This window comes from Nocardioides marinus (assembly GCF_013408145.1).
GTDB classification, from domain to species: Bacteria; Actinomycetota; Actinomycetes; order Propionibacteriales; family Nocardioidaceae; genus Nocardioides; species Nocardioides marinus.
The window spans coordinates 1,518,741-1,745,383 of record NZ_JACBZI010000001.1 but is presented as its reverse complement, the minus strand read 5'-3'; the positions used below and the strand labels follow the sequence as shown (position 1 = coordinate 1,745,383).

At 72.4% G+C, this 226,643-nt stretch carries 216 protein-coding genes, 4 tRNA genes and 1 pseudogene (2 of these 221 cut by a window edge); 63 read left to right on the top strand and 158 right to left on the bottom strand.

Annotated elements, in window-relative coordinates; all coding sequences use genetic code 11:
• Nucleotides 1-513 carry the 3' portion of a TetR family transcriptional regulator gene (locus BKA05_RS08275; RefSeq protein WP_179531013.1) on the top strand. The gene continues 111 nt to the left of window position 1, outside the view, so 513 of the gene's 624 nt are visible here — the last part of the coding sequence; the start codon falls outside the window, past its left edge; it ends in the stop codon at nt 511-513.
• Between the two features lie 3 nt (nt 514-516).
• Here the strand turns inward: BKA05_RS08275 and BKA05_RS08270 are convergent, their stop codons facing one another.
• The 16 genes from BKA05_RS08270 to BKA05_RS08195 form a co-directional block, all read right to left on the bottom strand.
• On the bottom strand, nt 517-1,650 hold the full coding sequence (locus BKA05_RS08270; RefSeq protein ID WP_179531012.1) for a PAS domain-containing sensor histidine kinase: 1,134 nt from the start codon (nt 1,648-1,650) through the stop codon (nt 517-519).
• A 104-nt stretch (nt 1,651-1,754) separates the two neighbouring features.
• Complete coding sequence (locus BKA05_RS08265; RefSeq protein ID WP_179531011.1) at nt 1,755-2,543, bottom strand: SDR family NAD(P)-dependent oxidoreductase; 789 nt, start codon at nt 2,541-2,543, stop codon at nt 1,755-1,757.
• 13 nt (nt 2,544-2,556) lie between these two features.
• Nucleotides 2,557-3,462 carry a 3-oxoacyl-ACP reductase gene (locus BKA05_RS08260; protein ID WP_179531010.1) on the bottom strand — a complete coding sequence of 302 codons (906 nt, stop codon included), beginning with the start codon at nt 3,460-3,462 and terminating at the stop codon, nt 2,557-2,559.
• A 4-nt stretch (nt 3,463-3,466) separates the two neighbouring features.
• The gene (locus BKA05_RS08255; protein ID WP_179531009.1) at nt 3,467-3,661 is read right to left on the bottom strand and encodes a ferredoxin; all 195 of its coding nucleotides are present in this window, start codon (nt 3,659-3,661) and stop codon (nt 3,467-3,469) included.
• Between the two features lie 58 nt (nt 3,662-3,719).
• A complete protein-coding gene (locus tag BKA05_RS08250) occupies nt 3,720-4,190 on the bottom strand; it encodes a pyridoxamine 5'-phosphate oxidase family protein (RefSeq protein ID WP_179531008.1) in 471 nt (156 codons plus the stop codon).
• A 1-nt stretch (nt 4,191) separates the two neighbouring features.
• Nucleotides 4,192-5,214: an FAD-dependent oxidoreductase gene (locus tag BKA05_RS08245; RefSeq protein WP_179531007.1), complete on the bottom strand. Its 1,023-nt coding sequence runs from the start codon at nt 5,212-5,214 to the stop codon at nt 4,192-4,194.
• 129 nt (nt 5,215-5,343) lie between these two features.
• Nucleotides 5,344-6,072, bottom strand: a complete 729-nt coding sequence (locus BKA05_RS08240; protein ID WP_179531006.1) for a hypothetical protein — start codon at nt 6,070-6,072, stop codon at nt 5,344-5,346.
• 70 nt (nt 6,073-6,142) lie between these two features.
• A complete protein-coding gene (locus BKA05_RS08235; protein ID WP_179531005.1) occupies nt 6,143-6,649 on the bottom strand; it encodes a hypothetical protein in 507 nt (168 codons plus the stop codon).
• Nucleotides 6,646-7,935 carry an MlaD family protein gene (locus BKA05_RS08230; RefSeq protein WP_179531004.1) on the bottom strand — a complete coding sequence of 430 codons (1,290 nt, stop codon included), beginning with the start codon at nt 7,933-7,935 and terminating at the stop codon, nt 6,646-6,648. The genes BKA05_RS08235 and BKA05_RS08230 overlap by 4 nt, the downstream gene beginning before the upstream one ends.
• A complete protein-coding gene (locus tag BKA05_RS08225) occupies nt 7,932-9,272 on the bottom strand; it encodes an MCE family protein (protein ID WP_179531003.1) in 1,341 nt (446 codons plus the stop codon). Before BKA05_RS08225 ends, BKA05_RS08230 begins: the two co-directional genes overlap by 4 nt.
• Entirely contained in the window at nt 9,272-10,486 is a 1,215-nt protein-coding gene (locus BKA05_RS08220) for an MCE family protein (protein WP_179531002.1), read from the bottom strand. The genes BKA05_RS08225 and BKA05_RS08220 overlap by 1 nt, the downstream gene beginning before the upstream one ends.
• Nucleotides 10,486-11,469 carry an MCE family protein gene (locus tag BKA05_RS08215; protein WP_179531001.1) on the bottom strand — a complete coding sequence of 328 codons (984 nt, stop codon included), beginning with the start codon at nt 11,467-11,469 and terminating at the stop codon, nt 10,486-10,488. The genes BKA05_RS08220 and BKA05_RS08215 overlap by 1 nt, the downstream gene beginning before the upstream one ends.
• Nucleotides 11,469-12,575 carry an MCE family protein gene (locus tag BKA05_RS08210; RefSeq protein WP_343045573.1) on the bottom strand — a complete coding sequence of 369 codons (1,107 nt, stop codon included), beginning with the start codon at nt 12,573-12,575 and terminating at the stop codon, nt 11,469-11,471. The genes BKA05_RS08215 and BKA05_RS08210 overlap by 1 nt, the downstream gene beginning before the upstream one ends.
• On the bottom strand, nt 12,572-13,894 hold the full coding sequence (locus BKA05_RS08205; RefSeq protein WP_179531000.1) for an MCE family protein: 1,323 nt from the start codon (nt 13,892-13,894) through the stop codon (nt 12,572-12,574). The genes BKA05_RS08210 and BKA05_RS08205 overlap by 4 nt, the downstream gene beginning before the upstream one ends.
• Nucleotides 13,895-13,903: 9 nt before the next feature.
• Entirely contained in the window at nt 13,904-14,743 is an 840-nt protein-coding gene (locus BKA05_RS08200; RefSeq protein ID WP_179530999.1) for an MlaE family ABC transporter permease, read from the bottom strand.
• Between the two features lie 14 nt (nt 14,744-14,757).
• On the bottom strand, nt 14,758-15,531 hold the full coding sequence (locus BKA05_RS08195) for an MlaE family ABC transporter permease (RefSeq protein ID WP_179530998.1): 774 nt from the start codon (nt 15,529-15,531) through the stop codon (nt 14,758-14,760).
• A 163-nt stretch (nt 15,532-15,694) separates the two neighbouring features.
• Here BKA05_RS08195 and BKA05_RS08190 point away from each other — a divergent pair, with 163 nt between their 5' ends.
• Nucleotides 15,695-16,342, top strand: a complete 648-nt coding sequence (locus tag BKA05_RS08190; RefSeq protein ID WP_218842364.1) for a DUF1707 domain-containing protein — start codon at nt 15,695-15,697, stop codon at nt 16,340-16,342.
• Between the two features lie 7 nt (nt 16,343-16,349).
• Here the strand turns inward: BKA05_RS08190 and BKA05_RS08185 are convergent, their stop codons facing one another.
• On the bottom strand, nt 16,350-17,090 hold the full coding sequence (locus tag BKA05_RS08185) for a response regulator transcription factor (RefSeq protein WP_179530996.1): 741 nt from the start codon (nt 17,088-17,090) through the stop codon (nt 16,350-16,352).
• 170 nt (nt 17,091-17,260) lie between these two features.
• On the opposite strand from BKA05_RS08185, the gene BKA05_RS08180 reads away from it, so the two are divergent.
• The 5 genes from BKA05_RS08180 to opgC are packed head-to-tail and all read left to right on the top strand — an operon-like array spanning nt 17,261 to nt 23,818.
• Nucleotides 17,261-18,454, top strand: coding sequence for a SpoIIE family protein phosphatase (locus BKA05_RS08180; protein ID WP_179530995.1), 1,194 nt, complete (start codon nt 17,261-17,263; stop codon nt 18,452-18,454).
• Entirely contained in the window at nt 18,454-20,505 is a 2,052-nt protein-coding gene (locus BKA05_RS08175; protein WP_179530994.1) for a glycosyltransferase, read from the top strand. The genes BKA05_RS08180 and BKA05_RS08175 overlap by 1 nt, the downstream gene beginning before the upstream one ends.
• Nucleotides 20,505-20,837, top strand: coding sequence for an STAS domain-containing protein (locus BKA05_RS08170; protein WP_179530993.1), 333 nt, complete (start codon nt 20,505-20,507; stop codon nt 20,835-20,837). The genes BKA05_RS08175 and BKA05_RS08170 overlap by 1 nt, the downstream gene beginning before the upstream one ends.
• Nucleotides 20,830-21,318, top strand: coding sequence for an ATP-binding protein (locus tag BKA05_RS08165; RefSeq protein WP_179530992.1), 489 nt, complete (start codon nt 20,830-20,832; stop codon nt 21,316-21,318). Before BKA05_RS08170 ends, BKA05_RS08165 begins: the two co-directional genes overlap by 8 nt.
• Before the next feature lie 13 nt (nt 21,319-21,331).
• Nucleotides 21,332-23,818: an OpgC domain-containing protein gene (gene opgC, locus BKA05_RS20265; RefSeq protein WP_179530991.1), complete on the top strand. Its 2,487-nt coding sequence runs from the start codon at nt 21,332-21,334 to the stop codon at nt 23,816-23,818.
• 15 nt (nt 23,819-23,833) lie between these two features.
• Here the strand turns inward: opgC and BKA05_RS08155 are convergent, their stop codons facing one another.
• Nucleotides 23,834-25,123 carry an MFS transporter gene (locus tag BKA05_RS08155; protein ID WP_343045572.1) on the bottom strand — a complete coding sequence of 430 codons (1,290 nt, stop codon included), beginning with the start codon at nt 25,121-25,123 and terminating at the stop codon, nt 23,834-23,836.
• 83 nt (nt 25,124-25,206) lie between these two features.
• On the opposite strand from BKA05_RS08155, the gene BKA05_RS08150 reads away from it, so the two are divergent.
• Entirely contained in the window at nt 25,207-25,932 is a 726-nt protein-coding gene (locus tag BKA05_RS08150; protein WP_179530990.1) for a two pore domain potassium channel family protein, read from the top strand.
• Nucleotides 25,933-25,938: 6 nt separating this feature from the next.
• On the opposite strand, the gene uvrB is transcribed toward BKA05_RS08150, so the two are convergent.
• On the bottom strand, nt 25,939-28,077 hold the full coding sequence (uvrB, locus tag BKA05_RS08145; protein WP_179530989.1) for an excinuclease ABC subunit UvrB: 2,139 nt from the start codon (nt 28,075-28,077) through the stop codon (nt 25,939-25,941).
• Between the two features lie 104 nt (nt 28,078-28,181).
• On the opposite strand from uvrB, the gene BKA05_RS08140 reads away from it, so the two are divergent.
• Both BKA05_RS08140 and BKA05_RS08135 read left to right on the top strand, forming a co-directional pair.
• Nucleotides 28,182-29,993 carry a right-handed parallel beta-helix repeat-containing protein gene (locus BKA05_RS08140; RefSeq protein ID WP_179530988.1) on the top strand — a complete coding sequence of 604 codons (1,812 nt, stop codon included), beginning with the start codon at nt 28,182-28,184 and terminating at the stop codon, nt 29,991-29,993.
• Nucleotides 29,990-30,598, top strand: coding sequence for a hypothetical protein (locus BKA05_RS08135; RefSeq protein WP_179530987.1), 609 nt, complete (start codon nt 29,990-29,992; stop codon nt 30,596-30,598). The genes BKA05_RS08140 and BKA05_RS08135 overlap by 4 nt, the downstream gene beginning before the upstream one ends.
• Before the next feature lie 34 nt (nt 30,599-30,632).
• Here the strand turns inward: BKA05_RS08135 and BKA05_RS08130 are convergent, their stop codons facing one another.
• The 8 genes from BKA05_RS08130 to BKA05_RS08095 are packed head-to-tail and all read right to left on the bottom strand — an operon-like array spanning nt 30,633 to nt 38,702.
• On the bottom strand, nt 30,633-31,745 hold the full coding sequence (locus BKA05_RS08130; RefSeq protein WP_179530986.1) for an MCE family protein: 1,113 nt from the start codon (nt 31,743-31,745) through the stop codon (nt 30,633-30,635).
• A gap of 5 nt (nt 31,746-31,750) precedes the next feature.
• Complete coding sequence (locus tag BKA05_RS08125; RefSeq protein ID WP_179530985.1) at nt 31,751-32,857, bottom strand: MCE family protein; 1,107 nt, start codon at nt 32,855-32,857, stop codon at nt 31,751-31,753.
• The gene (locus tag BKA05_RS08120; RefSeq protein ID WP_179530984.1) at nt 32,854-34,008 is read right to left on the bottom strand and encodes an MCE family protein; all 1,155 of its coding nucleotides are present in this window, start codon (nt 34,006-34,008) and stop codon (nt 32,854-32,856) included. Before BKA05_RS08120 ends, BKA05_RS08125 begins: the two co-directional genes overlap by 4 nt.
• Nucleotides 34,005-34,982, bottom strand: a complete 978-nt coding sequence (locus tag BKA05_RS08115) for an MCE family protein (protein ID WP_179530983.1) — start codon at nt 34,980-34,982, stop codon at nt 34,005-34,007. The genes BKA05_RS08120 and BKA05_RS08115 overlap by 4 nt, the downstream gene beginning before the upstream one ends.
• Nucleotides 34,979-36,001 (bottom strand): MCE family protein, encoded by a 1,023-nt coding sequence (locus BKA05_RS08110; protein ID WP_179530982.1) that lies wholly within the window; start codon nt 35,999-36,001, stop codon nt 34,979-34,981. Before BKA05_RS08110 ends, BKA05_RS08115 begins: the two co-directional genes overlap by 4 nt.
• Nucleotides 35,998-37,029 (bottom strand): MCE family protein, encoded by a 1,032-nt coding sequence (locus BKA05_RS08105; RefSeq protein ID WP_179530981.1) that lies wholly within the window; start codon nt 37,027-37,029, stop codon nt 35,998-36,000. The genes BKA05_RS08110 and BKA05_RS08105 overlap by 4 nt, the downstream gene beginning before the upstream one ends.
• A 6-nt stretch (nt 37,030-37,035) precedes the next feature.
• On the bottom strand, nt 37,036-37,863 hold the full coding sequence (locus BKA05_RS08100) for an MlaE family ABC transporter permease (protein ID WP_179530980.1): 828 nt from the start codon (nt 37,861-37,863) through the stop codon (nt 37,036-37,038).
• Nucleotides 37,860-38,702, bottom strand: a complete 843-nt coding sequence (locus BKA05_RS08095; RefSeq protein ID WP_343045571.1) for an MlaE family ABC transporter permease — start codon at nt 38,700-38,702, stop codon at nt 37,860-37,862. Before BKA05_RS08095 ends, BKA05_RS08100 begins: the two co-directional genes overlap by 4 nt.
• Before the next feature lie 181 nt (nt 38,703-38,883).
• On the opposite strand from BKA05_RS08095, the gene BKA05_RS08090 reads away from it, so the two are divergent.
• Nucleotides 38,884-40,137, top strand: a complete 1,254-nt coding sequence (locus tag BKA05_RS08090; RefSeq protein WP_179533059.1) for a phospholipase D-like domain-containing protein — start codon at nt 38,884-38,886, stop codon at nt 40,135-40,137.
• 118 nt (nt 40,138-40,255) lie between these two features.
• Here BKA05_RS08090 and BKA05_RS08085 read toward each other — a convergent pair whose 3' ends face one another.
• The 3 genes from BKA05_RS08085 to BKA05_RS20260 are packed head-to-tail and all read right to left on the bottom strand — an operon-like array spanning nt 40,256 to nt 44,379.
• Nucleotides 40,256-41,197 carry an SCP2 sterol-binding domain-containing protein gene (locus BKA05_RS08085; protein WP_179530979.1) on the bottom strand — a complete coding sequence of 314 codons (942 nt, stop codon included), beginning with the start codon at nt 41,195-41,197 and terminating at the stop codon, nt 40,256-40,258.
• Nucleotides 41,198-41,201: 4 nt separating this feature from the next.
• On the bottom strand, nt 41,202-42,167 hold the full coding sequence (locus tag BKA05_RS08080; protein WP_343045570.1) for a DNA-3-methyladenine glycosylase family protein: 966 nt from the start codon (nt 42,165-42,167) through the stop codon (nt 41,202-41,204).
• A 10-nt stretch (nt 42,168-42,177) separates the two neighbouring features.
• Nucleotides 42,178-44,379 carry a molybdopterin-dependent oxidoreductase gene (locus tag BKA05_RS20260; RefSeq protein ID WP_179530978.1) on the bottom strand — a complete coding sequence of 734 codons (2,202 nt, stop codon included), beginning with the start codon at nt 44,377-44,379 and terminating at the stop codon, nt 42,178-42,180.
• Nucleotides 44,380-44,426: 47 nt separating this feature from the next.
• On the opposite strand from BKA05_RS20260, the gene BKA05_RS08070 reads away from it, so the two are divergent.
• Nucleotides 44,427-45,212 (top strand): enoyl-CoA hydratase/isomerase family protein, encoded by a 786-nt coding sequence (locus tag BKA05_RS08070; RefSeq protein ID WP_179530977.1) that lies wholly within the window; start codon nt 44,427-44,429, stop codon nt 45,210-45,212.
• A 16-nt stretch (nt 45,213-45,228) separates the two neighbouring features.
• Here the strand turns inward: BKA05_RS08070 and BKA05_RS08065 are convergent, their stop codons facing one another.
• The gene (locus tag BKA05_RS08065) at nt 45,229-48,477 is read right to left on the bottom strand and encodes a M36 family metallopeptidase (protein ID WP_179530976.1); all 3,249 of its coding nucleotides are present in this window, start codon (nt 48,475-48,477) and stop codon (nt 45,229-45,231) included.
• 185 nt (nt 48,478-48,662) lie between these two features.
• Between BKA05_RS08065 and BKA05_RS08060 the strand changes: the two genes are divergently transcribed.
• Together BKA05_RS08060 and BKA05_RS08055 are read left to right on the top strand one after the other, a co-directional pair.
• A complete protein-coding gene (locus tag BKA05_RS08060; protein ID WP_179530975.1) occupies nt 48,663-50,177 on the top strand; it encodes an ATP-dependent DNA ligase in 1,515 nt (504 codons plus the stop codon).
• Nucleotides 50,178-50,334: 157 nt separating this feature from the next.
• Nucleotides 50,335-51,030, top strand: coding sequence for a TetR/AcrR family transcriptional regulator (locus BKA05_RS08055; protein ID WP_179530974.1), 696 nt, complete (start codon nt 50,335-50,337; stop codon nt 51,028-51,030).
• Nucleotides 51,031-51,170: 140 nt separating this feature from the next.
• Here BKA05_RS08055 and BKA05_RS08050 read toward each other — a convergent pair whose 3' ends face one another.
• On the bottom strand, nt 51,171-52,454 hold the full coding sequence (locus BKA05_RS08050; RefSeq protein ID WP_179530973.1) for an acetyl-CoA C-acetyltransferase: 1,284 nt from the start codon (nt 52,452-52,454) through the stop codon (nt 51,171-51,173).
• A 173-nt stretch (nt 52,455-52,627) separates the two neighbouring features.
• Between BKA05_RS08050 and BKA05_RS08045 the strand changes: the two genes are divergently transcribed.
• Both BKA05_RS08045 and BKA05_RS08040 read left to right on the top strand, forming a co-directional pair.
• Nucleotides 52,628-53,962 (top strand): 3-oxoacyl-ACP reductase, encoded by a 1,335-nt coding sequence (locus BKA05_RS08045; protein WP_179530972.1) that lies wholly within the window; start codon nt 52,628-52,630, stop codon nt 53,960-53,962.
• Nucleotide 53,963: 1 nt separating this feature from the next.
• Nucleotides 53,964-54,854: a MaoC/PaaZ C-terminal domain-containing protein gene (locus tag BKA05_RS08040; protein ID WP_179530971.1), complete on the top strand. Its 891-nt coding sequence runs from the start codon at nt 53,964-53,966 to the stop codon at nt 54,852-54,854.
• 31 nt (nt 54,855-54,885) lie between these two features.
• Here BKA05_RS08040 and BKA05_RS08035 read toward each other — a convergent pair whose 3' ends face one another.
• From BKA05_RS08035 to BKA05_RS08020, 4 genes are all read right to left on the bottom strand, one after another.
• A complete protein-coding gene (locus tag BKA05_RS08035) occupies nt 54,886-56,094 on the bottom strand; it encodes a peptidoglycan DD-metalloendopeptidase family protein (protein WP_179530970.1) in 1,209 nt (402 codons plus the stop codon).
• 120 nt (nt 56,095-56,214) lie between these two features.
• The gene (locus BKA05_RS08030) at nt 56,215-57,102 is read right to left on the bottom strand and encodes an acyl-CoA thioesterase (protein ID WP_179530969.1); all 888 of its coding nucleotides are present in this window, start codon (nt 57,100-57,102) and stop codon (nt 56,215-56,217) included.
• Complete coding sequence (locus BKA05_RS08025) at nt 57,102-57,965, bottom strand: acyl-CoA thioesterase domain-containing protein (RefSeq protein ID WP_179530968.1); 864 nt, start codon at nt 57,963-57,965, stop codon at nt 57,102-57,104. Before BKA05_RS08025 ends, BKA05_RS08030 begins: the two co-directional genes overlap by 1 nt.
• On the bottom strand, nt 57,966-58,928 hold the full coding sequence (locus BKA05_RS08020) for a PAC2 family protein (RefSeq protein WP_179530967.1): 963 nt from the start codon (nt 58,926-58,928) through the stop codon (nt 57,966-57,968).
• Nucleotides 58,929-59,130: 202 nt separating this feature from the next.
• On the opposite strand from BKA05_RS08020, the gene BKA05_RS08015 reads away from it, so the two are divergent.
• Together BKA05_RS08015 and BKA05_RS08010 are read left to right on the top strand one after the other, a co-directional pair.
• Nucleotides 59,131-60,348: an acetyl-CoA C-acyltransferase gene (locus BKA05_RS08015; RefSeq protein ID WP_179530966.1), complete on the top strand. Its 1,218-nt coding sequence runs from the start codon at nt 59,131-59,133 to the stop codon at nt 60,346-60,348.
• Nucleotides 60,345-62,414 carry a 3-hydroxyacyl-CoA dehydrogenase NAD-binding domain-containing protein gene (locus tag BKA05_RS08010; protein WP_179530965.1) on the top strand — a complete coding sequence of 690 codons (2,070 nt, stop codon included), beginning with the start codon at nt 60,345-60,347 and terminating at the stop codon, nt 62,412-62,414. Before BKA05_RS08015 ends, BKA05_RS08010 begins: the two co-directional genes overlap by 4 nt.
• Before the next feature lie 58 nt (nt 62,415-62,472).
• Here the strand turns inward: BKA05_RS08010 and BKA05_RS08005 are convergent, their stop codons facing one another.
• The 6 genes from BKA05_RS08005 to BKA05_RS07980 form a co-directional block, all read right to left on the bottom strand.
• Complete coding sequence (locus tag BKA05_RS08005) at nt 62,473-63,840, bottom strand: hypothetical protein (RefSeq protein ID WP_179530964.1); 1,368 nt, start codon at nt 63,838-63,840, stop codon at nt 62,473-62,475.
• Nucleotides 63,824-65,725: a 1-deoxy-D-xylulose-5-phosphate synthase gene (gene dxs / locus BKA05_RS08000; protein ID WP_179530963.1), complete on the bottom strand. Its 1,902-nt coding sequence runs from the start codon at nt 65,723-65,725 to the stop codon at nt 63,824-63,826. The genes BKA05_RS08005 and dxs overlap by 17 nt, the downstream gene beginning before the upstream one ends.
• 74 nt (nt 65,726-65,799) lie before the next feature.
• Nucleotides 65,800-66,726 (bottom strand): SMP-30/gluconolactonase/LRE family protein, encoded by a 927-nt coding sequence (locus BKA05_RS07995; protein WP_179530962.1) that lies wholly within the window; start codon nt 66,724-66,726, stop codon nt 65,800-65,802.
• Entirely contained in the window at nt 66,723-67,151 is a 429-nt protein-coding gene (locus BKA05_RS07990; protein WP_179530961.1) for an NUDIX domain-containing protein, read from the bottom strand. Before BKA05_RS07990 ends, BKA05_RS07995 begins: the two co-directional genes overlap by 4 nt.
• Nucleotides 67,152-67,185: 34 nt before the next feature.
• Nucleotides 67,186-67,557 (bottom strand): hypothetical protein, encoded by a 372-nt coding sequence (locus tag BKA05_RS07985; protein ID WP_179530960.1) that lies wholly within the window; start codon nt 67,555-67,557, stop codon nt 67,186-67,188.
• 48 nt (nt 67,558-67,605) lie between these two features.
• Nucleotides 67,606-68,010 (bottom strand): YjbQ family protein, encoded by a 405-nt coding sequence (locus BKA05_RS07980; RefSeq protein ID WP_179530959.1) that lies wholly within the window; start codon nt 68,008-68,010, stop codon nt 67,606-67,608.
• 96 nt (nt 68,011-68,106) lie between these two features.
• Between BKA05_RS07980 and BKA05_RS07975 the strand changes: the two genes are divergently transcribed.
• On the top strand, nt 68,107-68,907 hold the full coding sequence (locus BKA05_RS07975) for a GNAT family N-acetyltransferase (protein ID WP_179530958.1): 801 nt from the start codon (nt 68,107-68,109) through the stop codon (nt 68,905-68,907).
• Here BKA05_RS07975 and BKA05_RS07970 read toward each other — a convergent pair.
• The 4 genes from BKA05_RS07970 to BKA05_RS07955 all read right to left on the bottom strand — a co-directional run bounded on the left by BKA05_RS07970 (nt 68,885) and on the right by BKA05_RS07955 (nt 74,679).
• A complete protein-coding gene (locus tag BKA05_RS07970; RefSeq protein WP_343045569.1) occupies nt 68,885-70,834 on the bottom strand; it encodes a M3 family metallopeptidase in 1,950 nt (649 codons plus the stop codon). The two genes, BKA05_RS07975 and BKA05_RS07970, sit on opposite strands and share 23 nt — an antisense overlap.
• Before the next feature lie 61 nt (nt 70,835-70,895).
• Entirely contained in the window at nt 70,896-71,471 is a 576-nt protein-coding gene (locus tag BKA05_RS07965; protein ID WP_179530957.1) for a DUF3105 domain-containing protein, read from the bottom strand.
• A complete protein-coding gene (locus BKA05_RS07960; RefSeq protein ID WP_179530956.1) occupies nt 71,468-71,770 on the bottom strand; it encodes an MTH1187 family thiamine-binding protein in 303 nt (100 codons plus the stop codon). The genes BKA05_RS07965 and BKA05_RS07960 overlap by 4 nt, the downstream gene beginning before the upstream one ends.
• A 98-nt stretch (nt 71,771-71,868) precedes the next feature.
• Nucleotides 71,869-74,679, bottom strand: a complete 2,811-nt coding sequence (locus tag BKA05_RS07955) for an aconitate hydratase AcnA (protein WP_179530955.1) — start codon at nt 74,677-74,679, stop codon at nt 71,869-71,871.
• Between the two features lie 167 nt (nt 74,680-74,846).
• Here BKA05_RS07955 and BKA05_RS07950 point away from each other — a divergent pair, with 167 nt between their 5' ends.
• The 4 genes from BKA05_RS07950 to BKA05_RS07935 all read left to right on the top strand — a co-directional run bounded on the left by BKA05_RS07950 (nt 74,847) and on the right by BKA05_RS07935 (nt 78,111).
• Nucleotides 74,847-75,674, top strand: a complete 828-nt coding sequence (locus BKA05_RS07950; RefSeq protein ID WP_179530954.1) for an ABC-2 family transporter protein — start codon at nt 74,847-74,849, stop codon at nt 75,672-75,674.
• Complete coding sequence (locus tag BKA05_RS07945; protein WP_179530953.1) at nt 75,667-76,482, top strand: ABC-2 family transporter protein; 816 nt, start codon at nt 75,667-75,669, stop codon at nt 76,480-76,482. The genes BKA05_RS07950 and BKA05_RS07945 overlap by 8 nt, the downstream gene beginning before the upstream one ends.
• On the top strand, nt 76,479-77,435 hold the full coding sequence (locus BKA05_RS07940; RefSeq protein WP_179530952.1) for an ABC transporter ATP-binding protein: 957 nt from the start codon (nt 76,479-76,481) through the stop codon (nt 77,433-77,435). Before BKA05_RS07945 ends, BKA05_RS07940 begins: the two co-directional genes overlap by 4 nt.
• A 97-nt stretch (nt 77,436-77,532) precedes the next feature.
• Nucleotides 77,533-78,111 carry an MGMT family protein gene (locus BKA05_RS07935; protein ID WP_179530951.1) on the top strand — a complete coding sequence of 193 codons (579 nt, stop codon included), beginning with the start codon at nt 77,533-77,535 and terminating at the stop codon, nt 78,109-78,111.
• Between the two features lie 47 nt (nt 78,112-78,158).
• On the opposite strand, the gene BKA05_RS07930 is transcribed toward BKA05_RS07935, so the two are convergent.
• On the bottom strand, nt 78,159-79,253 hold the full coding sequence (locus BKA05_RS07930; protein WP_179530950.1) for an RsmD family RNA methyltransferase: 1,095 nt from the start codon (nt 79,251-79,253) through the stop codon (nt 78,159-78,161).
• Nucleotides 79,250-81,271: an amino acid permease gene (locus tag BKA05_RS07925; RefSeq protein WP_179530949.1), complete on the bottom strand. Its 2,022-nt coding sequence runs from the start codon at nt 81,269-81,271 to the stop codon at nt 79,250-79,252. Before BKA05_RS07925 ends, BKA05_RS07930 begins: the two co-directional genes overlap by 4 nt.
• A gap of 73 nt (nt 81,272-81,344) precedes the next feature.
• Between BKA05_RS07925 and BKA05_RS07920 the strand changes: the two genes are divergently transcribed.
• Nucleotides 81,345-81,992 carry a potassium channel family protein gene (locus BKA05_RS07920; RefSeq protein ID WP_218842729.1) on the top strand — a complete coding sequence of 216 codons (648 nt, stop codon included), beginning with the start codon at nt 81,345-81,347 and terminating at the stop codon, nt 81,990-81,992.
• Nucleotides 81,992-82,663: a potassium channel family protein gene (locus BKA05_RS07915; protein ID WP_179530947.1), complete on the top strand. Its 672-nt coding sequence runs from the start codon at nt 81,992-81,994 to the stop codon at nt 82,661-82,663. Before BKA05_RS07920 ends, BKA05_RS07915 begins: the two co-directional genes overlap by 1 nt.
• A gap of 17 nt (nt 82,664-82,680) precedes the next feature.
• Here the strand turns inward: BKA05_RS07915 and BKA05_RS07910 are convergent, their stop codons facing one another.
• Genes BKA05_RS07910 through dut form a run of 4 tightly spaced genes read right to left on the bottom strand, consistent with a single transcriptional unit; the run spans nt 82,681 to nt 84,848 of the window.
• The gene (locus BKA05_RS07910) at nt 82,681-83,379 is read right to left on the bottom strand and encodes a DUF3159 domain-containing protein (protein WP_179530946.1); all 699 of its coding nucleotides are present in this window, start codon (nt 83,377-83,379) and stop codon (nt 82,681-82,683) included.
• The gene (locus tag BKA05_RS07905) at nt 83,376-83,738 is read right to left on the bottom strand and encodes an OB-fold nucleic acid binding domain-containing protein (RefSeq protein WP_179530945.1); all 363 of its coding nucleotides are present in this window, start codon (nt 83,736-83,738) and stop codon (nt 83,376-83,378) included. Before BKA05_RS07905 ends, BKA05_RS07910 begins: the two co-directional genes overlap by 4 nt.
• 6 nt (nt 83,739-83,744) lie before the next feature.
• Entirely contained in the window at nt 83,745-84,392 is a 648-nt protein-coding gene (locus BKA05_RS07900) for a DUF3710 domain-containing protein (RefSeq protein WP_179530944.1), read from the bottom strand.
• 24 nt (nt 84,393-84,416) lie between these two features.
• On the bottom strand, nt 84,417-84,848 hold the full coding sequence (dut, locus tag BKA05_RS07895; protein WP_179533056.1) for a dUTP diphosphatase: 432 nt from the start codon (nt 84,846-84,848) through the stop codon (nt 84,417-84,419).
• A gap of 76 nt (nt 84,849-84,924) precedes the next feature.
• Between dut and BKA05_RS07890 the strand changes: the two genes are divergently transcribed.
• Nucleotides 84,925-85,398, top strand: a complete 474-nt coding sequence (locus tag BKA05_RS07890) for a DUF3093 family protein (protein ID WP_179530943.1) — start codon at nt 84,925-84,927, stop codon at nt 85,396-85,398.
• Nucleotides 85,399-85,442: 44 nt separating this feature from the next.
• On the top strand, nt 85,443-85,721 hold the full coding sequence (locus BKA05_RS07885; RefSeq protein WP_179530942.1) for a DUF4235 domain-containing protein: 279 nt from the start codon (nt 85,443-85,445) through the stop codon (nt 85,719-85,721).
• 54 nt (nt 85,722-85,775) lie between these two features.
• Here the strand turns inward: BKA05_RS07885 and BKA05_RS07880 are convergent, their stop codons facing one another.
• The 3 genes from BKA05_RS07880 to BKA05_RS07870 all read right to left on the bottom strand — a co-directional run bounded on the left by BKA05_RS07880 (nt 85,776) and on the right by BKA05_RS07870 (nt 88,171).
• Entirely contained in the window at nt 85,776-86,066 is a 291-nt protein-coding gene (locus BKA05_RS07880) for a DUF4193 domain-containing protein (RefSeq protein WP_179530941.1), read from the bottom strand.
• Nucleotides 86,067-86,175: 109 nt separating this feature from the next.
• Nucleotides 86,176-87,030, bottom strand: coding sequence for an inositol monophosphatase family protein (locus tag BKA05_RS07875; protein WP_179530940.1), 855 nt, complete (start codon nt 87,028-87,030; stop codon nt 86,176-86,178).
• Between the two features lie 10 nt (nt 87,031-87,040).
• Entirely contained in the window at nt 87,041-88,171 is a 1,131-nt protein-coding gene (locus BKA05_RS07870; RefSeq protein WP_179530939.1) for a ferrochelatase, read from the bottom strand.
• Nucleotides 88,172-88,259: 88 nt separating this feature from the next.
• Here BKA05_RS07870 and BKA05_RS07865 point away from each other — a divergent pair, with 88 nt between their 5' ends.
• Nucleotides 88,260-89,453 (top strand): MFS transporter, encoded by a 1,194-nt coding sequence (locus tag BKA05_RS07865; protein ID WP_179530938.1) that lies wholly within the window; start codon nt 88,260-88,262, stop codon nt 89,451-89,453.
• Nucleotides 89,454-89,475: 22 nt separating this feature from the next.
• Here BKA05_RS07865 and BKA05_RS07860 read toward each other — a convergent pair whose 3' ends face one another.
• Together BKA05_RS07860 and BKA05_RS07855 are read right to left on the bottom strand one after the other, a co-directional pair.
• Nucleotides 89,476-90,111 carry a trimeric intracellular cation channel family protein gene (locus BKA05_RS07860; protein ID WP_179530937.1) on the bottom strand — a complete coding sequence of 212 codons (636 nt, stop codon included), beginning with the start codon at nt 90,109-90,111 and terminating at the stop codon, nt 89,476-89,478.
• A 52-nt stretch (nt 90,112-90,163) separates the two neighbouring features.
• Nucleotides 90,164-90,622 (bottom strand): GNAT family N-acetyltransferase, encoded by a 459-nt coding sequence (locus BKA05_RS07855; protein WP_179530936.1) that lies wholly within the window; start codon nt 90,620-90,622, stop codon nt 90,164-90,166.
• 161 nt (nt 90,623-90,783) lie between these two features.
• On the opposite strand from BKA05_RS07855, the gene sepH reads away from it, so the two are divergent.
• A complete protein-coding gene (gene sepH, locus BKA05_RS07850; protein WP_218842361.1) occupies nt 90,784-91,764 on the top strand; it encodes a septation protein SepH in 981 nt (326 codons plus the stop codon).
• A 64-nt stretch (nt 91,765-91,828) separates the two neighbouring features.
• Nucleotides 91,829-93,835: an SDR family oxidoreductase gene (locus tag BKA05_RS07845; protein ID WP_179530934.1), complete on the top strand. Its 2,007-nt coding sequence runs from the start codon at nt 91,829-91,831 to the stop codon at nt 93,833-93,835.
• A 20-nt stretch (nt 93,836-93,855) separates the two neighbouring features.
• On the opposite strand, the gene BKA05_RS07840 is transcribed toward BKA05_RS07845, so the two are convergent.
• On the bottom strand, nt 93,856-94,692 hold the full coding sequence (locus BKA05_RS07840; RefSeq protein ID WP_179530933.1) for a sulfurtransferase: 837 nt from the start codon (nt 94,690-94,692) through the stop codon (nt 93,856-93,858).
• Between the two features lie 35 nt (nt 94,693-94,727).
• On the opposite strand from BKA05_RS07840, the gene BKA05_RS07835 reads away from it, so the two are divergent.
• Nucleotides 94,728-95,387, top strand: a complete 660-nt coding sequence (locus BKA05_RS07835; RefSeq protein ID WP_179530932.1) for a thymidine kinase — start codon at nt 94,728-94,730, stop codon at nt 95,385-95,387.
• Between the two features lie 482 nt (nt 95,388-95,869).
• Nucleotides 95,870-97,384, top strand: a complete 1,515-nt coding sequence (locus BKA05_RS07830) for an HNH endonuclease signature motif containing protein (protein WP_179530931.1) — start codon at nt 95,870-95,872, stop codon at nt 97,382-97,384.
• A gap of 57 nt (nt 97,385-97,441) precedes the next feature.
• Here the strand turns inward: BKA05_RS07830 and BKA05_RS07825 are convergent, their stop codons facing one another.
• The 27 genes from BKA05_RS07825 to BKA05_RS07700 all read right to left on the bottom strand — a co-directional run bounded on the left by BKA05_RS07825 (nt 97,442) and on the right by BKA05_RS07700 (nt 126,085).
• Complete coding sequence (locus tag BKA05_RS07825) at nt 97,442-98,464, bottom strand: NADPH:quinone reductase (protein ID WP_179530930.1); 1,023 nt, start codon at nt 98,462-98,464, stop codon at nt 97,442-97,444.
• Between the two features lie 54 nt (nt 98,465-98,518).
• Complete coding sequence (locus BKA05_RS07820; protein WP_246289773.1) at nt 98,519-99,640, bottom strand: MinD/ParA family ATP-binding protein; 1,122 nt, start codon at nt 99,638-99,640, stop codon at nt 98,519-98,521.
• Nucleotides 99,641-99,686: 46 nt separating this feature from the next.
• The gene (locus BKA05_RS20255; protein WP_179530929.1) at nt 99,687-101,003 is read right to left on the bottom strand and encodes an FAD-dependent oxidoreductase; all 1,317 of its coding nucleotides are present in this window, start codon (nt 101,001-101,003) and stop codon (nt 99,687-99,689) included.
• 13 nt (nt 101,004-101,016) lie between these two features.
• A complete protein-coding gene (locus BKA05_RS07810; protein ID WP_179530928.1) occupies nt 101,017-101,802 on the bottom strand; it encodes a DUF1206 domain-containing protein in 786 nt (261 codons plus the stop codon).
• 50 nt (nt 101,803-101,852) lie between these two features.
• On the bottom strand, nt 101,853-103,226 hold the full coding sequence (locus BKA05_RS07805; RefSeq protein WP_179530927.1) for a dihydrolipoyl dehydrogenase family protein: 1,374 nt from the start codon (nt 103,224-103,226) through the stop codon (nt 101,853-101,855).
• A gap of 31 nt (nt 103,227-103,257) precedes the next feature.
• Nucleotides 103,258-103,668 carry a transcription antitermination factor NusB gene (nusB, locus tag BKA05_RS07800; protein WP_179530926.1) on the bottom strand — a complete coding sequence of 137 codons (411 nt, stop codon included), beginning with the start codon at nt 103,666-103,668 and terminating at the stop codon, nt 103,258-103,260.
• Entirely contained in the window at nt 103,668-104,231 is a 564-nt protein-coding gene (gene efp, locus BKA05_RS07795) for an elongation factor P (protein WP_179530925.1), read from the bottom strand. The genes nusB and efp overlap by 1 nt, the downstream gene beginning before the upstream one ends.
• Nucleotides 104,232-104,293: 62 nt before the next feature.
• Nucleotides 104,294-104,737 carry a type II 3-dehydroquinate dehydratase gene (locus BKA05_RS07790; RefSeq protein ID WP_179530924.1) on the bottom strand — a complete coding sequence of 148 codons (444 nt, stop codon included), beginning with the start codon at nt 104,735-104,737 and terminating at the stop codon, nt 104,294-104,296.
• The gene (gene aroB / locus BKA05_RS07785) at nt 104,734-105,849 is read right to left on the bottom strand and encodes a 3-dehydroquinate synthase (RefSeq protein ID WP_343045568.1); all 1,116 of its coding nucleotides are present in this window, start codon (nt 105,847-105,849) and stop codon (nt 104,734-104,736) included. Before aroB ends, BKA05_RS07790 begins: the two co-directional genes overlap by 4 nt.
• A complete protein-coding gene (locus tag BKA05_RS19360) occupies nt 105,846-106,379 on the bottom strand; it encodes a shikimate kinase (protein WP_343045567.1) in 534 nt (177 codons plus the stop codon). Before BKA05_RS19360 ends, aroB begins: the two co-directional genes overlap by 4 nt.
• Nucleotides 106,376-107,581 (bottom strand): chorismate synthase, encoded by a 1,206-nt coding sequence (gene aroC / locus BKA05_RS07780; protein WP_179530922.1) that lies wholly within the window; start codon nt 107,579-107,581, stop codon nt 106,376-106,378. Before aroC ends, BKA05_RS19360 begins: the two co-directional genes overlap by 4 nt.
• A gap of 41 nt (nt 107,582-107,622) precedes the next feature.
• The gene (locus BKA05_RS19625) at nt 107,623-108,285 is read right to left on the bottom strand and encodes a prepilin peptidase (RefSeq protein WP_179530921.1); all 663 of its coding nucleotides are present in this window, start codon (nt 108,283-108,285) and stop codon (nt 107,623-107,625) included.
• Nucleotides 108,282-109,124 (bottom strand): shikimate dehydrogenase, encoded by an 843-nt coding sequence (locus tag BKA05_RS07770; protein ID WP_343045566.1) that lies wholly within the window; start codon nt 109,122-109,124, stop codon nt 108,282-108,284. Before BKA05_RS07770 ends, BKA05_RS19625 begins: the two co-directional genes overlap by 4 nt.
• 16 nt (nt 109,125-109,140) lie before the next feature.
• Nucleotides 109,141-110,334, bottom strand: a complete 1,194-nt coding sequence (gene mltG, locus BKA05_RS07765; protein WP_179530919.1) for an endolytic transglycosylase MltG — start codon at nt 110,332-110,334, stop codon at nt 109,141-109,143.
• Nucleotides 110,331-110,798, bottom strand: coding sequence for a Holliday junction resolvase RuvX (gene ruvX, locus BKA05_RS07760; RefSeq protein ID WP_179530918.1), 468 nt, complete (start codon nt 110,796-110,798; stop codon nt 110,331-110,333). Before ruvX ends, mltG begins: the two co-directional genes overlap by 4 nt.
• The gene (gene alaS / locus BKA05_RS07755; protein WP_179530917.1) at nt 110,798-113,479 is read right to left on the bottom strand and encodes an alanine--tRNA ligase; all 2,682 of its coding nucleotides are present in this window, start codon (nt 113,477-113,479) and stop codon (nt 110,798-110,800) included. The genes ruvX and alaS overlap by 1 nt, the downstream gene beginning before the upstream one ends.
• Nucleotides 113,479-113,724 (bottom strand): DUF6167 family protein, encoded by a 246-nt coding sequence (locus tag BKA05_RS07750; protein ID WP_179530916.1) that lies wholly within the window; start codon nt 113,722-113,724, stop codon nt 113,479-113,481. Before BKA05_RS07750 ends, alaS begins: the two co-directional genes overlap by 1 nt.
• Entirely contained in the window at nt 113,721-114,245 is a 525-nt protein-coding gene (locus BKA05_RS07745; RefSeq protein WP_179530915.1) for a hypothetical protein, read from the bottom strand. Before BKA05_RS07745 ends, BKA05_RS07750 begins: the two co-directional genes overlap by 4 nt.
• A gap of 11 nt (nt 114,246-114,256) precedes the next feature.
• Complete coding sequence (locus BKA05_RS07740; RefSeq protein WP_179530914.1) at nt 114,257-115,609, bottom strand: replication-associated recombination protein A; 1,353 nt, start codon at nt 115,607-115,609, stop codon at nt 114,257-114,259.
• A gap of 11 nt (nt 115,610-115,620) precedes the next feature.
• Nucleotides 115,621-116,727, bottom strand: a complete 1,107-nt coding sequence (locus BKA05_RS07735; protein WP_179533055.1) for an oligopeptide/dipeptide ABC transporter ATP-binding protein — start codon at nt 116,725-116,727, stop codon at nt 115,621-115,623.
• A gap of 184 nt (nt 116,728-116,911) precedes the next feature.
• Complete coding sequence (locus tag BKA05_RS07730; protein WP_179530913.1) at nt 116,912-117,964, bottom strand: oligopeptide/dipeptide ABC transporter ATP-binding protein; 1,053 nt, start codon at nt 117,962-117,964, stop codon at nt 116,912-116,914.
• Nucleotides 117,961-118,968, bottom strand: a complete 1,008-nt coding sequence (locus tag BKA05_RS07725; RefSeq protein ID WP_179530912.1) for an ABC transporter permease — start codon at nt 118,966-118,968, stop codon at nt 117,961-117,963. Before BKA05_RS07725 ends, BKA05_RS07730 begins: the two co-directional genes overlap by 4 nt.
• Before the next feature lie 183 nt (nt 118,969-119,151).
• Entirely contained in the window at nt 119,152-120,909 is a 1,758-nt protein-coding gene (locus tag BKA05_RS07720; protein ID WP_179530911.1) for an ABC transporter substrate-binding protein, read from the bottom strand.
• A 64-nt stretch (nt 120,910-120,973) separates the two neighbouring features.
• The gene (locus BKA05_RS07715; RefSeq protein WP_179530910.1) at nt 120,974-121,993 is read right to left on the bottom strand and encodes an ABC transporter permease; all 1,020 of its coding nucleotides are present in this window, start codon (nt 121,991-121,993) and stop codon (nt 120,974-120,976) included.
• A 183-nt stretch (nt 121,994-122,176) separates the two neighbouring features.
• The gene (aspS, locus tag BKA05_RS07710; protein WP_179530909.1) at nt 122,177-123,949 is read right to left on the bottom strand and encodes an aspartate--tRNA ligase; all 1,773 of its coding nucleotides are present in this window, start codon (nt 123,947-123,949) and stop codon (nt 122,177-122,179) included.
• Nucleotides 123,946-125,343 carry a histidine--tRNA ligase gene (gene hisS, locus BKA05_RS07705; protein WP_179530908.1) on the bottom strand — a complete coding sequence of 466 codons (1,398 nt, stop codon included), beginning with the start codon at nt 125,341-125,343 and terminating at the stop codon, nt 123,946-123,948. The genes aspS and hisS overlap by 4 nt, the downstream gene beginning before the upstream one ends.
• Nucleotide 125,344: 1 nt before the next feature.
• Entirely contained in the window at nt 125,345-126,085 is a 741-nt protein-coding gene (locus BKA05_RS07700; protein ID WP_179530907.1) for an MBL fold metallo-hydrolase, read from the bottom strand.
• Between the two features lie 141 nt (nt 126,086-126,226).
• Here BKA05_RS07700 and BKA05_RS07695 point away from each other — a divergent pair, with 141 nt between their 5' ends.
• Entirely contained in the window at nt 126,227-127,468 is a 1,242-nt protein-coding gene (locus tag BKA05_RS07695) for a DUF349 domain-containing protein (protein WP_179530906.1), read from the top strand.
• Nucleotides 127,469-127,503: 35 nt separating this feature from the next.
• On the opposite strand, the gene BKA05_RS07690 is transcribed toward BKA05_RS07695, so the two are convergent.
• From BKA05_RS07690 to pdxT, 10 genes are all read right to left on the bottom strand, one after another.
• Nucleotides 127,504-129,849, bottom strand: a complete 2,346-nt coding sequence (locus tag BKA05_RS07690; protein WP_415836664.1) for a RelA/SpoT family protein — start codon at nt 129,847-129,849, stop codon at nt 127,504-127,506.
• A gap of 23 nt (nt 129,850-129,872) precedes the next feature.
• Nucleotides 129,873-130,430, bottom strand: coding sequence for an adenine phosphoribosyltransferase (locus BKA05_RS07685; RefSeq protein ID WP_179530905.1), 558 nt, complete (start codon nt 130,428-130,430; stop codon nt 129,873-129,875).
• Nucleotides 130,427-131,497, bottom strand: coding sequence for a protein translocase subunit SecF (gene secF, locus BKA05_RS07680; RefSeq protein ID WP_179530904.1), 1,071 nt, complete (start codon nt 131,495-131,497; stop codon nt 130,427-130,429). The genes BKA05_RS07685 and secF overlap by 4 nt, the downstream gene beginning before the upstream one ends.
• Nucleotides 131,497-133,224 carry a protein translocase subunit SecD gene (secD, locus tag BKA05_RS07675; RefSeq protein ID WP_179530903.1) on the bottom strand — a complete coding sequence of 576 codons (1,728 nt, stop codon included), beginning with the start codon at nt 133,222-133,224 and terminating at the stop codon, nt 131,497-131,499. Before secD ends, secF begins: the two co-directional genes overlap by 1 nt.
• Before the next feature lie 5 nt (nt 133,225-133,229).
• Entirely contained in the window at nt 133,230-133,526 is a 297-nt protein-coding gene (yajC, locus tag BKA05_RS07670) for a preprotein translocase subunit YajC (protein WP_179530902.1), read from the bottom strand.
• A gap of 79 nt (nt 133,527-133,605) precedes the next feature.
• A complete protein-coding gene (ruvB, locus tag BKA05_RS07665) occupies nt 133,606-134,658 on the bottom strand; it encodes a Holliday junction branch migration DNA helicase RuvB (RefSeq protein WP_179530901.1) in 1,053 nt (350 codons plus the stop codon).
• On the bottom strand, nt 134,655-135,263 hold the full coding sequence (gene ruvA / locus BKA05_RS07660; RefSeq protein ID WP_179530900.1) for a Holliday junction branch migration protein RuvA: 609 nt from the start codon (nt 135,261-135,263) through the stop codon (nt 134,655-134,657). The genes ruvB and ruvA overlap by 4 nt, the downstream gene beginning before the upstream one ends.
• Complete coding sequence (gene ruvC / locus BKA05_RS07655; protein ID WP_179530899.1) at nt 135,260-135,787, bottom strand: crossover junction endodeoxyribonuclease RuvC; 528 nt, start codon at nt 135,785-135,787, stop codon at nt 135,260-135,262. Before ruvC ends, ruvA begins: the two co-directional genes overlap by 4 nt.
• Before the next feature lie 98 nt (nt 135,788-135,885).
• Nucleotides 135,886-136,653 carry a YebC/PmpR family DNA-binding transcriptional regulator gene (locus BKA05_RS07650; RefSeq protein ID WP_179530898.1) on the bottom strand — a complete coding sequence of 256 codons (768 nt, stop codon included), beginning with the start codon at nt 136,651-136,653 and terminating at the stop codon, nt 135,886-135,888.
• 15 nt (nt 136,654-136,668) lie between these two features.
• Nucleotides 136,669-137,280 carry a pyridoxal 5'-phosphate synthase glutaminase subunit PdxT gene (pdxT, locus tag BKA05_RS07645; protein ID WP_298754984.1) on the bottom strand — a complete coding sequence of 204 codons (612 nt, stop codon included), beginning with the start codon at nt 137,278-137,280 and terminating at the stop codon, nt 136,669-136,671.
• A gap of 23 nt (nt 137,281-137,303) precedes the next feature.
• Here pdxT and BKA05_RS07640 point away from each other — a divergent pair, with 23 nt between their 5' ends.
• Entirely contained in the window at nt 137,304-138,074 is a 771-nt protein-coding gene (locus BKA05_RS07640) for a hypothetical protein (RefSeq protein WP_179530897.1), read from the top strand.
• A gap of 23 nt (nt 138,075-138,097) precedes the next feature.
• On the opposite strand, the gene pdxS is transcribed toward BKA05_RS07640, so the two are convergent.
• The 3 genes from pdxS to BKA05_RS07625 are packed head-to-tail and all read right to left on the bottom strand — an operon-like array spanning nt 138,098 to nt 140,520.
• Nucleotides 138,098-139,015: a pyridoxal 5'-phosphate synthase lyase subunit PdxS gene (gene pdxS / locus BKA05_RS07635; RefSeq protein ID WP_179530896.1), complete on the bottom strand. Its 918-nt coding sequence runs from the start codon at nt 139,013-139,015 to the stop codon at nt 138,098-138,100.
• 59 nt (nt 139,016-139,074) lie between these two features.
• Nucleotides 139,075-139,719, bottom strand: coding sequence for a phosphatidylinositol phosphate synthase (gene pgsA / locus BKA05_RS07630; RefSeq protein ID WP_179530895.1), 645 nt, complete (start codon nt 139,717-139,719; stop codon nt 139,075-139,077).
• Nucleotides 139,720-139,731: 12 nt separating this feature from the next.
• The gene (locus BKA05_RS07625) at nt 139,732-140,520 is read right to left on the bottom strand and encodes an inositol monophosphatase family protein (protein ID WP_343045565.1); all 789 of its coding nucleotides are present in this window, start codon (nt 140,518-140,520) and stop codon (nt 139,732-139,734) included.
• 114 nt (nt 140,521-140,634) lie between these two features.
• Between BKA05_RS07625 and BKA05_RS07620 the strand changes: the two genes are divergently transcribed.
• A complete protein-coding gene (locus BKA05_RS07620) occupies nt 140,635-140,772 on the top strand; it encodes a hypothetical protein (protein ID WP_179530893.1) in 138 nt (45 codons plus the stop codon).
• 24 nt (nt 140,773-140,796) lie between these two features.
• On the opposite strand, the gene BKA05_RS07615 is transcribed toward BKA05_RS07620, so the two are convergent.
• From BKA05_RS07615 to BKA05_RS07580, 8 genes are all read right to left on the bottom strand, one after another.
• Nucleotides 140,797-141,342: an HIT family protein gene (locus BKA05_RS07615; RefSeq protein ID WP_343045564.1), complete on the bottom strand. Its 546-nt coding sequence runs from the start codon at nt 141,340-141,342 to the stop codon at nt 140,797-140,799.
• A complete protein-coding gene (locus BKA05_RS07610; protein ID WP_179530892.1) occupies nt 141,339-142,055 on the bottom strand; it encodes a TetR/AcrR family transcriptional regulator in 717 nt (238 codons plus the stop codon). The genes BKA05_RS07615 and BKA05_RS07610 overlap by 4 nt, the downstream gene beginning before the upstream one ends.
• 34 nt (nt 142,056-142,089) lie before the next feature.
• A complete protein-coding gene (locus tag BKA05_RS07605; RefSeq protein WP_179530891.1) occupies nt 142,090-143,775 on the bottom strand; it encodes an FAD-dependent oxidoreductase in 1,686 nt (561 codons plus the stop codon).
• Nucleotides 143,776-143,790: 15 nt separating this feature from the next.
• A complete protein-coding gene (locus BKA05_RS07600) occupies nt 143,791-144,780 on the bottom strand; it encodes an AurF N-oxygenase family protein (protein WP_179530890.1) in 990 nt (329 codons plus the stop codon).
• Nucleotides 144,781-144,882: 102 nt separating this feature from the next.
• Nucleotides 144,883-145,902, bottom strand: a complete 1,020-nt coding sequence (locus BKA05_RS07595) for a glycoside hydrolase family 25 domain-containing protein (protein ID WP_179530889.1) — start codon at nt 145,900-145,902, stop codon at nt 144,883-144,885.
• Between the two features lie 10 nt (nt 145,903-145,912).
• Nucleotides 145,913-147,919: a threonine--tRNA ligase gene (gene thrS, locus BKA05_RS07590; RefSeq protein ID WP_179530888.1), complete on the bottom strand. Its 2,007-nt coding sequence runs from the start codon at nt 147,917-147,919 to the stop codon at nt 145,913-145,915.
• A gap of 106 nt (nt 147,920-148,025) precedes the next feature.
• The gene (locus tag BKA05_RS07585; RefSeq protein ID WP_179530887.1) at nt 148,026-148,613 is read right to left on the bottom strand and encodes a hypothetical protein; all 588 of its coding nucleotides are present in this window, start codon (nt 148,611-148,613) and stop codon (nt 148,026-148,028) included.
• A gap of 270 nt (nt 148,614-148,883) precedes the next feature.
• A tRNA-Val gene (locus BKA05_RS07580) sits at nt 148,884-148,955 on the bottom strand.
• 195 nt (nt 148,956-149,150) lie between these two features.
• Between BKA05_RS07580 and BKA05_RS07575 the strand changes: the two genes are divergently transcribed.
• Nucleotides 149,151-149,612: an SsgA family sporulation/cell division regulator gene (locus BKA05_RS07575; RefSeq protein ID WP_179530886.1), complete on the top strand. Its 462-nt coding sequence runs from the start codon at nt 149,151-149,153 to the stop codon at nt 149,610-149,612.
• Here BKA05_RS07575 and BKA05_RS07570 read toward each other — a convergent pair.
• Nucleotides 149,609-150,433 carry an aminotransferase class IV gene (locus BKA05_RS07570; RefSeq protein ID WP_179530885.1) on the bottom strand — a complete coding sequence of 275 codons (825 nt, stop codon included), beginning with the start codon at nt 150,431-150,433 and terminating at the stop codon, nt 149,609-149,611. The two genes, BKA05_RS07575 and BKA05_RS07570, sit on opposite strands and share 4 nt — an antisense overlap.
• A 142-nt stretch (nt 150,434-150,575) precedes the next feature.
• Here BKA05_RS07570 and BKA05_RS07565 point away from each other — a divergent pair.
• From BKA05_RS07565 to BKA05_RS20250, 4 genes and pseudogenes are all read left to right on the top strand, one after another.
• Nucleotides 150,576-150,648 (top strand) — tRNA-Gly (locus tag BKA05_RS07565).
• A 31-nt stretch (nt 150,649-150,679) separates the two neighbouring features.
• A tRNA-Cys gene (locus BKA05_RS07560) sits at nt 150,680-150,753 on the top strand.
• A 25-nt stretch (nt 150,754-150,778) separates the two neighbouring features.
• A tRNA-Val gene (locus tag BKA05_RS07555) sits at nt 150,779-150,853 on the top strand.
• A gap of 144 nt (nt 150,854-150,997) precedes the next feature.
• Nucleotides 150,998-151,645 (top strand): annotated as a pseudogene (locus BKA05_RS20250) (HNH endonuclease family protein); the annotation flags it as partial.
• Here BKA05_RS20250 and BKA05_RS07550 read toward each other — a convergent pair.
• Genes BKA05_RS07550 through BKA05_RS07495 form a run of 12 tightly spaced genes read right to left on the bottom strand, consistent with a single transcriptional unit; the run spans nt 151,627 to nt 163,214 of the window.
• On the bottom strand, nt 151,627-153,480 hold the full coding sequence (locus BKA05_RS07550) for an N-acyl-D-amino-acid deacylase family protein (RefSeq protein ID WP_343045563.1): 1,854 nt from the start codon (nt 153,478-153,480) through the stop codon (nt 151,627-151,629). The pseudogene BKA05_RS20250 and the gene BKA05_RS07550 sit on opposite strands and share 19 nt — an antisense overlap.
• Nucleotides 153,477-154,793: an alpha/beta hydrolase domain-containing protein gene (locus BKA05_RS07545; RefSeq protein WP_179530884.1), complete on the bottom strand. Its 1,317-nt coding sequence runs from the start codon at nt 154,791-154,793 to the stop codon at nt 153,477-153,479. The genes BKA05_RS07550 and BKA05_RS07545 overlap by 4 nt, the downstream gene beginning before the upstream one ends.
• A complete protein-coding gene (locus BKA05_RS07540) occupies nt 154,790-155,203 on the bottom strand; it encodes a carboxymuconolactone decarboxylase family protein (protein ID WP_179530883.1) in 414 nt (137 codons plus the stop codon). The genes BKA05_RS07545 and BKA05_RS07540 overlap by 4 nt, the downstream gene beginning before the upstream one ends.
• Nucleotides 155,200-156,099: an NAD(P)-dependent oxidoreductase gene (locus BKA05_RS07535; protein WP_343045562.1), complete on the bottom strand. Its 900-nt coding sequence runs from the start codon at nt 156,097-156,099 to the stop codon at nt 155,200-155,202. Before BKA05_RS07535 ends, BKA05_RS07540 begins: the two co-directional genes overlap by 4 nt.
• On the bottom strand, nt 156,096-156,845 hold the full coding sequence (locus BKA05_RS07530; protein WP_179530882.1) for an SDR family oxidoreductase: 750 nt from the start codon (nt 156,843-156,845) through the stop codon (nt 156,096-156,098). The genes BKA05_RS07535 and BKA05_RS07530 overlap by 4 nt, the downstream gene beginning before the upstream one ends.
• A 32-nt stretch (nt 156,846-156,877) precedes the next feature.
• On the bottom strand, nt 156,878-158,362 hold the full coding sequence (locus BKA05_RS07525) for an aldehyde dehydrogenase (RefSeq protein ID WP_179530881.1): 1,485 nt from the start codon (nt 158,360-158,362) through the stop codon (nt 156,878-156,880).
• Complete coding sequence (locus BKA05_RS07520; RefSeq protein WP_179530880.1) at nt 158,359-158,991, bottom strand: nuclear transport factor 2-like protein; 633 nt, start codon at nt 158,989-158,991, stop codon at nt 158,359-158,361. The genes BKA05_RS07525 and BKA05_RS07520 overlap by 4 nt, the downstream gene beginning before the upstream one ends.
• Nucleotides 158,988-159,197 (bottom strand): ferredoxin, encoded by a 210-nt coding sequence (locus BKA05_RS07515; RefSeq protein ID WP_179530879.1) that lies wholly within the window; start codon nt 159,195-159,197, stop codon nt 158,988-158,990. The genes BKA05_RS07520 and BKA05_RS07515 overlap by 4 nt, the downstream gene beginning before the upstream one ends.
• Nucleotides 159,197-160,573, bottom strand: a complete 1,377-nt coding sequence (locus tag BKA05_RS07510; RefSeq protein WP_179530878.1) for a cytochrome P450 — start codon at nt 160,571-160,573, stop codon at nt 159,197-159,199. Before BKA05_RS07510 ends, BKA05_RS07515 begins: the two co-directional genes overlap by 1 nt.
• 3 nt (nt 160,574-160,576) lie before the next feature.
• The gene (locus BKA05_RS07505) at nt 160,577-161,368 is read right to left on the bottom strand and encodes an SDR family oxidoreductase (RefSeq protein WP_179530877.1); all 792 of its coding nucleotides are present in this window, start codon (nt 161,366-161,368) and stop codon (nt 160,577-160,579) included.
• Nucleotides 161,369-161,382: 14 nt separating this feature from the next.
• Nucleotides 161,383-162,630, bottom strand: coding sequence for a cytochrome P450 (locus BKA05_RS07500; RefSeq protein WP_343045561.1), 1,248 nt, complete (start codon nt 162,628-162,630; stop codon nt 161,383-161,385).
• Nucleotides 162,627-163,214, bottom strand: a complete 588-nt coding sequence (locus tag BKA05_RS07495; RefSeq protein WP_218842359.1) for a TetR family transcriptional regulator — start codon at nt 163,212-163,214, stop codon at nt 162,627-162,629. Before BKA05_RS07495 ends, BKA05_RS07500 begins: the two co-directional genes overlap by 4 nt.
• 76 nt (nt 163,215-163,290) lie before the next feature.
• On the opposite strand from BKA05_RS07495, the gene BKA05_RS07490 reads away from it, so the two are divergent.
• The 4 genes from BKA05_RS07490 to BKA05_RS07475 all read left to right on the top strand — a co-directional run bounded on the left by BKA05_RS07490 (nt 163,291) and on the right by BKA05_RS07475 (nt 167,856).
• Entirely contained in the window at nt 163,291-163,860 is a 570-nt protein-coding gene (locus tag BKA05_RS07490; RefSeq protein ID WP_179530876.1) for a TetR/AcrR family transcriptional regulator, read from the top strand.
• Between the two features lie 115 nt (nt 163,861-163,975).
• Nucleotides 163,976-165,463 (top strand): ABC transporter substrate-binding protein, encoded by a 1,488-nt coding sequence (locus tag BKA05_RS07485; protein ID WP_179530875.1) that lies wholly within the window; start codon nt 163,976-163,978, stop codon nt 165,461-165,463.
• Nucleotides 165,463-166,737 carry a hypothetical protein gene (locus tag BKA05_RS07480; protein WP_179530874.1) on the top strand — a complete coding sequence of 425 codons (1,275 nt, stop codon included), beginning with the start codon at nt 165,463-165,465 and terminating at the stop codon, nt 166,735-166,737. Before BKA05_RS07485 ends, BKA05_RS07480 begins: the two co-directional genes overlap by 1 nt.
• A gap of 48 nt (nt 166,738-166,785) precedes the next feature.
• Nucleotides 166,786-167,856, top strand: coding sequence for an NAD-dependent epimerase/dehydratase family protein (locus tag BKA05_RS07475; RefSeq protein ID WP_218842358.1), 1,071 nt, complete (start codon nt 166,786-166,788; stop codon nt 167,854-167,856).
• 49 nt (nt 167,857-167,905) lie between these two features.
• On the opposite strand, the gene katG is transcribed toward BKA05_RS07475, so the two are convergent.
• From katG to BKA05_RS07455, 4 genes are read right to left on the bottom strand one after another with little or no spacing between them, the layout of a single operon-like run.
• Nucleotides 167,906-170,149: a catalase/peroxidase HPI gene (gene katG / locus BKA05_RS07470; RefSeq protein WP_179530873.1), complete on the bottom strand. Its 2,244-nt coding sequence runs from the start codon at nt 170,147-170,149 to the stop codon at nt 167,906-167,908.
• Nucleotides 170,150-170,177: 28 nt separating this feature from the next.
• On the bottom strand, nt 170,178-170,597 hold the full coding sequence (locus BKA05_RS07465; RefSeq protein WP_179530872.1) for a Fur family transcriptional regulator: 420 nt from the start codon (nt 170,595-170,597) through the stop codon (nt 170,178-170,180).
• Nucleotides 170,598-170,655: 58 nt separating this feature from the next.
• Entirely contained in the window at nt 170,656-171,849 is a 1,194-nt protein-coding gene (locus tag BKA05_RS07460) for a hypothetical protein (RefSeq protein WP_179530871.1), read from the bottom strand.
• Between the two features lie 8 nt (nt 171,850-171,857).
• On the bottom strand, nt 171,858-173,819 hold the full coding sequence (locus tag BKA05_RS07455; protein WP_179530870.1) for a metal-dependent hydrolase: 1,962 nt from the start codon (nt 173,817-173,819) through the stop codon (nt 171,858-171,860).
• A gap of 189 nt (nt 173,820-174,008) precedes the next feature.
• Between BKA05_RS07455 and BKA05_RS07450 the strand changes: the two genes are divergently transcribed.
• The 3 genes from BKA05_RS07450 to BKA05_RS07440 all read left to right on the top strand — a co-directional run bounded on the left by BKA05_RS07450 (nt 174,009) and on the right by BKA05_RS07440 (nt 176,361).
• Nucleotides 174,009-174,644 (top strand): TetR/AcrR family transcriptional regulator, encoded by a 636-nt coding sequence (locus BKA05_RS07450; protein WP_179530869.1) that lies wholly within the window; start codon nt 174,009-174,011, stop codon nt 174,642-174,644.
• Between the two features lie 12 nt (nt 174,645-174,656).
• Nucleotides 174,657-175,007: a TraR/DksA family transcriptional regulator gene (locus tag BKA05_RS07445; protein WP_179530868.1), complete on the top strand. Its 351-nt coding sequence runs from the start codon at nt 174,657-174,659 to the stop codon at nt 175,005-175,007.
• Nucleotides 175,008-175,182: 175 nt separating this feature from the next.
• On the top strand, nt 175,183-176,361 hold the full coding sequence (locus BKA05_RS07440; RefSeq protein WP_179530867.1) for a DUF222 domain-containing protein: 1,179 nt from the start codon (nt 175,183-175,185) through the stop codon (nt 176,359-176,361).
• Between the two features lie 157 nt (nt 176,362-176,518).
• Here the strand turns inward: BKA05_RS07440 and BKA05_RS07435 are convergent, their stop codons facing one another.
• Nucleotides 176,519-177,067, bottom strand: a complete 549-nt coding sequence (locus BKA05_RS07435; protein WP_179530866.1) for a TetR family transcriptional regulator — start codon at nt 177,065-177,067, stop codon at nt 176,519-176,521.
• 165 nt (nt 177,068-177,232) lie between these two features.
• On the opposite strand from BKA05_RS07435, the gene BKA05_RS07430 reads away from it, so the two are divergent.
• Nucleotides 177,233-178,288 (top strand): Rieske 2Fe-2S domain-containing protein, encoded by a 1,056-nt coding sequence (locus BKA05_RS07430; protein ID WP_218842357.1) that lies wholly within the window; start codon nt 177,233-177,235, stop codon nt 178,286-178,288.
• Nucleotides 178,285-179,382, top strand: a complete 1,098-nt coding sequence (locus BKA05_RS07425) for an NAD(P)H-dependent amine dehydrogenase family protein (protein ID WP_179530865.1) — start codon at nt 178,285-178,287, stop codon at nt 179,380-179,382. The genes BKA05_RS07430 and BKA05_RS07425 overlap by 4 nt, the downstream gene beginning before the upstream one ends.
• Here BKA05_RS07425 and BKA05_RS07420 read toward each other — a convergent pair.
• From BKA05_RS07420 to BKA05_RS07395, 6 genes are all read right to left on the bottom strand, one after another.
• Nucleotides 179,354-182,707, bottom strand: a complete 3,354-nt coding sequence (locus tag BKA05_RS07420; RefSeq protein WP_179530864.1) for a SpoIIE family protein phosphatase — start codon at nt 182,705-182,707, stop codon at nt 179,354-179,356. The two genes, BKA05_RS07425 and BKA05_RS07420, sit on opposite strands and share 29 nt — an antisense overlap.
• A gap of 73 nt (nt 182,708-182,780) precedes the next feature.
• Nucleotides 182,781-183,824 carry a phosphotransferase family protein gene (locus BKA05_RS07415; protein WP_179530863.1) on the bottom strand — a complete coding sequence of 348 codons (1,044 nt, stop codon included), beginning with the start codon at nt 183,822-183,824 and terminating at the stop codon, nt 182,781-182,783.
• A complete protein-coding gene (locus tag BKA05_RS07410; RefSeq protein ID WP_179530862.1) occupies nt 183,821-184,918 on the bottom strand; it encodes a TIGR03857 family LLM class F420-dependent oxidoreductase in 1,098 nt (365 codons plus the stop codon). The genes BKA05_RS07415 and BKA05_RS07410 overlap by 4 nt, the downstream gene beginning before the upstream one ends.
• Nucleotides 184,915-185,733, bottom strand: coding sequence for an SDR family NAD(P)-dependent oxidoreductase (locus BKA05_RS07405; protein ID WP_179530861.1), 819 nt, complete (start codon nt 185,731-185,733; stop codon nt 184,915-184,917). Before BKA05_RS07405 ends, BKA05_RS07410 begins: the two co-directional genes overlap by 4 nt.
• Nucleotides 185,730-186,533, bottom strand: a complete 804-nt coding sequence (locus BKA05_RS07400) for an SDR family NAD(P)-dependent oxidoreductase (protein WP_179530860.1) — start codon at nt 186,531-186,533, stop codon at nt 185,730-185,732. The genes BKA05_RS07405 and BKA05_RS07400 overlap by 4 nt, the downstream gene beginning before the upstream one ends.
• Complete coding sequence (locus BKA05_RS07395) at nt 186,530-186,676, bottom strand: DUF1059 domain-containing protein (RefSeq protein ID WP_179530859.1); 147 nt, start codon at nt 186,674-186,676, stop codon at nt 186,530-186,532. The genes BKA05_RS07400 and BKA05_RS07395 overlap by 4 nt, the downstream gene beginning before the upstream one ends.
• A 116-nt stretch (nt 186,677-186,792) precedes the next feature.
• Between BKA05_RS07395 and BKA05_RS07390 the strand changes: the two genes are divergently transcribed.
• Genes BKA05_RS07390 through BKA05_RS07380 form a run of 3 tightly spaced genes read left to right on the top strand, consistent with a single transcriptional unit; the run spans nt 186,793 to nt 189,628 of the window.
• On the top strand, nt 186,793-188,121 hold the full coding sequence (locus BKA05_RS07390; protein ID WP_179530858.1) for an NAD(P)-binding domain-containing protein: 1,329 nt from the start codon (nt 186,793-186,795) through the stop codon (nt 188,119-188,121).
• Complete coding sequence (locus BKA05_RS07385; protein WP_179530857.1) at nt 188,118-188,717, top strand: TetR/AcrR family transcriptional regulator; 600 nt, start codon at nt 188,118-188,120, stop codon at nt 188,715-188,717. The genes BKA05_RS07390 and BKA05_RS07385 overlap by 4 nt, the downstream gene beginning before the upstream one ends.
• Nucleotides 188,714-189,628, top strand: a complete 915-nt coding sequence (locus tag BKA05_RS07380) for an alpha/beta hydrolase (RefSeq protein WP_179530856.1) — start codon at nt 188,714-188,716, stop codon at nt 189,626-189,628. The genes BKA05_RS07385 and BKA05_RS07380 overlap by 4 nt, the downstream gene beginning before the upstream one ends.
• Nucleotides 189,629-189,645: 17 nt before the next feature.
• Here the strand turns inward: BKA05_RS07380 and BKA05_RS07375 are convergent, their stop codons facing one another.
• The 4 genes from BKA05_RS07375 to BKA05_RS07360 form a co-directional block, all read right to left on the bottom strand.
• A complete protein-coding gene (locus tag BKA05_RS07375) occupies nt 189,646-191,301 on the bottom strand; it encodes an AMP-binding protein (protein WP_179530855.1) in 1,656 nt (551 codons plus the stop codon).
• Between the two features lie 74 nt (nt 191,302-191,375).
• Nucleotides 191,376-191,666 (bottom strand): hypothetical protein, encoded by a 291-nt coding sequence (locus BKA05_RS07370; protein WP_179530854.1) that lies wholly within the window; start codon nt 191,664-191,666, stop codon nt 191,376-191,378.
• 53 nt (nt 191,667-191,719) lie between these two features.
• Nucleotides 191,720-192,814 carry a potassium channel family protein gene (locus BKA05_RS07365; RefSeq protein ID WP_179530853.1) on the bottom strand — a complete coding sequence of 365 codons (1,095 nt, stop codon included), beginning with the start codon at nt 192,812-192,814 and terminating at the stop codon, nt 191,720-191,722.
• A gap of 63 nt (nt 192,815-192,877) precedes the next feature.
• Complete coding sequence (locus tag BKA05_RS07360; protein ID WP_179530852.1) at nt 192,878-193,828, bottom strand: YihY/virulence factor BrkB family protein; 951 nt, start codon at nt 193,826-193,828, stop codon at nt 192,878-192,880.
• A 17-nt stretch (nt 193,829-193,845) separates the two neighbouring features.
• Between BKA05_RS07360 and BKA05_RS07355 the strand changes: the two genes are divergently transcribed.
• Nucleotides 193,846-195,522 (top strand): acyl-CoA dehydrogenase family protein, encoded by a 1,677-nt coding sequence (locus tag BKA05_RS07355; RefSeq protein WP_179530851.1) that lies wholly within the window; start codon nt 193,846-193,848, stop codon nt 195,520-195,522.
• Here BKA05_RS07355 and BKA05_RS07350 read toward each other — a convergent pair.
• Together BKA05_RS07350 and BKA05_RS07345 are read right to left on the bottom strand one after the other, a co-directional pair.
• The gene (locus BKA05_RS07350) at nt 195,519-196,775 is read right to left on the bottom strand and encodes an ATP-binding protein (RefSeq protein ID WP_179530850.1); all 1,257 of its coding nucleotides are present in this window, start codon (nt 196,773-196,775) and stop codon (nt 195,519-195,521) included. The genes BKA05_RS07355 and BKA05_RS07350 overlap by 4 nt on opposite strands.
• 141 nt (nt 196,776-196,916) lie before the next feature.
• Entirely contained in the window at nt 196,917-198,359 is a 1,443-nt protein-coding gene (locus BKA05_RS07345; RefSeq protein WP_179530849.1) for a glycine hydroxymethyltransferase, read from the bottom strand.
• 354 nt (nt 198,360-198,713) lie between these two features.
• On the opposite strand from BKA05_RS07345, the gene BKA05_RS07340 reads away from it, so the two are divergent.
• The 4 genes from BKA05_RS07340 to BKA05_RS07325 all read left to right on the top strand — a co-directional run bounded on the left by BKA05_RS07340 (nt 198,714) and on the right by BKA05_RS07325 (nt 202,199).
• A complete protein-coding gene (locus BKA05_RS07340) occupies nt 198,714-200,447 on the top strand; it encodes a nitrite/sulfite reductase (RefSeq protein WP_179530848.1) in 1,734 nt (577 codons plus the stop codon).
• Nucleotides 200,447-200,614, top strand: a complete 168-nt coding sequence (locus BKA05_RS07335; RefSeq protein WP_179530847.1) for a hypothetical protein — start codon at nt 200,447-200,449, stop codon at nt 200,612-200,614. Before BKA05_RS07340 ends, BKA05_RS07335 begins: the two co-directional genes overlap by 1 nt.
• Entirely contained in the window at nt 200,611-201,357 is a 747-nt protein-coding gene (locus BKA05_RS07330) for a phosphoadenylyl-sulfate reductase (protein WP_179530846.1), read from the top strand. The genes BKA05_RS07335 and BKA05_RS07330 overlap by 4 nt, the downstream gene beginning before the upstream one ends.
• Before the next feature lie 98 nt (nt 201,358-201,455).
• Nucleotides 201,456-202,199, top strand: a complete 744-nt coding sequence (locus BKA05_RS07325; RefSeq protein ID WP_179530845.1) for a sirohydrochlorin chelatase — start codon at nt 201,456-201,458, stop codon at nt 202,197-202,199.
• 51 nt (nt 202,200-202,250) lie between these two features.
• Here BKA05_RS07325 and BKA05_RS07320 read toward each other — a convergent pair whose 3' ends face one another.
• From BKA05_RS07320 to BKA05_RS07310, 3 genes are read right to left on the bottom strand one after another with little or no spacing between them, the layout of a single operon-like run.
• Entirely contained in the window at nt 202,251-202,634 is a 384-nt protein-coding gene (locus tag BKA05_RS07320; RefSeq protein WP_343045560.1) for a DUF3037 domain-containing protein, read from the bottom strand.
• Nucleotides 202,627-203,412, bottom strand: a complete 786-nt coding sequence (locus BKA05_RS07315; protein ID WP_343045559.1) for a HipA family kinase — start codon at nt 203,410-203,412, stop codon at nt 202,627-202,629. Before BKA05_RS07315 ends, BKA05_RS07320 begins: the two co-directional genes overlap by 8 nt.
• Nucleotides 203,409-204,269, bottom strand: coding sequence for a PPK2 family polyphosphate kinase (locus tag BKA05_RS07310; RefSeq protein ID WP_179530844.1), 861 nt, complete (start codon nt 204,267-204,269; stop codon nt 203,409-203,411). The genes BKA05_RS07315 and BKA05_RS07310 overlap by 4 nt, the downstream gene beginning before the upstream one ends.
• Nucleotides 204,270-204,287: 18 nt before the next feature.
• Between BKA05_RS07310 and BKA05_RS07305 the strand changes: the two genes are divergently transcribed.
• A complete protein-coding gene (locus BKA05_RS07305) occupies nt 204,288-205,091 on the top strand; it encodes an alpha/beta hydrolase (RefSeq protein ID WP_179530843.1) in 804 nt (267 codons plus the stop codon).
• A 152-nt stretch (nt 205,092-205,243) separates the two neighbouring features.
• Here BKA05_RS07305 and BKA05_RS20245 read toward each other — a convergent pair whose 3' ends face one another.
• From BKA05_RS20245 to BKA05_RS07260, 9 genes are all read right to left on the bottom strand, one after another.
• Nucleotides 205,244-205,888 carry a regulatory protein RecX gene (locus BKA05_RS20245; protein WP_343045558.1) on the bottom strand — a complete coding sequence of 215 codons (645 nt, stop codon included), beginning with the start codon at nt 205,886-205,888 and terminating at the stop codon, nt 205,244-205,246.
• 2 nt (nt 205,889-205,890) lie between these two features.
• A complete protein-coding gene (recA, locus tag BKA05_RS07295) occupies nt 205,891-206,934 on the bottom strand; it encodes a recombinase RecA (protein ID WP_179530842.1) in 1,044 nt (347 codons plus the stop codon).
• A gap of 216 nt (nt 206,935-207,150) precedes the next feature.
• Nucleotides 207,151-208,293, bottom strand: a complete 1,143-nt coding sequence (locus BKA05_RS07290; RefSeq protein ID WP_179530841.1) for a sensor histidine kinase — start codon at nt 208,291-208,293, stop codon at nt 207,151-207,153.
• Nucleotides 208,294-208,306: 13 nt separating this feature from the next.
• Nucleotides 208,307-209,029, bottom strand: coding sequence for a response regulator transcription factor (locus tag BKA05_RS07285; protein WP_179530840.1), 723 nt, complete (start codon nt 209,027-209,029; stop codon nt 208,307-208,309).
• The gene (locus tag BKA05_RS07280; RefSeq protein ID WP_179530839.1) at nt 209,029-209,454 is read right to left on the bottom strand and encodes a hypothetical protein; all 426 of its coding nucleotides are present in this window, start codon (nt 209,452-209,454) and stop codon (nt 209,029-209,031) included. Before BKA05_RS07280 ends, BKA05_RS07285 begins: the two co-directional genes overlap by 1 nt.
• Before the next feature lie 20 nt (nt 209,455-209,474).
• Nucleotides 209,475-210,617 carry a molybdopterin-dependent oxidoreductase gene (locus BKA05_RS07275; RefSeq protein WP_179533042.1) on the bottom strand — a complete coding sequence of 381 codons (1,143 nt, stop codon included), beginning with the start codon at nt 210,615-210,617 and terminating at the stop codon, nt 209,475-209,477.
• Nucleotides 210,618-210,622: 5 nt separating this feature from the next.
• Entirely contained in the window at nt 210,623-211,291 is a 669-nt protein-coding gene (locus tag BKA05_RS07270) for a class I SAM-dependent methyltransferase (RefSeq protein WP_179530838.1), read from the bottom strand.
• Complete coding sequence (locus tag BKA05_RS07265) at nt 211,288-211,974, bottom strand: TIGR04282 family arsenosugar biosynthesis glycosyltransferase (protein ID WP_179530837.1); 687 nt, start codon at nt 211,972-211,974, stop codon at nt 211,288-211,290. The genes BKA05_RS07270 and BKA05_RS07265 overlap by 4 nt, the downstream gene beginning before the upstream one ends.
• Nucleotides 211,971-212,684 (bottom strand): glycosyltransferase family 2 protein, encoded by a 714-nt coding sequence (locus BKA05_RS07260; protein ID WP_179530836.1) that lies wholly within the window; start codon nt 212,682-212,684, stop codon nt 211,971-211,973. Before BKA05_RS07260 ends, BKA05_RS07265 begins: the two co-directional genes overlap by 4 nt.
• 129 nt (nt 212,685-212,813) lie before the next feature.
• Between BKA05_RS07260 and BKA05_RS07255 the strand changes: the two genes are divergently transcribed.
• Complete coding sequence (locus BKA05_RS07255; protein ID WP_179530835.1) at nt 212,814-214,217, top strand: hypothetical protein; 1,404 nt, start codon at nt 212,814-212,816, stop codon at nt 214,215-214,217.
• Between the two features lies 1 nt (nt 214,218).
• Here the strand turns inward: BKA05_RS07255 and BKA05_RS07250 are convergent, their stop codons facing one another.
• From BKA05_RS07250 to BKA05_RS07230, 5 genes are read right to left on the bottom strand one after another with little or no spacing between them, the layout of a single operon-like run.
• On the bottom strand, nt 214,219-215,271 hold the full coding sequence (locus BKA05_RS07250) for an NAD-dependent epimerase/dehydratase family protein (RefSeq protein WP_179530834.1): 1,053 nt from the start codon (nt 215,269-215,271) through the stop codon (nt 214,219-214,221).
• Entirely contained in the window at nt 215,271-216,122 is an 852-nt protein-coding gene (locus tag BKA05_RS07245) for an S-methyl-5'-thioadenosine phosphorylase (RefSeq protein ID WP_179530833.1), read from the bottom strand. Before BKA05_RS07245 ends, BKA05_RS07250 begins: the two co-directional genes overlap by 1 nt.
• A gap of 4 nt (nt 216,123-216,126) precedes the next feature.
• A complete protein-coding gene (locus tag BKA05_RS07240) occupies nt 216,127-217,434 on the bottom strand; it encodes an MFS transporter (protein WP_179530832.1) in 1,308 nt (435 codons plus the stop codon).
• Nucleotides 217,431-217,625 (bottom strand): DUF3046 domain-containing protein, encoded by a 195-nt coding sequence (locus BKA05_RS07235; RefSeq protein ID WP_179530831.1) that lies wholly within the window; start codon nt 217,623-217,625, stop codon nt 217,431-217,433. The genes BKA05_RS07240 and BKA05_RS07235 overlap by 4 nt, the downstream gene beginning before the upstream one ends.
• A gap of 22 nt (nt 217,626-217,647) precedes the next feature.
• Nucleotides 217,648-218,187, bottom strand: a complete 540-nt coding sequence (locus tag BKA05_RS07230; RefSeq protein WP_179530830.1) for a DinB family protein — start codon at nt 218,185-218,187, stop codon at nt 217,648-217,650.
• 113 nt (nt 218,188-218,300) lie between these two features.
• Here BKA05_RS07230 and BKA05_RS07225 point away from each other — a divergent pair, with 113 nt between their 5' ends.
• Nucleotides 218,301-218,450, top strand: a complete 150-nt coding sequence (locus tag BKA05_RS07225) for a hypothetical protein (RefSeq protein ID WP_179530829.1) — start codon at nt 218,301-218,303, stop codon at nt 218,448-218,450.
• Here the strand turns inward: BKA05_RS07225 and BKA05_RS07220 are convergent.
• Genes BKA05_RS07220 through BKA05_RS07210 form a run of 3 tightly spaced genes read right to left on the bottom strand, consistent with a single transcriptional unit; the run spans nt 218,416 to nt 221,030 of the window.
• Nucleotides 218,416-219,231 (bottom strand): ABC transporter permease, encoded by an 816-nt coding sequence (locus tag BKA05_RS07220; protein ID WP_179530828.1) that lies wholly within the window; start codon nt 219,229-219,231, stop codon nt 218,416-218,418. The two genes, BKA05_RS07225 and BKA05_RS07220, sit on opposite strands and share 35 nt — an antisense overlap.
• On the bottom strand, nt 219,232-220,068 hold the full coding sequence (locus tag BKA05_RS07215) for an ABC transporter permease (protein WP_179530827.1): 837 nt from the start codon (nt 220,066-220,068) through the stop codon (nt 219,232-219,234).
• Complete coding sequence (locus BKA05_RS07210) at nt 220,068-221,030, bottom strand: ABC transporter ATP-binding protein (protein ID WP_425489694.1); 963 nt, start codon at nt 221,028-221,030, stop codon at nt 220,068-220,070. The genes BKA05_RS07215 and BKA05_RS07210 overlap by 1 nt, the downstream gene beginning before the upstream one ends.
• Before the next feature lie 92 nt (nt 221,031-221,122).
• Between BKA05_RS07210 and BKA05_RS07205 the strand changes: the two genes are divergently transcribed.
• Nucleotides 221,123-224,062, top strand: a complete 2,940-nt coding sequence (locus BKA05_RS07205; RefSeq protein ID WP_179530826.1) for a type II toxin-antitoxin system Rv0910 family toxin — start codon at nt 221,123-221,125, stop codon at nt 224,060-224,062.
• 147 nt (nt 224,063-224,209) lie between these two features.
• On the top strand, nt 224,210-224,518 hold the full coding sequence (locus BKA05_RS07200) for a hypothetical protein (RefSeq protein WP_179530825.1): 309 nt from the start codon (nt 224,210-224,212) through the stop codon (nt 224,516-224,518).
• Between the two features lie 72 nt (nt 224,519-224,590).
• Here the strand turns inward: BKA05_RS07200 and BKA05_RS07195 are convergent, their stop codons facing one another.
• Nucleotides 224,591-225,004 carry a hypothetical protein gene (locus tag BKA05_RS07195; RefSeq protein WP_343045557.1) on the bottom strand — a complete coding sequence of 138 codons (414 nt, stop codon included), beginning with the start codon at nt 225,002-225,004 and terminating at the stop codon, nt 224,591-224,593.
• Nucleotides 225,001-225,768 (bottom strand): class I SAM-dependent methyltransferase, encoded by a 768-nt coding sequence (locus tag BKA05_RS07190; protein WP_179530824.1) that lies wholly within the window; start codon nt 225,766-225,768, stop codon nt 225,001-225,003. The genes BKA05_RS07195 and BKA05_RS07190 overlap by 4 nt, the downstream gene beginning before the upstream one ends.
• 85 nt (nt 225,769-225,853) lie before the next feature.
• On the opposite strand from BKA05_RS07190, the gene BKA05_RS07185 reads away from it, so the two are divergent.
• Nucleotides 225,854-226,643, top strand: partial view of an ATP-dependent helicase gene (locus BKA05_RS07185; RefSeq protein WP_343045556.1) — the 5' end (the start) only. 3,908 nt of this gene lie beyond the right edge of the window; only the first 790 of its 4,698 coding nucleotides appear in the window; it begins with the start codon at nt 225,854-225,856; its stop codon lies off the right edge, out of view.

Sequence of the window (226,643 nt, the reverse complement as noted above, 5' to 3'; positions counted from 1 at the left end):
CTGGCCTCCCAGGGCGGCTTCGACGCCGTGCAGATGCGCGAGGTCGCCGACCGCGCCGAGGTGGCGCTGGGCACGCTCTACCGCTACTTCCCCTCCAAGATCCACCTGCTGGTCTCGGCGCTGGGTCGGGAGTTCGAGAAGGCCGAGGGTGCCCTGCGTGGGCGCGAGATCCCCGGCGACACCCCCGCGGAGCGGGTCATCGAGGTCCTCAAGCTCACCAGCCGTGGCCTGCAGGGCGACCCGCACCTCACCGAGGCGCTGACCCGGGCGTTCATGTTCGCCGACTCCTCGGTGCAGAGCGAGATCAACCAGGTCGGCATGCTGATGACCTCGATGGTCACCCGCGCGATGCACCCCGGCCGCACCGAGTTCGGTGACCAGGACGTGGCGATCGCCAAGGTGATCGGCGACGTGTGGCTCTCCGCCCTGGTCGGCTGGGTCACCGGTCGCTCGTCGGCGGCCGACACCGCCCAGCAGATCGAGGTCGCGGTCAGGCTGCTGCTGCGCGACTGAGAACTACGAGCCCTGGGCGGTCTGCAGCCCCGGACCGTTCGCGGTCGACCCGGTCGACCCGGTGTCCGCGAGCGGGAGTCGGACCGTGACGTCGGTGCCCCCGAAGCGGCCGTCGTCGATGCGCACGGCGCCCCCGTGCTGCTCGACCAGGGCGCGGACGACGCTCAGCCCGAGGCCGAAGCCGCCGTCGTCGTGGGCCCGTCGTCCCCGGACGAACTCGTCGAAGATCGTGTCCCGGTCCTCGGGGTCGATGCCCCGGCCCCGATCGGCGACGACGATGTCGACCGCGTCGGCGGCGTCCTCGCTGCGTTCCACCAGCACGTCGATCCGGCTTCCGGGCGGGGAGTACTTCGCGGCGTTGCCGATGAGGTTGGTGAAGACCCGGGCCAGGGCCGTGAGGTCGGCCCGGAGCTCCACGTCGGTGTCCTGGATCGAGACCTCGTGATCCTGCACCGTGGTGCTGAGGTCGTCGACCACCGTGCGCAGCACCGCTCCCAGGGCCACCTGCTCCGGGTTCAGCCTGACGCTGCCGATGGGCAGCTGGCAGTGCTCGACCATCAGGTCGACCAGCTTCATCAGCCGCAGCGCGTTGGAGCGGACCCGGGAGGCGAAGTCGCCGAGCACCGGGTCGGTCAGCTCGGCGACCAGCATCGCGGCGTACCCCTCGATGCTGGTGAGCGGGCTGCGGAAGTCGTGGGTCACGCCGGCGACGAACTGCTGACGGCTGCGCTCGAGGAGGTGCTGCTCGGTCAGGTCGCGGGTGACCTTGACGAAGCCCAGGAGCTGGCCGGAGTCGCCGCGTACCGCGGTGATGACGACGTCGCCCCAGAAACGCACGCCGTCGCGGCGCAGCCGCCAGCCCTGGTGCTCGGCCCGCCCGTCGGCCTCGGCCACGGCCAGGAGCCGGCGGGGCAACCCGCTCTCCCGGTCCTCGGGAGGGTAGAAGACCTCGAAGCTGCGCCCGAGGATCTCCTCGCGTGAGTAGCCCTTGACCAGCTCGGCACCGGCGTTCCACGACAGCACGAGCCCGTCGCGGTCCAGCCGGACGATCGCGTAGTCCTTGACCTGCGACGTCCAGTCGGCTCGCTCCAGCGTCTCCTGGTCCAGCCCAGGACGCCAGGCCTGGTCCCCCTCCATCGTTCCACCGTAAAGACGTCGCGGTGCGGTCGGCACGGATTCCGGAGAATTCGTGGATAGCGACCGGTCCGGTCCGCTGTGGACCGCTGACCGGGCCGCCCGGCTCAGCCGCCGAAGCCGTGGGTCGCGGTGACCCCGCCGTCGACGGCGATCTCGGCGCCGTTGATGTAGGAGGACTCGTCACTGGCCAAGAAGACGTAGAGCGGGGCGACGTCCTCGGGGTGGCCGACGCGGCGCAGCGGGATCTTGGAGGCGCCGTACTCCATCGCGGCGTCGCCTCCGTGCACGCGGGTCATGGGGGTGTCGATCATGCCGGGATGCACCGAGTTGACCCGGATGCCGTGCGGGCCGAGCTCGTGAGCGGCGCCCTTGGTCATGCCCCGGATCGCGAACTTGGTGCCGCCGTAGGCCACGCAGCCGGACATGCCGCCCAGGCCCTCGGTGGAGGAGGCGTTGATGATCGAGCCGCCGCCGGCCTTGCGCATGGTGCGCGCCACGGCGTTCATGCCCAGCAGCGTGCCGAGCTGGTTCACCCGGTACATCAGGTCGACGTCGCCGAGCTCGAGGCGCCCGACGTTGCCGAAACGCAGGATGCCGGCGTTGTTCGCGAGGACCGTCACCGGGCCCCACCGGTCGACGGTCTCCTCCACGAGCGCGGTCCAGGAGCCCTCGTCGGCCACGTCGTGGTGGCGGAAGACCGCCATCCCGGGGTGCGCGGCCTCCAGCTCCTGGGCCAGCGCCTCACCCTCGTCCTTCGCGACGTCGGCCAGGACCGTCCGGGCGCCCTCGGCGACGTAGGCCCGCGCGATGCCGGCGCCCTGCCCCATGGCGGCGCCGGTGACGATTGCGACCTTGCCGGCCAGCCGGCCCGTTGCTGCGGTGCTGCTGCTCATCCCTGCTCCTGCCTCAGACCGAGAGCTTCATGATGGAGTCGGCGGCGAAGCCGACACTGGGGTCCCGGTCGGAGAAGTAGCCGCCGAGCTGCTTGTCGAGGTCGTCGGCCGTCCACACGGTGCCGCTCTTGTCGAAGCGCTCCTGGAGGACCGGCGCCGCGACGAGCGCGACCATCCCCCCGTAGACGACGAAGACCTGGCCGGTGATCCGCGACGCGGCAGGACTGGCGAGGTAGGCCACGACCGGAGCCACGTGCTGGGGTGAGTACGGGTCGACCTCCTCGCCGGAGGTGTCCTCCCCGAAGACCTGGGCGGTCATGGCGGTGCGGGCGCGGGGACAGATCGCGTTGGCGCGGACCCCGGAGGAGGCCAGCGCGCGGGCGGTGCTGACGGTCAGGGCCGCGATGCCGGCCTTGGCCGCGGCGTAGTTGGCCTGTCCCGGCGGGCCCGAGAGGAACGCCTCGGAGGCGGTGTTGACCACGGCGGCGTCCACGGGGGCACCGGTCTCCTTGGCCTTGCCACGCCAGTACGACGCGGCGTTGCGCGAGAGCAGGAAGTGGCCGCGCAGGTGGACGCGGATGATGTCGTCCCACTCCTCGTCGGAGAGGTTGAACAGCATCCGGTCCCGGGTCATCCCGGCGTTGTTGACGACGACGTCGAGGCTGCCGAAGCCGTCGACCGCGGCCGCGACCATCGCGTCGGCGGTCGCGCGCTCCGAGACGTCGCCGGCGGCGACGACGGCCTCGCCGCCGCGGCCGCGGATCTCCTCGGCCACCGCGTCAGCGGCCCCCGGGAGGTCGTTGAGCACCAGGCGGGCACCGGCATCGGCCAGGGCCAGCGCCTCCGCGCGGCCCAGGCCGGCACCGGCGCCGGTGACGACGGCGACCTTGCCGTCCAGGCTGAGGGGGGAGGTGCTCATCGACTCACTCCTCCACCAGCGAGATGGCGGCGCGCGGGCACGCCGCCACGGCCCGGCGCACGTCCTCGACGTTCTCGTCGGTCGTGTGCTCGGTCTTGAGCTGCAGGAAGTCGTCGTCGTCGAGCTCGAACACCTCGGGGGCCATGGCCTCGCACAGGGCGTTGGACTCGCACAGGTCGAAGTCGACCTTGATCTTCATGTCGGTCTCCTCTGGTGGTGGATGACGGAGGCGTGTGGGGGCGGCCCGACCCGCAGGGTCAGACCATCTTGCGGTGGTCCCAGGTGGCGACGTGCTCGGGATGGATGATCACGGCCACCCGCTTGGTGGCCTGCTTCTCGACCGTCTCCCGGCCGAGGTCGCCGAGCGCCTCGAAGGACTCCGCCGCCACCATCCGGGTCGCGACCGCCGAGCCGATCTCGAAGATCCGGTCGTGGTCGCGGACGATCTCGGCCCGTCCGGTGATCGAGGCACCGCGCAGCTCGAAGTAGTCCACGCCGTCCTCGACCAGGGCGCTGACCCGCGGGTCCCGCTCGAGGTTGCGGATCTTCTGGCTCCGGCCGTAGGTCCAGAAGGCGATGCGCCCGTCCAGGACGACGTAGAACAGCGTGGAGAGGTGCGGCACGCCGTCGTGACCGTTGCAGGCGACCTGCACCTTGAGGTTCTCGGCGAGCAGGGCCTCGACCTCCGCCTCGCTCATCTTCACCGCGTCGCGGTTCCCGCGTGCCATGTCAGCCACCTTCCGAGGAGTGTCCGGGGAAGACCTTGGCGCTCGGGTCGATCGCCACGGTCGCGTTGTTGACCGCCGTCGCGGCCTCGCCGAAGCCCACGGCTATCAGGCGCACCTTGCCGGGGTACTCCGTGATGTCGCCGGCGGCGAAGACCCGCGGCAGGTTGGTGCGCATCGTGGTGTCCACGACGACGTGCCGCTTGTGGACCTCCAGGCCCCACTGCTGGATCGGCCCGAGGTCGGCCACGAAGCCCAGCGCGGCGACCACCGCCTGGCACGGCAGCGTGGTGACGCCGTCGGGGTCGGTGACGTCGACCTCGCTGAGGTGTCCGTCGGGCCCGTCGCCGCCCCGCAACGCGGTCAGCTCGGCCCTGGTGAGGATGCGGACCGAGGACGCCCGGACCTGCTCCACGGTGCGCTCGTGGGCCCGGAACGCGTCGCGCCGGTGGACCAGGGTCACCGAGCGGGCCACGGGCTCGAGGTGGACCGCCCAGTCGAACGCGGAGTCACCGCCGCCCACGATCACGACGTCCTTGCCGGCGTACGGGGCGAAGGAGGGGACGAAGAACTCCATGCCGCGGCCGAGGAACTCGTCCCCGGCGGGCAGCGGACGGGGGCTGAACTTGCCGATCCCTGCGGTGATGATCATGGCCCCGGCCCGCACGACGGTGCCGTCGTCCAGCGACAGCTCGATCCCGTCCTCCCGGCTGACCAACCCGGTGGCAGTGCGCCCGAGCAGGTAGACCGGGTCGGCCGTCGACGCCTGCTCGACCAGGCCCGCCACCAGGTCGCGACCCTTGACCGAGGCGAATCCGGCCACGTCGAGGATCTGCTTCTCCGGGTACATGGCGGTCACCTGGCCGCCGAGCTCGGGCAGGGAGTCGACCACGGCGATGCGGTGCCCGCGGAAGCCCGCGTAGTAGGTGGCGAACAGGCCGGTGGGGCCGGCGCCGACGATCACGAGGTCGACGTCGACGGTGGCGCCGGACGGGGTCGGGTCGGGACTGGAAGGGGGTGGGGTCACGACGCGTGATCCTCCCCTCGGCACGCGGGCCGCGCTAGGGCCCGTCTCGACTCTGGCGTCGTCACCCGGCAGGTCACGTCCGCGCCGGAACTGTAACGTGTTCTAGTCCCGGGGGCCACCAGGTCGTCGCTACTGCGTGTCGATCTGGTCGATGAGCCAGCCGTCAGGGGTGTCGACGACCGTGACCAGCGCGCGGTACTCGCTGAAGGAGGTCTGCGCGCCCTTCTTCGTGACGTACTGGTTGAAGAACAGCAGTGCCTGCACCGAGCTCCCGGTCGCCCGGGTCACCGCCTGTCCCAGCACCCGGACCTCGACCTCGGTCCGCTGGTCGACGAACTCCTCGCGGACGTCCTCCTTGGTCGCCAGGTAGGTGTCGGCGAACTCGTCGGTCATCACGCCGCGAGCGCGCTCGATGCCCTCGTCGTAGCTCTCCCAGCTGGCACCCAGGACGATCTCGGCGCCCTGGGCGGCCGCCTCGACGGCCGGACGCCAGGTGCGCTCGGGGACCACGACGGGACGCTCGGCCGACACCGTGGCCGAGGGCTCGTCCCCACGCCACAGCACCACCGCCTCCACGGCCACGACCACGGTGAGGGCCGCGACCACGGCCACGAGCGACAGCAGACCGCGACGCCCCAGACCGGGGCCGCCCCGGCCCGGCGAGGGGGCTCGCTCCGCCCCGGCCGCGCCCAGCGGGTCGCTCGGACGGTCGCTGGGGGGCTCTGCCCCGCCGGGCCGCGCCGGGGGCGGCGGCACGAGCGGGTCGCCGGACTCCTCGGGCCCCCGGTCACCGGCCACGGTCGGGTCCGGGGCGGGGCGCGGCCCGCTGCCCGCGAGACGACGCGGCCGGCTGGTCACGGCGCGCGAGGGTCGGCTGGTGGGACGTCTCCCCCGGCCCGGGGTCCCCTGCGTCGGTCGGTCGCCCATCTCAGGCCACGAACTGCAGGTCGGAGGTGAGCCAGCGACCGTCGACCAGCACCAGCTCGAGGCGCAGGCGGAAGGCGCGGGCCACCGGCTCGTCGTCGGTCTGGGCGTTGGCCACGGTGCCGGTGGTGGCCGCCAGGACGGTCGCGGAGTCGGCGTCGGCGTCCACGACCCCGATCCAGACGACCTCGCCCTCCATCACCGAGCGGTTCTCCTCGAGCACGGTCAGGACCCCCTCCGTGGACTGGTCGTACTGCTCGGCGAAGTCGCCCGTCGCACCCTGCGCGACCGCCTCGATGCTCTCCTCGGCCCGGTCGTAGCGGATGTTGACGAAGGCCTCGGTCTCCGCGGTCGCCGCGGCCAGGATGGCGCCGTAGCGTCCCGCCATGTCCGCGTCGTCGGCCTCGTCCCCCTGCGCCTGCCAGACCGCGACGCCCAGGAGCACGGCCGCGCCGGCCAGGACGAGGGCGAGGACGACCAGCCCGGTCACCAGGCGGGGCCCGGCGATCACCGGCTCCTCACCGGACCCACCAGCAACCACGTCCACGCGTCCTCCCCCAGGATCGACAGGTCAGGCGTCCCGAGGAACCGTACCGGCTCCCCCGCTGCGTCGACCGCCCCGGACAGCACGCCGGTGAGCGGGTCGTAGGAGCCGCTGAGGGCCGGGGCTCCCGTCGCCACGCGGCGCGGCCCGGTGTTGGTGCCGTCGGCGTCCGGGGAGTACTTCGGCCCGCGCATGCCGTACGGCGGCCCGGACTCGCAGCGCGCCGGGAAGATGGGACCGTCCGAGAGGTCACTGCCCGGCCGCCAGTCCTCGGGCGGCTTGAAGCCCTCGGTGCACGGCGGCACCGAGTAGTCCAGCTGCAGGTTCACGTGGCCGTAGCCGTCGGCCGGGGTGCCGGTGAAGCCCGAGGAGATCACCCGGGGATAGGTGACCAGGAGCTGCTCGAGCCCGGCGAGGTGGCTGACCACCACCTGGTTCAGCGACACCGCGTGCCCCAGCAGGATCGGCAGGGTCGGCTCCAGGTCGGAGAGGAGCGCCTCGAGCTCGCGCGCCGTGCCCGGCGTGCCCTGCAGCACCTGGCGCAGCGGCCGGTCCGAGCGGCGCAGCGAGCCGGTGAGCAGCCGCAGGTCGCGCGACAGCGAGCGGATGTTCTCCTGGTTGTCGCGCTGGGTGCGCAGCACCGTCAGCCCGTCCTCGAGCAGGGCGATCGTCTCGTCGGTGTGCTCGGCCGCCTCCCGGACGAACCGGCCGCCGTCGTCGACCAGCGCCTGCAGCGCGCCGCCGGTGTCGTCGAACATCGTCCCGAGCTCGGCCACCACCGACTTCAGGTGCCTGCGGTCGACGCCGGAGACGAACTCGTCGAGCTCCACGAGCAGGTCGCCCTCGTCCACGGGCAGCGAGTCGGCTCCCCCGCGCAGCACGTCGCCGTCCTGGGCGTACGGGCCCTCGGAGCCCTCCGGCTCGAAGTCGAGGTACTGCTCGCCGACCGCGGAGAGGTTGTGGACGTACATCGGGGAGTCCACCGGCAGCCGGGTGCCCTCCTCCAGGCGCAGGGTGACCGTGAGGCCCTCGCGGGTCGGCTCCATCCGCACGACCTTGCCGACCTTGACCCCGCGGTAGGTCACCTCCGAGCCCTCGAACAGGCCACCGCTGCCGGGCAGGGTGGCCTGCACCGTGATGCCGCGGCCGAGCAGGCGGTCCACCACGCCGAGGTAGGTCCCGGTGATGTAGACGATGCCGACGGCCGAGAGGACCAAGAACGCGGCGATGCGGATGCGGGTGCCCCGGGTCATGCGGCACCTCCCCCGACGAGGTCGGCCAGCGTGGGCGGGGCGGTGCCGCGCGCGGCGGGTGCACCGAGCAGTCCGTCGAGGAGCCCGTCCAGCCCACCGCCCAGGAGCCCGCCGAGGTCCTCCAGTCCCGGGAGGTCGGGCAGCAGGTTGAGCACCTGGCACACGGCCTTCTCCTCGTGGGCGGGACGGCGGCACTTCTTCTTCAGCTGCGTCAGCAGGTCGAGGTCACCGAGCACCTTCGTGCACGGCGCGCTGGTGAGGCTTCCCGAGGCCAGGCACTGGAGCACGAGACCGACCGTCTCGACGGGGTCGGGCACGTCCACGGGGGGCAGCACGCCGCCGCCGGGAAGGAGGTTCTCCAGGCTGATGTCGGCGCGGATGGAGGTGTTGGCGTAGTCGCCCTTGACGATCTCGGAGGCCTCCTTGGGGAACGGGAAGCTGATCAGCAGGTTGAGACCCGGGGCGAGGTGGTCGCCCGCCGCGTTGAGCTGGCGCAGCACCGGGCGCAGGTCGCGCAGCGAGGCCAGCAGGTCCTCCTTGCTGGCGCGGATCACCCGCGTGCCCACGGTGCCGAGCTCGTCGAGGGAGCCGAGCATCCCCACCAGCTCGTCGTGCTGCTCGCGCAGCACCCCGATGGCGGGTCCGGTGGCGTCCAGCGCGTCGGTGATGACCTGCTTCTCCCGGTTGAGGGTGCGCGTCAGGCCGGCGATGGACTCCATCGCCCGGATGATCTCCGCCTTCTGCTGGTCCAGCGTGCCGACGACGTCGGAGAGGTTGGCCAGCAGCCCCTTGAGCCGCTCCTCGCGACCGTCCATGACGTCGTTGAGCTCTCGGGTGATGGTGCCCAGCTGGGCGACCCCACCACCGCTGAGCAGGTAGGACAGCGCGCCGAGCACCTCCTCGACCTCGGGGTTGCGGCCGGTGGCGGGCAGCTCGATGCGGTCGCCGTCCTCCAGCCGGCCGACCGGCTCGCCGGCAGGGGCCTCGAGGGCGACGTACTTCTCACCGAGCAGCGAGACCTGTCGGATGTCGGCGACCGCGTTGTCGGGCAGCTCCACGTCGTCACGCACGCGCAGCGTCACCCGTGCGTGCCAGCCGATCCGCTCGACGTCGACGACCTCACCGACCGTCACGTCGTCGACCATCACCGGGGACCGGGGCACGACGTTGAGGACGTCGGCGAAGTCCGCGGTGACCTCGAAGGACTCGTCGGCGTCGACCGGGGAGCCGGGCAGCGGCAGGTCGTAGGCACCGTCGAAGTCGCACCCGGCGAGCAGCAGGGTGCCCGCCAGGGCCGCAGCCAGCAGCCGGACGCCGCGGAGGGTGCGCGGACCCATCACCGACCACCTGCCAGCAGGTCGGCGAGCGCGGTGCCCCCGGGGCTCGGCCGGTTGGCCGTGCCCGACGGGCGCCCGCTGTGCTCCGGCGGGATGAACGGGATCTGTCCGGTGATCGGCTCCAGCAGCATGGCGAACAGCTCGCAGGCGAGGTCCTTCGAGGCCCGAGGGAGTGCCGACTGCTGGACGATGCCGCACAGGAACCCGTCGGCGTCCCACACGTTGCCGCCGATCCCGATGCGCGAGCCGATCGAGTTGGAGTCGTTGTTGAAGGCGAGGGCCAGGTTGCACATCGCCACGGGGGCGACGGTGAGGGCGGTGTCCAGGGAGTCGCGCTCGGAGTCGAGGTTCTTCACGACCCGGGTCAGCTTCTCGACATCGGTCACCAGCGCCTCGCGGTTGTCGCCGACGAAGTCCTCGACACTGCCGACGGCCCGAGCCACCGCGGCCAGCGCGGCCGAGATCTCCTGGCGCTCGTCCGCGAGGTCGGCCGAGACGCCGGCGAGGTCGCGCAGGAAGGCGCGGACCAGCCGGTCGTTCTCGGCCAGGGTGCCGGTGAAGGTGGCCAGCTGGGTAACGGTGTCGAAGAGGTCGCCGCTGCCCTCGCCGAAGGTCGTGGCTGCGGCGGAGAGCTCGCGGATCATCCGGTTGCCGAGCTCCCCCTGGCCGCTGAGTGCCTCGTCCCCGGCCCGCAGCAGGTTGTCGAGGGTGCCGTTGCGGTTGACGCCGTTGGGCCCCAGCGCCTGGGAGAGGTCGCGCAGGGAGCGGTAGATCCGGTCCAGCTCGACGGGGACCCCGGTGTCGGGCAGGGCGATGTCGGCGCCGTCGGCCAGCACCTCGCCGCCGGAGTAGGCCGGGGTCAGCTGGACGTAGCGGTCGGCCACCAGGGTGGGGGTCACGATCGCGGCCTGGGCGTCGGCGGGCAGGCGGACGTCGGCGTCGTACTCCATCTTCACGGCGACCGAGGTGCCGTCGGGTGTCACCGAGGTCACCCTCCCGACGGTCACGCCGAGCACCCGGACGTCGGTGCCGACGAAGACGCTCACCGCGCGCGGGAAGTGCGCGGTGACGGTGTGCGGCTCCCGGTCGTCGCGCAGCGCCAGGAACGCCGTCGTGGCGAGCAGGCAGGCGACGACGGCGATCGCGACGCCGCGTCGACCGAGGGCACGCAGGACCGACGCGGCGGGGTTCTGGCGGGCGGTGGGTGTGGCCATCAGTCCTTGAGCCTTCCGGGCTGGAACTCACCGGTCGGGATGGCCAGCAGGTTGACGACGTAGGCGTCGAACCACGGCCCGGTGCCGATGATGTTGCCGAGGATCGAGACGTAGGGCCCGAGCGCCGCCATCGTCGCCTTCAGCTCCTTCTCCTTGCTGGTCAGGAAGTCCAGGAGGTCCTCCACCTCGCGCAGCGCCGGGGCGATCTGACGCTGGTTGTCCTCGGCCACGCCGCGCAGCTCGTCGGCGAGCCCGCGCGCACCCACCAGCAGCCGGTGGATGGCCTGCTTGCGACGGCGCACCTCGGCGAAGACCAGGTCGCTGCGCTCCATCAGCGTCACGACGTCCTCGCTGCGGTCGGCCAGCAGGGTGGAGACGTCCTTGGCCGAGGACAGCAACGAGCGGATCTCGGTGTCCCGGGAGGCCACGGCACGGCTGAGGTCGGCGATCCCCGCCATCGAGGCCTCCAGCTCCGGGGCCGCCTCGTCGACCGTCCCCGCCAGCACGTCGAGGGCCTCGACCAGCTGGTCGGTGTCGATCTCCTCGGTGGTGGTCGTGAGGTCGCCGAAGACCCCGACGATGTCGTACGCCGACTCCGTGCGCTCCAGCGGGATCGGCTCGTCCTCGGGCTGCTGGTCCGGGCCGGCGGGGTCGAGCTGGAGGTACTTCTCGCCCAACAGGTTCAAGACCTCGACCGACGCCCGCGACTCGGTGCCGAACTCGACGTCGTTGTCGACCTCGAAGGTCACCAGGACCCGGTCGCCGACCAGCTCCAGGCCCTGGACGCGGCCGGAGCGAATCCCGCCGACCTGCACCATGTTGCCCGTGCGCAGACCGGAGCCCTCGGCGAACCACGCCTGGTAGGTCGTGCCCCCGAAGCCGGGGAACTTGGAGAGGTTGAACGCCGCGGCCATGACCAGGACCATCACCAGCAGCGTGATCGTCCCGAGCCGCAGGATCTGGGCGTCGGAGTGGCGGGCCATCAGTCCTCACCCCCGGCCTCGTCGGCGCCGTTGCACCGCGGCGCGGTGGAGTGGAACTCCAGGTCGTTGAGCTGGTCCAGCAGGACGTCGAGCCCCGGGATGCCCTCGAGCTCGGGCAGCGAGATCTTCCCCGAGAAGCCGCAGAGGTAGTAGTTGTACCAGCTGCCGTAGGTGCCGGTACGGGTCTGGTCGGTCATCGACTCGGGCAGCCGCTCGACCAGCTCCACGAGCACCTCGCGGTTGCGCGGCTGGTTGAGCAGCCGCGCCAGCCGTCGCAGCTCGGCGACGTCGTCCTCGAGCAGTGGACGCCCCCGGGTGAGCAGGTCGGCGACCTCCTCGGTGAGCTCGGAGATGCTGCCCAGGGAGGAGCCGATGAGCCGCCGGTCGCGGGCGAGGTCGCCCATCCAACGCTTCAGCTCCACGATCAGTCGGGTCAGCTGGGAGTGGCGGGAGTCGACGGTGCGCAGCGTCTGGTCGAGGTTGGTCACGACCCGGCCGATGAGCTCGTCGCGCTCGGCGAGGTCGCCGGTGAGCGAGGCGGTACGGCGCAGCAGCCCGGCCACCGTGCCGCCCTCGCCCTGCAGGACCTGGACGAGGTTCAGCGAGAGCTCGTTGACCTGCTCGGGCTGCAGCGCCTGGAAGAGCGGCTTGAACCCGTTGAACAGCGTGGTGAGGTCCAGCGCCGGGCTCGTCCGGGCGACCGGGATGGGCTCGCCGGGGTCCTGGGCGGGTGCGGTGTCGCCGTCGCGCCCCTCCTCCAGCGCCAGGTAGCGGTCGCCCACGAGGTTCAGGAAGCGGATCTCGGCCCGGGAGGAGGTCGTGAGCTCCACGTCGGCCTTGACCCGGAAGGTCACCAGCGCGGCGGAGCGCTCGTGGTGCTCCACGGAGCGGACCTCCCCGACGCTCACCCCCGCGACGCGGACGTCGTCGCCCTTCTCCAGCATCGAGGCGCTGGTGAACACCGCGGTGTACTCCCGCCCGGCGCCGAAGCCGACGTTGCCCATGATCGCGGCCAGTAGACCGGTGACGAGGATCGAGACCACGGTGAAGATCCCGAGCTTGATGGCCGCCGAGATCGTGGCGAGGTTGCGCTGGTCGGTGATCACGAGGACACCGCCTCCCCGCGCACGACCGGGCCGTAGAGCAGTGAGCCCAGCGCGCCGTAGCCGCCGGCGTCGCGACCCGACCGTCCGGCGAGCAGGGCGTTGAGGACCTGCTGGTCGCCGGGCGTGCCGGCGTACCCCATGGAGACCCGGCCGGCGGCCGGGTCCAGGAGCGCCCCGAGGTAGGGCAGCTTGCTGTCCGGGGGCCGGCTGTCGATGTCGGAGCCGTCCCGCAGCGGCTGGGGCCCGATCGGCTCGGGCGGGTCCGGGAGCCCCAGGCACCAGGGACCGCGGCCGACCTCGCCGTACTCGGGCCGGTCGTCCTCGTCGTAGGCCTCGTACTGAGAGCTGAACAGCTCGAGGTACTGCTTGACCTGGTTGCCGCTGAAGGCCTTCGACAGCCGTGGCTCGTAGTTCTCCGCGCCCTCGAGCAGGCACGGCAGCTGGGGTGAGTAGACGGCCAGCAGGCGCAGCAGCGGCGCGGTGACCTCGCCGACGCGGATCAGGTCGGACTCGTTGTCGGCCAGCACCCGGGTCGAGGTGTCGGCGAGCCCGCCGAGGTCGGTGAAGAAGGTGTCGAGCTGTTGGCGCTTCTCGGTGATCGTGTGACTGGTCACCGTCAGGTTGCCGAGGACGTCGAGGAGGTCGGGTGCGGCGTCGTCGTAGGCGTCGGCGACGTCGGCCAGCGCTGCGAGGTCCTCGCGCAGCGTCGGCAGCGCGCCCCGGATGGCCACGAGGTAGCCGTCGAGGTCGTCCAGCGTCTCCCCCAGCACCTCTCCACGACCCTCGAGCGCGGTGGCCAGCGCGTTGAGCGTGGCGTTGAGGTCGGCGGGCCGGACCGCCCGCAGGAGCGGGAAGAGCCGGGCCAGGATGCGGTTGAGCTCGACGTTGGTCTCGACCCGCTCGGCGGGGATGACCGCGCCGTCGGAGATCGCCGCGCCACCTCCGTCCTCGGGGACCACGAGGGACACGAACTTCTGGCCGAACAGCGTGGTCGGGAGGATCTCGACGGTGACGTCCTGCGGCACCTGGCGGGCGGACTCGGGGTCCAGCGCCAGGGTGATGCGGGCGACGTCGTCTCGCTGCTCGATCCCGCGGACCTGGCCCACCAGGGCGCCGTTCATCCGCACGTCGCCGAACTTCGCCAGCTGCAGACCGGCGCGCTCGGCCTCCACCACCACCGTGGTCGAGGACTCGAAGACCTTGGCGTAGACGGCCACGCAGAAGGAGAGCAGCAGGCCCAGGATCGCGAGGAAGACGACCCCGGCGACAAGCAGCCGACGGTGCTCGGCCGGGGAGTCGTGGTGGATGTTGACCAGCATCAGCGCCGCCTAGCCCGTGATCCGGACGGTGGTGGTGGAGCCCCAGATGGCGAAGCTGAGGAAGAAGTCGGCGACCACGATGGTGACGATGCTGGTGCGGATGGCCCGCCCGACCGCCATCCCGACGCCGGCGGGCCCCCCGGAGGCGGTGTAGCCGTAGTAGCAGTGGATGAGGATCACCGCCGTCGCGAGCACGAGCAGCTTGCCGAAGGACCAGATCATGTCGATCGGTGGCAGGAACTGCAGGAAGTAGTGGTCGTAGGTGCCCGGGCTCTGGCCGTAGATCAGCGTGACGATGAGTCGCGGCGAGAGGTAGGAGGCGCACAGGGCGACGATGTAGAGCGGGATCACCGCCACGAACGCGGCGATCATCCGCGTCGTCACGAGGAACGGCAGGGAGGGGATGCCCATGACGTCGAGGGCGTCGATCTCCTCCGAGATCCTCATCGCGCCGAGCCGGGCGGTGTAGCCGCAGCCCACGGTCGCCGCGAGGGCGATCGAGGACACCAGCGGTGCCACCTCGCGGGTGTTGAAGTAGGCGGAGATGAACGCGGAGAACTTGGCGACGCCGAGCTGGCTCAGCGAGGCGTAGCCCTGGATGCCGACCTCGGTGCCGGCGAAGAACGCGAGGAACGCGATCACCCCGACGGTGCCGGCGATGAGCGTCAGCCCGCCGGCGCCGAAGGTCACCTCGGCGAGGGTGTTGACGATCTCGCGGGGGTAGCGACGGATCGCGCGCGGCGTCCAGGCAAGTGCCTTGACGTAGAACAGCAGCTGGTCGCCCTTCTGCTCCAGCGAGGCCCGCCGGCCGGAGACGAAGGCGCTCCCGAGTGCGCCGAGTGTGCTCATCCGATCGCTCCTGCTCACAGCCCCGGCGGGGGGACGACCTGGAAGTAGATGGCCGTGATCACCGCGTTGAGGAAGAACAGCAGCATGAACGCGATGATCACCGACTCGTTGACGGCTCGACCCACACCGCTGGGGCCGCCGCCGGCACCGAGGCCCTTGTAGGCGCCGACGATCGCGGCCAGCCACCCGAAGACGACCGCCTTGATGCAGGAGATGTAGAGGTCGGTGATGCTGGCCAGCGCCGTGAACGAGCTCAGGAAGGCACCTGCGCTGCCACCCTGGATGATCACGGTGAAGAAGTAGCCGCCGCCGATGCCGGCCCCGATCACGATGCCGTTGATCATCAGGGCCACGAACATCGTGGCGAGCACCCGGGGCACCACGAGCCGGGCCAGCGGGTCGACCCCGAGCACCTCCATCGCGTCGATCTCCTCGCGGATCTTCCGCGCACCCAGGTCCGAGCAGATCGCCGACCCCGCGGCGCCGGCGATGATGAGGGCGGCGGCGATCGGCGCCGCCTCGCGCACGACCGCGAGGACCGCCGTGGCCCCGGCGAAGGACTGGGCGCCCAGCTGCCCCGTGAGGTTGCCGACCTGCAGGGAGATGACCGCACCGAAGGGGATGCTCACCAAGATCGTGGGCATCAGCGTCACGCTGGTGATGAACCACGCCTGCTCGATGAACTCGCGCAGCTGGAACCGCGTGGTGAACATGCGACGGGTCACGTCGACGACCATCGCCGCGATCTCCCCCGGCCCCCGGACGACCGAGGCAGCACTGACAGCCATCCGTGACCTCCCCATCGCGTGTGGCGGCGCCCACACTAGAACGTGTTCTCGTCATGCTCAATCCGCGACGCGCCCAAACCTCCCACGACCCTCGTCCCACCACACCCGGACGGGGCCGCACCTAGACTCGGGCCGGACACGACGACGGACGGGGGTGAGGGACGTGGGTCTGGTGCCGGGCGCCTGGAGCAGCTTCGACCTCGACCCCCGCGTGCCCGCCCACCGGGGTCTGCGGGCCGGCGACCTCGACCGCGCGACCGCCGCCCACCTGCTCGGCGAGGCGTACGCCGAGGGCCGGCTGGACCCCTCCGAGCACGACGAGCGCGCCACCGCCGCGACGCGGGCCCGCCTGCTGGGTGACCTGGTGCCCCTGCTCGAGGACCTCGTGCCGCCCCTGTCGCCGGAGCCCTCGAGCAGCTCGGGCCTGGCCCGCGCGACGCCGGCCGAGCTGCGGGAGCGGGCGGCGGCGACGTACGCCAAGGACCTGCGGTCCGCGGTGATGGGCTTCCTGGTGCCCTCGGTCATCTGCTGGACGATCTGGGCCCTGACGACGCCCGGCGAGTTCGCCTGGCCCCTCATCGTCTCGGCCGTCACGGCCTTGAACGTGCTGCGGATGCTGGTGCAGCGCCAGGACCTCGTCTCCGACCACGTCCGGTCGCTGGAGAAGAAGCAGGTCAAGGCCATCGCGCGCGAGGAGCGGGCCGCGGCCCGCGAGGAGCTGCCGTCGCAGAAGCTCAAGGAGGCCGCCCGGGCCATCGAGCAGGACGTCGTGCGCCGCGTGAGCGAGCGCTTCCGCCCTCCGTCGTCCTGACCGGGCCTCAGTCGACCACGGTGAGCTGGTAGGCGGTGCCGCGGACCACGGTGAGCCGGTCCCTGCCGGTCGCTGCGCGCAGCTTGCGACGCAGGCCGGCGACCTGCACGTCGATGAGGAAGTCGGAGGCGATGAAGTCCCCGCCGCGCACCTCGGTCGCCAGGTCGGCGCGCTCCATCGGCTCGCCCGCCTGCCGGGTGAGCGTGACGAGGAGCTTGGCCTCGGTCGGTGTCAGGGGGACGTTCTCGTCGCGGTGGCGCGTCGCCCCGGTGAGAGGGTCGACCAGCAGGCCGCCCCCGAGGTCGGTCAGCTCCACGTCGGCGGAGCGGACGACGACGGCCGCTTCCTCACCGCCGTCGCCGGCTCGTAGGCCGCTGCGCGGCCGGCGCAGCAGGGCGGTGGCACGGGCGCGCAGCTCACGCGGCGAGAACGGCTTCGCGAGGTACTCGTCGGCGCCCACCTCGAGGCCGATCAACCGGTCGGTCTCCGCGTCGCGGCCGGTGATCATGATGATGTAGGCGTCGGTGAACCGGCGCAGCCGCTCGCAGATCTCGGTGCCGTCGGCATCGGGCAGCGTCAGGTCCAGGGTGACCAGGTCCGGCTGCCGCTCCCGCGCCAGCGCGAGGGCCTCCTCCCCCGTGCCCGCCACGCTCACGTCCATGTCCAGCCCCTCCAGGACCATGACCACCAGGTCGGCGATGTCCGGGTCGTCGTCGACGACCAGCGCCCGGTGGCGGGACTCGGTCATCGGAGCGCTCCGAGGCCACGGAGCGGGACTGTCAGAGGCACGGGCACGCCCCCACCGTAGTGCGCACGGGGTGCGCGTGCCGCGCCCGAGGGGTGTCTCCGCTCCGAGCCCCCGGATAGCCTGTGCGCTCCTGGCACCATCACCCCGACGGCATGACGAGGAGACCCGACGTGAGTGCGGCCGAGGACCTGCGTCGCCAGCGGGCCGTCGATGGGCTCGGCCTCTCCGAGCCTGGCGCCCACCCCCGCCTGGACCGCATCACCCGCCTGGCCTGCCTGGCCCTCGACGTGCCGATGTCAGCCGTGACCGTGCTCGATCGTGGTCGGGCGCGCTTCCCCAGCGCCCACGGTTTCGATCCCGTCTCCGTGCCCGAGGGCGAGACCTTCTGCCGCACGACCATCGACGAGTCCGACGTCGACGGCCCGCTGGAGGTCACCGATGCCACGCGTGACGACCGGTTCCAGGACCTCGCCGTGGTCCGTGACGGTGTGCGGTCCTACGTCGGTGTGCCGCTGCGCGACCACACAGGGACGCCGGTGGCGACCTTCTGCGTCTTCGACCGGCGGCCCCGCGAGCTGACCCGGGACCAGCGCGAGGCCCTCGAGGACCTCGCCGCATGGGCCGAGCGGGAGCTGGTCGCGTCCACCGAGATGCAGCAGGCCAGCCGGGTCCAGGCAAGCCTGCTGCCCTCGCGCCCGATCCGGGTCGGGGAGTGGGACGTCGACGGGCTGTGCCTCCCGGCGATGGCGGTCGGCGGCGACTTCTACGACTACGAGGTCATCGGCGGGGTCCTCCATGTCAGCCTCGGCGACGTCATGGGCAAGGGCACCGGCGCCGCCCTCATCGGCGCTGCGACGCGCACTGCTCTGCGCGGCACGGCGCAGGCCGTCTCGGCCGGGGTCGACCTCGGCATCACCATCACCCAGGTCGCCCGGTCGATGCTCGACGACCTCGAGCGGGCCGAGTCCTTCGTGACGCTGATCGATCTCGCGGTCGACCTCGAGACCGGCACCGTCCGCTTCGTCGACGCCGGTTCCGGACTGCTCCTGCTCGTCCGGGCCGACGGGACTCCCGTGCGGCTCTCGGGCAGGGGCCGTCCACTGGGCGTGCTCCCCGACGACTGGTGGGAGCAGGTCGAGGTCACACTCGAGCCGGGGGACCGGCTGATCCTGTTCAGCGACGGAGTCCTGGACCTGCTGCCGGACCCCGAGGCGTGGCACGAGGCAGTCGGGTCCTGGGTCGCCGATGCCCCGGACATCCCCACCCTGCTCACCAACGCCGCCCGCCACGTCACGGACGTCGCGGCGCTCGACGACATCACGATGGTCGCGATCTTCCGACAGACCCCGGCGCTGCTGTCCTGATGGCCCGTCGCCAGCGCGCCCCGCTCTCCCCCGAGGCAGCCGAGAACCGCCGCCGTCGGCGTCTGCTGCAGATCCGCGTCGTGGTCGTCCTGACCTCCCTCCTGGGCCTGAACTACGTCACCTGGCGGTGGATGTTCTCGGTCAACTGGGACGCCTGGTGGATCGGCGTGCCCCTGGTGATGGCCGAGACCTACAGCCTCATCGACTCCCTCCTCTTCGGGCTGGGGATGTGGCGCCTGCGCGAGCGTGGCGAGCCGCCCGTGCCCCCGCCGGACCTGACGGTCGACGTCTTCATCGCCACCTACAACGAGCCCATCGACCTGGTGATGACCACCGCCCGGGCCGCCCAGCAGATCCGCTACCCCCACCGCACCTGGATCCTCGACGACGGCAACCGTCCGGAGATGCGAGCGGCTGCGGAGGCCGAGGGCATCGGGTGGTTGACGCGGTCCTCGGACTGGGCCGGGATGCCGCGGCACGCCAAGGCCGGCAACCTCAACAACGCGCTGCTGCACACCGACGGCGAGTTCATGCTGATCCTCGACGCCGACCAGATCCCGCTGCCGGAGATCCTCGACCGCACCCTCGGCTACTTCGACGACGAGAAGATGGCTCTGGTCCAGACGCCGCAGTACTTCGTCAACGTCCCCGACGACGACCCGCTGGGCAGCCAGGCCCCGCTGTTCTACGGCCCGATCCAGCAGGGCAAGGACGGGTGGAACTCCGCGTTCTTCTGCGGCTCCAACGCGGTCATCCGACGCGAGGCGCTGATGCAGCTGGGGATCAGCCGCTACGTGCACGAGGTCGAGACCGGGGTGCGGAAGGCTCTCGACAGCGCCCGGTCCGTCGTACGCCGCTCGCGGGCCGCACTCGACCCGGCCGAGGTCGAGGTCCGCGCCGCCCTGGACGCGATCCTCTCCGACATCGGCCGGGCACGCCGCGAGCTGGCACGCGGCGTCCCGCTGTTCGACGTGACCTTCAGGTTCCAGCAGCGGGTCGCGGCGGTCCGCCGATCCCTGGTCGCCGAAGACCTGGCCACGCTCCAGGCCGACCTGTCCGTCCTCTCCGAGCTCGAGGACATCGCCGCCGACCCCGAGATGTCGCTCGGGGCCATGGACGCCGGCGACCTCGGGAGGGTCCTGGCCCGCGACCTCTCCCCGCTCGCCGCTGTCGAAGCGGTGGAGACGTTGGTGCGCGCCGTCGATGTCGACCGCGCGGGTGAGGCCCAGGCGATCATGCCCCTGGCGACGATCTCGGTCACCGAGGACATGGCCACCTGCATGCGCCTGCACACCCTGGGCTGGCACTCGGCCTACCACGACGAGGTCCTGGCGCACGGCCTGGCGCCGGAGGACCTGCAGACCATGCTGGTCCAGCGTCTGCGCTGGGCGCAGGGCACCGTGCAGGTGATGTTCCGGGAGAACCCGCTGGTGCAGAAGGGGCTCAGCCTCGCCCAGCGGTTGATGTACTTCTCGACGATGTGGAGCTACCTCTCCGGGTTCGCCGCGATCGTCTACATCGGCGCCCCGGTCGTCTACCTCACCATCGGCGTGCTCCCCGTGCAGGCGCTCTCCACCGAGTTCTTCCTGCGCCTCATCCCCTTTCTCGTCGTCAACCAGCTGCTGTTCTGGCTGGTGGCCGACGGCAGACCCACCTGGCGCGGGCAGCAGTACTCCCTCGCCCTCTTCCCCGTGTGGATCAAGTCCTTCACCTCGGCGTTCGGGAACGTGTTCCTCAAGCGTCCCCTCGACTTCGCCGTCACCCCCAAGACCAAGCAGGAGCCCCAGGGTCCGGCGTGGCACCTGGTCAAGCCGCAGCTGTGGGCCATCGGGCTGCTGGTGGGGGCGATGGTCATCGGTGTCGTGCGCATCCTCGCGGGCCAGGCCAACACCGCCGGCGCCGTGTTCAACATGGTCTGGGTCGCCTTCGACCTGCTGATCTTCTCCGTCATCATCCGAGCCGCCCTCTACCGCGGCTACGAGCCGCCCGACCCGCCCACCTCCGAGACCGACGACCCCAGCACGCTGCCCGCCACCGAAGGAGCCCACTGATGGACCTCGACGTCACCACCCGCCCCGACGGCATCGCCGTCGTCGTCCCCCGGGGCCGCCTGAACATGGTCTCGGCCAGGAACCTGAAGGAGACGCTCGGCGAGCTGGTGTCCGCCGGGACCACCCGGATCGTGGTCGACATGGGCGAGACCTCCTTCCTCGACTCCTCCGGTCTCGGCGCCCTCATCGGCGGGCTCAAGGCGGCCCGCCAGGCCGGTGGCGACCTCCGGGTCGCGCGCCCCACCCCGGCCGTCGTGTCGGTCTTCGAGCTCACCAACCTCGACCGGGTGCTGCGCGCCCGCGACAGCGTCGAGACGGCCTTTGATGAGTGAGCCGTCCCCGGAGGTGGTCGCCCGCCTGGTCGACCAGCTCGCCTGGTCCCCGGGTCGGCTGGTCCTCACCGCTCCGGCCGACCCCGAGGTCCTCGACCTGGTGCACTCCATGCTCGAGCACCTCCACACGCGGGGGGTGGACGTCAGCGCCTCGGCCAGGATGCGCTTCGAGATGGCCGTCATCGAGGTCCTGGGCAACATCGTGGAGCACGCCTACGCCCACGACGCCGCCCTGCCCGACGTCGCGGCCTCGGAGGTGCGCCGGTTCGAGATCCGGCTCGCGGTGACCGACACCCACCTCGCCGCCTCGCTGAGCGACAACGGCATGCCCGTCAGCCTGGACCTGGGCGACCTGCCGATGCCCGACGAGATGGCGGAGTCCGGCCGCGGACTGGCGTTGGCCGCCGCTGCACTGGACGTGTTCGAGTTCGAGCGGGTCGGGGCACGCAACCACTGGCGGCTCGCCTGCCGTCTCGACTGAGGGCCCGACGCAGGTGTCCCTACCCTCCCCGACGTCGCGGGTCCGGCCGATCCACGCGCTGCGCTCGTTGCAGGCCCTGGTGCTGCTGTGCGCCGCCGTGCTCGCCTGCCTCCTCCCGGCGACCGCGGCTGCAGCGACCGACGACGCCCGGCCCACCCCCGCCCCCGGCGCCCCCTGGTTCGGCCCGCAGCTGGACTGGGAGACCGACTCGGCCGAGGACTACCAGCAGCGCCTCGGCAGCTCGGCTGCGCTGTACGGACAACGGGTCGCCTACCCGCTCACCGACGACTCCCGGTTCTTCCTCCAGCGGCTCGTGCGGCAGTCGGCGGCGCAGGGTGCTGTCCCCGTCCTGAGCCTCGAGCCGTCCCTGCCGCTCGGCGAGCTCACCGACGACCACGCCGCGGAGCTGGCCGAGGAGCTGGCCGCCCTGCACGCCGAGCTCGGCACGACGTACCTGCTGCGCTTCGCCCCGGAGATGAACGGCACCTGGTACTCCTGGGGCCAGCAGCCGGAGGCCTACGTCCGTGCCTTCCGGCTCCTGGGCGGCGTAGTGCACGACCAGACGCCGTCCGCGGCGATGGTGTGGTCGCCGGTCTACGGCGCCGGGTACCCCTACGGCGCGGCGTACGGCGACGTCGACCCCGACCGTGAGGCCGACGTGGAGGCGTTGGACACCGACGGCAACCGACGCCTGAACTCCGGGGACGACCCCTACGGCCCCTTCTGGCCGGGCGAGGACGCGGTGGACTGGGTGGGGTTGACGCTCTACCACTTCGGGCCCGACCGCGGGCGGGTCGACAACGAGCTCGACGACCCCGCCGTCGGCGGCGAGACCGGCGACGTCGAGACCAGCACCGGGTTCGAGACCGACGTCGCCCCGCGACCGGGCGCCTTCCGGGCCCGGTTGGAGGAGGTCTACGGCTACGGCGCGGGCGGCGGGCGGCGGCCGTTCTACGACCGGTTCGCCGAGCGCTACGGCAAGCCCCTCCTGGTCGACACCGGCGCCGTGTGGCTCCCGGATCCCGAGGGCGACCCGGAGCTTCGCATCAAGCGCTCGTGGTGGCGCCAGGTCCTCCGGGCCGACGCGGACCGGCCGCTGATCGGCGGCATCCTCTGGGTCGAGGAGCGTCGTCGCGAGGCCGAGGTCCGCGATCGCACCGTCGACTGGCGGGCGACCCGCACCCCTCGGCTGGCCCGCGCGTTCCTGCGGGACCTCGAGGGAGAGGTCGACCTCGGCCCGGTGACCCCGCCGACCGCGAGCACCCCGGACCCCGATCCGCAGGACGGGCTCCCGGGTGGGTCCGGAGCCGACGACATGACGCCTGCCCCGCCCCTACCGGGGACGGCGGCGCTGCCCCGTCCGACCGCTCCGGGCCTGGCGGTCGGCGCCGGCGGACTGCTGCTGGTGCTGGCGCTCAGCTGGGCAGCCGGTCGGCGCCGGCCGGCCTGGGCCTACGACCCCGCGGTCGACGCGGTGGCCGGGCGCGATGCCCGTCTCGATGCGGCGCGCGGGGTGCTCCTGCTGGGGTTGGTCGCCGCCCACGTCGAGCTGCTCGCCACGACCGACGGCCCCGTGGCGCACGTGATGGGGGCGGTCGTCGGCCCCGAGGCGTTCGTGCTCGTCGCCGGGCTGGCGGTGGGGTTGCAGCACGAGGCCGTCGCCGCCCGGGCGGGCTGGCTGGGAGCCGCCTCGGCGCGATGGGCGGTCGCATCGCGCTGGTGGGCCCTCACCGTCCTGGTCGCCCTCGTGGTGCTCGGGCTGCGCTACCTGCCCGGCTCGGCGGCCGCCGCGGTCACCCACTGGCTGCCCGGATCCGGCGGGGAGGACCTCTACGCCCGCTCGGCCCCGCTCCTGGAGTACCCGCCGCCGTGGTGGGCTGTGCGCGAGCTCTTCGAACTGCGCACGGTCCCGTGGCCGTTGTCCATGCTCGGGTTGCTGGTCGTCCTCTCGCTGCTCGCCCCGCTCGTGGTCGCCGCCCTACGGGCCCGGCTGTGGTGGGCGGTCGTCGCGCTCTCCTGGACGACGTACGCCGCCGGGGTGCTGTGGACCCCCGACTGGACCATGGGCACCTGGGAGACGGCGTACCCGCCGCTGCTGTGGCAGGTGGTTTTCGTCCACGCGGTCGTCCTCGCCCACCACCGGCACGACCTGGCCGCCGTGCTGGCTCGCCCGCGGGTGCGTGCGGTCGGCGCCGGCCTGCTGGGCGTGGTGGCCGCGGGCTGGTCGGCCGTGTCGCTGTGGGCGGCGCTCGACGGTGGCGCCCTGGCGGACCGACTGGTCGGGCTGAGCAGCGGTCGTGAGCTGCCGGTCGTGCGGCTGCTGCTGGTGACCCTCACCGGCCTGGCGGCCTGGCTGCTGCTCACCCGCTGCTGGCGCCCGCTGGCCGGCACGGTCGCACCCGTGCTCACGGCCCTCGGGCGACGGGGCACCACGGTGCTCGCGGTGCACGTGCTGCTGCTGGTGCTGCTGGCAGCCGTCGTGGCCGGGCTGCCCGGCTGAGCCGCACCGCCCCGCTCAGGTGGCCGAGCGCGCCGCCTGCAGGGCGGTCCGGTCGATGACCCGGCGGGCCCGTCCGCGGAATCGGGCGAGCTGGAGCAGGCCGAGCGTCCACAGGAGGTACTGCGTGGACATCGCCCACACGAAGGCCTCGGGCGGGTAGTCCGTCCCGCTCCCGGGGGTCCGCCAGTCCAGGACCAACCCGATCATCACGACCAGGACCAGGCTGGCCGAGAAGCCGCCGACGTTGATGATCCCGGTGGAGGAGGCCAGCCGCTCGGGCGGGTTGGAGGTGCGACCGACGTCGAAGCCGATCATCGAGGCCGGTCCGCCGACGCCGACCACGATGACCAGGAGCACCAGCAGCGCCAGCGGCGCAGGCCCCGGCCAGGCCAGCACCACGCTCCAGACCACCACGATGGCGCCCACGATCACCAGCGCCATCGACGAGCGGTGCCAGGGGTGCAGCCCCACCAGCCAGCCCAGCACCGGCCCCGCGAGGACCACCGCCACCACGAGCAGCGTGAGCAGCAGCCCGGCCTCCGTGGGAGTGCGACCCTCACCGCGCACGAAGAACGGGTAGCCCCAGAGCAGTCCCAGGCTGGTCGCGCTGAACTGGGTGCTGAAGTGGATCCAGAACCCCAGCCGGGTGCCCGGGTGGGCCCAGGAGGCACGCAGGCTCGAGCGCACCGTCGCCCACGCCAGGACCGCCCCGCGGTGGTGCCGCTCCCCCGGTGCGTCGCGCAGCGCGATCGCGCCGCCGAGGGCCAGCACCACCCCGACGGACGCGGAGAGCAGGTAGGCGCCGGTCCACCCGAGCGCGCCGAACGCCCAGGTCATCGGCGCCGCGGCCAGGATCGCCCCGCTCTGCCCGAGCGTGCCGCTGACCTGGGTGAGGAAGGGGATCCGCCGTGGCGGGAACCACGTCGCCACCAGCCGCAGCAGGCAGATGAAGGTCATCGCGTCGCCGATGCCGACCAGCGTGCGCGCCAGGAGCGCCAGCACGAAGGTCTCCGACAGCGCGAAGCCGACCTGGGCCACGGTCATCACCACGGCCCCGGTGAGGATGACGCTGCGCGGCCCGAACCGGTCGACCAGCAACCCCACGGGGACCTGCATCGCGGCGTAGACCAGCAGCTGGAGCATCGTGAACGTCGCGAGCTGCGCGGCGGTGATGTCGAACCGCTCGGCCGCCTCGAGGCCCGCCACGGCCAGCGAGGAGCGGTGGAAGACCGCGAGCAGGTAGAGAGAAACCGCCGAGCCCCAGACGGCCCAGGCCATGGCACGGGGCGGGGGCGGGAGGCTCACGGGCGCCATTGTGCTCCTCTTCCCCACACCCCGGTGTACCGGTCCACCTCCCTCTGGCTGGCCGGGCGTCCTAGGGTCGCGGCGTGTCCCGTCGCAGCCACTCCCACGACCCTCGTCCCGGTGGCGTCCTCGGCCCGCGGCCCTCGGCCGTCCTGCTGGGCGCCCAGCTGCTGGTGGTGCTCGCCTTCCCGTTCCTCGAGGGCAGTCCCGGCGGGCGGGCGGTGCTCGGCGTGGGCCAGATGCTCGCCGTCGGTGCCGCCGTCGCCGCCGTACGCCGGACCCCGGCCCTGACGTGGGTCGCCCTGACCCTCGGGGCGCCTGCCGCGGTGTTCACGGTGCTCGAGGCGGTCGTGGCGGGCGAGGGCGGGGCCGAGTGGATCGTGCTGACCTCCGCGCTGCTGCACGCACCGTTCTACTTCTACGTCTCCTACTCGATGATCCGCTACGTCTTCCACGACGACCGGGTCACCCGCGACGAGCTCTACGCCACCGGCGCCGCGTTCACCGTGGTGGCCTGGGGCTTCGCCTACGTCTACGCCGCGGTGCAGGTCGTGTGGCCGGACTCCTTCGCCGGCACCGGGAGCGAGGGGGTGCGAAGCTGGTTCGAGCTGCTCTACCTGTCCTTCTCGGTGCTCACCAGCGTGGGGCTCTCCGACGTGGTGCCGGTCGGTGCGCACGCGCGGTCGCTCGTGGCGGTGGAGATGATCGCCGGTGTCCTCTACGTCGCCCTCGTCGTCTCGCGGCTCGTGGGCCTGGTGGTCAGCCGCCAGGCGATGAGGGCGGTCGAGAACCCCTCAGACGAGAACTGAGCAGCCCTACTTGGTGGCCTCCATCATCTGGCGGAGCTCCTTCTTCAGCTCGCCGATCTCGTCACGCAGGCGGGCGGCGAGCTCGAACTGCAGCTCTGTCGCGGCCTCCTTCATCTGGTCGGTGAGGTCCTGGATGAGCTGGGCGAGGTCGGAGCTGGGCATCCCGGCGAGGTCCTTGGCGTGCGCGCCGGCCGCGCCCGCGCCCAGCGCGGGGACGGGCTGGCGCTTGCCGGCCTTGCCCGCGCGACCCTTGGCCTCGGTGCCCGCCCAGGTCTCGAGCAGCGCCTGGGTGTTCTCGTCCTCGCGGGCGAGCATGTCGGTGATGTCGGCGATCTTCTTGCGCAGCGGCGTCGGGTCGATGCCGTGGGCGGTGTTGTAGGCGATCTGCTTGGCCCGGCGCCGGTTGGTCTCGTCGATCGCGGCCTCCATCGAGGGCGTGATCTTGTCGGCGTACATGTGGACCTGCCCCGACACGTTGCGGGCCGCGCGGCCGATGGTCTGGATCAGCGACTTGTCCGAGCGCAGGAACCCCTCCTTGTCGGCGTCGAGGATCGAGACCAGCGACACCTCCGGGAGGTCGAGGCCCTCACGCAGCAGGTTGATCCCGACCAGCACGTCGTAGGAGCCCATCCGCAGGTCGCGCAGCAGCTCGATGCGCTTGAGCGTGTCGACCTCCGAGTGCAGGTAGCGGGTGTCGATGCCGGCGTCGAGGAGGTAGTCGGTGAGGTCCTCGGACATCTTCTTGGTCAGCGTGGTGACCAGGACCCGCTCGTCCTTCTCGGTGCGCAGCTTGATCTCGTGGATGAGGTCGTCGATCTGGCCCTTGGTCGGCTTGACGACGACCTCGGGGTCGATCAGGCCGGTGGGGCGGATGATCTGCTCGACGACGTGCGGCGGCTTGTCGCCGCCCACGAGGTCGAGCTCGTAGTCACCCGGGGTGGCGGAGAGGTAGATGGTCTGCCCGATCCGCTCGAGGAACTCCTCCCAGCGCAGCGGCCGGTTGTCCATCGCGCTCGGCAGCCGGAAGCCGTGGTCGACGAGGTTGCGCTTGCGCGACATGTCACCCTCGTACATCCCGCCGATCTGCGGGACCGCGACGTGGGACTCGTCCACGACGAGCAGGAAGTCCTCGGGGAAGTAGTCGAGCAGGCAGTTGGGGGCCGAGCCGGGGGCACGGCCGTCGATGTGCATGGAGTAGTTCTCGATGCCCGAGCAGGAGCCGACCTGGCGCATCATCTCGATGTCGTAGGTGGTGCGCATCCGCAGCCGCTGGGCCTCCAGCAGCTTGCCCTCGCGCTCGAAGCGGGCCAGCTGCTGCTCGAGCTCGGACTCGATGCCGGCGATCGCGCGCTCCATCCGCTCGGGACCGGCGACGTAGTGGGTGGCCGGGAAGACGTAGAGCTCGGAGTCCTCGGTGAGCACCTCCCCCGTCACCGCGTGCAGCGTCATCAGCCGCTCGATCTCGTCGCCGAAGAACTCGATGCGCACCGCGTGCTCCTCGTAGACCGGGAAGATCTCGAGGGTGTCGCCGCGCACCCGGAAGGTGCCGCGGGTGAAGGACATGTCGTTGCGGGTGTACTGGATCTCCACCAGCCGGCGCAGGATCGAGTCGCGGTCGTGCTCCTGGCCCACCCGCAGTCGCAGCATCCGGTCGACGTACTCCTGCGGGGTGCCGAGGCCGTAGATGCAGGAGACCGTGCTGACGACGATGACGTCGCGTCGCGTCAGCAGCGAGTTGGTCGCCGAGTGCCGCAGCCGCTCGACCTCCTCGTTGATGGAGGAGTCCTTCTCGATGTAGGTGTCGGTCTGCGGGACGTAGGCCTCGGGCTGGTAGTAGTCGTAGTAGGAGACGAAGTACTCCACCGCGTTGTCGGGGTAGAGCTGGCGCAGCTCGTTGGCGAACTGCGCGGCCAGCGTCTTGTTCGGCTGCAGGACCAGCATCGGCCGCTGCAGCTGCTCGGCGACCCAGGCCACCGTCGCGGTCTTGCCGGTTCCGGTGGCGCCGAGCAGCACGACGTCCTTCTCCCCCGCCGAGATCCGCTTGCTGATCTCCGCGATGGCCGCGGGCTGGTCGCCGGAGGGCTCGTAGTCGGAGACGACCTTGAAGGGGGCGACGCGGCGCTCGAGATCGGTGACGGGACGCATGCGTCGAGCCTACGAGCCCGCACCGACAACGGGGTGGGGCCTTCCCAAACCTGAACGATGCTCATATTCTCCGGGGACTGCTCCCTCCTCCCCCTGGAGTGCCCATGCGCACCGTCCCCCGGAACCTCACCCTGCACGTGCCCCGGCACGTCCTGCGTCTCCTGCTGGTCCTGCTGGTCGCCCTCGTGCTCGGCGTCCCGGGCCTCAGCACCCCTGCCTCCGCTCATGAGGAGCGCGAGTCCGTCTTCCCCGCCGGCGACGGCACGGTCCCGAAGAAGCGATCGCTGAAGCAGGCCTCCGACGTCATCGTGGTCTGCAAGGCCGACTCCAAGAAGCGCATCAAGAAGCTGAAGAGCAAGAAGCTGCGCGCCTTCAACATGCGCCTGCTCAAGAAGTGCGAGCACCGGCACATGCAGGCAGCCGTGGACGCGGTGGAGAAGCGCCGCACCAACATCTACGTCCTGCCGGGCGTGTACCGGGAGCAGCCGAGCTGGGACCCGCCGTGCGCCGATGACTACGACGGCGGGATCGTCGAGTACGACCTCATCGTGTCCTGCGGGGAGGTCGTCAACCTCGTGACGATCGCCGGTGACGACCCGGACGACCCCGACATCAGGTGCGACAACCAGCTGTGCGACCTGCAGATGATGGGCACCGGCGCGAAGCCCCGTGACGTCACTCTCAAGGGCGGATTCCGCGAGGACGGCGACTGGGTCAAGCACAACGGCATCAAGGCCGACCGCGCCGACGGTTTCTACCTGGCCAACATGCGCGGGATGCTCTTCCGCGAGAACGCCTTCTACGTCCACGAGACCGACGGGTACGTCGTGGAGCACTGGGAGGGGTCGCACAACCAGCTCTACGGCATCCTCACCTTCACCTCCGACCACGGTCGGATCTCCGACTGCAACGCCCACCACAACGGCGACTCGGGCGTCTACCCCGGCTCGGCGGCCGACGTGAACTCCCAGAACACCGCCACGGGCCCGTTGACCCGCTACGCGGTGGAGGTCACGCGGTGCAACATCCACCACAACGCGCTGGGCTTCTCCGGCACCGCGGGCAACTCGGTCTACGTCCACAAGAACCGGATCCACCACAACGGCATGGGGTTCATCGTCGAGTCCATCCTCGGTGGGCACCCGGGGATGCCCCAGGACCACGGGTGGTTCGAGAACAACAAGATCTACAGCAACAACGTCAACTACTACGAGAAGTACGTCCACGGTGACGACGCGGCCTGCCAGGAGCGGGTGCCCGAGAAGGTCGGTCACCAGCACGGTGTGGTCTGCCCCGCCTTCGGCTTCCCGGTCGGCACGGGCGGCATCATCGTGGGCAACTACAACTTCGTGAACTCCAACCAGGTCTGGGACAACTGGCGGCAGGGCTTCATGCTCTTCTGGGTCCCGCCGGCGCTGCTGCGCGGCGATTACGACCCGCTGGCCCAGCAGGACAACTCCAACCACAACGCCTTCACCAAGAACGAGCTGGGGTACTCGCCGAAGGGCGAGGTGCTGCCCAACGGCATCGACTTCTACTGGGACGAGGCCGGCCAGGGCAACTGCTGGCAGGACAACCTCACCGCGCCGGGCAAGGAGGTCACGCACAACTACGCGATCGACCTCCCCGACTGCGGCCACCCCTCGCAGTGGCCCATCGGCAACCTCATCAAGACCACCCAGCTGATCCCGTGCGCGACCTACGACCGCTACTCCGAGCCGGACCCGGCCGGGTGCGACTGGCTGGACACCCCGGCCAAGCCCTCGTCCGACGCCGGCGCAGCGGGTGCGGCGGCGGCCGCCCCGTCCCTGGTCGACCAGCCGGGGGCGCCCGCCGCCCTGGTCGCCGTGACCCTGCTCGGCGCGCTCGGCATCCGCCTGGCCGGGGCCCGTCGCCGCCAGCGGGACGCGGCGTGAGCATCCTGGAGCGTCCCCGGCTGCGCAGGGAGACCTCCGCGGAGCCGGGGTCGGAGGAGCCCTCACGTCCGCGACGCCGCAGACGGTGGGTGGCAGGCGCCGTGGGCGTGGTCGCGGCCGGCCTGGTCCTCGCGCCGTACGCCGTCCAGCTCGAGCCCACCACCGCCGCGCTGCCCGAGGACGCGGGCCTGATGGTCCCGGGCTACGGCCCGCACGGGGTCTACGGGCTGGACTACCGCTTCGGTGAGACCGTGACGATGAGCGTGCCGCTGGCGAACGCCTCGGCCGTCCCGTGGCGGATCACGTCCGCGGAGCTCGTGGAGCCGGCGTACCCGCTCCTCGAGCCGGTCGGCGGGACGTTCGAGCCGGTCACCCTCATGCCCTTCGGGGAGGTGTCGGTCGACCTGTCCTTCGAGTACACCAACTGCCGCTACTACCACGAGCGGGCCAACAACACCTACGACCAGGTCCTGGTGACAGGGACGGTCCTGGGCCGCGAGGTCACCCGGACGATCGACCTCACCGTGCCCCTGGTCGTGCACAGCCAGGTCATCATGAACTGCCCCGACCGCACCCTCATCCGCGGGGACGACCGGCGCATCTGAGTCCGCTGCCCACCACGTCGGCGGAGCAGCGGTCTCACCGGGCGGGGGGCGGCGCGTGCGCCGCACCCCGCTGCAGGCCGGGCGCGGACTCGGGGCAGCGGCCACCGGCCTGCAGCCCTCGGGGAGCGATGTCGCGCGGCGCGCGGCGCTCGGTGTCGTAACGGCACCGGGTCGACTGGTCGACCACGAGGTCCACCCGCAGGCTCTCGCCCACCACCTCGCCCACCGTGCCCAGGCCTGGGGCGTACTCGCGCAGCAGCTGGCGCAGGTGCGGGTCGTAGCGCTGCAGCACGCCACCGAGGTCCACGCCGGCCATCAGGAACGCCGGCAGCACCGCGCGCGACTGGTCCACGAGGCCGTCGATCTGCTCGAGGCGCTCTGGCGCCCCGGCGAGCAGCTCGCGCAGCCGTGGGTCGTAGGACTTCAAGAAGGCGGCCGCGCGACGGGCCGAACGTCCGAGCTGCAGCAGGTCGCTGCGTTGGTCGACGACCAGGGACGCCGCGGGCCCGGCGTCGCGCAGCAGGTTCTCGGCCGTGGGCAGCGCGCGCTCCAGCTCGGCCAGCAGCAGGTCGGTCTGGTCCATCAGGCGCCCCAGCTCCTGCCCCGTGCCGGCCACCCCCGCGCTCACCTCGCGCAGGACCCGACCCAGCGCCCGGTCGTCGACCTGGTCGAGGAGGTCGCTGACCGCGACGACGGTGGCACCCAGGCTGGTCGGGAGGTCGCGGACCGAGGCCTGCACCACGTCGCCGTCGCGGAGGAACGATCCGGAGTCGCTGCGCGGCTGGAAGTCGAGGTACTGCTCCCCGACCGGGGACAGGGAGCGGACCCGGACCCGGGAGTCAACGGGGATGCCTCCCGGATCGTCCAGACGGGCCACGGCCCGCACCGTCCCGTCGTCGGTCAGCTCGATGCTGGTCACCCGGCCGACCTTGACGCCGCGGTAGGTCACCGCGGAGCCCTCGAAGAGGCCCCCGGTGGCGGGCATCTGCACCGTGACGCTGGGCGAGCGTCCCGTCACGGGGCGGTCCAGGACGCCACCGAACAGGTAGGCCACCGCCACCACGAGCACGAGGCCCACGCCCACGAGGCTGCGGTAGAGCGGGTCGGTGAGCAGGGTCCTGGCCAGGGCGCCCGGTCGTGTCCGCACCGATGTCACCGCGCACCTCCCGCGCGGCCCTGGCGACCGCCGAGCAGGTCGTTCAGGAGCCCGTCCACCAAGCCCTCCTCGCCGAGGAGCGCCGTCACCAGCCCACCGAGCAGGTCGTCGAGCAGGTCCCCGAGGATCGGCAGGCCGGGCAGTCCGCCCGACAGGGCCGTCAGCCTCAGGTCGAAGGACAGGTTGAGGTAGTCCCCGGGGGCCACGCCGTCCAGCTCCTCGGCGAGGCGGACGAGGGCACGCAGCGAGTCGGCGTACTCCCCGCGGGTCCCGGCGAGGGTCTCGAGCACCGGTCCGGCCTGACGCAGGGCCGAGAGCAGGTCCTCGCGGGTACGGCGCACGGTGTCGTCCGCGACCTCGGCGAAGGACTCGACCTCGGAGAGCAGCCCCACGAGCCGTGGCGTGGAGCGCCGCAGCACCCGCGCGGCCGGCCGGACGTCGCGCAGGACCCCGTTGATGGTCTCGCGCCGCTGGCGCAGCGTCCGTGAGACGGAGTCCAGCGAGCGCAGCGCGCGGTCGACATCCCCCGTGGCCGCGTCGACCTGGTCGAGCACGTCGAGGGTGCGGTCGAGGACGGAGACGGCTGTGTCCTCACGGCCCTCCAGCGCGCCACGCAGCTCCTCGGTGACCGTCTGGAGCTGGGCCAGGCCGCCACCGTTGACCAGCAGCGAGGCCTGGGCCAGTGCGTCCTCGACCGTCGGCGCGGTGCTGGTGTCCTGTGGCGGGAGCCGGGCCCCGTCGGCCAGCGGCGCACCGCGCTCGGCGTTGGTGACGTCGACGAACAGCTCGCCCAGCGGCGTGGTGTACCGCAGGCGCGCCGTGGCTCCCTCCCGCAGCTCCGCCCCGGTCTGGACGAGCATCCGGACCCGCGCCCGGAAGTCCACCACGCTGACGTCCTGGACGCGACCCGAGTCGACGCCGTCGACCTTGACGACCGCCCCGGTCGCGAGGTTCAGCGCCTCGTCGAAGTCCGCCTCCACGACGATCGTCTCGCCCTCGACACCGGTGCCGGGCAGCGGGAGGTCGCCGAGCGTCGTCGAGCACCCCGCGCACGTCATCACGAGGACCAGCACCCCGCTCAGGGCCACGACGATGCGCCTCACGACTCCCCACCTCCCGGGTCAGTGCCGGAGCGCCGCGGCTCGACGACGGCCCGGCCCGAGGGATCGGTCCCGCCGATGACGGCGCACAGGTCCAGGGGCAGCGCGGCACACAGGTCACCGAGGGCGTCGCCCAACGGCAGCAGCGCCGTCGCGGGCAGCCGCACGGTGAGGCGACCGTCGTCCTCGGCACGCTGGAGGTTCTGCAGCGCCAGCGGCATCACGGCCAGCACCTCCTCGAGGTCGGTACGCCGGTCGAGCACCGTCTCCATCAGGCCGGTCGCCGCCCGCATCGAGGACACGATCTCCCCCCGGTTGTCCACCGCGAGCTCCGCCACCAGCGCGACGGCTCGATCGAGGGCGTCCAGGCTCGCCCGGACGTTGCCCCGCTCGCGGTCCAGCAGGGCCGCGGCGTCCGAGACCTGCGACACGAAGCGCCGTACGGTCCGCTGGTTGTCCACGACCGTGCCGACCAGGTCGTCGAGCGCCACCAGGGTCTCGGTGATCTGCTCGCGCTGGGCGGAGACGCCCGCGCCCGCTGCCGAGAGCGACCCGATGGTGTCCTGCAGCAGCGCTCCGTTGCCGCGCAGGGCCAGGTCGGCCGCGTCGATGAAGCGTCGCACCGCAGCGGTGGTCCGCTCGTCACCCCCGATGCCGGTGGCCAACCCCTCGAGCGCCTCCAGGACCTCGTCGAAGTCGACCGGGGTGCGGGTGCGCTCCTCCGCGATCTCGTCGCCGTCCGCCAGGGTCGGCCCCTCGGTCCACACCGGGGTCAGCTCGACGTAGCGGTCGGTGGCCACCGACCGGGCGATCACCGCCGCCACGGCGTCGGCGGGGACCTTGCGGTCGGCGTCGATCTCCAGCTCGACCCGGACCACCTCGCCCGCGGGCTCGATGCTCGCGACCCGCCCGACGGGCACGCCGAGCACGCCGACGTCGTTGCCCTCGAACAGGCCGGCGGAGTCGGGCATCAGGGCAGTGACGCGGATGGTGTCCGACGTCCCCGGCACCACGCCGCACCCGGTGAGGGCGAGGACCAGTCCGAGCAGGAGGGCGGGCAGGATCCCGGTCAGGAGGCTGGTCAGGAGGCGGGTCAGGAGGCTGGGCACCGCCAGCACGCGGGAGGGCCCCCGGGGGCGGGTCCGGGCGCTCATCCGCAGTCCCCGAGGGCGCAGCGCTGGTCGTCCGAGGGCAGGACGGGCGGGCGGGCGTAGAGATCGAGCCAGGGCCCGTTGCCCGCGGCGTTGGCGACGTAGCGCACCGCCGGTGCCAGCGTGCTCAGCAGGGACTGCAACGTCTCGTCCTCCTCGCGCAGGGCGGTCAGGGCCGTGTTGAGGTCCCGCAGCGCGGGCCGCAGGTCGTCGCGGGTGTCCTCCACCAGGCCAGCCAGGGACCGCGAGAGCGCGGTGGTGCGCTCCAGCAGCCGACGGATCGCCTCGCGCCGTGAGGTGACCTCGTCCAGGACGAGGGTCGTCTGCTGCATCAGCGCCAGCACGTCCTCGGAGTCCTCATGGAGCATCGTCGACACGCGCTCCACCGATCCGAGGAGGTCCCCGGTCTGCTCGCTGCGCTCCGCGACCAGGTCGGCGAGCCGCCCGACGCTCTCCAGGGCGGGCGCCACGTCGTCCCCGGCACGTCGCAGGGTGCCGGTGACGGACTCCAGGGCCCGGGCCAGGCCCGGTGCGTCGAGCTCTCCGAGGGTGTCGGTGCCCTGCTCCAGCACGTCCTCGAGGTTGAAGGGCACCGAGGTCCGCTCCAGGGCGATGGTGTCGTCCGCCAACGACCCGGACCCCCGTGGTGTGACCTGCAGGTAGTGGGTGCCGAGCAGCGTGGCCACCTTGACCTCGGCGGTGGTGAGCTCGCCGAGCCGGATGTCGTCGGCCACGGTGAAGCGGACCTCCACGTCGGTGTCGCGCAGCTCGACCGCCCGCACCTCGCCGACGACGACACCCGCGACCTGCACGCTCTCGCCCTCCCTGAGCCCCGCGGTCTGCGAGAGCACGGCCGAGTAGGTCGTGGTGCCGAACGACAGCACGCTGAGCAGCACGACGACCACGGCCAGGGCGGCCAGGCCGGCCAGTGCGACCAGCCCGACGGCGTACGGGCTGCGCTCCTCCAGCGGCTTCATCGGCACGCCTCCGACCAGGGACCGTCGCCACCGACAGGGTTCAGCGAGGCCGGGCCGAGGCTGACGAGGAAGGAGCAGAGGTAGATGTTGAGGGCGTTCTCGTAGGACGTGACGCGACCCAGCGTCCCCGCGGTGGACTCGAACGAGCCCAGTGCAGCCGCCAGCTCGTCGGTGGTGCCGGCGAGCAGCGATCCCGCCGCCCTGAGCTGGCGTACGGTCTCGGTGGCCGGCTCCCGGGCGTCCTCGAGCAGGCCGGTCGTGGCCTCGACGAGGCTCCCGACGCCGTCGATCGACCGGCCGATGCTCCGGCGCTCCCTGGCCAGGCCCGTCATCAGCGTCCGCAGGTCGTCCACGGCCCCGGTGAACTGCTCGTCCTGGCGCTCGAGGTTGCCCAGCACCGGGGTCAGGTTGTCGAGGACACGGCCGATCAGCTGGTCCCGGTTCGCGACGAAGGTGCTGATGCGGGTCGTCTGCTGCAGCAGCTGCTCGACGGTGCCCCCCTCGCCCTGCAGGACGCGGACCACCGAGGTGGCCAGCGCGTTCACGTCGGCGGGCTCGAGGACCTCGAAGAGCGGCCGGAAGCCGTTGAGCAGCTCGGTCAGGTCGAAGCCCGGGCTGGTCCGCGAGACCGGCACGGTCTCCCCCGGCTCCAGCTCGCGCCCCCGGGACCGGCCCTGCTCGAGGGAGAGGTACCGCTGGCCGATGAGGTTCTGGTAGCGCATCACCAGCCGGGTGTCCTCCAGCAGGGGCTGCTGCGTCGCGAGCTCGAAGTCGACCGCGGCACCGTCGTCGGAGACCTCGATGCCGGAGACACGGCCCACCCGGACGCCGGCGACCTTCACGTCGTCACCCACCCGCAGCCCGCTGACGTCGCGGAACTGGGCGGTGAAGGCCCGGTTGTCGTCGGCCAGGCCGTTGCGCATCGTGTTGACCAGCAGCACGAGCAGCAGCAGCGAGACGAGCGCGAAGAGACCGAAGCGCACCGCCGTGAGGCGCACCTCCTTGGTCGCGGCACTCATGGGGCACCTCCGTAGCGGGGTCGGTCCGCGGGCGTGTAGTAGTCCGGAGCATCGAGCCGGAGCAGGGCGTCGACCCGCACGAAGCCCTCCCGCACCGCGCCCGCGACGATGTCGGCGAGGGCGAGGTTGGTCTCTATCGCCGCCGCGATCCCCGCCTCGCGGTGGTCGTAGACGGCATCGACGGTGCGGGCTACCCCCTCCAGCCACTCCACCAGCGCCTCCTGGTCGTCGCCGAGCAGGGCGCGCGCGTGCCGGGCGACCCGGCTGCCGCCCCGCAGGACCTCGGCGAGCTGCTCCTGCTGCGACGCGATGGTGCGCAGGGTCGTGCGTGAGTCCTCGGCCGCGCCGAGCAGCTGCGGCGCCACCTGGTCGACCACCTCGAGGGCGTCCGCGAGGACGGCGAGGTCGCTGCGCAGCAGCGGCAGGAGGGGGCGCAGCCGCGCCAGGTAGGAGTCCAGCGACTCCAGCAGGTCACCGAGCTGCGCACCGCGGCCGTCGAGCGCGTCGGCGACGGCGCCGATGGCGGACGCGAGCTCGGCGGGCCCGAGCGCGCTGACGAGGCGGTCGATGTCGTCGAGGGCCTGCTGCAGCTCGATCGTGTCCTGCTCGGTGTCGGCCGGGATCACGGCACCGGGTCGCAGGGAACCCGCGTCCGGCTCCTCGTGCAGAGCGAGGTCGACGTACGTCGTGCCGAAGACGGTCGCCGGCAGCACGCGGGAGACCACGTTGGCCGGGACTCGGGCCAGGGCTTCCTCCGGCACGCGCAGCTCCAGCCGCACGTCGCCCCCGTCGTCGCGGACGATCCTCTCGACGCGGCCCACGATGACCCCGCGGACCTTGACGTCCGCACCGGGGCGCAGCGCACCGCCGGCATCGGCCACGACGGTGGAGATCGCCGGGTCACCACCCCACGAGCCGGTCACGCGCAGGTAGCCGGCGCCGAGGCCCAGGCTGATGACGAGCAGTACCAGCAGACCGCGCAGCGCGAGGTCGGAGCGTCGCGGTTCGCGACGTGGACGGTCAGCCACCTCCCATCACCCGCTCACCCGGAACCCGGGGTCGCCACCCCAGAAGAGCAGGGTCATCACCATGTCGAGCACGACGACGACCACGATGCTGGCCCGGATCGCGGCCCCGGTCGCCTCTCCGACCGCCTGGGGGCCGCCGGAGACCTTGAAGCCGTACCAGCAGTGGATGAGGCAGACCATGATCGCGAAGACGAGGATCTTGACCACCGACAAGAAGACGTCGCGTCCCTGGATGAAGGTCGAGAAGTAGTGGTCGTACTGGCCCGGGGACTGCCCGAAGAGCAGGACGACGGAGGCCTCGGAGGCCAGGTAGGAGCCGATCAGCCCGATGAGGTAGAGCGGGAGTATGGCGATCATGCAGGCGATGACCCGGGTCGTCACCAGGTAGCGCATGGAGCTGACCGCCATGACCTCCAGCGCGTCGACCTCCTCATGGATGCGCATGGAGCCGAGCTGTGCGGTGAAGCGACAGCCGACCTGGGCCGCCAGCGCCAGGGCGGCGATGAGCGGCGCCAGCTCACGGGTGTTGGCGCTCGCCGAGACGAACCCCGTCAGCGGGGAGAGGCTGACGATCTCCAGGCCGTTGAAGCCCTCGATGCCCAGCGACGTGCCGGCGGAGATGGACAGCAGCACCATCACGCCGATGGTCCCACCGCCGACGATCAGGGCACCGCTGCCCCAGGCGACGTCCTTGAGCTGGCGCAGCGTCTCGCGCAGGTACAACCGCAGCGTCGCCGGGACGGCGAGCAACGTGTGCCACGAGAAGGTGGCGAACGAGCCGAGCTGCGCGGCGGCGGAGACCGCCCCACCGGCGAGCGCGCCCGGGCCCCTCATGCCACCCCCTGTGGCACGAGCATCACGTAGGCCTGCGTGATGCCCACGTTGACCACGGCCAGCAGGATCACGCTGAGCACCACCGACTGGTTCACCGCGTCGGCGACACCCTTGGGCCCACCGGACGCCGAGAGCCCCTTGTGGCTGGCCACGATGGTGGCGACGAAGCCGAAGATGAGCGCCTTGAGCTCGGCGAGGACGAGGTCGGTCGGCTGGCTGAAGGAGACGAAGGAGTCGAGGTAGGCACCGGCGGAGATGCTGCCGCCGCCGACGTTCATGACGAACGCCGTGAGCAGCGCCGTCATGGCCACGACCACGGTCAGGAGCATGGCCACCAGGAGCGCCGCGACCAGGCGGGGCGCCACCAGGCGCTGGACCGGCGAGATGCCCATGACCTTGAGCGCGTCGATCTCCTCGCGGACCGTGCGGGCCCCGAGGTCGGAGCAGATGGCCGACCCCACGGCGCCGGCGATCATCAAGGAGGTGACCAGGGGCGCGCCCTGGCGCAGCACCCCGATGCCGTTGACGGCACCGGAGAACGACGTCGCCCCGATCTGCGCGGCCACCGCGCCGATCTGCACCGAGGTGATGACCCCGAAGGGGATGGCCACCAGGATCGTGGGCAGCAGCGAGACCCGCGTCATGAACCAGGCCTGGAGCACGAACTCGGACCAGGAGAAGCGTCCCCTGACGATGTCGCTGACGGCGTAGCCGGTCGCGGACGCGGCGAGCAGGACCAGGTGTCCGGTCGTCACGATGCCCGCACGCCACCGTCCGCGCATGCCGGCCACGACCCCGATCAGCGGCCGGCGCGACCCGGCCGTCAGGGCACCGCTCACCGCCCGGTCTCCACCGTGGGTCCCATGCGCCCGCTCCTGGTCGTCGCCGAGCTGTCGCCAACCCGCAAGTGAGTGTGTCGTGGTGTAACAGGTATCACACGTCGCGGGCGATGACGAGACGCAGGTCACGACCTGACCGGACCGGTCCGGCGTTGTCCGGCGGTACTAGGTTGTCCCCGTGATGGCGAGGACCTGGCCCGACCGGTGGCTACGGGTGCTCCGCCGCACGCTGCTCACCGTCGTGGGCGTGCAGTTCGGGCTGGCCATGGCGATGACGCTGGTCGACTCCTACCGCCGGCGCGGGAAGAAGCCGGGCGAGTTCCCGGTGACCCCGCCGGCGCAGGTGCCCATCGGCGAGAGCACGGTGACGACGTACACCTACGGTCAGCATCTCTACGACGACATGCTGGCCGCCATCGAGGGGGCGCAGAAGCAGATCCTCTTCGAGACCTACATCTGGAAGGGCGACGCCACCGGCGAGCGGTTCAAGCAGGCCCTCGCCGACGCCGCAGCCCGCGGCGTCGAGGTGTACTGCATCTACGACGGCTTCGCGAACCTCGTGGTCTCCCCGGTCTTCAAGCGCTTCCCCCGCGCCATGAAGGTGCTGCGCTTCCCCGTCTACTCCGCCGGGCTGCGCTTCTTCGACCTGCGCCGCTACGGCCGGGACCACCGCAAGATCCTGGTGGTCGACTCCGAGATCGGCTTCGTCGGCGGGTTCAACATCGGCGACGCCTACGCCACGGAGTGGCGCGACACCCACGTGCGCATCACCGGGCCCGGGGTCTGGGACCTCCAGCGGGCGGTGGCCGACTTCTGGAACCTGCACCGTCGACGCCGGCTGCGACCCAGCGAGCGACCGCTGCTGCTGGAGACCGCCTCGGACTGGGAGCCCCGGATCCGGATCCAGCGCAACGTGCCCCGACTGTGGATGTTCCCCATCCGCTCGATGTACCTCGAGGCCATCAACCGCGCCAGCCGCAACATCTGGATCACCACCGCCTACTTCCTGCCCGACCAGGACTTCGTCGACGCCCTGAAGGACGCAGCGGCGCGTGGTGTGGACGTGCGGCTCCTGGTCCCGTTGAAGTCCAACCACATCGTGGCCGACTGGGTCTCGCGCGGGTACTTCTCCCAGCTGCTCGAGTCCGGCGTGCGCATCCTGCGCTACCGCGACGCGATGGTGCACGCCAAGACGGCGACGGTCGACGGCACGTGGACCACGGTGGGGACGGCCAACATCGACCGCCTTAGCCTGTCGGGCAACTACGAGATCAACGTCGAGGTCATCGACGCCGGTCTGGCCCGCCAGATGGAGGAGGTCTTCCGCGTCGACCAGTCGCACTGCCTGGAGCTCACCGTCGGTGAGTGGGAGGCCCGTGACCTGCACCGCAAGTTCACCGAGTTCGTCCTGGCCCCGCTGCGTCCGCTGCTGTGATCACGCCCGCGCCAGCGGGCGTGGTCGTCGGTGGTCGAGCAGCGACCGCGACCGAGCCTGCGAGGGCGCGACGGAGCGTGTCGAGACCCGGTGAGGTGCCCACCCACCGTGCCGACGCTCAGGACTTCGGGATGTCCAGCACCGAGGCGAGCTGCAGCGCCTTGGCCTTGTCGCCCCGGACCTTGAGCTGACCACGCAGGACACCGGTGACCGCGGAGAGGTGGCCGGTGGCCAGGCGCAGGAAGTCGTAGCCCTCACAGGTGATCGTGGCGTCACGGGGCCCGCCGGCGTCCCCGGGCTCCACCTTGCACGCGCCGTGGTCGACGCGCACGACGTAGCGCTCGGGCTCGTCACCGGGACCGCCGAGCAGCCGGAACCCGACGGTGAGGTCGGCCTTCGCTGCGCGACGCGGGCTCACGAAGTCGGGGAGGCGACGGAAGATCTCCTCGAGCACCACCGGGCGGAACCCGCCCGCCATCACCTCGCGCAGGTGCTCGACGGGGACGCCGGTCAGCGCCCGGGCCACGTCGACGGGGTCCAGCGCGGTCGGGTCGACAGCGACCTCGTCGGTGCCGGGGATGGTGAAGAGACCGCCGACGGCCAGCGCGAGGGCGGCGTCGCCCTCGACGTGCAGCCGCCCGGCGAGGAAGTCCAGCGCGGCGTTGCCCTGCCCGCTGACGAGACGGACGAAGCCGACGACCGTCGTGCCGAGCACGACGTCGCTGGCCGCCGAGGCGGGTACGTCGGTGCCCACCGTGATCGTGCCGGAGCCGATCCGCAGGAGGTGGTGCCCCAGGCGCGCGTCGTCACGGGTGAGGTCGATGCGCACGGTGCCGCCGAGGGCAGCGAGCCGGTCGGGGTCGGCGTACTCGTGCAGACGCGACAGCACGCCCCGCACGGCGGGCAACCGGATCTCGTCGCGGGCGACCAGGGCGCGCAGCTCCTCGTCGCCGGTGCGCCGCAGCGCCTCGACGAGTGCCTCGGCGTCGGTGTCGGCGAAGAAGCCGGTGGCCTCCTCGGAGGTGGCGCCGTGCAGGACGTCGAGAGTTACCTGTGTCACAGCGTCACGATAACCGCCCCGGGCCCCCGCCGCGCGTGACTCGCGCGGGAAGGTGCGTGCGCGGCGCCATCCGCGGCCCGTGCCGGGGCCGGTGCAGGCCGGCCAGGCCGATCAGGAGCGGCACCCGGCCGCGGTGCGGCCGCCAGGGCTCGAGGTAGGCCCGCATCTCCTCGTCGTCGAAGGGGGTGCCGGTCAGCGCCCAGCCGACGTCCTTGGCGACGTGGTAGTCGCCGAAGCTCACCGCATCGGGGTCACCGAGCGCCCGCTGGCGCACCTCGGCACTGGTCCACTCCCCGACCCCGGGCAGGCTGCGCAGCCGCCGGTCGGCCTCCGCGGGGTCGAGCCCGGCCAGGCGCTCGAGGGAGTCCGCGACCCGGGCGGCGGTGACGATCGTGCGCGAGCGGGCGTGGTCGACGTGCATGCGCAGCCACTCCCAGGACGCGATGGTGCGCAGCGTGCCGGCGTCGGGCTGGACCCGCAGCCCGAGGTCGCGGCCGGGGCCGGGCGCCGGCTCACCGAAGCGGTGCACCAGCATCCGGAAGCCCGCGAAGGCCTCCTGCCCGGTGACCTTCTGCTCGATGATCGCCGGGACCAGCGCCTCCATCACCAGACCGGTGCGCCCCCTGCGCACGTGGGGATGCCGGCGCCGCGCCTCGGCGAGCACCGGGTGCCGCGGCTCGAAGCCGCTCCAGTCGTCGTGGGCACCGAGCAGGCCCGGCAGCGACTCCAGCACCCAGTCCGCACCCTGGCCCCAGGCGGAGGCGCGCACCTCGCCGGTCGAGGGGTCCGACCCGACCCGGAGCGTGGCCGGGCCCTCGGGGGTGCGGGTGCCCCGCCAGACGCGTCCGGCGTCGTCGATGCGGAACGTGGGGTCGCCCGCGCCCCGACGCAGGGGGCGCAGCGGCCCGATGACCGAGCAGGGCCAGTCAGGGCGCCAGGTGCGCCGCCGCTCCGCCTCGGTGCCCGTCACCCGGTCGACGCTAGCCGACGGCACCGACCGCGGCCTCCAGCCGGACCGGGATGCCGTTGAGCCGCGCCATCCCGGCGAGGAACTCCACGTCCTCGACGCGCGCCGAAGCCAGCTCGTTGGTGTTCGCGCCCCCCGCGGCGTTCGCCACCGACCAGCCGGCGTCGTGACCCCAGCCGTGCGGGCAGGCGATCGTCCCGCGACGCACCTCGTCGGTGAGCTGGGCGACGGTCTCGATCACCCCCACCGCCGAGCGGATCCGCACGAGGTCGCCGTCGGCCACACCCGCCTCGGCTGCGTCATCGGGGTGGATCCGGGCAGTGTGGCGGCGGTTGCGCCCCTTCATCAGCGTCGGGCTGTTGTGCATCCAGGAGTTCTGCGAGCGCATCTCCCGCAGGCCGATCATCTTCAGCGGGTACGCCGGGTCCGTCTCGACCTCGAGCGCGGAGCGCAGCCGGTCCCACTCGGCCGCGAGCTGGCCGGGGGCGAGGTCGACCTTCCCGTGCGGGTGCCGCACGACCTCGGCGAGCCGGCCGCCGCTCGCGGGCGGGAGCATCACGCCGTGTCGCTCGGCCCTGAGCCGCTTCAGGCTCAGGCCGCCGCGGCGCAGACCGAAGCGGTCGCCGTGCGGGCCGGTGCGCAGGAGCAGGTCGACCAGCGTCCACGGGGTCGTCCGGGCACCGGCGCGCCGCGCGAGGGCCCGCAGCGGGCGGGTCAGCGTGGCGGCCCACGCCGGGAGGAACAGCGAGATGCCCGCGCGCCGGGCGATCTCGTCGAAGACCTCCCACTCCTGGCGCGCCTCGCCGGCCGGCTCGAGCACGGCCGGCGTGTGCTGGACGTGCGGCCAGGGGCTGGACGCCACGATCGCGAACGGCACGTCCTCGCGCTCCAGCCAGGTCGTCGCGGGCAGGACGTAGTCGGCGTGCCGGTTGGTCTCGTTGACGTAGAGGTCGAGCGCGACCATCAGGTCCAGCTGCTCCAGCGCCGCCGCGAGGCCGGGTCCGTCGACGCTGCTCAGCACCGGGTTGCCGGCCAGCACGAAGAGCGCCCGCAGCTGCCCCTCGCCTGGCGTGGTGATCTCGTCGGCCATGATCGCCGCCGGCCAGGTGCCCATCACGTCGGGGAACCCGCCGATCCGGCTGCGCTGCGCGTCGTAGGTCAGCCGGCCGGCTCTCTCGGCGGTCTCCTCGAACGGCACCACGGCCTGGCCGAGCAGCACCCCGCCCTCGCGGTCGAGGTTGCCGGTCACCAGCGCGAGCGCGTCGATCAGGACGCTCACCAGCGTGGCGTGCTGCCCCAGGCAGGTGCCGGTGCGGCCGTAGACGGCGGCGCGGGGCGCGGCGGCCAGGTCGCGGGCGAGCGCTCGGACGACGCCCGGCTCGATCCCTGTCCGTGTGGCCGTGGCCTCAGGGGTGAAGGGAGCCACGGCCGCGAGCAGCGTCTCGGCTCCCACCGCCTGTCGGGCGACGGCCTCCCCGTCGACCAGACCCTCCTCGTCGAGCACCTGGATCAGCGAGGCCAGGAGATACGCGTCGCCGTCGGGCTCGATCGAGACGTGCTCGAACGCCCTGGCGGTCTCGCTGCGCCGCGGGTCGACCACGACCACGCGGCCGCCGCCGGCCACGATGGCCGACAGGTGCTCCTTCACGCGCGGAGCACGCACCCCGCTGGCCCGCGAGACCAGCGGGTTGGCGCCGAGCACCAGCAGCAGGTCGGTACCCCGCAGGTCGGGGAACGGCACCTGCGAGATCGACCCGTAGAGCAGCTTGCTGGCGACGTACCGGCTGTTGATGTCCTGGCTGCCCACGGAGTACTGGTGGCCGGTGCCGAGCGCGCTCATCAGCGCGCCCGCCCACAGGGTGCCGGTGATGTTGAAGCCGACCGGGTTGCCGAAGAACTGTCCGACAGAGCCGCCGCCGTGGGTGTCGACCAGGGTCCGCAGGCGTGCGGCGATGTCGTCGAGCGCCTCCTCCCAGGAGACCTGCTCGAAGTCACCGGGCGCCCCGCCGGGCACCCGCCGCAGCGGGTGCAGCACCCGATCGGGGTCGTGCTGGACCTCGGGGAAGGCCAGCCCCTTGGGACAGGCGTAGCCCCGGCTGAGCGGGTGCTCGTCGTCGGCTCTGAGCGACACCAGCCGCCCGTCCTCGACGGTGGCGACCATCCCGCACAGGGGCTCGCAGAGGCGGCAGTAGGTGGACACGGTGGTCTGGGTCACCCGGACATGGTGGAACACGTTCTAGTCCTGCGCCTAGTGTTCGGCGCATGGTCCTGCAGATCGATGACGACAACCGGGTGCGCACGCTGACCCTCGACCGGCCCGAGGCGCTCAACGCCTTCAACATCGCGTTGTACGACGCCACGGCGCGTGCCCTGCGCGAGGCCGCCGAGGATCCCGGGGTCGCGGTGGTGCTGCTCACCGGCAACGGTCGCGGGTTCAGCGCGGGCACCGACCTGCTCGAGATGGCCCGGATCGCGGCGGACCCCGACTTCGACCAGGGCGAGGGCGGCTTCACCAACCTCGTCGACGCCCTCGTGGACTTCCCCAAGCCGCTCGTCATCGCCGTCAACGGGGTGGGCCTGGGCATCGGCTGCACGATCCTGGGTTTCGCCGACGTGGCGTTCATGTCCACGACCGCGAGGCTGAAGTGCCCGTTCACGAGCCTGGGCGTGGCACCCGAGGCCGCCTCGTCCTACCTGTTGCCGCTCCTGCTCGGACGGCAGGCCGCGTCGTGGCTGCTGATGTCCGCGGAGTGGTTCGGCGCCGAGGAGGCACGGGAGATGGGGCTGGTGCGCGGCGTCTGCGAGCCCGACGACCTGCTGCCGACGGCGCGACGCCACGCGGGGCTGCTCGCCACCAAGCCGATCTCCAGCCTGGTCGCCGTCAAGCGCACCATCATCGAGCCGCTGCGCGCGGGGATCGACGCGGCCCGGGAGCGGGAGAACGCGGCCTTCGCCGCGCTGATGGGTGGCCCGGCGAACACCGAGGCGCTGGCCGCGTTCGCCGAGGGCAGGGAGGCCGACTTCACCTCCCTGCCACCCGGCTGGTGACGCTGGGCCCGACGGGTCAGCGCGGCTCGGAGATCGTCACGTCGAACGACGCGCCACCGCCGTACAGCAGCAGGAAGCCGACGTAGGCCGCACCGGCCGGGATCGGGGCCGTCTCACCGAACAGCGCGAACCCGCCGGTGAGCGGCTGGCAGTCCTTGTCGTAGGCGTAGGTCAGGAACTCGCCGATCGGGACGCTGCCCTCGTAGGTGACCGCGTGCAGGCCGTCACCGGCGCCCTCGGGCAGCTTCGTGAACCACGCGTCGATGCCGTTGCCCACCGGGACGGCACCGCACGATCCGGTCCAGGTCAGCTCGGTGGCGCCCGGACGGTAGGGGTCCAGGCCCAGCAGGGAGCCCTGGGCGATGTTGCCGACCGCGACCGAGCCCTGGGTGGTGACGGGCTTGTCGGGCTTGGGCTGCTTGGGCTTGATGCCCGTGGCCTTCCCGAAGGCCTGCACCTCGGCGACGATCGCGGTGTTGCCGTACGCCGCGGTGTCGCCGAAGACCTTGTTCGGGACGACCCGGACGAAGTTCGCCTTCGTCTTCTTCTTCAGCTTGAAGGTCTTCATCATCATGTCCGCGACGGTCGGCCGCGGGTCCTTGAAGGAGAACGTCGCGACCTGGGCGGTCTTCCACTTCTTGCCGTCCATGGACGTCTGCACGCTCACCTGCTTCGCGGCGGCGAAGCGCGGCATGCCGACCGGCTTGACGACGCTGACGTTGACGGTGTCGATCACCGACCTCTTGGCCAGCTCCACCACCGTGGTGGCGGGCTTGCCCTCGTTGTAGACGGTGTCGACCTCCTCGGTGCGCCAGGCGGTGGCCTCGGTGTCGTCGAAGGCGTTGGTGGCCGGGAGCGCGTCGCTCTGGCTGGAGGTGCTCACGACCTTGGCGCCCGAGGACTCCGAGAGCAGGTTGGGGCGGAGCTTCACCGTGCGACTGACGGAGCGGCCCTTCGGCACCGTCACCTTCAGGCGCTGGATGCCGAAGCCCGGGGCCTGCAGGGTCAGGGTGTGGGAACCGCCGGCCATCGGCGCGGAGGCCAGGCCCTTGGCGTTGGTCGTCGTGATGGGGGTGGCGCGCCCCTCGAACAGGCCGCCGAGGACGCGCACGCCCTTGACGGGGCCACCGGCGGAGGCGTTGACGACCTCGAGCGTGAGCCTGCCGTTCTGCTTCTTGTCCAGCACGTCGAAGCCGGGCACCGGGTCGGTGTCGGCGCCATCCACGGTGGAGGCCGAGGCACCGAAGCCCCGCTCGGCGAACGCGGCCCAGATGAGGTCGGTGTACTTCTTGCCGTACCGCAGCTCACCGGCGGTGAGGATCGCGTCACGCATGTCCAGCATGCTCGGCGAGGGCGGGCTGATCGGCATCGCGTCCATCACGAGGTGCTGGGCGATGTCGGAGGCCTTGCGGTGGTTGCCACCCACGCTTCGGAGGATGCGGGTGCGCAGTGTCCACAGCGTCGCGGTCCAGATCTCCCCGTCGGAGTGCACCTCCGGGCCGGACAGGTCGTAGCCGTAGTCGCCGTAGGTGGCCGGGCTCTTGGCGTAGTTCCAGTTGCGGATCCCCCGGTCGGGGTCACCGACGTACGGCGCGGTGACCGCCGTCCGGGTCAGGTTGCGACGGAACAGGTCGTTCATCGCGAAGAAGTCGCCCCAGCCCTCGCCCATGGCACCGGACTGCTCCGAGCCGAGCGAGCCCAGACCCCCGCCTCCGACGTAGCGGTTGGTCAGTCCGTGCGCGTACTCGTGCTCGATGATCGAGGCGTCGAAGTCGCCGTCGCGGGCCGGGGCCTCGAAGACGTCGTCCACGAACTCCCACAGGTACATGTTGGTGAAGCCGGGGATGCCGTCGGGCAGGGTCAGCATGTTGGCGTTGTTGCGACCCAGGGGCAGCACCGCCGCGGTGAGGTTGAGGGCACCGGACTGGGCGCCGCCCATGATCGGGTCCCCACCCAGCGGCAGCGCCCCGGAGGACGGGTCGTTGATCAGCTGGAAGTTGCCGCCGGTCTCGGTGAAGCCGAACTCGTAGTACGTGTCGTGGATCCGGTTGTGGTGGTAGAAGAGGTTGGTGGCCGCCGCGTTGGCGTCGGCGACGAACGAGCCGGTCGCGCCGTTGCTGGAGCCCCAGCTGTCGGGGAACTCGTAGTTGAACTCCGACGTCGGGCTGATCGGCCGGTTGTACTGGTCGGCCGCGACCAGCGGGACGGTCCAGGCGATCGCCGCGTTCGCGTTGTTCCCCAGCGTGGTCGGCCCGGGGATGCCCGCGGCGCCGGTCGGGTCGACCCAGCCGCCGGGGCTGGCCTTGGTGGCGTCGAAGCTCTTGACGACCGGCTTGCCGCCCTTCTTGGCGCCCGGGTAGTTCTCGTAGACCGTGCCCTCGGAGTGCTGGACCAGGCTCTTGCGCAGCAGCGGCTTGCCGGTCTGCGCGTCGACGATGACGGCGTACGCCTCGTCCATGCTCTTCACGACCAGGGTCGCGAACGCGGCGCGGCCACCGGCGGCGGTCGGGAAGGCGATCCGGCGGACCCACTGGGTGGAGACCAGGCCGCCGGCCTTGAAGACCTCGTAGCCGCCCTGGGTGTCACCGGTCGGCACGGCCGTCCAGCTCTTCAGGTCGGGGCCGAGGCTGCGGATCGTGCGCTGCAGGGCCTGGCCGGCCGAGAGGTCGAAGGAGCCCTGCAGGCGGGTCGCGCGGACGGGGTCGCCGGCGTAGCTGACGACCCGGCCCTGCTTGTCGATCACCACCGTGAGGATCGCGCCGAAGCCGGAGGTGATGCCACCGAAGGTCTGGACGAAGCTCACGACCCGGGCGTGGATCTTCGGCAGCTCGTGGTCGCGCACGACCTCGAGCGAGTCGATGTCACGGGCGGACAGGCCGAACGCCGCGGCGTGGTCGGCGAGCCAGCCGCGGGCCAGGTCGACCGGCTCCTGGCTGCTCGGGCCCGAGAGGAACCCACCGGGCACCGTGATGCTGCGCGGGGTGCCGGTGCGGTTCCAGGTGACCTTCGCCCCGCGCAGGGCACCGGCCGCACGACGCTGGGCCGCGGTGGGCGCGAGGACGGCGTCGGTGACGCGGCTGTCGAAGGCCAGGTCCTGGTGGAGCTCCCCGCCGAGCGGGAGCAGCATGCTCGCCCGGTCCGAGGTCAGCAGGTCGAGGACCTTGCCGGTCGGGGCGGCGCTGGACTGGGCCGCCTGGGAGAGCGTCGGGGTCGCGACCATGGCAGCGGCGAGGCCGGCCAGCGCGATCTTGCGGGTGAGAGACACGTGAGGCCCTTGGGGTGAGTCGGGTCGTGGCGGCGGCCGGAGGTCCTGGTGAGGACCTGGATCGCACTGTCCTGGCAACGAGGACGCGCCCGCTAAGTCACGCTCTCAGGGGGGCTGTGCACAGATTCACAGGCCCCGTCTCCGCGGGTGTGGGCACCGTCGGTGGCCGGTGCTTGGCTGGGCCCGTGCTGCTCCACGACCTGGTCTCCACCTCCGCCGAGGTCGCCGCGACCCGCTCACGCAAGGCGAAGGTCACGGCCCTCGCGGGCCTGCTCTCCCGCACCCCGCCCGAGGAGGTCGGTCTCGTGGTGTCCTACCTCGGCGGGCGGCTGCGGCAGCGCCGCACCGGGGTGGGCTGGCGCTCGCTCTCGGCCCTGCCGGACCCGGCGGAGGGCCCCACGCTCTCGGTCGTCGAGGTCCACGAGGCGTTCGAGGCGCTGTCGGTGCTGGCGGGGGCCGGGTCGTCCGCTGCGCGGGCCGCCGGCGTCGTCGAGCTGTTCGGGCGCGCCACGGCGACCGAGCAGGAGTGGCTGCGTGGCCTGGTCACGGGCGAGGTGCGCCAGGGGGCGCTCGACGCGGTCGTCCAGGAGGCACTGGCGCAGGCCGGGGGCGTCCCGCTCACCGTCGTACGTCGCGCGGCGATGCTGGCCGGCTCGACCGTGGCGATCGCCGAGACGACGCTGGCCGAGGGCGAGGCGGGGCTGGCGAGGTTCCGTCTCGAGGTGGGTCGGCCGGTGCTGCCGATGCTCGCGTCCTCGGCCACCGACGTCGCCGCCGCCGTCGCGAAGGCCGCCGGCGAGGGCGGGAGTGTCGTCGTGGACGCCAAGCTCGACGGCATCCGGGTGCAGGTGCACCGCGACGGGGACGACGTCCTGGTGGTGACGCGCAGCCTCGACGACATCACCGCGCGCCTGCCCGAGGTCGTGGACGTGGCTCGGTCGCTGCCGGCCGAGCGGTTCGTGCTCGACGGGGAGGCCCTGGCGGTCGGTCCGGACGGGCGCCCGCGGCCCTTCCAGGAGACCTCGTCACGCACCGCCCAGGCGAGCGGAGCGGTGATCAGCCCGTTCTTCTTCGACCTGCTGCACCTCGACGGCGAGGACCTCATGGACTCCCCCGGCCAGGTCCGGGCAGCCGCGCTGGAGCGGCTGGTGCCGACGGCGCACCGGGTGCAGCGACTCGAGACGTCCTCGGTGAAGGAGGCCGAGTCGTTCCTGGCGGCCCAGATCAGCGCCGGGCACGAGGGCGTGGTGGTCAAGAGCCCGTCGGCGGCGTACGACGCGGGCAGGCGGGGTGCGGCGTGGGTGAAGGTGAAGCCGGTGCACACCCTCGACCTCGTGGTGCTCGCCGTGGAGTGGGGCTCGGGGCGTCGCTCCGGGCTGCTGTCGAACATCCACCTCGGCGCCCGCGACGCGGACGGGGACGGGCTGGTGATGCTCGGCAAGACCTTCAAGGGGATGACCGACGAGGTCCTGGCCTGGCAGACCGAGCGCTTCCTCTCCCTCGAGACCCACCGCGAGGGCCACGTCGTCCACGTGCGTCCCGAGCAGGTCGTCGAGATCGCCTTCGACGGCGTCCAGCGCTCGACCCGCTACCCCGGCGGTGTGGCCCTCCGGTTCGCACGCGTCGTCCGCTACCGCGAGGACAAGTCCCCCACCGACGCCGACACCCTCGCCACCGTCCGCGCCCACCTCTCCTCCTGACGCCGAGCCGGCGTATCAATACGCCGGCTCGACCCGTCCTGCTCGCCGAACCGGCGCATTGATACGCCGGCTCGGTGCGAAGAGGTCGGAACAAGGGGACGTGACGTTCCTGTCACAGGCGTGCAACTCCGAGTTGCACGCGCGTATCGTGCAAGGCATGAGCTCGCGCGCCCCCGAGACCGACGGCCGACGCTCCGCCGCCGCGGCCCGTCGCCGCGCCCGGGAGGCGGAGATCCTGCAGGCGACCCGCGCACTCTTCGACGAGCGCGGCGTCCGCGACGCCCAGATCGAGGACATCGCCAAGGCCGTCGGCATCAACCGGGCCATCGTCTACCGCCACTTCAGCGGCAAGGAGGAGCTCTTCGCCCTCACGCTGGTCGGCTACCTCGAGGAGATGCGCGGCGCGCTGGAGACCGCCTCCGCGGCCGGCGGCCCCGCCGACGAGCGGCTGGCCCGCATCGTCGGCGCCTTCGTCGACTACGCCCTGGCCCACCCCGCGTTCGTGGACTGCGCCCAGGCGCTGATGCGCCGCTCGGGCCCCGAGCTGCTCGACGAGATCTCCGAGAGCGCGCTCTTCCGGCTCGGGCGCGGCATCTCCGGGTGCCTGTCCATCCTGTCCGGCGCCCTCGAGGACGGCGTCCGGGCCGGCGACTTCACCGTCTCCGACCCCACCCTGCTCGCGAACACGCTCTACGCCAGCGGCCTCGGCGCCCTCCAGCTCGCCCGCGTCGGCATCCTGGTCAAGGAGGCCGCCCCCGGCGTCCCCACCGTCGGCGAGATCTCCCACGACCAGGTCCGCGACTACCTCGTCGTCTCCGCGCTCGCGCTCGCCCGCGGCGGCGGCCGCGCCTGACCCTGCTCCGTCCTTGGGACGTCATACGTCCCGCACCAGCGGACGTCCCGTCCGTATGACGTCACACGGCCCCGCCTCCACGCAGGAGACGGGGCCGAGGAGACGGGGCCGAGGAGACGGGGCCGCGGTGACGGGGTGGGTCAGGGGCGCTCGATGATGGCGGTGACGCCCTGGCCGCCGGCGGCGCACACGGAGATGACGCCCTTGCCGGAGCCCTTCTGCGCCAGCAGCTTGGCCAGCACCGGGATGATCCGGCCGCCGGTCGCGGCGAACGGGTGGCCCGCGGCGAGCGAGGAGCCGTTGACGTTGAGCTTGCTGCGGTCGATGGAGCCCAGCGGCGCGTCCAGGCCCAGGCGCTCCTTGCAGAACACCGGGTCCTCCCAGGCGGCCAGGGTGGAGAGCACCTGCGAGGCGAAGGCCTCGTGGATCTCGTAGTAGTCGAAGTCCTGCAGCGACAGGCCGGCGCGGGTCAGCATCCGGGCCATGGCGTACGCCGGAGCCATGAGCAGGCCCTCGCCGCCGTGGACGTAGTCGACCGCGGCCGTCTCGTACTCGGTGAGGTAGGCCAGCACGGGCAGGCCGCGCTCCTCGGCCCACTCCTCCGAGGCGAGCAGCACCACGGAGGCGCCGTCGGTCAGCGGGGTGGAGTTGGCGGCCGTCATGGTGGCCGCCTCGCCCTTGCCGAACACCGGCTTGAGCTTGGCGAGCTTCTCGACCGAGGAGTCCGGGCGCAGGTTGGAGTCGCGCTCCAGCCCGCGGAACGGGGTGATCTGGTCGTCGAGGAAGCCGGCGTCGTACGCCGCCCCGAGCTTCTGGTGCGAGGCGGCGGCGAGCTCGTCCTGGGCCTCCCGGCTGATCTGCCACTCCAGGGCGGTGAGGGCGGCGTGCTCCCCCATCGACAGGCCGGTGCGCGGCTCGCCGTTCTGGGGGATGGCCAGGCCGATGTCGCCGGGGCGGATGGCGCCGAGCGCGGCGATCTTGCCCTTGGTGTCGCGGGCGGCGTTGACCTTGAGCAGCTTCTTGCGCAGCTTCTCGCTGATGGCGACCGGGGCGTCGGAGGTGGTGTCGCTGCCACCGGCGATGCCGACCTCGATCTGGCCCAGCGCGATCTTGTTGGCGACCTGGATCGCCGCCTGCAGGCCGGTGCCGCAGGCCTGCTGGATGTCGGTCGCGGGGGTCTCGGGCGCCAGCTTGGAGCCCAGCACCGCCTCGCGGGTCAGGTTGAAGTCGCGGGAGTGCTTGAGCACGGCACCGGCGACGACCTCGCCCACCGCCTCACCGGCCAGGCCGAAACGGTCGACGAGCCCGTCGATGGCCGCGGTCAGCATCTCCTGGTTGGAGGCCGTGGCGTAGTGGGTGTTGGAGCGGGCGAAGGGGATCCGGTTGCCGCCGATGATGGCGACACGACGAGTCTGGGTCTGCATGCCCCCATCCTTGCGCCCAAGCCGCCCGGGGAGAAGGCTGTGAGTGGCACGTCACGAAATGTGGACACTGAGTTACACGTCTAGTTACATGCTGCTGGCCACCATGGCCACCGCTGGCCCCTGGCCGCACCCGATGGGCTGAGAAGTCGACACGACGGAGGAACCGCGCGCACATGAGCGACAAGTACCAGAGCTTCACCCAGTCCCCGCTGGGCAAGATCCTCGTCAAGAACCTCGGGCTCCCCGCCCCCACGCCGCTCGAGCGCTACACCGCCGGCGACCCGCTCGTGGACGGCACCGTGGTCGTGGGCGGCACCGGCCGCCTGGCCGAGTCGCTGCCCGGCCTGCTCGACACCGTCGGCATCGCCAGCACCGCGGTGACCGAGGACGGCCAGAAGTACAAGGGCCTGGTCTTCGACGCCACCGGCCTGAGCTCTGCCGACCAGCTCGTCGCCCTCCAGCAGTTCTTCACCCCGCTGATGCGCAGCCTGGCCTCGTGCCCGCGCGTCGTGGTCATCGGCACCCCGCCGGAGCAGTGCAGCGGCTCCGAGCGCGTCGCCCAGCGCGCGCTCGAGGGCTTCACCCGCAGCCTCGGCAAGGAGATCGGCCGTGGCGGCACCTCGCAGCTGGTCTACGTCGCCGAGGGCGCCGAGGCCGCGGCCACCAGCACGCTGGCCTTCCTGCTCTCCCCCAAGTCCGCCTACGTCTCCGGCCAGGTCGTGCGCATCGGTGCCACCGGTACGACGAAGGCCGCTGCGGTCGCCGACTGGCAGCAGCCGTTGGCCGGCAAGGTCGCCCTGGTGACCGGCGCCAGCCGCGGCATCGGCGAGCAGATCGCCCGCGTCCTGCACCGTGACGGCGCGACCGTCGTCGGTGTCGACGTGCCGCAGGCCGCCAACGAGCTGCAGGCGCTGATGAAGGAGCTCGACGGCGACTGGCTGACCCTCGACATCACCGCGAAGGACGCCCCGCAGCGCATCGCCCACCACCTCTCCACCAAGCACGGTGGCGTCGACGTGGTCGTCCACAACGCCGGCATCACCCGCGACAAGAAGCTCGCCAACATGGGCGAGGACCGCTGGGAGTCCGTGATCGCGGTGAACCTCACCGCGCCGGAGAAGATCACCCGCGAGCTGCTCGCGCAGAAGGTCGTCAACAAGGGCGGCTCGATCGTCGGCGTCGCGAGCATCGCCGGCATCGCCGGCAACGTCGGCCAGACCAACTACGCCGCCTCGAAGGCCGGCGTCATCGGGTTCGTGGACTCCCTCAAGGACGAGCTGAAGGACGGCATCACGATCAACGCCGTCGCGCCCGGCTTCATCATCACCGCGATGACCGCGGCGGTCCCGCTGGCCACCCGCGAGGTCGGCCAGCGCCTCAACGCGATGTCGCAGGGTGGTCTGCCCGTCGACGTCGCCGAGACCATCGCCTGGTTCGCCTCGCCCGGCTCGACCGCCGTCAACGGCAACGTGGTGCGGGTCTGCGGCCAGATGATGCTGGGGGCCTGAGGTGACCACCGCGTCGTCCGCCACCACGTCCCACGACGGCTCTGCCGGTCTCGGCGCGCTGCTGCGCGCGGCGCTGCCGAGCATCCCGGTGGTCGGCTCGCTGCCCGGCGTACGCAAGGCGTCGGCGGACGGCTTCGGCGGGCTCTCCTACGACCGCCCCCCGGTGACGGTGGACGGCGAGCACGTCCACGCGTACGCCGAGGTCTGCGGCTTCCCGCACAAGGACACCGTGCCGCTGACCTACCCGCACATGCTGGCCTTCGGCCTGCACATGGCGATCATGACCGACCCGGCCTTCCCGGCCCCGGCGATCGGCACCGTGCACCTGGAGAACTCCGTCACCCGCTACCGGCAGATCAGCATCGGCGACACCCTGCAGGTCTCGGCGAGCGTCTCCCCCTCGCGTCCCCACGCCAAGGGGAGGGTCTTCGACTTCACCACCGCGATCACCGACGGCGACGGCACCCCGGTGTGGGAGAGCACCAGCTCCTACCTGCGGCGCGGTACGGGGGACTCCGACGCCCCGGCCGGCCTCGAGATCCCGACCACGCCGTCCAACGGCGTGGTCTGGAAGCTCCCCGCCGACCTGGGTCGTCGCTACGCCGCGGTCTCCGGCGACCACAACCCGATCCACCTCTACCCCGTCACCGCGAAGGCACTGGGCTTCCCCCGGCAGATCGCGCACGGCATGTGGAGCCTGGCCCGGTGCGTGGCGGCCCTGGAGAATCGGCTGCCCGAGGCGGTCACCGTCGACGTCGCGTTCAAGAAGCCGATCCTGCTGCCCGGCAAGGTCGCCTTCGGCTCCGAGCGGTACGACGACGGCTACCTGTTCTCGCTGACCGACCCTCGCTCGTCGGCCCCGCACCTCGTGGGGCGCGCGGCCGCGCACTGAGCCTCACCGCTCGACCCTCCCCGCTCGAACCTCAGCGGGGCCGGCCGAACCTCCGGGCAGCTGTGCTCTCGCGGGCCGCGGTGGCCGAGGCGGCGCGACGCTCGGAGAAGGTGGCCGTGGCGGGCTTCCACACGCCCACCTCGGTGGTGGCGTTGCCGTCCCAGTCACCAGCCACCGGGAGGTCACCGGGGTCGCCGAACTGGACCTGGGCGGTCCACACGAGACCGTCCCCGTCCTCGCGGCGCAGCGTGAACGTCGCCGTGGACTGGTCGAAGACCCCCAGGTCGGTGCGCCCGTCGCCGTCCCAGTCGCCGGTGACCGGGATGTCGCCGGCGCCGCCGAGCGTCACCGTGCGCAGGGAGCCGTCGGCGCCGCGCAACCGCCAGGTGCCGCTGGCCGGGCTGCGGACCCCGACCTCCCACCGGCCGTCGCCGTCCCAGTCCCCAGCCACGGGCTGGTCGGAGGCGGTGCCGAGCGCGACCCGGGCGGTCGACTGCTTGCCGACGCGGAGGGTGAAGACCCCGGTCTCCGGTGTCCAGACCCCCAGGTTGGCCTTGCCGTTGCCGTCCCAGTCGCCGAGCACCGGCTCGTCGGTGGCCGTGCCCAGGCGCATCCGCTTGGGCGCCTTCCCGGCCCGCTGGACGAGGAACTGCGAGCGGGTCGCCCGCCGGTAGACCACGAGCTCGGCGGCCGGCTTGCCGATCATGTTCGCCGCCAGTGGCACGTCGACGCAGTTGGCCGAGCGCTGGGTGGAGCCGTAGACGAAGGCGGCCCCGTCGAACCACGCCTCGACGTCCTGGCCGTCGAGGCGCTGCTCGTAGTGCAGGTGCGGGCCGGTGGAGTTGCCCGTGGACCCGACCGTGCCGAGCTGCGCGGCCTGGTCGACGCGCTGACCCACGACCACGTGGACCTCGTCGAGGTGGGCGTAGACCGTGCTCTCGCCGTCACCGTGGTCGACCACCACGTGGTGCCCGTACCCGCGGGCCGAGGTCGCGTCCGCCGTCCTCACCACACCCGGGGCCGAGGCCACGACCGGGTCGCCGTCGTCGTCGGCGCGGTTCCAGTCGATCGACCGGGGGCTGGGGCTGTGGCTGGAGCGGGTGGTCCCCTTCCACTCCTGGCCGCACGGGAAGGGCATGTCGTAGTCGGTGACCGGCTGCGCCCAGGCACCGGCCGGCACCCCGACGAGCACCACGGCGCCCAGCAGCGCTCCTGCACCCAGCGTCCGCAGCCGCGCCACGGGCCCTCCTGTCGACAGGGGCGGACCCGGTCACACCCACCTCAGGAGGGCACAGCCGCCACTTTCGTCACAAAAGTAACGACCTGCGGCGTGTCTGTCACGAATTACATCTTTGTTGTGCTAATCGCGGGGTCGAATCAGGCCCTCCTGGGCCACCGTGGCGACCAGGGTGCCGTCCTCGGTGAAGACCCGGCCGATGGCCAGGCCGCGCGCGGACTGGGCCGAGGGCGACCACTGGTCGTAGAGCCACCAGCGGTCGGCGCGAAAGGGGCGGTGGAACCAGATGGTGTGGTCCAGCGAGGCCATCTGGGTCTTGTGCGGGGCCACCGGGTGGGCGGCCAGGGTCGCCCCCAGCAGCGAGACGTCGGAGGCGAAGGTGAAGGCTGCGACGTGGGCGACGGGATCCTCCCCCAGGTCGCCGTTGACCTTGGCCCACATCCGCGCCCGCGAGGGGTGCACCGGGTCGGGCTCGAGACCGTGCTTGGAGCTGCCCACCCAGCGCACGTCCAGCGCCGCCCACTCACGCCCGAGCGCCTCGGCGTCGCTGTTGCCGCGGACGGTCATCAGCTCGACGAGGTCCAGGCCCTCCTCGGGGCGGATCACCGAGGGCATCGCGTCCTGGTGGCTGAAGCCCTCCTCCTCGCGCTGGAAGTTCGCGGTCAGGAAGTAGATCGGCCGGCCGTGCTGGCGCGCGGCCACGCGACGGGTCAGGAACGAGCGACCGTCCCGGATCCGCTCGACGTCGTAGACGATCGGGATGCTCGGGTTCCCGGGGAGCAGGAAGTAGGAGTGCAGCGAGTGCACGCCGAACTCCTGCGGGACGGTCCGGATGCCCGCGCACAGCGCCTGCGCGGCGACCTGGCCGCCGAAGACCCGCCCGCGCGGCGTGTGCACGTTGCTGCCGCGGTAGAGGTCCTGGTCGATGGTCTCGAGGTCGAGCAGCTCGAGGAGCTCGTCGACCGCGCCCTGGTCGGGCCCGCGCAGCGGCGTCGGCTCGGGGACCTCCATCACGAGCCCTCGCCGGCGGCCCGCGAGGGGCGGGTACGCCGCAGCAGGGCCTCCTGGGCCGTCGAGCCCACGAGCCGGCCGTCCTCGGTGAAGACCCGTGAGTTGATCAGCGCCCGTCCCCCGGTGGCCCGGGGGGCGTGCTGGTCGTAGAGCCACCACCGGTCGGCACGGAACGCCTCGTGGAACCACACGGCGTGGTCGAGCGAGGCGATCATGATGTCCGGTCCGCCGAGCCGGTAGCCGTGCGGGGCGAGCGCCGCGCCGGCCAGGGTCATGTCCGAGGCGTAGGCGAACGCGGCCGCGTGCACCAGCGGGTCGTCGGGCAGGTCGCCGTCGATCTTCAGCCAGAACCGCTGACGACCCGGCCGCTGCGGGTCCTCGGGCAGCAGGTCGGCCGAGGAGCCGACGTACCGCATCGAGATGGCTGCCCACTCCGAGAGCTCGTCGCCGCGACCGGCCTGCGGGTCGAAGCAGTCCTCGGGCGCAGGGACGTCGTCGGGGAAGGCGTCCTGGTGCTCCAGCCCCTCCTCCGGCTTCTGGAAGTCGGTCGTCATCACGAAGATCGGTCGGCCGTGCTGGCGGGCCAGCACCCGGCGGGTGGCGAAGGAGCGACCGCTGCGCAGCTCCTCCACGTCGTAGACGATCGGGGCGCCGGTGTCGCCGGGCTGGAGGAAGTAGGAGTGCAGCGAGTGCACCACGTAGGCCGGGTCGGTCGTCCGCGAGGCCGCCACCAGGGCCTGCGCTGCGACCTGCCCGCCGAAGACGCGGGGCAGCACCGAGGCCTGCTGGGCACCGCGGAAGAGGTTGTCGTCGATCGTCTCGAGGTCCAGGAGCGAGAGCAGCTCGCCCACGTCGCGCGGCACTCAGGCACCACCGTTCCGGTCGTCGGGGTCACCGGGCTCGTCGAGGCCGGCCAGGAACTGCTCGAACTGCTGACCGATCTCCTCGCCGGTCGGCAGGGGCTCGTCGGGCGCCAGCAGCGAGGCACCGCTCTCCTCGGCCCGCTCGAAGGCGTCGTACTGCCTCTCCAGGGCGGCCACGACGTCGGCGACGTCCTCGTGCTCGGCGAGGTACGTCGCGATCTCGGCCTCCCGGTCCTCCGCCTCGGCCCGCAGGCCGGACAGGTCGACCGTCAACCGCCCGGCGAGCTCGACCTGCTCCAGCAGGGCGGTCGAGGCCTGGGGGTAGGACAGCTGGGCCAGGTAGTGCGGGATGTGGGCCACGAAGCCCTGCATCGGGTGCTCCCACTCCCCCATCCGGATCTCCAGGAGCGCCTGGGCGCTGCTGGGCACGCGCAGCTCACCGCGCCACGGCGAGACGCCGATGAGGAGCTCGGGGTCGTTGGCGTGGTGGGTGAGGGCGATCGGGCGGGTGTGCGGCACGGCCATCGGCACCGAGCCCATCGAGACGGTGCGGGTGACGCCGAACCGCTCCACGACCTCGCGCACGGCGCGGGCGAAGGCCTCCCAGCGGATGTCGGGCTCGGGCCCCTGCAGCAGCAGGTACGGCGTGCCGCCGGTGTCGTGGAGCAGCCGCACGACCAGCCGGGGCGCGTCGTAGTCCTGGTAGCGGTCGACCACGAACGAGACCGCCGGCCGGCGCGCGCGGTAGTCGTGCAGCTCGTCGACCTCGAAGGTGGCCACGACCCGCCCGGCGCCGGGGCCGGTGTCGTCGAGGTCGACCAGGTGCTGGGCGGCACGCGCGGCCGCGCTGCCGGCGTCGAGGAAGCCGTCGAGGACCACCACCATGGTCAGCGACTCGGGTCGCTGCGGGCCGTCGAGCTCGGGCACGTCGTCGACGATGTGCACCAGGCGGTTGTCGGCCACGGCGGGTCCACTCTCCTCAGGTCTCGGGGTCCGGTCGCCGGGCTCGTGCCCGAAGGATCGCTCGGTGTGGGCAAGCCCGGAGCCGCCCACGATATTCCCGCCGCTCCCCCGGGCGCACCGACCCGTCCACCCAATCATTACCCGCCGGTAGTACCGACAGGTAACATCGGCTCGTCCAGAGCACCCACCTCCAGGAGACCCCGTGCCCCGACAGCTGCGAGAGGTCGTCTTCGTCGACGGCGTGCGCACCCCCTTCGGCAAGGCCAAGGGCCAGTACGCCGAGACCCGCGCCGACGACCTCGTCATCAAGTGCATCCGCGAGCTCATGCGCCGCAACCCCGGCCTCCCGCCCGAGCGGGTCGACGAGGTCGCGATCGCCGCCACCACCCAGATCGGCGACCAGGGCCTGACCATCGGCCGCACCGCCGCCCTGCTCTCCGGGCTGCCCCAGTCGGTGCCCGGCTACGCGATCGACCGCATGTGCGCCGGCGCGATGACCGCGGTCACCACGACCGCGGGCGGCATCGCCTTCGGCTCCTACGACGTGGCCATCGCCGGCGGCGTCGAGCACATGGGCCGCCACCCGATGGGCGAGGGCGTGGACCCGAACCCGCGCATCCTCTCCGAGCGCGTGGTCAACCCCGACGCGCTCGTGATGGGCAAGACCGCGGAGAACCTCCACGACCGCTACCCCACGATCACCAAGGAGCGCGTCGACGCCTACGCCGTGCGCTCGCAGCAGAAGACCGCGGCCGCCTACGAGGCCGGCGCGATCCAGCCCGACCTGGTGCCGGTCGCCACCCGCTCCGCGGAGCAGGGCTGGGGTCTGGCCACGACCGACGAGCCGATGCGTCCGCAGACGACGATGGAGAGCCTGGCCGGCCTCAAGACCCCGTTCCGGGCCGCCGGCAAGGTGACCGCCGGCAACGCCGCGGGCATCAACGACGGCGCGACCGCCGCCCTCCTGGCCGAGGAGGAGACCGCCAAGGAGCTCGGGCTGCCGATCAGGATGCGCCTGGTGTCGTACTCCTTCGTCGGCGTCGAGCCCGAGGTCATGGGTGCCGGCCCGATCCCGGCCACCGAGAAGGCCCTGAAGCAGGCCGGCCTCACCATCGACGACATCGAGGCCTTCGAGGTCAACGAGGCCTTCGCCGTGCAGGTGCTGGCCTTCCTCGAGCACTTCGGCATCGCCGACGACGACGCCCGGGTCAACCCCTACGGCGGCGCCATCGCCATGGGCCACCCGCTGGCCTCCTCCGGGGTGCGGCTGATGACCCAGCTGGCGCGCCAGTTCGAGGAGCGCCCGGAGGTCCGCTACGGCCTGACCACCATGTGCATCGGCATCGGCATGGGCGGCACGGTCATCTGGGAGAACCCGCACTGGAACGGTGCCGACGCGAAGCAGGAGAACACGAAGTGAGCGACATCAGCACCCTCCTCGAGAGGGCCCAGGCCATCTCCTCCGACGCCGAGCGCGTCACCGAGGCCAAGCTCCGCAAGGTCGCCCTCCCCGGCGGCGCCGGTGTCGTCGGCCTGATCACCCTCGACAACGGCGAGGACCACACCAAGCCCAACACCTTCGGGCCCCGGGGCCTGATCAGCCTCAACACCGCCATCGACGCGGCCCTGGCCGACGACGAGGTGACCGCGCTGGCCGTCACCGGCAAGCCGTTCATCCTGGCCGCCGGCGCCGACCTGACCTCCATCGCCGGCGGCGGCCCCGACGCCGTGCGCGTGGTGGCCGAGCTCGGCCACGCGGTCTTCCGCAAGCTCGGCGACGGCGCCAAGCCCTCCTTCGGCTTCGTCAACGGCCTGGCCCTGGGTGGCGGTCTCGAGGTGGCGCTGCACTGCACCTACCGCACCGTCGTGGACTCCGCGCCCGCCCTCGGCCTGCCCGAGGTCATGCTCGGCCTCGTCCCCGGCTGGGGCGGCGCGTTCCTCGTGCCGAACCTCGTCGGCGCCGACACCGCGGTCACGCTGATCGTCGAGAACCCGCTCAACAACGGCAAGACCGTCGGCGGCCAGCAGGCCTTCGAGCTCGGCCTGGCCGACGCGGCCTTCTCCGGCGCGGACTTCCTGGAGCAGTCGCTGCTGTGGGCCGGTGACGTGCTGACCGGCAAGGTCACCGTCGAGCGGCCCGAGGTCGACCGCGGCGAGGCGTGGGACACCGCAGTACGCCGTGCCGAGCAGGTCGCCCTGGCCCGCACCGGCGGCGCCAGCCCGGCGGCCGCCAAGGCCGTCGAGCTGATCGCGGCCGCCAAGGACGGCGACCGCGACGCCGGCTTCGCCCGCGAGGACGACGCCCTGCACGCGCTGTCGCAGACCCCCGAGCTGCTGGCCAGCCTCTACTCCTTCGACCTGGTGCAGAAGCGGGCCAAGCGCCCCGCCGGTGCTCCCGACAGGTCGCTGGCCCGCCCGGTGACCAAGGTCGGCATCGTCGGCGCCGGCCTGATGGCCAGCCAGATGGCGCTGCTGTTCGTGCGCCGCCTCGAGGTGCCGGTCGTGCTGACCGACCTCGACCAGGAGCGCGTCGACAAGGGCGTGGGCTACGTCCACGCCGAGATCGACAAGCTGCTGGCCAAGGGCCGGATCAACCAGGACAAGGCCAACCGGCACAAGGCGCTGGTCTCCGGGTCGGTCGACAAGGCCGAGGGCTTCGCCGGGGCGGACTTCGTCATCGAGGCCGTCTTCGAGGAGATGGGCGTCAAGAAGTCCGTCTTCGCCGACGTCGAGAAGGTCGTCAGCGCCGAGTGCGTGCTGGCCACCAACACCTCCTCGCTGTCCATCACCGAGATGGCCGCCGACCTCCAGCACCCCGAGCGGGTCGTCGGCTTCCACTTCTTCAACCCCGTCGCCGTGATGCCGCTGCTGGAGATCGTCCAGGGCGAGCGGACCGACGACGCCACGCTGGCCACCGCCTTCGGCACCGGCAAGGCGCTGAAGAAGACCACCATCCTGGTCCAGGACAGCCCGTCGTTCATCGTCAACCGGCTGCTCGGTCGCTTCATGTCCGAGGTCAGCAGGATCCTCGACGAGGGCACCCCGATCGACGTCGTGGACGGTGCGTTCGCCGGTGTCGCGCCGATGCCGCCGTTCACGCTCATCGCGCTGGTGGGCCCGGCGATCGCGCTGCACAACACCGAGACGCTGGCCGCGGCCTTCCCGGACCGCTTCTACGTCTCCCCCGCCCTCGAGCGGGTCGTGGCGGCGAAGAAGGGGGCCTACTTCGCCCCCGACGGGTCCCTGGACCCCGAGGTCGAGGCGCTGCTGGAGAAGCCGGCCGAGCCGAAGGTCCTGGCGAAGGACGAGGTGCGCCGCACGGTGCTCACCGGCCTGGCCCAGGAGGCCCGGCTGATGCTCGACGAGGGCGTCGTCGCCGCGGCCGAGGACCTCGACCTGGCGATGATCACCGGCGCCGGGTTCGCCTTCTGGAACGGCGGCCTGACCATGCTCCTGGAGCGCGAGGGCCTGGGCTCGTTCCACTGAGCGCGACGCTCGTCGCTCATCGCCCCGAGGGGCGGTGAGCGGTGGCGGCGTGCGGACCTCAGGGTCCGTACGTCGCCACCATCCGGCGCGCCGCCGCCTGCGCGAGGTCGGCGGTCCGCAGCCCGGTGAGTCGGCGCAGCACCTCGCCGCCCCGCTGGTCGGTTCCCTGGCCGGCCCCCTCGTCGGCCCCCTCGTCCTCCCGGTCGTCGGCCCGGTCCCCGAGCGCGTCGACGAGGTCCCACAGCACGGTGTCGCCGTAGCTGCTCACCAGGTGCTCGCAGGCCCACCAGGACAGCCCGTAGTTGGCCCCCGAGGTGGAGCCGTTGAACACCTCGCTGGCCGGCAGGTCGAGGTCGCCGGACTCCAGCCCCTCGCGCGCGGCCACCAGTGACGCCGTGGACAGGGCGCGGTCCTGGGGTGCGAGCGGTGCGACGGAGACCCACTCCGCGATGCCCTCCGAGAGCCACGTCGGCACGTCGTCGTCGCGTGCGCCCAGCGCGACGTGGGTCAGCTCGTGGCGCACCAACCGGTCCCGGGCGGCGGCCTCCCGCGCCAGCATCCGCGGGTGCAGGGCGACCCGCACCCCCGCGGTGGCCGCGAGCGGGTCGGTGTCGTCCAGCGGCACCGGGAAGGCGACGGCGTCGACCGCGTCCGGGTCGCCGCCGGGCAGCTCGCGCAGGGACGCCATGAAGCCGGTGTCGGAGAGCGCGTAGACCACCACCCGGTGCTCCCACGAGTAGGGCACCACCGCGCTCACGTCGGCGATGCCGCGCTGCACCGAGGTCAGCAGGTCGTCGGCCCGGTCGACGCTGTCGGCGTCGAAGACCCCCAGGACACCCGCCACGCTGCGCACCTGCACCGGGCCGCGGTCCCAGGGCTGGGCCAGGACCCCGTTGCGGGCCTCCCACGCCGCGTCGGTCACCGACGCCAGCCGCAGGCGACCCCTCGTGTCGGGCGAGAAGAGGTAGCGGTCGCGCGAGACGACCGGCGCGGCGTCGTACCCCTCGAGCTGCAGGTGCACGCGCACCACCACCCAGTACGACCCGTCGACCCGCAGGATGTCGGCGGGGTCGAAGGAGTAGCGGAAGACACCGAGGGGCAGCTGGCGCACCGAGGTGAAGTACGCCGACTGGGCGCGCCGGAACGCGGGGTCGCCGGCGGCGAGGCCGGCGCGGAACTGTCGGGCGCGGTCCTCGCGGACCGCCACCGCGCGGCGCCGCAGCACCCGCTTGAGGTCCTCGATGACGCCCGGGGGCGGCGGGGCCGCCGAGGTCGGGGCCGAGGCGCCCGGCGGGTCGTCACGCAGCAGCACGCAGCCGCTCAGGCCCCCCAGCACCAGCGACAGCACCACCAGGAGCGGTGCCAGTGCCCGGGGCCGGCCGCGGATCGGGTCTCCCTCCCAGGACCGCTCAGCTTCGCCGTTCAACGGCGTCGAGGTCGGGGAGCGCGTCGTCGGCCATGGCCTCGACGATGCCCCGGGCGAGGTGCTGGGCGGTGAGCCCGATCCGGTCGAGGATCACGTCGCGCTTGGCGTGCCCCAGGAACTCCTGCGGGATGCCGTGCAGCCGCACCGGGGTGCGGACCTCCGCGGCGACCAGCGCCTGCAGCAGCGCCGCGCCGCACCCGCCCTGCACGCCGTTGTCCTCGACGCTCACGACGAGCCGGTGCTCCCGGGCCAGCTCGATGAGCGCCGGATCCACCGGCTTGACCCAGCGGGGGTCGACGACGGTGACGCCGATGCCCTGGGCGGTGAGCCGCTCGGCGACGTCGACGGCGGTCGTGGCCATCGACCCGACGGCGACGACCAGCACGTCCTTGGCGCCGGAGCGGACCAGCACGTCGCACCCTCCGGCACGGTCCACGGCCTCGACGTCGGCGGGCGGCGCGCCCTTGGGGAAGCGGACCACGGTCGGGGCGTCGTCGACCAGGACGGCCTCGTCGAGCAGCTCGCGCAGTCGGGTGGTGTCGCGCGGGGCCGCGAGCCGCAGCCCGGGGACCACCTGGAGGATCGACATGTCCCACATGCCGTTGTGGCTGGCACCGTCGTCGCCGGTCACCCCGGAGCGGTCCAGGACGAAGGTGACGCCGCAGCGGTGCAGCGCGCAGTCCATGAGGACCTGGTCGAAGGCCCGGTTGAGGAAGGTCGCGTAGACGGCCACCACGGGGTGCAGGCCGCCCATCGCCAGGCCGGCCGCCGAGGTGGCGGCGTGCTGCTCGGCGATGCCGACGTCGAAGGTGCGCTCGGGGAAGTGCCGCTCGAAGGCGTCGAGACCGACCGGGTGCATCATCGCGGCGGTGATCGCCACGACGTCCTTGCGCCGGTGGCCGAGGTCGACCATCGCCTCGGAGAAGTGGTCGGTCCAGATGCGGCCCTTCGGCTTCTCCGCGCCGGTCTGGACGTCGAAGGGGCCCGGCGCGTGGAACTGGTCGGCCTCGTGCCGCTCGGCGGGGTCGTAGCCGTAGCCCTTGCGGGTCAGTGCGTGCACGATGACCGGCCCGCCGAAGCGCTTGGCCTGGGTCAGCGCGGTCTCCATCGCGGCACGGTCGTGGCCGTCGACGGGGCCGACGTACTTCAGGCCGAGGTCCTCGAAGAGGCCCTGCGGGGCGAGGGCGTCCTTGAGCCCCTTCTTCATCGCGTGCAGCGCGTCGTAGGCCGCCGGGCCGACGCCGGGGACGGAGTTGAGCCGCTTCTTGACCGCGTCGAGGACGTGCTCGTAGCGCGGGTCGGTGCGCAGGCTCGACAGCGCGGTGGCCAGGCCGCCGATGGTCGGGGTGTAGGAGCGGCCGTTGTCGTTGACGACGATCACCAGCCGGCTGTCCTTGGCGATGGCGATGTTGTTGAGCGCCTCCCAGGCCATGCCGCCGGTCAGCGCGCCGTCGCCGATGATCGCGACGGCGTGGCGGTCCTCGCCGCGGATGCGGTAGGCCTTGGCCAGGCCGTCGGCGTAGGACAGCGCGGTCGAGGCGTGGGAGTTCTCCACGATGTCGTGCTCGGACTCCTCCTGGCTCGGGTAGCCCGAGAGCCCGCCCTCGCGGCGCAGGGTGCCGAAGGACTCCACGCGGCCGGTCAGCAGCTTGTGGACGTAGGACTGGTGCCCGGTGTCGAAGACGATCCGGTCGCGCGGGGAGTCGAAGACCCGGTGCACGGCCAGCGTCAGCTCCACGACCCCCAGGTTGGGCCCGAGGTGGCCGCTGTTGGTGGCGACCGTGCGGATGAGCAGGTCGCGGATCTCACTCGCCAGGAGCGTGAGGTCGTCGTCGCTGAGTCCCTGGAGGTCACGGGGTCCCGTGACCGTCTCCAGCACTCCCATCGGGGCCCTCCTCGTGCATCGCCTGCCCCGGTGCGGTGGCACAGGGGCGAGTCCCCGAGTCTAGACGGAGGACCTCACAGGTCCACGACGGCGACGGCGGGCTCGTGCAGGCTGCCCAGCCAGACCCGCCCCTCGTGCTCACGCACACCGGTGACCATGTGGAAGTCGGGCGTGTCGAGGTCGAGGTCGTGCACGAGGCGGCCGTGGTCGTCGTAGGCCTGCACGCGGCAGGTGTGGGCCGGCTTGGGCTGGAGCCGCTCGGGGATGCGGGTCACCGCCCTGCGTGCCCACATCGGCGCACTGCCGAGCCGCTCGACCACCCGGTCGACGGGGCTGGCGATGCTGACCCAGACCAGCCCGTCGCTGCCCCGGGCGATGTTGTCGGGGTAGCCGGGCAGGTCACCGGCCAGCAGGTCGCGGGTGCCGGCGCGGTCCCCGGTCAGCCAGCGGCGTACGAGGGTGCGGGCGCGGGTCTCCGCGACGACGACGAACGACTCGTCGGCGGCCAGGGCGACGCCGTTGGCGAAGGCCAGGCCGTCGATCACCGTCTCGACGGTGCCGTCGGGGGTCAGGCGCAGCAGCCGGCCGGAGCGGGTGTCCTGGACGAAGTCGTCCTTCCAGCGCTCGATGCCGTAGTGGCGCGAGGAGTCGGAGAACCAGATCGTCCCGTCGGATCCGATGGCCGCGTTGTTGCAGAAGACCATCGCGGTGCCGTCGACCTCGGCGAGCAGCCGCTCGACGGCGCCGGTGTCGGGGTCCATCCGCAGCAGGCCGCGGTGGGCGTCGCAGACCAGCAGCCGCCCCTCGGGGTCGATCTCGAGGCCGAGCGGGCGTCCGCCGGTGTCGCCGACCTGCTCGACGGAGCCGTCGGGCCGCACCCGCAGCACCGCGCCGTCGACGGTGCCGGTGTAGACCGAGCCCTCGTGGCGCCCGGCGGTGGCGACCACGACGTCCTCGGCGCCGTCGTGGTGGACCCGGTGGACGGTGACTGGTGTGCTCACGCGCACAGCCTGCTGTAGACCGGGCCGGAGAGGAACCCCGGCAGCACCTGGCGCGCCGACCCGGTGAGGTCCAGGTCGAGGACGCGACCTGCCTCGACGAAGACGATCTGCCGGCCCTCCCCGCACACGACGTCGTCGTCGGTCAGGTCGACGGCCGCGGCGTAGAACGACAGCTCGTCGTGGGAGTCGTAGGCGGCGTGGAAGACCGTGGCGACCTCGACGAGCGTGAGGTCCTCCGGTGCCAGGAGGACACCGGTCTCCTCCTCCAGCTCACGCACCGCCCCGGTCAGGGGGTCCTCGCCGGGCTCGAGGTGCCCGCCGCACATCCCCCACTTCTCGGGGTCGATCACCGGGTGCTCGTCGCGCTCCTGGAGCAGCAGGCGTCCGTGGCGGTCGACGAGGACGACGCAGGCGAATCGGTGCATGCCCTCCACCCAACCACCAGGCGCAGGCCCCGGCTCAGAGCCGCGCCCGATAGCGCCTGCCGCGCAGCGCCTCCTCGACCAGCCCGACCTCGCGACGCAGGCCCACCAGGCGCGCCTCCTCGGTGAGGTAGGTCTGCACCGCCGCCTCCACGACCTCCCCGTCGGCCACCTGGGGCAGGTCGGCCCGGGCCTCGCTCAGCCCGCGGCGTACGGCGGCGTGACAGCCCTCCACGTGCAGCACCGCGAACCGCGCCAGCACCACCGGGTGGCGGCGCAGCGTCGGGTACCCGCGGAACTCCGGCGGGCACTGGTCCAGGAGCCAGGCACACGCCGTGGCCTCCCAGTCCGGGGCGTCGGGGGGTCGTACGGCGCGCGGCCAGCCCGGCGGGGCGACGAGTCGGTCCATGGCGCGATCCTACGCCTGCATCGAACACCTGTTCGACCCCGATGCTCCTCAACCGGCCAGGAACGAGAACCGCACCTCTCGCTCGTGGTTGTCGACGTTGAGGTCGACCAGGCACAGGCTCTGCCAGGTGCCGAGGGCGAGCCGGCCGTCGAGGACGGGGAGGGTGGCGTACGGCGGGACCAGCGCCGGCATCACGTGCGACCGGCCGTGGCCGGGGGTGCCGTGCCGGTGCCGCCAGCGGTCGTCGGCGGGCAGCAGGTCCCCCAGCGCGGCGAGCAGGTCGTCGTCGCTGCCGGCTCCGGTCTCGAGGACCGCCAGCCCGGCGGTCGCGTGCGGCACGAACACGTGGAGCAGTCCGTCCCCACGGCCACGGCACCACGCCTGCGCGCGATCGGTCAGGTCGAGCACCACGTCGGCGGAGCCCGTGCGCACGGTGAAGGTCTCGGAGTCCATGCCCCCGTTCTACCCCGGTCACACCGGCCGCGGCTTTACCTGGACGTGACACGCGCGTCCCCGGAGCCGGCGCCCCGCTCCCCTAGCCTCGCCGACGTGGAGGTCCTGTCCCTGGCGTGGCGCACCGACCTGGCGCTGCTCGCGCAGTCGGGCAGCGAGGTCGAGCACCACCCGGCGTACGTCGTCGTGCGCACGCCGGGCAACCCGACCTTCCGCTGGGGCAACTTCGTCCTCCTGCGCCGCACTCCCCTGCTGCGCGACCTGCCCGGCCTGGCCGACCGGGTCGAGGCCCTGCTGCCGGGGCTGGGCCACCACGCCGTCGGCATCGACGACCCCGCCGCCGGGCGGGAGGACGTCGAGCGGTTGCGCCGGCCGGGGTGGCGGGTGGCCGTCGACGCCGTGCTCACCGCCGACGCGGTGCTGCCCCCACGACGCGAGCAGCGCAGCGCGGTCGTGCGGGCGCTGGTCGGTGACGCGGACTGGGCACAGAAGGTCGCGCTGGACCTCGCCTGCGCGGAGGGCGCCGGTCCCGACCACGACGTCTTCGCGACCCGCCGGGCCGCAGCCGAGCGCGCCACGGTGGAGGCCGGCCACGGCGCCTGGTTCGGCGCGTTCGACGGCGAGCGACTCCTGGCCGGTCTCGGGATCTTCCGTGCCGGGGACGGGCTGGCGCGCTTCCAGACCGTGCAGACCCACCCCGAGGCCCGGCGCCGTGGCCTGGCGCAGGCCCTGCTGCACCACGCCGGCGCGCACGCGCTGGGCGAGCTCGGTGCCCGACGGCTGGTGCTGGTGGCCGATCCCGACCACCACGCGCTCGACCTCTACCTCGGCGCCGGGTTCGTCCGCACCGAGAGCCAGGTCAGCGCCGAGGGCCTCAGGACTCCAGCCAGGCCGTGAACGCCCGGTTGTCGTAGGGACGCCCCAGGAACTCCTCGACGAGGTCGGCGGCGTCGCGGCTGCCGCCGGCGGCCAGCACGGTGTCGCGGTAGCGCCGCGCCACGTCGGGGGCGAACAGGTCGCCCGCGTCGAAGGCGGAGAAGAGGTCCTTGGCGATGACCAGGCTCCACATGTAGGTGTAGTAGCCCGAGCCGTAGCCCTCCAGGTGGCCGAAGCCGCAGTGGAAGTGGGTGTCCGGCACCTGCCCCCACACCGCGTAGCGCTCCGACAGCTCCCGGGAGCGGGCCGCCAGGTCCGCCGGCAGCTCGGCGTGGAAGTGGTACGAGACCGCCGCGTAGTACATCTGCGTGCGGGCGTAGTAGCCCTTGCCGAACTCCTCGGCCGCGCGCATCCGGTCCACCAGCGCTTCCGGGATCGGGGTGCCGTCGGCGTCGACGGCGAAGCCCGCGAGCACGCCGTGGTCCCAGGCCCACTCCTCCAGCATCTGGCTCGGCGCCTCGACGAAGTCCCACTCGGTCGCGACCCCGGAGAAGCGCACCCACGGGTGCCGCCCGGCCAGCACGTGGTGCAGCAGGTGGCCGAACTCGTGGAACAGCGTCACCACCTCGGAGTGGTCCATCCGGGTCCGGCCGAAGTTGCACACGAGCACGCCTTCGGGCAGCTGCCGGCCGGCGACGCCACGCACGAGGTCGAACTGGGCGGCGTGGTTGTACTTGCCCGGTCGCGGGTGCAGGTCGAGGTGGATCCGGCCCAGCCGCTCGCCGGTCTCCACCAGCACCACGTCGTACGACGCCACCTCGGCGTGCCAGGAGGGCGCATCGACCGGGAGGTACTCCAGGCCGAAGAGCCGGCCCGTCACGTCGAGCAGGCCCTGGCGGACCCGCCCGGACTCGAAGTAGCCGCGCACCGTCTGGCCGTCGACGTCGTACTGCTCGCGGCGCACGACCTCGCCGTAGTAGCGGGCGTCGGCCACGTCGAGCCGCTCGAGCTCGGGGTGGTCCTGCCGGGCGCGCTCGAGCAGCACCGCCGCGTCGCGCTCGGCGCTGGCGGTGGCGTCGCGGGCGACCCGGTCGACGAACTCGGCGACGGCCGCCCCGGTACCGATCATCTTGACCTCGGCGTCGTAGTCGGGCCAGGAGTCGTAGCCCAGGAGCCTGGCCTGCTCGTCGCGGACCGCGAGCAGGTCGTGCAGGACGGGGTCGTTGTCGGGCCAGCCGATGTTGAGGAACGTGTGCATCACCGCGTGCCGTGCCTCGCGGTCGGCGGAGAACATCAGGAACGGGTTGGTGTCGGGGTAGCCGGTCGTGATCGTGACGGTGCCGTCCTCGGCCACCGGGTGCGACTCGACGTAGTCGGCCGGCAGCCCCGCCAGCGCGCTGGCCGGCACCCGGGTCTCGCCGGCCCCGTCGCGGATGTTGCGCGAGAACGCCTGCCCGAGGTCCGAGCCGCGTGCGGAGAGCTCACGCAGCCGGTTGCGGGTCTTCTCGTCGCGGTCCACCCCGCTGCGACGGAAGGCGAGCAGCGCGTCCTCGAGGACGCGGTCCGCGCCGTCGGGCAGCCCCTCGGTGGGGGCGGCCTCGAGCACGGCGTACACCTCCGGGTCGAGCATGAGGGCGGTGCGCAGCTCGTGGAGCTGCTGCTCGTAGCCCTCGGCCCGCTCGCGCAGCGCGGCGTCGGGGTGCACCTGGGAGAGCAGGCCGGCGACGGCGAAGGCGTTGCCGAGGACGACGTGCACGTCGTTCCAGCGCGGCAGGGTCGCCGGGTCGCCGGGTGCGCTGCCGCGCAGCACGTCGACGAGGCCCTTCGTGCGCTCCAGCCCGCCGAGGACCTGCTCGTCGAGGAAGGCGTTCCAGCCGTCGAGGTCCTCCACGGCGGGCAGGGTCACGGGCTGGAGGTCGCCCGCGGAGGGCGCGCTGTGGTTCGGCACGGGGCGAGGCTACCCACGCGGTGTGCCGTCGGGGTCACACCCGTGGGGCCCGTGTCGCACCTCAGACCTGGGTGAGCCCCGGGTCGCGGGGCGGCTCGATGCCGCCCGCACAGGACGCCCGCGGCTCGGGCGCGGTCTCGCCGTTCCCCAGCTCGGCGATGAACAGCTCCAGGCGCGGGTCGTCGGCCCCGGTCAGTGCCAGTCGCCGCTCCCAGACCACCACGACGACGGGCGCGTCCAGGCCGACCCAGGGCGTGAGGATGCCGTTCTGCGGGAGCAGCTCGGCCAGGCGGGCGACGTCGTCAGCACCGAGGTCCGGGTCGTGCGCGATGACGACGGTGCCGTGCTCGAGGTCGTGCACGAGGTTCTCGGCGGGCACCTGCTCGTCGTACGTGCCGCAGTCGAGCCACTCCCCGGCGTGCGGGCCACCCACGGGCGGCTCGGTGGGGTACTCCACGGCCTCGTCGGTGTGCGTCGTCGGCAGGTCCTCGAAGACCTCGACGGCGTCGAGCGTGAGGTCCACGGGCTCCGGACGCAACCGCTCGGCCACCTGAGGCAGCACCGTCGCCGCGGTCATGACGAACAGCACGCCCAGGAGCGCGACCGCCAGCACCGCCAGGCGCGAGCCACGGCTCACCCCTGCTCCAGCAGGCGCTCGACCCGCTCGACCTTCGCCGTCAGCTGCCCGTCCCAGCCGGGGCGGATGTCGGCCTTCAGCACCAGCCCGACGCGCGGGGAGACCTCGGCGACGACGTCCACGGCGCGCTTGACCACGGCCATTACCTCGTCCCACTCCCCCTCGACGTTGGTGAACATCGAGTTCAGCTCGTAGGGCAGCCCCGACTCCTTCACCACGCGCACGGCGGCGGCCACCGCCTCCGACACGCTGCCGGTCTCGTCGCCGCTGGTCGGGGAGATGCTGAACGCCACGATCATGGCGCCACCGTATCCAGCGCCTCCTCGAGAAATGGGTCGTGCCCCCCAGCGGGCGCCTGGGCGCGCGCTGAGGGGCACGACTGCGTGCTGCGGAGGGCTCAGCCCTTCAGCAGCGAGCGCAGGACGTACTGCATGATGCCGCCGTTGCGGTAGTAGTTCGCCTCGCCGGGGGTGTCGATGCGGACGACCGCGTCGAACTCCACGTCGCCTGCCTTCACCGAGAGCGTCTTGGGGGTCTTGCCCTCGTTGAGCGCGGTGATGCCGGTGATGGTGAACTCCTCCTCGCCGGTCAGGCCCAGCGACTCGGCGGTCTCACCCTCGGGGAACTGCAGCGGGATGACGCCCATGCCGATGAGGTTCGAACGGTGGATGCGCTCGAAGGACTCGGCGATGACGGCCTTGACGCCCAGCAGCGCGGTGCCCTTGGCGGCCCAGTCGCGCGAGGAGCCCGAGCCGTACTCCTTGCCCGCCAGCACGACCAGCGGGATGCCGGCCTCGATGTAGTGCTCGGAGGCCTCGAAGACCGAGGTCACCTCGCCGTCGGCGGTGAAGTCGCGGGTCACCCCGCCCTCGGTGCCGGGGGCCAGCTGGTTGCGCAGCCGGATGTTGGCGAAGGTGCCGCGGATCATGACCTCGTGGTTGCCACGGCGCGAGCCGTAGGAGTTGAAGTCACGCTGCTCGACGCCGTGCTCGGCGAGGTAGCGACCGGCCGGGCTGTCCTTCTTGATCGCGCCGGCGGGGCTGATGTGGTCGGTGGTGACCGAGTCGCCGAGCTTGAGCAGGACGCGCGCACCCTCGATGTCGGTGACGGGGGTGGGCTCCTCCGGCATGCCGTCGAAGTACGGCGCCTTGCGGACGTAGGTGGAGTCCTCGTCCCAGGTGAAGGTGTTGCCCTCCGGGGTGGGCAGCGAGCGCCAGCGCTCGTCGCCCTTGAAGACGTCGGCGTAGGAGGAGGAGAACATCTCCTTGTTGATCGCCTGGGCGATGGTCTCCTCGACCTCCTGCGGCGAGGGCCAGATGTCCTTGAGGTAGACCTCGTTGCCCTCGGTGTCGGTGCCCAGGGAGTCGTTGAACAGGTCGACGTCCATCGAGCCGGCCAGCGCGTAGGCAACGACCAGCGGCGGGGAGGCCAGGTAGTTCATCTTGATGTCGGGGCTGATGCGGCCCTCGAAGTTCCGGTTGCCCGAGAGCACCGAGACGACCGCGAGGTCGTGCTCGTTGACCGCGGCGGAGACCTCGGGGATGAGCGGGCCGGAGTTGCCGATGCAGGTCACGCAGCCGTAGCCGACGAGGTTGAACCCCAGCTTGTCGAGGTACGGCGTGAGGCCGGCCTTCTCGTAGTAGTCCGAGACGACCTGCGAGCCGGGCGCCAGCGTGGTCTTGACCCACGGCTTGCGGGCCAGGCCCTTCTCCACGGCCTTCTTGGCCAGCAGCGCGGCGCCGATCATGACCGAGGGGTTGGAGGTGTTGGTGCAGGAGGTGATCGAGGCGATCGTCACCGCACCGTGGTCGAGGGTGAACTGGGTGCCGTCCTCGAGGGTCACCTCGACGGGGGTCGAGGGGCGACCGCCGTCCTTGGGCGCAGCGGAGGCCCAGTCCTTCGGCGGAGCCGCCTCGCCGCCGCCGTTGCTGGTGGCGGGGTCGGAGGCCGGGAAGGTCTCCTCGACGGACTCGTCGTAGCCCTGGGTCTGCTGGGCGTCGGCGTCGACGTAGTCGGCCAGGGCGGCACGGAAGCCCTCCTTGGCCTTGGTGACCTCGATGCGGTCCTGGGGACGCTTGGGACCGGCCAGCGAGGGCACGACCGTGGAGAGGTCGAGCTCGAGCTTCTCGGAGTAGCGCGGCTCGGCGTCGGGGTCGAGCCAGAGGCCCTGCTCCTTGGCGTAGGTCTCGACGAGGGCGATCTGCTCCTCGGAGCGACCGGTCAGGCGCAGGTAGTCGACGGTCTGGTCGTCGATCGGGAAGACCGCGATGGTCGAGCCGAACTCCGGGCTCATGTTGCCGATCGTGGCGCGGTTGGCCAGCGGCAGCGCGGAGACGCCGGGGCCGTAGAACTCCACGAACTTCCCGACCACGCCGTGCTTGCGGACCATCTCGGTGATGGTGAGCACCAGGTCGGTGGCGGTCGAGCCCTCGGGCAGCTCGCCGGAGAGCTTGAAGCCGACCACGCGCGGGATGAGCATGGAGACCGGCTGGCCGAGCATGGCCGCCTCGGCCTCGATGCCGCCGACGCCCCAGCCGACCACGCCGATGCCGTTGACCATCGTGGTGTGGGAGTCGGTGCCGACGCAGGTGTCGGGGTAGGCCAGCAGCTCGCCGTCGACCTCGCGGGTGAAGACGGTGCGAGCGAGGTGCTCGATGTTGACCTGGTGCACGATGCCGGTGCCCGGCGGGACGACCTTGAAGTCGTCGAAGGCCCCCTGGCCCCAGCGCAGGAACTGGTAGCGCTCGCGGTTGCGCTCGTACTCGATCTCGACGTTGCGCTCGAAGGCCTCGGGGGTGCCGAAGACGTCGGCCATCACCGAGTGGTCGATGACCATCTCGGCGGGCGCGAGCGGGTTGATCTTCGTGGCGTCGCCGCCGAGGTCGGCCATCGCCTCGCGCATCGTGGCGAGGTCGACGACGCAGGGGACGCCGGTGAAGTCCTGCATGATCACGCGCGCCGGCGTGAACTGGATCTCCTTGTCGGGGTCCGCGCTCGCGTCCCACCCGGCGAGGGCCTTGATGTCCTCGGCGGTGATGTCGGCACCGTCCTCGGTGCGCAGGAGGTTCTCCAGCAGGACCTTGAGGCTGAACGGCAGGCTCTCGACGTCGAGGCCCTCACCGGTCACCTTGTCGAGACGGAAGATCTCGTAGGACGCCCCGTTGACGTCCAGGGTGCTCTTGGCACCGAAGCTGTTCTTGCTACCCACTGACCAACATCTCCTCTGTCGCGTGTGCGCCGGCGGTCTGCCGCCATCTTGCCGTCGAGCCGGTGGCCTGGGGAAGTCAGGTTCACCTCAGCAACTCTCTCGACATCAAGATACATGACATCGAGTGATCGTGCGGCCACCCCTCCGGTCGCGGGTACAGTCCGCCGGTGCTCTCGGTCCGGCCCTCCCACCACCTCTCCCCCGGGCCGTACCCGAGGCTGGTCGCGGCGGGCTTCCGGCAGCAGTCGGCCTACCGGCTCGCGGCGCTGGCCGGACTGGTCGCCAACACCACGTTCGGCTTCCTCAAGGTCGCGCTGCTGCTCGCGACCGTCGAGGCCGCCGGCGGTGAGCTGCGCGGGTACGACGTCGGCACCATGTCGGCCTACGTGTGGCTCAGCCAGGGGCTGCTCGGCTCGGTGAACCTCTACGGCCGCTCCGAGATGGCCGAGCGGATCCGCACCGGGGACGTGGTCGTGGACTTCCTGCGACCCCTCGACGTGCACGCGGCCGCCGTCGCCACGGAGGTCGGTCGCGGCCTGTTCGCCCTGCTCCCCCGCGGCGTGCCGTCGGTGCTGGTCGGCGCAGTGGTCGTGGGGATGACGATGCCCACGACGCCCGGCCCCTACCTGCTCGGCGCGGTCAGCGTGCTGCTGGGCATCACGGTCTCGGCGGCGACGGCCTACCTGGTGGCCGCGACCGGGTTCTGGCTCGTCGAGACCCGCGGCGTCGCGCTGCTCTACATGGTGGTGGCGGGCTTCCTGGCCGGGCTCTACGTGCCGATCGGCATCTTCCCGGCGCCGTTGTTCTGGTTGGCCACGGCCACGCCCTTCCCCGCGATGCTGATGTACCCCGTCGACGTGCTCTCCGGCCGCGTCGACGGTCTGGCCTCGGTCGGGCTGGTCGCCGCCCAGGTCGGGTGGCTGCTGGTCGTCGGGGCGCTCGGCCAGCTGATGACGCGCCGGGGGCGGCGCCGCCTGGAGGTGCAGGGTGGCTGAGCCCCACGGCAGTGCGCTGGCGCCGTACCGCGCCGTGCTGGCCTCGCGCATCCGCTCCCAGGCCAGCTACCGCACCAGCTTCGGCCTCGACCTCGGCAGCTCGCTGCTGGTCGGGCTCACCGAGCTCGCCGAGGTCGCCGTGCTGTTCACCAGCGTCAGCGCGATCGGCGGGTTCGACCTCGCGGCGATGCTGCTCGTCTTCGGTCTCGCCGACCTGTGCTTCTCGCTCGCCGACATGGTCGTCGGGCACTGCGACAACCTGCCGGAGTACGTCCGCACCGGACGCCTCGACGTCTTCTACCTGCGCCCGCAGCCACTGCTGCTGCAGCTGGTCACCAGCGACATCAGCCTGCGCCGGTTGGCGCGGGCCCTGGTCGGGCTCGTCGCCCTCGTCGTCGGCCTGGTGGTCAACGACGTCACCTGGGGCTTCGAGGCCGTCGGGCTGCTGCTGGTCGCCGTGGTGAGCGGCGTCGCGACGTTCGCGGCACTGTTCGTCTGGGCCGGTGGGCTGCAGTTCTTCCTCGTCAACGGCTCGGAGATGACCAACGCGTTCGTGTACGGCGGCCGCTACGCCGCCACGCAGCCGGGCACGGTCTGGGGGCGGCCGCTGGTCGTCGTCTTCGGGTTCTTCTTCCCGATGGCCTTCACGGCCTACCTGCCGGCTGCCACGCTGCTGGGGCTCGACACCTTCGCCGGCCTGCCGGCGTGGGCCGGCTGGCTGGCGCCGGTCGCCGCGGTGTGGGCCTGGGTCGCCGCCGGGCTGAGCTGGCGCACCGGCGTACGTCACTACCAGGGAGCGGGCGGATGACCTCGCACATCATCGAGACCGACGGCCTGACCCGGACCTTCCGGGTGCGGGAGGGGATGAAGCGGCGCACCGTGGTGGCCGTCGACGACCTGTCGCTGCGGGTGGAGCCCGGCGAGGCCGTCGGCTACATCGGTGCCAACGGGGCCGGGAAGTCCACGACGATCAAGATGCTGTGCGGGATCCTCGTGCCCACCGCTGGTGAGGTGCGGACCTGCGGGCTGCGCCCCGTCGCGGAGCGGCGCCGGCTCGCGCGCGAGATCGGCGTGGTCTTCGGGCAGCGCTCCCAGCTGTGGTGGGACCTGCCGACCCGGGAGTCCTTCTCGCTGCTGGCCGCGATCCACCGGCTCTCCCCCACCGACGCCGCAGCCCGGCGCGAGGAGCTGGTCGAGCGGCTCGAGCTGGGCGAGTTCCTCACCACCCCGGTGCGCCAGCTCTCGCTCGGCCAGCGGATGCGCGCCGAGGTCGCCGCCGCGCTGCTGCACCGACCGCGGCTGGTGGTCCTCGACGAGCCGACCATCGGGCTCGACGTGCTGTCCAAGCAGCGGCTCCGCGAGTTCCTGGTGACCGAGCGTCGCGACCACGGGACCACGTTGCTGCTCACCACCCACGACATGGGCGACGTCGAGCGGCTCTGCGACCGCGTGGTGCTCGTCGACCGCGGCCGCACCGTCCACGACGGCAGCCTGGCCGCGCTCTCACGCACCGTCGGCGCCCAGCGCGTGATGACCGTCGACCTGGCGTCGCCCACGCCCACGCTCCCCCTCCCCGACGGCACCACGCACCTGGGCGAGGAGGGGCACGGCCTGCGCCACCGGATCGCCTTCGACCCCGACCGGGTCACCGCCGCCGCCGTCCTCGCCGCCGTCAGCGCGTCCGCCGAGGTGCTCGACCTCTCGATCGAGGAGCCGGACGTCGAGGACGTGGTGCGCCGCGTGTACCGGTCGCGCCGCTGACCGCCGAGACGTCACCCACGCACGGCCCGGGCGCCACTCATGCACGCCGCTGGCACGAGCAGGCCTCGATGTCGGAGGGGACCACTAGCGTGCAGCCATGGACTCGCACACAGCGCACGGCCGCGAGGAGACGGCGCCCACGACCGCCGGCCAGACGGACATGCGACTCAGCGTCACCCTCGGCGACACGCCCCAGGACCAGCATGCGCAGGTAGCAGCGGCCCTGCGCGCGTGCAGCGAACCGTTCGACGCACGCCGAGCTCTGACAGAGTTCCAGGCAGCCGTGGTGCACTGCGTGCGTGGGCTGAAGCCGGGTGAGGTCGTCACCTATGGCTGGGTTGCCGAGCAGGTTCGATCTCCGGGCGGCGCGATCGCGGTAGGGCAGGCCTTGATGCCCTTCTCCCCCTTCGACGGGGTCCCGTGGTGGCGTGTGGTGCTCGCAGGCGGAGCACTCACGAACTTCAAGCACCTCGGTGATCCCGGTCTGCCGCTGGTCCGCTCGTTGCTCATGGCCGAGGGCGTGGGCTTCACTGATGACGGCCGGGTGGCTCAGTACGCGGAGGGCAGCCCGGTCGCCAGCGGCGGCGGTGTCCGGAGCAGTCGGAAGAAGCGGGAACCTCAGCCCTGCTACGACCCCCACGAGACGGTCCAGCTCAGCTGCTACAAGTGCCGGTGACGCCCCGCGCCCGGCGGCGCCTCTCGTGGCTGAGGTAGAGCCCGGAGTCAGTCGCGGTGGAAGATTGCCACGCACTCGACGTGGTGCGTCATCGGGAACAGGTCCAGGGCGCGGAGGGAGGCCAGGGAGTACCCCGCCTCGCGCAGGTACGCCGTGTCGCGCGCCAGGGCCGCCGGGTCGCACGCCACGTAGGCGATCCGCCGCGGCGTGCGGCGCGCGATCTCTCGGACGACCGTGCGGCGCGCCCCCTGCCGCGGCGGGTCGAGCACGACGAGGTCGACCGAGCCGGACAGCAGGTCGCCACGGGGTCGGGCCAGGACGCGCTCGACGTCGCCGGAGACGGCCTCCCAGCGGCCGGGCAGGGTGGCGAGGTTGGTGCGGGCGTGCGCGACGGCGCTGCGCTCGCCCTCGACGAGCCCCACCGCGCCCGAGCGGCCCACGGCCTCGCCGAGGAAGCGCGCGAACAGCCCGACACCGGCGTACAGGTCCAGGACACGGTCGCCGGCCCGCGGCTCCAGCCCGTCGAGCACCGATGCGACCAGGACCTCGGCGGCGCCGGGGTGCACCTGCCAGAAGCCGTCCGGGGCGACGGAGAACTCCACGCCGCGGACGGTGTGCAGCTCCTGCTCGGGGACCCGGCCACGACCGTCGATGAGGCAGTCGTCGACCTCGACGACCGCGTGGCTGCGGTGCTGGCGCATGCCGCGGCGGCCGTCACCGAGGTCGACGTAGCGCTGCCGGGTGCGCCACCGCAGCCCGTCGAGGTCTCCGGGCACGGCCTCGACCTCGACGTCGACCTCGAGACCGGCCAGGCGCAGCATCTGCTCGCGCACCACCGAGGCCTTGAGCGCGCGCTGGGCGGGCAGCGCGACGTGCTGCAGGTCGCAGCCACCGCACAGCCCCGGCCCGGCGAAGGCGCACGGCGCCTCGACCCGGTCCGGCGAGGCCTCGAGCACCTCGACGGCGTCACCGCGCCAGAACCGGTCGCCCTCGGCACCCTCGGTCACCTCGACGACGACCCGCTCGCCCGGCAGCGCGTGCCGGACGAAGACGACCGGCCCGTCCTCCTGGCGCAGCACGCAGTGCCCGCCGTGCGCGACCGGCCCGACGACGCCCTCGATGCGCGACCCCACGGCGCTCACCGGTCCCGCACCTGACCGCGGCGCAGGTCACCGGGGCGAACCCGGGTGTCGTCGTCGTAGGCCCGCTCGCGGGCCGCCTCGGACGAGCGCAGCTGGTAGGGCACGGAGATGACCATGACACCGGGGCAGAACAGCAGCCGGCCCTTGAGGCGCAGGGCGGTCTGGTTGTGCAACAGCTGCTCCCACCAGTGGCCGACGACGTACTCGGGGATGTAGACGGCCACGACACCGCGCGGGTTGGCCCGCCGGATCTCGTTGGCGTAGTCCACGACGGGGCGCACCAGCTCGCGGTACGGCGAGTGCAGCACCTTCAGGGGCAGGTCGATGCGCCGCTCGTCCCACTCCTCCATGAGCGCGGAGGTCGAGGCGGCGTCGGTGGCGACGTAGACCCCCTCCAGCGCGTTGGGACGGGTGGCCTTGGCGAAGGCCAGCGCGCGCAGGGTCGGCTTGTGCAGCTTGCTGACCAGCACGATGGCGTGCACGCGGGTCGGCAGCACCTTGTCCTCCTCGTCGGCGGCCAGCTCGGCGCCGACGCGGTCGTAGTGGGTGCGGATCGCCCGCATCACCACGAAGAAGAAGCCCATGGCCAGGATCGTGATCCAGGCGCCGGCGAGGAACTTGGTCACGACGATGATCACCAGCACCACCGCCGTGAGCGCCAGGCCGACCGTGTTGATGACCCGCGAGCGGTAGATGGTGTGCCGGCGGGCTGGATCCTTCTCCTCACGCAGCTCGCGGGTCCAGTGCCGGATCATCCCGAGCTGGCTGAGGTTGAAGGAGACGAAGACCCCGACGATGTAGAGCTGGATGAGCCGGGTGACCTCGGCGTCGAAGGCCCAGATCAGCACGATCGCCATCAGCGCCAGCGCTACGATGCCGTTGGAGTAGGCCAACCGGTCCCCGCGCGAGCCGAGCGCCCGGGGGGCGAAGCCGTCGCGCGCGAGGATGGAGCCGAGCACGGGGAAGCCGTTGAAGGCGGTGTTGGCCGCCAGCACGAGGATCACGCCGGTGACGGTGACGGTCAGGTAGAAGCCCGGCGGGAAGCCCTGGAAGACCGCCTCCGCGATCTGGCTGATCGCCGTGTGTTGGTCGTAGTCGTCGGGCACCGGGGCCCCCGCGCGGTACAGCCGATCGAAGTCGGCGGGGTCGACCAGCCGCACGCCGATCTCGCGGGCCAGCACGATGACGCTGATCATCATCGAGATGGCGATCAGGCCGAGCAGGGCCAGCGTCGTGGCGGCGTTCTTGGACTTCGGCCGCTGGAAGGCGGGTACGCCGTTGGAGACCGCCTCCACGCCGGTCAGCGCCGCACAGCCCGACGAGAACGCGCGGGCCAGCAGGAACAGCAGGCCGATCGTGGTCAGCGGCCCGTCCAGGCCCTGCTCGGGGATGATCGTGAGGTCGGCGGACTCCGCGCGGGGCAGGGTGCCGCCCAGCCACCGCAGCGCGCCGACCACGACCATCGTCCCGATCGAGATCATGAACAGGTAGGTCGGCACGGCGAACACCGCGCCGGACTCGCGGATGCCGCGCAGGTTGATCGCCATCAGCACCACGACCAGCACGACACCGAACGTCGCCTCGTGCCCGCTGAGGAACGGCAGCGCCGCGGCGGCGTACTGGGACCCGGCGGAGATCGACACCGCCACCGTGAGCACGTAGTCGACCAGGAGCGCGCTGGCGACGGTGGTCCCCGCGGTGTCGCCGAGGTTGACCTTGGCGACCTCGTAGTCACCACCGCCGGAGGGGTAGGCGTGCACGGTCTGGCGGTAGGAGGCCAGCACGACGGCCATCACCACGGCGACGGCCAGCGCGACCTTCCAGGACCAGACGTACGCCGACGCGCCGGCCAGCGAGAGCATGATGAAGACCTCGTCGGGCGCGTAGGCCACCGAGGAGAGCGCGTCGCTGGCGAAGACCGGCAGCGCGATGCGCTTGGGGAGCAGTGTCTCCCCCAGCTGGGAGCTGCGGAGCTTGCGACCCAGCAGGATCCGCTTCGAGACGTCGCCGACACCCACGGACCGGAAGGCTACGGCACGTGCGGCCCCTGAGGTCAGTTGCGGCTAGCGTGGGCCCGTGCACGTCGTGATCATGGGGTGCGGCCGGGTCGGCTCGACCCTCGCCCGCTCCCTGGAGGACCGCAACCACACCGTCTCGGTGATCGACTCCGAGCCGGACGCTTTCCGACGCCTCGGGCCGGGCTTCAACGGCGACAAGATCGCCGGGATGGGCTTCGACCAGGAGGTGCTGGAGAAGGCCGGCATCCGCCGGGCGGACGCGTTCGCCGCGGTGTCCAGCGGCGACAACTCCAACATCATCGCCGCCCGCGTGGCGCGCGAGACCTTCGGCATCCAGCAGGTCGTGGCGCGCATCTACGACCCCGGCCGCGCCGAGGTCTACCAGCGGCTGGGCATCACCACCGTCGCGACGGTGAAGTGGACCGCCGACCAGGTGCTGCGCCGGATCCTCCCGGCGGGCGCCGAACCGGACTTCCGCGACCCCAGCGGCACGATCCGCGTGGACCACATCACCGTCCCCCACGCCTGGATCGGCCAGCGCACCATCGACCTGCAGCTGCAGAGCAAGTCGCGCATCGCCTGGATCGACCGGCTCGGCGAGGGGATGCTGCCCACCCGCGAGACGATCCTGCAGGAGGGCGACATGCTGCACCTGGTCATCCGTGAGCAGATGGCCGCCCACACGTTCGCGGTCCTCGACAAGGGTCCGGAGGAGAGCTGATGCGCGTCGCCATCGCCGGGGCCGGTGCCGTCGGCCGGTCCATCGCCCGGGAGCTGATCGGCAACGGTCACGAGGTCCTGCTGATCGACAAGAACGCCCAGGCCATCAAGCCCGAGCGGGTGCCGGACGCCGAGTGGCTGCTGGCCGACTGCTGCGAGATGTCCTCACTGGAGGAGGCCCGCCTCGAGCGCTGCGACGTGCTGATCTCGGCCACCGGCGACGACAAGGCCAACCTGGTCGCCTCGCTGCTGGCCAAGACCGAGTTCGGCGTGCCCCGCACGGTGGGCCGGGTCAACCACCCCAACAACGAGTGGCTCTTCAGCGAGGCATGGGGCGTCGACGTCAACGTCTCGACGCCGCGCATCATGTCGGCGCTGGTCGAGGAGGCCGTCACGGTCGGCGACCTGGTCCGGCTCTTCACCTTCCGACAGGGCAACGCCAACCTCGTCGAGATGACCCTGCCCGCCGACAGCCCGTACGTCGGCAAGCCGGCCGGCCTGGTGCCGCTGCCGGAGTCCTGCGCGCTGGTGACGATCCTGCGCGACGGCCAGGTCTACACCCCCGACCCGGAGCAGCCCATCGAGTCCGGCGACGAGCTGTTGTTCGTCGTGCCGGCCGAGAAGGAGGACGAGCTCGAGCGGCTGCTGGCCCCCTCCGCCCACGGCGGCTGAGGCCAACGGCCGAGGGCTCAGACGGTCGCCTGGACCGGCGTCCGGTTGCGACCCAGCACCCAGAGCATGGCTGCGAGGGCGGCCAGCTGCAGGGGCCAGCCGAGCGCGATCTTGAGGATGCCCAGCGCCGCGATGGCGAAGTCGGTGTCGATCGACCCGCTCCACCCACCGAGCCACAACGGCGCCTGCACCACGACGCGGACGACGCACGGCAGCGCCAGCAGCCAGGTCAGCGTCGTGCACAGGCGGACGACCTGCTTGTCCTGGTGCCACTCGGTCACCTCGCCGGTGACCGAGCCGACCATGAAGCCGACCAGCGGCCAGCCGATCAGGCAGGTGACGGCCATGACGACGGCGTACCCGCCGTTGTAGAGCAGCCCCGGCAGGAAGTAGGCCAGCGCCTGCTCGTCCTCGCTGCCGCCGCGGGAGGCAGCCAGCCGGACGAAGAACCAGCCGATGCCGATGCCGAAGAGCGCGTTGACGACGAACTGCACCGTCGAGCGCTGGACGAGGCGCACGACCAGCAGCAGCACGGCCACACCGACGCTGACGCCGAGGGCGAGCTGCAGCTCGCGGGTCGTGAGCCACAGCGCGGTGAACACGATCGTGGGCACCGCCGCCTCGACCATCCCGCGACGACCGCCGAGGGCCTTGGCGAGCTGCCCGCGCACGACCTCCTCGACCGTGGCCCCGGCCCCCACCTGGTGGTCGCTCATGGCAGCAGCTGGTAGCGGGGGTTGAAGATGACCCGCTGCCCCTCGTGGACGCCGATGCGGCCCTGGACCTCGATGGAGACGCCGGGGTCGATGCCGACGATGCGCCGGCGGCCCAACCAGATGATCGTGAGCGCGCCGGAGCCGTCGAAGAGCTCGGCCTCCAGCGCGGGGACGCCGCCGCGCGGGCGCAGGGTCACGGTGCGCAGGGTCCCCTGGAGCCGCACGCGGGCGCGGTCCTCGGCTCCGGCGATGGTGTCCTGGCCGGGCTCCACGTAGGTCTTGAGCATGTCGCGGGCGAGCATGTCCGAGCTGTTGGCCCAGCGCGAGATGCTGCGCCGCAGGCGGGACTTCTCGGGCACGGGGTCCTAGCCCTCCACGCGGCGCGCGCCCTCGGGCAGCGCCAGCGGCAGCGGCTCGCCCACGGGCATGGCGCCCTCGCCGCGGCGGACCGCGACGGTGCTGATGACGGCGTCCCACTTGTCGCGGTCGGCCCCGGGCCGGGCCGGGCCACCGATGAGGGTGGCACGCAGCATCCAGCGGTTGCCGTTGACGCCGATGATCCGGGAGAGCTGCTGACCGGTGCGACCGTCGGCGAGGGTGCGGGTCAGCTCGCAGCGCAGCTCGGTGCCCCAGCGTCCCTCCTCCTCCGAGGCGACACCGCCGCGCTGCGCCATGTCGGCGGCGATCTGGGGACGCACCTCGCTCCACAGGTCACCGTGACGGGGTGCGGCGAAGGCCCGCAGCTCCAGGGCGCCCTCCGGACCGGTCAGCAGGACCGCCTGGACGTCGCCGCTGGCCTCGTCGACCTGCAGCCGCAGCTCGGTGCCGACCACGGGCGCGATGAGCAGCGAGCCGAGGTCGATGCGCTGCACGCCCTCGGGCAGGTCGGGCATCTCGGAGACGTCGTAGGGCCCGGCGGGCCGGGAGGCCTGCTCCTCGGCTCCGGCAGCCGACTCGGTCGCGGCCTGGTCCGGGGTCCCCGGCTCGGTGGCGGACTTGCGGCGGAACTTCACGAGCGCTCCCTGCTGTGACGGCGGTCAGGTACCGGTAGAACCGTAGCCCCCGGTCCCCCGCGCGGAGTCCGGCAGGGCGTCGACCTCCACGAAGGCGGCCCGCTCGACCCGCTGCACCACCAGCTGCGCGATCCGCTCACCGCGGCGCAGCTCGACCGGCTCGCGCGGGTCGAGGTTGACCAGCAGCACCTTGACCTCGCCGCGGTAGCCGGCGTCGACCGTGCCGGGCGTGTTGACGATCGAGACGCCGTGCCGGGCCGCGAGCCCCGAGCGCGGGTGCACGAGACCGACGTACCCCTCAGGGAGCGCCAGGGCGATCCCCGTGGGCACGAGCGCGCGCTCGCCGGGGGCCAGCACCACGTCGACGGTGGTGTGCAGGTCGGCGCCGGCGTCGCCGGGGTGCGCGTAGCCCGGCAGCGGCAGGTCGGGGTCGAGCCGCACCACCGGGACCGGCAGCCCGGTCGGCAGCGGGCCGGGAGAGGAGGAGGCCTGGTCGTCCACGGCAGGGACCCTAGTGCGAGACTCCTGTCCCGTGGACACGGGCACGCACTACCGCGAGCGCCTCGCCGTGCCTATCCGTTGGTGGGCGCAGGGCACGATGCTGGTGGCCAGCCTGTGGCTGGCCGTGATCGTCGCGGTCCCCGGCCCCTTCGCGTGGGCCGTCACCGGCGTCGGCGCGGCCCTGATGGTCGCGTTCTTCCTCTCGTACGGCGGAGCCGTGCTGAGCGTGGAGGACGGCTGGTTCCGCGCCGGCCGGGCGCGGGTCGAGGTCCGCTTCGTCGGCGAGGTCGTCGCGCTGGACGCCGAGCAGACCCGGCTGGTCGCCGGGCGCGACGCCGATGCCCGTGCCTACCTGCTGCTGCGGCCCTACCGCAGCCGGGCGGTGAAGGTGACGCTGCGCGACCCGGCCGACCCGACGCCGTACTGGCTGGTGAGCACGCGGCGGCCCGACCAGCTGGCGCAGGCCCTGGGCGACGCCACCCGCTCCGCCGAGGCCGCCGGCTGATCCCTCTCCCTCCGGTGGGTGCCCCAGGGGGCTAGGGTCGGACCATGTCCAAGGTCTGGTCTGTGATGGAGAAGGGCTCGGCGATCGGCGCTGCCGTCGTCGCCCGCAAGGTGCTGACCACGGGGTGGGCCAAGGCCGCGCGCCGCAAGCCGCCGGAGAACCCGGCCGACCCCGACGTCAACATCGGCGAGGCCGTGGCCTGGGCGGTCGCCACGGGGGCTGCGGTCTCGGTGGCGCGCATGCTCGCCATGCGCGGCGCCGCCCGGTACTACACGAAGTCCGCGGGGCACCTGCCCCCCGGGCTCGAGAAGGACGGGGTCTGACCCGTCCTCCTCATCGACTCCTGATCGGCTGACGCCCGAGGGCCCGTGCGGGCCTCAGGCGCAGTCGTGGCAGATCATCTTCTTGGCGTCCGCCAGCTGCGAGCGGTGGTGCACCAGGAAGCAGCTCATGCAGGTGAACTCGTCCTCCTGCTTGGGCTTCACCTCCACGGCCAGCTCCTCGTGGGAGAGGTCCGCGCCGGGGAGCTCGAACGACTCCGCCGCCTCGGTCTCGTCCTCGTCGACCTTGCCCGAGTTCTTGTCGTGCCGTCGCGCCTTGAGCTCTTCGATGCTCTCCTCGGAGGAGTCCTCCTCGTTCTTGCGTGGCGCGTCGTAGTCGGTTGCCATCGTCGTCACTCCCCTCGTCCGGTCGATCGGCGCCACAGTGTGCACCATCGCCCGGGGCCACTCCACACCGGTCTGGTGTGGCGGGCGGTGAACAGTCGGTGACGTCGCCCTATTCCCCTCGGGGGGAGGTGTCGCCCGAGCGGGCGTAGCCGGCCTCCAGCACCGCCTCGAGGAAGGTGTCGTACGACGCCTCGGGAGCCGCCACGAGCAGGTCGCGCCCCGAGGCGCCGGCCAGCAGCCCCCAGCGCGCGCCCCCGGCGCGCGCGATCAGGGCCGCCGCCGCGTGGTCCCACAGGTTCACCCCCTCCTCGACGTAGCCGTCGAGGTGTCCCGAGCCCAGCAGGCACAGGTCGAGGGCGCACGAGCCCAGCCGACGGATGTCGCGCACCTGTGGCAGCAGCCGCACCAGCGACTCGGCCTGGGCGCGGCGCACGTCGCGGTCGTAGGAGAAGCCGGTCGCGACCAGCATCAGCGACAGCGGCTGCGGCGCCCGGACGCGGACGGGAGCGCCGTCGCGGGTGCCGACCGGCCGGCCGTCCTCGAGGTGGGCGCTCCAGGTGGAGCCGGTGGGCACCTCCAGGACCGTCCCCGCGACGGTGGACCAGCCGTCGGGGGCCGCGTCGTCCTGGACCTGGGCGGCCACCGAGACGGCGTGCCGGGGCAGGCCGTAGAGGAAGTTGACGGTGCCGTCGATCGGGTCGAGCACCCAGCGCACCCCCGACGTGCCGGGCCGGTCCTCCCCCTCCTCCCCGAGGATCGCGTCGTCGGGGCGGGCCGCGGTCAGCCTTGCGCGCAGCAGCTCTTCGCTGGCCCGGTCGGCGGCCGTGACGACGTCGACGTCGCTGGACTTGGTGGCGGCGACCTCGACGCCGCGGGCAGCGTGCTCGCGCACGAGTGCCGCGGCCTCGGCCGCCACCTCGCGGGAGAGCGCCGCCAGGGCCCGCGCGTCCACGCCTCGGGTCATCGGGGCCGGCTCAGGTGTCGCGGCCGCACAGGGCGGGCCGCTCAGCGCGTGGGTTGGCGCAGCAACCGACCGGGCACACGTCCCACATCGCCCCGATGTCGCCGGTGGCGGCGCGGGCGACCTCCTCACCACGCTCGACGGTGGCCCGCTCGACCAGCAGGTCGCGCACCATCGCGACGAACCGCGGGTCGGTGCCGGCGGTGGCGGCGCGGGTGGCCGGCAACCCGATCTCCTCCGCGGTCGCCAGCGCCTCGGTGTCGAGGTCGTAGACGACCTCCATGTGGTCGGAGACGAAGCCGACCGGCACGATCACCGCTGCGGACGCCCCTCGCTCCTTCAGCGCCGTGAGGTGGTCGTTGACGTCCGGCTCGAGCCACGGGACCTGCGGGGACCCGGAGCGCGAGCAGTAGACCAGGGCGTGCTCGTGCCGGGTGCCGGTCTCCTCGGCGACGCGGTCCACGATGCTGCGCGCGACGTCGAGGTGCTGCGCGACGTAGGCGCTGCCCTCCTCCCAGTCCCGCTCGGGGTCGCCGCTGCGCTCGCTCATGGCCGTGGGGATGGAGTGGGTGACGAACACCAGCTCCGCGCCCGCCCGGACGTCGTCGGGCAGGTCGGCGAGCGCCGCCAGCACCGCGTCGACGTTGGGCTCCACGAAGCCGGGGTGGTTGAAGTAGTGGCGCAGCTTGTCCAGGCGCACCGGCGAGCCCTCGGGGCCGGGGCCCTCACCCAGCGGGTCGACGGCGTCCCAGAGGTTCTCGCGGTACTGCCGGCACGAGGACCAGGAGCTGTAGGCGCTGGTCACGAAGCAGGCCGCCCGGGTCACGCCGTCCTCGGCCATCTGCTGCAGCGTGTCGGTCAGGAACGGGTCCCAGTTGCGGTTGCCCCAGTAGACCGGGAGGTCGATGCCGGCGTCGGCCAGCTCGGCGCGGATCGCGGCCAGCAGGGCGCGGCACTGGTCGTTGATCGGCGAGCGCCCCCCGAACAGGAAGTAGTGCTCGCCCACCTCCTCCAGCCGCTCCTTGGGGATGCCCCGCCCGCGCGTGACGTTCTCCAGGAACGGCACCACGTCCTCGGGCTTCTCGGGACCCCCGAAGGAGACCAGCAGCAGCGCGTCGTAGGGGCTCACGTCGGGGCTCGCCATGACCCCATCGTAGGAACCCCCCTCCTCACCCTCGCGGATCGCCCGCCCCGATTCGCCCCGGGTGGTGGCCTGGTCCTAGGTTCCGGACGTGGCAGGAGGCGGGCTGAGGAGCTACCGGGACGTGCTGGCGCACCCCGGCGCGCTGGCCTTCTCGCTGACCGGCCTGGTGGCACGGCTGCCGATCTCGATGGCCGGGCTCGGCATCGTGCTCCTCGTCGAGGGCGCGACCGGCTCCTACGGCCTCGCCGGCTCGGTCTCCGCGGCCTACATGGTCGCCAACGCCGTCCTCGCCATCGCCCAGGGCCGGCTGCTGGACCGCTGGGGCCAGGGGCCGGTCCTCGCCGTCGCCGGGTCGGTCTTCGGCGTGGCCACCACGGTGCTCGTGTGGTCGGTCCAGGCGGACTGGCCGCGGGTCGCGTCGTACGTCGCCGCGGCCGTGGCCGGGGGCTCGCTGCCCCAGATCGGCTCGGCCGTGCGCGCCCGGTGGGCGCAGGTGCTGGACCGACCGGCCCAGGTGCAGACGGCGTACGCACTCGAGGCGGTCTTCGACGAGGTCGTCTTCATCCTGGGGCCGATCCTGGTCACGGTGCTGGCCACCCTCGTGCACCCGGTGCTCGGCTTGGCGGTGGCCGCCGTCGCGGGCTCGTTGGGCTCCTGGGCGTTCGCGGCCCAGCGGGCGACCGCTCCCCCGGCCCACCCGCACCGCCGCGGCGGTGACCGCCGCGTCCCGCTGCCCTGGCGCACCCTCGCCCCGCTCACGGTCGTCTCGGCGTGCCTGGGCGTGCTCTTCGGCGCCGCCGAGGTCACCACCGTCGCCTTCGCCGACGAGCTGGGCTCGCCGGCGTGGGCGGGCGCCCTGCTGGCCCTGTGGGCGCTGGGCAGCCTGGTCTCGGGCGTGGTCACCGGGGCCCTGACCTGGCGCCGCTCGGTGACCACCCGGCTGCAGGTGGGCGCCGCGGCCATGGCGCTGGCCATGGCGCCGTTGTGGCTGGTCGGCTCGCTGCCCCTGATGGGCCTGGTGCTGCTCGTGGGCGGCGCGGCGATCGCACCCACCCTGGTCGCGACCATGTCGCTGGTGGAGTCCAGCACCCCCCGGGCCCGCCTCACCGAGGGCATGGCCCTCGTGCAGACGGGGCTGGTCGCCGGCGTCGCCCCCGGCGCGGCCGCCTCGGGCTTCGTCGTGGACCACTACGGGGCCAACCCGGCCTACCTGGTGTCCCTGGCCGCCGGTGTCCTCGCCGCCGTGGCGGCGCTCTCGCTGCCGCGCTCCGACCGCGACTGACGGGCCGACCGGGGGCCGGCGCTCAGACGCTGGCGGACCCGCGCGGCACCGGCGCCTGCCACCCGCGCCACATCGACAGCAGCCTCCAGACCAGGCACACCGTGGCGCCCGCGGCCGCGGCCAGGCCGTAGGGCACGTCGGCCCGGTCGAGCATCACCGCGACCAGCGCTCCGGCGAGCGCGGGGGTGGCGTAGAGCTCCCCGCGGAAGATCACCGGCACCCGGCCGGCCAGGACGTCGCGCATCATCCCGCCGCCGATCCCGGTCGTCATCCCCAGCAGCGCCGCCGGCAGCGGCCCCAGCCCGTAGTCGACGGCCTTCAGGGCACCCGCGACGCAGAAGAGCGCGAGCCCGAAGGCGTCGAAGACGTTGACCAGCCGCTCCATCCGGCCCAGTGCCGGGTGGTAGAGGAACGTCACCAGCCCGGCGGCCACCGGGACCATCAGGTAGCGCCAGTCCTCGAGCGCAGCGGGCGGGGCGGCGTCGATCAGGACGTCGCGCAGGAACCCACCACCCAGGCCGGTGACGCCGGCCAGCACGAGCACGCCGAAGACGTCGAGCTCCTTGCGCACCGCCACCAGGGCACCGGAGATCGCGAACACGAAGATGCCCACGAGGTCCAGGACGACCAGGGTGGCACTGGGTTCGGGGGTCGTCACCCGCGCAGGCTACCCAGGCCCGCCCGCCAGGACCCAGCGGCGGGAGCCGCCCTCAGCGCACCCCGTAGAAGGGCGCCGTCACCGGCCAGTCGCGGTCGATCCAGTCGGGGACGAAGGAGTCGAGCGCCGACTCCAGCCCGCTGCCGACGTACTCGTCCCGCACCCACCACGAGATGACGGCGTCGCACTCCGGCCCGTCGCCTGGGTCGATGTAGACGCAGCCGATCAGCTCGGTCTCCCCGGCGTCCAGGAGCGCGTAGTTGAAGGACTCGTGGGTCTGCATCTCCTCCCAGTGCCGTTGCAGATCCTCGCGGTCGGCCTCGGCACTCATGTCCTCGGGCGGCCAGCCCCAGGCCGCGCCGTAGATCGACCACAGGCGGTCGCGGGAGCCCATGACGGCGAGCATGTCCTTCTCGGTGTCGTCGGCGGTGATCGGGCGCAGGTGGTGGCCGGTGGGCAGGTCCACCCGCAGCGGGTGCTCCCAGTCCGGGGGGAGCCAGGTCGTGGTCATGAGCCGATGGTGGCGCCCGGCGGCGGCCGTCCGCCAGGCATTTGCGTGGCGGGCGCACGCCACGGAGCCGCCGGGCGCCGGGGTCCCTGGTCCGGAGCGCCTCCTGGCGTAGGCTCGGCGCACCCCGGGCACTCCGGCGGCGATGGACTACGAAGCAGGAGGTGGACCGGCTCATGGTGCACCTGACCCTCGCGGGCACGAGCGAGGACGGGAAGCGCCTGCTCCTGGTCAGCGACGCCGGGGAGGAGTACACCCTCGACGTCGACGCCCGGCTCCGCAGCGCCCTGCGCGGCGAGACGTCACGACTCGGTCAGTTGGAGATCACCATGGAGAGCGTCCTGCGGCCTCGCGACATCCAGGCCCGCATCCGGGCCGGAGAGACGCCGGAGGCGGTCGCCGAGGCGGCCCAGACCAGCGTCGAGAAGATCATGCCGTTCGCCGGGCCCGTCCTCGCCGAGCGCGAGCACGTCGCCCAGCGGGCCCAGCGCAGCTCGGTACGCCGCCGCAACGGCGACGGGGCCCGCATCCTCGGCGAGGCGGTGGAGTCCCACCTGCGCTCGATCAACGTCGGGGCCGACACCGTCGCCTGGGACGCCTGGCGGCGCGAGGACGGCCGCTGGGTCCTCACCGCCGACTTCGCGACCCAGGCCCGCAGCGGCACCGGCACCTACACCTACGACATGCCCGGCAACTACGTCGTGGCCGAGGACGACGACGCCCGCTGGCTGATCGGCGACCGCTCCGCCACCCCGGCCGCTCCGCCGGCCCCCGACGACCTGGAGCAGGTACGCCGCCGCCGCGCCGCTGCCGTCGACGAGCCCGACCAGCTGCCGCTGGGTGACGACGCGATCCACCTGGTCGCGCCGGAGACCGTCCCCGACCTCCACGACGAGGCGCCGGCCGAGCGGGTGCGCGCCGACGCCGAGCCCGGACAACCCGAGCCGGCGCCCGACCGCCGGAGCGAGGGGGCACCGGCCGCCCGCGAGACCACCGAGCCCCCGGCCGCCACGCCCGCGCAGCAGGCCGAGGCCGCGCAGCCCGAGCACCTGGACGAGCCGGCGGCCCGCAAGCCGACCCGCAAGCGCGGACGCGCCTCGGTGCCCAGCTGGGACGAGATCATGTTCGGCGGCTCGAAGGAGTAGTCCTCGCGCGATCGCGGCGTGCTGGAGGTCCCCACGCGCGCCCGGGCAGGACTAGTCTCCGCCCATGGCCTACTTCGTGACCGGTGCCACCGGGTTCATCGGCCGGTTCCTCGTGACCGAGCTGCTCGACCATCGCGAGGGCGAGATCTTCGTGCTCGTCCGGGCCGGCAGCCGCCACCGGATGGACGCGCTGATCCGACGCTGGGGCACCGACCGGGTCACGCCGGTCGTCGGCGACCTGTCCCAGGACGGTCTCGGCGTCGACCCCGCCTGGGTGGCCGAGCACCGTGGCTCCATCGAGCACTTCTTCCACCTGGCGGCCATCTACGACATGACGGCCGACGACGCGACCAACGAGACGATGAACGTCGGCGGCACCCGGCACGCCGTCGAGCTCGCCGAGGCGCTCGAGGTGGGCTGCTTCCACCAGGTGTCCTCGGTGGCCGCCGCCGGCGAGCACCACGGCCGCTTCGACGAGACGATGTTCGACCAGGGCCAGCACCTGCCCTCGCCGTACCACCGCACGAAGTTCGAGTCCGAGCGGATCGTGCGGGAGGAGGCGTCGGTCCCCTGGCGCGTCTACCGCCCCGCGATCGTGGTCGGCGACTCCCAGACCGGCGAGATGGACAAGGTCGACGGGCCCTACTACTTCTTCCCGCTGATGAAGATGCTGCGCGACCGGTTGCCGGCCTGGTTGCCGCTCGTCGGCGTCGACCTCGGCGACACCAACGTCGTGCCGGTGGACTACGTGGCCAAGGCGATGGACCACATCGCGCACCGCCCCGACCTCGACGGCCAGGCCTTCCACCTCGTCAACCCCGAGCCGCAGCCGGTGGTCGAGGTCGTCAACGCCTTCTGCGCCGCTGCCGGGGCACCCCGCTTCGCCACACCCGTCGACCGCAACGTGACCCAGGCCGGGCCGCTGGCCCTCGTCCCCCGCATGATGCGCCCCTCGACGTACGTCGGTGCGCTGGCGCGCAACGGGGTCGTGCAGTCGGTCCTCGACCCGCTGACCAGCCAGCTCGGCGTGCCCGCGGAGGTGCTGGGCCACACCGGCTTCGCCCCTGTCTTCGACTCCCGCCGCACCGAGAAGGCCCTGGCCGGCTCCGGCATCGGCGTGCCGGACCTGGAGTCCTACGCCCGCACGCTGTGGGGCTACTGGGAGGAGCACCTCGACGACTCCTGCGGCCGCGACGCCGACAACCGGGCGGCGCTGCAGGGCAAGCACGTGGTCATCACCGGCGCCTCCTCCGGGATCGGGCAGGTCACCGCGCTCAAGGTCGCCCAGTGCGGCGGCATCCCCGTGCTGGTGGCCCGAGGCAAGGACAAGCTCGAGGAGACCCGCGCAGTCATCGAGGCCCGCGGCGGCAACGCCCACGTCTATCCCTGCGACCTCTCCGACCTCGACGCCATCGACGCCCTGTGCGCACAGCTGGCCGCCGAGCTGCCCTCGGTCGACTTCGTGGTCAACAACGCCGGTCGCTCGATCCGCCGCTCCCTCAAGCTCAGCCACGACCGCTTCCACGACTTCGAGCGGACCATGCAGCTGAACTACTTCGGCGCGATCCGCCTGGTCATGGGCCTGATCCCCACGATGCGCGAGCAGCGACGCGGGCACATCGTGAACATCAGCTCCATCGGCGTGCAGACCAACCCGCCGCGGTTCTCGGCCTACGTCGCCTCCAAGGCGGCGCTGGACTCCTGGTCCAACGTGGTCTCCTCCGAGCTGGTGGGTGACGGCATCACCTTCACCGGCATCCACATGCCGCTGGTGCGGACGCCGATGATCGCCCCCACCAAGATCTACGACAAGTTCCCCACCATCTCCCCGGCGCAGGCCGCCGACCTGGTCATCAGGGCGATGGTCGAGCGTCCGCACGAGATCAACACCGCACTCGGCAACGCCGGTGCCATCGCCCACACGGTCGCGCCCAAGCTGGCCTTCCGGATCCTCAACATGGCCTACCACGTGTTCCCCGACTCAGCCGCCGCCCGCGGCGACGCGGCCCAGGGCTCGCGGGAGACCGAGCAGATCATGCTGGCCAAGATCTTCAAGGGCGTGCACTGGTAGGAAGGACACGCCCGTCGACCTCAGTCCTTGGCCACCGGTCGCGCAGGGTCGCTGACCCAGTCGCTCCACGAGCCCGGGTACAGCGCGGCCCGCACGCCCACCAGCTCCAGGGCGAGCACGTCGAGGCAGGCGGTGACGCCCGAGCCGCAGTACGCCGCGACGTCCGCGCCGGGCACGGCCCCGACGGCGGCGTACTCCTCGCGCAGCTCGGGGACCGGGCGGAACCTCCCGTCCGCCGTGAGGTTGAGCGCGGTCGGCACGTTCACGGCGCCGGGCACGTGGCCGGCCACCGGGTCCACGGGCTCCACCTCGCCCCGGTAGCGCTCACCCGCCCGCGCGTCGACCAGCACGCTGACCGCGGGGACGTCCTCGGCGGCCACCACCGGCATCGAGCCCGGCTCGCCGTCCAGGTCACCGCGCACCGGGGCGACCTCGCCGGTCTCCACCGACCCACCGTCAGCCACCCACGCGCTCCAGCCACCGTCCAGCACCCGCACGTCCTCGACGCCGTGGTGACGCAGCAGCCACCAGGCCCGGGCGGCTGCGTGACCGGACCAGTCGTCGTAGACCACGACGGGCCCACCGCGGGTCACCCCGGCCGCGCGCATCGCTTCCAGGAACACGCCGGTCTCGGGCAGCGGGTGCCGGCCACCGCGACGGTCCTCACGGACCGGGGCGGCCAGGGCGGTGTCCAGGTCGACGTACGCCGCCCCCGGGACGTGCCCCGCCTCGTGCTCCCCGGCGCCCGGCGGTCCGCCCAGCCGGTAGCGCACGTCGAGCAGGGTCGGCGCCCGCCCGGCCTCCAGCAGCGCGCGCAGCTCGGCGGTGTCGATGAGGGGATGCACTGGCCCGGACATGCGCCCATCCTGCCGGACACCTAGGATCTCGCCCCGTGGCTGAGCTCCAGTTCTTCACCGGCACCATGGACTCCGGCAAGAGCACGCTGGCGCTCCAGACCAACCACAACCACGCCGCACGCGGCCGTCAGGGGCAGATCTTCGTCACCCGCGACCGCGCCGGCACCGGCCGCCTCTCCAGCCGCCTCGGGCTCACCCACGACGCTCTCGAGGTCGACTCCGACTTCGACTTCTGGCGCCACGTCGTCGACCACCTCACGCAGGGCGCCCGGATCGACTACCTGATCTGCGACGAGGCCCAGTTCTACTCCCCCGACCAGATCGACCAGCTCGCCAAGATCGTCGACGAGCTGCAGATCGACGTGTTCGCCTTCGGCATCCTCACCGACTTCCGCACCCTGATGTTCCCGGGCTCCGCGCGCCTGGTCGAGCTCGCCGACCGGATGAACGTGCTGCAGGTCGAGGCGTTGTGCTGGTGCGGCAAGCGCGCCACCCACAACGCCCGCACCGAGAACGGCGTCATGGTCGTCGAGGGCGACGTCATCGTCGTCGGCGACGTCGAGCAGCCCGACCAGCACGACGCCGACGTCGACATCGCCTACGAGGTGCTCTGCCGCCAGCACCACCGCCGTCGGCTCACCGCCGCCCGCGCCAAGGCGGTCTCCCTCGCCCCCGAGCCGCTCCCCTTCGGCTGATCCCACCCACTGGTTGAGCAGGCGAGCACCAGCGACCGGGCCCCCTGCTGGTCGAGCAGGCGAGCTCAGCGATCCGGGCCCCCGCTGGTCGAGCAGGCGAGCGCCAGCGAGCCGGCCCCCTGCTGGTCGAGCAGGCGAGCGCCAGCGAGCCGTCGTCGAGACCCCGTACGCCGCCAAGCAACCCCTCCATCGGCGACTGGAGGGTCTGTCGTGACCCCCTTTCACGCCACGCCCTCCGGTCCGGTTGGACTGCTGGGTCACCGTTGGCGGGCGCCTGGACGTTCGCGCTGCAGCAGGTCCTTCATTTTTCGAAGACACGGTTGCCGTCCGCTTCGCTACCGGTACCTGGTTGCGCGTCGCTCGCACGCCTTGCGGGCACGTCGAGGTGCTCGCTTCGGTTGCGGCTGGATCGTCCTCCACAGATTCGATCCCGGGCCCTCGACAGGGTTTCTTTCGAACTGGCGTTCGAGTAGAATCTCGTCATGGCACTCGGGCACCACGACACCACTGAGCAGGACTCGCCTGCGGTGTCGACCGGTGACCTGCTGAGCCTCGCCGTCGCGCAGAAGCAGGCCGCTGACGACGCCGACCGCCAGCTCTTCATCACCGTCGCTGCCTGGGCCGACCGGCACACCACCGGCGCCCTGATGCCCGATCTCTACGGCACCTACGGGCTGGCCGACGACGACGCACTGACTGCGGCCGAGAACGCGTGGGTCGCCCGGTTCGGGATGCCCGGTGCCGACACGATGCTCGAGCTCGCCGGTCCGGGTGCGCCGGAGGTGTCGGAGTTCGCGGTCATCGAGCTCGCCGCCGCACTGGGCCGTTCCACCGACTCCGGCCGGGCACTGGTCTCAGACGCCGTGGAGGCCAAGCACCGCCTGCCGAAGATCTGGGCCCGCCTCGAAGCAGGCCAGGTGCAGGTGTGGCGCATCCGGCGGGTCACCGAGGTCACCCGTCAGCTCACCGCCGACGCTGCTGCGTTCGTCGATGCGCACCTCGCCCACGTCGTCCACACCGCCTCCTTCGCCACCGTCAAGAGGCTCGCTGCCGAGGCTGCAGCCCGGTTCGACCCCGAGACATGTGAGATGGAGGAGGTCGACACCCGGGCCAGCCTCCACGTCCACCTCGACCTGGCCACCGCCTGGACCATCGGGACTGCCAACGGCGTCCCCCTCACCGGCCTGCTGGACCGCGCCGACGCCGAAGAGCTCGAGCACGCCATCCGCACCATCGCCGAGCAGCTGCTCGCCGCCGGCTCCACCGACACCCTCGACGTCCGCCGCGCCAAGGCCCTGGGCTACCTCAGCCGCGGCGACCTCACCCTCGACCTCGACACCTCACCGGCCAGCGACGCCGGTGGTCGAGCAGCGACGAGCGCCAGCGAGGAGCGGGCGTCGAGACCACCCCGCAACCCGCGCCAGGTCGTCCTCCACATCCACCTCTCAGAAGCCGCCCTCCGCGGAAACGAAGGACCCGGCACCCCCGAGGTCGACCCCGACACCGGCCGGCTCGGTTTGCACCTCGCCCGCCTCGAGAACCACCACCAGACCCTCACCGCCGACACCGTCCGCGACTGGCTCGCCGTCCCCGGCACCCAGGTGGTCGTGAAGCCGGTCATCAACCTGGCCGACCAGATCGCCGTCGACTGCTACGAGATCCCCGACCGCATCTCCACCCGGGTCAAGCTCAAGCGGACGACCTGCGTCTTCCCGCACTGCACCCGCACCTCAGCACGGGTCGACCTCGACCACATCGAGGAGTACGTCCCACCCGACGAAGGCGGACCACCCGGCCAAACAGCCACCGACCGACTCGCCCCCTTGTGCAGGCGACATCACCGAGCCAAGACCCACCCCTCGCCGGTCCCCAGCAGCCAAGCAGGCTCGACCACCGTGGCCTGGGACTACCAGCAGCTCACCCCCACCACCTGGCTCTGGACCAGCCCCCACGGCATCCGCCTGCTCGTCCACCCCGACGGCACCACCGAGCTCTGACCGAAGGCTCCGACGGCGCGCGCGGACAGGAAGCGTTAAGCGCGTCCCGCGGCGGCCTCAGGCCTCGCCGACGTCCAGCAGCACCTTGCCCACGGCCCCGCCCTCGACGGCGGCGTGGGCGTCGGCGGCCCCCTCCAGCGGGTAGTGGTGCAGCGGCAGGCCGGCGTCCTCCCCGACCCGCAGGGCACCGGCCTCGACCGCCGCGGTGACGTCCTCCGCGGCGGCGGAGAGCAGCGCGCGGTCGAGGGTGTAGAGCAGCACCCCCTGGAGACGGAGGTTCTTGGCGAAGGTGGGTCGCACGGGCACGACCGCCTCGGCTCCCCCGTTGTCGGCGTAGTAGGCGAGCGTCCCGTGCACCCTCAGCACCTCGACGTCGACGGCCACGTTGCCGGCCAGCGAGACCTCGACGACCAGGTCGACGCCCTTCGGCGCCACCGCGCGTACGCCGGCGACGGTCGCGGCCGTGCCGTCGGTGTAGTCCACGGTGTGCTGGGCACCGGCCGCACGGGCGAGCGCCGCCTTCGCCTCGCTGCTCACGGTCGCGACGACCGTGGCCCCGGCCCACCGGGCCAGCTGGATGGCCGCGTTGCCCACCGCGCCGGCGCCGCCGGCGACCAGGACCGTCCGCCCCTCGAGCGCGCCGGGGGCGAGCCGGGTGACCGTGCCCGAGGTGAGCGCCCGGTGCGCGGTGACGGCGGGGACGCCCAGGGACGCCCCGAGGTCGAAGGACGCGTCGTCGGGCAGGCGCACCAGGAGCGAGACGGGCTGGACGGTGTGCTCGGCGGCCGTGCCGCCGGGGCGCTGGTACTGCGCGAGGATGGTCCACACCCGGTCTCCGACCGAGACCTCGGTGACCCCGGGCCCGACCTCCTCGACGACACCGGCACCGTCCTGGCCGGGGACCACCTCGTCCCACGCACCGTTCATCCCGTTCGCGCGGAACTTCCAGTCCGTCGGGTTCACCCCGGCCCGCACGACCCGGACCCTGGCCTCCCCCGGGCCCGGCGTGGGCACCGGACGGTCGACCACCTCCAGGACGTCGGCGGCGGACCCGGTCTCGCGGTAGACGACAGCACGCATGGTGCCGAGCCTGCCAGAGTGCCCCAGCGCGACCACCCCCACCAGGACCGACGCCTACAGCGCCTCGGCCATCCCAGCGACCGCCCGCAGCCACGACTGGCGCGTCGCCTTCGACAGCTGCGCGTAGGGAACCACCGACCCCGCCACCAGCGCGGGGTCGTAGGGCACGCGGTAGACCGCACGCGTGCGCTGCTCGTAGACGTCGACCAGGTCGGCAGCCAGCTTGTCGTCGACGGTCGGCGAGGGGTCGGAGAGCACGGTGACGGTCTTGTGCTTGAGGTCGGCGTAGCCGGCGTCCTGGAGCGCGTCGAGCATCCAGAGCCCGGAGTAGCCGGTGTCCTCACGCACCGTCGAGGTCACGACCAGCAGGTCCGCGGACTCAGCCGCGGCCAGCCAGTTCTCGGCGCGCATGTTGTTGCCGGTGTCGATCAGCAGGATGCGGTAGAACCGCTCGAGCAGCCGGTGCACCGCCAGGTAGTCCTCGGCGCGGATCGTGCCCGTCACGTCGGGGCGCTCGTCGGAGGCCAGGACGTCGAAGTGCGCGTCGCCCTGCGAGCGCACGAAGGCCCCCAGGTCCCCGATCCGCGACTGGTAGACGTCACTGAACCGCTCCAGGTCCTCCAGCAGCTCCCGCGTGGTGTTGCGGTGCGTGCTGCGGGTCCCCCGGATGCCCAGGGTGCCGCGGGTCTCGTTGTTGTCCCACGCGACCACCCCGCCGCCACGGACCGTGCCGAAGGTGTAGCCCGCAGCCAGCACCCCGGTCGTCTTGGCCGCCCCGCCCTTGGGGTTGATGAAGGCGATCGTGCGGGGGCCGTCGAAGTCGCGCTGCACCGCGCGGCGCAGCGTCTCGTGCTCCGCCTCGGCCGGGCCCATCGCCAGGTCGGCGAGGCCCCGCGTGACCCGGTTGACCCAGCCCCGCCAGCCCCAGGTCGCCGGGCCCAGCCCGACCTCCTCGGCGCGACGGTCCAGGAAGTCCGTGGCGCTCATGAACCGGCGCGGCCCCTGCGGCTCCTCAGCCGCGGGCTGCTGGGCGGGCTGCTGGGCGGGCTGCTGGGCGGGCACCAGCGGCGCGCCGGCCACCCTGGTGGCCTCGGCGTCGCGGCGTCGTCCGTAGGCGGTGAGCTCGTCGGTGGTGTAGAGACGGTCGCTGGTGTCCCCGAGGTGTCCCTGCGTCATGAGCGGCTTCTTCCCCACCCACGAGCCGGTCACACCACCTGCTCACCTACAGCCCGGTGTCACGCAGCGCGCGCTCGACCACCCGGTGGAAGGTCGGGTAGGCGAAGTGCATGCCGCGCAGCGTCGGCACCGTCAGGCGGGCGTGCACCGCGGTCGAGAGCAGGCCGACCACCTCTCCGCCGTACGGCGCCACCACGCTCGCCCCCACCACGACCCCGCTCCCGGCGTCTGCCACGACCTTCACCACGCCGCTGGCCTCGTCGATCCAGCCGCGGGGGCTGCTGTCGACCTCGGCGGTGCCCACCACGACCGCGAGCCCGCGCTCCCGGGCCTGCGCCTCGGTGAGGCCCACCCCGGCGACCTCCGGGTCGGTGAACGTCACGCGCGAGACGGCGTGGTACTCCGCCGTGGGCCCGTCCTCCTCGAGCAGGTCGTGCACCGCGATCCGCGCCTGGTAGAGCGACATGTGCGTGTAGGCGCCGTGCCCCGTGACGTCCCCGACTGCCCACAGCCGCTCGGCGGCCCGGCAGTGCTCGTCGACCTCGACGGTGCTCGCCGTCGGGTCCAGCCCCACCGTCTCCAGGCCCACGTCGTCCAGGTGCGGCCGACGCCCGGTGGCCACCAGCAGGTGCTCGGCCCGCACGGCACCGGAGCCGGTCGTCAGCTCGAAGCACGTGCCGTCGTGGCTGACCCGCTCGACGTCCGTGCGGGTCCGCACGTCGATGCCCTCCTGGCGCAGGACCCGGGCGACGACCTCGGAGGCCTCCGGCTCCTCCGGGGCCAGGATCCGCTCGGCCGACTCCAGCAGCGTCACGCGGCTGCCGAGCCGTCCGAAGGCCTGGGCGAGCTCGCAGCCGATGTTGCCGGCCCCGAGCACCGCCAGCGACCCCGGCGCCTCCTCGACACCGAACACCTCCCGGTTGGTCCAGTACGGCGTGCCGGCCAGGCCCGCCACGGGGGGTACCGCCGGCGACGTCCCGGTGTTGAGCAGCACCCCGCGACGACCGGTCACCAGCACCGACCCCTCGTCGGTCTCGACCCGGACCCGTCCCGGGCCGTCCAGCCGCCCGTGGCCGCGCACGATCCGCACGCCGGCGGACTCCATCGGCTCGGTGTGCCCGTCGTCGTGCCAGTCGTGGGTGGCCTCGCGGATGCGCCGGGCGGCCGAGGACGCGGTGCGGCCCTCACGGGCCGCGTGGATCATCAGCTTCGAGGGCGTGCAGCCCCAGAACGGGCACTCCCCGCCCACCAGCCGGGCCTCCACGGCGACCACGTCGAGCCCCGCGCGGGCGAGCCTGCGGGCGGCGTACTCCCCGCCGGAGCCGACGCCGAGGACGACGACGTCGGTCTCGACCTGTCGCACTCCCGCTGCCACCTCAGGTGTCCAGGTGCTTGGCGCGAGCCAGGCAGAACGCCCCGTAGCAGAGGATGCCGACCGCGATGACGAACAGCAGCACCGGCCCGGCTGGCGCGTCGAGGACCGTCTGCAGGGCGACGTCGAGCCCACCGGACTTCTTGGCCTGGTGCTCCCAGGCCGCCCAGACGAACAGCCCGCCGACGACGCCGACCGCCACGCCCTTGGCGAGGTAGCCGATCTTGCCGAGCGTCACGTACGCCGAGCCGAGGTCACCGCGCTGGCCCTCGGCCTCCAGGTCCTCCCGGAACCCCTCGGTCCATCCCTTGTGCACCTGCTTGAGGCCGTAGCCGATGATCGCGGCGCCGACCGCTCCCACGATCAGCCGCCCGCCCGGCAGCCCCATCAGCTGGGCGGTCCAGGAATCGGTGCCGCCCTTGGAGCCGTCTCCGATGGCGACCTGGATCGCCGAGACGCCGATCGCGGCGTACAGGGCGGCCTTCACCGCCGCACCCCACTCGTGGTCGAAGACGACCTCGACGACCCGCCAGATCACCAGCAGCAGCATCCCGACGGCGACCCCCCAGACCAGGGCGGCCCCCATCGGCTGCGTGGCCAGCTCGTGCAGCGCGCCGCTGCTGTCGGCCTTGCCGGACTGGTCGCCGAAGGCCAGCTGGAGCGCCAGCCAGCCGATCAGCAGGTTGACCAGGCCGTACGCCGCCATCCCGACCCGCGCCGCGTGGCGCACCCAGGGGTGGTCGTCGCCGCGGTGGGCGACGTCTCCGGCGGACTGCTTGATGGCTCCCATGCCCTGATCTCTACCCGCGTCGGGAGTGGCTCGCACCACCCCCCGGGTCCTCAGCCGAGATCGTCGAGCGCGGACTCGATGGCGCGGTGGAAGGTCGGGTAGGCGTAGATCATCGTGCGCAGCGTGGCCACGGGCACCTCGGCGTGCACCGCCAGCGCGAGGTGCCCGAGGATCTCGCCGCCCGCCGGGCCGACGACGCTGGCCCCGACCAGGACCCCGCGCTCGGCGTCCTCGACGACCTTGATCACTCCGGTGCCGCCCGGTCCGTGCAGCCAGCCGCGCGAGGACTGCTCGAGGGGGGTCGTGCCGACGCGCACGGAGAGCCCCCGGTCGCGCGCCTGCTGCTCGGTCAGGCCGACACCCCCGGCCTCGGGATCGGTGAAGGTGACGTGCGGGACCGCGTGGTAGGCCGCGGGTGCGCCGTCCTCGCCCAGGACGTCGCGCAGCGCGATCGCCGACTGGTACATCGAGACGTGGGTGAACGCACCGTGGCCCGTCACGTCCCCGATCGCCCAGAGCCCGTCGCCGGCCCGGAGCCGCTCGTCGACCTCGAGGCTGCGGGCCGACGGGTCCAGCCCGACGGTCTCGAGCCCGAGGTCGTCGAGGTTCGGGGTGCGGCCGGCCGCGACGAGCAGCCGGTCGGAGTGGACGACCTGCCCGTCGCCCAGCGTGACGGTGAAGGTGCCGTCGGCGTGGGACACCGAGGAGATCTCCACCCCGGCCATCACCCGGACGCCGTCGGCGACGAGGGCGTCGGCCACCACCGAGGAGGCCTCCGGCTCCAGCGGCCCGAGGATCCTCGGCCCCGCCTCGAGCAGGGTGACCCGGACCCCGAATCGCGCCATCACCTGGGTGATCTCGGCGCCGATCGGGCCGCCGCCGATGACGGTGAGGCTGCCGGGCAGGTCGGTGACCTGCACGACCTCGCGGTTGGTCCAGTACGGCGTGTCCGCCAGCCCCTCGATCGGCAGCCGCGCGGGCCGGGTGCCGGGGTTGAGCACGACCCCGCGCGCGGCCCGGAAGGTGGTCACGGTCCCGTCGGGTGCGGTCACCTCCACCACCCCGGGGCCGGCGAGGCGACCGGTGCCGTGCAGCACCGTCGCCCCGGCGTCGGCGAGCCGGTCCACCGCCACCTGGTCGTCCCAGTGGGTGGTGGCCTCCTCGGCGATGCGGCGCGCGACCGGCGCCCACGACGCGGTCACCGAGGTCTCCCCCGCCACCCCGTCGACCCGCGAGGCCTCGGCCAGCAGGTCGGCGGCGCGCACCATCATCTTCGACGGGATGCACCCGTAGTAGGGGCACTCACCGCCGACGAGGTGCTTGTCGACGGCCACGACGCGCAGGCCCGCACGCGCCGCACCCGTTGCGAGGGCCTCGCCACCGGGGCCGAGGCCGAGGACCACGAGGTCGCACTCGGTGCTCATGGGCCCACCCTGCCAGCAGGGCGGTGAGCGGTCAGCCCCCGACGACGGGCTTGTCGCGCAGGATGGCGCTGAGGACGCCGCTCACGAAGGTGGGCGAGTCGTCGGTCGACAGGTCGCGCACCAGCTCCACGGCCTCGGAGACCGCGACCTGGTCGGGGATCTCCTCGCTGAAGACCAGCTCGAAGACGCCGAGCCGCAGGACGTTGCGGTCCACCGTGGGCATCCGCTTGAGCGACCAGTCCTTGGAGAAGCGCGTGAGCAGCTCGTCGATCTCCGCGAGGTGGTCGGCCACGCCGCGCACCAGCACGCCGGTGTAGTCGTTGGTGGGCGCCGGCCCGTCGGTCATCACCCGCTCGAGCGCCTCCACGAGCTGCTCGTCGCGCAGCTCGGCGGAGAACAGCACGTCCAGCGCCCGCTTGCGGGCCTTGGAACGGGCGGACATCAGCCCTTCACACGACCCAGGTAGGACGAGTCGCGCGTGTCGACCTTGACCCGCTCGCCCTGGTTGATGAACAGCGGGACCTGGATCTCGTGACCGGTCTCGAGGGTGGCGGGCTTGGTGCGGCCGGTGGCCGAGTCGCCGGCGACACCGGGCTCGGTGAAGGTGATCTCCATCTCGACCGAGGGCGGCAGCTCCACGAAGAGCACGCGGCCCTCGTTGGTCGCCACGATCGCCTCGTTGTTCTCGAGCAGGAAGTTCTTGGCGTCACCGACGATCTCGGGCGCCACCTCGAGCTGCTCGTAGGAGCTGGTGTCCATGAAGACGTAGGACGTGCCGTCGTTGTAGAGGTACTGGTAGTTGCGGCGGTCGACCGTGGCGGTCTCGACCTTGGTGCCGGCGTTGAAGGTCTTGTCGACGGTCTTGTTGGACTCGACGTTCTTGAGCTTGGTGCGCACGAACGCAGGGCCCTTGCCCGGCTTCACGTGCTGGAACTCCACGACCGCCCAGAGCTGACCGTCGATGTTGAGGACCATGCCGTTCTTGAGGTCGTTCGTCGTTGCCATGCGCGTGCGTCAGCCTTCGTGTTGAGGTGTCAAGAGTGGCCCCGGGGGGCCAGCGGCGGAGTCTACTGTCCGAGGTGCTCGACCAGCACGTCGAGGGCCATCCGGTAGCCCTCCACGCCGTGCCCGGCGACCACCGAGACCGCGTGCGGGGTGATCACCGAGTGGTGTCGGAACTCCTCGGGACGGTCCTTCGGCTGGGAGATGTGCACCTCCACCAGGGGCGCCTCCAGCTGCGCGCAGGCGTCGTAGAGGGCGTAGGAGTAGTGGGTCCAGGCGGCGGCGTTCAGCACCACGGGGACCCGCTCGTCGGCGGCCTCGCCCAGCCAGTCGAGCATCACGCCCTCGTGGTTGGTCTGGCGGACCTCGACCGCCAGCCCGCGCTCGAGCCCCCACTCCACGCAGCGGTGCGCCAGCTCGGCGTGCGTCGTCGTGCCGTAGATCTCCGGCTGCCGGCGCCCCAGGCGCCCGAGGTTGGGCCCGTTGAGGACCAGCACCCGGGTGCTCATGCGCGCGCCACCATCGCGTCGTACGCCGCCCGCAGGTGCTCCTCGGAGGGGCCCGCGAGCACGCGCGGGTCACCGACGCCGTGCAGCACCACGAAGCGCAGCTGGTCGCCGCGCGACTTCTTGTCCACCGCCATGGCCGCCCGCAGGTCGTCGTAGGGGGCACCCGCGTAGCCGGTGGGCAGCCCCACCCGGCCGAACGCCGTCGCGTGCCGGTCGGCGGTCATGTCGTCGAGGACGCCCGCGCGCCGGGCCAGCTCGGCGACGAAGACGCTACCGATCGCCACCGCCTCGCCGTGCCGGACGCCGTAGCGCTCGGCCCGCTCGATCGCGTGGCCCATCGTGTGCCCGTAGTTCAGCGCCTCGCGCCCGGGGTGGCCCTCCCCCGCGGTGCCGGCGGTCTCCCGCAGGTCGCCCACGACGACGTCGATCTTGACCTGGACCGATCGCTCGACCAGCTCACGCAGCTCCGGGCTGTCGGCGGTGAGCGCGGCCGGGTCGGTGGACTCGACCAGCTCGAGGATGCGGGGGTCGGCGATGAAGCCGCACTTGACGACCTCGCCCAGGCCGGCGACCAGGTCGGCGCGCGGCAGCGTCGCCAGCAGGGAGAGGTCGCACAGGACGCCGGCCGGCTCGTGGAAGGCGCCGACGAGGTTCTTGCCGGCGGCGGTGTTGACGCCGGTCTTGCCGCCGACCGCCGCGTCGACCATCGCCAGCAGGGTCGTCGGGACGTGCACGACCGGCACCCCACGCAGCCAGCCGGCCGCAACCCAGCCGCCGAGGTCCGTGGTGGCCCCGCCGCCGAAGGTCACCACCACGTCGGAGCGGGTGAACCCGGCCTCGCCCAGGGCGTCCCAGCAGGTCGCCGCGGTGGCCACCGTCTTGGCGGCCTCGCCGTCGGGCACCACCAGCTCGGTGAGCCGGCGGTCGGCGGCCAGGGCCTCGCGCACCGGCGCGGCGAGCTCGCGCAGCGTCTCGGGCACCACCAGGGCGACCCGCGCCGCTCCGTCGCCGAGCAGCCCGGTGAGCCGGTCGGCGACCCCGTGGCCGATGACGACGTCGTACGGCGTGGGGCCGGCGACGTGCAGGGTGGTCTCGCCCGTCGGTGCGCTCACGCGTCGACCCCCTGCAGGAGGGCCTCGATCGCGTCGGCGACCTCGTCGGGGGTGCGGCCGTCGGTGTCGACGGTGTGGGTGGCCACGGAGGCGTAGACGGGGGTGCGCTCGTCGAGCAGCGCCTTGACCCGGGCCCGCACGTTGCCCATGAGCAGCGGCCGGGAGGTGCCCAGGCCCACGCGCTTGACGGCGTCGCCGAGCCCGACCTGCAGGAAGACCACGGTGTGCTCGGCGAGCAGCTCGCGGGTGCCGGCGTCGAGCACCGCTCCCCCGCCGAGCGAGAGCACGCCGTCGTGCTCGGCCAGCGCCCGGGCCACCGCCTCGCGCTCCAGCGCCCGGAAGGCGGCCTCCCCGTCGTCGACGAAGATGTCGGAGATCTCGCGGCCCTGGGCGGTCACGATGTCGGAGTCCGTGTCGCGCACCGTGGCGCCCCACCGCTGCGCGAGCAGCGCGGCCACGGTGGTCTTGCCCGCACCCATGGGGCCGACCAGCACCACCCGGGGACGCGGCTCGTGCCCGGCCGGGGTCACGACCGCGACCAGGACAGCACGCCCGGCAGCGCCGCGAGGTAGCCCTCGAGGTTGCGCCGGGTCTCGGCCACGGAGTCCCCGCCGAACTTCTCCAGCACGGCGTCGGCGATCACCAGGGCCACCATCGCCTCGGCGACGATGCCGGCGGCCGGGACCGCGCAGACGTCGGAGCGTTGGTGGTGGGCCACGGTCTCCTCACCGGTGGACACGTCGACGGTGCGCAGCGCCCGCGGCACGGTCGCGATCGGCTTCATGGCCGCCCGGACCCGCAGCACCTCACCGGTGGTCATGCCGCCCTCGGTGCCGCCGGAGCGCGCGGAGGTACGCCGGATGCCGCCGTCGCCGGGGACCATCTCGTCGTGCGCCAGCGACCCGGGGGTCGCGGCGAGCTCGAAGCCGTCACCGACCTCGACACCCTTGATCGCCTGGATCCCCATCAGGGCGCCGGCCAGCCGGCTGTCGAGGCGACGGTCCCAGTGCACGTGCGAGCCCAGGCCCGGGGGGAGGCCGTGCACGACGACCTCGACGACGCCGCCGAGGGTGTCGCCGTCCTTGTGCGCCTGGTCGATCCGCTCCACCATCGCGGCGGCGGTCTCGGGGTGCAGGCAGCGGACGGGGTCCTCGTCGAGGGTGGCCACGACCGCGGGGTCGGCCGACTCCGGCCAGACACCCGCCGGGGCGCGCACGCCACCGAGCTCGATGACGTGCGAGACGATGCCGATGCCGCCGACCTGCTCGAGGAAGTTGCTGGCCACCCGGCCCAGCGCCACCCGCGCGGCGGTCTCGCGGGCGGAGGCACGCTCGAGGATCGGGCGGGACTCGTCGAAGTCGTACTTCTGCATGCCGGCCAGGTCGGCGTGACCGGGGCGCGGCCGGGTCAGCGGCGCGTTGCGCCCGGTCTCCTTGAGCTCGCCGGGGTCGACCGGGTCGGCCGACATGACCTTCTCCCACTTCGGCCACTCGGTGTTGCCGACGTTGATCGCGACGGGGCCGCCCTGGGTCTCCCCGTGGCGGACACCACCGACGATGGTGACCTCGTCCTGCTCGAACTTCATCCGCGCACCTCGGCCGTAGCCGAGGCGACGCCGGGCCAGGGAGTCGGCGATGTCGTCGGAGGTGACCCGGACGTGGGCCGGCAGCCCCTCGAGGATCGCGACCAGGGACGGGCCGTGGGACTCGCCCGCGGTGAGCCAACGCAGCATGGGCTCAGTGTTTCACGCGGGGACGGCGCCCCCCGCTCGGGTCACGCGGTCATGAGATCGGCCAGCCCGGGACCGGCCACCAGCCCCACGAGCGCGCCCAGCACCATGAACGGCCCGAACGGGTAGGCCGCGCGCAGCAGGCTGCGGTCGCGGCGCACCAGCGCCAGCAGCAGCCCCGGCACCGCGAAGAGCAGGAAGGGGGCGTAGGTCCCCACCACGAGCTCGGCCCAGCCGGCACGGCCCAGCACCAGGCCGAGCAGGGCGGCAAGCCGGACGTCGCCGAAGCCCATGCCGGCCGAGTGGACGAACCACAGCACCCAGTAGATCGATCGCGCCGCCACCAGCCCGACCAGGGCGCGCAACGGTGCGTCGTGGTCACCGGTGACCGCCCACTCCAGCGCGAGCAGCCCGAGCAGCACGCCCGTCGCCGGGAGGACGATCCGTGACGGCAGCAGTCGGGTGTGCCAGTCGATGAAGGCCAGGGCGACGCAGGCCGGGGTCGCCACCAGGACGGCGGCCAGCGCCCAGCCGCTGTCGAGCACCGCGCCCGCGGCCCCGGCGGACACGACCCCGGCCAGCACCGCCCCCGGCAGCAGCCGTGGCCCCCGCGCCACCTCGGAGGTGCGCGCCACCAGCCATGGGACGCCGAGGCAGAGCACCCCTCCCAGCAGGGCGCCCACCAGCGCCCCGGCCGGTCCGCTCACGACCGGGCCCGCCCGGCGCGCTCGAGCAGCGCCCGCTCGCCGGCGTCGCGCAGCACGGCGACCGGCACGGAGGACCCGGTCATCTGCGCGACCTGCAGGACCGCCTGGTGCACCAGCAGGTCCAGGCCCGAGACCACCGCGAGCCCGGCGCGCTGCGCGGCCGCGGCCAACGGGGTCGGCCACGGGTCGTAGAGCGCCTCGAAGAGCAGCGCTGCCCCGCTGCGGTCGATCAGCGCGGGGTCCTGGGCGTCGGCGGGGACGGTCGAGACCAGCACGTCGGCCGGCGAGACCCGAGTGGCGGACTCCACCGCGAGCACCTCGGGAGCAGCGTCGTGGCGGCGGATCGTCGCGAGGGTCTCCTCGGCCCGCTCCACCGAGCGCACCAGCAGCTCCACGCGCGTCGCCCCGAGGTCGCACAGGGCGAGCCCCACCGAGGCCGCGGTCGCCCCGCCGCCGACCACGAGGACACGGGCCGGGACGGCGTCGTACCGCTCCCGGACGGCGGCCGCCGCGCCGGGGAGGTCGGTGTTGTCGGCACGCCAGGCCCCGCCGTCCCGCACCAGCGTGTTGGCTCCCCCGGCCGCGTGGACCCGCGGGTGGCACTCCCACCCGCGGTCACCGGCGAGCGCCAGCAGCTCGCGCTTGAGCGGCATCGTCAGGGAGAGCCCACGCCAGGTCTCGTCGAGGCCGTCGAGGAAGCCGGCCAAGGTGCCGCCCGGCACCCGCACCGCGTCGTAGGACCAGTCCGGCAGGTCCAGCGCGTCGTACGCCGCACGGTGCAGCACCGGCGAGAGCGAGTGCTCCACCGGGTCGCCGAGCACCGCGCAGCGCGTGGTCACGCCGGGCCGCACCGGCTCAGCACCGGTCGGACTGGGTCGCGCAGTACTCGTCGAGCTCACGCTTGAAGCCGAGGAACTCGTCGTAGTCGTCGGTGAACTTGGTCTCGCCGGTGCGCAGGTTGACCGTCACGTAGAAGAACCACGGACCGTCGGCGGGGTTCGCCGCGGCGTCGATGGCCGCGTCGCCCGGGGCCTCGATCGGCCCGGGCGGCAGACCCTTCTGCCGGTAGGTGTTGTACGGCGAGTCGGCGACCGAGTCGATCTCGTCGGTCGTCAGGCGCGCGATCGGCTCGCGGCCCAGCGCGTAGTTGACCGCCGCGTCGACCTGCAGGAAGCCCGCCGAGGGGTTCGGCTCGATCTCGAGACGGTTGTAGATGACCCGCGCGACCTTGGGCATGTCGTCGCCACGCCCCTCGGCCTCGACCAGGCTGGCGATCGTCATCAGCTCGTGCGGGGTGTAGCCCAGCGCGTCCGCGGCCTCCTCGAGACCAGCCTCGTCGGCGGCCTGCCGCCACCGGTCGACCATGGCCTTGAGCATGTCCTTCGGCTTGGCCTTGGGGCCGAAGTCGTAGGTCGCCGGGAAGAGGTACCCCTCGGCGTCGCCGCCGGCGTAGTCCGGGAGGCCGATCTTCTCCGGCTTGGCCAGGGCCTTCTCGAAGTCCTCGACGTCGTAGTCGGTGCTGGCAGCCAGTCGTTCGAGGATGTCCACGACCCGCAGCCCCTCGGGGACGGTGAGGCTGCTCTTCACGAGGTTGGCGGGGTCCACCAGCACGTCGATGGCGTCCGCGGCGGCCATCTGCTTCCTCAGCGAGTAGAACCCCACCTGGATGCCGCCGGCGTCGGGGTCGGCGTTGGCGGCCGCGATGCAGGCGTCCACCGAGGCCACGACGTCCTTGTCCGCCATCGCCCGGCAGATGATCGTCGAGGTGTCACCGCTGACCACCTCGATGGTCACCGAGCCCTTGCCGGGGCCCGGGTAGTCCTCGGGGTCGGAGGCCAGGTCGCGCAGGAAGGCCATGCCGGCGTTGCCGGCCCACCACAGTCCGCCGGCCACGACCGCCAGCGCCACGAGCACGGCCAGGCAGCCGGGCACCCGGCTGCGGCGGCGCCGGCGGCGCCCCGCCTCGAGCGGCAGCTCCCCGGGGAGCCCGTCGTCGGGGTGGTCGTCGCGGTGGTCGTCGGGGTGCTCCTCGTGGCGGTCCTCGGTCATGCCTGCCTCTCCAGGATCTCCCCCGGCGGCTTGCCCGAGGCACGTTCGGTGTCCAGCGCGTGCTGCAGGATCACCACTGCGGCGGCCTGGTCGACCATCGCACGGCGCTTGCTGCCCTTGCGACCCTGGTCGCGGAGCATAGCCTCCGCCGACACCGTGGAGAGCCGCTCGTCGACCAGGCGCACCGGCACCGGGACCCGCTCGGCCAGCGCCGCCGCGAACTCGCGGACCTTCACCGCCGCGGGGCCCTCGCCGCCGCCGAGCGAGCGCGGCAGCCCGACCACGACCTCGAGGACCGTGGTCTCCTCCTCGAGGTCGGCCACGATCCGGCGCAGCCGCGCCAGGTCGCCCTTGCCGCGGCGCACCGTCTCCACGGGGGTCGCCAGGAACCCCGAGGGGTCACTGCGCGCGACACCGATCCGGGCGTCGCCCGGGTCGATGCCCACACGGGTGCCGTGCCGCATCAGGCTCCGACCGCGCGTCCGACCTCGGTACGCACCAGGGACAGCGCCTCGTCGACCCGGGAGGCGTCGGTGCCGCCGCCCTGGGCGACGTCGGCCTTGCCGCCGCCCTTGCCGCCCAGCAGGGGCGCCACGGCCCGCACCAGGTCACCGGCCGAGACACCGCGCTCCTGGGCCAGGTCGTTGGCGGCCGCGACGACGGCGACCTTGCCGTCGGCCACGCCGACCACGACCACGACGCCGGGTTCGCCCTGCGGGAGCCGACCGCGTACGTCGGTCGCGAGCGTCCGGACGTCGCCCCCGCCCGCGCCGTCGGCCCGGTGGGCCACGACGTTGACCGGGCCGACCTTCGTCGCCGAGGCCGCCACCTGGCCGGCCGCGGCCAGCAGCTGGGCCACGCGGGCACGCTCGATCTCCTTCTCGGCGGCCTTGAGCCGCTCGACCAGGTCGCCGACCCTCCCGACCAGGTCGTCGGGCTGGGTCTTGAGCAGACCGGTGAGCTGGTGGACCACGTCGCGCTCACGGGCGAGGTAGGCGAAGCCCTCCACCCCGGTGTAGGCCTCGATGCGTCGGTTGCCGGAGCCGACCGACGCCTCGCCGGTGACGACCACGGTGCCGATCTGGGAGGAGTGGTCCACGTGCGTGCCGCCGCACAGCTCGCGCGACCAGGGGCCACCGATCTCCACGACGCGCACCTTGGACTCGTCGTAGGTCTCGCCGAACAGGGCGATGGCGCCCCAGTCCTTGGCCTCGGGCAGCGTCATGTAGTCCCACGAGACGGGGAGGTCGGCGCGCAGCGCGCGGTTGGAGACCTCCTCGATGTCCTTGAGCTGGCCGGGCGTCAGCCCGGTGGTCCAGCCGAAGTCGAGGCGCAGGTAGCCGGGCCGGTTGTAGGAGCCGGACTGCAGGGCGGTGGGACCGAGCACCTCGCGCAGCGCAGCGTGCACCACGTGCGTGCCCGAGTGGGCCTGGCGGGCGCCGATGCGCCACTCGGGGTCGACCTGGGCGTGCAGCGGGCTGCCGGAGCCGAGCGCGAGCTCGCCGTCCACGACCCGCACCTGGTGGACCACCAGGCCACGGACCGGGCGCTGCACGTCGAGCACCTCCAGCCGGACGCCGTCGACCTCGATGATGCCCGCGTCGGCGGCCTGGCCACCGGACTCGGCGTAGAACGGGGTCCGGTCCAGCACCAGCTCGCCGACCTCACCGGCGGCCAGGCCGGTGGCGGGCGCGCCACCGACCAGCAGCGCGAGGGCGCGCGACTCGGTCTCCAGGGTCTCGTAGGCCAACCAGTCGGTCGGGCCGTGCTCGTCGAGGATGCCGCGGTAGACGCCGGTGTCGGCGTGCTGGCCCTTCTTGGACTTCGCGTCGGCCTTGGCACGCTCGCGCTGCTCGGCCATCAGGGCCCGGAAGCCGGCCTCGTCGACGCTGAGCCCGGCCTCGGAGGCCATCTCCAGGGTCAGGTCGATGGGGAAGCCGTAGGTGTCGTGCAGCGCGAACGCCTGGGCGCCCTGCAGGACGCTGCCGCCGGACTGCTTCACCGAGGCGGCGGCGTTGTCGAAGATCTGGGTGCCGGCCTCCAGCGTCTTGCGGAAGGTCTCCTCCTCGGCGTACGCGACCCGGCTGATCCGCTCCCACCCGGTCTCGACCTCGGGGTAGGACAGCTTCATCCGGTCGCGGCTGACCGGCATCAGCTCGCGCAGCGCGTGGCCGTCGTAGCCGAGCAGGCGCATCGAGCGCACCGCGCGGCGCAGCAGGCGGCGCAGCACGTAGCCGCGGGCCTCGTTGCCGGGGGTGACGCCGTCGTTGATGAGCATCAGCGCACTGCGCACGTGGTCGGCGACCACGCGGAAGCGCACGTCGTCCTCGGCGTTGGCGCCGTAGGCCCGGCCGGTGAGCTCGGAGGCCTTCTCGATGACCGGGAAGACCTCGTCGATCTCGTAGAGGTTGTCCTTGCCCTGGAGCAGGTAGGCCACCCGCTCCAGGCCCATGCCGGTGTCGATGTTCTTGGCCGGCAGCGGTCCCTCGACGTCGAAGTCGGCCTTGGAGCGCACCGTGGAGAGCGACTCCTGCATGAACACGAGGTTCCAGATCTCCAGGAAGCGGTCCTCGTCGGCGTTCGGGCCCCCGTCGGGGCCGTACTCCGGTCCGCGGTCGATGTAGATCTCCGAGCACGGGCCACCGGGGCCGGGGACGCCCATGTTCCAGTAGTTGTCCTCCAGGCCGCGCTCCTGGATGCGCTCGTAGGGCAGGCCCGCGATCTCGTGCCACAGCTGCTTGGCCTCGGTGTCGCTGGGCAGCACCGTCACCCAGATCTTCTCGGGGTCGAAGCCGTAGCCGCCGTCGTCCTGGGAGCCGGTCACCAGCTCCCAGGCGAAGCGGATCGCCCCCTCCTTGAAGTAGTCGCCGAAGGAGAAGTTGCCGCACATCTGGAAGAACGTGCCGTGGCGGGTGGTCTTGCCGACCTCCTCGATGTCCAGGGTGCGCACGCACTTCTGGACGCTCGTGGCGCGGTCCCACTGCGGGGTCTCCTGGCCCAGGAAGTAGGGCTTGAACGGCACCATGCCGGCGTTGACGAACAGCAGGTTGGGGTCGTCGAGCAGCAACGACGCCGACGGGACCACCGTGTGGCCGTGGCGCTCGAAGTGCGCCACGAACCTGCGTCGGATCTCGGCGGTCTCCATCAGTTGTTCCCTCTCTCCAGCTGCTTGGTCTCATGGGACGGCACGCCCAGGCGGGCGCGCACCTCGGTTTCGGCGTCCGCGCGGCCCTGCGCGACCTCGTCGCGGAACATCCGGGCGCCGAGCGCGACTGCGCCCAGCCGGTCCTGCAGGCCGTCGGCGGTCAGGATCTCCGCGGCGCGGCGGCCGCGCACCATCGCGTAGACCCCGGCCCCGGCCCCGGCTGCGAACCAGAGGCCGCGCCTCATGCGGCCTGCTCCGCCGCTCGCTGGCGGGCGTGCAGGTCGCGCCGGGCGGCGCGCAGGTCGGCGCGCCGCTGCTTGCGGGCGCGCTTGACCTCGCGACGCATCTCGAAGCGGATGCGGTGGCGCACCTCGGGGCTCAGCGCCCGACGCAGGCCGGCGGCCAGCGTGGTCGCCTGGACGGCGGTCTCGCGCAGCACCATGTCGGCGAAGACCGGTGCCGGCAGCATCGGCGCGGGGCCGGTCCTGTCGTCGCCGCGCTCGTCCGGGTCGTCCTCGCCGAGGTGGGTGATGAGGTACTCCCGCTCCTCGGTGCGAGCCTCCGGCACCGGTCGGGCCGCCAGCGTCTGCTCGAGGTGCAGCAGGCGGTCGAGCACCACCGCGGACTCCGCGTCGGTGCGGGCCAGAGTGCGCCGGGTCGTGACCACGACGACGACGAGGGCCCCCAGCAGGAGGAGCAGCAGCGCGGCGACGGTGCCCAGCACCGCGACCACCGCCCAGGCGGGGGCGCTCCACTCCTGGCTCATGGCCCAGAACCCTACCTGCCTCGGATGAGCCGCCGAACCCGCTCCCACCGCTCCTTGATCGCGCTCTCCGCGCCGATCTCCTTGGGCCGGTAGTAGCGCGCGTCGGCGACCACGTCCGGGGCGTACTGCTGCTCGGCGATGCCGAACGGCTCGTCGTGGCTGTAGGTGTAGGTCGACCCGTGACCGAGCTTCTTCGCACCGCTGTAGTGGGCGTCGCGCAGGTGGGACGGGACGGGGCCGATCTTGCCGGCCCGGACGTCGGCCGAGGCCTCGGCCAGGGCGGTGGTGACCGCGTTCGACTTCGGCGCGACGGCCAGGGCGATGGTGGCGTGCGCGAGGTTGAACGCCGCCTCGGGCATGCCGATGAGCTGGACCGCCTGAGCCGCCGCGACGGCCGTGGTCAACGCCGACGGGTCGGCCAGGCCGATGTCCTCGCTGGCCAGGATGACCAGGCGCCGGGCGATGAAGCGCGGGTCCTCACCCGCCTCCATCATCCGCGTGAGGTAGTGCATGGCCGCGTCGGCGTCGGACCCGCGCACCGACTTGATGAAGGCGCTCGTCACGTCGTAGTGCTGGTCGCCCTGCCGGTCGTAGCGCACCGCCGCCTGGTCCACTGCCGTCTCGGCGGTCTCCAGGTCGATCTCGTCCCTGCCCCGACCGGCCGCCGCGCCCGCGGCAGCCTCCAGGTAGGTCAGCGAGCGGCGGGCGTCTCCCCCGGCCAGGCGCACCAGGTGGGTCGCCGCCTCCTCGGTGAGGGTGAAGCGACCCGCCAGACCCCGCTCGTCGGCGAGGGCCTGGTCGACCACCCGGCGTACGTCGTCGTCGCCGAGGGACTCCAGGCGCAGCAGCAGGCTGCGGCTGAGCAGCGGGGAGATCACGGAGAAGAACGGGTTCTCGGTGGTGGCGGCCACCAGCGTCACCCAGCGGTTCTCGACCCCGGGCAGCAGCGCGTCCTGCTGGGCCTTGGAGAAGCGGTGCACCTCGTCGACGAAGAGCACGGTCTCGCGCCCGCCCTGGACCAGCTCGTGACGTGCGGACTCGATGGCCGCGCGCACCTCCTTGACCCCGGCGCTGACCGCGGAGACCTCGACGAAGCGGCGGTCGGTCTGCCGGCTGACGATGGAGGCGATCGTGGTCTTGCCTGTGCCGGGCGGGCCCCACAGCAGCAGCGAGAGCGAGCGCTGGTCCTCGATGAGCTGGCGCAGCGGGGAGCCGGGCTCGCGCAGCTGCGGCTGCCCGACGAGCTCGTCGAGGGTCCGCGGGCGCATGCGCACCGCCAACGGCGCCGAGGCGGTGGTGTTGGCGGAGAGCGAACCGCCGCCCCCGGTGGGTGCACCGGGGGCGGCGAAGAGTCCTTCGTCCATGGAGATGGCCGTCAGGCCGAGACCATCTGCTGGGAGTCCAGGTCGAACCAGTGCTTGTCGTAGCCGGGGTTGGTCCCGACCGGCTGCGGGGTCACGGCCGGGTCGGGGCTGCCCTGCCTGTCCACGCCGAGCAGCCCGGTGGTGACCGGGGTGGTCGGGTGGCGACCGATCTCGCCGGCGAAGTGGCAAGCGACCTTGTGCCGGGGGCCGATCTGCAGCAGCGGCGGCTCGACCTTCGCGCAGATCTCCTGGGCCATCGGGCACCGGGTGCGGAAGCGGCAGCCCGAGGGCGGGTTGATCGGGCTCGGCACGTCGCCCTCGAGACGGATCCGCTCGCGCCGTCCGTGGCCGGCCGACTTGATGTCCGGCACCGCCGAGAGCAGGGCCTGGGTGTAGGGGTGGTGCGCGTGCCCGTAGAGGCTGTCGCGGTCGGCGATCTCCACGATCTTCCCGAGGTACATCACTGCCACCTCGGGACAGAAGTGCCGCACCACGGCCAGGTCGTGGGCGATGAAGAGGAAGGCGATGTCGAACTCGCGCTGCACCTCCTGGAGCAGGTTGATCACCTGCGCCTGGATGGAGACGTCGAGCGCCGAGACCGGCTCGTCGGCCACGAGCAGCTTGGGGTTCAGGGTGAGGGCACGGGCGATGCCGATGCGCTGACGCTGCCCGCCGGAGAACTCGTTGGGGTAGCGGTTGTAGTGCTCGGGGTTGAGCCCCACGACCTCGAGGATCTCCTGGACCCGCGGCAGGATCTTGTTCTTGGGGACGACCTTGTGCACCTCCAGCGGCGCACCGACGATCGTGCCGACGGTGTGGCGGGGGTTCAGCGAGGTGTAGGGGTCCTGGAAGATCATCTGCACGTCACGGCGCAGCGGCTTGAGCTCCCGGTTGGACATCCCGGCCAGGTCGACCTGATCGGGTCCGAACCGCATCGACCCCGCGGTGGGGGTGTAGAGCCGGGTGATGAGGCGACCGGTGGTCGACTTGCCACACCCGGACTCACCCACCAGGCCCAGGGATCCACCGCGCGGGACCTGGAAGGAGATCCCGTCCACGGCCTGCACGTGGCCGATGGTGCGGCGCACCAGGCCCGAGGACTTCACCGGGAAGTACATCTTGAGGTTCTCGACCGAGAGGACGGGCTCGGCGTCCGGGTCCAGCGGGGTGGGCGCGTGCCCGCTCTGGGCCAGCTCGGCGAAGCTGAGGTGGGGCTCCCCCTCCGCGGTGGAGAGCTCCTCCCCCTCGGTGACGGCCGGGTTCTCCGGGTTCTGCGGAGGGTGGTTGACGTCGGTCATCAGCTCAGCTCTCCTCGAGCAGCTCGGGGGCGATCACGGGGAGCACCTCGGTCTCGAAGACGGTCACGGGGTCGGTGAGGTGGCACCGCTTGAGGTGTCCGGGCCCGGTCGGGCCGGCCTCGAGCGGCGGCAGCTGCGTGGAGCAGAGCCCCCCGGCGACCTTGTCGGTGTGGGCGCACCGCGGGTGGAACGCGCAGCCCGACGGCGGGTCCAGCAGGCTGGGCGGGTTCCCCGGGATGGGGATCAGCTTGGAGGCGGTGTCCCCGGCGACGTCCGGGACGCTGGAGAGCAGGCCCCAGGTGTAGGGCATCTGCGGCCGGGTGAGGACCTCCTTCGCCGGGCCGTTCTCCACCCCGCGGCCGCCGTACATCACCAGGATGTCGTCGGCCATCTCGGCGATCACGCCGAGGTCGTGGGTGATGATGATGACCGCGGAGTTGAACTCTCGCTGCAGGTCCTGGAGCAGGTCGAGGATCTGCGCCTGCACCGTGACGTCCAGCGCCGTCGTCGGCTCGTCGGCGATGAGCAGCTTGGGGTCGTTGATCAGCCCCATCGCGATCATGGCGCGCTGGCGCATGCCACCGGAGAACTGGTGCGGGAAGTCGTCGACGCGACGGTCCGGCTGGGGGATGCCCACCCGGTCCAGCATCTCGATCGCCTTGCGGCGCGCCTCGCGCTTGGAGGCCTTCGGGTGGTGGACCAGGTAGGCCTCGGTCAGCTGCGAACCGACCTTGTAGAAGGGGTGCAGGGCGGCGAGTGCGTCCTGGAAGATCATCGCCACCTCCTTGCCCCGCAGCTTGCGCAGCTTGGACTCGGAGAGACCGACGACCTCCTGGCCACCGACCTTGATCGAGCCGGTGATCCGGGCGGTGCGGGAGTCGTGCAGGCCCAGCACGGCCATCGACGACACCGACTTGCCCGAGCCGGACTCACCCACGATGCCCAGGGTCTTGCCCTGCTCGACGGTGTAGCTCAGGTCGGTGACGGCGTTGACCAGTCCGTCCTCGGTGGGGAACTTGACCGTCAGGTCCTCGACGACGAGGAACGGGTCGCTCACGACAGCCTCACTCTCGGGTCGAGGACGCTGTAGAGCAGGTCCACGAGCAGGTTGGACAGGATCAGCGCGACCGCGGCGAACAGGGCGGTCGCCTGGACGATCGGCAGGTCCTTCTGGCCCACGGCCAGCAGGGCCCACAGGCCGATCCCGTCGATGTCGAAGATCTTCTCGGTGAAGATGGTGCCGGCCAGCAGGGTGCCGAAGTCGATGCCGAAGATCGTCACGACCGGCACGAGGGCCGCGCGCAGGGCGTGCTTGTAGACCACCTCGCGCTGGGGCAGGCCCTTGGCCTTCGCGGTGCGCACGTAGTCCTCGCTGAGGGCCTCGACCATGGCGCCACGGGCGTAGCGGGTGTACTGCGTGCACCCGAAGATGCCCAGGCAGATCCACGCCAGTGCCAGGCCTCCGAACCAGTCGATCGGACTCTCGGAGAACGGCACGTAGCCGGGGTTGCCGATGAACGGGGCCTCGAAGAGCACCGAGAAGTACAAGAAGGTCAGCAGGGCGAAGAGGTAGTAGGGCACCGAGCTGAGCACGAGGAAGCTGGAGACCAGCGACTTGTCGGCCACGGTGCCCCGCCGTCTCGCGGCGGCCACTCCCAGTGGCACGCCGAGGAGGAGGTAGAGGAAGGCGCCGCCGATGGCCACGGAGAAGGTCGCCGGGAGCCGGCCCTTCATCTCGTTCCAGACCGGCTTGCCGTTCTTGTACGACAGCCCCAGGCAGGGTGCGTCGCAGCGGGTCGTCTGGCTCGCGATCGTGATGTCGCGGCCGGTGAAGATGCCCCCGACGTACTCCGGGAACTCGGTGTACCAGGCGTTGTTGTAGCCGAGCTCCTCGGTGAAGACCTCGAGCTTGGCCGGCGTGCAGCGCTGAGATGTCTTGGAGTCGCAGATCGCGCGCGCGGGCTCGCTGGGTCCGTACCAGAAGAGCAGGAAGATCGACAGCGACACCAGCAGCATCACGACGATGCCGGCGAGCAGCCGCTTGACGATGTAGGCGAACATCGCAGGTCTCCTTGTGGGAGTGGCGGGGTGGACGAGGAGGCCAGGGGGCCGGTGGGCCGGTGGCCCGGCGGGGAAGGACCCCCGGGGAGTTCTCCCCGGGGGTCCCCCGCGTTGGGGTGGGTGCCCCCGCCAGGATCAGCGGGGGCACCCCGAACCGTCAGTGGTTCAGGGAGCGCTGGGCGCTCACTGCATCACGAAGACGTTCTTGTAGTTCGGCGCACCCAGGGCCTCGTCACCCGAGGGGTTGCCGATCTTGGAGCCGAAGGTGAACAGGTTGTTGTAGTAGTTCACCGGGATGGCCGGGAAGAACTCGGTCATGATCTTCTCGTCGATGTCACCCCAGGCGTCGGCCTGCTCGTCGATCGGCATGTTCGGGACCTCGGCGATCATCTCGTCGATCGAGTCCTCGGCGAAGCCACCGGTGTTGTAGGTGGCGCCACCGCGGAACAGGGCCGGGATGAAGGTCGAGCCCGAGGGCCAGTCCGAGCACCAGTTCACGCCGCGGACGGTCAGGCTCTTGTTGAGCTTGTCGTCGGGGTTGGTCCAGGTGGAGTACGGCGACTCCTGGACCGGCGTGTACTTGACGGTGAAGCCGGCCTCCTCGAGGCCCTTCTGGGCGACCTTCGCGCCGGCGACCGCCAGCGGGTCCGGCTCGTAGTAGATCGCCGAGTACAGCGGCTCGACCTCGGACTCCGCGAGGAGCTCCTTGGCCTTCTCGGGGTCGTAGGTGAAGGCCTCACCGTCGACGAAGTACTCCGGCTTGCCGGCCATGCCCGGGGGCATGATCGAGTTCGCCTGGACGCGGGTCACACCGGGGACCTGGCCGGTCGCGGCCCAGACGTCCTCGTAGGGGTAGCCGTAGGCGATCGCCTTGCGGAAGGCGAGGTCGGTCTTGTCGTAGACCGGGTACAGGAAGCCGGTGCACTGCACGGACTGCTGGACCAGGCGGTCACCGAGGGTGTCGACGGCCTTCTGGTAGCTCGAGGCCGACAGGTCGTTGGAGATCGCGGTCTGCGACTCGGTGTTGTCCGACAGCATGATCTGGTCGGTCTGGTCCGGGTCGGCGTTGAACTTGAAGACGAACTTGTCGGCGTACTGGTGGCGCGCCGGGTCCGACTCGGGGTCCCACTGGTCGTTCTTGACCAGGACGAGCTCGTCCTGGGCCTTGAACGACTCGACCTTGTAGGGGCCGTTGGACATGATGTTCTGGCCGTAGGCCGGCGGGTTGGAGGCCTTGCCCAGCGGGGCGGGGCCCATCGCCATGAAGGCGCCCCAGTAGTCCATGTCGGGGAACGACTTGGACATGTTGATGGTGACGGTGTTGGCGTCGTTGTCGAACTCCACACCCTCCCACTCGGTCCAGTCGGTGTCCTTGTCGGTGTAGGGACCCTCGAACTCGTCCGCACCGGCGAAGAACTGGGTGGAGTACTCGGTGCCCGGGCCGCCGGGGAAGGCGGTGGAGTCCATCGAGCGGGCGATGCCGAAGGCGACCTCCTCGGCCGTGATCGGCGAGCCGTCCTCCCAGCTGGCGTTGTCACGCAGCTGGAAGGTCCACGAGGTGTAGTCGTCGTTGGGCTGACCCAGGTCGACCGCGAGGTCGGGCACCAGGGTGGCGTTGCCGTCGGAGTCGACGAGGTACTGGGTCAGCGAGCGGCTGGTGAGCGCCTGCTGGATGGAGTTGCCCGTCACGGACCACCCGTTGGTGGGGTCCAGGTCGTCGGGGCCGTAGTCACCGGGAAGGAACACCGTGATGGTGCCACCCGCCTCGGCACCCTCGACCTCGGGCGCGGGGCCCTCGGCGTTGGGGTCCTTGTCCTTGCCCGCGTCGGTCTCTCCGAAGTTGCCCTCGGCACCCTCGCCGGGCCCGTCTCCGGAACCACATGCGGCCAGGGCCAGGAGCGAGGCAACGGCGAGCGCTGCCAGCGGCTTGGTCCGTCTCATGTCTGGCATTTCCTTTCTGGTGCGCACCCGAGAAGGCTCCCGGGCGACGTGTGGGGGGTCCCGCTCAGCGGCGGGTCTTGGGGTCGAGCGCGTCGCGCAGCGCGTCACCGAGCAGGTTGAGCGCGAGCACGAGCAGCACGATCCCGATCAGGGGCTGGTAGAGGTAGAGCGCGTAGCCGTCGAAGAACGAGATGCCCTGGTTGAGGGTCTGGCCCCACGACGGGCGCGAGGTGACGCCGATGCCGAGGAAGGCCAGGCCGGCCTCGGCCGAGACGAAGGCGGGCAGCATCAGCGAGGACGCCACCACGATCGGCGCGACGAGGTTGGGCAGCAGCTCCTTGAGCAGCAGCCGGCCGGTCGGCATGCCCATGACCCGGGCGGCCTGGACGAACTCGCGCTCGCGCAGCGAGAGGACCTCGCCGCGGATCAGGCGGGCCACCGACATCCAGCCGAAGCCGGCCAGCACCATGATCAGGGCGAAGACCTGGATCGTCGTGTAGTTGGGCGAGTCGCGGAAGCGCTCGTTGATGATCGGCGCGATGGTCAGCGCGGCCAGGATGAAGGGCAGCGTGAGGAAGAAGTCGGTCACGAAGGTCAGGAACCGGTCGACCGCCCCACCGAGGAAGCCGCCGAGCAGGCCCAGGGTGACGCCGAAGAGCATCGCCAGGATCGTCGCGGTGGCCGCGATCTGCAGGGAGTTCTGCGCGCCCTCGAGCCAGAAGGCGAGGTTGTCGGTCGCCGTGCGCGGGGCGATGCCGAAGGGGTGGTCCATGGTCAGCGGGCCGTACGGCGGGCCGTACTCGGCCTTCGGCGTCAGGTCGAGGTTGAGGAACCGCGAGGGCAGCACCGTCTCGGTCGAGACCCCGAACAGCTTCTGCAGCGGACCGGCGAAGGTCGCGATGACGACGAAGAACAGCACCACGGCCATGCAGACCAGCGCGATCTTGTCGCGCAGCAGGCGGCCCATCGCGATGCGCAGGGGCGACTTGCCCGTGATGGTGCGTCCCTTGGTCCCCGGGTCCTCGCCCTTCGGCTCGTCGCTCAGGTGCCCCAGGGTCTCGGGGCCGGCGGTCTCTGCCGACATGCTCTCCCCATCAGTCCAGCCAGCCGAGGGTCTCCCGGCCGCACGCCTGCGGCGCGCCGGACGCGACTCTATGTGACCCCCGTCCCGAGGACGATCACTCCGCGGTAACGATCCGGACACGGCAGCGGCGGCGCCGCAACCGGTTTCCACCGATCGGGACGCCGCCGCATGATGGCGTGTGTCTCAGGCCTGTGCCGGGACGTCCTCCGCCGGCTTGGCGTCCACACCGGCCTCCTTGCGCTGCTCGGGGCTGATGGGGGCCGGCGCCGCGGTCAGCGGGTCGTAGCCGCCGCCGGACTTCGGGAACGCGATCACCTCGCGGATCGAGTCCGTGCCGGCCAGCAGGGCGACGATCCGGTCCCAGCCGAAGGCGATGCCGCCGTGCGGGGGCGCGCCGTACTTGAAGGCGTCGAGCAGGAAGCCGAACTTCTCCTGCGCCTCCTCCTCGCCGAGCCCCATCACCGAGAAGACGCGCTTCTGCACGTCCTCGCGGTGGATACGGATCGAGCCGCCACCGATCTCGTTGCCGTTGCAGACGATGTCGTAGGCCCACGCCAGCGCGTCACCCGGGTCGGCGTCGAAGCCCTCGACGTCCTGGGGGCTGGTGAAGGCGTGGTGCACGGCGGTCCAGGCACCGGCGCCGACCGCGACGTCGCCGCTGGCGACGGCGTCGGAGGCCGGCTCGAACAGGGGCGCGTCCACGACCCACAGGAACGACCAGGCGTCCTCGTCGATGAGGCCGCAGCGACGGCCGATCTCCAGGCGTGCGGCACCCAGCAGGCCCCGGCTGGCCTTGACCGGCCCGGCGGCGAAGAAGATGCAGTCGCCCGGCTGGGCGCCGACGTGGGCGGCCAGCCCGGCCTTCTCCTCGTCGGTGATGTTCTTGGCGACCGGTCCCCCGAGCTCGCCGTCCTCACCGACCAGGACGTAGGCCAGGCCCTTGGCGCCGCGCTGCTTGGCCCACTCCTGCCAGGCGTCGAGCTGCTTGCGCGGCTGGCTCGCGCCGCCGGGCATGACCACGGCACCGACGTACGGCGCCTGGAAGACGCGGAACGGGGTGTCCTTGAAGTAGTCGGTGCACTCGACGAGCTCCTGGCCCATTCGCAGGTCGGGCTTGTCGGAGCCGTAGCGGGCCATCGCCTCGGCGTAGGTCATCCGCGGCAGCGGCGTCGGGACCTCGTGGCCGATCAGCGCCCACAGCGCGGAGAGGATCTCCTCGGCCAGCGCGATCACGTCGTCCTGCTCGACGAAGGACATCTCGATGTCGAGCTGGGTGAACTCGGGCTGCCGGTCGGCGCGGAAGTCCTCGTCGCGGTAGCAGCGGGCGATCTGGAAGTAGCGCTCCATGCCGCCGACCATGAGCAGCTGCTTGAACAGCTGCGGGCTCTGCGGCAGGGCGTACCAGCTGCCGGGCTTCAGGCGCGCGGGCACCAGGAAGTCGCGGGCGCCCTCGGGGGTGCTGCGGGTCAGCGTGGGGGTCTCGACCTCGACGAAGTCGTGGCGGTCCAGCACGTCGCGGGCGGCCTTGTTGACCTTGCTGCGCAGGCGCAGGGCGGCGTTGGGGCCGGGGCGGCGCAGGTCGAGGTAGCGGTGCTTGAGGCGCGCCTCCTCACCGACCTCCACGTGCTCGGAGATCGGGAACGGCAGCGCCGCCGCGGCGCTGAGCACCTCGACCTCGCTGGCCACGACCTCGATCGCGCCGGTGGCGAGGTTGGGGTTCTCGTTGCCGTCCTTGCGGGCCACGACCTCCCCGACCACCTTGAGGCAGTACTCCGAGCGCAGCTGGTGGGCGACCTCCTCGTCGCGCACGACGACCTGGACGATGCCGCTGGCCTCGCGCAGGTCGAGGAAGGCCACGCCACCGTGATCGCGACGGTTGGCCACCCACCCGGCGAGGGTGACGGTCTGGCCGACGTGCTCGGGGCGGAGGGCCCCGGCGTCATGGGTGCGGATCACTGCTGCTTCTCCTCGGAGTTGTTGGTCGAGCCTGTCGAGACCCGGGGACGGAGGTCCCCGGCGGGCGGGGACCAGGTGGCCGGATCGGCCTCGACCTGCTCCCCTGTGCGGATGTCCTTGACCTGGTGGCCGTGCTCGCTGCCCGGGCTTGCGGGGAACCAGACGTACGGGACCCCGCGCCGCTCGGCGTAGCGGATCTGCTTGCCGAACTTCTGCGCCGATGCGGCGACCTCGCACGGCACGCCGCGCGAGCGCAGTGCGTGCGCGACCGCGTCGGAGGCGGCACGGGAGTCCTCGTCGGTGACGGCGACGACCACCGCGCTGGGGACCTTGCGGTCGGCGGCCAGGCCGGTGCGCGCCAGCAGCGGGACGAGGACCCGGCTGACACCGAGCGAGATCCCGACGCCGGGGTAGGTCGCGCGACCGTCGCTGGCCAGCGCGTCGTAGCGGCCGCCGGAGCAGATCGAGCCCAGCGACTCGTAGCCGTCCAGGCGGGTCTCGAAGACGGTGCCGGTGTAGTAGTCCAGGCCGCGGGCGATCGAGAGGTCCGCCTCGACACGGACCCGGTCGGTGACCAGGTCGGCACAGGCCCGCACGAGGGCGGCGAGCTCCTCGAGCCCCTCGTCGAGCAGCTCGTGGCTGACCCCGAGGTCACGCACGGCCGCCACGAACGAGTCGTCGGTGGCACGGATCGTGGCCAGCGCCAGGACCCGGTCGGCGGTGGCCGCGTCCAGGCCGCCCTCGGCCGTCAGCAGCTCGTGGACCTTCGAGGTCGGCAGCTTGTCGAGCTTGTCGACCAGGCGCATGACCTCGTCGGTGGCGTCGCCCTCGGCGACGCCGAGCCCGGCGTAGAAGCCCTGGATGAGCTTGCGGTTGTTGACCTGCAGCCGGAAGCCGGGCAGGCCCAGCCGCGCGGGGTCGGTCAGCCGGCTCAGCGCGTCCACCATCACCCGGGTGACCTCGACGTCGTGGTGGAAGGGCAGGACGTCCCGGCCGACCACGTCGATGTCGGCCTGGGTGAACTCGCGGTAGCGGCCGTCCTGGGGGCGCTCGCCGCGCCAGACCTTCTGCACCTGGTAGCGGCGGAACGGGAACTCCAGCTTGCCCGCGTTCTCCAGCACGTAGCGGGCGAAGGGCACCGTGAGGTCGAAGTGCAGGCCGATCCCGGAGTGTCCCTCCGCGGACTCCTCGTGGAGGCGGCGCAGCAGGTAGACCTCCTTGGAGGTGTCGCCCTTGCGCAGCAGCTGGTCGACCGGCTCGACGGCGCGGGTCTCGATGCCGGCGAAGCCGTGCAGCTCGAAGGTCTCGCGCAGGGTGTCGATCACCTGCTGCTCGACGATGCGCTGCTCGGGCAGCAGCTCGGGGAACCCGCTCAGCGGGGTCGGCCTGGCCATCTCAGAGCCCCCGCGTCACGGGGTCGGTGCCCGGACCGCCGTCGACGTGCTGGTCGGCGAGGTCGAGGAGGTAGGGGTTGGTGACGCGCTCGCGGCCGATCGACGTCTGCTCCCCGTGGCCCGGGAGCACGACGATGTCGTCGGCCAGCGGCAGCACCTTGGTCGCCAGCGAGCGCAGCATCGTCGGGTGGTCGCCGCCGGGCAGGTCGGTGCGACCGATCGAACCTGCGAAGAGCAGGTCGCCGGAGAACATCACCTCGGAGACGTCGGCGCTGTCGGCGTACGGCGTGCGGAAGGTGACCGAGCCGCGGGTGTGGCCCGGGGTGTGGTCGACGAGGAACTCCACGCCCGCAAGCTCCAGGGTGGCCCCGTCGCCGAGCTCCTTGACGTCGTCCGGCTCGGTCCAGGCGGCGTCCTGGCTGCCGAGCAGCTGCGGCAGCATCCGACGCATGTCGGTGGAGATGCCGGCCAGCGGGTCGGCCAGCAGGTGCCGGTCCTCGGGGTGGATCCACGCCTTGGCGTCGTAGGCGCCCGCGACCGGCGTGACGCACCACATGTGGTCGAGGTGGCCGTGGGTCACCAGCACCGAGACCGGCTTGAGCCGGTGCTCGCGCACGACGTCGGCCACGCCGGAGGCGGCGTCCTTGCCGGGGTCGACGACCACGCACTCCTGGCCCGGGCCCGTGGCCACGACGTAGCAGTTGGTGCCCCAGGGACCTGCGGGGAAGCCGGCGATCAACACCCGGCAACCCTAGCGATCCGGACGGGCAGGGCCGAACCGAGATCCTCTGCATGACTAGCATGGGGGCCTGCCGCGGCTCCGGGCCGCGCTGTGCCGCTGACCACACTGCCCCTCGAGGGCACCGAACACCAGGGACGAGCCGTGACGAGCCACGAGTGGGGCCGGGTCGACAGCGACGGGACCGTGTACGTGAGGACCGCCGACGGTGAACGTTCCGTGGGGCAGTACCCCGAGGGCACGCCCGAGGAGGCGCTGGCCTTCTACACCGAGCGGTACGCCGCGCTCGCCTTCGAGGTCGAGCTGCTCGAGAAGCGGATCAACTCCGGGGTGATGAGCCCCGAGGAGGCCGCCGAGTCCGTCCGGACCGTCGCGGGTCAGGTCGAGGGCGCCAACGCCGTCGGTGACCTGGCCTCGCTGATCGGACGCCTGGACGCCCTCGGCCCCGTCATCGCCTCCCAGCGCGAGGCCCGCAAGGCGGAGAAGGCGGCCAAGCAGGCCGAGGCCAAGGCCGCCAAGGAGAAGGTCGTCGCCGAGGCGGAGAAGATCGCCGAGGGCAACGACTGGCGCGGTGGCGCGAACCGGCTGCGCGACCTGCTGGACCAGTGGAAGAAGATCCCGCGCATCGACCGCGCGGGCGACGACGCGCTGTGGCGCCGCTTCTCCACCGCGCGCACCACCTACACCCGCCGCCGCAAGGCCCACTTCGCCGAGGTCAACGAGCAGCGCGAGGGAGCCCGGGCGGTCAAGGAGCGCCTGGTCAAGGAGGCCGAGGCGCTGGCCGACTCCACCGAGTGGGGTCCCACCGCCGGCCGGTACCGCGACCTGATGACGCAGTGGAAGGCCGCCGGTCCCGCCCCCAAGGACGTCGACGACGCCCTGTGGAAGCGCTTCCGAGGCGCCCAGGACGCCTTCTTCGGCGCCCGGGACGCCGAGAACGCCAAGCTCGACGAGGAGTTCGCGGCCAACGCGGAGGTCAAGGAGGCCCTGCTGGTCGAGGCCGAGGCGCTGCTGCCCGCCCTGGAGGGCGGGGGCGCCGACGTCGAGGCCGCCAAGCGCACCTTCCGCGACATCGCAGACCGCTGGGACGCCGCCGGCAAGGTCCCCCGGGCCCGGATGAAGGAGCTCGAGGGGCGCATCCGCAAGGTCGAGAACCTGATCCGCGACCTCGAGCAGGAGCAGTGGCGCCGCTCGGACCCCGAGAAGTCCGCACGTGCCGACGACATGGTCAGCCAGCTGCAAGCCGCCATCGACAAGGTCTCCGCGGACCTGGAGAAGGCCAAGGCCTCGGGCAACGAGAAGAAGGTCAAGGAGCTCGAGGAGAACCTCGCCTCGCGTCAGGCCTTCCTCGACATGGCCAAGCGCGCCAGCGCAGATTTTTCGTAGCTCGTCGTCGGCGAGCTGGGCGGCTCGCCCGACGCCTACCCCGTGACGCGGTAGGCGTCGAAGACGCCCGGCACGTTGCGCACGGCCTTGATCACGTTGTCGAGGTGCTTGGCCTCGGCCATCTCGAAGGTGAACCTGCTCTTGGCCACCCGGTCCCGGGAGGTCTGCAGGTTCGCCGAGAGGATGTTCACGTGCGCGTCGGAGAGCGCCATCGTGATGTCGGAGAGCAGCCGGGCGCGGTCGAGGGCCTCGACCTGGATGTTGACCAGGAAGGTCGAGGACTCCGTCGGCGCCCACTCGACCTCGAGCAGCTTCTCCGGGCGCGCCTCGAGGTCGCCGGCGTTGGTGCAGTCGCGGCGGTGGACCGAGACTCCCCCACCCTTGGTCACGAAACCGAGGATCGGGTCGGGCGGCACGGGGGTGCAGCACTTGGCGAGCTTGACCCACAGGTCCGAGGCTCCCTTGACGACCACCCCGGCGTCGCCGTGCGAGGCGCTGCGCCGGGAGCGTCGCCCGGTGATGGTGACCGCCTCGGCGAGGTCCTCCTCGGCGCCGCCGGTCCCGCCGTGCAGGTCGATGACCTGCTTGACGACCGCCTGCGCGGAGAGGTTGTTCTCACCGACCGCCGCGTAGAGCGAGGAGACGTCGGCGAGCTTGAAGTGGTCGGCGACCAGGGTCAGGGAGTCGTGGGTGAGCAGCCGCTTGAGCGGCAGCCCCTCCTTGCGCATGAGCTTGGCGATCTGCTCCTTGCCCTGCTCGATCGACTCCTCGCGACGCTCCTTGGTGAACCACTGCCGGATCTTGGAGCGGGCGCGGTTGGACTTCACGAAGCCCAACCAGTCCTGGGAAGGCGCCGCGGTCGGTGACTTGGAGGTGAAGACCTCCACCACGTCACCGTTGTCCAGGGTCGACTCCAGCGGCACGAGGCGGCCGTTGACCCGGGCCCCGATCGTGCGGTGACCGACCTCGGTGTGCACGGCGTAGGCGAAGTCGACCGGGGTCGAGCCGGAGGGCAGCGCGATGACGTCCCCGCGCGGGGTGAAGACGTAGGTCTCGGCCCGGTTGATCTCGAAGCGCAGCGACTCCAGGAACTCCCCCGGGTCCTCGACCTCGTTCTGCCAGTCCAGGAGCTGGCGGACCCAGCTCATGTCCCCCGAACCGGCGTCGGCACGCTTCTCGGTGTCGACCCCGTTGCGGCCGTCCTCCTTGTACTTCCAGTGCGCCGCGACGCCGTACTCGGCGCGGCGGTGCATGGCGAAGGTGCGGATCTGCATCTCCACGGCCTTGCCCTGCGGTCCGATCACCGTCGTGTGCAGCGACTGGTACATGTTGAACTTCGGCATCGCGACGTAGTCCTTGAAGCGCCCCAGCACCGGGTTCCACCGGGAGTGCAGGACACCGAGGACGGCGTAGCAGTCGCGGTCGTCGTCGACGAGGACCCGGATGCCGACCAGGTCGTAGATGTCGGAGAACTCCCGACCGCCCAGGATCATCTTCTGGTAGATCGAGTAGTAGTGCTTGGGGCGACCGGTCACCTTGGCCTTGATGCGGGCGTCGCGCAGGTCGTTCTCCACCTGGCTGATGACCTCGGCCATGAACTGGTCGCGCGAGGGTGCGCGCTCGGCGACCATCCGCACGATCTCGTCGTAGATCTTGGGGTGCAGGGTCGCGAACGCGAGGTCCTCCAGCTCCCACTTGATGGTGTTCATGCCCAGCCGGTGCGCCAGCGGGGCGTAGATGTCGAGGGTCTCGCGCGCCGTGCGCTCCTGGCTCTTCTGCGGCACGAACCGCAGCGTGCGCATGTTGTGCAGGCGGTCGGCGAGCTTGATCACCAGGACCCGGATGTCGCGCGACATCGCGACGATCATCTTCCGGATGGTCTCGGCCTGCGCCGAGTCGCCGTAGACGACCTTGTCGAGCTTGGTCACCCCGTCGACGAGCTGGGCCACCTCCTCGCCGAAGTCGGCGGTGAGCTCCTCGAGGGTGTACGGCGTGTCCTCGACGGTGTCGTGCAGCAGGGCCGCGACCAGCACCGGCTCGGTCATGCCGATACCGGCCAGGATCGTGGTGACGGCCAGCGGGTGGGTGATGTAGGGGTCACCGCTCTTGCGGACCTGGCTCGCGTGCAGCTCCTCGGCCGTGGCGTAGGCGCGCTCCAGCAGCGCCAGGTCGGCCTTGGCGTGGTTGGCCCGCACCGCCCGGAAGAGCGGCTCCAGGACCGGGTTGTGCGTCTGGGTGCGGGTCCCCATCCGCGCCAGGCGCGCGCGCATCGACCGCGCCGAGGGGGAGGTCGACTCGCCGCTCCGCTCAGCGGAGGCCGCCCGGTCGGGACGCCGCGGCGGGACCCGTGGGCCGGGAGGTGCGCTGCGGTCCTCGCTCATCTGCCCAGTCTAGGAGGCGGGGGTCACTCGATGCTCAGCAGACTGGTCACATCGATATCGCCGAGCGCCCGGCGCCAGGGCAGGAAGGCGAGGTCCAGCAGCACCGCAACCCCCACCACCTCGGCGCCGCAGGTCTCCACCAGCTCCGCGGTGGCACGAGCCGTGCCACCGGTGGCCAGGACGTCGTCGACCAGCAGCACCCGGGCCCCGGGGGCCAGGGCGTCGCGGTGCAGCTCCAGCGTCGCCGAGCCGTACTCGAGGTCGTAGGAGACGGCGTGGGTCTCCCGGGGGAGCTTGCCGGCCTTGCGCACCGGCACGAAGCCCGCCCCGAGCGCGAGGGCGACCGGTGGGGCGAGGATGAAGCCGCGCGCCTCCATGCCGACCACGACGTCGACGCGGGGCGCCCCGGCCTCGTCGAGCCCGGCGGTGGTGAGCCCGGCCACGACCGCCGCCAGCCCGGCGGGGTCCGAGAGGACGGGGGTGATGTCCTTGAACACCACCCCCGGCTCGGGGTGATCGGGGATGTCGAGGACCAGCCGCGAGAGTGCCTCGCGCCCGGCCTCGAGCGCCCCCGCCCTCACCGCTGCGACGACGGGTCGACGCCCGGGTCGTTGTGGATCGGCATGTCCTCGGCGAAGTTGGGCACCGCGGCGTACGGGTCGGCGGCCGCGCGCTCACGGGCCTTGGCCCGCTTCTCGGCGAGCTTCACGTCGTCCTCGGTGTTCTTCAGGTGCACCAGCATCGGGGTGGCGATGCACACCGAGGAGTAGGTGCCGGCCGCCATGCCGACGAACAGCGCCAGGGCGAGGTCCTGCAGCGAGGACGCACCCAGCTGGACGGCCCCGACGTAGAGGATCGAGCCGACCGGCAGCAGTGCCACCAGCGAGGTGTTGATCGAGCGCACGAGGGTCTGGTTGACCGCCAGGTTGGCCGCCTGCGCGTAGCTCTTGCGCGACTCGCGCATGGCGGCGGTGTTCTCGCGGACCTTGTCGAAGACCACCACGGTGTCGTAGAGCGAGAACGCCAGGATGGTCAGGATGCCGGTCACGGTGGCCGGGGTGACCTCGAAGCCGGTGAAGGCGTAGACGCCCACGGTGATGATCACGTCGTGGGCCAGCGCGACCAGCGCGGCCACCGACATCTTCCACTCGCGGAAGTAGGCCCAGATGAAGAGCACGACCAGGACCACGAAGACCACGAGACCGATCAGGGCCCGCTCGGCGATCTGACGCCCCCACGAGGCGCCGATGTCCTCCTGCGAGAGGTCGTCGGCGCTGACACCCGCGGCCGCCACGATCGCCTCGGTGACGGTGGCGGAGTCCTCGAGGCTCAGCGCCTCGACCTGGATCTGGACCGCGTCGTCGCCGGCGGTGCTGACGATCGGGTTGCCGGCCCCTTCGACCCCGGAGTCGACGACGGCCGTGCGCAGGGCGTCGGCGTCGTCCTGGGTCGCCGAGGCGACCGGCACGCGGTACTGCGTGCCGCCGGTGAACTCGATGCCGAGGTTGAGGCCCTTGTAGGACAGGCCGAACACGGCGATGGCGATGAGCACGGCCGAGACGGCGTAGAGGTACCACCGGCGACCGACGAAGTCGATCGAGCGCCTCCCGCTGTGCAGGTCGTTGCCGAGCTGTGAGAAGCGGCCCATCAGGCGTTCCCTCCGGTCGCGACGCGCGAGACACCGAGCGTCTCGGGGCTCAGCCCGGACAGGCGGTGCCCCTTGTTGAAGAAGCGGTACTTGGCCAGGTAGGAGACCATCGGGTGGGTGAACCAGAAGAACACCACCAGGTCGATGATCGTGGTCAGGCCGAGCGCGAAGGCGAAGCCCTTCACGACGCCGGCGGCGAAGATGTAGAGCACCACCGCGGCCAGCAGCGACACCGCGTCCGCGGCCAGGCAGGTGTTGCGGGCCCGCTTCCAGCCGGACTCCACCGCGACCCGCATCGACTTGCCGATGCGCATCTCGTCACGGATGCGTTCGAAGTAGACGATGAACGAGTCCGCGGTGATGCCCACGGCCACGATCAGCCCGGCGATGCCCGGCAACGTGAGGGTGAAGTTCGCGGTCTCGCTCAACAGGAGCACCATGGCGTAGGTGATGCCCGCCGCCACGAAGAGCGAGGCGATCACCACCGTGCCGAGGCCGCGGTAGTAGAGCAGGCAGTAGAGCATCACGATCGCCAGGCCGATGCCACCGGCGGTGAGACCGGCGCTGAGCTGGTCACCGGCCAGCGAGGGGCCGATGGTCTCGACCAGCGGCTGGTCCTCGAAGGCGATGGGGAGCGAGCCGTAGCGCAGGCTGGTCGCGAGGCTGTTGGCGGTCGTCTCGGTGAAGTCGCCGCTGATCTGGGCGTTGCCGTCGAGGATCCGGCCCTCCATCGTGGGGGCCGAGAGCACCTGGCCGTCCAGCACGATGGCGAACTGCTTCTCGGTGCCCACCAGGGCGTTGGAGATGTCGGCGAAGACGTCGCTGCCCTCGCCGTCGAAGGACAGCGTCACGACGTAGTTGACCTGCTGCTGCGGGATCGCGGCACCGGCGTCGTCCAGCGAGGTGCCCTCGATCATCGCCGGGGACAGCAGGTAGGCGATGCCGTCCTCGTCGCAGGTGATCAGCGGAGTGGCCGGGTCGTCGCCCATGGCCGCCGAGGCGCCCTGCTGGCACCCGCCGCTGGCCTGGAACTCGGTGAAGGCGTCGACGCAGGCGGTGGTCGGGTTGTCGATCCACTCCAGCGGCTTGGCCGCCGTCTTGTCATCGGCGGCCGCGGCGATGCAGGCGTCGTAGGCCGACTGCTTGCCACCCTTGCCCTGGGCGCCCTCGTCGGTGCCCTGGCCCTGCTCCTGGCCGTTGCCGTCCTTCTTGCCGCCGTCGCTGCCGGTGTCGGAGAGGCGGGCCCAGGAGCCCAGCGCCGCACGGTTGTTGCCCTCGCCCTGGTCACCGTCCTCCTGCGGGAGGGTGGTCGAGGGGTCGATCTGGATGCCCTCGGGCAGCCCGGTGGAGGTCGCGCAGCGTCCGTCGACGGTGGAGCACGCGACCAACCGGAACCGCAGCTGCGCGGTGCGCTGCACGGTCTCGATCAGGTTGCGGGCGTTCTCACCGGGGATCTCGACGACGATCTCGTTGCCACCCTGGGTGGTCACCTCGGCCTCGGCGACACCGGAGCCGTTCACACGGTCGTCGATGATCTGCCGGGCCTGGTCGAGCGCCTCCTCACCGGGGTCGCCCTCGGCGCGCAGCGTGATGCTCGTGCCGCCCTGGAGGTCCAGGCCGAGGGTGGGCTTCCAGGTGCCGGCCAGTGCGACCAGGCCGTAGGCGATCGCCATGGCCAGGAAGAACACCACGAGGGTGCGGCCCGGCCGGGCGGTCTTGCGTGCCATCTGCGTCAGTTCTCCTCCGGGGTGGGCGTGTGCCCCTCCCCTGGCTCGTCGATCCGGCGGCCGACCGCCCCGCGCGCGACCCTGATGGTCACACCCGGTGCGATCTCGACACGGATCGTCTCCTCGTCGATCTCGGTGAGCGTCCCGTAGACGCCCGAGGTCAACATCACGTCGTCACCGACGCTCAACGCCTGCTGCATGGCCTGGAGTTCCCGTGCCCGCCGCTGCTGGGGACGGATGGCCAGGAACCAGAACAGCACTGCGATGGCAAGGAACGGCAGGATTGCCGCGAGGTCCTGCACGACGACGTACCTCTCCGACGAGGGCGATGGTGGGCATGCGGGCGCCCGTGGGCGACCGCCGAGGCAGTGTAGCCGTGACCTAGTCCACGTCGAACAGCCCGGGGTCACTCCCGAGCGGGGCGCCCTCCGGGGCACTGAGCCCGAGGTGCGCCCAGGCGGCGGGCGTCGCGACGCGACCCCGCGGTGTGCGGGCCAGGAAGCCGAGCCGGACCAGGAACGGCTCGGCCACCTCCTCGACCGTCTCGCGCTCCTCGCCGACGGCGACCGCCAGCGTGGAGATGCCGACCGGTCCCCCGCCGAAGCGCCGGCACAGGGCGTCCAGGACGCCGCGGTCGAGACGGTCCAGCCCCAGCGGGTCGACCTCGTAGAGGTCCAGCGCGCGCTCGGCGACCTCGTGGGTCACGACCCCGTCGGCCCGGACCTGGGCGTAGTCGCGCACCCGCCGCAGCAGCCGGTTGGCGATGCGCGGGGTGCCGCGGGAGCGGGAGGCGATCTCGGCGGCGCCCTCGGGGGTCAGCGAGACCTCGAGCAGCCGCGCGGAGCGGTGCACGATCAGGTCGAGGTCGGAGGCGTCGTAGAACTCCAGCTGGGCGGTGAACCCGAAGCGGTCACGCAGCGGCCCCGGCAGCAGCCCCGCGCGGGTCGTGGCACCGACCAGGGTGAACGGCGGGATCTCCAGCGGGATCGCCGTCGCGCCCGGGCCCTTGCCGATGACGACGTCGACGCGGAAGTCCTCCATCGCCATGTAGAGCATCTCCTCCGCCGGGCGCGACATCCGGTGGATCTCGTCGATGAAGAGGACGTCGCCCTCGTTCATCCCCGAGAGGATGGCCGCGAGGTCCCCGGCGTGGGTGATGGCCGGACCGCTGGTCAGCCGCAGGGGGGCGCCCATCTCGTGGGCGATGATCATGGCCAGCGTGGTCTTGCCCAGTCCGGGCGGTCCGGACAGCAGCACGTGGTCGGGGGCCCGCTCGCGCAGCCGGGCCGCCTCGAGGACCAGCCCGAGCTGGTCGCGCACGCGGTGCTGGCCCACGACCTCCTCCAGGCTGCGCGGGCGCAGGGCGGCCTCCACGGCCCGCTCGTCGCCGAGCGCCTCCGGGGCCAGCAGGTGGTCGTCGTGCACGGCGCTCACGCCTTGGACAGGGCTCGGAGGGCAGCACGCAGGAGCGCCGCGACGTCGGGGCTCTCCCCGGGACCGGGGGCCACCTCGTCCACGGCACGGTCGGCGTCCTTGGCCGACCAGCCCAGGCCCTGCAGGCCCTGGCGGACCTGGTCACGCCAGGGCTCGCTGGCCTGCGGGGCCGCCACGGCGCGCGTGCCGAGCGGCGCACCGAGACGGTCCTTGAGCTCGAGGATGATGCGCTGCGCGCCCTTCTGCCCGATGCCCGGCACGCGGGTCAGGGTCTTGACGTCCTCACCGGCGACGGCGGCGCGCAGGTCGTCGGGGCTGAGCACGGCGAGCATCGCCTGGGCCAGCTTCGGCCCCACGCCACTGGCGGTCTGCAGCAGCTCGAAGCAGGTCTTCTCGTCCTCGTCGAGGAAGCCGAAGAGGGTCAGCGAGTCCTCCCGCACCACCATGGAGGTGGGCAGGGTCGCGGTCTGCCCGGTGCCGACCTTGGGCGCGAGCGTGGCGAGGGTGCCCGGGGTGCACATCAGCTCCAGGCCGACGCCGCCCACCTCCAGCACGGCGCTGGACAGGCTCACGGCGGCGACGGGGCCACGGACGAACGCGATCACGGGCGGAGACCTCCTCGGCTGCGGGCCACGGCCTGCTCCAGGCGGGCCTGGGCGCCGCCGCGCCAGATGTGGGTGATGGCCAGCGCCAGCGCGTCGGCGGCGTCGGCCGGCTTCGGGGCGGCGTCGAGACGCAGGATGCGGGTCACCATCGCACCGACCTGCTGCTTGGTCGCACGACCGCTGCCGGACACCGCCGCCTTCACCTCGCTCGGGGTGTGCAGCGCGATCGGCAGCCCGCGTCGGGCGGCGCACACCATCGCGATGCCGCTGGCCTGGGCGGTGCCCATGACGGTGCTGACGTCGGAGCGGGCGAAGACCCGCTCCACGGCCACCGCGTCGGGGCGGTGCTCCTCGATCCAGGCGTCCACGCCCTTCTCGATGCTCACCAGCCGCTCGGCGACCGGCAACGTGGAGCTGGTGCGGATGACGTTGACGTCCACCAGGGTCAGCGGTCGGCCGACCGAGCCCTCGACCACGCCCATGCCGCAGCGGGTCAGGCCGGGGTCGATGCCGAGCACGCGCACCGGCGTACCTCCCTCGTCAGGTCGTGGCGATCGAACGTGTGTTCGTCTCGACTCACGCTAACGGTCGGTGGGTACGTCGCCGGGTCTCGACACGCCGGTCAGAGGTCCGCCGCCTCCATGACCTCGTCGGGGATGTCGGCGTTGACGAAGACGTTCTGCACGTCGTCGAGGTCGTCCACGGCGTCGACGAGCTTGAAGACCTTCGCCGCGACGTCGGGCTCGGCGACCGGGATGTCCAGCGTCGCGACGAACTGCACCTCGGCGGAGTCGTAGTCGATGCCGGCGTCCTGCAGCGAGGTGCGCACGGCGACCACGTCGGTGGGCTCGGACTGGACCTCGAGGCTGTCGCCGTGGTCCTTGACCTCCTCGGCACCGGCGTCCAGCGTCGCCTCGAGGACGTCGTCCTCGCCGACCTCGCGCGACTCCTGGGTCTTCGGGACCACCACGACGCCCTTGCGCTCGAAGAGCCTCGAGACCGAGCCGGGGTCGGCCATCGTGCCGCCGTTGCGGGTCACCGCGGTGCGGACCTCCATGGCGGCACGGTTGCGGTTGTCGGTGAGGCACTCGACCAGGAGGGCGACGCCCTGGGGGCCGTAGACCTCGTACATGATCGTCTCGTAGTCGACGCCGCCGCCCTCGAGACCGCCGCCGCGCTTGACCGCGGAGTCGATGTTCTTGTTGGGGACCGACTGCTTCTTGGCCTTCTGGATGGCGTCGTAGAGCGTCGGGTTGCCGGCAGGATCCGGGCCACCCATCTTCGCGGCGATCTCGATGTTCTTGATCAGCTTCGCGAACAGCTTGCCGCGCTTGGCGTCGATCGCGGCCTTCTTGTGCTTCGTGGTCGCCCACTTGGAGTGCCCGGACATGCTCTTCTCTCTGGCTCAGCTACCTCGGACCAGGTCCACGAACAAGCCGTGCACCCGGGAGTCCTCGCCCACCTCGGGGTGGAACGAGGTGGCCATCAGGCAACCCTGACGGACCGCGACGATCCTACCGGCGGCACCGCCCGGTGCGCCGTCGTGGTCGACCCGGGCCAGGACCTCGACCCCGTCGCCCACCGACTCCACCCACGGTGCACGGATGAAGACGCCGTGCACCGGCGTGTCGAGCCCCGCGACCTCGACCGGCCCCTCGAAGGAGTCGACCTGGCGCCCGAAGGCGTTGCGTCGCACGGTCATGTCGATGCCGCCGAGGGTCTCCTGGCCCGCGGCGCCGTCGAGCACCCGGTCGGCCAGCATGATCATCCCCGCGCAGGTCCCGAGGACCGGGAGACCGGCTCCGATCCGCTTGCGCAGTGGGTCGAGGACCCCGAAGGTGCGAGCCAGCTTGGCCATGGTGGTGGACTCCCCACCGGGGACCACGAGCGCGTCCACCGCGTCGACCTCCTCAGGGCGGCGCACCCTCGTCGTCGCGACGCCGAGCCGCTCCAGGGCGGCGAGGTGCTCGCGCACGTCGCCCTGCAGGGCGAGCACGCCGACGGTCGGTGAGGTCACCGAGCCAGCCTAGGGTGAGCCCCGTGATCCCTGGACCGGTGGCCCTGCTCACCCGCCCGCTCCTGGCCCTGGCGCCGGTGCTGGCGCTCGGAGGATGCGCCGACGAGGACGCGAGGCCCGACCAGCCGCGCCCGCTGGCCTCGGTGTCGCCGTCGGCGTCGGTGCGTACTTCCCCGTCGGAGGCGGTCGACCAGCCGACTGCGGCGTACCTCGCCTGGCTGGGGGCGCTGGAGGACCGGGAAGCCGGGACCGCCTGCCGGCTCCAGCACCCCGAGCGCACCATCGCGCTGCGCTACGAGGCGATCCTGGTCGACCGCGCCGAGCTCGGGGACCCGTGCATCGGGTTCGAGGCGCTGCTGTGGGAGGACCCGCTGCGGGAGTACTCCCCCGTCGACGTCGAGACGACCCGGCTGACCGGGGAGAAGGCGACGCTGGCGGTCACCTTCCCCGACAGCTCGGTCACCGTCGAGCTCGAGCTGCAGCGCGCCGCCTGGCGGGTGCTCTCGGAGCAGCGTCGTACGCCGGCGAGCCCCGCCTCCGCGCAGTGGCTCGAGGTCTGGTGCGACCTCGAGGTCGGCTCGACCCGCGCGGCCGTGGTCGGGGCGATGGGCGAGCCGTCGGGTGAGTACACCGTCTCCGACGGCGGGGAGCCCCAGGTCTACTGGGCCGCCGACCAGTACGACTTCCGGGCCTACCTCGACCCGGTGGACGGCACGGTCACCGACCTGCTGGGCGACTACGACGCGCTGGCGGCCGCCGACCGGTCCCTGCTGGACTGCCCCGAGCTGCGCTGAGCCCGGGGCCGCTCAGCAGCTGGTCACCAGCCGCGCTCGGAGAGGCGGTGCGGCGCCGGGAGCTCCTCGACGTTGATGCCGACCATGGCCTCGCCGAGACCGCGGGAGACCTTGGCGACCATCGCCGGGTCGTCGTGGAAGGTCGTGGCCTTGACGATGGCCTCGGCGCGCTGCGCGGGGTTGCCGGACTTGAAGATGCCCGAGCCCACGAAGACGCCGTCGGCGCCGAGCTGCATCATCATCGCGGCGTCGGCGGGGGTGGCGATGCCGCCGGCGGTGAAGAGCACCACGGGCAGGGCACCGGTCGTCGCGACCTCCTTCACGAGGTCGTAGGGAGCCTGGAGCTCCTTGGCCGCGACGTAGAGCTCGTCCTCGCTGAGCGAGGACAGGCGACGGATCTCGCCCTTGATGGTGCGCATGTGGGTGACGGCGTTGGAGACGTCGCCGGTGCCGGCCTCGCCCTTGGAGCGGATCATCGCCGCGCCCTCGGTGATCCGGCGCAGCGCCTCACCGAGGTTGGTGGCGCCGCACACGAAGGGGACGGTGAAGTTCCACTTGTCGATGTGGTGGGCGTAGTCGGCCGGGGTCAGCACCTCGGACTCGTCGATGTAGTCGACGCCGAGGCTCTCGATGACCCGGGCCTCCATGAAGTGACCGATGCGTGCCTTGGCCATCACCGGGATGGAGACCGCCTCGATGATCCCGTCGATCATGTCGGGGTCGCTCATCCGCGACACGCCGCCCTGGGCGCGGATGTCGGCGGGCACGCGCTCGAGGGCCATCACGGCCACCGCTCCGGCGTCCTCGGCGATCTTCGCCTGCTCGGGGGTGACCACGTCCATGATCACGCCGCCCTTGAGCATCTCGGCCATCCCGCGCTTGACGCGGGTGGTGCCGGTGCCCGGCGTGGGGTGAACGGTGCTCTCAGCGGTCTCGGCCATGCGGTGAATTCTACGGACACTCCGCACGGCGGCCGATTCCGGAGGGGCTAGGACGTGTCCTAGACGGCGGGGGCGTCCCCGCCGGCAGCCTGCGCGTCGAGCGCGAGGGCCTGGCGCCGGACCTTGGCCACGCGGAAGACGACCGTGTAGGTGTTGGCGAAGACCAGGATCCACAGCGCGGCGTACATCAGGAACGCGACGTCGAAGATCGCGCCCAGCCCGGTGGCGACGAGGATCAGCACGAGCCGGTCGGCGCGCTCGGCCAGGCCGCCCTTGGCGTCCATGCCGAGCGACTCGGCGCGGGCGCGGGCGTAGGAGGTCACCGAGCCCATCACCAGGCAGTAGAGCGCGACCGCGGTGTAGAGCGTGGAGTCGCCGGGCCCGGCGAAGAACAGCACCAGCCCGCCGAAGACGGCGCCGTCACCGATGCGGTCCAGCGTGGAGTCCCAGAACGCCCCGAACCTCGAGGACCGGCCCAGCGTGCGGGCCATCTGCCCGTCGATGAGGTCGCTGAAGACGAACGCGGTGATCACCAGGACCCCGGTCAGCAACATCCCCTGGGGGAAGAAGACCAGCGCACCGGCGGCGACGCCGAGGGTGCCGACGAGGGTCACGACGTCGGGGCTGATCCCGAGCCTGATGAAGAGTCGCACGAACGGCGCGAGCATCACGCCCTGCCAGAAGCCCTTGAACCTGTCCAACATGGTGGCAGCAGGCTAGCGGTCGGCCAGCAGGTCGGCCGCCTCGGCCACCGCGGAGGGCACGCCGGCGAGGTACCACGTGCGGCCGGCGGCCTCGACGTGGCGGACCTCGCCGCCCAGGGCGCGGACGACCGCAGCGCCGGGCATCCAGTCCCACGGCGGCACGGTGTGCTGGCAGACCAGGTGCACGCGGCCGTCCGCGACGACCATCGCGTCCATCGTCCCCGACCCCAGCATCCGCAGCGTGGCCGCGCGTGCGGCGAAGCGGTCGAAGGCACGGGCGACCTCGGTGCCGAGCCACGGCGGGTGGAGGTACGTCGCCACGCAGGCCTGCCCGAGGGCACGGTCGACCAGCGGCGCGAGCAGCTCGCCGTTGCGGGTCGGCGCGACGTCGCGGCCGCCCACCCACGTGGTGGCCGAGACGTCGTGCCTCACCGCGCCCAGCACCGGGTCGCCGTCGACCTCGAGGGCCAGCGCGGAGCACCACCAGTCCAGCCCCTGGGCGAAGTTGTAGGTGCCGTCGACGGGGTCCAGCACCCAGGTGCGGCCGGAGCGGCTCGGGCGCGAGGCCCCCTCCTCGCCGAGCACCCCGTCGTCGGGACGCAGGGCCGCCAGCCGCTCGGCGACCAGCGCCTCGGCGGCGTGGTCGGCGGCGGTGACGATGTCCGAGACACCGGACTTGGTGTCCCGGTCGAGGTCGGCGCCCCGCTCACGGCGCATCAGCCGTGCCAGCGCGGCAGCCTCGGTGACCAGGGCTGCGGCCAGCACCTCGTCGGCCTGGACGTCATCAGGGACGGCACTCACCCGCGGAAGGCTAGCCAGACCCGACGACACGACGGTGACACGCGGGTGGCCGCCGGGGGTGCGCGTAGTGTCGAAGGACGGGGCCATCCAGGCCTCCGAGCCAAAGGTCCGCACATGAGCGACAAGTCGCCCGGGCACGGCAAGTCCCCCAAGTCGGGGAAGAGCATCAAGGAGAAGCGCGCCGAGAAGCGCGCGAAGGCGGTGGCCTCCGACGTCGTCGACCCGCTCGGTCAGCCGGGCAGGAAGCGCTGAACCTGCGGCCGACGTCGGGTGCCGTCAGGCCCAGGCGTCGGCCAGCAGGGCGCGGGTGTCGCCCAGGAGCTCGGGGAGGGTCTTGGTGCGGCCGATGATCGGCATGAAGTTCTGGTCACCGGGCCAGCGCGGCACGACGTGCTGGTGCAGGTGGGCGGCGATGCCGGCACCGGCGACCTCGCCCTGGTTCATGCCGAGGTTGAAGCCGCCGGCGCGCGAGACGCGGCGCACGGTGCGCATCGCCGCCCGGGTGAGGTCGGCGATCTCGGCCGCCTCCTCGTCGGTGGTCTCGGTGTAGTCGGCGATGTGGCGGTAGGGGCAGACCATCAGGTGACCCGGCGCGTAGGGATAGAGGTTGAGCAGCACGAACGCGAGCTCCCCGCGACGCACCACCAGTCCCTCGTCGTCGGGCAGCCCGGGCACCCGGCAGAACGGGCACTGCCCCGACGTGGCGTCCTCGGGCTTGTTCTCGCCACGGATGTAGGCCATCCGGTGCGGGGTCCAGAGCCGGTCGAGGTGGTCGGTCTCCCCCACGCCGTCCTGGCGGAGCGGGTCCTCGGTGTCGCTCACTGCTGACCTCCCGCGGCGGCCGCGAGAAGCTCCTCGACGGGCTGGTCGCGGTGCAGCGCGAGGCCGAGCGAGCGGGCGTGCCCGTCGAGGATGAACCAGACCGAGTCGGTGACCAGGGAGACCAGCACCGGGGCCGGCGGCGTGCGCTCGGGCCGGGCCATCCAACGGCGTACGGCGGAGAAGACCGCGCCCACGAGGCCGAAGACCAGCGGGTCGACCGCGTCGGACTCGTCCTGGCTCATCTCGACGCCCAGCAGCCCCACCGCGGTGCTGATCAGCTCGACGACCTGGTGGGCGATCCGCTCGATGCCCTGCTGCAGCGGGCCGGTGCCGTCGACGGAGGAGTCCTGCTCGGCGAGCCGGTGCAGCGCCGGGTGGGCCACCGCCCAGCTGACGTAGGTGGAGACGATGCGCTCGATGATCTGCGGGATGGTGCCGTCCAGGGTGACCGCCGGGAGCAGCTCCCCGGAGAGGTCGTCGACGATGGCGGTCTGCACCGCGCGGTCGAGGTCGGCGCGGTCGGAGAAGTGCCGGTAGACCACCGTGCGGCTCAGGCCGGCCCGCTCGGCGATCTGCTGGACGTGAACCTCGGCGCCCGGCTCGTGCGCCTCGACGACCGCGATGGCGGCGTCGAGGATCTGCTGGCGCCGCTCCTGGTTGTGACGGTCCCACCGGGCCTGCCGCCCGTCGGGGCGCACCGGGCTCGTGGGCATGCCTGGCTCCTCCCGGACGACGGCTCGGATCGGGTCAGCGCGTGCTGCGCGCCTTCGGCCTGGAAGCGTACCGGGGACGGGCCACCCGCTCGCGACGTGCCTCGACCGCCACGCGGAGCATCTCCTCGCGGTCCACGATCTTGGCGCGCACCCGACCGCCGGCGGCGCCGCGACGACGCTCCTCGGCGTCGAGGGCACGCCAGTCGGAGAGATCGAGCACCGTGACGCCGCGGCTGGCCAGCAGTGCGCCGAGGTCGGCGGCGTCACGTGCGGGAGGTCCGACCAGCCCTGCGTCGAGGTCGTCGAGCAGCCTGGCGACGGTCTCCTGGGCGCAGGACTTGTTGGTCCCGATGAACCCGGTGGGGCCGCGCTTGACCCAGCCGGCGACGTAGGTACCGGGCTCGACCCGGCCGCGGTCGCTGGGGACGGTGCCGGTGGCGGGGTCGTAGGGCAGGTCCGCGACCTCGCGGCCGTGGTAGCCCACCGCGCGCAGGACCAGCCCGCACTCGAGCACCTCGGTCCCACCGGTGCCGACCGCGCGCAGCGTGCCGTCGGGGCCCGGCTGCAGCGAGGTGCGTTCGACCTCGAGCCCGGTCACGCGCTCCTCGCCGAGCACGGCCAGGGGCTGGGTGAGGAAGCGCAGCACGATCCGACGGCGCGACGGGTCGGTGGGCAGGCTGCGCAGCCGGGCGAGCTGGCGACCCACCGGGGTGTCGGCCGGAAGGTCGGCTCCCCCGGTCTCGACGACCACGTCGACCACCCCCTGCTCGGCGAGCGCGACGAGGCCGACCAGCTCGGGCAGCGTGAAGGCGGCCTGGGCGGGGCCCCTGCGCCCGAGCACCACGACCTCGCGGACCCGGCTCTGGGCCAGCTGCGCCCACGGCAACCCGGCGATGTCGGTACCGCGGAGCCGCTCCGGGTCGAGCGTGAGCACCCGCGCGACGTCGAGGGCCACGTTGCCGTTGCCCACCACCACGACCCGCTCGTGACCGAGGTCCACGGCGAGGTCCTGGTGGTCGGGGTGGCCGTTGTACCAGCCCACGACCTCGGTCGCCGACAGCGAGCCCGGCAGGTCCTCACCGGGGACGTGCAACGGCTTGTCGGCCGAGGCGCCCACGGTCCAGATCACCGCGTCGTAGCGCTCGTCGAGCTCGGCGCGGGAGACGTCGCGACCGACCTCCACGCCCAGGAGGTACCCGAAAGCCGGCTGCTCCTCGATCTGCCGGAAGAGCCGCTCGGCCTGCTTGGTGCGCTGGTGGTCCGGCGCCACCCCGGCCCGGACCAGCCCGTGCGGGGTGGGCAGCCGGTCGAGCACGTCCACGCGCAGCTCGGGGTGCTTGAGCAGCTCGTCGGCGGCGTACAGACCGGCGGGCCCGGCGCCCACCACGGCCACCCGCACCGGGCGCGGGTCACGCAGCCGGCGCTGGGGCGGCACGACGGCGACGGGGGCGCGGTCCGCGTGCGGGAAGACCTCGAAGTACTCCGCGTTCAGCGCGAGGAACGGCTCCTCGGCCGGCGTGAGCAGGGTGTGCGGCTTGATGGCGTCCACCGGGCAGGCGGTCGCGCACGCGCCGCAGTCGACGCAGCCGTCGGGGTCGATGTAGAGCATCTCCGCAGTGGCGAAGTCGGGGTCGCCGGGCGCGGGGTGGATGCAGTTGACGGGGCAGGCCAGGACGCACGAGGCGTCCGAGCAGCACGACTGGGTGACGACGTACGGCACGGGGCGCTCGCTGCCTCAGGCGGCCGCGGACGCGGGCTCGCTGCGGAAGCGCGAGGCGCGGCCGTCGATGCCCATGGCCCGCCAGACCCGTCGCGAGGCCGGGTTCATCATGCCGGTGCGCTCGGCGAGCATCCGCACGTCGCCGAACAGGTCGCGCAGGAACTTCTTGGACTCAGGAGCGTCCCAGTAGACCTGCTTCATGACCTCGGCGGGAATGCCCATGTCGCGCTGGGCCCGCCTGCTGGGGACGAGGATCTCGTTGCACAGCCACCGCATGATCACCGGGACGAGCAGGCTCAGCACGAATCGCTCGCCCCGCTTGAGGCGCGGGGCCTTGTGCTCGAGGTACTGGTGGGCGAAGCCGATGTGGCGGGCCTCCTCGGCGACGTGGATCTGCATGATCCGCTGCAGCAGCGGGTGCATGTCGTCACCGGCGCGCAGGATCGACTTCTGGACGTGGTCGATCGGCTCCTCGCCGGCGAGCACGCCGTAGAAGAAGCCGAAGGGCACCCACTTGGCGAAGAGCGGCAGCACCGGGGCGAGCATCCGGAACAGCAGGGTGCCGCCCTTCACGTCCTGGCCGGAGCGGTTCACGAACTCCTGGAACATCTGGGTGTGGTGGCACTCCTCGGTCGCCTCGTGCGTGGAGTAGCGGAACTCCGCGCTGTTGTTGGGCAACGAGAAGGCGTAGTTCATCAGCCCCGCGATGAGGATCTGCTCGAACTGCAGGCCGACCTTGGTGACGTTGGCCTGGCGGTAGAGCCCGATGCGGACCTGTTCGTCCTGCGGCAGCGAGCGGTACCACTCGGTGCGGCCCAGCACGTCGGCGGTCGGGAGGATCCACCGCCGGTCGTGCGGGTCGATGGCGTAGTCGGGGTGGTCCCAGGCGATGTCCTTGAACGCGTCGAAGTGCTGGTGCACCGAGGCCTCGGAGAGGGTCTGCAGGCGCTGCTCGTAGCTCGGCGCGCTGGGCTCGGTGCCGGTGGGGATCTGCGTCGCGGTCATCACTCATCACCTCGTGGGAAGACGTCGTCGTCGATGTGACGACGTTAGTGCGACACGATGTCGGTGTAAATAGGTAAGCGCGACAGCGTGTCGCATTTACTGTTACCCGTCGGTAGCCCTACGCGTGGCCGAGAACCACCGTCCGAGGTCCCGCGAGATCCCGGGGCAGGTGACGTTGTGGTCGCGGCTGGCCTCGAGCCACTGGCCCAGCACCGGCTCGCCGCCCTGGATGGACCAGTCGGCGCCACAGCGCTCGAGGGCCTCCGCACGCGAGGTCTCCCCCGCCGCCCGCCACTCCGGCACGCCGAGAGCCAGGTCGCCCACGATCTGCTCCCACAGGTACGGCGTCGAGTACACGCCCACCCGGTAGCCGGCGTCCTCGTAGCCACGCCGCGCACCCTCGACGACCGCGGCGTTCGCGACCGGGTCCCCGGACCACTCGAAGAGCGCGACGGGCTCGACGTCCAGCCACACCAGCGGGGTGTCCAGGCCGACCGCCCGCATCGAGCGGATGTTGTACAACGCCTGCTGGTAGCCGACGTTGCGCAGGGCGCCCACGACGGACGCGCCGTCGTGGGGGCCGTCGTCGCCGAACTGCTCGAGGGCCTGGTCGTCGGGGTAGCTCAGGACGGCGTAGGCCGAGAGCAGCAGCCCGCGCTCGCGCACCCAGGCGACCTGCTCGGCCAGGCACGGGTTGGGGTAGAAGCCCGGCCCGTTGGTGAGCCCGACGACGACGTACTCCATGTCCGGGGTGGGCATCGGAAGCCCCAGCGTGCGTCGCTGCGGGATGCCGAGCCCCTTGGGGCACTGCGGCCAGGAGATGTCGCCGCCCAGCACGGGCGAGCCGTCGCGGGCGGCGATCGTGGGCTGCTGGCCGGCCAGCTGCTCGGCGGCGTCGGCCAGGTCGCGCATCGCCTCCACGTCCTCGAGGCTCAGGCCCTCGGCCCCGACCTCGCCCTCCTGCGCGCCCTCGCCGATCGCCGGGAACGGTGCGGGAGCGCCGTCGGGTCGCGCGGAGGCCGAGGCCTCCGGCTGCGGCGCGGACCCTCCGCCGCACCCGGTCAGGACCAGCGCGAGGGTCAGCGCCCACCCGCTGGTCGAGGTGCGAGCGGAGCGAGCCACGAGACCCCGGTCAGACCTGTTCGCGCGAGGCGACCGCGGCCGCGACCCGGGCGATGGCCTCCTCGATCGGCACGCCGTTGTCCTGGCGGCCGTCGCGGTAGCGGAAGGAGACCGCGCCCTTCTCGACGTCGTCGTCGCCGGCGATCATCATGAACGGCACCTTCTGCAGCTGCGCGTTGCGGATCTTCTTCTGCATCCGGTCATCGGAGTCGTCGACCTCGACCCGCAGGCCCTGGACCTTCATCCGCCTGGCGATGTCGTAGAGGTAGTCCACGTGCCGCTCGGCGATCGGGATCGCCTCGACCTGGACCGGCGCGAGCCACGGGGGGAAGGCGCCGGCGTAGTGCTCGACGAGGACGCCGAAGAACCGCTCCAGGGAGCCGAACTTCGCCGAGTGGATCATCACCGGCTGGTGCTTGGCCCCGTCGGCGCCGTTGTACTCGAGCTCGAAGCGGGCGGGCTGGTTGAAGTCGTACTGGATGGTCGACATCTGCCAGGTCCGGCCGATGGCGTCCTTGGCCTGGACGGAGATCTTCGGGCCGTAGAACGCCGCGCCGCCCGGGTCGGGGACCAGCTCGAGGCCGGAGTCGATCGCGACGTCCTCGAGCACCTTGGTCGCCACGGCCCAGTCCTCCTCCGAGCCCACGAACTTGTCGGGCTTGGAGTCGTCGCGGGTGGACAGCTCGAGGTAGAAGTCGTCGATCCCGAAGTCGCGCAGCAGCCCCAGCACGAAATCGAGCAGGTGCTTGATCTCGCCGGGCGCCTGCTCGGCGGTGACGTAGGAGTGCGAGTCGTCCTGGGTCAGGCCGCGGACGCGGGTCAGGCCGTGGACCACTCCGGACTTCTCGTAGCGGTAGACCGAGCCGAACTCGAAGAGCCGCAGCGGCAGCTCGCGGTAGGAGCGCCCGCGCGAGCGGTAGATCAGGTTGTGCATGGGGCAGTTCATCGGCTTGACCATGTAGTTCGAGCCCTCGAACTCCATGGGCGGGAACATGGTGTCGGCGTAGTACGGCAGGTGACCGGAGGTGTAGAAGAGCTGGTCCTTGGTCAGGTGCGGGGTGCCGACGTACTCGAAGCCCTCCTCGATGTGGCGCTGGCGGACGTAGTCCTCCATCACGCGCTTGATCACGCCGCCCTTGGGGTGGAAGACCGCGAGGCCGGAGCCGATCTCGTCGGGGAAGGAGAACAGGTCGAGGTCGCGGCCGAGCTTGCGGTGGTCGCGGCGCTCGGCCTCCTCGATGCGGTGCAGGTGCTCCTCGAGCGCCTCCTTGGACTCCCAGGCGGTGCCGTAGATGCGCTGGAGCATCTTGTTCTTCTCGTCCCCGCGCCAGTACGCCGCTGCGGACCGCATCAGCTTGAAGGCGGGGATCCGCTTGGTGGTCGGCAGGTGCGGGCCGCGGCACAGGTCGGACCAGGCGACGTCCCCGTTGCGGCGGATGTTGTCGTAGATGGTCAGCTCGCCGGCGCCGACCTCGGCGCTCGCGCCCTCGGCCGCGCTCTCGGCGTTGCCCGAGCCCTTCAGGCCGATCAGCTCGATCTTGTAGGGCTCGTCCTGCAGCTCGTTGATCGCGTCGGCGTCGGTGGTGACCCGGCGCTCGAAGCGCTGCCCCTCCTTGATGATCTTGCGCATCGCGGTCTCGATCTTGGCGAGGTCCTCGGGCACGAACGGCTTCTCGACGTCGAAGTCGTAGTAGAAGCCGTCGGTGACCGGCGGGCCGATGCCGAGCTTGGCCTCGGGGAAGAGCTGCTGCACCGCCTGGGCCATCACGTGCGCGGTGGAGTGGCGCAGGATGTCGTGACCGTCCTTGGAGTCGATCGGCACCGACTCCACGACGTCACCGTCGGCGAGCACGTAGGAGAGGTCCTTCAGCGCCGGGTCGGTCGAGCCCGTCGAGACCACGCGGGCGGCGACGACGTCGGTCTCGTCCTTGAACAGCTCCCACGCCTTGGTGCCCGTGGTGACCGTCCGGTCCTGACGCTCCTCGGCGTGGACGCGGACGATGCTCAGCTCGGACACAGCGGTGCTCCTGTTCGGTGGGTTCCACGCCCGGTCCCGGGCGTGCGTGCAGGGTATCGACCGACTCCGGCCGTGCCCCACTCGATATGGCTCGACGTGCGCGCGCTCAGCTGCGCTGGATCGTCGTGCTCACCGCGTCGGCGGGCGGCTCGACCGGGTAGCGGTCCTTGGGCCCGAGACCGATCGCCGCGACGGTGGCCTGCGTGCCGTTGAGGTGGTCGCGCAGCGTGAACGTGATCGTCCCGGCGGCGAGGTCCCAGGTGGCCTCGACGTCCTTGAGCCTGCCGCTCATCTCGGTGCTGTAGTCGGTCCACACCCCGTTGAGCCGCGGCTCGTCGCCGACCAGGATCGACTCCACGGCGACCCGCACGTCACGCTTCTGCTGGCGGTACATCAGCAGCACCCGGTCGCTGGCCACCAGCTCGGGCACCTCCACGGTCACGGTGAGTGCCTCGTCGTCGAAGGTGCCCTCGATGCCGGTGACCACCGCGGGGTCCGGGTCGACCGACGGCTCCGCGCTGGGCTCGTCGCTGACATCCGCAGAGGGGTCGGTCGTGGGATCCGCGCTCGTGCTCGCCGACGGCGTGGGGCTGCTGTCGTCGGCCGCGGTCTCCGCGGTGTCCGAGCCGCATCCGACCAGGGCCGTCAACAGGAACGGGACGACCGCGGCGTACGCCGTGCGCTGGAGTCGCATGGATCCACCATGCCACGGATCGGGGCCGGCGGCGCGTGACCGACGTACTAGCAACAAGGCGAAAGGCCCCCTGATCAGCGGATTCGCTGCCAGAGGGCCTCTGCGCACGGTGGGCGATACTGGGTTCGAACCAGTGACCTCTTCGGTGCGACGGCAGAGCCGCGCTACCACGCCTCAGATCAAGCAACGGTGGGCGATACTGGGTTCGAACCAGTGACCTCTTCGGTGCGACGACAGAGCCGCGCTACCACGCCTCAGATCAAGCAACGGTGGGCGATACTGGGTTCGAACCAGTGACCTCTTCGGTGTGAACGAAGCGCGCTACCACTGCGCCAATCGCCCGTGCGGTGGCCGACTGTAGCGCATGGCGCAGCGCTCCCCCGCATCGGCATCCACGGCCCCGCGCGAGCCTGCGCACGGCCCCTCCCGCAACGTCTCGGAAATCTCCTGAAGGTTTCCGCGTCACGAGCCGATGGGAACAGCGTCCCTCCCACAGAGACGGCCGCCCGGCCGCCTCCGGGCCAGCCAGGAGGACTGATGCCGAACCACTCCGAGCCGATGCACGGCGCGCCGCTCACGGTCCTCGTCTCCGAGGTGCGGATGACGTGCCTGGAGTCCGCCGGCGAGCGCGGCGGCGAGCTGCCGGCGTCCCTGGTCTACGACCCCGAGGACCCGTACGCCGTGGCGCTGGTCTTCCACGCCTCCGAGGGTGACGTGACCTGGATGGTCTCCCGCGAGCTGCTGGTGACCGGGGCGCGCGGCCCGGCCGGTGACGGCGACGTCATGGTGTGGCCGACCCTGACCCCGGACCTCGACGACGCGGTGGTGATCCGGCTGCAGGCCCCCTCGGGGCGCCTGGTGCTCCGGCTCGCGATGCCCGAGCTCGACGACTTCCTGGCCCGTTCCCTCTGCCTGGTGCTGTGGGGCACCGAGTCAGCGCACCTGGACCTCGACGCCCTGGTCGCCGACCTGCTGACGCCTCGCGGGCGCCCTGCCTAGAGGGAGAACCCCTCGGGCTCCCGCTCCGCCCACGCCCGTGCTGCGGCAAGGGTGAGCGGTCCGGGCTCGGCCCAGGTGCGTCCGTCCCACCGCAGGACCGGCTGCACGTCGCGGGTGGTCGACACGAGGAACACCTCGTCGGCCTGCGCCGCCACCTGCGCGAGCGGAGCGTCGACCTCGTGGCCGCCGCACCACTGCAGCACCAGCGCCCGCGTGACGCCGGCCAGGCAGCCGCTGGCCAGCGTGGGCGTGCGCAGCTCGCCGTCGACGGCGTAGAAGATGTTGGAGCCGGTGCCCTCGCACAGGTCGCCGACGGTGTTCGCGAACACCGCCTCGTCGGCCCCCTGGGACTTCGCGTGCGCGAGGGCGATGACGTTCTCGGCGTACGACGTCGTCTTCAGCCCCGCGGTCGCCCCGCGCTCGTTGCGCGGCCAGGGGACCGCGACGACGGCACTGCTCGCGGCCGAAGGCGGCATCGCGTCGGCCACGACGGTGATCGTCTGCCCCTCGTCGCCACGCCCCGACCCCATCGGCGCCGGGCCCCCGGTGACGGTGATCCGCAGCCGGCCGAGCGGGAGGTGCGCCGTCCCCAGGACCGCGCGCACGCCGGCGAGGACGGACTCCCGGTCCGGCTCGTCCAGGCCCAGCCCGGTCGCGCTGCGTCCCAGCCGGTCGAGGTGGGGTCCCAGGGCGAACGGGCGACCGTCGACGACCTTGAGCGTCTCGAAGACCCCGTCGCCGACGGTGAGCCCGTGGTCGGTGACCCGGACGGCCCTCGCGTGCGGGTCGGGGAGCAGGGAACCGTCCACCCAGGCGTGCATGGTGGTCACTGTAGGCCTCGCCGGACGGCCGCAGGAGCACCGTGTTCGCACCCCCGAAACGCCGAGGACACCTGGATTTGGCGCGGTCTGGGGCATGGGCTACTGTTCCTGTCGTTCGCCGGGGACGCCCCCGGAGGAACAAGCGGACGTAGCTCAGTTGGTAGAGCGCAACCTTGCCAAGGTTGAGGTCGCGAGTTCGAGCCTCGTCGTCCGCTCGGAGAGGTCTCTCCAGTGTTTGGCCTCCACGGTGGGTTGGCCGAGAGGCGAGGCAACGGACTGCAAATCCGTGTACACGGGTTCAAATCCCGTACCCACCTCCACACGACCCACCACAACTCAAGACCCGGGCGATTGGCGCAGCGGTAGCGCGCTTCCTTGACACGGAAGAGGTCACTGGTTCAAACCCAGTATCGCCCACCAGCATCCAGGCCCCGGTCCCCCGACCGGGGCCTGTGTCGTTTCCCCCCGGGCCCAAGCCCCCGTGGGCCGTGGGACGTCATACGGGCAGGACGTCCCCTCCTGCTCGACGTATGACGTCCCGAGGGGCTGGCCGGCCGAGCGTCGGTGTCGCGTGGGAGCCTTCGCGTCGTGCGGAAGCTGCCTGGGGTCGTCGTGGTCGCGGTGCTCGTCGTGGTCGCGGTGGCGGGGGTCAACTCCTGGACCGGGGGCCGACCCGGCCCCGGCGGGGATTCGACGGTGCCCGAGGTCGCGCAGCTCTCCCGCGCCGACGCGCTGGCCGCGCTGGGGCGGTTGCCGCGGGTCGAGCGGTGGCCGGACGGGCCGGCCTACGACCGCGACGCCTTCGGGGAGGCCTGGTCGGACGTCGACGGCAACGGGTGCAACCAGCGCGACGACGTGCTGCTGCGCGACGCAGAGCCCGGCACCGTCGAGACCGCGCGACAGGGTGCCTGCGACCACGACGTGCTGGCCGGCACCTGGGTCGACCCCTACACCGGGACCCGCCTGGTGATGACCGACATGAAGGACCCGGCGCAGGCCCAGGCCGTGCAGATCGACCACGTCGTGCCGCTGGCCGAGGCCTGGCGCTCAGGCGCGAGCGCGTGGAGCGACGCCCGCCGCGAGCGCTTCGCCAACGACCTCGCCGTGCTGGTCGCCTCCGACGGCGCGACCAACCAGTCCAAGGGTGACGACGACCCCGCCGCCTGGCTGCCGACGCAGGACTTCCAGTGCGACTACGCGCTGACCTGGGTGGCGGTCAAGGAGGCCTGGTCGCTGGCGGTTGACGACTCCGAGGCCTCCGCCCTCGCCGGGATGCTGGAGCGCTGCCCCGCCCGCAGGAACGAGCCGGTGCGCTGAGCACCCACCAGCGAGGTGGGGACGCCGTCGCGCACGACCACCTGACCGGCCACCATCACCAGCGGCACGGTCGCGTCGTTGCGGTTGACCATCCGCGACAGCCCGCCGTACTGGGCGACCGGCTCCTCGGCGTACTCCTCCAGCGTGGCGTCGAGCCGCTCGGGGTCCACCACGAGCACGTCGGCACGGTCACCGACCCGCAGGTGACCGGCGTCGATGTCGTAGAATTCGGCCAGCTCACCGGTCACCCGGTGCACGGCCTGCGCGACGGTGAGGAACGGACGGCCCGCCCGCTCGGCGTCGCGCACGTGCTTGAGCAGCCGGAGCCCGAAGTTGTAGAAGGCCATGTTGCGCAGGTGCGCGCCGGCGTCGGAGAAGCCCATCTGCACGTGCGGGCTCTGCGCCATCTTCTGCAGGATCCGGGGCCGGTGGTTGGAGATCGTGGTGCGCCAGCGCATCGCGGTGCCGTGCTCGATCACCAGGTCGAGGAACGCGTCGACCGGGTGCAGCCCGCCACGCTCGAGACCGACCTGGCCGAAGGACTTGCCCACCACCGAGGAGTCCGGGCAGGCGACGATCTCGGCGTCGAAGAAGTCGCGGTGCCACACGCGCGGGCCGTACTTGGACTCGTAGTCCTTGCGGAAGGCACGGCGGTACTCCTCGGAGCGGAACAGCTCCTTGCGGGCGGCCTGCTCCTGCAGGTGCAGCGCGGTCGCGCCGGAGCCGAACTCCTCGAAGATGACCAGGTCGATGCCGTCGGCGTAGACCTCGAAGGGCACCGGCAGGTGCTGCCAGCGGAAGTCGGCGCCGAGCCGGTTGACCACCCCGCCGAGCAGGTTCATCAGGTGGATGATGAACGGGATCGCCTTGATGTCCGCGGCCGAGAGCAGGCTGGTGCGCAGGGCCTTGCGCCTGCCCCAGCCGATCGACCCGAGCGCCTGGGTGACGATCGTGTGCGGGTGGCTGGCGTCGGGGCCGGCCTGCAGCACCCGGCCGCGCCGGCGCAGGATCGAGCGCAGCGGGCGCATCTCGCGGCCCTTGGCGTACGTCGAGGGCAGCGTGCGCGAGCGGCACAGGTCGCCGTCGAGCTTGTCGAAGAGCAGCTGCTGGGCCGACATGCCGACGAAGCCCGCGTCGAGGGCCTCGCCGAGCAGCTGCTCCATCTTCGCCTGCTCCGCACGCGCCGGGCGGACCTCCTTGCGGGTGGCCCGGTCCAGCCCCATCACGGCGGCGCGCAGGTCGGAGTGACCGACGAACGCCGCCAGGTTGGGGCCCAGCGGCCGGCGCTCCAGCGCCTCGACGTACGACGAGGCGCCGTCCCACCCCTCGCCGGCCTCGCGGATGCGCTGCAACGCGCCGATGACGTGCTGGCGCGGGATCGCCTCCACCCGGCCGAAGAGGTCACCGGCGTCGACCGGGTCCACGTGCACCGTGGAGAGCGAGCACGACCCGAGCAGCAGGGTCGTCACGCCGTGGCGCAGCGACTCCGGGAGCCCCGGCCCCTCGAGCACCTCGACGTCGTAGTGGGTGTGGATGTCCACCATGCCCGGCATCACCCACCGCCCGGCCGCCTCGACGACCTCGGTGGCCGGCCCCGCCTCCAGCGGGGTCGCGGACACGGCAGCGACCCGGCCGTCGCGGATGCCGAGGTCGCGCACGGCGGGCTCGGCGCCCGTCCCGTCGAACCACAGGCCGCCGCGGATGATGGTGTCGTAGCTCACAGCACTCACCTGCTGATCCAAGAGGGGTCTTGATCCTGGGTCAAGGCCTGCGGCCGCGCCTCGGACAGCAGCGCGTCGCGGTCCTCCGGGCAGGCGAACCCGGCGGCGATCATCGCCTCCGTCGCCGCGGAGTACGCCGCCAGGTACTCCTCGGCCGAGCCCCAGCGCGCCCGCAACGACCCGGCCGGCAGCGGGGTCGTCGACCCGAAGAGCTGGCAGATCAGCGAGGCGCCCTCCGGGGCGAACCCGCTGAGCCTCTCGACCGGCGCGTCGACGGCCGGGGTGCGCACCCCGCCGAGCGTGGTGCCGAGGTCGTCGGTCGCGTAGTGCTCGCCCACCACCTCGAACGGGTCCGCGGCCGGCGGGGCGTCGCCGCCGCGCGCCCACGTCTCCAGGGCCCGCAGCCCGGCCCGCAGCACGAACACCTGCTGTCCCCGGTTGACCGGGGTGGGACAGCCGAGGAGCTCCTCGAAGGCGTCGATCTGGAACTTGTCGGCGTGCGCGGTGCCGGCGACCTCCCAGGTCCGCAGCCAGGGACCGTCGGGCTGCCGGGCCGGCAGCGAGCGCATCCGCCCGAGCACGTCGGTCTCGGTCTGCACCACCAGCGTGGGCACCAGGTCGTCGGGCAGGACGGCCGGTGGCTGCGCGAGGACCGCAGCCATCGTGTGCTGCTGGCCGTCGGGCTCGAGGGCGGGCAGCGCACCGGCCCGCGAGTGCACGAGGTAGCCGCCGAACGGCGAGTCGGGGCCGTGGACGGAGACCAGGTGGCGCGAGAGCAGGCAGGCCGACTGCGACTCCCCCACCGCCAGCACCAGGTCGGCGCCCACCAGGTCGCGCACGGCCCGGGCGACCTGCGCGTAGACGTCGTGGCACCAGGCGTCACCGGGGTGCGCCAGGTCGCCGTAGCGCTGCGGGTCCGAGCCCACCAGCCCGGGACTCGTCGGCGGCGCACCGCCGTCGACCGCCACGGACCCGGCACCGCCCATCACGCCGACCACCTGCGCGGAGACGCCCGCCCAGGCGTGACCCGCGCGGAGCAGCTCCTCGGCCAGGTAGGTCCACTCCGGTGCCGCCTCCGCGCCGGAGCTGACGTTGAGCCACTCCACGCACAGCGTGCCGCTCGCGGTGTAGGCAGGCGGGTGCCGGACCAGCACCCGCACGGCGTACGACGCCTCGACCCCGCTCGGGGAGCGCGCGACGCCCGAGGCGGTGTGCTCCACCTCCGTCCAGCCGAGTGCCTCCAGGTCGACCGGCGGCCGCGCGCCGTGCAGCCGGTGGTCGCCGGGAGGCAGCGGGGACAGGACGGCGGAGGGGAGGCTCACGACGGCTCGGCATCCTTCGCGCGCGCCCGCTCCGCTTGCCGCTCGGCCTTGCCGATGGCGTCCTCGACGACCGCGTTGAGCTTCGCGCCGTCGGGCCAGCCGGCGTAGTGGCAGACCATGATCACGATCTCGCGCAACGCCCGGGCGTCGAGCTCGTCGTTGGCCAGTGCGGCCGGCACCTGGATGCCCAGCACGTCGGCGTACCCCTTGCCGGCCAGCAGGCCGATTAGCAGCAGCCGGCGGTCGCGGTCGGAGAGGCCGGGGCGGTTCCAGACCTCGCCGAAGAGGTGGTCGGCGGTGTAGCGGAAGAAGTCGCCCTCGCCGTCGGACATCTCGAAGCCGTAGACCTGCTCCATCTTCTCCAGGCCCTTGCGGCGGATCTCGGGGAGGTCGTCGAACTTGCCGCTCATGGGTGCTCCTCGGTCTGGGTGCTGGTGGGGTGGAGGGCGGAGTGCGGCATGCCGAGGCCCGGCGCGAGCCCGTCGAGGGCCAGCCGGGCCAGCGGGGTGTCGACACCGAGCTCGTCGGCCAGGCCGAGGGCGAAGGTGAGGTCCTTCTCCCCCAGTGCCACCACATGCTCGAACACCCCGAACCAGAAGTCGTCGGGCGCGATGGGCGCGGTGCTCTCGCGGTGCATGATCGCGCCCGGGCCGCCGGTGATGGCGTCGGTGTGGCGCACCACGTCGCCGAGCGCGCGCAGGTCGAGCCCGGCCGCCTCGGCGAGACGCTGGGCCTCGGTCGCGGCGGTGAACGCCACGAAGTGCATGAGGTTGCGGGCCAGCTTGAACCTGGTGCCGGTGCCGATCGGCCCGCAGTGCACGACCTTGCCCATCGGCTCGAGCGCCGGGCGCGCGGCGGCGAACGCCTCGTCGGAGCCGCCGACGAGGATCGCCAGCGTGCCCTCGGCCGCACCCATGCCGCCGCCGGAGACGGGCGCGTCGAGCACCTTCACCCCGTGCCGAGACGCGCTCATCTCGAGCTGGCGCGGGGTGTCGGGCGCGACGGTGGAGTGGACGACCACCGTCAGCCGGTCACCGGCGACGCCGAGCACCTGCCCCATCACGTCGCGCACCTGGTCGTCGTCACGGACCATCACGCACAGCACGTCGACCTCGGCGGCCAGGTCGGCCACCGAGGCGGCGGGCCGGGCGCCCGCGGCCGCGAGCTCCTCCAGCGGGCCGGCCGCGACGTCGTACACGCCGAGCTCGACGTCGTCGGCGCCCGCGAGCCGCAGCGCCATCGGCTTGCCGATGTTGCCGAGCCCGACGAAGCCGACCTTCACCGGCGCGTCCACCGCAGCGCTCACAGCCGGAACGTCTGGCCGCCGTCGACCGCCAGGATCTGGCCGGTGACCCAGGAGGCGTCGTCGGAGAGCAGGTAGAGGCAGGCGCCGACCATGTCGTCGACCGAGCCCATCCGCTTGAGCGCCAGGCTGTTGCGCACGATGTCCTTGGCCGCGTCGCCGGCCTGGGTGCGGGTGGCCTGGGTGTCGGTCGGGCCGGGGGCGATGGCGTTGACCCGGATCTTCTGACCGCCCAGCTCGTGGGCCAGCTGCTGGGTCAGGCCGTTCACGCCGACCTTCGCCAGGCCGTAGAAGCCGGAGTAGAGGTAGGCGGCCGTCGAGGACTGGTTGACGATGGCGCCGCCTCCCCGCTTGGCGATCTCGGGGTAGACGGCCCGGGTCATCACCAGCGCGCCGTCCATGTTCACGCTCATGAACTTCTTGTAGTAGTCCCAATCGACGCTGATCAGCAGGTCGAAGGCCATGTCGCCGTAGATCGCGGCGTTGTTGACCAGCAGGTCGATCCCGCCGTACGCCGCCACGGCCGCCTCCACCATCGCCGCGGCCGACTCGTGCGACGACACGTCGGTGGACACGAAGATCGCGCGGCCTCCGTCGCTCTCGATCTGCTGGGCGACCTGCTGGCCGGCGTCGGCGTTGAGGTCGGCCACGACGACTGCGGCCCCCTCGGCGGCCAGTGCCTTCGCGTAGGCCTCGCCGATGCCCTGCGCCGCGCCGGTGACGACGGCGACCTTGTCCTTGAACCTCATCTGCTGCTTCCTTCTCGTGATCGTGGGACGGGTCAGGCAGGGAACGCGAGGGTCTTGACCTCGAGGTACTCCTCGAAGCCGGCCACACCCATCTCCCGGCCCAGTCCGGACTGCTTGTAGCCGCCGAACGGGGCGTCGGGGCTGAACCAGACGCCCCCGTTGACGGCGACGGTGCCGGTGCGGATCCGGTTCGCGACCGCGGTGGCTCGCTCGAGGTCCCCGCCTGTGACCGAGCCGGAGAGGCCGAACTCGGAGTCGTTGGCGATGCGGACCGCGTCGTCGTCGCCGTCGTGCGGGATGACGACCAGCACCGGCCCGAAGATCTCCTCCTGGGCCAGCCGCGAGGTGTTGTCCAGCCCCGCGATGACCGTCGGCTCGATCCAGTAGCCGCCGGCCAGCTCGCCGTCCTTGACCTGCACCGTGCCGCCGGTGGCGAACGTGCCGCCCTCCTCCTCGGCCAGCCGGAGGTAGGCCTCGACGCGGTCACGCTGGACCTGCGAGATGACCGGGCCGCAGATGGCCGAGGGGTCAGCGGGGTCGGCGGTGCCGATCGCGGCCATGGTCTCCGCGGCAGCCTGCACCGCCTCGTCGTACTTCTCGCGCGGCACCACGAGCCGGGTGGTGAGGGCGCAGCCCTGGCCGGCGTGGATGCACACCGTGAAGGCGGTGCCACCGGCAGCCGCGGCGACGTCGGTGTCGTCGAGCACGATCGCGGCGGACTTGCCGCCGAGCTCGAGGAAGACCTTCTTCAGCGTCGGTGCGGCCGCGGCCATGATGGCGCGCCCGGTGTTGGTCGAGCCGGTGAAGGACACCATGTCGACCCGGGGGTCCGAGGTCAGCCGGGCGGCGACCTCGTTCGAGCGGGGCATGACCACGTTGAAGACGCCGGCCGGCATGTCGGTCTTCTCCGCGACCAGGCGCCCGAGCTCGGCCGCCACCCAGGGGGTGTCCGGGGCCGGCTTGAGGACCACCGTGCAGCCGGCGGCCAGCGCCGGGCCGATCTTCGCCAGGTTGATCTGGGTCGGCACGTTCCACGGCGAGATCGCGGCGACCACGCCGACCGGCTCGCGCCGCACGGTGCGCCGGGTGGGGATGCCCATCGGCTGGGCCTCGCCGAGGTCGGTCTCGAACTCGTAGGACTCCAGCAGGTCGGTGACCCACCTCAGCCCCTCGACCGGCACGTCGAAGCCGGCGGCCATCATCATGAAGCCGGGCATGCCGACCTCGGCGGTGGTCAGGGTCTTGAACTCCTCGGCCTCCTCGAGCAGCGCCGCGTGCAGCTGGCGCAGGCAGCGCAGCCGGAGGTCGCGGTCGCTCGCCCACTCGGACTCGTCGAACGCCCGGCGGGCGGCCGCGATGGCCGCCTCGACGTCGGCGCCGGTGCTGTCGGGGGCGACGCCGATCTCCTGACCGGTGGCCGGATCGAGGATCGGGTACGTCGCGCCGTCGGTGGACCCGGTCAGCTTGCCGTCCACGAGCTGCTGGGCGGGCGGCAGCGTGATCGTCAGGCGGCTCATGGGGTCACCTCCGGCGCAGCGACCTGGGTGACGTACTCCCCCGCCTCCACGGGCGGGGGCCAGACGGTCGAGGGCAGGTCGGCCGCGTGGTAGTGCCCGGGGACGTCGTGGCCGAAGACCTTGACCCGCTCCTTGAGGGTGTCGGGCGCCTTGCCCGAGGAGAGGATCGCCATCATGGTGTGCGACATCGAGCCGAAGTCGAACCAGTCGCGCTGCCAGTCGATCTTCACCTGACCGGCGTCGGCACCCTCGGTGACCCGCTTCAGCCCGAACCAGGAGCCGCCGAGACCGGCGACCTCGTACTCCTTGCCCGTGGCGTCGTCGAGGATCCCGGACCGCTGCTTCCACAGCCCGATGACCATGGCCTTCTGCTCGTCGATGACGGTGCACACGTAGTCGTAGTGCCAGCCGTCGAAGCCGTCCATCTCGATGCCGATGGCCCAGTCCCGCACCTGGTCGCGGCCCACGGCCATGAAGTGCTCGTCGGGGGTGAGCATCCAGCCGTAGGTGGTGTCCTCGGCGTACCACTCGGCCATCGGTCGCCAGTCGCCGGTGCGCTCGCAGTCACGGTTGACCTGGAGCCAGGTCTCCCAGAACTCCTCGATCTCGGCGCGGGTCAGGTCACTCATGCTCGTTCCTCCTCGATGGCCAGCGCGAACGCCGGGCAGTACGTCACGGCTGCCTGCACCTGGGGGCGCAGGGACTCGTCGGGGTGCTCGGTCAGGACCTCGACCACGTCGGCGTCCTCGTCGAAGCCGAAGACGCTCGGCGCCTCGGCCTGGCACATCTGGTGGCCCTGGCAGATGTCGCGGTCCGCGACGACCTTGAAGCCCATCAGCCGTCCGCCTTCACGCGCCGGCGGTACCGGGCCCGGCAGGGGCGCTGCAGCTGGATGACCATCTTCGAGTAGTCGTCGCGGTAGGACTCGCTGGGCTGGACGAGCTCGAACTCGAAGTCGCGCAACAGCACCGAGAAGATCGCCTTGATCTGCATCATCGCGAACGCGTTGCCCACGCACCGGTGCTTCCCGGCGCCGAAGGGGATCCAGGTCCAGCGGTTCTGCAGGTCCTCCTGGCGCTCGTCGAGGTAGCGGCCGGGGTCGAAGGACTCCGGGTCCGGGAAGTCCTCGGCCAGCCGGTTGGAGACCCGCGGCGAGGAGGCGACGATCGTGCCCGGCGGGATCAGGTGGCCGGCGAGCTCGATCTCCTGGGCCACCTGGCGCATCAGGATGATCAGGGGCGGGTGCAGGCGCAGGGTCTCCTTGATCACCGACTCCAGCTGCGGGATCGAGCGGAGCGCCTGGAAGGAGATCTCCGAGCCATCGGCGTACAGCTCGTCGAGCTCGGTGACGACCTCGGCCATCTGCTCCGGGTGGCGCATCAGCTCGATGAGCGTCCAGGCCGAGGTGCCCGAGGACGTGTGGTGCCCGGCGAAGAGCATGGAGATGAAGACGCCGGTGATGTAGTCGGCGCTCATGTCCAGCGAGATCAGGACGTCGAGGAGGTCACGCTCCTCGCGTGCCACCGTCCCGCGGTCCCGACGGCGGTCGATGATGTCCTGCACCAGCGCGACCAGCGTCTCGCGCGAGCGGTCGCGGATCTCGAAGGACTCCACGCCCTCCAGGTAGGGGTCGACGTAGGCCAGCGCGTCGGTGCCCCGCTCCAGGCCGTGGTAGGCCTCGGCGAAGCGGTGGTCGATCTCCTCGCGGAAGGGCGGCCCCACCAGGCAGGCGGCGGTGTTGTAGATCGTCAGCTCGGCGAAGAAGTCGAGCAGGTCGATCTCGCCCTCCTCGCCCCACCCGGCGACCATCCGGGTGATCTCGCGCTCGATGGTGCTGGCGTGGCCGCGCATCTGGTCACCGCGCAGCGCCTGGTTCTTCAGCGCCTGCTGCCGCTCCTCCGGGGAGGCGTCGAAGACCACGCCCTTGCCGAAGATCGGCGTCATGAAGGGGTACGCCGCCGCCTGGTCGAGGGTGGCGTCCGGGGCCTTGAAGAACTGCTCGTTGACCTCCGCGCCGGTGACCATGACGACGTCCTTGTCGGCCAGCCGGAACCGGCCGATCTCGCCGCACTCGGCGTGCACCCGCTCGAGCAGGGCCACCGGGTCGGTGCGCAGCTCGGCCAGGTGCCCGTGGCCGTCGGGGTCGGGGACGGCGACCGACACCTCGGGGATGTCGGCGACCGCCGGGTGGCGCTCGTGGGTGACGGTCATGGGTCAGTCCTCCGCAGGATCCGTGACGGGGGCCTCGGGCGAGACCTCGATGAGGTTGAGGTGGACGCCGCGCGGGGCGTCGACGATGGCCCTGATGGCGTCGGCGTGCGGCTGGGGTTGCAGGAAGTGGCTGTGCCGGGCGTGCCCGAACCTGCCCCACCCGTCGAGCACCTTGGCGGCGTCGGCGGGGTCCCAGTCCATGCCCATCTCGCTCCAGGTGGGGCCGGGGCGCACGATCGAGCACCGCACGCCCGTGCCCTCGAGCTCCATCTGCATCGCGTGGGCCAGGCCCTCCAGGCCCCACTTGCCGGCGGTGTAGGCGCCCATGAAGGGGCGGGCTCGCACCGCGACGTCGCTGGAGACGATCACCAGGTCACCGCGGCGGCGCTGGACCATCCCGGGCACGAAGGCCCGCACCAGACGGTGGGTGCCCACGACGTTGACGTCGAGCTCCCGGGAGATCCGGTCGCTGTCGACCTCGTGGAGGGTGCCGGGCGCGAGCTGGGCGGCAGCGGACACGACGACCTCGACCTCGCCGAGGTCGGCGGTGACCTTGGCGGCGAACTCCTCCACCGACTCGGTCGAGGAGACGTCGAGCGGGTGGGCGACCGCCTCGCCGCCGGCGTCTCGGATGCGCTGGACCAGGTCGGTCAGCTTGTCCTCGCGTCGGGCACCGACGGCCACGGGGTAGCCACCTGCGGCCAGCGTCAGCGCGGTGGCCGCGCCGATGCCGGACGAGGCACCGGTGACGACCGCCGGGCGGCGGTCGGGGCGGGCGTACTTCTCGCGTCCCATGCTCGGTGTGCTCCTCAGCGCTCGGTGACGGTGATGGGCAGGTGCGCGAAGCCGCGCACGTTGGCGGAGTAGAAGCGCACCGCGTTCGCCTCGTCGACCTCCAGGTGCCGGGCTCGACCCACCAGGGCCTTCAGCACCAGCCGGGCCTCGAGCCGAGCCAGGTTGGCGCCGAGGCAGAAGTGCCGTCCGCCGCCGAAGCTCAGGTGGTCACCGAGCTCGTCGGCGCTGCGGTGGACGTCGAACCGATGCGGGTCGGTGAACACGCTGTCGTCGTGGTTGGCCGCGCCGAGGGCCAGGAGCAGCTTGCTGCCGGCAGGGGCGGTCACCCCGTGACGGGTCAGGGGCTCGGTCACCAGCCTCGCGACGTACTGCGTCGAGGCGTCGTAGCGCAGCGTCTCCTCGACCCAGCTGTCCACGAGCGGGCCCTCGGGGTCGGCCAGCACCTCGGCGAGCTGGTCGGGTCGTCGAGCGAGGTGGAAGACCGCGTTGCCCAGCAGCTTGGTGGTGGTCTCGTTGCCGGCCACCACCATCAGGAACAGGAACGCCGTGATCTCCGAGTCGGTCATCCGGCCCGACTCGTCCTCGGCGTTGAGCAGGGCGCTGGTGAGGTCGTCGGAGGGGCGTCGACGACGCTCGGCGAGCATGCCGGCGTAGTACTCGAAGAGCTTCATGGAGGCCTCGATGCCGACCGCCGGCACGTCGCGCAGGCCGTCCTCGCGGTGCACCAGCAGGTCCGAGAGCCGACGCACCTCGGCCCGGTCGGCCTCGGGCACGCCCATCATGTCGCTGATGACGTCCATCGGGATGCGCCCCGCGACGTCGGCGATCCAGTCGAAGGACCCCTCGTCCGCCCTCGCCAGCGCGGCGCCGAGGTAGGTCTCGGTCAGCCGCTCGACGGTGGGAGCGAGCTCGCGGACCCGCCGGGGGGTGAACGCGCGCGAGACGAGCCTGCGCAGCCGGGTGGTCTCCGGCGGGTCCATCGCCAGGAAGGACATCACCAGGTGCGCGTGCTCGTTCCAGGCGCTCGCGTCGAGCGTGACGCCCATCCGGTTGGACAGGCCCGCGTCCTCGCGGGTCGCCCAGTGCACGTCCGCGTGGCGGCTGAGCACCCAGTAGTCGTGCTCGGTGTTGTGGAACAGCGGTGCGCGGTCGCGCAGGGCGGCGTACCACGGCAGCGGGTCGTCCTGGACCGCGTGGTCGTAGATGTCGAAGCGGGCCAGGTCGAGGTCGGGGCCGACGGCGGCGCGGACGGTGGTGCTCACAGGTGGCCCTCCAGGATCGTGCCGACGACCGGGTCGAGACGGTCGGCGAGCTCGGCGTAGGTGATCAGCCCCATCCCGGTCTGCAGCAGTGCTCCCGAGAAGGCCATCACCAGGGTCTCGAGCACCGGGTCCACCCGGTCCGCGGGGATGTCGTCGCCGATGGACTCGGCGAAGCGATCCAGGAACTCACCACCGATGCGCAGGCGCAGACGCTCGACGTCGGGGTCGGAGCTGAGCAGCGCGGGCGTGACGGCGGCGGCCAGCTCGGGCGCGGCGGCCAGCTGCCCGGCCAGGGCTCGGGTCGTGGCCCGCAGCCTCTCCAGCGCACCGGAGCCGCTGACCGCGGGACGGTCGGAGTCGAGGTAGCGCCAGAACAGCTCGGCGAAGAGGTGGTTCTTGCTGGCGACGTAGGTGTACGCCGTCGCCGGCGACACCCCGGCACGCGCCGCGACCGAGCGCACCGTCAGCGCGTCGTGGCCGACGGCTCGCAGCTCCTCGGAGCCGGCCTCGAGCAGCTTCTCGAGGGTCTCCGCGCGACGGCCGTCGACGGCCTGCCGCGCGACCATGGACACCTGACTGGACACCTGTCCAACTTAGAACGTGTTCCAGTCCGGCGCAAGCACCTTGACCAGACCGGGTCAACACTGTGGACTTCGCGGCGTGACCGTCACCCTCACCACCCGCGAGGCGATCGCCCGCGCCGCCGGCGCCCTGTTCGAGCAGCACGGCTACACCGGCACGTCGGTACGCGCGGTGGCCGCGGAGGCCGGCGTCGACCCCGCCCTGGTCATCCGGCACTTCGGGTCCAAGGAGAAGCTCTTCCTCGACACGATGGACCTCCAGGGACACTTCGGCGGGGCCACGCTCGGCCCGCTCGAGGAGCTGGGCGAGCGACTGGTCGCGACGCTGCTCGGGCCGGGGCGCGACGTGCGCTTCTCGGCGTACCGCGCGATGGTGCGGGCCTCGGACTCCGACCTCGTGCGCGCCCGGCTGATCGACGCCCTCGAGGAGATGTTCGTCGGACCGCTCACCCCTCGCCTCCCCGGCCCCGACGCCGAGCTGCGCGCCCGGCTGATCGGCGCCCAGGTCGCCGGCCTGCTGGACCAGATGGCCCTGGTCGAGGACCCCGTCCTGGTCTCGGTCGACCCCACCCTCCTCGCCCGCACCTACGGCGCCGCCATCCAGGCGCTGGTGGCGATGCCGGACCGCCCGGAGGTCCACGACTCCTGACCGGGACGGTCCGGGCAGACCCGTGTCAACACTGTTGACACAAGCCGTGACCCGGCCCCATTGTGCTCGTTGTCACAGCACCGTCCGCTCCCCCACCGAGCCCCTCGGAGCCACCATGAGCCGCCCCTCCCACCGCGCCCCGCTGCGTGTCACGGCCGTCGTGGCCGTCCTCGCGCTCACCGCCTGCGGCTCCCAGGTCGACCCCGACACGATGGCCCGGCTCAACGGTCAGGGCGGCGTCGCTGTCGGCGCCGACGGCACCCCGGTCACGGCCGGTGACGACGTTGCCGGCGACCTGGCAGGAGACCCCGGCGACGGATCCGGGGGCAGCGACGACCCGGCCGGTGGCAGCACCGATGCCTCCGGCGGCGGCGGGACCGACAGCTCCTCCGGCGGCGGCAGCGCCGCCCCCACCGGGCAGGGCAAGACGTCGGCGGACGGCGGCGTGAAGGCCGGCTCCTGCGACGGGTTCAAGAACAGCACCGGGATCACCGACTCCGAGATCACCGTCGCCAATGTCGCCGACATCTCCGGACCGGTCCCCGGTCTCTTCCAGTCCGCCCAGGACGCGACCAAGGCCTTCGTCGCCTACTACAACGCTTCCAACCCCGACGGCATCTGCGGGCGCTCGCTGAGGCTCTCCGCCCTCGACACCCGCTCCGACTCCGCAGGCGACCAGCAGGCCTACACCCGGGCATGCGACGAGGCCTTCGCCGCCATCGGCTCGGTCTCCTCCCAGGACCAGGGCGGCGCCGGGACCGCCGAGAGCTGCGGCATCCCCGACCTGCGCGCCTTCACCGTGACGCCCCAGCGCTCGGCCTGCGTGACCTGCTTCTCCGCCTACGCGCTCAGGGGCAACCTCATCCCGAAGGCGAACCTGGACTACTGGAAGAAGAAGGAGCCCCAGGCGACCCAGAACATCGGGATCTACTACGTCAACGTCCCGGCGGCGGAGGTCAACGCCAAGAGCATCGCGGCGGCGTTCGAGAAGAACGGCTCCAAGGTCACCCGGGTGCAGGGCATCGACACCGCGGAGTTCAACTACGCGCCGTACGCCCAGCAGATGAAGACCGAGGGCATCGGCTTCGTCATGTACTACGGCCCCTTCCAGTTCACCATCCGCCTGCAGGAGGCGATGGAGCAGCAGGGTGTGGACGCGGTCTTCCTCACCGACCCGACCGTCTACGACTCCAACTACGTCGAGCAGGGCGGCAGCACCGTCGACGGCACCTACGTCTACTCGGTCATCCAGCGCTTCGAGGACACCAGGATCCCCGAGATGGTGCTCTACCGGCAGTGGCTCGAGCGGGTCGCCCCCGGCTCCATCCCCAACTACTACGGCCTCTTCGCCTGGTCCGCGGCGCGGCTGTTCGTCCAGAAGGCCACCGAGCTCGGCGGCGACCTGACCCGGCCCGCCCTGGTCGACGCCCTCAAGGGCGTGAAGGACTGGACCTCCAACGGCATCCACGCCCCGATGGCGATCGGTGCCAAGACCACGCCCGGCTGCATCAAGATGTTCCAGCTGAAGTCCAAGAGCTGGTCCCAGGTCTCCCCCGGGGACTTCATGTGCGGTCCCCTCGTCGACTCAGGAGTGGGTGGCTGATGAGCCAGGTCCCCAGCACCGTCCCCGGCCCGACCACCAGTCGGTACGCCGACCTCACCCGGGCCGAGCTGGCCCGGCTCGTGCCCGAGCTGCTGCTCATCGGCCAGCTCATCGACCGCTCCGGGATGGCCTGGTGCATCCAGGCCTTCGGACGCGCGGCGATGACCGACATCGCGATCGAGGAGTGGGCCGGCTCCTCCCCCATCTACACCCGGCGGATGCAGCACGCCCTCGGCTACGCCCCCGCCGTCGAGGGGCAGGGCGACGTCGTCACGATCTTCAAGGGCCTCCAGCTCGACATCGGCGCGCCCCCGCAGTTCATGGACTTCCGCTACACGGTCCACGACCCCTGGCACGGGGAGTTCCGGCTCGACCACTGCGGCGCCCTGATGGACGTCGAGCCGATGGGGCCGGAGTACGTCAAGGCGATGTGCCACGACATCGAGGACCCCACTTTCGACGCGACCGCCGTGGCCACCAACCCACGGGCACAGGTGCGTCCGATCCACCGCCCGCCGCGGGTGCCCGCGGACCGCGCTCCGCACTGCGCCTGGACCGTCACGATCGACGAGTCCCACCCGCCGGTCGAGCCGCTGGCGCCGTACTTCGAGGTCGTGCGGAGCCGGGCGGCGTCGCTGGAGCTGGCGCCCGTCGACCCGGACGACGACGGACTGGGCGACTACGCCGGTCCGCTGCTCTCCGACCTCGACTTCGCCGACTTCAGCCACTCCGCCCTGGTGCGCATCGCCGACGAGGTGTGCCTGCAGATGCACCTGCTCAACCTCTCCTTCGTGCTCGCCGTCCGGGCCCGCAGCGAGTCGGCGGAGCAGGCGCGCGAGATCTGCCGCAAGCAGCTCGTGGGCATCGCGGGCATCGCCGCCGAGCGGCTGCACCGGGTGCTCGACCTGTCCCGCGACGCCGCCGGCGCCCTGCGGGTGCTCGCGCTGCACCCGCTGCTCAACCCCGCGGCGTACGTCGTCGCCTCGGTCGACCCCGACGACTCTCGTCTCGAGGTCGGGCCCAGCGACGCGCACTCCGACGGTGCGTGGATCTCGCTGTGCGGGCCCCATGACACCAGCGCCCTGCAGGCCGCGGTCAGGGCGGTCGACGATCGCTTCGACGTGCAGGTCGAGGGCTCCGAGGAGGAGTGGACGGCCCGCGTGGTGCTCGGCGCTGCGGCCAAGGAGGCCGACGAGGTCGCGGTCACGCGCTTCAGCAGCGGCTCGTCCTTCGAGTTCGAGCCGCGTCGGTCCCTGCCGATCTTCCCGGTCTGATGCGGGCCCCGACCCCGCTCGCCCAAGACGTCTCCTAGCCTGGCACCCGTGACCCTGCTCTCCGAAGCCCCCGTCCTCGTCACCGGAGCCTGCGGCCTGGTCGGCCGCGCCACGGTCACCGCACTGCGCGCGCGTGGTCTGCCCGTCGTCGCGACCGACCTCGGCTCCCGGGCCAACCGGGAGCACGCTGCCTCGCTCCCCGCCGACCGTGACCTGGCCTGGCGCTGGGCCGACCTCACCTCCCCCGAGCAGGCACGCGGCCTGGTCAAGGCCAGCGCCCCCCGCGCGGTCGTCCACCTCGCCGCCGTCATCCCGCCGGCCTGCTACGCGAGCCCCGGGGTCGCCGAGGCCGTCAACGTCGGCGGCACCCGGAACCTCACCGAGGCTGTCGTCGACCACGCCCCCCAGGCCCGCTTCGTGCACGCCTCGAGCGTCGCGGTGCACGGCTCACGCAACCCCCACCGCGGCCTCGGGCTGCTCGGACCCGACACCCCGTTGGCGCCCAGCGACCTCTACGGCCGGCACAAGGCGGCCGCCGAGGAGGTCGTGCGCGCGATCGCCACGCCGTGGGTCGTGCTGCGCCTCGGCGGCGTGATGACGACCGAGGTGAGCGGCGGCAACGACGCCGACACGTCCTACTTCTCCGCCTCGCTGCCCGATGACGGCCGCATCCAGACCGTCGACGTCCGCGACGTGGCGCGCGCCTTCGCCGCGGCGGTCGACGCCGACGTGGTCGGCGAGATCCTCATGATCGGGGGCGACGAGAGCCACCGGCTGGTGCAGCGCGACATCGCCACGGGCTACACCGCTGCCCTGGGGATGGACGGCGCGGTGCCCCCGGGCCTGCCGGGCGACCCCGACGACGACACGACCTGGTTCGCCACGGACTGGATGGACACCACCCGCGCGCAGGAGGCCCTGGGGTTCCAGCAGGTCAGCTGGCCGCGGCTGCTCGAGGAGGTCCGCGAGCAGGTGGGCTGGAAGCGCTACCTGCTGCGCCTGGTGGGCCCACCGATGCATGCGCTGGCCGTGCGCCGCTCGCCGTACGCCGGCACGGGCCGGACCCACGCCGACCCGTGGGGCGCCGTGGAACGGCGCTGGCCCGCCGCCACCTCCTGAGAGGCGACGACGGGCCAGGGCGTGGCTGGTGCCGTCCGGGCGGGACGGGTCAGCGGTCGAAGCGGTCCGCCTCCATGACCTTGTCCCACGCGGCGACGAAGTCGTGGACGAACTTCTCCGTGGCGTCGTCGCTGGCGTAGACCTCCGCCAGCGCCCGCAGCTCGGAGTTGGAGCCGAAGATCAGCTCGGCCGGGGTCGCCGTCCAGGCGGTGGCACCGCTGGGGTCGACGATCTCGTAGACGTTCTCCTCCTCCTTCGACGCCTTCACCGTGTTGCCCGGGGTGAGCAGGTTGACGAAGAAGTCGGTCGACAGCACGCCCGGCCGCTCGGTGAGCACACCGTGCTTGGAGCCGCCGACGGTCGCACCGAGGCTGCGCAGGCCGCCGAGCAGCACGGTCATCTCGGGGGCGGTCAGGTCGAGCATGTAGGCCCGGTCGACGAGCAGCTCCTCGGGACGGTTCTTCTCACCCGAGCGCAGGTAGCCGCGGAAGGCGTCGGCGCGGGGCTCGAGGAACCGGAAGGAGTCGACGTCGGTCTGCTCGAGCGTCGCGTCGGTACGACCCGGGCGGAACGGCACGGTGACCTCGACGCCGCCGTCCTTGGCGGCCTTCTCGATCGCCGCGACGCCACCGAGCACGATGAGGTCGGCGAGGCTGATCTTCTTCTCGCCCCCCTGCTTCTCCTGGGAGCCGTCGAAGTCGGCCTTGATGCTCTCGAGCTTCTCCAGGACGGTCGCGAGCTCGGCGGGCTCGTTGACCTCCCAGTCCTTCATCGGCTCCAGGCGGATGCGGGCACCGTTCGCGCCACCGCGCAGGTCGGTCTTGCGGAAGGACGCCGCGGAGGCCCAGGCGGTCTTGATCAGCTGGGTGCCGGTCAGGCCGGAGTCGAGCAGCGTGGCCTTGAGCGAGGCGATGTCGGCGTCGTCGACCAGCGGGTGGTCGACGGCCGGCACCGGGTCCTGCCAGATCTGCGCCTCGGGGACCCACGGGCCCAGGAAGCGGTCGACCGGCCCCATGTCGCGGTGCAGCAGCTTGTACCAGGCACGCGCGAAGGCGTCGGCGAACTTCGCCGGGTCGTCCTTAAAGCTGCGCGAGACCTTGTCGTAGGCGGGGTCCATGCGCAGCGCCAGGTCGGTGGTGAGCATGGTCGGCTTGCGCTTCGGGGAGTCCGGCGTGGGGCCGGGGATGATCGCCTCGGCGTCCTTGGCCTCCCACTGCCACGCGCCACCGGGGCTCTTCACGAGCTCCCACTCGTAGCCGTAGAGCAGCTCGAAGAAGTCGTTGCTCCACCGGGTGGGGGTGCGGGTCCAGGTGACCTCGAGGCCCGAGGTGATGGTGTCCGCGCCCTTGCCGGAGCCGTAGGAGCTGGTCCAGCCGAAGCCCTGCTCGGTGAGGTCCGCGGCCTCCGGCTCTGGACCCACGTGGTCGTCGGCGTTGGCCGCACCGTGGGTCTTGCCGAAGGTGTGGCCACCGGCGATGAGGGCGACGGTCTCCTCGTCGTCCATCGCCATCCGGCCGAAGGTCTCGCGGATGAAGTGCGCGGCCTTCTCCGGGTCGGGCTGACCCTGCGGGCCCTCGGGGTTGACGTAGATCAGGCCCATCTCGGTGGCACCGAGGTCGTCGACCATGGTGCCGTCAGCGGTGTAGCGGGCCTCGCCGAGCCACTCCTGCTCGAAGCCCCACACGACCTCCTCGGGCTCCCAGACGTCCGCGCGGCCGAAGCCGAAGCCGAAGGTCTCGAAGCCCATGTCCTCGAGCGCGACGTTGCCGGCGAGGACCAGCAGGTCGGCCCAGGAGATCTTCTGGCCGTACTTCTTCTTCACCGGCCACAGCAGGCGACGGGCCTTGTCGAGGTTGGCGTTGTCGGGCCAGGAGTTCAGCGGCGCGTAGCGCTGCATGCCCTGACCGGCGCCGCCGCGACCGTCGAAGAGCCGGTAGGTGCCGGCGGCGTGCCAGCTCAGGCGGATCATCAGGCCGCCGTAGTGCCCGAAGTCGGCCGGCCACCAGTCCTGGGAGGTGCGCAGGACCTCGACCACGTCGGCCTTGAGCGACTCCACGTCGAGACCGGCGAAGGCCTCGGCGTAGTCGAACTCCCCACCCAGCGGGTCACCCTTGGAGGAGTGCAGGCGCAGCGGGGAGAGGTCGAGCCGGTTGGGCCACCAGTCGTTGTTGGTGCGGGGGTTCTCCACCGCGGGCTCCGGGGTGGGGATCCCCGGGTTCTCGCTCTCACTGCCCTCGCCGGTCACGCCGTTGCCGGCGTGGTCGACGGGGCACCGCAGCTCGTTGTCGCTCAATTCTCTGCCTTTCGAGAGGTGTGGGAGTTCAGGACGCTGCACAGCCGGGGCAGATGCCCCAGTAGACGACCTCGGCCTCGTCGATGGTGAAGCCGTGGTCGTCGGACGCGGTGAGGCACGGGGCCTCTCCGGTGGCACAGTCGACGTCGGCGATCACGCCGCAGTCGCGGCACACCACGTGGTGGTGGTTGTCGCCGACCCGGGCCTCGTAGCGGGCGACCGACCCCGACGGCTGGATGCGTCGGAGCAGGCCGGCCTCGGTCAAGGCCCGCAGGACGTCGTACACCGCTTGGTGCGAGACCATCCCGAGGTCGTCACGGACCGCCCTGATCACCGCGTCGGTGTCGAGGTGGGGTCGCTGGGCCACCGCCGCCATGACCGCGAGGCGAGGCCTCGTGACGCGCAGCTGCGCGTCCCGGAGCATCGCCTCGTGGTCGTGGTGGGTCATGCAGGGGACCCTGCCACCTTTTCTGGAACAGATCAAGAATCCGTCCGCGTGTCCGTCCTCAGGCCCGGGTCGCGCTCCCCACCGGGTCGACGCGGCTGCCGCGCTCCCCCGTGTCCTGCGCGTCCTCGTCCTCCAGGGGTCCGCCGTGGCCGGCGACCAGGGTGACGAACGTGGCGGCAGCGAAGCACAGCAGCACGAACGGGAGGTTGCCCAGCTCGGTGCCCTGCGGCGTCACGCCGTCCACGGCGTCGAGCCGCGAGGGGATGGAGACCGCCCAGAAGAAGGCGAAGGCGGCCAGGAACGACCACCCGTAGACCCGGGAGTAGACGCTCGACACCGCGGTGCCCTCACGTCGGCCGGCCAGCCAGCTGGCACCCAGGGCGAGCGCGCCGCCGACCCAGACGATCGCCAGCTCGAGGTAGAGGACCACGGCGTAGGCGCCGTCGCCACCGCCGAGCCCGCGCACCACGCTCTCCAGCGCGCCGACGGCCAGCATCACGACCAGCGCCGTGGCGCCGACCGCCGCCGTCCGCCAGACCAGGGAGCGTCCGCGCGGCGCATTGCCCGCCCAGGTCCGGCGCCCGACGAAGAGCCCCAGGCCCAGCGCCAGGCCCGCGATGCTCACGGCGGAGTACAACGTGATGCTGCCGACCGGCACGGCATCGAGGAAGACGGAGTTGGAGGGCGCGTCGTGGTTCCACTTCCACCAGCTCAGCTGCGGGCCGATGGTGTCGAAGATCTCGTAGAACGCACTGTGCACGAACCCGACGGCCAACGCGCCCGGCAGCAGCCCGTGGCGGCGGAACACCCCCGTGACGCGCACGGCCTCGTAGGCCAGCATCGGCAGGGCGATGTAGAGCGCGCTGATGTAGAGCGGCAGCCGGTCCCACATGAACTGCACGGTGAACACGTTGTGCACGAAGTTGAGGCCGACCTGCTCCATGAGGCCGAACTTGTTCGGGAAGTAGAGCGGCGGCTCGTTGATGGTGAGGTAGGCCAGGCCACCGATCATCAGGGCGAGGTTGGTCGGGTCGCCGTGCCGACGCAGTCGCCGCACGGCGTACCAGAGCGCGAGGACGGCGCCGGCGAGGATGAGCACCTCGAGCAGCGGCATCGTCCAGTGCGTGAGGTCGGCGGGGTTGCGGAGCTCGACCACCGGCGAGCCCGAGCAGTCGAAGCCGCCGAGCTCACGGGTCAGTTCGTTGGCGACCTCGGGGCAGGGCCCCTGGGACGCAGCCTGGATCTGGGACACGGTCTCTCCTAGCGGTCGTAGTCGACGCGGACGGCGTCACTGGTGGGGCGGGACTGGCAGGTCAGGATCAGGCCGGCATCGATCTCGGCGTCGCTGAGCACGTCGTTGTGGGCCATCTCGACGCTGCCCGAGCACAGCCGCGCCTGGCAGGTGCCGCACAGGCCCGACCGGCACGACCACGGCACGTCGCGGCCGGTGGCCAGCGCTGCGTCGAGCACCGTCCGTCCCGCGACCGGCACGGAGAGCTCCTCGCCACCGAGCACGAAGGAGAGGGTGGCGTCCGCGTGCGCCGCGGCCTCCGCGGACATCTCCCCCGCCCGGGCCGCACCCGGGGTGTAGGACTCCGCGTGCACGCTCCCGGGGTCGACCCCGAGGTCGCCGAGCGCGGAGGTGACGGCGTCGGCCATCGCGTCCGGTCCGCAGACGAACCACGCGTCCACCTCGGCCAGCGTGCCGTCCTCGACCCAGCCGCGCAGCATGGGCAGGTCCAGTCGACCGTGGGTGTCCTCCAGGACGTCGAGGACCTGCAGCCGACCGGGATGGGCGGCCGCGAGCCGCTCCAGGTCGGCGGTGAACATCCGCGAGGCGGCATCGCGGTTGGCGTGCAGCAGGGTGAACCTGCTCAGCGGCTCCTCCTCCAGGGTCGTCGCCAGCACCGAGAGCACCGGGCCCACGCCGCTCCCGCCGGCGATGCCGACGTGGTGGCGGGCCAGCGACTCCTCGAGAGGCACGCTGAAGCGACCGGTGGGCGGGGCCACTCCCAGGACGTCGCCCACGCGCAGCCGGTCCACGGCGTAGCTGGAGAACTGTCCTCCGGGGCTGCGCTTGATCCCGACGGCGAGCCGCTGCTCCGAGCGTGCGGGGTAGATCGAGTAGGTCCGGCGTACGTCCTCACCGTCGACCACGGCGCGGATCGACACGTGCTGGCCCGGCTCGTAGGTGAAGAGGTCGGCGAGCTCGTCGGGGACGTCGAAGGTGATCGCGACACTGTCGGCGCTCATCGGCTCGATGCTGGCCACCGGCAGCGGGTGGAAGGCGTGCGCACCCGATCCCTGGTTCTGGCGCCCCTTCAGGGAGGAGTAGAAGTGGGCCACGTCGCCCCCGGACTCGAAGTGCTCGAACCACACGTCGGCGAAGGACGGCAACGGCTGGTCGCCCGGGTCGTGGAAGGGGGACTGGCTGTCCAGGAGACCGCGGACCATCTCCCGGGCCTCGTCCTTGGGCAGGTCCGGGAAGGGCGAGGGGATCTCGACCTTCGCCCGCCACGGCAGCAGGTTGCTCACCGCGGTGCGCAGGGAGTACTTCGTGGACAGCACGCGGGCGTCGAGCACCCGGTCCTCGAGGGGGACGAACCGGTTGAAGCCCTCGAGGATCAGCTCCATCGCCGCCAGGCTGTGCCAGGCGGCCGAGGGCACCACCGCGGTGCGGTACCACCGGCTGCGCACGACCTCCTGGTAGATGATCAGACCGGACGAGCGGTGCTCCACCTCCTCGCAGAAGTGCCACAGGAACAGCGAGGCCACCCGCTCGTCGCCGGCACGGAACAGCGTCCGCTCGTGGTCGAGGAGCATCTTGAAGAACGGGGTGAAGGTCGCCTCCATGTCGGCGAGGAACGCCAGCCTCCAGGCCAGCGACTTCCGCTCCGCCAGACGCTGGTAGTACTCGATGGCCTCGTCCAGGGTGCCGGCCAGGCCCGGGTAGGCCCGGGCCAACGCGTCGGCGTGCGCACGGTGGGCCTTGGAGTGCTGTGCCTCCTGGTGGACGAACGCGCGGGCCTCCTCGAGGACCTCGGGGTGCTCGATCTGCGGCATCGCCTCCCGCACGGCCGCGACGACGAACTTCTCGAAGGCGATGGCCAAGAACGAGATCGCGTTGGCCTGGAGCGAGAACGCCGGGTTCGAGGGGTTCCACAGGAACGGGACGTCCCCGTCCAGGTCGAAGTCGATCTTGCGGACCACCAGGTCGGTCATGCCAGCTCCTCGGGCAGTGGGATCGGCTCGAGTGTCACACTTCACTCACATCTGTGCAACCACCGGGTGACGGCGGTCACGGGTTGGCACCTCAGCGCCTGCCAGTCGGCTACTCATTGCTTGCCGTGACGTGTCGCGGAATCGTCGGGCATGATGTGCGGACGCGTCGCATCGAACCGAGGAGCAGGCATGGCCGGACGGGGTTGGGGCGGCTCACCGCCCGTCGACGAGTCCGACGCCAGGCGCCGCATCGTCGCGGCCACCGCCGAGTGCGTGCGTCGCTTGGGGGCTTCTGCCACCACCATGCAGGTGGTGGCAGACGAGCTCGGCATCACCCGGCGCACGATGTACCGGTACCACCCCACGGTCGAGGACCTGTTCGCCGCGGTCGGCCGTGCGGCGCTCCTCGACTTCCGCACCCGGGTGGACGAGGCGACCGCGGGCATCCGCGACGCGGTGACCCTGGTCGTGGAGTCGCTCGCCTTCGCCATCGAGGTCGTGCCGGAGGAGCCGCTCCTGCACCTGCTGGTCGACGCAGGGCGCCCCGACCTGTACGGCGCACAGATGGTCAGCCCCGAGATCGTGGCCCTGTGCCGCGAGGCCGTGCTGGAGGGCCGGGTGGACTGGCAGGTACTGGGCTACGACCGTGCCGCACTGGACGAGCTGGTGACCGTGATGCTGCGGATGTTCCACTCCTTCGTCTTCGTCCCCCCCGACCCACCGCTGCGCGGCGACGCGCTGCGCGACTGGCTGCGCCGATGGCTGGCGCCGGCCATCCTCGCCCGCGGACAGCAGCCGGCAGCCGGGGTCCCCCACAGTCCCTGAGACCATGGGGCGATGACCCCGCCGGACCCTCGCGTGCTGGCCCTCGAGGACGAACGGCGGGTCCTGCACCGCCGGCTCGAGGGTCTCGCCTCGGACTTCGCCGAGACCGTCGCCGCGTCCCTGGACAGCAACGCCGACGACGAGCACGACCCCGAGGGCGCCACCGTCGCCTTCGAGCGCTCACAGGTCACCTCCATGTCGCGCCAGCTCGAGCAACGCCTCGCCGAGGTCGACGCCGCCCTCGCGCGGGTCGCCGCCGGCACCTACGGCACCTGCACCGCCTGCGGACGACCGATCTCCCCCGCCCGCCTCGAGGCCCGCCCCGCCGCCGCCCTCTGCATCACCTGCGCCTCCCGTCCTTGATGCCGAACCGGCGTATTGATACGCCGGCTCGGCCAGGCTCGAACTGGCCTGGGTCACGATCGGGTCACGACTCCCGGTGGGGGTGTGGATCGGCCTGTTCTGGGGGACGGAATGTCGGTGGCGTGGTGTGTGCTGAGGTATGGCGGTTCTCGGGCAGCAGCACCCTCTCGACAAGGTGGTCGAGCAGTTGTCCGGTGCCCTCGACGACGGCCATGCCGCCTCGTTGATCGGGCTCGACCGGGCCGCGACCGCCAACCTGCTGCGTGGTCTGGCGCAGGTGGCCTCTCGGCTGGATGCGTTGACCGCGACGGTGTTGGCGCACGCCACGCAGGTGCGGGTGGAGGAGACCAACGGCGCCACGACCACGGCGACGTGGTGGGCCGACGCCACCCACCGCAACCGCGCGACCGCGCACCGCGACGTGACGCTCGCCCTCGCACTGAGCAAGTTCGCTGCCCTCGCTGAGGCGCTGGCGGAGGGTCGGGTGAACACCGAACAGGCCCACGCCATCGCCCGCGCCCTGGCCGACCTGGAGACCGACGGTCCGACCGATCTGGACCCGGTCGTGGTCGAGCAGGCCGAGAAGCACCTGGTCGACTGCGCCGACGGCTTCGACGCCAAGCACCTCAAGGTCCTCGGCCGGCACGTGCTGACCGTGGTGGCACCGGAGGTCGGTGAGGCGCACGAGGCAAAGCTGCTGGAGGACGAAGAACGCCGCGCCGCAGAGAAGACCAGGCTGACGTTCGCCTCCGACGGTCACGGGATGGTGCACGGCCGGTTCTCCATCCCCACGCTGCACGGGGCGATGCTCGCGAAGGCGATCCAAGCGTTGACGTGGGCCAGGCAGGACCCCGCCGAGGTCCGCCAGACCAGACCGACACCGGTCGCGGCAGGTGCGGCGTTCACCGAGCTGCTCGAGCGGATCGACACCAAGGACCTGCCCACCGTCGGTGGGGTCGGGGCAACGGTGGTGGTCACGATGACCATCGACTCGCTGATGGACGGCCTCGCGGCCGCGGCCCTGGACACCGGCGAGGTCATCTCCGCCAGCGAGGCACGCCGGTTGGCGTGCGAGGCCGGCGTGATCCCGATGGTGCTCGGCGGTCAGTCCGAGGTCCTCGACATCGGACGGCGGCGCAGGTTCCACACCAAGGCCCAGCGGCTCGCGATCGCCCAGCGCGACAAGACCTGCGTCGTCGGCGGCTGCGACGCCCCACCGAGCAGGTGCCACGTCCACCACGTCATCCCGTGGTCAGCAGGCGGCTCGACCAGCGTCCAGGACGGGCGGCTCTACTGCTCGGCCCACCACGCGATGGTCCACGACCCGAAGCGGGCGGGAAGGTTGCGGACGTAGAACGCAGTGGGCAGGTTGCTTGTCGTCTCACCGGGTCTCGACGCCCGCTCGTCGCTGGCGCTCCTCGCTGCTCGACCAGCCGTGCTCACCGGGTCTCGACGAAGGCTCGGCCACCGGTGGGTGCGGGACTCGTGCCTCCGCACCGTTTCCCACGGACTCAGCGCCGCAGTGACCGTCCCAGGTGGTCGACCAGCTCGGTGACGACGTCGGCAGCGGGACGGTCCCGCCCGGAGCGCAGCCAGTCCGACAGCCAGACCTGGAGGGCCGAGACGACCAGGCCCGCGGCGACGGCGGGACGCAGAGGGGCCACGTCACCGGTGCGGGCCGCGGCGGCGTACCCCTCCTCGATGGTGCGCAGGCCGTCGGACCACACCGTGCGCTGCACCCCCACCCCCTCGGCGCTGGCCCACGCGGTGCCGACCCGCAGGCTCATCGCGAGGTACCCCTCCCGCTCCATGAGGTACGACGCTGTCGACCCGACCCCGGCGAGCAGCCGGTCCAGGCCGACCCGGCCGGCGGTGGCCGCGGCGACCGCCTCGAGCAGCCCGGCCATCCGCGAGCCCTGCAGCTCGTCCCAGATCTCGGCCTTGCCGGAGAAGGTCTTGTAGACCGTGGCCAGCGACAGACCCGCCTCCCGCGCCACGTCGGGCATCCGCGCGTCGGCGTACCCCACCCGCGCGAACTCGCGCTCGGCGGCGTCCAGCACCCGCTCGCGGTACAGCGCAGCGCGTTCCTCGGCGACCGTCGTCCCTGACGTCCCTGAGGTCCCTGACGTCCCTGACGACATCGACGCCCTCCGCACCCTTGACGACCCGATCAGAACAGTGGTTCTGTTCAGCAGAACGCCAATTCTACACACGAGGACGACGCCGTGAAGCCCACGCTCCCCATGAACCCCACCGGCTGGTTCCAGGTCGCCTGGTCCGACGAGGTGCGGGTCGGCCAGGTGCACCGGATGCGCTACTTCGGCCGTGACCTCGTCGCCTGGCGCGGCCACTCCGGCCGGGTCACCGTCATGGACGCCTACTGCGAGCACCTCGGCGCCCACCTCGGCTACGGCGGCACCGTCGTCGAGGACCGCATCCGCTGCCCCTTCCACGGCTGGGAGTGGAACGACCAGGGACGCAACCACTGCATCCCCTACGAGGACCGACCCAACCTCGGGCGACGGATCAACACGATGCCGGTGGTCGAGCGCAACGAGTCGATCTACGTCTGGCACGACGTGGAGCGCCGCGCACCGCACTTCGACGTCCCGGACGTCTTCACCGGCTTCGCCAGCGACGGGGCCAACAACGGGGCCAACGACGGGGCCAACGACGGGGCCAGCGACGGTTCCGACGCCTACTACCCGCTGTGCGAGCACGCCCGGCTCCTCGACACCGGTCTCGAGCTGCACCCGCAGTACGTCCTGGAGAACGGCGTGGACTTCGCGCACTTCAAGTACGTCCACCAGGTCCCGATCGTCCCGAAGTTCACCCGCCAGGAGTTCGAGGACCCGATCGCCTACGTCGACTTCACCATCACCTTCGACGAGCGCGACGCCGGCGGGTCCATCGAGGACATCGACTCCGGCGTCGAGGCGCTGAACTGCGGCGTCGGCCTGGCCGTCACCAAGTCCTGGGGGATGATCGACAACCGCACCGTCCTGGCCACCACCCCCGTCGACGACTCCACCTGCGACGTCCGCTTCAGCGTCTGGATCGGCCGTCGTGAGGGCGACGACCGCGACCACTCGGAATCGGCCGACAAGCACGCCCGCGGCGTGATCGAGCAGGTCGAGGCCGACCTGGTCATCTGGTCGCACCAGAAGTACGCCTCCCCCGCCGCGCTCTCGCGCGGCGAGTACCCCGGCTTCACGGCGCTGCGCACGTGGGCCCAGCAGTTCTACCCCGACGGCCGACCCACGAAGGAGCACACCTCATGAGCCAGCGCATCCGCCTCTTCCAGGTCGCCACCGGCAACCTCGGCAGCGAGATGATCGGCCGTGTCCAGCGCCACCCGGACCTCGAGCTGGTCGGGCTGCACTGCTACACCCCCGACAAGATCGGCCGCGACGCCGGCGAGATCGTCGGCGGTGACCCGATCGGGGTGATCGCCACCGGGACCGTCGAGGAGATCATCGCCGCGCGACCCGACGTCCTGACCTTCCACGGCGTCTTCCCCGACGAGGACCTCTACGTGAAGGTGCTCGAGGCCGGCATCGACGTCGTGACGACCGCGGACTGGATCACCGGCTACCACCGCGACACCAACCACCCGCACCCGTCGGGCCGCAAGGTCAGCGAGCTCATCGCGGCCGCCTGCGAAGCGGGCGGCTCGACGTTCTACGGCACCGGCATGAACCCCGGGCTCAACCAGGTCCTCGGCGTCGTCTGCACCGCGGACGTCGCCGACATCACCAACGTCACCACCATCGAGTCCGTCGACGTCTCCTGCCACCACTCCGCCGACACCTGGCGCGAGGTCGGCTACGGCCGACCGGTCGACGACCCCGCCCTGCCGGGGATGCTGCAGAAGTTCACCGAGGTCTTCGCCGACTCCGTGCACCTCAAGGCCGACTGCTTCGGCCTCGAGCTCGACGAGGTGCGCTTCGAGTACGAGCTGGGCGCGTGCACCGAGGACGTCGACCTCGGGTGGTACCAGCTGCCCAAGGGGTCCCTCGGCGGCAGCTACATCAAGTTCGTCGGGGTGGTCGACGACGTGCCGCGCGTGGAGACCCACCTGGAGTGGCAGATGACGCCGCACACCGACCCCAGCTGGGACATCAAGGGCTGCTACCTCACGCAGGTCACCGGCGACCCGCAGATCTACAACAAGCACATGGTCTTCCCGGGCCCCGGCAACGACCTGTCCAAGCCCGAGGACTTCGCCTCGCTCGGCATGACGGTCACCGGCATGCCCGCGCTGCACTCGATCCGTGCGGTGCACCAGGCACGACCCGGCATCATCACCAGCGCCGACCTGCCGCTGCGCGCGTTCGGCGGGCGGTTCAGCCCGGAGGTGCGACAGCGGGGGTGAGCGTGGCCAGGAAGTAGGCCTGGCTCTCGACCCGGTGGGCGCTCACCCGGATGCCGAGGACCCGCTCCTCGCCGTCGGCGTGCACCACCGGCACCTGCAGCGGCACGTCCAGCAGCACGTCGCGCCCGTTCGTGGCGTGCAGGGTCGTCCCCGCGACGTGCGCCTGGTGGAAGCGGGGCGGCACCACGGCCAGCACCGGGCGCCCGAGCAGGTCGCTCACGTCCCCGTAGCCCAGCAGCGCCGCGGCCTGCGGTGTCACGCCCACCAGCACCGACTCCTCGTCGGCCAGCAGCGCGGCGCCGGCACCCTCCAGCAGCCCGGCGCACACGACCTCGTCCACCACCCGGCGAACGCCGCCGGGCGCGACGGTCCCGGGCCAGGGCCGCGGCCCGGCGCCGTCCACCGCCTGCCGCGCCACCTCGCCGCACAGCCAGCTGCGCAGCTGCTCGATCTCGGGCTGCGTGGGTGGCCCGAGCAACCGACCGGCGCGGGCGGCCGCCGTGGCCGCGGCCAGGGAACGGTCCAGCGCAGCGAAGCTGGCCACCGAGCGCTCGGGCACCTCCAGCACGACCTCGGCAGCGACCTCGGGCCCCTCCTCGGCGATCGAGAGCACCGCGTCGGGCCCGCCGTCGATCGCCGGCGGGGCGGGGACGCCCTCGCGCAGCAGGTCGAGGGCGTCACTGGCGGCGGCGTGCGTCTCCAGGGCGGCGGGGTCCTCGGCGAGCACGAGCAGGAGGTACTCGCGCAGCAGCGCCGCCGCGTGCTCCTGCCAGGCCCAGTGCATCAGCAGCGGCACCTCGCACAGCACCACCTGACGCGTCGGCACCGGAGCGGTCGACGGCTGGTCGGGGGCGACGTCGAGCCCGGGCGGGACGCCGATCTGGAACCACACGGTCTTGCCGTCGGGCTGCCGCCACACGTCCCACCGGTCCACCACGGAGTCGACCATCCGCAGCCCACGCCCGGTGGCGGAGGTGACCGAGTGGGCACGCGGCACGGGACTGTGGGCGCTGCCGTCCTGCACCTCGACGCGCACACCGCGGGGCCCGGCGGTGACCCGCAGCAGCACCGAGGTGCCGGCATGGACCAGCGCGTTCGTGACCAGCTCGGAGGTCGCGAGCATCGTCTCGTCCTCGACCGGCTGGACCTCGCCGTTGCGGTCGACCACGACGGTGCCCTGCTCCCGCAGCGCCTCGCGCACCACCTGGCGCGCCCGGCCCACGCTGGTCGGCTCGGCCGGGAGCATCATGACGGTGACGTGCTCGCGGACGGGGGCCCGACCGGGCTCGACGCCCGGCACTCCCCCCTCCTCGCCGACCCGCACGGCGACCAGCGCGACGTCGTCGTCGCGCTTGTCGGCCGGGACCATCCGCGCGACCAGCCCGTCGCACCAGGTCGCGAGCGGCTCCTGCTGGTCCAGGACCAGGTGACCCGCGGTGTCGCAGAGCCGGTCCAGCCCCACGTCGAGGTCCTCACCGCGCCGCTCGACCAGCCCGTCGGTGTAGAGCACCAGCATCCCGCCGTGCTCGAGGACCGCGGTGGACTCGGTGCGCTCGGCGGAGGGGTCCAGCCCCAGGAGCAGGTCGTCGGCGCCGCTCTCGAGCAGCCGGCACCCGCCGTCCGGGCCGCGCACCACGGGCGGGGGGTGCCCGGCGCTGGACCAGCGGACCCGGCGCCTGCCCTGGTCGTCGGTCTCCGCGGAGATCCGGGCGACCAGTGCGGTGGCGGTGGTCTGCGACCCGAGCCGGTGCAGCACCCTGTCGACACCTCGCAGCAGGTCCGCCGGGCCCTCCTCGGCGTGCACCGCGATGCCGCGCAGCAGGCTGCGCATCTGTCCCATCGCGGCAGCGGCCTCGGTGTCGTGACCGACGACGTCGCCGACCACCACGACGGTGTCCCCGGACTCCAGCACGAACGCGTCGTACCAGTCCCCGCCCACCTGCGCGGTGTGCGCGGCCGCCTCGTAGCAGACCGCCACCTCGAGGCCCTCGGGGTGCGGGGCGCGGCTGAGCAGGCTGCGTTGGAGCCCCTCGGCGAGGTCGCGCTGCTCGGCGAAGAGACGCGCGTTGTCGATGGCCAGGCCGGCGCGCGAGGCGATCGCGGTCAGCGTGTCGAGCTCCTCCTCGCTGAAGTCGGCGTCGACCGGTGCCGCGACGACCACCACGCCGACCAGTCGCTCCCGGCCGCGCAGCGGCAGCGCCACGACGGGGCCGGTCACGTCGGGCAGCGCGTCGGCGACCAGTGCGGCCCTCAGCGTCGGGTCGGAGACGTCGGTGACCACGCGGTCCCGGTCCAGGGCGGCCATCAGCTCCCGCGGCAGGAACTGCACGGACCCCGCGCCGGTGCGTCCGCGGACGTCGGTCTCGTCCTGGACGTGCCAGCCGCCGACCTGCCGCAGCACGGCGAAGCGGCCGTCGAGGGCGGCGGTGTCGACCAGTGCCGCGGCGGCGGCGCTGCCCAGCCGGGGCACCAGCAACCGCGCGAGGCGGTGCAGGGCCTCGCTGGGGTCGAGGGTGCCGGTCAGCTCGGTGGTGACGCGGGCCAGCAGCTCGTCCCGCTCGGCGATCAGCTCCATCTGCTGCTGGGCGCGGTGTCGTGCGCTGACGTCGTTGAAGTACACCCCGAGGCCGTCCGGGTTCGGCCAGGCCCGCACCTCGTACCACGCCTCGAGCGGCTCGGGGTAGTAGGCGTCGAAGCCGACGGGCTCGCCGGACTCCATGGCCTTGCGGTAGTGCCGCTCGAAGTCGCTGTCGACGGCCGCGGGGAATGCCTCCCACACGATCTCACCGACCAGCTCGTGCCGCGGCCGCTGCAGCAGCCGCAGGGCCTCGGAGTTGGCCATCGTGAAGCGCCACTCGCGGTCCAGGTGGAAGAACGCTGTCGGCATCGCCTCCAGGATCCGCGCGATCCGCGCCTCGGCGTCGACGGTGGCGGTCGTGTCGTAGGCGGCGCCGATGAGCCGGATCGCGGTGCCGTCCTCTCCCGGCATGGCACGTCCGCGCGCCGCGACCCAGCGCTGCTCCCCCCCGGGCGGGACGATGCGGTACTCCGCGACGTACTCCCCGCACGTCGCGATGGCCCGCTCCAGCGCGGCGCTGACGCGGGGCACGTCGTCGGGGTGCAGGGCGTCGTTGAACGCCTCGATGGTGCCGCCGAACTGCTCGCGGGTCAGCCCGAAGACCGTCAGCAGGCGGTCGTCCCAGCGCAGCGCCCCGGTGCGCAGGTCCCAGTCGAAGGCGCCGATGCCGGCGGCGTCGACGGCCAGCTGCCACATGACCTGCTCGACGTCAGGGCCGGCCGGGCCACCGGCGTCGTGCTCGTCCACGGGGACATCTCACCACCTCCGGGCCCTCCGGCGCCCGCTGCCGCCCCCGTTCATCCCTCCGGGTGAGCGGTCCTCACACCAGCTCCAGGGTGCCCAGGTCACGGATCGCCGCTGCGGAGCGGCGCACCATCGCCGCGAACATCCTCATCCCCCGCTCGGTGGGCGAGCCGTAGGCGCAGCCGAAGGCCGCCACCAGGGGCACCTGCAGCTGAGCGAAGCGGTAGTCCTCCCAGCACGTCGCCAGGTCGTAGCCCTCGACCCCGAGCTCGACCAGACGCGCGTGGTAGGCAGCCACCACCTCCTCCTCGCACCCTCGCCGCGCCTCGGGCTCCAACGAGGTCGCGACGAGGTAGGACAGGTCGCGAGCCGGCAGCGCCAGCGACAGGGTCTGCCAGTCCAGCGCCGCCACCTCGCCCCGGCCGCCGCCGGGGGTGAACATCAGGTTGTCGAGCCGGTAGTCGCCGTGCACCAGCCCGAAGCGCTCGGGCCGCCCGAGCAGCCAGGCCCGTGTCAGCGGGAGGCAGTCGCGCAGGGTCCGGGCGGTCTCGTGGTCGACCAGGTCGCCGAGCCCGTCGAGGAACAGGTCCATCGTCGAGGGGAACATCTCCTCGAGCAGCGTCACGCTGTCCGCGTCGTTGAGCGTGAGCCCCGGGAGCTCGGTCAGTGACTCGTCGCACCAGCGGGGACCGTGCAGGCCGGCCAGGTTCACCGCGGCGTCGAGCACCCGCTCCGGGCTGGCTCCGGCCACCTGGTCCCCCTGCTCCAGGGGGGCGAGGTCCTCCAGCAGCAGCGCGAAGTGACCGCTCTCCTCCTCGATGCGGGCACCGTGGACCTCCGGTACCCGGCAGGCGAGCGTGGGGGCGATCCGCTCGTAGAACATCAGCTCCATCCGGTAGGCGCCGGCCAGCAGCTCGCGCGAACCGGGGTCGGGGAGCTTCAGCAGCAGGCTGGCCGGGAGCGACGGGTCGCCGCTGGGGCGCAGCCGGTAGCAGGTGCCGATCTGGCCGGTGCCGACCTGGGTGACCTCCAGGGAGTCCACCGCGACGCCGAGCAGGTCGCCCAGCCACGCGGGAGTCACGTCCTCGCGGGCGGCGACCGCCCACGACGGGGCGCTCATGCCATCCACCCGGGGTTGGCGGGGAGCGCGTCGAGGTCGGCGGAGCGCTGCCGCGCCCAGGCCTCGACGACGGGTCGCAGCTCGGTGGGCGTGGCGCCGTGCAGCACCACGGAGTCCGCGCCGGCGTCGAGCTGGTCCTGGATGCGGGAGGCGCACTGCTGGGCCGAGCCCGTCGCGGACGCGGCCAGCCACTCCTCGGGCAGCAACCGATCGGCGAGCTGCTGGAGGTCCTCGGTGGTGCCGACGGCGTCGAACGCACCGCCGTACCCGGTCACGAACGGGTCCTCGCGGAACCGCCGGAACACCTCCTCGTCCCAGCCGTTGGCCCGGACCAGCACCTGTCCGTAGCCCTGGAGGTACGTCGCCAGCCGCCCGACCAGCTTGCGCAGCCGGGCCTGCTCCCCGATCGAGTCCTCGACCGTGGCGAGCACCGACCAGATCCGCACCGAGGCCGGGTCCCGGCCCGCTCGCTCGGCGGACCCACGCACGACCCGCACCATCCGGGCAAGCGCCTCGTCGGTGAGGAAGGTGTGCAGCACGACGCCGTCGGCCACCCGGCCGGCCAGCTCCAGCGACCGGTCGCCGATCGCCATCATCAAGACGGGGATCCGCTCGTCGAAGGAGGAGTCCTGGTTGAGGTAGGGGTAGCTGCCCGCCGGGCCCTCGTGACCGACGACCGACTCACCGCGCCAGAGCCGGCGGTAGATGCCGATGGCGTCCTCCATCTGGGCGCCGGTGATGCGCGGCAGCCCCATCAGGTCGAAGAGCACGTCGAAGCCGCGTCCGAGCCCGAGCGCGTAGCGTCCCTCGCTCATCCGGTGCGCGGTGGTCGCCATCGTCGCGGTCACCAGCGGGTGGCGGGTGACGTGGTTGGTGGCGGCGGTGGCGATGCCGAGCCGGTCGGTGACCCCCGCCACCGCCCCGGCCATCACCCCGGCGTCCTTGACGTTGAAGCGCTCGGAGAGGAAGAGGGAGCCGAGCCCGATCTCCTCGGCGAGGCGCGCCTCGGCGACCACGTCGCGCGGGGACTCGGTGTGCCCGGCCAGGCCGTAGCCGGCCAGCTCGGGGTACTGGGTGGTCGTCGCCGGGCTCACTGCATGGCCTCCATCTGCTGCCCGACGAAGCGGGCGGTCATCCGTCGTGCGACGCCGGGGACGAGCCGTCCCACGGCGTAGGTCACCTTCGAGCGGGCCGGGGCGATGACCAGCGCCTCGTCCCGCGCGACGCCGCGCAGGACGGCTCTGGCGAGGTCGTCGGGGTCCAGCGCCTGCGACATGCCCTGGCCGGTGAGGTAGTAGCGACGGCCGTCGAACCCGCCCTGCTGGCCGGAGTCGAGGATCGGCGTCTCGACGGCCGAGGGGCACACGGCGGTCACGCCCACCCCGTGGTGCACGGCCTCGCTGCGCAGGCTCAGGCTCAGGCCGACGACCGCGTGCTTGGTCATGCAGTAGCTGGTGATCAGCCCCGCCGGCATCAGGCCGCCCATCGACGCGGTGTTGACGATGCGACCACCCCGCTGGCGCACCATCAGCGGGTACGCCGCCGCCACCCCGTGGGTGACGCCGCGGATGTTGACGTCGATGATCCGGTCCCACTGCTCGACGCTGAGGTCCTCGGTGCGAGAGCCCCACGTGATCCCGGCGTTGTTGACCATCAGGTCCAGTCGACCGTGCTCGGCGACCACCTCGTCCACGGCCGCCTGGACGTCGGCGGCGTCGGTCACGTCCAGGCGTCGGGCCGTACCGCGGTCGCCCAGGGTCGAGGCGACCGAGTGTGCCGCTGCGAGGTCGATGTCGGCGACGACGACCGTGGCGCCGGCGGCCGCGAACGCCCGGCACAGGGCGGCCCCGATCCCCGAGCCTCCCCCGGTGACGATCGCGTGCTGTCCCTCGAAGGCACGCGCGCTCACGAGACCCCCAGCATCCGGTTGACGTGCCCGAGCAGGTCCGGGTAGCGCTGGGTGTGGGCGCCACCGTTGAGGTCCATGACCTCGCCGGTCATCCAGGCCGACTCCGACGAGCACAGCCACGACACCGCGGCCGCGACCTCCTCCGGAGTGCCCGGTCGACCCAGCGGGGTGTTGGCGACGTAGTCGTCCTTCACCCCCGGGATGTCCATCGCGGGAGCCGTCAGCGGCGTGACGACGAGTCCCGGCGACACGGCGTTGACGCGGATGCCGGCCGGCCCCAGCTCGAGCGCGGCCACCTCGGTGAGCATCGCCAGACCGGCCTTGGCCGCGCAGTAGGCGGACATGCCGCCGCCGGGCTGGCGCGCGTTGAGCGAGGTCAGGCTGACCACCGCTCCGCCGTCCACCACGTGCCGGGCGGCCTGCTGGAGGACCAGGAAACCGCCGACGAGGTTGACGTCGAGCACGGAGCGGAACTCCGCGACGGGCAGGTCCTTGACCGCGCCCAGCGTGCTGGTGCCGGCGGAGTTGACCACGGCGTGCAGACCCGTGCCGTCCTCGTCGGCGGAGGCGAACAGTGCCGCGACGGAGTCCTCGTCGGTCACCTCGACGGTGGCCGCCCGGTGCTCGCCGCTGGGCAGGCCGGCCACGACCCGGTCGGCCGCCTCGCGGTCCCGGTCGGCCACGACCACGGCGTACCCGTCCTGCGCGAGGCGTACGGCGCAGGCCTCACCGATCCCGGAGCCGCCACCGACCACGACGGCGCGTCGGCCGGTCGGGGCCCCACCCGTCACCGCGCTCATGTGGCGATGAACAGGATCTCGTCCCGGCCGTAGCTCATGCCGGGGTGCTCCGCCGCGAGGTGCGCCTGGGTCTTCTCGACCAGGTCGTCCTCGTCCTGTCCCTTGATCACCGTGCCGCACGGGCAGCTCAGCCGGGTCTTCATCGTGGGGTCCCCCCTCAACTCGTTGACGCGTGTCAAAACACGTTCTAGTGTGCCGCACGTCACGCCGTCAAGGGTGTGACACCCGACGTGGCACACGCGGGAACCGAGGAGGACCAGTGCGCACAGCGATCATCGGGGCCGGTATCAGCGGCCTGACCTCAGCGAAGATGCTCAACGACTACGGCGTGGACTTCACCTGCTACGAGTCCTCGGACCGGGTCGGTGGCAACTGGGCCTTCGGCAACCCCAACGGCCACTCCAGCGCCTACCGCTCGCTGCACATCGACACCTCCAAGCACCGGCTGTCCTTCAAGGACTTCCCGATGCCCGAGGAGTACCCGGACTTCCCCCACCACACCCAGATCAAGGCCTACCTCGACTCCTACGCCGAGGCCTTCGGGCTGCTGGAGAGGATCCAGTTCGAGAACGGCGTCGAGAAGGCCGACCCCCGACCCGGCGGCGGGTGGCACCTGCGCCTGCAGGACGGGTCCACCGACGAGGTCGACCTGCTCGTCGTCGCCAACGGCCACCACTGGGACCCGCGGATGGCCGACTTCCCCGGTGAGTTCACTGGCGAGTCGCTCCACTCCCACCACTACATCGACCCCGAGACCCCCCTGCACCTGAAGGGCAAGCGGATCCTGGTGGTCGGGCTCGGCAACTCCGCCGCGGACATCTCCGTCGAGCTGTCCAGCAAGTCCCTGCAGAACGAGGTCACCCTCTCGACCCGGTCCAGCGCGTGGATCGTGCCCAAGTACGCCTACGGCCTCCCGGCCGACAAGTACTTCGTGACCAGCCCGCACATCCCGCTGAAGTGGCAGCGCTGGTTCCTGCAGAAGATGCAGGTCATGACCGGGTCCAACCCCGAGCTCTACGGCCTGCCCAAGCCCAACCACAAGTTCTTCGAGGCCCACCCCACCCAGAGCGTCGAGCTGCCACTGCGGCTCGGCTCCGGCGACATCACGCCGAAGGGCAACGTGGCCCGCCTGGACGGCGAGACGGTCCACTTCGAGGACGGCACCAGCGCGGACTTCGACGCGATCGTCTACGCCACCGGCTACAACATCACCTTCCCGTTCTTCGACGAGGACGTGATCTCCGCGCCCGGCAACGTGATCCGGCTCTACAAGCGGATGTTCCTCCCGGAGCGCCGCGACACCGTCTTCATGGGCCTGGCCCAGTCGACCCCCACGCTCTTCCCGTTCGTGGAGGCCCAGTCCCGGTTGCTCGCCGCCTACGCCATCGGCCGCTACGAGCCGCCCTCGGCCGAGGAGATGGAGCGGATCATCGACGAGGACCACGCGCTCTACCTCGGGCACGTGCTCGACCGTCCGCGCCACACCCAGCAGCTCGACTACTTCGTCTACGAGCACCAGCTGCGCACCGAGGAGATCCCCACGGGCATCGCCAGGGCCCGCGAGCGCGCCGGGACGGCGGTGCGGTGAAGGTCCGCGACCAGCGTCGCGCGGCCCTGCTGGAGTCACTGGAGACCCTGCTGCGCGAGAGCCGGCTCGAGGACATCAACATCGCCGACATCTCGCGACGCGCGGGGCTGACCCGCTCGGCGTTCTACTTCTACTTCGAGTCCAAGCACCTCGCCGTGGCGGCCCTGATGGAGGAGATCTACGGCGCGGCGCTGACCGCCACCGCCCGCCTCGCCGACCCCAGCCTGCCGGCTCAGGAGCGCGTCAGCGCCATGGTGAGCACGCTCTTCGACTCCGTCGAGGAGCACGCGCACCTGTTCCTGGCCACGCTGGAGGCCCGGGGCCAGAGCGCGGCCCTGCGCCAGCTCTGGGACGCCGACCGCAGCTCCTTCACCGCGATGGTGGCCCAGGTCATCCGGGACGAGCGCGAGGCCGGCCGGGCCGCGCCCGGCGCGGACCCGCTGGCGCTCGCCTCGATGCTGCTCGACCTCAACGACCGCGCCCTGGAGCGGCTCGTCGAGGGTGCGCTGCCCCGCGCGGACCTCGAGGAGGCCATCGTCTCCATCTGGGTCCGCTCCCTCTTCGACACCCCGCCCACCACCCTGGAGTCCGCATGACCACCACCAAGCACGACGAGCTCACCTTCGACTCCCACGGCACCACCTGCGCGGCCTGGCACTGGACCGGCGCGGGCTCGGCCCTGGAGACCGAGGCCGGCCGGCCGGTCGTGGTGATGGCGCACGGGTTCGGCGGCACCGTCGACTCCGGCCTGGAGCCGTTCGCGGTGGCGCTCGCGGCCGCGGGCATGGACGTGCTGGCCTTCGACTACCGCGGGTTCGGGATGTCCGAGGGCTCCCCGCGCCAGCGGGTGCGGGTGGCCGAGCAGGTCGAGGACTACCGCGCCGCCATGCGGGCCGCCGGTCGGCTGCCCGGCGTGGACGCCTCGCGCCTGGTGCTGTGGGGCGTGTCGCTCTCCGGCGGCCACGTCCTGCAGGCCGCCGTCGGCCGGGACGACGTCGCCGCGGTCATCAGCCTCACTCCCCTGGTCGACGGCCTCGCGGCCGCCCGGCTCGCGGCGCAGCACCACAAGCCCTCGACCCTGCTCCGCTCCACCGTCGCGGGCGCACGCAGCAAGCTGCAGGCCGCCGGCGGCCGCGGCCCGGTCGTGATCCCGGTGGTCGCACGACCCGGCGAGGCCGGGGCGCTGACCCTCGAGGGGTGCTACGAGGACTACCTCGCCATCGCCGGTCCGACGTGGGTCAACGAGGTCGACGCCGACGTCTCCTTCGAGCTCGGCAGCCGGGCGGCCGTGAAGGCCGCCAAGGAGCTCGACCACCCCGTGCTCGTGCAGATCGCCGACTTCGACCGGAGCGCACCGCCGCAGGCCGCCGCGAAGGCGGCCTTCAGGGCACGTGCCGAGGTCCGGCACTACCCGTGCGACCACTTCGACGTCTACGAGGGCAAGGAGTGGTTCGGCCCCGCCTCGGCGCACCAGGTCTCGTTCCTGACCAGGGTGCTGGCGGTCTGAGGGCCGCCGGGCGGCCCTCAGCCGCCGACCTGCTCCTTGGCCCAGCGGTAGTCCGCCTTGCCGCTGGGCGAGCGCACCACGTGGTCCACGCGCAGGAACGCCTTGGGCAGCTTGTAGCGCGCAATGTGCTCGGCCGCGGTCGCGAGGAGCTCCTCGTCCGGCACGTCGGCCCGACCCTCGGCCAAGGACACGATCGCCACCGGCTCGCTGCCCCACCGCTCGGACGCCCGCCCGACCACCACGACGTCACGCACGCCGGGGTGCGCCCCCACGGCCCGCTCGACCTCCTCGGCGAAGATCTTCTCCCCACCGGAGTTGATGGTCACGCCGTCGCGTCCGAGCAGCCGGATCCGGCCGTCCTCGAGCATCTCGGCGCGGTCCCCGGGCACCGAGAAGCGCTCGCCACCGATCAACGGGAAGGTACGCGCGGTCTTCTCGGCGTCGCCGAGGTAGCCCAGCGGCACCCGGCCACGCTGGGCCAGCCACCCGCCGCCGGAGCCCTGGTCCTCACCGGGCTCGAGCACCCGGGAGAGGTCCTCGGCGACCACGGTCGTCGTCGGGACCGGGGAGAACGTGGCGGCCTCGGCCTCCATCCCCTTCAGGCTCATCGAGCTCATCTGCAGGCCGGTCTCCGAGGAGCCCGCGGCGTCCATCACCAGGATGTGCGGGAGCAGCTCCATCAGCCGGGCCCGCACCGCGGGCGAGAGCGGCGCCGCCCCGTTGTTGACCGCGGCCAGCCCGGACAGGTCGTAGTCGCCGGCCTCCAGCGCGGCGATGATCGGGCGCACCATCGCGTCGCCGACCACGGGCAGCGACACGCACCCCTCGCGGATGACGGTGCGCAGCACCGCGTCGGCGTCGAAGCTGCGCACGTCCTCGGGCAGCACGATCTTGCCGCCGCTGGTGATCATGTGGAAGGTCGACCACTGGGCCGCACCGTGCATGAAGGGCAGCGCCATCAGCAGGGTCATCCCGCCGCCGGCGTTGCGAGCGTTCTCCGCGATCGCGTCGTAGGACTCGTAGGGCTCGGTGGTGCCGAACGGCGTGCCGCCCATGGAGGTGACGTACATGTCGTCCTGGCGCCACAGCACGCCCTTGGGCATGCCGGTCGTGCCGCCGGTGTAGACGACGTACAGGTCGTCGCCCGTCGGCTCGGGCAGCGTCGCCGCCCCCAGCGGGGTGCCGACGGCCTCGTCCCACCACACCGCCCCGGGCAGCAGGTCGGCGCCGGAGTCGTCGGGCACCTGCACCAGCACGTCGAGGGTCGGCACCTGGTCGCGGACGCCGGCGACCTGCTCGGCGAAGCAGGAGTGGAACACCAGGGCGCGGGTGCCGGCGTCGACGAGGATGTAGGCCAGCTCCTCGGCCACGTAGCGGTAGTTCACGTTGATCGGCACCGCGCGGGCCCGGTAGGAGGCGATCATCGCCTCGAGGTACTCCGGTCCGTTGTAGAGGTAGAGGCCCACGTGGTCCTGCCCCGACTCGTGCCCGGCCAGCGCGTCACGCTCGGTGTGGCAGCCCAGGCCGCGGGAGGCCAGGAACCGGGCGAGTCCGCCCGCGTGCTGCTCGACCTGCGCGTAGGTCAGGCGCAGGTCGCCGTGCACCAGGACCTCCTGGTCGGGCACGGCGGCGGCCACGGTGGCGAACACGGTGGAGAGATCGAAGCTGGTCACTAGAACAGGTTATAGAGATTTCCTCCCGCGTGTGACCCGTCCCACACCGTCCGACGGTGCCCGCGCAGCCGCGGCTACACCGGCGTCAGGAGCTCGGCGGGCAGCCACTCCTGGACCAGCCCCCACCCGTGCGGACGGAGGCGTGCGGCGTACACGACCAGGCCCTCCCAGTGCCGGTCGCGCTGGCGCCACTCCAGCAGCAGGCCCGGCCGCTTCTCACCGTCCCCGTCCACGGCGTCGGCGACCCAGCAGTGCCGCGCCGGGCACCGCGGACCCAGTGGCGCCGCACCCAGGGGCACGCCGCCGGTGCGTACGCGGTCGCGCAGGGGGATGCCGCTCCCCCGCTTGACCATGCCGCCCGCCATCGGACCATCGTGCCACAGGTTCGAACACCTGTTCGACAGAAGGTCCGCCCGGGTCAGTCCTCCTCGGCGAGCTCCTCGCCGTGGGTGCCCGGACGCGGCGCCCACGGCAGCTCCTTGGCCGGGCGGACGACGACGAGCCGGTCGCCCCGGGCCAGCTGGGTCACCACCGGGTCGAAGTAGCGGTAGACCTTCTCGTCGCGCACGACCGCGATCACTTGGTCGGGCAGCCGCTGCGGCTGCTGCCCCACCTCGGAGACCAGCAGGTCCCGCTCGGCGACCTCGAGACCGTCGCCGTAGGTCAGCAGGTCCTCCATGACCGAGCCCAGCGTGGGCGAGACCGTCGAGAGCCCGAGCAGGCGGCCCACGGCGTCGGAGGAGGTGATGACCGAGTCGGCGCCGGACTGGCGCATGAGCGGCGCGTTCTCCTGCTCCCGCACCGCCGCCACGATCCAGGCGTCGGGGTTGAGCTGGCGCACCGTGAGGGTCGCCAGCACGTTGGAGTCGTCGCGGTCGGTGGTGATGATCACCTGCTCGGCGTCGGCCACCCCCGCGCGCCGCAGCACCTCGCGCCGCGTGGCGTCGCCCGTGACGACGGCCAGGCCGTCGGCGTGGGCGTCCTGCATCGCCACCGGGCTCGGGTCGACGACGACGACGTCCTCGAGCACGGTGCCGTTGTTGACCAGCGTCTCGACCGCGCTGCGGCCCTTGGTGCCGTACCCGATGACGACGACGTGCTTGCCCATGCGCTTCCTCCAGCGTGCGACCCGGAACATCTCGCGGCCCTGGGAGGCCAGCACCTCCAGGGTCGTGCCGATCAGCAGGACCAGGAAGGCGATGCGTGCGGGAGTGATGACGAAGGCGTTGATGAGCCGTGCGTGCGGCTCGACCGGGGCGATGTCGCCGTAGCCGGTGGTGCTCAACGTGACGGTCGTGTAGTAGATGGCGTCGATCAGGCTGACCCCGGAGCCGGGGTCGCCGTTGTCGGTGTAGCCGTCGCGGTCGATCCAGACCAGCAGCACGGTCCCGACCAGGATGCCCAGGGCCATCAGCAGTCGACGGCTCAGCTCGAACCACGGCGAGCGGACCCGCTCGGGCAGCGAGACGAGGTTGGGGGTACGCCGCGCGCCCGCGTCGTCCTCGTTCACCATGCCCGCACCATGCCTCGGTCCCGTCGCTCACCGGCCCGACGGACCGACCACCGGGGTAGCAACCTACTCGACACGGGCACCCTCCGACGTACGACGGGCCCGTGCGCGGGTGGTGGCGGTCTGCGGGAAGACGGTGTCGAAGGCCGCGTTGACCGCTGCGCCGATGAGCACCGCGATGGCCACCAGGTAGAGCCAGAGCAGCACGGCGATGGGCGCGGCCAGCGGCCCGTAGATGGAGCGGGAGTCGGCGGCGGTGACGGTCAGCACCCAGCGCAGGGCGTAGGAGCCGAGCACCCAGGCCACCAGCGAGAACGTGGCGCCGGGGAGGTTGAAGGACCAGTTGGTCCGCACCGGCACCGACACGTGGTAGAGCGTGGCGAGGAAGCAGATGCACAGCACGACGACCACCGGCCAGTAGAAGCCCATCAGCATGTCGACGCGGTTGGGCAGCACCTGGCGCACCATCGTGGGGCCGGCCACCACCAGGGGCAGCGTGACGACCCCGGTGATGATGGCCATCACGTAGAGCACGAAGGACAGCGCCCGGGTGCGCACGATCGAGCGCTCCCCGCCCAGGCCGTGCATCACGGTGATGGTGTCGACGAAGACGTTCAGCGCGCGCGATCCCGACCACAGCGCCAGCACGAAGCCGATCGAGATGACGTCGAAGCGACCGGCTCCCAGGACGTCGGTGACGGTGGGCTGGATGACCTCGCGGACCGCGCGGTCGGTCAGCACCTGGCGGGACAGCTCGATGATCGCCGCGCGGACGTCCTCGACCTGGGCGGGGCTGAACTGGTCGGCGACGTAGCCGATGCCGCCGGCCAGCGCGAAGAGCAGCGGCGGGACCGAGACGACAGCGAAGAACGCCGCCTCCGCCGCCAGGCCGGTCACGCGGTAGCGCAGGCAGGAGGCCACCGTGGTGACGACCAGGCGCCAGACCTGGTGCGCGACGCGACGCGCGAGCTGCTTGGCCCGGTCGCCGTCGAGGGCGCGACCGCTGACCGAGGGCATGGAACTACGGTAGCCACATGGAGCTGCCCACCACCGCTCGTGCCGGCCTGCGCGTCGTGTCCAACCAGCCTCCGCCGCTGGCGGGCCACAACGTCGTCACGGCGGACGCCGCCCTGGTCGAGGCCGTGCTGCGCCACGGCTCCCAGGAGGTGCTCGACTCCCTGGTCGACCTGGGCGCCGAGGCCGGCTCCGCGCAGGCCCGCGAGCACGGGATGCTCGCCAACGAGCACCACCCCGAGCTCACCCCCTACGACCGCTACGGGCACCGCGTCGACGAGGTGCGCTTCCACCCCTCCTGGCACTGGCTGATGGAGCGTGCGGTCGGCCACGGTCTGGCGGCCGCGCCGTGGGAGGAGCAGGCCGACGGGGCCGCCCACGCGCACGTGCGCCGTGCTGCCGGCTTCATGGCCTGGTCACACACCGAGCCCGGGCACGGGTGCCCCATCTCGATGACCTACGCCGCCGTGCCGGCGCTGCGGGCCGACGACGCCCTGGCCAAGGAGTGGACCCCGCTGCTGGCCTCGCGGCGCTACGACCCCGGCGTACGCCCGCTGACCGACAAGGTCGGAGCGCTCGCCGGCATGGGCATGACCGAGAAGCAGGGCGGCTCCGACGTGCGGGCGAACGTGACCCGGGCCGTCCCGGTGCCCGGCGCCGACGGCACGTACACGCTGCACGGCCACAAGTGGTTCACCAGCGCCCCCATGAACGACGTCTTCCTGGTGCTGGCGCAGGCCGAGGGCGGGGTGACCTGCTTCGTGGTGCCGCGCGTGCTTCCCGACGGCACTCGCAACCAGCTCGACGTGGTGCGCCTGAAGGACAAGCTCGGCAACCGGTCCAACGCCTCCTCCGAGCTGGAGCTCGACGGCACGGTCGCCCACCGCCTCGGCGACGAGGGCCGCGGGGTCCGCACCATCATCGAGATGGTCGCCGCCACCCGCCTCGACTGCGTCCTGGGCTCGACCTCGCTGATGCGTCGCGCCGTCTCCGAGGCCTCGTGGCACGTCAGCCACCGCTCGGCCTTCGGCTCCCGCCTGGTCGACAAGCCGCTCATGCAGAACGTCATCGCCGACCTGCACGTCGAGACCGAGGCCGCCACCGCGCTGGCCATGCGGCTGGCCGCCGCCGTGGACGCGCCGCACGACGACCACGAGCGGGCGCTGCGGCGCATCGCGCTGCCGCTGGCGAAGTTCTGGGTCTGCAAGCGCACCCCGTTCATGGTCGCCGAGGCGTTGGAGTGCCTCGGCGGCAACGGCTACGTCGAGGAGTCCGGCATGCCGCTGCTCTACCGCGAGGCGCCGCTGAACTCGGTGTGGGAGGGCTCGGGCAACGTCAACGCCCTCGACGTGCTGCGCGCCCTGGGCCGCGAGCCGGAGGTGCTCGACGCCTGGATCACCGAGGTCGGGCGGGCCCGCGGCGGGGACGCCCGCCTCGACCGCGCCATCGAGGACACCCTGGCGATGATCGGTGCGCTGATGGGCGAGCCGGACCAGCTCGAGCGGCAGGCCCGCCGCCTGGCCGGCCGGATGGCGGCCGTGCTGCAGGGTTCGCTGCTCGTGCGGCACGCGCCCGCCGAGGTCGCCGACGTCTTCTGCGCCTCGCGGCTCGGCCCCTCGTCCGAGGGGGTCTTCGGCGCGCTCGACGGGGGCGACCTGGCCGCCGTCGTGGCCCGCACCACCCCCACCACGGACTAGGCCAGCGGGAGCCTCAGCTCGCAGTGCACGACCGGGGTCGACCCGGTCCGGTGCGAGAGCTGGAGCGCCACGTCGCCCCTCATGAGCCGGGCCAGGCCGCGGGCGACCGCGAGGCCGAGCCCGACGCCGGGCCGGGGGTCGTGCACCGCCGCGGTGCCGTCAGCCCACGGGTCGAAGGCACGGTCCACGACCTCCTGGTCGGCGTCACCCGCGGGATTGGCCACCCTCAGGACCAGGAAGTCCTCGTCCACCCGCCAGGTGCAGGTGACGGAGCCGTGCGGCGCGGTGAACTTCACCGCGTTGCCGATGATCTGGTCGAGGCACTTGCGCAGGAGCACCGGGTCGGCCGCGACGGTCGGCGCCTCGTCCAGCGCCAGGTCGAACCCGACCTTGTGACGGACGGCGACGCCCGCCCGGTCGGAGACGGCCGCCAGGACGGCGCCGCGCACGTGGCACGGCTCGGTCGCGACCGCCATCGTCCCTGCCTGCACCGCCGTCATGTGCAGGACGTCCTCCACCAGGTGCGCCCCACGACGCGGGTGGCGGCTCACCGCCTCCACCAGGTCCATCAGCAAGGTGGCCTCGACCGGCGCGGCACCCGTGTGCCCCTCGGACCGCAGCGCCGGCTCGGCGGGGCGCGCGGGGGCCGCGTCCGAGCGAGGCTGCGCGGGCGCGGGCGCGGCCGCCGACGCACCACCCGGGGCATCGGTCCGGGCGCGGTTCCCGCCGTCGACGACCTCGTCGATCGCGCACCACAGCGCGTCCGCGCCGGTGAGCCCGGCGCGGCGGGCCGTGACCCGGACCCGGACCTCGCGTCGATTCGCGCCCCGCAGGTCGCCCTCCCAGTGGCGGGACCCGCCGCCGACCTCGCCCCCGCTCATCAGCATCTGGAGCGCCAGGCGCTGCCGCTCGGCGCCGGAGGCGACGAGGACGTCACGCGCCCGGCGACCCACGAGCTCCTCGTCGTCCCTGCCGAGGAGGGTGCGCACCCGACGCGAGGCGGCCAGGATCCGGTCGTCACGGCTCACCAGCAGGACCGACAGCGGGCTCTCGGCCACCTCCTGCGCCTGGATGTCCAAGATCCCCTGGTCCAGGCCCCACAGCGGCTCCGCGGACTCCTGGGTCCTCTCGCGGGTCCTGGTCCGTACGTCGCCCGGGCCCGCTTGCGCGGTCCCGGTCGGCTCGGGTGCGGAGCCGTGAGTGCCCTCGTACGGCCACTCGGCTGGGTCCTGAGGTGCTGTGGAGTCGTACACCCGTCCAGCGTGCGTGCGCTCCCAGTCCCCCACCAGGCACCTCACACGATGATCACGCAGGTCCAGCGCGATCTTCACACCGGCCTCACACCGGTCTCACACCCGCCGAGCCGGCCGGCCGGTGGAGGCCGAGGGTCCCCCTCAGGCCAGGTCGAGACCGGGGTACAGCGGGTGCTTGTCGAGCATCTCGGCCGAGGCGGCGCGGACCTTGTCTGCCACGCCGTCGCCCAGGGAGTAGGAGGCCTTCGAGGGGCCACCGGCCTTGGTGGTGCCCGGCTCGGTGTTCTGCAGCACGGTGACGATGAGGTCCGCGACGGTGTCGAACTCGTCGTGGCCGAAGCCGCGGGTGGTCAGCGCCGGGGTGCCCAGCCGGATGCCGGAGGTGTACCACGCGCCGTTGGGGTCGTTCGGGACCGAGTTGCGGTTGGTCACGACGCCGGCGTCGAGCAGCGCCGACTCGGCCTGTCGACCGGTCAGGCCGAACTTCGAGACGTCCAGCAGCACCAGGTGGTTGTCGGTCCCGCCCGTGACCAGGTCGGCGCCACGGGACAAGAAGCCCTGGGCCAGCGACTGGGCGTTGTCGGCAACCTGCTGGGCGTAGGTGCGGAACCCGTCCTGGCGTGCCTCGGCGAAGGCCACGGCCTTGGCGGCCATCACGTGCGAGAGCGGGCCGCCCAGGACCATCGGGCAGCCGCGGTCGACGCTCGGGGCGTACTCCTCCGTGGCCAGCACCATGCCGCCGCGCGGGCCGCGCAGCGACTTGTGGGTGGTCGTGGTGACGACGTGGGCGTGCGGGACCGGGTCCTCGTTCCCCGTGAAGACCTTGCCGGCCACCAGGCCGGCGAAGTGGGCCATGTCGACCATGAGCGTGGCGCCGACCTCGTCGGCGATCTCGCGCATCTTCGCGAAGTCGACCCGGCGGGGGTAGGCCGAGTACCCGGCGACCAGGACCAGCGGCTTGAACTCGCGCGCCTTGGCCGCGACCGCGTCGTAGTCGAGCAGGCCGGTCTCGGGGTCGGTGCCGTACTGCTGCTGGTGGAACATCTTGCCGGAGATGTTCGGGCGGAAGCCGTGGGTGAGGTGACCGCCGGCGTCCAGGCTCATGCCGAGCAGGCGCTGGTTGCCGAGCTCGCGGCGCAGCGACTCCCAGTCCTCCTCGGTCAGCTCGCTCACGTTCTTCTTCTCGGCCCGCTGCAGCCACGGACCCTCGACCCGGTGGGCCAGGATCGACCAGAAGGCCACGAGGTTGGCGTCGATGCCGGAGTGCGGCTGGACGTAGGCGTACTCCGCGCCGAACAGCTCGCGGGCGTGCTCGGCGGCCAGCGACTCCACGGTGTCGACGTTCTGGCAGCCGGCGTAGAAGCGGTGACCGACCGTGCCCTCGGCGTACTTGTCGCTGAACCAGGTGCCCATCGTCATCAGCACCGCCGGCGAGGCGTAGTTCTCGCTGGCGATCAGCTTCAGCGAGGCACGCTGGTCGGCCAGCTCGGCGCGGGTGGCCTCCGCGATGCGGGGCTCGACCGAGGCGATGACCTCGAGGGCCTGGCTGTAGGCGCTGCTGGCGAGACGGGAGACGTCGGTCATGCCGCACAGCCTACGGCGCGCACCCGGGCAGCGGTGGGCTGGACCGGCCCGGCGGCACGGTGTGACGTGCGCCGCACGCGTGACCCCGTCCACGCTCACCACATGCCACCGGTATCCCAGATGTCGGGACTGCGATCTCACTCCATGAGATCGAAGGTGGCAGGAGGATGGTCCGCAGGGTGAGACTCCTTGACATGACCTTCGCCGCCACGCACGCCTGGCTCGTGGTACGCCGCCACGTGGACCTCGGGCGCACCCGCAGCGCGATGTGTCGACCCCGCTGAGCACCCGAGCACCCGCCCTCCTCCCGCGGCCCGCAGGCCGCCACCTCAGCGAAGGACACCCGAGTCAGTCATGCCCGACCTGCGCTTCCACGGCACCCGCCCCCAGCACACCGAGATCCCGCGCCCCAAGCGCGGTGAGGGTCAGTGGGCCCTGGGCTTCAACGAGCCGCTGAACAAGAACGAGCAGTCGAAGAAGGACGACGACGCGCTCAACGTGCGCGACCGCATCCTCTACACCTACTCCAAGCGCGGCTTCGACTCCATCGACCCCGCCGACCTGCGCGGCCGCTTCCGCTGGATGGGCCTGTACACCCAGCGCAAGCCCGGGATCGACGGCGGGCGCACCGGCTCGATGGAGGAGGAGGAGCTCGACGACCGCTACTTCATGCTCCGCGTCCGCTCCGACGGTGCGCTGCTCGACGCCGCGGCCGTGCGCGCCCTGGGCGAGATCGGTCGCGACTTCGCCCGCGACACCGCCGACGTGACCGACCGCGAGAACATCCAGTACCACTGGATCCGCATCGAGGACGTCCCCGCCATCTGGGACCGCCTCGACGCTGCCGGGCTCTCCTCGCTGGAGGCCTGCGGCGACTCGCCGCGCCCCTTCCTCGGCTCGCCGGTCGCCGGCGTCGCGGTCGACGAGATCATCGACGGCACCAGCGCCCTGGAGGAGATCAAGCGCCGCTACATCGGCGACCCGCAGTTCTCCAACCTCCCCCGCAAGTTCAAGACCGCGCTGACCGGCCACCCGGGCCACGACGTCTCCCCCGAGACCAACGACATCTCCTTCGTCGGCACGACCCACCCCGAGCACGGTCCCGGCTTCGACGTCTGGGTCGGCGGCGGCCTGTCCACCAACCCGATGCTCGCGGCCAAGATGGGCGTCTGGATCCCGCTCGAGCAGGTCGCCGACGTGTGGGCCGGCATCGCCTCGATCTTCCGCGACTACGGCTACCGCCGGCTTCGCTCGCGCGCCCGGCTGAAGTTCCTGGTCGCCGACTGGGGCATCGAGAAGGTCCGCGAGGTGCTCGAGAAGGAGTACCTCGGCGCCGCGCTCGTCTCCTGCCCCTCGCCGGAGTCCCCCGAGGGCTTCCGCGACCACATCGGCGTGCACGACCAGAAGGACGGCAAGAAGTACGTCGGGGTCGCCCCGGTCGTGGGTCGGGTGTCGGGCCAGATCCTGGTCGACCTCGCCGAGGTGATCGAGGAGTTCGACCTGGCCGGCGCGCGGCTGACGGCGTACCAGAAGATCGTGCTCATCGGCGCCGACCCCGCCCGCGTCGACGAGCTGCTCGACCGTCTGGAGGACATCGGCCTCTCGGCGCGGCCCTCGCAGTGGCGTCGCAACACCATGGCCTGCACCGGCATCGAGTTCTGCAAGCTCGCGATCGTCGACACCAAGAACCGCGCCCGCGACCTCGTCGCCGAGCTCGAGCGTCGTTTCCCCGACCTCGACGTGCCCATCTCGGTCAACGTCAACGGCTGCCCCAACGCCTGCGCGCGCACCCAGGTCGCCGACATCGGCCTCAAGGGCCAGCTCGTCATGCACGAGGGGCAGCAGGTCGAGGGCTTCCAGGTGCACCTCGGCGGCGCCACCGGCCTCAAGGCGAACTTCGGTCGCAAGCTGCGGGCCCACAAGGTCACCAGCGCCGGCCTCGACGACTACGTGACCGTCGTGGTCACCAACTTCCTGGCCGACCGCACCGAGGGCGAGAGCTTCGCCGACTGGGTGCACCGCGCCGACGAGGCCCTGCTCAAGGGTGACCGGGTGCTCGACGGTGCCGCCTCGGGCGGCGGTTCCTGATGTCCGAGCGCGCCGTGCCCTTCCACTGCCCCTACTGCGGCGACGAGGACCTGCGCCCGCACGCAGCGGAGCACGGGACCTGGGAATGCCACTCCTGCCGGCGCGCCTTCTCCCTGCGGCTGATCGGGCACCTGGCCCGGCCGCCGCAGCAGGGAGGAGCCTCATGACGTCCGCCACCACACGTGCCGCACGCGAGAACCGTGCCACCCACACCGAGGGCCGCTCCTCGGAGGAGCTGCGCGAGCTGGTCTCCCACTGGGGCGCCGAGCTCGAGCTGGCGCCGGCCGAGTCCATCATCGAGTGGGCCGCCGCCACCTTCGGCGAGCGGTTCTGCATCACCTCCTCGATGGGGGACGCGGTGCTGGCCCACCTCGCCGCCAAGGTCGTCCCCGGCATCGACGTGGTCTTCCTCGACACCGGCTACCACTTCGTCGAGACCATCGGCACCCGCGACGCCGTCGAGGCCACGATGGACGTCAACCTCCTGACGATCACACCGGTGCAGAGCGTCGCCGAGCAGGACGCCACGGAGGGCAAGGACCTCTTCCGCACCGACCCCGACCGCTGCTGCGCGCTGCGCAAGGTGGCGCCGCTGCAGGACGCACTGTCCGGGTACGACGCGTGGGCCACCGGCCTGCGTCGCGCCGAGACCAGCAACCGGGTCATCGCTCCGGTCATCGGGTGGGACGCCAAGAAGCAGAAGGTCAAGGTCTCCCCCATCGCCCGGTGGTCCGACGAGCAGGTCGAGGCCTACATCGCCGAGCACGGTGTCCTGGTGAACCCGCTGGTCTACGACGGCTACCCCTCCATCGGCTGCGCGCCGTGCACCCGGCGGGTCGCCCCCGGCGAGGACGCGCGCAGCGGCCGATGGGCCGGCACGAACAAGACCGAGTGCGGCATCCACATGTGAGCCGCTCCCGGCAGCAGCACCACCCGCGGGTGCAACGGAGCACCGCGAGCACCACCCCCACACAGAAGCAGTGAAGATCGCAGAGAAGGAGGCACTCGATGGCAGCTCCCGCCCTCGTGGCCCTCGCCCACGGCAGCCGTGACCCCCGCTCGGCCGCCACGATCCGCGCCCTCGTCGACGAGGTCCGTGCCGTACGCCCCGACCTCAAGGTCGAGCCGGCCTTCCTCGAGCTCTCCCGTCCCGGCTTCCAGACGGTCGTCGACCGCCTGGTGAAGGCCGGCCACGACGAGATCGTCGTCGTCCCCCTGCTCCTCACCGAGGCCCACCACGCGACGGTCGACGTCCCCGCCGCCGTCGCGCAGGCCACCGAGCGCCACCCCGAGGTCCGCATCCAGGCCACCGACGTGCTCGGCCTGGAGGCCTGCTTCCTCCAGGTCCTGGACGAGCGGCTGCGTGAGGCGCTGCGCGAGGCCCGTGTCCGCGAGCTCGACGCCCTCGTGCTCGCCGCCGCCGGCTCCAGCGACCCGTTGGCCAACCAGGCCGTCGCGCGCCTGGCCCGCGTGTGGGGAAGCCACCACAAGCTCCCCGTCACCGCGGCCTACGCCTCGGCCGCACCGCCGGCCACCGGTGAGGCCGTCCGCGCCTTCCGGGCCGAGGGCCGGCGCCACATCGCGGTCGCCTCGCTCTTCCTCGCCCCGGGCTTCCTGCCCGACCGCGCGGCCGAGCTGGCGCTCGAGGCCGGCGCCGTCGCGGTCTCCGCACCCCTGGGCGCCCACCCCGAGGTGGCCCGGGTCGTGCTGGCCCGCTACGCCGTCGGTGCCGTCGAGCTGGTCCCCGTCTGACCCGCGCCCTGTGGTCGAGCCGGCGTATTGATACGCCGGCTCGACGACGCGTCAGCGCACCAACCGGTCCAGGAGACGCTCGAGCTCGGCCCGGGGGTCGGCGGCGAGGCCGCCGTGCACCGGGCCGGGCTGCAGGACCGTGCTGCGCGGCGCCTTGAGGAACCCGAATCGCTGGCCCAGCGACTGTGTCGCGGCGGCGCCCCCCCGGTCGTCACCGGCGCAGACCCCCTCCACGAAGCCGAGTGCGTCGCAGAGCCGCGCCACGTCGAGGTCCGGGAAGAGCGCCCGTACCCGGTCGGTGTCGACGTGCCAGGAGGCTTCCAGCAGGTCGGCGGCCTGGCTGTAGAGCACGACGCCGACGTTGAGGAACTCCTCGCGCTCCACGCGCGGGACGCAGCGCATGACGACGTACTGGTAGGGCAGCAGCTCAGGCACCCGCGCCTCCCGGGAGCCAGGCGCGCGAGGCCAGACGCGCGCTGAGGAAGTCGACGTACGCCGCCCGCACCTGCGCCGGTGTCTCCGCGCCCGGGACGGGCTCGAGCCAGGCGTCCGGGACCAGGTCGAGGACCTCGGCGAACACCTCGGTGCCGAGCTCGGCGCGCAGCGCGGCGTCGGCGGCGGCCAGGTCGACCTCGGCCGGGTCGACGACGTGGTCGGAGGGGTCCCACGGCTGGTCGGCGAAGCGCTGCGCGGCTCCCTCGCGGGTCAGCGAGCCACCGGGCCAGGCGTGGTGGAAGTACAGCGAGGCGCCGTGGTCGATGACCCAGAGGTCGCCGTGCCACACCAGCAGGTTGGGGTTGCGCCAGGAGCGGTCGACGTTGGCGATGAACGCGTCGAGCCACAGGACCCGGGCGGCTTCCTCAGGGGTGCCCGCCTCCCCGTCGGCGTACCCGAAGGCGCCCGGCAGGAAGTCGATGCCGAGGTTGTCGCCGGCGCTGGCGTTGAGGAGGTCCTGCACCTCCTCGTCGGCCTCGTAGCGCGCGATCGCGGGGTCGAGGTCGAGCACCACCAGGCGCGGGGTGCGCAGCCCGACGCGCCGGGCGAGCTCGGAGGCGATGACCTCGGCGACGAGGACGCGCAGGCCCTGACCGGCGCCGCGGAACTTGCAGACGTAGGTGCCGAGGTCGTCGGCCTCGACGATCCCCGGCAGGGAGCCTCCCTCGCGCAGCGGGGTGACGTAGCGGGTGACGCGCACCCGGTCCAGGGGGCTCACGAGAGGGGGTCCTCCTCCTCGAGCCGCCGGCGCTGCTCCTCGACGTCGAGGTCGACTCGCGGCCAGGTGGGGGCCATCGTCTGCAGGGTCTGGCGCAGCAGCATCGCGACGGCGAGGTTGCGGTACCACTTGCGGTCGGCCGGCACGACGTGCCAGGGCGCGACCTCGGTGTTGGTGCGCTCCAGCGCGACCTCGTAGGCCCGCTGGTAGTCACCCCATCTCTGGCGCTCGTCGATGTCGCCGGGGTTGAACTTCCAGTGCTTGTCGTGACGGTCCAGGCGCTCGAGCAGGCGCTCCTTCTGGGTCTCCGGCGAGACGTGCAGCATCACCTTGAGCACCCGGACGCCGGAGCCGAGCACCTCGGCCTCGAACTCGTTGATCTCGTCGTAGCGCTGCTCGATGACGTCGGGCTCGGCCAGCTCGCGCACCCGCGCGATGAGGACGTCCTCGTAGTGGGACCGGTCGAAGACCCCGATCCGGCCCCGGCCCGGCAGGGCCTTGCGGATGCGCCACAGGAAGTGGTGGCCCAGCTCCTCCTCGGTCGGCTTCTTGAAGGCGGTGATGTCGACGCCCTGGGGGTCCACGAGCCCGACGGTGTGGCGCACCACGCCGCCCTTGCCCGAGGTGTCCATGCCCTGGAGGACCAGGAGGACCCCCCGACCCTCGCGCTCCTCGACGTCGTCGGCCACCCGCCCCTCGGCGAAGAGACGCTCCTGCAGCTCGGAGAGCTCCTGACCGACCTCCTCGAGGGCCGCCTTGCCCTCCTCCTTGTCGCCGTCGAAGCCGGGGGTGGCGTCGGTGGCCCACTCCCCCAGGTCGACCGGGCCGGGTGGGACGCGCAGGTGGTGCTGGATCACTGCGCCATCATGTCAGCCATGAGCAGCGCCGATACCTCCTCTCCGCACGTCGTCCTCGTCCACGGCGCCTGGCACGGCGCGTGGTGCTGGCGCGACGGGTTCGCCCAGCGGCTGGAGCAGGCCGGCCTGCAGGTCACGACCCCGGACCTGCCGGCGCACGGCGACCGCCTCGACGCCGACCGGCTCCGCTCGCTGCGGCACGGACCGCGGTTGCGGGACTACGTGGACTCGGTGGTCGAGGTGCTGCGCGGTCTGCCCGCCGGTGGTCCGCCGCCGGTCGTGGTGGGGCACTCGATGGGCGGCGGTGTCGTGCAGCACCTGGTGGGTCGCCTGGACCGACCGGCGCTCGGCGGCGCCGTGCTGCTCGCCTCCATGCCCCCGGCCGGGGTCTGGCGGGTCACCGCCGACACCGCCCGGCAGCGGACGGCGACCTTCCTGCGGGCGAACGTGCGTCGTGACCTCGGGATGCTGGTCGTGGAGGCCGAGCACGTACGCCGGATGTTCCTCTCCGCCGACACCGACGACGCCGTCGTGGCGGCCGTGCAGTCCCGGCTGCACGGTGAGTCGTTCCGCGCGTTCCTCGACATGCTGGCCCTTGACCGTCCGCGGCCGGCGACGGGCCGGGGCCCGCGCGCGACGCAGGTCCGCGTCCTCGGCGCGGCCGACGACACGATCTTCCGCGTCGCCGACGTCGAGGCGACCGCGGCCGCCTGGGGCACCGAGGCCGTCGTCGTCCCCGGCATCGGGCACGACGTGATGCTGGACCACGGCTGGGAACGGGTCGCCGACCAGGTGATCACCTGGGTGGGCGAGATGGCCTGAGGTCGGGCCGAGGACAGCGCGATTGGAGTGCGGAGTGCTGGTGACACGCATGCCGTGTCACCAGCACTCCACTCCCGGCCTCATGGGGTCGAACCGGCGTACTGATACGCCGGCTCGGCGGGACTGAGGGGTCGGGACGGGTCGGGACTGGATCAGCCGAGGTCGCCGTCGTCGGTCGGGTCGTCTCGGCCGGCGCGGGAGAGCTCGTCGCGGACCACGGCGAAGGCCATGCCCGAGCCGTAGCCCTTGCGGGCCAGCATGCCGACCAGCCGTCTGGTGGCGGTGACGTCGTCGACCCGGCTCAGGGAGCGCAGCTTCTTGCGCACCAGGGTGCGCGCGGCCTGCTCCTCCTGCTCCGGCTCGAGCTCGTCGAGCGCCTCGCGGGCGACCTCGTCGTCCACGCCCTTGCGGCGCAGCTCCTGGGCCAGCGCACGGCGTGCCAGGCCCTTGGCCGACTGCCGACCGGCGACCCAGCTGCGGGCGAAGGCCTCGTCGTCGACCAGCCCGACCTCCTCGAACCGGTCGAGCAGCCGGGTCGCCAGCTCGTCGGGGACGTCCTTGGAGCGCAGCTTGTCGCTGAGCTCCTTGCGGCTGCGGGCGCGACCGGTCAGCTGGTCGAGCAGGATCGTGCGGGCGACCTGCTCGGGGTCGGCGTCCGGCCCCGCCGCCACCGGGTCCTCCGGTGGCGGCTGGGCGCGGTCGCGTGCCTGCTTGGCCTCGCGTGCGCCGGTCCAGGCGTCGACGCCGAGGCTGACGTCACCCGCCCAGTCAGGGGCGGGACGGGTCTCGGGCTCCACGATCAGAAGTCGTCGACGCCGATCGGGTCGGCGGGCGCCTCGGCGTCGACGGTCGGGCCGACACCGAGCTTCTCGAGGATCTTCTTCTCCAGCTCGTTGGCCAGGTCGGGGTTGTCGCGCAGGAAGGTCCGCGCGTTCTCCTTGCCCTGGCCCAGCTGGTCGCCCTCGTAGGTGTACCAAGCGCCGGCCTTGCGGACCAGGCCCGCCTCCACGCCGACGTCGATGAGGCCACCCTCGCGGGAGATGCCCTTGCCGTACATGATGTCGAACTCGGCCTGCTTGAACGGCGGGGCCACCTTGTTCTTGACGACCTTGACGCGGGTGCGGTTACCCACCATCTCCTGGCCGTCCTTGAGCGTCTCGATGCGACGCACGTCGAGGCGGACCGAGGAGTAGAACTTCAGCGCCCGACCACCGGTGGTGGTCTCCGGCGAGCCGAACATCACGCCGATCTTCTCGCGCAGCTGGTTGATGAAGATGGCGGTGGTGCCGGAGTTGTTCAGCGCTCCGGTCATCTTCCGCAGCGCCTGGCTCATCAGGCGTGCCTGCAGACCCACGTGGCTGTCGCCCATCTCGCCCTCGATCTCGGCGCGCGGCACGAGCGCGGCGACGGAGTCGATGACGATGAGGTCGAGCGCACCCGAGCGGATCAGCATGTCGGCGATCTCGAGCGCCTGCTCACCAGAGTCGGGCTGGGAGACCAGCAGGGCGTCGGTGTCGACGCCGAGGTTCTTCGCGTACTCCGGGTCCAGCGCGTGCTCGGCGTCGATGAAGGCGACGATGCCGCCGGCGCGCTGGGCGCTGGCCACCGCGTGCAGGGCCACCGTGGTCTTACCGGAGGACTCCGGACCGTAGATCTCCACGACGCGGCCGCGCGGCAGACCGCCGAGGCCGAGGGCCACGTCCAGGGCGATCGCCCCGGTGGGGATCACCTCCAGGGGGGCGCGGGTCTCGTCGCCCAGTCGCATGACCGAGCCCTTGCCGAACTGCCGCTCGATGTTGGCGAGCGCTGCATCCAGCGCCTTGTCGCGATCTCCACCAGCCATGGGTGTTGTCCTCTTCTCTCGTCGTGGGCCAGGCACGTCGACGACGCTAGAGCGGGCCACCGACAACGCCTGATCAGCGTGTCGTGCACTGTGGAGAACCCCGCTCCGCGTCATGCCTGTGGACGCCACGGTAGCCGAACACCTGTTCGATCGCGGCTGCGACACGCGCGACACGCCGGTAGCTCGGGGCAGGGTCAGGGCAGGGGCGGGACAGGGTCAGGGCAGGGTGACGGTGAACCGGCAGCCCGGGACGCAGCCGTCGGGGCCCGCAGGCTGGTTGTCGACCCGCACGGTCCCCCCGTGGGCCTCGACGAGCCCGGCGACGATCGCCAGCCCCAGGCCGGCTCCGCGCGAGGAGGGCTGCTGCTCCGGCGTACGGGCCGCGCTGCCCTGCCAGGCCACGTCGAAGACGCGGGACAGGTCCTCGGCGGCCAGCCCGCCGCAGGCGTCGCTGACCGAGATCTCCACCCCGCCGCCCGGCACCGCACGACCCTGCACGTCCACCCGTCCGCCCGGGGCGGTGTGCCGCACCGCGTTGCCGACGAGGTTGGCGACCACGCGCGAGAGCGCGCCCGGGTCGGCGTGCACCTCCAGGCCGGGGTCCACCGAGCCGCCGACCGAGACCGTGCGGGCCGCGGCGACCGGCTCGGCTGCGGCGATAGCCTCGCTGAGCAGGTCCCCCAGCGAGACCGGCTCGGGAGCCAGGCGCAGCACCCCGGCGTGGATGCGCGAGAGCTCGAAGAGGTCGTCGACCATCCTGCTCATCCGGTCGACCTCGGTGCGGATCTGCCGGTGGTAGCGGGCGGGGTCGGCCGCCATGCCGTCCTCGAGCGCCTCGGACATCGCCCGCATCCCGGCCAGCGGCGTGCGCAGGTCGTGGGAGACCCACGAGACCAGCTCGCGGCGCGCCTCCTCCAGCCGGGCCTCGCGCTCACGGGCCTGCTTGAGCCGGTGGTGCGTGGCGGCCAGCTCCTCGGAGAGCCGGCGGAACTCGGCCGGCCCGCGCGCGGGCCCGGCGGAGTACGGCGAGGACGACCCGACCCGGCGCACCTCCTCGGCCAGCCCCCGCGACCACACCACGACCGCGCGCGAGAGGACCACCGCGACCAGCACCGAGACCACCGCGGCACTGGCCGCGACGAGGGTCAGGGCGCCCAGGTCGTGCTCGGAGATGAACATCGCCCGCGCCACGACCAGGACGCCGGCCAGCATGCCGAGCACCGGCACCACGGCGACGAGCACCAGCTGCCAGGCGATCGAGAGCCGGCGCACCGCCCAGGCCGCCGCCAGCCCGAGCGTGCCGACGGCGAGCGCCGCCGCGACCGCCATCGCGACGATCTGCAGCTTGTCCTGGGTCATCGGGGCTCCTGGGTCATGCGGGAGCCGGCTCCCAGCGGTAGCCGACCCCCCACACCGTGACCAGCCGGGTCGGCTGCTTGGGGTCGGCCTCGACCTTCTCGCGCAGCCGCCGCACGTGCACGGTCACCGTCGACAGGTCGCCGACGCTCCACCCCCAGACCCGCTCCAGCAGGTCCTCGCGGGACCACGCGGTGCCGGGGTGGGCGAGCAGGAAGCGCAGCAGGTCGAACTCGCGCGCCGTCAGCGCGAGGGTCTCCCCCGCCCTGGTCACCTCGTGCCGCGAGGTGTCGAGCACCAGGTCGCCGTCGGTGAGCACCCCCGCCGGCTCCGGCTCCTGGCCCACGCCCGCACGCCGCAGGACGGAGTCGACCCGCAGCGCGAGCTCGCGGGGGCTGAACGGCTTGGTGACGTAGTCGTCGGCACCGACCTCCAGGCCCGCCACCCGGTCGCCCTCCTCGCCCAGGGCGGTCAGCATCACCACCGGCACCTCGGCGCGCCGGTCCGGCAGCGCGCGCAGCCGGCGGCAGACCTCCAGGCCACCCATGCCGGGCAGCATCAGGTCGAGGACGACGAGGTCGGGCGCGCCGGTGACGGGCGCCTGGCCGGGCGGTCCCAGGCGGCGCAGGGCGTCCTCCCCGTCACCGGTCTCCTCGACCTCGTGGCCGTGGGCCCGCAGGTAGGACACGACCACCTCGCGGACGGTCACGTCGTCGTCGACGACCAGCACCCGCCCCATCAGCGCTGGTCCCGGCGAGCGCGCAGCGAGTGGAGGAGGACGGGCAGCACGACCACGATGATGACGGTCGCGACGAGGGCGAGGTAGCCCGCGGTGTAGTCACGGTCCAGCAGCGTCGGGTTGTCGGGGGCGTTCTCGCGCCCGAACCCGCCGAGGAACGGCACGGCCAGCACCGTCAGGCTGCCGAGCACCACGAGGCCCGCACCTGCAGCCGGCCTGGCCACGGCCGGCAGCAGCCGGGTGGCGAGCAACGACACGACGATCACCACCGAGCCGAGCAGGACGTCGTGGACGAGCACGCCGCCGGCCAGCCACAGGGCCACGTCGAGGTTGCCGGAGAGGTCCTGCCGCGAGAGCAGCAGCCATGCGCCGTACGCCGCCAGCAGCACGCCCGCGGAGCCCAGCACCGCCCTTCCGGGGCTCACCCGTCCCGTCTCACCGCCGCTCATGTGACCGCCTCCAGCCGCGAGAGCCACTTGGTCTGCAGGACGCCGGGCCGGTTCGGCGCGATGAGGCGGGCCGGGTAGCCGTGGTCGAGGTCCAGCGGCTCGCCGGACAGCGCGAGCGCGACGAGGGTGCGGTCGTCGTCGGCGAAGTTGCCCTGCAGCAGGGTCGCGCGGAACGCGCCCCTCTCCTGCAGCGAGGTCACCACCACCTCGGCCCCGCGCGGGGCGTCGACGAGGTCGAGGAGGTCGCGCAGCCGCACGCCGGTCCACACCGCCGAGGCGCTCCACCCCTCGACGCACGCGATCGGCAGCTCCTCGGAGCGCTGCGGCATGGCCAGCAGGTCGTCGCGGGTGAGGGAGACGGTGGTGCCGGCGTACCCCACCACCAGCCGGTACGCCGGTGACGACGCCGACTCCTCGACCCCGGCTGCGGCCGCGGTGCGGTTGACCGGCACCCCGCCCGGGCCGTCCCCGGAACGGACCCCCAGGACGGACACGCGCCGCAGCCACGGGACGGTCGAGCCCGCGGTGGCCAGCACGGCCAGGCCCGCGGCGACCCACGTCGAGCGCAGCAGGCCGCGGCGGCTCAGACCGCCGCGGACCACGGCCTCGGGCCGGTCCAGGGCGGTGTCGTCGACGTCGCGCCCGAGCGCCTCACGGATGGTGGGCAGCTTGACGGCCAGGTGCAGCAGCAGGGCACCGGTGGCGATCCACGCCAGGGCGTAGTGGCTGCGGCGGAAGGAGAAGTCCCAGGGGTACCACTGGGTGGAGTTGAGCAGCCCGGTCACCAGCAGGAAGACCGAGGCCGAGACGAGCACCGCGATGGAGGCCCGCTCGGCACCGTCACGGGCCCGGCCGGCCCAGTCGGCCGGGAGCCCGCGCACCAGCAGCGGCAGCACGCTCCAGAGCTTGACCAGCAGCAGCGGGATGCACGCGATGCCGGCGGTGACGTGCAGCCCCTGGGTGAGGCGGTAGCCCCACGACGGGTTGGTCGGGAAGGGGATCGGCTGGGAGGGGTTCTGCGCGTAGTGGCTGACCAGCCCGGTGAGGAAGGCGATGCCGAAGCAGATGCCGAGCCATCGCCCGACCCGCGCGGCCACCGCGGCGCTGCGCAGGTGCGAGGTCTCGCGGACCGTCGGCATGGTCGTCACGGCCGTCGCTCCAGGACGGCCAGCCAGCGCTGGGGGGCGAACGGGGCCCGGGTCGTGACCGCCCACCCGGTCGCGCGGGCCAGGCCGAGCACCCCGTCGACGCCGACGACCGACCAGCGGAACGGCCTGCTGGTGGTGCCGGCCAGCTCCAGCCGCGCCCAGCGGGTCGTCGAGGGCACGCCAGGAGCGGCGAGCTCCACGACGACACGTCCGTCGGGCGCGACCACCTCACCCAACCGGGCCAGGAGCGCGAGCGGGTCGCCGCCGATGCCGACGTTGCCGTCGGCCAGCAGCACGGTGTGCCAGCGGCCCTCCCGCGGGACCGGGTCGAAGACGCTGCCCTGGAGCGCGACCACCCCGCGCGCCCGGGTCTGCGCCACTGCCTCGGGGACCACGTCGATGCCCAGCACCCGCCCATCGCGTCGCTCGGCGAGCCGCTGCGCGAGCCGCCCGGGCCCGCAGCCGACGTCGAGCGTGTCGCCGACACACTCGGCGAGGAGCGCCTCGTCGTGGGCGTCGGCCTCCCGTGTCCAGTCGTGGACGGGCAGCTCGGCGGGCCCGCCGTCCAGGCCGAGCACCCGGCAGGGCACGCCGCGCAGGGCATGGCTGAACAGGGTGCTGAACGAGCGGTCGTGCAGGTCCGGGACCTCCTCGGCGAGGCTCATGCCTCGACCCCCAGCCATGCCCGGGAGAACCGGGTGGTGGGGCAGCCGGCGGCGACCTGGTCGGCGTCGGCGACGGTGTCCACGTCGCGCTGCACCGGCGCGGTTCCGACGTCCAGGCCCCGGGCACGCAGCGCGGCCAGGGTGTCGTCGTGGGTGTGCTCGGTCGACATCTCGACCCCGGCGAGCACCGTGGCATCGCGCGGGTCGCGCAGCGCCAGCACCCACCAGCCGCCGTCCTCGGCCGGCCCCAGCACGGCGTCGTGTCGCTCGAGGCCGGCCACCACCACTGCCAGCAGGTCGGGGGTGAGCTGCGGGGTGTCCATGCCGACCTGCACCACCGGGCCCGGCCCGCTGGTCGCGACGTCGGCGTGGGCCGCGGCCAGCCGCTCGTCGAAGCCGCCGCCGCGCTGGGGGTGCACGTGCCACCCCCGGGTGGCTGCGAGCAGCTCGGGGCCGGCGACCGCGTCGGCGAGGTCGCCGGCGAGCGCCAGGTGGCAGTGCTCCGCGCCGTACGCCGCCGTGCAGGCCTCCACCGTGTCCAGCAGCGCGGCCGCGGCCAGCTCGGCCGCCCGCCCGAGGCCGACGTCGGCGCCCAGCCGGGTCTTCACGTGGCCGGCGACCGGCGCCTTGGCGAGCACCAGGGCCCGCACCGGACCGGTAGGAGCAGCAGCGGTGCCGGTCATGACAGCACCCGCCAGAAGTCGCGGGCGGCCCGGACGGTGCCGCGTACCGAGCCGGAGACCTTGGAGCGGGTGCCCTCGGCCCGGGGGTGGTAGTCGACGTCGTGCTCGCTGACCCGCCACCCGGCCGACGTCAGCTTCTGCAGCAGCTCGACGGGGTAGCCGAAGCGCCGGTCCCGCACGTCGAGGTCGAGCAGGGCACGCCGGTCCAGCACCCGCATCGGCGCGATGTCGTGGGCGGCCATGCCCAGGCGCCGGCGCAACCACCAGACGATGAGGTTGTTGCCCAGCCGGGCGTGCCAGGGCCAGACGCGACGGTCGACCGGCCGGCGGCGGCCCAGCGCCGCGTCGGCGCGGCCGGAGCGGACGTCGTCGAGCATCGGCAGCAGCTGGTCGGGGTCGAAGCTGCCGTCGCCGTCCATGAAGGCGACGTGGTCGTGGGTGGCGGCCAGCAGCCCCGCGTGGACCGCGGCGCCGTAGCCCGGCGTCGACTCCCGCACCACGTGCGCCCCGAGCCGCTCGGCGACCTCGGCGGTGTCGTCGGTCGAGCCGTTGTCGACCACGATCACGCGGAACTGCGCGGGCACCCGCGGCAGCAGCGTCGCCAGCGCCGGGCCCTCGTCCCGGCACGGCAGCACCAGGTCCGCGACGGGGCCGGCCACCGGGTCGGCCGCCGGGTCGGCGACCGGCGAGGCAGGGTCGGGTGCAGGCATGGCAGCGACCGTAGCCCGACGGCGGTACCGCAGGGGTGGGGCAACTCTTACGGCCTCGTGACGCCAGCACCGTGACGCCCGGCGCGCGGGCGGTGCGGTCGCTGGGCGACTCCCCCTACAGTCGCGGGCATGCCCTCCCCCGCGGTCCCCCGGTCCGCGCCCCCTGCGGTCGTCAGGGCGGCCACCGCGGGCGTGGTGGTCGTCGCGCTGCTGGTGCTGGCCGCCTTCACGGTCCCCCACCTGGTCGACTGGGAGGTGCACACCCGCGCGCCGCGTTCGACGGTCGACGAGCTGCTGGTCCCGCCGCTGCACGGGTGGTTCGCCCCGCAGTGGTTCGGCCCCGGCACGCTCCCGGCGCTCGTGCTGGGCCTGGGCGGCTGGTGGTGGGGAGCGCGCTGGGCGCGGGTCCTGCCGTGGCGGGGCCTGCTGCTCGCGACGTACCTCCTCGCGCTGGGCTGGTGCCTCTCGCTGGCGCTGGTCGACGGCCCCAGCGGCCTCTCGCGGGTGCTCGGCCACCCGGTGGAGTACCTCCCCACCGCCCGCGCGGTCGACGACGTGGGCCTGCTGCTGCGCGAGTACGTCGACCGCATCTCCTACGACGCCGCGCCGCGCAACTGGCCCACCCACGTCGCGGGGCACCCGCCGCTGATGCTGCTGTTCTTCGTCGGCCTGGTGCAGGTGGGCCTGGGCGGCGACCTGGCCGCCGGCGTCGTCGTCACCGTCATCGGCGCGTCGATGCCGGTCGCGGTGCTCGTGGCGCTGCGGGCGCTCGGCGTCCCCGACGTCGCCCGCCGCCTGGCCGTGCCGCTCGCGCTGTCGCCCGTCGCGGTCTTCGTCGCGGTCTCCGCCGACGCCGTCATCGGCGCCGTCGTCGCCTGGGGACTGGCCTGTCTCGCGCTGGCCACCCGGCGCGCAGGGCCCGGGCCCGGACGCTGGGGCTGGTCGGCGGCCGCCGGCCTGCTGCTGGGCTGCTCGGTGCTGATGTCCTACGGCATGCCCCTGGTGGGGCTGGTGGCCCTGGCGGTCATCGGGGCCGGCTGCGCCTGGCGGGGGCCGGTGCTCCCGGTGGCGGTGGGCGCCGCGCTCGTGCCCGTGCTCGGCTTCGCGGCCGCCGGGTTCGCGTGGTGGGAGGCCTACCCCGTCCTGCACGACCGCTACTGGGAGGGCATCGCCTCGATCCGCCCGGCGTCGTACTGGCTCTGGGGCAACCTCGCGGCCCTCGCCGTCATCACCGGCCCCGCCGTGTGGGGCGGCGTCGGGGTCCTGGTGACCCGGGTACGCACCCTGGCGCGCCGGCGACTGCCCGAGCCGGAGCGGGTGGTCGTGCTGCTCTCCGGCGCGATGCTGCTGGTCGTCCTGGCCGCCGACGCCTCCCGGATGAGCAAGTCGGAGGTCGAGCGGATCTGGGTGCCGTTCGTGCCGTGGCTGACGCTCACCGTGGCCCTGCTGCCGCCGCGCTGGCGCTCGCCCGCCCTGCTCGCGCAGGTCGTCACGGCGCTGGCACTGCAGCACCTGGCCTACACGAGCTGGTAGCTCAGGCGCGCAGGGGCGCGGTCGCGAACGCCGGGAGCCCGACCTCGGGCAGCACCTCGGCGCTGAACCCGAGCTCCACCCGGGCCCGCTCGGGAGAGGCCACGATGTGCCGCACGTCCCCGAGCCGGTAGCCGCCGGTCACCTCCGGGGCCAGGTCGCGCCCGGTCCCCTCCGCCACCAGCTCGGCGACCCGACGGATGCCGACCGGGTGGCCCGAGGCCACGTTGTAGGCGCGGTGGTGCCCCGCCGGCGCCTCCAGCACCGCGTCGAGGGAGGCGACGTTGGCCCGCGCCACGTCGCTGACGTGGACGAAGTCGCGCATCTGCTCGCCGTCCTCGAAGACCCGGGGCGCCTCGCCCCGCTCGAGGGAGGAGCGGAACATCGCCGCGACGCCCGAGTACGGCGTGTCCCGCGGCATCCCCGGGCCGTAGACGTTGTGGTAGCGCAGCGACACCGCCGCCGCGTCGGCCTGCCGCACCCAGGCGGTCGCGTAGTGCTCCTGGGCGACCTTGGAGGCGGCGTAGCTCGACCGCGGCTCGAGCCGGGCGTCCTCGTCGACGAGCGCCCACGCCAGCGGGCCGCCGCACACGGGGCACGGGTTGTCGAAGCGTCCCGCCTCGAGGTCCTCGCGCCCCCGCACCCCCGGCACCTGCTCGCCGTGCTCGGGGCAGGTGTAGCGCCCCTCGCCGTAGACGACCATGCTCGAGGCCTGGACCAGCCGCTGCACCCCGGCCTCGTGCATCGCGGCCATCAGGGCGGCGGTGCCCAGGTCGTTGTGCCCGGCGTACGCCGGCAGGTCGGCCACCGTGACGCCGGCACCGACCACGGCCGCCTGGTGGCACACGGCGTCGACGCCACGCAGCAGACCGGCCCACGCCGCGGACGTGGCGGCCTCGCGCACGTCGAGGGCGTGGGTGCCCTCGGGCGCGCCCGTCGCGCCGTGCGCCATCGGCAGCATCACGTCGACCCGGACGACCTCGTCGCCGCGGGCCTCGAGCGCCTCGGCGACCGCGGCCCCGATGAACCCCGCGGAGCCGGTGAGGAGCACCCGCATCAGGCGGCCCCGCCCGGAATCGCGCCGGGGGTCTGGCCGGGGATGTCATAGGTGAGCTCGACGCCGTCGGTCCAGCTCCCGCAGGTGCAGCCGTCGGGGTCCGGCAGCGCCTCGATGGTGGCTGCCAGCAGGCCGGTGAGCCGCTCGAGGTTGGCCTTGAACAGCGCGAAGACCTCCTCCTGGCTGACCCCGCTGCCCTCCTCGGCGCCGGCGTCCATGTCGGTGACCAGCGCGATCGAGGCGTAGCACTGCCCCATCTCGCGGGCCAGCGCCGCCTCGGGCAGCGCGGTCATGTTGATCAGGGTCCAGCCCTGCTCGGCGTAGGAGCGCGACTCCGCGCGGGTGGAGAAGCGCGGGCCCTCGATGACGACCATCGTGCCGCCGTCGGTGACGTCGGGCGCGGCGCCGAGCACGGCGCCGCGCAGGCCCGGGCAGTAGGGGTCGCCGAAGGGCAGGTGCACCGCCCCGCTCTCCACGAAGGACGGGATCCGGCGGTAGGTGCGGTCGACCAGCTGGTCGGGCACGACCACGTCGCCGGGCGCCACCTCGGGGCGCAGGCCGCCGACCGCGCAGGGCGCGAGGACCTGGCGCACGCCGAGGGAGCGCAGCGCCCACAGGTTGGCGCGGAACGGGATCCCGTGCGGCGGGAAGTCGTGGTGTGCACCGTGCCGCGGCAGGAAGGCGACGCGGCGCCCCGCGACGGTGCCGATCGCGATGGGTGCCGAGGGGTCGCCGTACGGCGTCTCGACCCGCACCTCCTCGGGGTCGGTGAGGAAGGAGTAGAAGCCGGTGCCGCCGATGACGGCGATGTCGGCTGCGGCAGCGGGCGGAGGGGCCTGCGTGGAGGTCATGCGCTCACTGTGCCAGGCGGTCGGACCCCGACCGGGCGAGCACCGCAGCGAGGACCACCAGCAGCGCCAGGCCGATGCTGCCGTGGGAGAGGTGGGCGTAGCCCAGGGTCCCGACCACGACGCCGGCCAGTCCGCCGGCGGCGGCCGCGCCCAGCCCCATCATCAGGTCGGCTGCGCCCTGGACGTCGGCGCGGACGTCGAGCGGGGCGTGGTCGGCGATGAGGGTGGAGGCGGCGACGGTGCCGAAGCTCCAGCCGAGGCCGAGCAGGAACAGGCCGGTGAAGATCTGCCACGAGCTGCCCTCGGGCGCCGCGCCGGAGAGCAGCAGCGACAGCACCAGCAGCACTCCCCCGGCCCCCAGCGTCGGTGCCCGGCCGACGCGGTCGGCGAGCAGCCCGACCAGCGGGGAGAAGGCGAACATCCCGAGCACGTGCACGCTGATGACCACTCCGATGATCCGCAGCTCGGCTCCGCCGTGCTCCATGTGCAGCGGCGTCATCACCATCACCGCGACCATCGCGGCGTGGCTGCCGACCAGGCCGAGCACGGCGGCCACCAGCACCGGCCGCTCGGCGAACGCGGCGCGCACCCGGCTCCACGACGTGCCGGTGGGCACCCCGACGACCTCCCCCGCGGCGTCGGCCTCGTCGTGGGCGATCCGGCGGGCGAGCAGCAGCGGGTCGGGGCGCAGCAGGGTGCCGACCAGCAGCGAGGCCAGCAGCATGCCGATGGCGCCGAGGGCGAACGGGCCGGTGAGCTCGGGCAGCCCGAGCGCGCGGGCCAGCGCCGCGGCGGGGCCGGTGAGGTTGGGCCCGGCGACGGCGCCGATGGTGGTCGCCCAGACCACGACCGAGAGCGCCCGGCCGCGGTGCAGCGGCTCGGCGAGGTCGGTCGCGGCGTAGCGCGCCCCGCTGTTGGCGGCCGTCGTCGCGCCGAGCAGCAGCGCCCCGAAAAGCAGGAGCGGCATCGAGCCGATGGCGCCGGCGACCACGGCCAGCACCGCACCGCCGGCGCCGACGAGGTAGCCCGTGGCGAGGCCGATGCGCCGGCCGCGCAGGCTCATCAAGCGGGCCAGGAGGTACGCCGCGACGGCCGCGCCGAGCACCTGGAAGGTCTGCGCCAGCCCGGCCTGGGACTCGCTGCCGGAGATGTCGCGGGCCAGCAGCGACGCGGTCGCGATGCCGATGGTGATGCCGACCGCGCCGACCGCCTGGGTCGCGACCAGCACACGGACGGTACGCCGCTGGGCGGCCGCCCGGTCGGGCGTCGAGGTGGCCGCCGCCGGGTCGGGGCGCGTGCTGCCCGCGGTCACCGCAGGGTCGCCGGGAGGCCGAGGAAGCCGTGGACCTCGGCCCAGACCTCCTTGGGGGCGACGCCGGCGTCCAGCGCCTCCTGCACCGTGCGGCCGCCGAGGCCGGCGATCACGGTCAGGCTCGCCCAGGACCGCGCCGAGGCCTGCCCCAGCGCGTGGTCCATCCGCTCCCAGAACTCCGTGTGCCGCACGCGGCCATCATCCCCGACGGCCTCAGGAGCCGGCCGGGCGGACGTCCCACACGTGGTGCTCGACGTCGTGCAGGTGGTAGCGCGCCAGCGAGTCCAGGGTGAAGACGGACCCGTTGCTGCGTCGGGCCGGTCGGGCCCACAGCGCCTCGTCGGTCGGGTCGAGGACGTCGTAGGTCGCCGCGACCCGCTCGGTCTCCTCGGCGAGCTCTCGGGCCACCGTGGCCGGGTCCTGCTCGGCGTACGCCTGCGACTCGGCGGTCTCGTCCTGGTCCCAGTTGGCGAACTCCGGGTCGTGCTGGCACAGCACCATCGCGACCCGGGCGCTGAAGACGATGTGCACGTCACGCACGTGGCAGGCGTACTCCAGCGGCGACCAGGTGGTCGGGTCGGGGCGCCGGGTGGCGGTCGGCCCGGACAGCAAGCGGTGCCAGGCGGGCATCCCGGCACGCAGCCGGGCACCGATCTGGTGCCGGGCGACCCCGGCGGCGTCGAAGCCGCACTGCTCGCAGGGGCGCTCCAGCACCCAGGTCCAGTCCTTGGTGTCGCGCAACCCCTCACTCATGGGCAGCAGCGTGGCAGACGGGGATGTCCTGTGGAGATCCGGTGTCGAACTCTTGTCGTGTCGTGGCGCGCACGTGCATCGATCGTGGAGCGCCCAGGAGGACAGTCGGGGACATGATCACCGTCCTCCTCGTGGCCCTCGCGCTGGTGTGGGTCCTGGCCCCGCTGCCGCTGGCCGTCGCCGTCGGACGGGCCTTCGCCGCGGGCGAGGCACCCGAGCCGGCAGGCGTCAGGTCAGCAGCAGCCGGTCCAGTCGACGCCTGACCAGCAGCAGTCCCACGACCACCATCGCGACGAGGTAGACCACCGAGACCGCGGAGTCCCACGACACCGTGCCCGTCGTCAGCTCGCGGCACAGCACGACGCCTCGGTAGAGCGGCGTCGCCTCGACGACCCAGCGCAGCACACCGGGGTAGGCCGTGACCGGGAAGAAGGTCGCCGAGAACAAGAACATCGGCAGCGTGGCCAAGGTGACAAACTCGAAGTCCTGCCACGAGCGCATCCACGTCGTCAGCGCCATGCAGACCGCGCCGAACGCGGCACCGATGAGCAGGGCAGCGGGGACCACGAGCAGGGCCCACCACGAGGAGACCAGCCCCATGGCCAGCATCACCAGCAGGAACGCCGCGGAGTAGGCGCCTCCGCGCATCAGCGACCAGGACAGCTCGCCGCGGGCGATGTCGAGCGTGGTCAGCGGCGTGGCCAGCATCTGGTCGAAGAGCTTGTTGAACTTGAGCTTGAAGAAGAAGTTGAACGTCGAGTCCAGCACCGAGCCGTTCATCGCGGAGGCGGCCAGCATGCCGGGGGCGACGAACTCGGCGTACGGGATCTCCTGCCCGCCCACCTCGAAGCCGCTGACCAGGGTGCCGACGCCGATGCCGATGCTGAGCAGGTAGAAGACGGGTTCGAGGAAGCCGGAGGCGAAGATGTACCAGACCCGTCGGTAGGCCAGGTAGTTGCGCTGCACCAGCAGCGCGGCGGCGCCGGTGGGGCCCAACGGGTGCCGGGCGATGCTGCGTGCCGCGGTCGCGGTCGTGATCGCCACTCAGACCACCATCCGTCGCTGGAGCCGGCGCTGGGCCCACCACCAGCCGAGCACCACCAGGGCACCCAGGTAGGCGACGTGGACCAGGGCGGGGCCGACCTCGAGGGTGCCGAGGGTGAGCATCCGGGTCAGGTCCACCCCGTGCCACAGCGGCGTGATGACCGCCAGCGACTCCAGCGGCTGGTCGAGGTTGCTGACGGGGAAGAACGCCCCGGAGAACAGGAACAGCGGGATCATCCCGAGCCGGAAGACCAGCGCGAAGGCGCTCTCGCTCCTCAGCCCGGCCGAGAACGCGTAGATCGGGGCGGCGAAGGCCAGCCCGATGAGCACCTGGACGGGGAAGGCGAGCAGCACGCCCCACCACGACTCGTGCACCCCGAAGGGCGTCACGACGGCGAGGAACACCGCCGCGCTGACCGCGACGCGGAAGGCCACGAAGCCCAGGTGGGCCAGGATCACGTGCTCGACACCGAGCGGGCCCGCGGTCATGGCGTAGTAGGTGCGGTTCCACTTGATCATCCCCATGACGGGGTAGGTCACCTCGCCGAAGACCAGCGTCATCGACTGGGCAGCGACCATCCCCGGCACCACGAACGCGAGGTAGCTCGTCGCACCCTCGAGCGTGTCGGGGTCGGCCTCCACGAAGCCGCCCAGCAGCACGCCCATCGCCACGACGTAGAGCAGGGGGGTGACGAAGGACGACACGACGCTGCCCTTCCAGGTACGCCGGTAGGCCGTCGTCCAGTAGTCCAGCAGTCGCAGGGCGCCGTCGATCGTGCCCCGGGGCGCGGTGGCCTGCGTGGCGCGCGCGGTCTTCGGTGGCTCCGTGCTCGTCATCAGTCGACCAGCGTCCGGCCGGTCAGCCGCAGGAAGACGTCCTCCAGGGTCGAGCGCCGCACCAGGGTCGCGATCGGCTGCAGGCCGCGCTCGTGCACCTTGGCGACCGTCTCCTCACCGTCGGCGGTGTAGAGCAGCAGCCGGTCGGGCAGCACCTCGACGCGCTCGGCCAGGTCGGCGACCTTCTCGGCCAGCGGCTGGTGGGTGCCGCCGTCGGTGGGCACCGGGAAGCGCAGCTCGGCGACCTCGCGGGTGGAGTGGGCGGCGATCAGGTCCAGCGGCGAGCCCTCGGCAACGATCACCCCCTTGTCCATCACCACGAGCCGGTCGGTGAGCTGCTCGGCCTCGTCCATGTAGTGGGTGGTGAGCACCAGCGTCACGCCCTGCTGCTTGAGCCGGAAGAGCCGGTCCCAGACGACGTGGCGGGCCTGGGGGTCCAGGCCGGTGGTGGGCTCGTCGAGCAGCAGGATGTCGGGGCGGTTGATCAGCGAGCGGGCGATGGTCAGCCGGCGCTTCATGCCGCCCGACAGGTCGTCGACCATCGCGTCGGCCTTCTCCGTGAGCTGCACGAACTCCAGCAGCTCCTGCGCCCGCTCGCGCACCTCCGCCCGCGGCAGCCCGAAGTAGCGGCCGTAGACGACGAGGTTGTCGCGCACCGTCAGCTCGGTGTCGAGGGTGTCCTCCTGCGGGCAGACGCCGATGCGGGCCTTGATCTGCTGGGCGTCGGTCGCCGGGTCCATGCCCAGGATGCGCAGCGTGCCGCCGCTGACCGGCGACACCGCCGCGATCATCCGCATCGTCGAGGACTTGCCGGCCCCGTTGGGCCCGAGGAACCCGAAGGCCTCCCCCGGACGTACGTCGACGTCGATCCCGCGCACCGCCTCGAACCCTCCGAAGCTCTTGCGAAGTCCCGCCGCGTGGATCATCGAGCCGGCTCCCGAGGCCGGCACACCTGTGCTCACGCCCTCACCCTAGGACGCGATCCCTGGCGGGGTATGCGCGCCGCACCGAGACCCGCCACGCGCTGCACCCACCTCCCTCTACGGTGACGCCCATGCCTTCCTCGCGTCGCACCCGGGTGCTCGGCACCGTCACCACGCTGGCCCCCGTGCTGGCGCAGACCGCGAAGGTGGTGGCCGGCGACGTGGCGTCCCGGCTCCGGCCGGGCACCGATCGGTCCGTGGCCGATCCCGGGGTGTCGATCGCCGAGCCCGAGGGTGCGGCCGACTACGCCCGCCGGGTCCACGCGACCGGCACGGTGACGGCAGCCCCCGCGGAGGTGGTGGGGCTGCTGACCGACCTCGACCGGGTGCACGAGTGGTTGACCCTGCACCGCTCGTGGCGCGGCGAGCGGCCGAGCCGGATGGAGACGGGCGCGGAGTTCACCCAGCAGATCTCGCTGATGGACATCCCCGCGCAGGCGCGGTGGAGCGTGGCGCGGGTCGACGCGGACGGGTTCGAGCTGCGGGGCACCGGCCCGATGGGCATCACGGTCGGGTTGTGGGCCTCCGTCGTACCGACGCCCGCGGGCAGCGGCGTACGACTCGACGGGGCGCTGGACGGCCCGCCGGTCAAGGGGCCGGTGGGCCTCACGGCCGTGCGCAGCGTGGAGGTCGCGCTGGCCGACTCGCTGGCGCGGGTGGCCGAGCTGCTCGGGGACGCCGAGGGTGGTGCCCGGCTGCGAGTGGCCGACGAGCCGGTGCTGCACGAGCGGACGGGGGCGCTGCTGGAGCCGACCACGCCGGTGGTGATCGGGGTCGGCCAGGTCGTGCGGCGCACGCCCGACCTCGATGCTCCCGTGGAGCCGGTGGCCTCCGCCGTCGAGGCGCTGCGCGCGGCCGAGCGCGACGCGGGCGTGGACGTGCTGGGTCGCGCCGACCTGGTGTACGCCGTGCCGAGCGCCTCGTGGACCTACCCCGACCAGGCGGGCCTGGTCGCCTCGCTCGTGGGAGCCGAGGAGGCGCGGACCGTGCAGACGTCGGCGTACGGCGGTGACGGCGGACAGCTCGCGATGAACGACGCCGCCGACCGGGTCGTGAACGGCGACGCGCACGTGGTGCTGGTGAGCGGCGCGGAGGCCGGGGCGACCGTCGCGGCGCTGCAGGCGCAGGGGCGCGAGCCGCAGTGGACCCGGCAGCCCGACGACGCCGCCCCGGACCGGGTGATCGGCGTCGACCGGCCGGCCAACAACGAGGCGGAGACGAGCGTGGGGCTGGGGGCGCCGATCTACGTCTACGCGCTGATCGAGTCCGCGCTGCGGGGTGCCGCCGGCACCGACGAGGCCGAGCACCGGGCCGCGATCGCGGACCTGTGGGCGCGGCACAGCGCGGTCGCGGCGGAGAACCCCTACGCGTGGGACCCGACGGCGCGCACGGCCGAGGAGATCGCGACGGTGACGCCGGCCAACCGGGCCGTCTCGGACCCGTACACGAAGCTGATGTGCGCCAACCTGCAGGTAGACCTGGCAGCCGGCGTGGTGGTGACCAGCGTGGCCGCGGCAGCCGCGCTCGGCGTACCGCAGGAGAAGTGGGTGTTCCTCCACTCCGGGGCCTCGGCGACCGACGAGTGGTTCGTCTCCGAGCGGGCGGACCTGGCCTCCTCCCCCGCCATCGCCGCAGCCGGCCGGGCGGCACTGGAGCACGCCCGGGTCCGGGCCGACGAGCTGGGGCCGGTGGACCTCTACTCCTGCTTCCCGGCCGCGGTGCAGCTCGGCGCGCAGGCGCTGGGGCTGCCGTGGCAGGACCCGGCACGGCCGCTCAGCGTCACGGGCGGGCTGACGTCGGCGGGTGGTCCGGGCAACGGCTACGGCCTGCACGCCATCGCGACGATGGTCCCGCAGCTGCGCGAGCGACCCGACGAGGTGGGGCTGTCGAGCTCGCTGGGCTGGTACGCCACGAAGCACGCGCTCGGGGTCTACTCCGCCACGCCGCCTGCTCGGCCGTTCGCGCACCTGCGCCCGACGGTGGACCGGCCGGCGCCGCGGCCGGTGGTCACCGAGCTCGACGGCCCGGCGGTCGTGGAGGCCGTGACGGTCGGTCACGACCGGGAGGGGCGCGTGGAGGGCGTGGTCGTCTCGGCCATCGCCGAGGACGGCAGCCGGGTGCTGCTGCGGCGCGAGGCCGAGGAGGACGTGGCGCTGCTGACCGGCACCGACGCCCTGCGCCGGGTGCTGCGCTCGGAGGACGGTCACCTGGTGCTCGGGGACGAGCGGGTGCCGCTGCCGGAAGCGCCGGCGGCGCCGGTGCACACCACGCTCGACGGCCCGGTCGCGATGATCACGCTGGACCGGCCTCGGGTGCGCAACGCGATCGACGCCCGCACCGCACGGATGCTGGAGCGGGCGGTGGACGACGTGGAGGCCGACGACGCGGTCCGGGCGATCGTGCTGACCGGCGCCGGCGGCACGTTCTGCGCGGGGATGGACCTCTCGGGCGCGCACCGCGGCGAGGTGCCGGTGACGGAGCGACGCGGCCCCTTGGGTCTCACCGAGCTGCCGCCGACGAAGCCGACGATCGCCGCGGTCGAGGGCTCGGCGCTGGCGGGCGGCTTCGAGCTGGCGCTCTGCGCGGACCTGGTGGTGGCGGGCGAGGCGGCGACCTTCGGCCTGCCGGAGGTCAAGCGCGGCCTGCTGGCCGCCGCCGGAGGTCTGCTGCGCACGGCGACGCGGCTGCCGCGGGCGGTGGCGCTGGAGATCGCGTTGCTGGGCGAGCCGGTCTCGGCGCAGCGGTTGCACGAGCTGGGCCTGGTCAACCGGGTCGTCCCGGACGGCCGCGCCCTGGTGGCGGCGCTGGAACTGGCGCGTCAGGTCGCCGACAACGCCCCGCTGTCGGTGCGGGTGGGCAAGCAGATCATCGACGCCGCTCCCGCCTGGCCGGTCGACGAGGCGTTCACCCGGCAGAGCGAGATGGCCAGCCCGGTGATCCTCAGCGACGACGCCCGCGAGGGCGTCGCCGCCTTCGCGGAGAAGCGGCCCCCGAGGTGGACCGGACGCTAGCGCCGGTTGATGCGTACGAAGACAGGCACAACGCACGGATCCCCGGGTCGTCGCGCCGCGACGGACGGCTGCATCCGCCGTTGTGCCTGTTCTCGTACGAGCGATGGCGCGAAGTCGAGCGGTGGACACGGCGGTGACACTGGAGTCATGAGGGACGAACCGCCCCGCAAGAAGTTGCTGCCGACCACCGGTGTGGTGCTCGTGCACGACTTCTGTCGCGCTGCAGGCATCGACCAGCCGCGCCTGCTGGAGCTGGCTGAGGCGGGCGTGGTCTCCCTGCTCTACCGCAGGGGCGAGCCGTTCGGCCTGCTCGACGACCGGCTGCCGTCCGCTGCGGAGCTGGGCGAGGCAGGCGTGGACGTCCCGCAGGACTACCTCAACCGGCTGCGGCACGACCTGCCGGAGGACGCGTCACCGCGGCCGCAGGATGCCTCGTGGACGATGGGCTGGGACTGACCTGACGCTCATGGGCGGCTGCTCGGTCCGTCCGGTTCCGTGACGCCGGCCCGTCTGGTTCCACCGCGTGCCCTACAGGTGGTCCGGCACGATGAGCGCGTCCGGGTCCTGCCGCGGCGGCAGGTGCGAGAGCACCTCCTGCACCAGCCCGACCCGGTGGTCGAGGTAGGCGTCGCGGTCCTCGGCGGGCTGGGCCTCCCAGGAGCCGTCACCCTGCGAGCGGTCCCACTCGGCGGCCAGCAGCGGGCCGGCGACCGAGGCGACGGTCTCGTCGTCGTACTCCGCGCGCGTGCCCGGCTCCACCGTGACGTCCGGCAGTCCGACGAGCACCGGCAGCACCTGGTCGCCGATGAGGGTCAGCGTCTGGAAGCGCGTGAACCTGTCCAGCTCCTCCCACGCGGCCTTCGCCTCGTCGGGGTCCTCGGCCAGTCCGGCGCGCACGGCACCCTGCAGCGCGGTCGTCATCTCGTGCTCGGTGAACCTCACTCCCTCATCCTCCCCGGCGCCACGCCCACGCCCAGCACCGCCTCGGTGGTGAAGCACAGCTCGTCGTCGACGACGAGGGCCCGCACCTCCTGCTCGTACGCCGCCCGCAACCGCTCGCGCACCTCGACCGGCTGCGCGGCGACCGTCGCCCCGATGCCACCGATGCCGGCAGCCGCGCCGTCCCACAGCTCGTCGACCGGGCCGCGGTGGGTCCAGGTGATCGGGTGCGCGTCGGCGTCGAGCCCGGCATCGGCCAGGAGGTCCTGCAGACCCTGCACGGTCCGCGGGAAGTCGAGGTGCTCGGGCAGCCGCACGCCCGGCGCCGGGACGACCCCCACGGCGTCGAGCACCCGCTGCCACATCCGCGACTGGGCGTTGGCACCCGACGGCCAGATCGTCGCGAGCACGCGACCGCCGGGCGCGGTGACACGGGCCAGCTCGGCGACGCCCGCGCGCGGATCGTCGAGGTGGTTGACCACGAACGCGGCGACCACGAGGTCGAAGGCACCGTCCTCGAAGGGCAGGTCCGGCAGGCCCACCGTGAGCCCGGCCATCTCGGGGTCCGGGTCGACCGCGACGACGTGGGCTCCCGCCCCGCGCAGGACCCGCGCCAGTCGACCGTCCCCGGCGCCGACGTCGAGCACGCGCCGCCCGGTCAGCGGTCGGAGCGCCGACAGCAGCGCCGGGTGCGCCCCGGCGCACAGCCGCGCGCACGTCGCGGCGTACGCCGCCGCCTGGCCCTGGCCACCCCACCCACGAGACATGCCCCCACCTTTTCAGGCACCTCCACGAAGCGGCCCTACCCGATCAGGCGAGAGGACTGTCGGTGCCATCGGACAGGATGAGCGGGTGAGCAGGGGTGCCGACGTGCTGGAGGAGTTCAGCGAGCCGACGCGGACGTGGTTCCGCGCAGCCTTCGCCGAGCCCACCCCTGCCCAGGTCGGCGCCTGGCAGGCCATCGGCGCCGGCAAGCACGCGCTGGTGGTGGCCCCCACCGGCAGCGGCAAGACGCTCAGCGCGTTCCTCTGGTCGCTGGACCAGGTGCTCACCGGCACCCCGCCCGAGGACCCGCAGGAGCGCTGCCGCGTCCTCTACGTCAGTCCGCTGAAGGCGCTGGCCGTCGACGTCGAGCGCAACCTGCGCGCCCCGCTGACCGGCATCCGCCACACCGCCGAGCGGCTGGAGACCAGCGTCTCCGACGTCCAGGTCGGCGTCCGCTCCGGCGACACCAGCGCGGCCGACCGGCGACGCCTCTCCACCAAGCCGCCCGACATCCTCATCACCACGCCCGAGTCGCTGTTCCTCATGCTCACCAGCCAGGCGCGCGAGTCGCTGCGCGGCGTGCGCACGGTGATCATCGACGAGGTGCACGCCGTCGCCGGCACCAAGCGCGGCGCCCACCTCGCGCTGAGCCTCGAGCGTCTCGACGCCATGCTCGACTCCCCCGCCCAGCGCATCGGCCTCTCCGCCACCGTGCGCCCGCTCGAGGAGGTCGCCAGGTTCCTCGGCGGCAGCGCCCCGGTCGAGATCGTCGCCCCGCCCTCGAGCAAGGAGTGGGAGCTCTCCGTCGTCGTCCCCGTCGAGGACATGACCAACCCCGGCGGCGTCCAGGACCTCGACGACCCCGACGGCACCGGCG

Coding starts and splice junctions, on each gene's coding strand:
- BKA05_RS08185 (WP_179530996.1), bottom strand. CDS start 17,090: ATGACCGAGTCCCGCCACCGGGCGCTGGTCGTCGACGACGACCCGGAC.
- BKA05_RS07805 (WP_179530927.1), bottom strand. CDS start 103,226: ATGAGCACCGAGTGCGACCTCGTGGTCCTCGGCCTCGGCCCCGGTGGC.
- BKA05_RS07215 (WP_179530827.1), bottom strand. CDS start 220,068: ATGACGAGCACGGAGCCACCGAAGACCGCGCGCGCCACGCAGGCCACC.
- BKA05_RS08120 (WP_179530984.1), bottom strand. CDS start 34,008: ATGAGCGCCCGGACCCGCCCCCGGGGGCCCTCCCGCGTGCTGGCGGTG.
- BKA05_RS08090 (WP_179533059.1), top strand. CDS start 38,884: ATGGCGAGGACCTGGCCCGACCGGTGGCTACGGGTGCTCCGCCGCACG.
- BKA05_RS08230 (WP_179531004.1), bottom strand. CDS start 7,935: ATGACCCGGGGCACCCGCATCCGCATCGCCGCGTTCTTGGTCCTCTCG.
- BKA05_RS08115 (WP_179530983.1), bottom strand. CDS start 34,982: ATGAAGCCGCTGGAGGAGCGCAGCCCGTACGCCGTCGGGCTGGTCGCA.
- alaS (WP_179530917.1), bottom strand. CDS start 113,479: ATGGAGACCGCCGAGATCCGACGCAGGTTCGTGGCGCACTTCGAGCGC.
- BKA05_RS08050 (WP_179530973.1), bottom strand. CDS start 52,454: ATGCAGACCCAGACTCGTCGTGTCGCCATCATCGGCGGCAACCGGATC.
- BKA05_RS07910 (WP_179530946.1), bottom strand. CDS start 83,379: ATGAGCGACCACCAGGTGGGGGCCGGGGCCACGGTCGAGGAGGTCGTG.
- BKA05_RS08250 (WP_179531008.1), bottom strand. CDS start 4,190: ATGGCACGCGGGAACCGCGACGCGGTGAAGATGAGCGAGGCGGAGGTC.
- BKA05_RS08175 (WP_179530994.1), top strand. CDS start 18,454: ATGGCCCGTCGCCAGCGCGCCCCGCTCTCCCCCGAGGCAGCCGAGAAC.
- BKA05_RS07845 (WP_179530934.1), top strand. CDS start 91,829: ATGGCCTACTTCGTGACCGGTGCCACCGGGTTCATCGGCCGGTTCCTC.
- secD (WP_179530903.1), bottom strand. CDS start 133,224: ATGGCACGCAAGACCGCCCGGCCGGGCCGCACCCTCGTGGTGTTCTTC.
- BKA05_RS07870 (WP_179530939.1), bottom strand. CDS start 88,171: ATGGCGAGCCCCGACGTGAGCCCCTACGACGCGCTGCTGCTGGTCTCC.
- BKA05_RS07690 (WP_415836664.1), bottom strand. CDS start 129,849: ATGAGCGAGGACCGCAGCGCACCTCCCGGCCCACGGGTCCCGCCGCGG.
- BKA05_RS07585 (WP_179530887.1), bottom strand. CDS start 148,613: ATGCGACTCCAGCGCACGGCGTACGCCGCGGTCGTCCCGTTCCTGTTG.
- BKA05_RS07520 (WP_179530880.1), bottom strand. CDS start 158,991: ATGAGTGACCTGACCCGCGCCGAGATCGAGGAGTTCTGGGAGACCTGG.
- BKA05_RS07400 (WP_179530860.1), bottom strand. CDS start 186,533: ATGAGCGCGGTGACGGGTGGGGCCCCGACCGGCCGACGCGCCGTCGTG.
- BKA05_RS08260 (WP_179531010.1), bottom strand. CDS start 3,462: ATGAGCACCTCCCCCCTCAGCCTGGACGGCAAGGTCGCCGTCGTCACC.
- recA (WP_179530842.1), bottom strand. CDS start 206,934: ATGGCTGGTGGAGATCGCGACAAGGCGCTGGATGCAGCGCTCGCCAAC.
- BKA05_RS07415 (WP_179530863.1), bottom strand. CDS start 183,824: ATGAGCGCCCCGTCGTGGGCGGTCGCCGCCCGCGAGGACGTGACTCCC.
- BKA05_RS07715 (WP_179530910.1), bottom strand. CDS start 121,993: ATGTCGGCAGAGACCGCCGGCCCCGAGACCCTGGGGCACCTGAGCGAC.
- BKA05_RS07745 (WP_179530915.1), bottom strand. CDS start 114,245: ATGAGCCAGGAGTGGAGCGCCCCCGCCTGGGCGGTGGTCGCGGTGCTG.
- BKA05_RS07735 (WP_179533055.1), bottom strand. CDS start 116,727: ATGTACTTCCCGGTGAAGTCCTCGGGCCTGGTGCGCCGCACCATCGGC.
- BKA05_RS07455 (WP_179530870.1), bottom strand. CDS start 173,819: ATGACCGACCTGGTGGTCCGCAAGATCGACTTCGACCTGGACGGGGAC.
- BKA05_RS07275 (WP_179533042.1), bottom strand. CDS start 210,617: ATGCCGACGGTCCGCGAGACCTCGCACCTGCGCAGCGCCGCGGTGGCC.
- BKA05_RS07725 (WP_179530912.1), bottom strand. CDS start 118,968: ATGTTCGCCTACATCGTCAAGCGGCTGCTCGCCGGCATCGTCGTGATG.
- BKA05_RS07370 (WP_179530854.1), bottom strand. CDS start 191,666: ATGGCGGGCGGCATGGTCAAGCGGGGGAGCGGCATCCCCCTGCGCGAC.
- BKA05_RS07395 (WP_179530859.1), bottom strand. CDS start 186,676: ATGAAGACCCGGCTGAGCTGCCCGTGCGGCACGGTGATCAAGGGACAG.
- BKA05_RS08205 (WP_179531000.1), bottom strand. CDS start 13,894: ATGCTGGTCAACATCCACCACGACTCCCCGGCCGAGCACCGTCGGCTG.
- BKA05_RS07935 (WP_179530951.1), top strand. CDS start 77,533: ATGGACTCGCACACAGCGCACGGCCGCGAGGAGACGGCGCCCACGACC.
- BKA05_RS07985 (WP_179530960.1), bottom strand. CDS start 67,557: ATGGACCGACTCGTCGCCCCGCCGGGCTGGCCGCGCGCCGTACGACCC.
- BKA05_RS08220 (WP_179531002.1), bottom strand. CDS start 10,486: ATGGCCACACCCACCGCCCGCCAGAACCCCGCCGCGTCGGTCCTGCGT.
- BKA05_RS07265 (WP_179530837.1), bottom strand. CDS start 211,974: ATGACCGGCACCGCTGCTGCTCCTACCGGTCCGGTGCGGGCCCTGGTG.
- BKA05_RS07445 (WP_179530868.1), top strand. CDS start 174,657: ATGACCCCGCCGGACCCTCGCGTGCTGGCCCTCGAGGACGAACGGCGG.
- nusB (WP_179530926.1), bottom strand. CDS start 103,668: ATGTCCGCCCGTTCCAAGGCCCGCAAGCGGGCGCTGGACGTGCTGTTC.
- aroC (WP_179530922.1), bottom strand. CDS start 107,581: ATGCTGCGTTGGCTCACCGCGGGCGAGTCCCACGGCCCGTCCCTGGTC.
- BKA05_RS07305 (WP_179530843.1), top strand. CDS start 204,288: ATGAGCAGCGCCGATACCTCCTCTCCGCACGTCGTCCTCGTCCACGGC.
- BKA05_RS07915 (WP_179530947.1), top strand. CDS start 81,992: ATGCGCGTCGCCATCGCCGGGGCCGGTGCCGTCGGCCGGTCCATCGCC.
- BKA05_RS08225 (WP_179531003.1), bottom strand. CDS start 9,272: ATGGGTCCGCGCACCCTCCGCGGCGTCCGGCTGCTGGCTGCGGCCCTG.
- BKA05_RS08055 (WP_179530974.1), top strand. CDS start 50,335: ATGAGCTCGCGCGCCCCCGAGACCGACGGCCGACGCTCCGCCGCCGCG.
- BKA05_RS07720 (WP_179530911.1), bottom strand. CDS start 120,909: ATGAGACGGACCAAGCCGCTGGCAGCGCTCGCCGTTGCCTCGCTCCTG.
- BKA05_RS07190 (WP_179530824.1), bottom strand. CDS start 225,768: ATGTCTCGTGGGTGGGGTGGCCAGGGCCAGGCGGCGGCGTACGCCGCG.
- BKA05_RS07255 (WP_179530835.1), top strand. CDS start 212,814: ATGCCCTCCCCCGCGGTCCCCCGGTCCGCGCCCCCTGCGGTCGTCAGG.
- BKA05_RS07885 (WP_179530942.1), top strand. CDS start 85,443: ATGTCCAAGGTCTGGTCTGTGATGGAGAAGGGCTCGGCGATCGGCGCT.
- efp (WP_179530925.1), bottom strand. CDS start 104,231: ATGGCAACGACGAACGACCTCAAGAACGGCATGGTCCTCAACATCGAC.
- pgsA (WP_179530895.1), bottom strand. CDS start 139,719: ATGTTGGACAGGTTCAAGGGCTTCTGGCAGGGCGTGATGCTCGCGCCG.
- BKA05_RS07875 (WP_179530940.1), bottom strand. CDS start 87,030: ATGACCCGAGGCGTGGACGCGCGGGCCCTGGCGGCGCTCTCCCGCGAG.
- BKA05_RS08265 (WP_179531011.1), bottom strand. CDS start 2,543: ATGAGCAGCAGCACCGCAGCAACGGGCCGGCTGGCCGGCAAGGTCGCA.
- BKA05_RS07515 (WP_179530879.1), bottom strand. CDS start 159,197: ATGGGCTTCAAGGTCGTCGCGGACCGCGACATCTGCCAGGGCCACCAG.
- BKA05_RS07260 (WP_179530836.1), bottom strand. CDS start 212,684: ATGCCTGCACCCGACCCTGCCTCGCCGGTCGCCGACCCGGCGGCCGAC.
- BKA05_RS08270 (WP_179531012.1), bottom strand. CDS start 1,650: ATGGAGGGGGACCAGGCCTGGCGTCCTGGGCTGGACCAGGAGACGCTG.
- BKA05_RS08170 (WP_179530993.1), top strand. CDS start 20,505: ATGGACCTCGACGTCACCACCCGCCCCGACGGCATCGCCGTCGTCGTC.
- BKA05_RS07620 (WP_179530893.1), top strand. CDS start 140,635: ATGAGCGACAAGTCGCCCGGGCACGGCAAGTCCCCCAAGTCGGGGAAG.
- BKA05_RS07285 (WP_179530840.1), bottom strand. CDS start 209,029: ATGGGGCGGGTGCTGGTCGTCGACGACGACGTGACCGTCCGCGAGGTG.
- BKA05_RS07810 (WP_179530928.1), bottom strand. CDS start 101,802: ATGGGAGCCATCAAGCAGTCCGCCGGAGACGTCGCCCACCGCGGCGAC.
- hisS (WP_179530908.1), bottom strand. CDS start 125,343: ATGGCCAGGCCGACCCCGCTGAGCGGGTTCCCCGAGCTGCTGCCCGAG.
- BKA05_RS07790 (WP_179530924.1), bottom strand. CDS start 104,737: ATGAGCACCCGGGTGCTGGTCCTCAACGGGCCCAACCTCGGGCGCCTG.
- ruvX (WP_179530918.1), bottom strand. CDS start 110,798: ATGCGGCACGGCACCCGTGTGGGCATCGACCCGGGCGACGCCCGGATC.
- BKA05_RS07960 (WP_179530956.1), bottom strand. CDS start 71,770: ATGATCGTGGCGTTCAGCATCTCCCCGACCAGCGGCGACGAGACCGGC.
- BKA05_RS07940 (WP_179530952.1), top strand. CDS start 76,479: ATGACCTCGCACATCATCGAGACCGACGGCCTGACCCGGACCTTCCGG.
- BKA05_RS07650 (WP_179530898.1), bottom strand. CDS start 136,653: ATGTCCGGGCACTCCAAGTGGGCGACCACGAAGCACAAGAAGGCCGCG.
- BKA05_RS07540 (WP_179530883.1), bottom strand. CDS start 155,203: ATGAGCGGCAAGTTCGACGACCTCCCCGAGATCCGCCGCAAGGGCCTG.
- BKA05_RS07200 (WP_179530825.1), top strand. CDS start 224,210: ATGAGGGACGAACCGCCCCGCAAGAAGTTGCTGCCGACCACCGGTGTG.
- dxs (WP_179530963.1), bottom strand. CDS start 65,725: ATGGGAGTGCTGGAGACGGTCACGGGACCCCGTGACCTCCAGGGACTC.
- BKA05_RS07325 (WP_179530845.1), top strand. CDS start 201,456: ATGGCAGCTCCCGCCCTCGTGGCCCTCGCCCACGGCAGCCGTGACCCC.
- BKA05_RS08030 (WP_179530969.1), bottom strand. CDS start 57,102: ATGGAGGTCCCCGAGCCGACGCCGCTGCGCGGGCCCGACCAGGGCGCG.
- BKA05_RS07485 (WP_179530875.1), top strand. CDS start 163,976: ATGAGCCGCCCCTCCCACCGCGCCCCGCTGCGTGTCACGGCCGTCGTG.
- BKA05_RS07610 (WP_179530892.1), bottom strand. CDS start 142,055: ATGCCCACGAGCCCGGTGCGCCCCGACGGGCGGCAGGCCCGGTGGGAC.
- BKA05_RS07820 (WP_246289773.1), bottom strand. CDS start 99,640: ATGACGCAGGGACACCTCGGGGACACCAGCGACCGTCTCTACACCACC.
- BKA05_RS07505 (WP_179530877.1), bottom strand. CDS start 161,368: ATGGGACGCGAGAAGTACGCCCGCCCCGACCGCCGCCCGGCGGTCGTC.
- BKA05_RS08140 (WP_179530988.1), top strand. CDS start 28,182: ATGCGCACCGTCCCCCGGAACCTCACCCTGCACGTGCCCCGGCACGTC.
- BKA05_RS07205 (WP_179530826.1), top strand. CDS start 221,123: ATGCCTTCCTCGCGTCGCACCCGGGTGCTCGGCACCGTCACCACGCTG.
- BKA05_RS07230 (WP_179530830.1), bottom strand. CDS start 218,187: ATGAGTGAGGGGTTGCGCGACACCAAGGACTGGACCTGGGTGCTGGAG.
- BKA05_RS07990 (WP_179530961.1), bottom strand. CDS start 67,151: ATGCACCGATTCGCCTGCGTCGTCCTCGTCGACCGCCACGGACGCCTG.
- BKA05_RS07245 (WP_179530833.1), bottom strand. CDS start 216,122: ATGACCTCCACGCAGGCCCCTCCGCCCGCTGCCGCAGCCGACATCGCC.
- BKA05_RS07365 (WP_179530853.1), bottom strand. CDS start 192,814: ATGGTGAACGAGGACGACGCGGGCGCGCGGCGTACCCCCAACCTCGTC.
- BKA05_RS07425 (WP_179530865.1), top strand. CDS start 178,285: ATGAGCCAGCGCATCCGCCTCTTCCAGGTCGCCACCGGCAACCTCGGC.
- BKA05_RS08200 (WP_179530999.1), bottom strand. CDS start 14,743: ATGAGCACACTCGGCGCACTCGGGAGCGCCTTCGTCTCCGGCCGGCGG.
- BKA05_RS07530 (WP_179530882.1), bottom strand. CDS start 156,845: ATGAGGTTCAAGGACAAGGTCGCCGTCGTCACCGGCGCGGCGCAGGGC.
- BKA05_RS07840 (WP_179530933.1), bottom strand. CDS start 94,692: ATGTCCGGGCCAGTGCATCCCCTCATCGACACCGCCGAGCTGCGCGCG.
- BKA05_RS07510 (WP_179530878.1), bottom strand. CDS start 160,573: ATGACCGTCACCCACGAGCGCCACCCGGCGGTCGCCGACATCCCCGAG.
- uvrB (WP_179530989.1), bottom strand. CDS start 28,077: ATGCGTCCCGTCACCGATCTCGAGCGCCGCGTCGCCCCCTTCAAGGTC.
- BKA05_RS07250 (WP_179530834.1), bottom strand. CDS start 215,271: ATGCGGGTGCTCCTCACCGGCTCCGCGGGGTTCATCGGGGCCGCGGTC.
- BKA05_RS08070 (WP_179530977.1), top strand. CDS start 44,427: ATGGTCCTGCAGATCGATGACGACAACCGGGTGCGCACGCTGACCCTC.
- BKA05_RS07330 (WP_179530846.1), top strand. CDS start 200,611: ATGACGTCCGCCACCACACGTGCCGCACGCGAGAACCGTGCCACCCAC.
- BKA05_RS08195 (WP_179530998.1), bottom strand. CDS start 15,531: ATGGCTGTCAGTGCTGCCTCGGTCGTCCGGGGGCCGGGGGAGATCGCG.
- BKA05_RS07450 (WP_179530869.1), top strand. CDS start 174,009: ATGGCCGGACGGGGTTGGGGCGGCTCACCGCCCGTCGACGAGTCCGAC.
- BKA05_RS07825 (WP_179530930.1), bottom strand. CDS start 98,464: ATGCGTGCTGTCGTCTACCGCGAGACCGGGTCCGCCGCCGACGTCCTG.
- BKA05_RS08255 (WP_179531009.1), bottom strand. CDS start 3,661: ATGAAGATCAAGGTCGACTTCGACCTGTGCGAGTCCAACGCCCTGTGC.
- BKA05_RS07920 (WP_218842729.1), top strand. CDS start 81,345: ATGGGGTGCGGCCGGGTCGGCTCGACCCTCGCCCGCTCCCTGGAGGAC.
- BKA05_RS07290 (WP_179530841.1), bottom strand. CDS start 208,293: ATGACCCAGGACAAGCTGCAGATCGTCGCGATGGCGGTCGCGGCGGCG.
- BKA05_RS07355 (WP_179530851.1), top strand. CDS start 193,846: ATGGAGCTGCCCACCACCGCTCGTGCCGGCCTGCGCGTCGTGTCCAAC.
- BKA05_RS07830 (WP_179530931.1), top strand. CDS start 95,870: ATGGCACTCGGGCACCACGACACCACTGAGCAGGACTCGCCTGCGGTG.
- BKA05_RS07360 (WP_179530852.1), bottom strand. CDS start 193,828: ATGCCCTCGGTCAGCGGTCGCGCCCTCGACGGCGACCGGGCCAAGCAG.
- BKA05_RS07480 (WP_179530874.1), top strand. CDS start 165,463: ATGAGCCAGGTCCCCAGCACCGTCCCCGGCCCGACCACCAGTCGGTAC.
- BKA05_RS07570 (WP_179530885.1), bottom strand. CDS start 150,433: ATGCACGCCTGGGTGGACGGTTCCCTGCTCCCCGACCCGCACGCGAGG.
- BKA05_RS08165 (WP_179530992.1), top strand. CDS start 20,830: ATGAGTGAGCCGTCCCCGGAGGTGGTCGCCCGCCTGGTCGACCAGCTC.
- BKA05_RS07980 (WP_179530959.1), bottom strand. CDS start 68,010: ATGGACTCCGAGACCTTCACCGTGCGCACGGGCTCCGCCGACGTGGTG.
- mltG (WP_179530919.1), bottom strand. CDS start 110,334: ATGACCGAGGACCGCCACGAGGAGCACCCCGACGACCACCGCGACGAC.
- BKA05_RS08215 (WP_179531001.1), bottom strand. CDS start 11,469: ATGGCCCGCCACTCCGACGCCCAGATCCTGCGGCTCGGGACGATCACG.
- BKA05_RS07600 (WP_179530890.1), bottom strand. CDS start 144,780: ATGACCGCGACGCAGATCCCCACCGGCACCGAGCCCAGCGCGCCGAGC.
- BKA05_RS07855 (WP_179530936.1), bottom strand. CDS start 90,622: ATGACCACGACCTGGCTCCCCCCGGACTGGGAGCACCCGCTGCGGGTG.
- BKA05_RS07225 (WP_179530829.1), top strand. CDS start 218,301: ATGATCACCGTCCTCCTCGTGGCCCTCGCGCTGGTGTGGGTCCTGGCC.
- BKA05_RS08045 (WP_179530972.1), top strand. CDS start 52,628: ATGAGCGACAAGTACCAGAGCTTCACCCAGTCCCCGCTGGGCAAGATC.
- BKA05_RS07575 (WP_179530886.1), top strand. CDS start 149,151: ATGCCGAACCACTCCGAGCCGATGCACGGCGCGCCGCTCACGGTCCTC.
- BKA05_RS07465 (WP_179530872.1), bottom strand. CDS start 170,597: ATGACCCACCACGACCACGAGGCGATGCTCCGGGACGCGCAGCTGCGC.
- secF (WP_179530904.1), bottom strand. CDS start 131,497: ATGGGCCGCTTCTCACAGCTCGGCAACGACCTGCACAGCGGGAGGCGC.
- BKA05_RS08110 (WP_179530982.1), bottom strand. CDS start 36,001: ATGAGTGCCGCGACCAAGGAGGTGCGCCTCACGGCGGTGCGCTTCGGT.
- BKA05_RS08100 (WP_179530980.1), bottom strand. CDS start 37,863: ATGAGGGGCCCGGGCGCGCTCGCCGGTGGGGCGGTCTCCGCCGCCGCG.
- BKA05_RS07380 (WP_179530856.1), top strand. CDS start 188,714: ATGACCACCACCAAGCACGACGAGCTCACCTTCGACTCCCACGGCACC.
- BKA05_RS07880 (WP_179530941.1), bottom strand. CDS start 86,066: ATGGCAACCGACTACGACGCGCCACGCAAGAACGAGGAGGACTCCTCC.
- pdxS (WP_179530896.1), bottom strand. CDS start 139,015: ATGGCCGAGACCGCTGAGAGCACCGTTCACCCCACGCCGGGCACCGGC.
- BKA05_RS07335 (WP_179530847.1), top strand. CDS start 200,447: ATGTCCGAGCGCGCCGTGCCCTTCCACTGCCCCTACTGCGGCGACGAG.
- BKA05_RS07750 (WP_179530916.1), bottom strand. CDS start 113,724: ATGAGGCGCGGCCTCTGGTTCGCAGCCGGGGCCGGGGCCGGGGTCTAC.
- BKA05_RS07740 (WP_179530914.1), bottom strand. CDS start 115,609: ATGGACGAAGGACTCTTCGCCGCCCCCGGTGCACCCACCGGGGGCGGC.
- BKA05_RS07525 (WP_179530881.1), bottom strand. CDS start 158,362: ATGAGCCGCCTGACGATCACGCTGCCGCCCGCCCAGCAGCTCGTGGAC.
- BKA05_RS07345 (WP_179530849.1), bottom strand. CDS start 198,359: ATGACCGACGTCTCCCGTCTCGCCAGCAGCGCCTACAGCCAGGCCCTC.
- BKA05_RS07270 (WP_179530838.1), bottom strand. CDS start 211,291: ATGAGCCTCGCCGAGGAGGTCCCGGACCTGCACGACCGCTCGTTCAGC.
- BKA05_RS07340 (WP_179530848.1), top strand. CDS start 198,714: ATGCCCGACCTGCGCTTCCACGGCACCCGCCCCCAGCACACCGAGATC.